We start from the raw sequence: 225,279 nt of genomic DNA on the forward strand, positions 1-225,279 counted from the left end.
CGACATCTCCGATCGAAAGCAGCCCCACCAGACGTCCCCCATCAACTATCGGCATGTGGCGGACGCGACGCTCCGTCATCTGACCAAGAAGCTCGTCAATTGTCGCATCAGGCCCGCAGGTAATCACCTTCTGGGTCATGACTTCAGAGACCTTGGTCTCTCGATGGCCCGTCGGCGCACCATTGAGTACGCGCACAACATCTCGTTCGGACAGGATACCGTCGATCGCCCCGCCTCCAGCAGAGACAAGGACGGCCCCGATATTCTTTTCCGCAAGAAGAGAGATCGCCTCGCCCAGCGTCGCATCGGGCGAAATGGTGATCACATCATGGCCTTTACCCTGGAGAACATCTTTTGCCCGCATGGCAACTCCTCCCATTTTCAGCCCGGAGCCTTCTCCGGGCCCCAAGAATTGGAGTTTGACCCGTTTCTGCGTGCCCATCAATGGCTTGGGTCAGCCAAGGTAACCAGAACGTGCCTTCCGAATCGCCACGTCAAAAAGCGGGAAGAGAAGGAGCCCGGTGAAATATCCGCCCAGATGGGCTTCCCAGGCAATATTATAGCCGCCCGCCCCTAGCCCGATGGCGGTGGCAAGGTTCATCAGAACAAATGCAAGCGTCACGACAATGATCGGCCGAGAGAAAATGGGCGCGAGTCTCGTGGGATCACGTTGCAGCTCGCGTGTCGGCACAACGAATCGCATGGCCGCCCCCATCATGCCGGAGATCGCGCCCGACGCGCCGATCACTGGATAAGGCGAGTCAGGCTGCACGAGATAATAGGCCAACACCCCACCCAGACCGCAGATCAGATAAAAGGTCAGGAAAAGCCCTGTGCGGAACGCCCTTTCACTTGGCGGGCCCCAATCCGTTCCCATCCGGCGCGCAACACCAGTGCCGAAGACAATCAGCCACATCATGTTGAAGACAATGTGGATGATGTCGGCATGCAGAAAGATGTGCCCAAAGATCGGCAGGGCGAGCCCGAAGGGATCTGCACCTGACTTCATCCCTGCGGTGAAAAGGGCCGGAAAGAATGCCAGCTGATCGAGAACAGGCATGATCCACCCAGCCGGCAGGAAGTTTTGCGCGAGGAAAATCAGCGAATTTATAAGGACAAGCGCTGTGATCACCCCGGGAGCGGAAATGATCGGCTCGCGGGCTGGCGGGCGCCCAAGCTGTGATTCGCGGCCCGTACTTTGGCCATGCCAGCGGATCTGATCGTTCATCTGTCTCACTTAGGGACAGCTCTGCCCCTTGCGAAGCCGCATCCCCGGTTCATTTGCCCCGACGATAGGAATTTTTTCACAGCCATACGCTACCACAACTTTCGAATGGGCGCTTGGAGAGGCGACACGATGACCGAAAACGGGAAAATTGGCGCGATTGCACAGGCGCCCCAACCCCGCGAGCAACGCCGACATATACGGCGTGAGGTACCGCTTGATGCCCAGTTCGTCCTGCCGGACGGCACTGAGGTTCAGGGCGAGATCGAGAATATCTCCGCTGGTGGTGCCCTCATCAAAGCCAAAGCCAATATCAAAGTCGGCGACAGGCTAGTGGTTCGCATTCGGCAGATTGGTCATTTCCCGGCTGTCGTGGCGCGCCGCGCTGATAATGATGTCGCTGTTGAGTTCAAGATTCGACGCGAACGCGCGGCCCGAATCGCCGACAAGCTGATCTGCCTCGTCAATGGCACGGAAAAAGATGCTGAGGATCGGGTCGAGCTGCGCGCAGCTGGGCAGTTCATCTCACACCTCCATTTTAAAGATGGCCGCTCAATGCAGTGCGAGGTCATCGATTTTTCGACATCGGGAGCCGCGGTGGCCGTCTCCCCGATGCCGGCTGTCGGGACGGAACTGCGTCTCGGCAAAACACCCGCTCGAGTCGTGCGCGCGGATGACGGGGTCGTTGGCCTCTCTTTTGCACGTATAGAAGAGAACACGAACGCAGAGGACACGAATGGCGCTCGCCCCGAGTAACTGGTGCATCAAAGTCGCTGAGAAGATTTACGGGCCGTATTCTGATCAGCAAATGGAAGCCTTCGCACAGGAAGGCCGGCTGTCGCCGCGTTCCAGCGTGTCGCCGGCTGGGGCTCAGACATGGCGTGAAGCTCATCAATATGAGGTGCTCGCCAGACTGTTCGACGGACAGCCCAAACAGGCACGCGCCTTTGGCAAAGCTGGAAATGATGACCAGCAAGGCACTCCCGAAGGCTCACCAGCCATGATGCTCCTCGTCTTTGATACCGTGGCCAGCACAGCAGGCCGGATCGAGAATCAGATCCGCGCGCTTGGTGATGCCTTCCGTCTGACAAGCAATGTTTGGTGCGTAACGACCGGCCAGTCTGCTGTCGGCGTGAAGAATGCCATCGTGCCGCATCTGTCGAGCCGGGAATATGTCTTTGTCGTCGATACCCATCGCGGCAAGACGACATGGCACAACATGACGCCGTCACTGCATTCGCACCTGACCCGCGCTTACGTGAAATCCTCCGCCGCCTAAGGTGAGTTGGCGGGGCTGACCGCCCCATGGTAACCGGGCCTCATGCCAAGTGATTCTGCGCGCACCGCTCCGGCGGTCAATGACGCCACTCCCCATATCCTGGTCGTCGACGATGATGACGGCATCCGCACCCTGCTCGCGCGCTATCTGCGCGAGAACGGCTTTCTCGCCTCAACGGCGGAGAATGCGGCCGCCGCCGACAAGGTAATGGAGGGGCTGATCTTTGATGCCCTCGTCGTCGACGTGATGATGCCCGGCGAGAACGGGCTCGACATGACGCGCCGCCTGCGTCGCCGGTCGAACATTCCCATCCTTGTGCTGACGGCAAGGGGCCAGCCTGAAGACCGCATCGAGGGGCTAGAGGCAGGGGCTGATGATTATCTCCCCAAACCGTTCGAGCCTCGCGAGCTTGTCTTGCGCCTCGAGCGGCTCCTGCAGCGCCGTGAGCACACGACGCGCGACGAGGCGTTGAGCTTTGGCGCAAATGTATTCCACCCCCGGCGCGGCGAGCTCAAACGAAACGGTGAGACGGTGAAACTCACTGGCGCCGAACTCTCCCTCCTCCGCACATTGTCAGCCAAACCCGGCGCGCCATTTGACCGGGCGACACTGGCAGAAGAGACCGGCAGCGGCTTTGACCGCTCAATCGACGTGCAGGTCACAAGGTTGCGCCGCAAGATCGAGGATGATCCGCGTACCCCCATCTACCTGCAGACCGTCCGCGGGGTCGGTTACATGCTGGTTGTCGACTAACGGCTGGCCATGCTCAAGCGCTTCGCCCCCAAAAGCCTTTTTGGCCGCACGATCCTGATCGTCGTCCTGCCGATCTTCCTGATGCAGTCGATCGTCACATGGGTCTTCTTTAACCGGCACTGGGAAGAAGTGACCGCGACGCTCGCCAAATCGACGGCCAGCGATGTCGGCTTCCTGACGGAGCAATGGCTGGAAAGGGACTCGCAGGACGAACAGGTCTCGCTCCTGACAAAGGCGCGTGAAGATCTTGAGATCACCATGACCTATGTGCCCACCGCGTCGATCCCGGAGGAAGACCAACGCTCCTTTTTCAATGCGCTCAACCGGGTGCTTGACCGTGAGCTCGACTGGTCGCTGGATCGTCCGTACTGGTATAATACGACCGGCTTCGACAATGAGGTCGAAATCCGCGTCCAGCTCGATGACGGCTATTTGCGCTATCGGGTCGACCGCTCGCGCGTCGTTGCACGTAACGGGCATTTCTTCGTCATGTGGCTGATCGGTGCGACCGGGCTTCTGGGCTATATCGCCCTTATCTTCCTGCGAAATCAGGTCCGCTCGATCACGAGGCTTGCAGCGGCGGCGGACGCCTTTGGGCGCGGTGAGGATGTCTCGGATTTCAAGCCATCGGGCGCACGAGAAGTCCGTCAGGCGGGCCATGCCTTCATTGCGATGCGGGCACGGATCAAGCGCTTCCTAGAGCAACGCACCGAAATGCTCGCCGGGGTCAGTCATGATCTCAAAACTCCCCTCACCCGGCTGAAACTCCATCTCGCCCTCGATCCCGACATGCCGGGTGCGGACAAGATGAAATCGGATTTGGGCGAAATGGAGCGTCTGCTCGAAGACTATCTGACCTTTGCCCGCGGTGAGGCAGAGGATCTTCGCGAGAAAGTCGATCTCGAAGTACTGGCCGATGAGCTGGGACAGAACGCAGCACGTCTGGGACGTACCCTGAAGGCAGATGTCGAGCCCGGTCTCAGCCTGATTGCACAGAAGAGCCAGCTGAGCCGCGCAATCTCGAACCTCGTCACCAATGGCTTTAAATTCGCTGATGAAGTGCGCTTCACGGCCGCCCGCAAGGGTGAGACAATTGAGATCGCTGTCGACGATGACGGCCCTGGCATTCCCGAGGAAGAACGCGAAGCGGCGGTCAAAGCCTTTAGCCGCCTCGACATTGCCCGCAATTCAAATATCTCGGGCTCCGGCCTTGGCCTTGCCATTGTGCGGGACATTGCCCGCGCCCATGGTGGCGCCTTGCGGCTGGAGTCATCCGACCTCGGCGGATTGCGGGCAGTGATCGCCCTGCCCGCCCCAACAAAGTCCTGAGAAGCAGAAGCTTAGTTCCAGGCTTCGAGCTGTCCCTCATCAGTCAGCACATAGACCGTGCCGCCCGCGATGACTGGCGGAATGATCGTCCCGCCACTGAGCTTGTAGGTGTTCGTCGTGTTGCCCGACTGCGGATTGACCTGAATCATCCGGCCCGACGAAGACGTCAGGATCAGGTGCCCACCCGCAAGGATCGGCCCCGACCAGCTGATCGCGCCTTTGCGCTTCTTGGCATTCTCATAGGCCGGAAGCTGCTCACGCCAGATCACCGCGCCGTCATTGCGTGACAGGGCAAGAAGATCGCCTTCAACCGAAATCAGATAAATGGCATCGCCTGCGACCCAGGGCGTATTCCGTGAGGAGACATTGACCTCCCACGCAACGCCGCCCGTCCGAGCATCAATGGCGGCAAGCTGGCCAGCGTGGCTGACGGCAAAGACACCGCCACGATCGATAACCGGGCTGCCGGCAATATCATTCAGTGTCGAGAGCGCATTGAGACGCGAAGAGCTTGAGATTGTTGCCGACCACAAAAGCCGGCCCGTACCATTGTCGAGCGCGACGACTTCACCAGAGGAGAATGGCGCAACGACGATGTCGGCCTGCACCGCGGGCGAACCCGACGAGAGAACCCGCGCGGATTCCTCAAAGCTCTCATATTTCCAGATTGTCTTGCCGGTCGCCTGATCGAGCGCGACGATCTGGTTATTCATCGTCACGATGTAGACTTTGCCGCCAACAGCCGTCGGTGGGTTCCGGACGGGGGCGGACAATTGGACTTCCCAGCGAACCTCGCCGGTGGTTGCATTCAGTGACGCTGCTTTGCCGAAGCCGTTGGCCATGTAGAGCCAGCCGGCATCATAGGCGACACCGCCGCCGAAGCCCATGCTGGCGGGATCAACGCGGCCGAATTGCCAGAATTTCTTGGCCTCTTCGCGCGTGTCAGGCGTCAGCACTGTCTGCCAGACACGAGAGCCGGACTGAACATCAAACGCCGTCACGCGGGCTTCCGGGTCGATCGTGAAGACCTTGTTCTCGGCGATCACAGGTGGGGTCGTCACCGGCGCGCGCTTGGCGGCGCGGCGGCTGGCATTGACCTTCCAGCTCCGGTCCAGCGTGTCGGGACCAGAGAGATGGTGCATCACATGGTCAGCCTCACCGCCCGGCTGGGTCCAGTTCGCATTGGCAAAAGCCGGCGGCACTTCGACCGAAGACAGCATGCCGATGAAACGGGGATCTGGTTGAAGCTCGTCTTCAATCGCGAGGACCGGTTTGCGGCCATCCTTGTTCTCGCCTTCCTCACCAGAGGCGACTTCGCCGTCATTACCCCGACCGACGAAGGGGATTGAGCTGCATCCGGCAGCTGTGAGGCCAAGCAACGCTACAAGTGAGAGAAAACGGATTTTACGATCTGCCATTAGATACTGCCCCGGCTGGTCTGGTTCCTGACGGCGGACGGTAGGTGCTCCCGCCGCGCCGCGCGACTTATAGTGCGGTAATCAGAGATTGTCGTCTCCGGCGGGCGTTTCTTCTTCCGCCCCCTCTTCTTCTGCCGGTGCGCTTAGCTCCTCGGACAGCCTGTCAGAGAAGGACTGGATGAACTCGGACGCTTCATCCGTCGGCAATTCCATAGAGACGCCGCGGCGCGCTGCATCTGCGACCGGCGCCAGAAAGCGTGCGCGCTGGATCGTCGCCGGCGAGGTTGTTGAAGGATCAGCGGTGCTGAGCCGAGAAAGCCCCTGATATGCAGCCTCGTAATCACCGGCTGAAAAATCAGCGAGTGCGATCACTTCGTCTGCAAGTGGCATCATCGGCTCGCTCGAGACCTCACCAGCCACAGACTTGGCGCGAGCTGGATCTGTATCGACGAGGAGCTGGGCCATTTTTAGCCGCGCCAGATCGCGCATCCGTGTTGGCAGGCTGCCATCTTTGGCAACTTCATCGAGCGCCGCGATGGCGTCATCGACGTTTCCTTCGCCTGCAAGGAACGCGGCGGCTCGCAAGCGGGCAAGCCCGGCATATCCGCCTGTACTTTCCCCAGCGACGGCCAGCATCGTTTGCGGAGCAGCTGTCTGATCGTCGAGCGATGCATCCACAGCGGTCTGATAAGCTTCAGAACGCGCAGCTTCTGCCCTCGCATCCGCGCCTTTTTTGAACTGGAGCCCGGCGACAGCGGCCACGACAAGCGCGGCGGCGCCGACCAGAACCGGCCCGTTTTTCTTGAAAAAGGCGACGGTCTGATCCTGTTTCAGCTCTTCGTCGACTTCGCGGAGGAGGATATCTTCTTCGTCGGCCATGTTGCCCTTTTACGGTCAATCGTTCGCTACTGACGGGGCCGAATGGCAGGGGCAGCAGGATTCGAACCCGCGACCCTCGGTTTTGGAGACCGATGCTCTACCAGCTGAGCTATACCCCTGGGTCAGTTCAGCCCCTCTAGGCGAACACATCGCCCGGATCAACGCGGAAAATCGACGTTAGTATGGGGGGTCAGCTGGCCTTACGGATACTGCTGATCGGCTTCTTGCTGGCGGAGACGAGCGCTGCGACAAGATCAGCCTGCTTGATGGGCTTTGATAGATAGCCCGTCATCCCCGCTTCAAAGAAGCGCTCTCGGTCGCCCGGCATGGCATGAGCCGTCAGGGCGATGACCGGTGTCTGCGGCCGCACGAGAGTTGTTTCATGCGTCCTGATCGCCTTGGTCGCGGCAACCCCGTCCATGACCGGCATCGAGACATCCATCAGGACGACATCAAAATCGCCAGCGGTATAGAGATCGACTGCTTCCTGACCGTTCTCGGCAAAGGTCAGATCGCAATGGCTGTCCTTCAGCATGGTCTCGATGACCATGCGGTTCACCTGATTGTCCTCAGCCACGAGGACCTGAAGGCGCTCACCGGTCAGGATCGCCGGACCTTTGATTTCCGTCGGTTCCGTCGGCATTGGAAGCTGGCTGACTTCACCTTCACGCACCGGCAGGCTGCTTGAGACAGCGCGCAAAAGCGTTGCCGAGCGGGCGGGTTTCGTGAGGAATGTCTTCACTCCGAGCGTACGCGCCCGGCGCGCCAGATCATCGCGGTCGACAGAGGACAGAATGATGATCGGGGTATGTTTGAGGGCTTCGGAGGCGCGGATCCGCGCCACAACATCTAGCCCATCCATTTCAGGCATCTGGAAGTCGAGAACGACGGCATCGAAGGGCCGCCCTTCCTCAGCTGCCTGCTCAAGATTTTTAAGAGCGCTCTCGCCACACTCGGCGATGACGTAATCCGCGCCCCAATGGCTGAACTGCTCGGCCATGATCGCGCGGTTCACTTCGAGATCATCAACCCCGAGAATGCGGCGCTGGCTGATCGACGCCTCAAGAACTTGCGTCACTGGCAGCGGTGTGACCGAGACCATGAGCGGCAGGCTGACATTGAACGTCGAGCCCTCACCTACTTTGGACGTGACGCTGATATCCCCGCCCATAGCGCAAGCCAGGCGCTTGGAGATGGCAAGGCCAAGCCCCGTTCCGCCGAAACGGCGCGTGGTCGATGACTCAGCTTGAGTGAACTCTTCGAAGATGCGGTCGAGATGCTTCTCCGGAATGCCAATCCCGGTATCGGTGACCGAAATCTCAGCAAAGAAGACACCATCTTTCCTAACGCCTGACACATCGATCAGGACATGACCGCTTTCAGTGAACTTGATCGCATTGCCGCACAGATTCGTGATGATCTGGCGTACACGGCCCATATCGCCGCTGACCATAGACGGGTGCGACGGCGGATAAGAGACGATCAGCTCAAGGCCCTTCTCGCGAGCCCGAGGGGCAAGGAGAGAAGCCACGTCGTCAATCATCGTCCGCAGGTCAAACGGCTGGTTGTCGAACTCCATCTTCCCGGCTTCGAATTTCGAGAAATCGAGAATGTCGTTGATCAGCGCAAGAAGCGCTGTCCCTGAACGTTCGATGGTGCTGACATATTCTGTCTGCCGTTCATCAAGCTGGGTCTGACCGAGAATCTCCGCCATGCCGAGCACACCGTTCATCGGCGTCCGGATTTCATGGCTCATATTGGCAAGGAATTCAGACTTCGCGACACTTGCGGATTCAGCGTCACGGCGAGCGCGGCCCAGCGGCTTAGCCAGTACACGGTCGACAACGAGGCCAAGCACGCAAACCATGAAGACGATCGCAAACAGGGTCGCGATCATCGCATACAAACGGAATTCGTGAACATGTGCGTAAGCGGCTGCCGGATCAATCGAGATCCCGACATACCAGTCAGCACCGGGCAGACCTTCGATCGGGCGGAAAGACAGGAAACGCTGCTTGCCCTCATACTGCACGGTTTGCAGATCACGGCTCACTTGCGCGTCATCACCGAATAGCTCGGTGACATTCTTGAAGATCTGCGCGTCCTCTGGGTGGGCAATAATCTTGCCGCTAGAATCAATGACAAAGAGGAAGCCCAGCCCGCCTAGCTCCTGGCTGGCGAGAAGCTTTTTCAGCTCACCGACAAGATAGTCTGTCCCGACAACAGCTGCGAGTTCGCCTTCTTTATAGATCGGCACGGCGACTGAATAATTCAGCTCACCGACAACCGGCGTATAAGGAGCGGTCAGGACCACCCCGCCCTCTTGGACGGCCGCCTTGTACCAGGGGCGTGTGCGAGGGTCGAAATTTTCAAGCTCGACATGCGGCCAGACGCGGAACGCGCCTGTCGCGGCATCAGCGACATAACGGTATGTCACGAGCTCGGCGAGGGCATCACTTTCAAAAACGGCGAACGGATCATCCGTCTCCATTTCATGTTCGAAGACTTCGGCGGCGGTGATTGTTGCGGCGATACGCTCCTGCAGCCAGTTGCCGACGCCCCAGGCAGTCAGCTCGCCGAAACCGTTGACCGATTCATCGATCCGGTCTTCGGCGGCAATGTGCTGCTTGCGATCAATAGTAAGGACAAAGACAGAGAATACGAGGACGACAACGAAGGCAGCGGCGGCAACCGTCTGACCCAAGAGTAAGCCCGTATTCGGCGCCTGTTTATTAGCGTGCCGATCAGTATTCATCGAGGCGGCACCCCTTCCCAAGCCTGTCCGCAACCGCCCCTTTAGGCGAGCCTCGTTAACATCCGGAAAATTCTCACCCTTAAATTGTGTGAACCACAGTAAACCAGCCGCCGTCTTGCGGCGCTTCCCGCGCGGGAGTAGCCCCGGAAGAAAAAGCCCGGGAGACTTCATGTCAGACGCATTCTACGCCCGCATTGATGAGACGATCGAAGAGATCAAAGCCGATGGCCTCTATAAGAAAGAGCGCCTGATCGAAGGCACGCAGGCCGGCGAGATCACGGTCGGCGGCCGCAAAGTGCTGAATTTCTGTGCCAATAACTATCTCGGCCTCGCCGATCACCCCGAACTCGCCAAGGCTGCCGCTGCAACGATGCAGAGCCATGGCTTTGGCATGGCGTCGGTCCGCTTTATCTGCGGCACGCAGGATATTCACCGCGCACTTGAGCATGAGATCGCCGAATGGCTCGGCTATGAAGATGCGATCACCTTTGCCGCCTGTTTCGATGCCAATGGCGGGGTTTTCGAGCCCCTCCTCGGCGCCGAAGATGCAATCATCTCTGATGCCCTCAATCACGCCTCGATCATTGACGGGGTCCGGCTCTGCAAAGCGCAGCGCTATCGCTATGCCAATAATGACATGGACGACCTTGAGACCCAGCTCAAAGCCGCCGATGCGGCGGGCGCCCGGACAAAGCTCGTCGTCACCGACGGCGTCTTCTCGATGGACGGTTATATCTGCGATCTGGACAAGCTCTGCGAGGTCGCCAAACGGTATGATGCCCTCGTCATGGTCGATGATTGTCACTCGACGGGCTTTCTCGGCACGGGCGGACGCGGCACGCCTTCGCATAAAGGCGTCGAGGACAAGGTCGACATCCTGACCGGCACGCTGGGCAAGGCCCTCGGTGGCGGCATGGGCGGCTATATCTGCGCAAAGCAGAATGTCATCGACCTCCTGCGCCAGCGCGCCCGGCCCTATCTTTTCTCAAACGCCCTCACCCCGGCGCTGGTTGGCGCCTCACGCCGCGCGCTCAAACTCGTTCAGGACGGGGATGACCGGCGCGAACGTCTCTTTGCCAATGCCGCGCTCTTCCGCTCACGAATGGCCGATGCCGGCTTTGATCTTCTTCCCGGTGAGCACCCGATCATCCCGGTCATGCTCTATGATGCGCCCAAAGCGCAGGACATGGCAGCCAAGCTGATGGAGGAAGGGGTCTATGTCACCGGGTTCTTCTATCCGGTGGTGCCCAAGGGCAAAGCGCGCATCCGCACACAGATGTCCGCGGCGCATACGGAAGATCAGGTCAACAAATGCGTCGATGCCTTCATCAAGGTCGGCCGCGACCTCGGCGTCATTTAGGGAGCACTGCCCATGTCATTCAGCATCTATCTTCACTTCCCCGGCACCTGTGAGGAAGCGCTCACCCATTATGCAAAGCTGATGGATGGCGAGAAGGGCGAGGTTTTCCGTTATCGCGGCTCCCCGGCAGAAGAAATGGCACCGGGCGGCAATCTCGACCTTGTCATGCATATGCGCATCACGGTCGGCGGCACGATCCTGATGGGCTCGGATATCTCGCCGGAGCGTTATGATAAGCCCGCCGGCGTGAATGTCTCTTATGCCAGCGCGGATCCCGAACAGGCGAAACGCGTCTTTGACGGCCTCAGCGAAGGCGGTGAGGTCACCATGCCCTTTGAGCCGACATTCTGGGCCAAGGGGTTCGGCATGGTCACCGACCGGTTCGGCGTTCCCTGGATGGTCAATTGCGACTAGAATTCACCGCATACGAAAGAAAGCCCTCACCATGAAAGCGCTCGTTAAGGCAAAGTCCGAAGAAGGCATCTGGATGGAAGACGTCGAGACCCCCTCGATCGGTCCCAATGATGTCCTCGTGAAGGTCCGGCGCACCGCCATCTGCGGCACGGATATCCATATTTATAACTGGGACGACTGGGCCCAGTCGACGATCCCCGTCCCGATGACGGTCGGCCATGAATTCATGGGCGAGATTGTCGAGCTGGGCTCCGAGGTAAAGGGTCTTTCCATCGGCGACCGTGTGTCTGCCGAAGGGCATGTGACATGCGGGCACTGCCGGAACTGCCGGGCAGGCAAGCGGCATCTCTGCCGCAATACGGTCGGCATCGGGGTGAACCGCCCTGGCGCCTTTGCCGAGTTCATCTCCGTTCCTGCCCTGAACATCTATAAGCTGCCAGAGGCGGTGACCGATGATCTGGGTGCTGTCCTCGACCCCTTCGGCAATGCGGTGCACACTGCTCTTGCCTATGACCTTGTCGGCGAAGATGTCCTGATCACAGGCGCGGGCCCCATCGGCGCCATGGCGGCAGCGGTCGCCAAATTCGTTGGGGCCCGGAATGTCGTCATCACCGACGTCAATGATTTCCGGCTTGAGCTGGCTGAGACCATGGGCGCGACCCGCACGGTCAATGTCACGAAAGAAAAGCTCCGTGATGTGATGGAAGAGATCGGCATGACCGAGGGCTTTGACGTGGGCCTAGAGATGTCCGGTGTAAAAGCCGGCTTTGCCGACATGCTCGACTGCATGAACCATGGCGGCAAGATCGCCCTTCTTGGCATCCTGCCGGATGGCGCCGGGATCGACTGGTCGAAAGTCATCTTCAAGGGCCTCGACCTGAAAGGCATTTACGGCCGCCGAATGTTCGAGACCTGGTACAAGATGGGTGCCCTTCTTCAGTCCGGGCTCAATCTCGACCCGATCATCACCCACCGCCTGCCGGTGTCGGAGTTCCAGAAAGGCTTTGACACGATGCGGTCAGGCCAGTCCGGCAAGGTCGTCCTCGACTGGGACGCATAGGCCGGGGGAACAACATGGTAGAGAAGAATTCAGCCCACGGCCTTTTTGTCTCTATGGGCATGGGCCTTACCCTCGCGCTTGGTGGGCTCACAGGCGGTGCCGCCGCGCAGGATCTCTTCATCGAGAATGCACTGCTCGTCAAATCGCCGGGCGAGACGCCCGAGCTGACCACTATTCTCATTCGAGACGGCCAGATCGCCGATCTTGGCAGCGAGCCGCCCCGCAATCGCATCGACTATATTGATGCCGAAGGACGGCTGGTCACAGCTGGCCTCTGGAATTCGCATGTCCATTTCACCACCCCTGCACTCGCAGAGACCCCACAAGCGGTGATGACGGACATGCTCCTGCGCTACGGATTTACCTCCGTCGTCGATACGGGTTCTGATCTCAGCCAGACCCTTTCCCTCCGGGAGCGGATCGAAAATGGTGAGCTTGTAGGCCCGCGCATCCTCACCGCGAATGGCAGTTTTGTCGCGCCTGGCGGCTCGCCCGCCTATCTCGAATTCAGACTGCCAGAGCTTGCCACCCCCGAAGCCGCCCGCGCCGCCATCAATGCCGTTCTTGATGCGGGAGCGGATCATATCAAAATCATGTCGGGCTCGTTCCTTTCCCCGACCAACACAGCGCATATGGACGAGGAAGTCATCTGCGCCGCCGCCGAGACGACGCATGAGCGCGAGCGGCTGATCTTCTCTCATCCACAAAGTCGTATGGGCCTGACCCGCGCGGTCGATTGCGAGGTCGATGTCATCGTGCACACCGTTCCCTCTGACGGCCCGTTAGGTGAAGATCTCATCGTACAGATGCGGGCACAGGACACGGTCCTGATCCCGACCCTGAAACTGTGGCGGTTCGAGCTTGGTCGCGCGCAGGTGCCAGAATTCGTGATCAAGCAATATGAGACGACCAGCATCGGGCAGCTCAAAGAATATCACGAGGCGGGCGGCAAAATCGCCTTCGGCACGGATACGGGCTATATGAGTGATTACGATCCGGAAGCTGAATATGAGCTGATGGCAAAAGCCGGGCTCGAATTCGATGACCTCCTCGTCACCCTGACCACCATGCCGGCGGAGAAATTCGGCGGGCAGAGCGGCACAGTCGAGATCGGCGGCCCGGCGGACCTAGTCATCTATGACGGCAATCCGGTCGAGACGCCGGGCGATTTCGCCCATGTCGCCTTCACGATCCGGCAGGGCGCCATCGTCTTTGACGCAGAAAGTTCTGCTCCCTGAAGAATAGCCGCCATCCTTCGAGTCCACTGGCAGGCAGGCTTGCCTGCCAGTCCTCAGGATGAGGCCGTCTCGAAGGGCGATGACGAACTCGCCCTACATCCCGTAGAAGAACTCTTCTTTGACGATCTTGCCGTTCTCGACCGTGTAGATACCGAGTTCACGCGCCTGCATCCGTTCGCCGGATTCCTTGTTCGTCACATCCATGCCGAAGATCACGCCAAACTGATCTTCACCATAAAAGAATGGCCCTTCAGCGGTCGACGAATGAATGTCATGCGCGCCGTACCACCATTCGTGTTTGCCCTTGATGCCGTCGATCCCCTTGGTCTCCCGGCCCATGCCGCCCATATCGGCCGCTTCGACCGACACCGCATTGGGATCATAGAGCTCATCGAGCCCCTTCTGCTCCTGTCCGGTCTTGCAATACTCAACGAGCTTGCCCGCAACTGATGTCAGTTGATCTGGAAACATGTTTCTCTCCTTTGCCTCTGGAAAAGCTTCCGCGGAGGAGAACATAACGTGAAAATTTATCGCTATCCAGTAAAAAGATCAGCTGAGCAGCACATCGCGCGCTTCATTGACTTTGGCCGCCAGATAGGTCGAGCCGCCACCATCGGGATGGGCTTTCGCGATCAGCCGGCGATGCGCGCCGCGGATCTCTTCCTCATCGGCGCCCACTGAAAGACCGAGCACTTTGAGCGCTTCATCCCGGCTCATCCCGCCGGTTGGCGCAGGGGATGTACGGCGACGACCTTCGGCCTTGTAGTAAGGCTCGTCCTCGATGTCCTGGAACCCCTCGCCAGTCATTTTCGCCTTCAACCAGCCAATCCCGTAGAGGGTCGCGCCGATCAGGAGCACGCCGCCGCCGACCGGTTTGAGGCCAAAGGCAGCTATCGCGATAGCGAGCGCCACAAAGGCGACGATCTGCGCCAGCCGACGGTCCGCAGGCGAGCGCGTACCGCCCGGCAGGGCAAAGGCCGCCGCAGCGACGGCAACGATAAGGAACAGCCATCCCATGAGGGGCGCTTTACGCGGCTTCGGCCTCGCGCGCCATGGCCGGCAGGTTCATCGCGGCAAGGAAGCCGCGCAGCTCGTTGCGAGCGGCAAGGTGGCTCATCGAGCCAAATTTCCGCGGTGCCCCGCGCGTGCCAAGATCGAGCAGAGTCATTCCGCTGGTGAAAAGCTCGCGATAAATCACCCGCTCACCGAACCCTTTTGAGGTACGGAACTGGATGCGTTTGGAGAGCTCGGTAATCCGCTCACCGACCGCCGCCTTGTTCAAAGAGCGGGTCGCGGACATCCGGTTACGGACGACCAGCCAGTCAATGCCGCCATGAAGACCGGCCGACGCGCGGTGCTGGCGCGCTGACCAGACGACTTCGGCATAAAGGCTCGGCCCCTTGATCTTGCCCGTTTCGGGATCGATCTGGGCCAGCATGTCGTAATCAATGAAGCTGTCATTCAACGGAGTCACGATCGTGTCGGCATGCATATGCGCAAGGCGTGACAGATGCGTGTCCGCACCGGGGGTGTCGATCACGAGGAAATCGCAGTTGGCGAATTCCAGCAGGGTCCGGCCAAATTCCTCCGTCTCCTGCTTTTTCGCCGTATAGCGACTGTCATGCTGGTTGCCCTGAATGGGCAGGAAGACCGGCATCGGCAGTTCAGCGGTGGACAGCTCGTTCAGCACGCCCCATTTCGCGCGGTTCTCAAGATAGCGCCACAGACTCTTCTGCCGCAGATCGAGATCAAGGCAGCCGACTTTCTTGCCGGATTTCAGCAACGCCACAATAAGATGCATGGCCACGGTTGTCTTACCGGAGCCACCCTTCTCATTACCAACAACGATGACATGGGTCATGGGAGCAATCCCTGGCTGGGGGTCATAAAAGCGGTGCGCCCTCATATGGCATGACGCGGCAATACTGGTCCTGATAGGAAAGTTCGTCGCACACGGATTGGGCAGCATCTGAATTCGGGAACGGCCCGGCCAGCAGGCGGACAAATTCGCCTTGCTCGGGGATCGATACATGCGCGCCCCGCGGGGTCAGCGATGAGAGCATGTCACCATAGCGCGCTGCATAGATATCCCAGCCGACCCGCGCCTTGTCTTCTTCGCGATAGGAAGCGAGGTGGACCGCATAGGCGCCCGTTGCAGCAGCAGGCACCGCCCGGCGCTCCGGCATCGGCTCCGGTTTGCTGGCCGTCGTCGCGGATGTCGTCATGCCGCGCATCTGGGCGGCATCAGCAGCGGCAAGAACAGCAGGCACTGCTTTCGCTTCGCTACGGGCAGGTGAAGCCATGAATTTTTCATCCGGCGTGCCGCGCGGCGCACGGTTCTCAGTGATCACGATCGGATCGAGGGACGAGATACCTGCTTGCGTATCGTAATAATTGCTCTGCATCTGCGGTGCGGCAGGGACAATCGGATTGCCCTCCGCATCAAGATCAGCAGGCACGGGCGGCGGCGCGAGCGCGGCCTGGCGCAGCTCGGGCGGCAGGCGGGACGGCGCGACGACCTCCATCTGGCGGGGTTTTTCTCCCCCAACACCGGAGACACATGCCGAGAGCAGGCCTGCACAAATCAAAAATACGAATCGCTGTTTCATCGCCGCCGACCGTTAACCTTTTTCGTTAAGACTTCTTTACGCGAGCCCATGGGCCTAGGGGGGAGTTATGAACACCCACACCCAACCACCAATCGCCCGCCACACCCGCTCCCTTGCCGCGATTCTGGGGGAGTTTCGCAAGCATAAAGAGCGAATCGCCTTTGTGCCCACCATGGGGGCGTTACATCGCGGCCACCTCTCCCTTGTCGAGGTCGCCAAGGCCCATGCCGAGCGCGTGGTAGTAAGCATTTTCGTGAACCCGAAGCAGTTCGCACCGACCGAGGATCTGGACACCTATCCCCGCACAGAGCTTGCCGATGTCGAAGCACTGTCAAAGGCCGGGGTCGATGCGATCTACATGCCCGATGCGGGCGATATGTATCCTGAGGGCTACCAGACCACTGTGACCGTCCCGGAAGTAGCAAAGCCGCTAGATGGCGCCTCGCGGGGGCCCGGTTATTTTGCCGGCATCGCGACAGTCGTTCTCAAACTCTTCAATCAAGTCCGGCCCGATGCGGCGGTCTTTGGCGAGAAAGACTACCAGCAGCTTCTGGTCATCCGGCGGATGGTGCGGGATCTCAATCTCGATATCGACATCATCGGCGCGCCGATCATCCGCGAATCGGACGGCCTCGCCATGTCCTCGCGCAATCAGTATCTCTCCGATGAAGAACGCAACATTGCGGGCTGGCTCTCAAACGTCATGCGCGACACGACCGCTCTCCTGCGCACAGGCGCCGATCCTGAAGCTGCCCTTGCCAAGGGGATTGAGGGGCTGAAGTCAGGCGGGCTCGCCCCGGTCGATTATTTCGAGCTGCGCCGCGATCCGACGCTGGAGCTGGTCACCTCGCCCGTTGCGCCAGAGGACTGGGCAACAGTCCGGCTTTTTGCCGCCGTGATGCTGGGGCGCACACGGTTGATCGACAATATGGCAGTCTCAGAGTGATCCTCCGCCCGCGGCGGATGGATCAGGGTCACCAACACCCAGCTTAAGATCATCAATAAGAGCCATGAGCCGAATTTGCCGATCGGCACCGGCTCCCACCCATCCTGCTGGTTGGGATAAAGCCAGCTGCCGGTAAGTGTACCGATATTCTCGGCAAGGAAGATGAACCCCGCCACCAGCACAAAACCGAGCAGCAGCGGCATCCGATGCCGCCAGCGCCAGACCCGGTAATGTACGACCGTGGGCGCAAAAATCACCGCCGCGCCGAGGAACAGCGCGTTCCTGATGTCCGGGCCAAAATGATGCCCGAAGAAATTCAGATAGATGAGAACAGCAAGCCCCACCGTCCATCGCCGACGCGGATAGTTCGTGAACCGCATGTCAAAGACCCGGAAGACCCGCGCGAGATACGATCCCACCGCCGCATACATGAAGCCCGAGAACAGCGGCACCCCGCCAATCCGCAGCAAATTCGCTTCAGGATAAACCCAGGAGCCATGCGCGGTCTTGAAGACCTCCATCCCGGTGCCGACGAGATGGAAGACTAGAATAACCATCGCCTCCCTTGGCCGCTCAAACCGCGTGATGAGAAAAATGATCTGAAGGCTGAGCGCATAGAGGAACAGGAAGTCATACCGCGCCACCGGCATGGTCTCGGGCCAGGCGATACCGGTGAGAAGGAGGGCCATGACCATGAGGCCGCCGAAAAGGCACGCCCAGGCCTGCTTGATCCCGAAGACGAGAAACTCCGCTCCGGCGGTCACGACAGGCTGGGGGGCAAACCGCGCCGCCCACCTCTCTCCTGAAGGCAGCAGCGTGGACAGGACCTGATCGACACGGCTCACTTGGATGATCCTCCCTCTCGCCCCACATCTTTTGAATGAGGATGTCGGCATTGTGGCGGCGCGAAGGCGCCGTTAAGATAATTTCGGCAGGGAGAGTATCGATGCACGGGATGACGAAACCTTACCGCAGGACCCCTTTCTGGGTCGCGCTGGCGCTTCTCGGGCTTATCCTCTTCACCTTGCAGGGTATTTTCGGCGCGATCGCGCAGAATGACGCCCAGTCACGCGGCACGATCCTGACGCTCGACGGCCCCGTGACCCCTGCTTCTGCTGACTACCTTGTGCGCGAGATCGGCGCGGCGTCCTCGCGCGACGAGGAACTGGTGATCATGGAGATCGACACGCCGGGCGGGCTTGTCACCTCGATGAAGGACATCATTCAGGCGATCCTCGCCTCCGACACGCCCGTCGTCACATATGTCAGCCCGCAGGGCGCGCAATCGGCCAGCGCCGGGCTCTACATCATGTATTCGGCGCATGTCTCAGCCATGGCGCCCGCGACCAATACAGGCTCGGCGACCCCGATCGAGATTGGCGGGTCTGGGGGCGGCGAAAGCCCGTTCGAGGAACCGGCAGTCCCCTCCTCTGATCCGGATGAGGACGAGGCGAACGGTTTTGGTGAGGAGAGCGAACCCTCAAGCCAGCCAGTCGATATTTCCAATGAGGCTTCCCTGCGCGGTAAGATTATCGAGGATTCGGTCGCCTATATTCGGTCGTTGGCCGAGCTGCGCGGCCGCAATGCCGACTGGGCCGAAAAGGCCGTGCGCCCCCCTTCGGCGAGCGTCACCGCCAATGAAGCGCTGGAGCTGGGCGTCATCGACATTGTCGCGGAGGATCTCGAAGACCTGCTCGTCCAACTCGATGGCCGCACCGTCATGGTCGCCTCCGGCGAGACGACGATCTCAACGGGCGATGTCGTCCTGACCCGAGTTGAGCCGACCCTGTTCGAGCGTATCCTCGGCTTTCTTGCGGACCCCAATGTCGCGGCGATCCTCCTCACCCTTGGGACCACCGGCATCATTGCCGAGCTGTGGAACCCGGGCTCGATCCTGCCCGGCACGGTCGGGATCGTTTGTCTCCTTCTTGCCCTCGCGGCGTTCCGGGTACTGCCCTATGACGGGCTGTTCCTCGCACTGATGGGCGTTGGCGCTTTCCTCGTCTTCATCGAGTTCTTTACCCCGACCTTCGGTCTCGCCGGTGCCACCGGGATAGGGCTTTTCACGGTCGGGCTGTGGTTCCTCTTCCCGGGCGAGTTCCGCGTCGCCCCCGCCGTTTTGATCGGCACGGTCGGCTCTGCCGCCGTGGTCCTCGGCCTCTCAATCTTCGCGCTGGCAGGCTCGCGCAGCCATGGTCCTCTGATCGGACAGGAAGCGATCCGTAAACGCACAGGCCGTGTTGACGAATGGGATCCAAAGACCGGCGAAGGTCATGTCATCGTCGATGGCGAACGCTGGCGCGCCAGGTCGAAAGACCCCCTCAAGGAAGGCGATGCCATCAAGGTGCAGGACGTCGACGGCATCGTCCTTGTCGTGAAGAAAAACAGCGCCAGCCAGAATGGCGTCTCCAGATTCATGCCCCGTCGCGGGCAACCTGAAACCAATTGACCTTAGAGGTATCCCATGATCCCAGTTGATCTCATCTCCATCACTATCCCGCTTCTGATATTCGCGTTCTTTGTTCTGACGAATATCTTCAAGATCCTGAAGGAATATGAGCGGGGCGTCGTCTTCACCCTCGGCCGTGTCGGCCGCAAAGCCTCTGGGCCGGGCCTCATCATCCTGATCCCGATGCTCCAGCAGCTCCGCAAGGTTGATATGCGGACCCTCGTCGCCGACGTGCCGCCGCAGGATGTGATCTCGCGCGACAACGTCTCGGTGAACGTCAACGCTGTCATCTATTACCGCGTGATCGATGCGGTCCGCGCCGTCGTGCAAGTCGAGAACTATCAGGAAGCCACGAGCCAACTTGCGCAGACCACGCTTCGCTCCGTGCTCGGCAAACATGACCTTGATGAGATGCTGCAGGAACGCGACCAGCTCAACAAGGATATCCAGCATATCCTCGATGAGCAGACCGAAGCCTGGGGTATCAAGGTCGCCAATGTCGAGATCAAGCGCGTCGATGTCGACTCTAGCATGATCCGCGCGATTGCCCGTCAGGCCGAGGCCGAGCGTGAACGGCGCGCCAAGGTCATCCTTGCAGAAGGTGAACTTCAGGCGGCGGACAAACTCCGCGAAGCCGCCGATGTGCTGGCCAGCTCCCCCTCCTCCATGCAGCTGCGTTACCTCAACACGCTGCAGGAAATCGCATCGGACAAGACGAACACCATCGTCTTCCCCTTCTCACCAGAAGATATCGCGAAGATGCTGGGCCGCTAAACGCGGCCCTCGCCGCCTAGCGCGGCATTTCCACTTCATGTGACGCAGCCCACTCGCCCAGAGCGGGCCGCAGGCTCGGCAGGTCGAGCGACATCAGCCGCGCCATCTCATCGCGCAGCTCGCCGAATGTCACGGAACGGATCATCGCTTTGAGCGGTCCGATCGCGCTTGCCGGCACGGACAGGGTCTCAACCCCGATCGCGAGCAGCGCCAGCGCCATCAGCGAATCTCCCGCCTGCTCTCCGCAATAGCCGATCGGCTTGCCCGCGGCTTTCGCTTCCTTGACCGTCCGGCCAAGGAAGGAAACAAAAGACGGCGAGAGCGGGTCATAGCGGCGGCTGACGGCATCGGTCTCGCGGTCGGCGGCAAAGAAGAACTGCGCCAGATCATTCCCGCCAATCGACAGGAAGTCACATTCGCGCGCGATCTCCCGCAACTGCCACGCAGCCGCTGGGATCTCGATCATCGAGCCGATGCGGATTTTCGGTGGCTCGCCATGCAGCTTGCGATAGCGGTCGAGCTCCTTGTCGACCATCTTCTTAGCCGTGATCAGCTCCTCGCGGGTTGTCACCAGCGGGAACATGAAGCTGAGGTCGCGACCACGCGCAGCAGAAATCAGGGCACGGATCTGTGTCCGCATCAGACCTTCGCGGTCGAGAGACATCCTGAGACCCCGCCACCCCATGGCCGGGTTCGCCTCACGCGGGCCAGTCATGTAACCTGCACGCTTGTCCGACCCGATATCTGCTGTTCGGAAGATGACCGGCTTGTCGCCCGCCGCATCCATGATCTGCCGGTAGAGCGTCTCCTGCGCGGACGCCGTCGGCAGGCTCTGACCGAGCAGGAATTGCAGCTCTGTCCGGAACAGTCCGACCGCCTTGGCGCCGGTTTCCTCCAGATGCGGCATGTCGATGAGAAGGCCCGCATTCATTTGCAATTCGATCCGCACACCGTCTTTCGTAACGGCAGGCTCATGGCGCAGGCTTGCATAATGGGCCAGCGCCTCACTGCGGAGGCGGGATTTGTCGGCAAAGGCGACCCTTGTCGTCTCCGGCGGGCGCAGATGCACCTCACCGGTCGAGCCATCAATGATGACCTCATCCCCGGCTATGGCCAGATCGACAATCTCGGGCAGGCCCGAAACCATCGGTATACCGAGCGAGCGGGCAATGATCGCCGCATGGCTCGTCCCCGCCGCCTCGCCGACGACAACGCCTTTGAGCTGCGGCGAGTGATATTCGAGGAGTTCGGCCGGCCCCAGGGATTCGGCCAGAAGAACGGCGTTCTCCGGCAGCTCGCCCGGACCCGTCGATGTATCACCGGACAGAACACGGAGCAGACGCCGCGTCAGATCCTCAAGATCATGGAACCGTTCACGCAGATAAGGGTCAGAGACTTCCCGCATCTTCTTGCGGTTTTCGGCCTGCACCTGCTCGACGGCGGATTCAGCACTCAGGCCCGCGAGGACCTTTTCGGTCATCTTCCGTGCCCAGCCCTTGTCATAGGCGAACAGGCGGAAGACTTCGAGCACTTCGCGCGTGCTGCCCGACAGGTTGGGGTCGCGCGCGATCATGTCATCGACGGACTTCTGGACTTCGGCGATGGCGTCTTCAAGCTTCTGCTTCTCAAGCGCCACATCGCTGGCAAAGGTCGGGTGCGCGCGAATACGCGGATCACGGCGGAAGACGATGCCATGCGCAATCCCGGCAACGATCGGGCTGCCTTTCGCGGTCTCCGGTTTGTGCAGGAGGGCTGCGACATCTTCGGTGTCGCGCGCTTCGAGCAGCTCACCTGTCGCGACAATCTCGGCCAGAATGGTCGCAACGGTCTGCGCGACTTCCAGCTCATCATCCGTATAGACCCGTTCGGTCCGGTTCTGGATGACAAGGACGCCGAGCACCTGCCCCGACCGGATGATCGGCACACCAAGGAAACCGTTCAGATCGTCCTCGCCGGTTTCTTCCCGATAAGAGAAAGCCTCATGCGATTTGGCGTCCTTGACCTGCAGCGGCTGTTTGCGCCGGGCGACCCAGCCGACAAGGCCTTCATCCATCCCCATCCGCGTGACGTGGATGGCCGACTGCTTCAGGCCTTCTGAGGCAAAGAGTTCGAGCACATCGTCCGGACGCCGCACATAGATCGAGCAGACATCGCCGACGAGGCTCGCGGCGATAGTTTTGGCGAACTGGTCGAGCCGGTCCTGCGCCGTGCCGCCGGTCTCCGCCATGATCTGGCGCAGGCGCTGGAGCAGCGCGCGCGGGGCTGGCCGGAGCCGCGGGCCGAAGCCCGTCTCTGTCACGTCGCTGCTCATGCGCCTCCTTCGGACACCTCACCGAGCCCGAAGGCATCATGCAGGGTACGGACGGCAAGCTCGGTATAATCCGCCGGGATCAGGGCGCTGATCTTGATCTCGGAGGTCGAGATGTTGTGGATGTTGATGCCCTTCTTGCCGAAGGCGGCGAACATGGTCGCGGCGACACCGGAATGGTCATTCATCCCGACCCCGATGATCGAGACCTTGGAGACATCCTGGTCCGCCATCAGATCGGTAAAGCCGATCTCATCCTTCAGCCCGGCAAGGATCGACTGCGCCAGCGAGAGGTCCGCTTCCTTCAGGGTGAAGGACATGTTGGCCGACTCACCGGCCCGCGCCTGCGACTGGACGATCATGTCGATATTGACCTTCGCATCGGCCAGCGCCGTGAAGATGATGCCGGACTTGCCCGGCACGTTGGGAACCCCGAGGAGCGAGATGCGGGCTTCCGCCCGGCTCGGCACAACGGCGGAGACAGTGCGGCGTTCGATGATATCGTTTTCATCCATGATCAGTGTACATGCTCCATTTTCACCCGGTTCGGTCAGGCTCGACAGCACCCGGATGGGCACGCCATGCGCCATGGCGATCCCCACGCTGCGCGTATGCAGAACCTTTGCCCCCACCGAGGCCATTTCCAGCATCTCCTCAAAGGTCAGCCGGTCGAGACGCCGGGCCGAGGCAACGATCCTCGGATCGGAAGTATAGACGCCATCGACATCCGTGTAGATGTCACATCGGCAAGCTTTGAGCGCCGCGGCCAGCGCCACGGCGGTCGTGTCCGAGCCGCCCCGACCGATCGTCGTGATCCGGCCATCGGGACTGACCCCCTGGAAACCCGCGACAACGGCGACTTCGCCCTGCTTGAACGTGTTCGCCAGCGTTGTGGTATCAATATGGTGTATCGTGGCGGCGCTGGGGGTGTCATCGGTGCGCATCGCCACCTGCCAGCCGAGGAAGGACCGCGCGGCGATCCCTTCGCGCTGAAGTACGAGCGCCAGAAGCCCCGCCGTCACCTGCTCGCCGGAGGACACCACCGTGTCGACATCGGCATTGCGGTGCAGACCTTCGCCGGCCGCCGCCGCCGCGAGCCCGACCAGCCGGTCGGTCTCCCCGGCCATGGCCGAAACCACGACACAGACTTCCTTGCCAGACGCCACTTCCGCCGCGACATGGCGAGCAACCCGCTCAATCCGGGTGAGATCGGCGACAGATGTGCCGCCGAATTTCATCACCAGACGATTGTCGAGCCGGTCCTTTGGCCGAACTGCGGCACTTGCGGTACTTGCTGGCAAACCGGAAACCCTCCACCCAGATAAGAATTTGCACTGCTAGGGCAGTCTGCGGCATCTCGCAATCGCACCAAAACTGAGCACAGGATAAGCAAATGGCTCACGGAACGACCACAATCGACGCTTCAGAGGTTGAGAAATTCTCAGCCATCGCTGCCGAATGGTGGGATCCTTTTGGCAAATTCAAGCCGCTGCACAAGTTCAATCCGACCCGGCTGGCCCTGATCAAGGACCGGATCTGCGCCCATTTCGGCCGCAACCGGGAGGATATCCGCCCGCTCGAAGGGCTCCGCCTGCTCGATATTGGCTGCGGCGGCGGGCTGGTGTCAGAGCCGATGACCCGGCTTGGCGCGCAGGTCACGGGGCTCGATGCGGCGGAGAAGAATGTGAAGACGGCGTTGGCCCATGCGCAGGAAACCGGGCTCGACATCGACTATCGCTGCACCACGGTCGAGGAACTGGCCACCTCGGGCGAGCCGCAATTCGATGCGGTCCTCAATCTCGAAGTCGTCGAGCATGTCGCCGATATCGACCTCTTCCTCGGCAAGTCAGCAGACCTTGTCCGCCCCGGCGGGATGATGGCCGTCGCGACGATCAACCGCACACTCAAAGCCCTCGCGACCGCCAAGATCGGCGCGGAATATATCCTGCGTTGGCTACCCGCCGGCACGCATGACCCTCGGAAATTCGTGAAACCCGCCGAGATCCGCAAAGCGCTTGAGAAATCCGGACTGCAGATCGAGTCTGTCTCCGGTGTCTCCTACCGCCCGCTGCAGGACAAATGGGCGGTCAGCGAAGACCTCTCGGTCAATTACATGATGTTTGCTTCAAAACCGGACGTGAGCTGATCATCATGGCACCCAGGGGCGGTCCCCGCGCAGCGGCGCCCCCTCCTTCAGCCGGTAGCCCTCGCGGGTGAGGTAAAAAGAGATCGGCCCGCGCGCGGCGGATGTCTCCTTGGTGATCAGCAGGGCCGCGCAAGAACCTTTGAGGTCTTCCGCCGTCCACAAGGGCGCAATGACGATCTCCGCCTCGCGGCAGGCCCGCGCCGTCGCCTCTATCGTCTCCGTATAGGTTACATCGAGCCCATAGGCGGGTACCTGACAGACACCCTCCTCGCAGACGAATTTCTCAAGCTCGCGTTTCTCTTTGGTCACGGCGAGGCTTTCGCGCCACTGATCGACGGTGAAACGGGCGCGCTGGCGCGACAGGATCGACAGCTCACCTGCCTGATCGATCGCGCCGACATTTCGTAGATCCTCCGAGATCAGAAGAACCGGCTGGGGCGAGAGTGGCGCCAGTCCCATGCCGAGCAGGATCACCCCAACCCCAGCCCATCGCCATCCAGCCCGGAAGAGGCAGAGGATCAGCATTCCGCCCATCACTAGCCCCCAGGCAATTCCCGACCATTGCGCAATCGGCATGACCGAACCGGGGCGAGAGGCAATCATGTCCGTGACCTGAATGATGGTGCTGAGCGCCCAGCCGACGACTGGCCAGACGAACTGGTCGAGCCCTAGCGGCATCAAGACCAGCCCCAAGACCGCCCCCGGCATGACGATCAGGGTAAAGAGCGGCATTACGGCCATATTGGCGCCAAGGCCATAAACGGCGATGCGGTTGAAGTGGAACATCGACATCGGTGACGTCGCCATCCCCGCAATCAGGCTGGTCAGGAACAGGGCGCCGATGAAGCGAAGGAAGCGTGTCGGCAAGCGGCGGTCGCGCGGTGTCCATTGCTGTTCGCGCACGAATTCATAGGCCGCAACCAGCGCCGTCACGGCAGCAAACGACATCTGAAAGCCTGCCCCCATCACAGCTTCGGGGGAAAGGATGATGATCACAACCGCGGCGATGGCGACATTGCGCAGTGAGATCGCCCGCCGGTCGGCAAGGATCGCGAGAAAGCCGATCAGCGCCATGATGAAAGCCCGCTGGGCCGACACCGGCGCGCCGGAGATCGCCAGATAAACGATGCCGCCAAGGATCGCGCCGACCGCGGCCCATTTCTTGATTGGATAGCGCGCCGTCCAGCCGGGATGACAGGCAAAGATGAGCCGCAGGCTGAAGAACAGGAGCCCGCAGACGAGCCCCATATGCAGCCCTGAAATCGCCAGCAGATGCGCAAGGCCCGTATCCCGCAAAATATTGGTGATATCGGGCGGAATGCCGTCGCGCTGCCCCGTCACCAGTGTTGCAGCTATCGGGGCGCCCGCCCCCGGGGTCAGCCGCTCAATTCGTGCGGCGATCCGGTCTCGCAGTCGCTCGATCCGTATATGGAGGGAGTTGCGGCTCGCCGCCGCTTTGATCTCTGGCTGGGCATAAAGAAAGCCGACCGCGCCGATCCGGTCATAATATAGCTGGCGGCCATAATCGAACCCGCCGGGTAAGGCTGGACCCGGCGGCGGCATCAGCTGGCCAAAGACCCGCACCCGGTCACCGGGATGAACATCCATGCGGTCGCCGCGCCAGGTCACACGGATTTTCTCCGGGATCTGATCTTCGGTGAGGGCGCCGATTGTATCCGGCGCGATCGTGAAGCGCTGATCGCCCGGCCGATCCTCCCGCAATAAAAGCGTGCCTTCTATGCCTGTCGGCCCCACCGCACGCGGCAGGATCGGCGCCGATACACTTGCCGTACGGATCGTTGCGAGGAGCAGACCGAGGAGGAAAAAGAAAATCAGCCTTGATCCGAAGGAAGAGTATGCCGCCCCGCGGCGGGAGGCCCATATCCACCCCGCCGCAGGCAGGAGCGTTGCGAGCAAGACGAACAGCAAAGAGGGCTCGGTCGGCAATGAGAAGTAGACCGCAACGCCGGCGATCATCAGGACGGGTGCCCACAGGATAAACCGCCCGGTCTCGACCGCCGCCCAGTGCCGCGCGAGACGACCAGCAGCCAAAAGCCGCTCCTTTGCGCCTTCCTTCGGTCGGGGCCGACCCCTCGCCCCTATTGAAATGTCACCTGCCCCTGTCACGCCAAGTATATTGCGGTGCCCGGCGCGCAACCGCCAGTCATCATGTCAGAAGGCTCACCCGCATCAGCGACGCTTTCGCCCGATGGAGAGGCAGCAATTCTTTGTTTGCGAGGCCATCTTGGCGGATCGCGCGCAGGGCCCTATCAGTCGCCCCAATGACCAAACCGATCATCACCCGCTTTGCCCCCTCGCCGACCGGCTATCTGCATATTGGCGGGGCCCGCACCGCCCTTTTCTCCTGGCTTTATGCGCGCGGCGCCCATGCGGGCCCGGGCTCTAAATTCCTGCTGCGCATCGAGGATACCGACCGCGCGCGCCATAATGAGGACGCGGTCACCGCGATTACCGAGGGGCTTCAATGGCTCGGTCTCGACTGGGATGGCGAGCCGATCAGCCAGTTTGAGCGCGCTGACCGACATGCCGAGGCCGCCCACCAGCTCCTCAAAGCTGGCAAGGCCTATAAATGCTGGCTTGCCGGTGATGGGCTTGATGCCGCCCGCGAGAAAGCCCGAGAGGCCGGCACCCGCTTCACGTCGAAATGGCGCGACCCGAAGGAGCCCACCCCCGATGGGCCCTATTCGATTCGGCTGATGGCCCCGACCGAGGGCGCGACCGTCATTCAGGACGAGGTGCAGGGCGAGGTCAGCTTCCCTAATCACGCCCTCGACGACATGGTTCTGCTACGCTCTGACGGCACCCCGACCTATATGCTCGCGGTCGTCGTTGATGATCACGATATGGAAGTCACGCATGTGATCCGGGGCGATGATCACCTGATCAATGCCGCCCGCCAGCAGCAGCTTTATGAGGCGCTGGGCTGGGACGTGCCGGTCTGGGCGCATATCCCGCTGATCCACGGCGCGGACGGCAAGAAACTCTCCAAACGCCACGGCGCGCTCGGCGTCGAGGCCTATCGTGATGAGGGTTATCTGCCCGAAGGGCTGATGAATGGCCTCCTCCGGCTCGGCTGGGCACATGGCGATGACGAGATTATCCCGCGCGAGAAGGCGCTTGAATGGTTCGATCTCTCCGGGATCGGCAAGGCGCCTGCCCGGCTCGACCCGGACAAGCTCGCCGCAACCAACCAGCACTATATCCAGGACATGACCGGCGAAGCCTTCCTCGAATCGGCCTTGCCCTTCCTCGAGAATTCGCCCAGCGATGCCCAGATGGAGCGGCTTGCCCGCGCGGCCGACGACATCAAGGCGCGCTGCCGCCTTCTCAGCGATATCGGCTCAGCTGCGGCATATTTGCTCAACGAACGCCCCCTTGAGATCACCGGCAAGGCCGCCAAACCCCTCAAACAGGACGGTGCGCAGGAAGTTCTCGCCGGGGTTATTGCCAAGCTCGAGCAATTGGACGATTGGTCCGCAGAAGCTATTGATTCTACTTTGAAATCTTTTGCCGAATCGCGCGAATTATCCTTTGGGCGCGTCGGTCCCCCGGTCCGGGCGGCAGTCACTGCAGGACTTCCTTCACCGGACCTTGGGATAACCCTTCACGCCTTTGGCAGGATTGAGACACTGTCCAGACTTGCCGATCAGCGATGAATGAGTATTGTCGCGCCGCACAATAGCGGCGTTGTTCCGGGCGCAGGCCAAGTCTTCTGCGCATCCTTCTCGCCGAAGGAGCCGGATTTCCGCTAATTCCGAACAACCTTCACGGATGGAGTGACGATCATGGAAAGCAATCTGAACCAGACGGGCACGTCGCGAATCGACGAGGGGGAATTCCCTGTCTATTCGGCGACCTTGGGGCCCGATGTCATCGACATCCGCTCGCTTGCCAAGCAGACCGGCAAATTCACCTTCGACCCCGGCTTCACCTCGACAGCATCCTGCGAAAGCAAGATCACCTATATCGACGGCGAAGAAGGCACGCTGCTTTATCGCGGCTATCCGATTGACGAGCTGGCGGAGAATTCGGACTTCATCGAGACCGCCTATCTCTTGCTGCATGGCGATCTGCCCTCAGGCGAGCAGCTCGATGTCTTCCGCGGCAACATCACCTACCACACCATGGTGCATGAGCACTTCAAGAACTTCCTGAACGGCTTCCGCCGGGATGCGCACCCGATGGCGGTGATGTGCGGCGCGGTCGGCGCCCTCTCCGCTTTTTATCACGACTCAACGGACATCCATAACCCGGAGCACCGGATCATCTCGACCCACCGGATGATCGCCAAGATGCCGACGATTGCGGCGATGGCCTATAAATACATCATGGGTCAGCCCTTCATCCATCCGCGTAATGACCTGCATTACACGGAAAACTTCCTGCGGATGTGCTTTGCGGTGCCGGCCGAGGAATATGAGATCAACAAGGTTGCGGCCTCCGCGCTCGACAAGATCTTCATCCTGCACATGGATCACGAACAGAACGCCTCGACCTCGACCGTGCGCCTTGCAGGGTCTTCGGGCGCGAACCCGTTCGCCTGTATCGCCGCCGGCATTGCCTGCCTCTGGGGCCCGGCCCATGGCGGCGCCAATGAAGCTGCCCTCCGCATGCTGATGGAGATCGGGACAGTCGACAAGATCCCCGAATATATCCGCCGCGCGAAGGACAAGGACGACCCCTTCCGCCTGATGGGCTTTGGCCACCGGGTCTACAAGAACTTCGACCCGCGCGCGAAGGTCATGAAGAAAGCAACGCACGAAGTCCTCGAGGCCCTCGACATCAAGGATCCGATGTTCGCGGTTGCCAAAGAACTCGAACGCATTGCCCTCGAAGACGAATATTTCGTCGAGAAGAAGCTCTATCCGAATATCGACTTCTATTCGGGCATCACGCTGCGCGCGCTTGGCTTCCCGACCGACATGTTCACCGCCCTCTTCGCCCTCGCCCGCACCGTCGGCTGGATCGCGCAATGGCAGGAAATGCTGGAAGACCCGAACCAGAAAATCGGCCGCCCACGTCAGATCTATACCGGCGCCGACCGCCGCGATTACGTGCCGATCAACGCGCGGTAACTATCCGGATGGGAGGTTGGGTTGCCAGCCTCCCTCAAACATTACTCCGGCAAACCGCTAAATCTCCTCAGTCCTCGCCATATTTGCGCTTGAAATCCTCAGCCTTGCGCTTTTCTTCTTCTACACGGCGGGAATCAGCTTCGGCTTCCTCGATACATTCATCGCGCTCGCCTTCGCATGTCGTGGTCGCACAGGCGGTGAGCGTGAGCCCCGCCCCAAACAGCATAAGCATTTTCAACATTTTCTTCCTCCCTTTGGGGAGGCATTCTCCGCCTGTCAGGCAGGGGTTGAAAATGAGCAATCAGTCAGGTTGCAGCCAGACGGCTAAGCCCCTCACGGCTCGACGATGTGATAAAGTTCGTCCGCATGCAGCGCGCCGTCCTTCCAGTATACGGCGACGAGCTGTTTCTCGATCCGCTCAAGGAGGAGAACCGCACCATCTGCCTCGGGCAGTGACACTTCGCCGAGCCCCATGGGCAAGCCTTCGCCCGGCGCGATCCAGTGCCACGCTTCGGCCTGATCGACATAACCGGAGGGCATGTCGCCCTTCACCTCATCAACGCCGATCAGGCTCATCCATGTGCCCGCCCGGCAGAGCGCCAGCGCCCGTTTGCCGTCTGATTTGCGTTTGACCTGTGCAACCTCGTCAAGCGCGTCATCGCCATCGATATCCCCGCCGAGCTTCCTCGGCAGATAGCGCGCTTCCAGATCATACGCCCCCAGATCAAGCCCGCAGCCCCCGAACGCCTCACGGTCCTCATCGAGAAACTCGAAGGACGCCTCATCAAGCAGCTTGTCACGCTCGCCATTTCCGCGCGGCCAGGACAGGCAGGCCTCGAACTTCACGTAATTCATCCGGGCCCGCTGGCCCTTGGCAAGCGAATGCCCAGATAATCCGTAGTCGATCACTTTCAGCCAGCCGATCCCGTCATCGGGGCCGGGCTCCATCAGCCGGGGACCCGAAGGGTCCGGCGACGGCTTATAGCCGCCCGTCCCGACCAGCGCAGGGGAGATCACAAAGGCGCGCATTTCCTGCGGCGCATTGACCGAGCCGTCATTGGGTCCGGTATTGTCCGCATTGCGGAAATGCCAGCCGAACAAGTCACGCGGATTGGGCACGCCATAATGCGGCGGTGTCAACGAGGTCAGATCCGTCGCCATGCCGATCTGGGCATTCTCGAACAGCCGGATGACATAGCCCTCCTCGACCGGCATCAGGGCAAAAACCCAGCCATTATCGAGCTGCTGGAACAGGGCTTCGTCACCGGCGACATAGGGCAGATAAGCAGGCGAGAGTTTGCCCTCGCTGTCGCGCCCGTCAATGCGCACTGCATGGCGTTCGGGCGTCGGATCGCAGCTCTGCGCCCAGGCGGGCCCCAAGCCCAGCCAGCTCAGGCAAATGAGCAGGCCGATACGGACATTCTGCATGACGTTCTCCCCCCGCCCCGCAAAGGGGCGTTTTCTCTCCTTGTTACACTTTGAATTGAAAAGCTCACAAACCACAATAGATTGCTGGCTACGGAGAAGAGGTAGCGTGGCGTGGCTCCACGTGAAGTAAGAAGGGGAATGAGATGAAACCCACCAAAATGGCCGTATTGTTATCGGCAGCGACACTGCTCGCGGCTTGCGGGGGCGGCGATGAAGCCCGCGAGGCGCAAATCGAGAAGGCCGCAAAACGAAGCGGCGTCGATGCGGATGTTGAGCTCGACAGTTCTGGTGAGATCACGAAAGTCGAAATCAAAAACGGGGATCAGCGTGTCGGACAGGGCCTTAAGCTCCCCTCCGGCTTTCCCGATGATGTCTCGATCCCGGATGGCTGGAATGTGATCCACACAACGCCCGCTGCGCAGGACGGTTTCATGGTTCAGGCTATGACCGGTGATTCAGTTGAGAACGTTCTCTCCAGCATACGGACGAATTTGCAGTCCGCGGGTTGGAACGAAGTCGCCTTTGCCGAACCCGCCCCGACGATGAAGCAGCTTGGCTTTGAGAAGGACGGCCGGATGACCAATGTGAACCTGATTATTCCCGGTGACGGAAATGTCAGTGTCCAGCTTATCACCATGCCAAAGCCCTGAAATACAGGCATAAAAAAAGCCCCGCCATACTCGGGCGGGGCTTGTGCATAGTCGAGAGCAATCCCGTTAGCGCTTCGAGAACTGGAAGCTGCGGCGGGCTTTCGCTTTACCATACTTCTTACGTTCGACGGCACGGCTATCGCGCGTGAGGAACCCGCCTTTTTTCAACACGGACCGGAGACCCGGTTCGTAGTAGGTCAGCGCCTTGGCAAGACCGTGGCGCACAGCACCTGCCTGGCCAGACGGGCCAGAGCCCTTGACCGTGCAGAACACATCGAACTGGTCCAGACGCTCAGCTGCTTCGAGCGGCTGTTTGAGGACCATCTGCAGAACCGGACGGCCGAAATACTCGGCGATGTCCTTGTTGTTGACCGTGATCTTGCCGTTGCCCGGCTTGATCCAGACGCGGGCGACAGCCGTTTTCCGGCGGCCGGTCGCGTAAGAGCGGCCATGCTCGTCGATCTTCGGCTCAGCGGGAACAAATTCCTCGCCAGCGCTGGCCGGGGTGTCGCTCACAGCAACACCGGCGTCAGAAGCAATATCCTTGAGGGCGTCGAGGCCTTGGTTTGTTTCACTCATGTCTCGTCAAAATCCTCAGCCGCGGATGGTGTTTTTGGGGTTCATGGACGCAACGTCGATCGTCTCGGGCTGTTGCGCTTCGTGCTTGTGCTCAGGGCCGGCATAGATGTGCAGGTGCTTCATCTGGCGGCGAGCGAGCGGGCTATCTTTCGGCATCATGCGCTCGACAGCCTTGTGCAGGACGCGCTCCGGGAAGCGGCCTTCGAGCACTTTGTCGGCAGTGCGCGACTTGATGCCGCCCGGATAGCCGGTGTGCCAGTAATAGGTCTGCTGCTCGCGCTTGCGGCCGGTGAAGTGGACCTTCTCGGCATTGATCACGATGACGTGGTCGCCATCATCAACATTCGGCGTGAATGTCGGCAGGTGCTTGCCGCGCAGGCGCATGGCGATGAAGGAAGCCAGACGGCCGACCACGAGGTCTTGCGCGTCGATGAGGATCCACTTCTTCTCCACATCCGCCGGCTTGGTGTTGTAGGTTTTCGAAGCCTCGGTTTGCATCGGATTCTTCTTTTCGGGTGGTCAGGTACAAAATCGAAGCGCGGCCTATGCCGCTCCTCTTCACTTCTGTCAATTCCGCCTCGAGAAAAACAGTAAAAACAGGGCATTGGAAATGTGGTTATATCCTACCACAATTTTGAGGGGGATGTTGTACTTCCCGTACCCAAGCCTGTGCAACCTATTGATCGGGTTGAAAACCCCGCTTCTGGCACCCGTCATTCAGAGGGCTTGCCGGTGCCCTTCTCGCCCTTTTTGGGCGGGACAATTTTTTCAAAGCGGCGCTCGAAAGCTTTCGGGTTCTCGTCGCATTCAAGCTCACGAGCGGTCTCGATGAACCGCTTTGATTGTTCAGGATCGTCTTTGGGTTTGCTCATGGGTCGAGATTTACGGGGTTTGCATGGCAATGTCTAAGGATGACACCACGAGCAACGATTCGAGCTTAGAAATTACAGAGCGTCAGCTAATGCTGGATATCTTGAACGAAACTCTTTTGAATATGAAAGATAAAACCATACCCCGTGCTCATATCATCATCATTTTAGAGGAGAGGCTAAATATGCTGGAAAATGATTATTGAATTAAACTTAAAAAACGCCTAGAAGTATCGAAGAATAGATCTTGCTCTATTCCATACATTGCACGGGGATCAAGGTGCTCGCCAACCGGCAGATCCGTCTTAAATACACAAAAACCTACTTTTCCAGCTTGCTCACTTGGTCTAACTAAATCAAATTCAAATAATACTTCAATGTGCTCCTTGCCTCCAAGCACCCTGAGCCAACCAACTGTATCTTCATCGAGAATTACTTCTGTATTGTGCATCAAGCTAACAATATAGAGTATTATATCTTGATAATTTTCACGAAATCCATCTTCTTGATATTCAAATAGCAACTTATTATGCTTCAACACATAAATAAGATCATCAAAAAAGGTAGTAGAAGAGTAAGGTTGATTGACCCGAAGTGTGCTCAACAGGTAATTAGCCAACCTCGCCTCGCATTTTTCAGCAGTTTGGAAGCGAAGTGTTCCATCAGCATTAACAAGAAAGCAATTTGAAAGATTCTCAGCTGCCAATTTTGCTTGTTTCCAAGTAAGTCCTGATCGGTTGGGAAAATCCTTTACAGTTGTTCTCTTCCAAGCTGATAGTACAACTGATTTAGTAAGTGGCGGTAGCTTTAGTGCATCGAGGCGACCGTCCTTAGACAGTGACACAACAAACCTCACCCCAAACCAAAAATTTAGCGAGTAGGCGTGTATTAGCCCCTGATTTCTTGCATCTTCGTGATGCACTAGATCTCCAACATCTTTGACACTCTGCCTTCCGAGTGATCGGCTGCGGATATAAGATAGGAGACGGTGCAGTTCCTCTAATCGAAAATTGCCCGTTGCCATGCGAGAAACAATCGCACGGTAGAGATCTAGTTTGTTATCTCGTCGTTTATTGCGCATCTTAGTGGCGCGAAGCTACTCTGTTTTCGTCAGCCTGATGATACGTCAGCCGCTTGCCGACTAGACCGGCAACAGCAGCTTCCGTCCGTTCCATATCGTCAATGCCAAGCTTGGCGCGGTTGGAGTAGCGGAAATCAAACTCACCTGCATAGCGGTGCAGATGCTTCTTGGAGCAATGTTGGTACACGCCGCGAAGGCCGCGCTTCATGATGGAATAGAAGCCTTCGATGGTGTTGGTGTGGATCTCACCCCGGCCCCATTGCTTCTTGGAATGCACGACATATGCGTGTGCATATTCAGTGTCCAAATTCTTATAGACGCTGTATTCGTCCGTAATGACGCGGGCTTCTGCGTCGAGGTTGTCGCGCAGGATCGGCAGGATTTCGGCTTTCGTCGCGCGCTCAATATGGAATGAACGTGCGCGGCCTGTGTCGCGGTCTACCAGCGTCAGGACCACGGCCTTTTTCTTGTATTTGCCACGTGCGTTGGAAGTCTTGCCGCCTACATAGGTTTCATCGACCTCAACAATGCCGCCACCGCCGCCAAAGGGTGCCAGATCGCCGGTGCGCATTGCTTCACGAATGCGGTGAGAGAGGAACCATGCAGACTTCACCGTCACGCCAAGCGTGCGGGAAAGCTGATGGGAGGAGATGCCCTTTTTCGAGGAGCACATCAGGTAGATCGCTTGAAGCCATTTGGTCATCGGGATGTGCGAGGATTCCATCAGGGTTCCGACCTTGACCGTGAACGGCTTGCGGCAGGTGTAGCATTTGCGCACGCCGATACGGGTGGAATTTCCTTTCAGCTCGCCGATGCGTTTTTTCTCGCCGCAGCGAGGGCAGGCAGGGCCTTCCGGCCAAACGCGCGCCTCAACCCATTCGTAGGCAGCTTTTTCGTTATGAAAGAAGGGCTTGGAAAGAATGGACATGATGACGCGCTCCCGATGACACTAATCTAGGTATCGGAGTTGGGTACGTCAAGTATAACATGCCCATTTTGAGCCCTGCCATCTAGCCCTCTGATTTTGTTATGCTAGGTGACGCGGGAAACCAGATTTCAGGGCCCCTTCATGACCAGAAAATTTTTCGGCGCCAGCCTCCTCTGCCTCACTCTCATCGCCTGCGGCGGCAAGGATGAGGAGCCGCCGGTCGAGGACACCCCTGCGGCCGAAGAGGCGCCGGGTCAGGAAATCGACGTTGTCGATCCCGAGCCTGAAGGCCCCCTGATGATCGACGTCACGCGCGTCCTTGGCACGTTCGAGGGCGAGGTCACGGGGCTCGCCTTCTCGCGCAACCAGCAGGATGTGCAGGGCTCGACCCTCCTCGCCGCGAACGGCACCGCCGGGGTGGCGATCATTCCGACCGAGGATGGCGGTGCGCCGTCTGTCTATAATCTTGTCGACCGCAGGGTCGTCGCGGTGGCCGCGACCAAGGTCGGCGAGAACCCGCTGATCGCGATCGAGTCGACACAAGACGGGCTCTCCCAGCTTGATATCGCAACCTTCACCGCCGAGCGCTCAGAGCTCGTCGTGATCGGCAGCATCGCCTCGGGCCTTTTCGGCACCGCGTCGGAGTTCTGCTTTGCCGGGGAGGCCCTCTTCCGGGTCAACACAGACAACGGCCTCAGCCGTCATACGGTGACGACCGCGGAAGGCGTCGTCGGGGTCACCAGCGAGCCTGTTTCCGCCATGGCCGCAGTCAGCCACTGCGCCAGTACCGGCGGCACGCTTCACATCACCGGCCCCGAGGGCAAGCAGCAGGTGCTCACCCCCAAAGGGACCGCGATCCTGACCGAAATGCCTTTCGATGATGCCCCGGCGGATATTGCCGATATGGCGGTCATGCCGCTCGAAGGCGGGAACGAGATTTTCTTTGCGCTCGAGAATGGCAGTGTAGAGATCGATGATGAGATCTTCACCTTCACGATTGACGGCGCGCCTGTTGCTGTCTCCCGCATCGCCATGGCCCCCGGCAATTTCGGCGGCGTCTATCGCAAGGGCGCGGTTGCGGTCCTGACGACCGACAACCAGCTTGGGCTTGTCTCCTGGCTGAGCATCGCGAACGCGCTCGACCTCAGCGCTGACAGTGTCGAATGGAATGGTGAGGAAGAAGAAGTCGTCGAGGACTTCGTCCCGCAGATCGAGCTGCCCGCCCCGCCGGTCGAGCAGTAAGCCAAGGCAGGATTTTTCCCGGCCTTCTAAGCTCTGTCATTCCGGACGAGGCGCAGCCTCGATCCAGAACCCATACATCCCGAATTATGGGTGCCGGGCCCGCCTTTCATGCGTCCCGGCATGACAGTTCAGTTTTGCGGTGAGATGGTCTTGCTGCCACTCAAATCATAAGCCGCAACAATCGTCAGGGCGAGGAGCATCAGCGCGCCAAGCTGGTGGAGAAGCCCGAGGCTCATCGGCACGACGGCCACCAACGTCCAGATCCCGAGCAGCATCTGCAAGAACACCCCGCAGAAGATCGCCGCGCCATATCCCCTCGCCTTTCCTCCATTCCACGTTTTCAGCATGAGGAAGGCCGCAAAGACGAAGATGAGATAAGCGCCGGTCCGGTGGTTGAACTGCACTGCCTCGATCGTCTCGAACATGTGAGAGAGCCCCGCCGCGCCGTTGAAATACCCTTCCGGCACGAATTGCCCGTCCATCAGCGGCCAGGTGTTATAGGTCTTGCCCGCGCGAAGGCCCGCAACGAAAGCGCCAAGGATAATCTGGCAGAAGAGCGCGGCGCCGAAGACAAGCGTGAGCCTCCCCAGCCCCGCCTTTGTCGCCGCCCGCCCGGGGGGACGCACCAATGCAATCCACTGCCAAACGACAAGGCCAAAAAGAATAAACGCCGTGCCCAGATGAAGCGCCAGTCGGTACTGGCTGACATCGACGCGCTCGGAGAGACCGCTTGCCACCATGAACCAGCCGATCGCGCCCTGAAGCCCTACCAGCAAGAATATCGCCCAGAGCCGCAGGCGGAGCCCGCCTTTGACGACACCGCGCACCGACCAGTAGAGCAGTGGGAAGAAGACGAAAAGCCCGATGAACCGGCCAAGGTTCCGGTGGCTCCACTCCCACCAAAAGATCTCTTTGAACTCGGCGAGGGACATGCCGAAATTCACTTCCTCATATTCTGGGATGGTCTTGTATTTCTCGAAGACCTCCGCCCAAGCGGCATCACTCATCGGCGGCAGGGAGCCCATGACGAGGTCCCATTCGGTGATCGACAGCCCGGAATCGGTCAGGCGCGTGGCCCCGCCGACCGTGACCATCAGCGCGATCAGCCCGGCGAGAATAAAGAGCCAGGCGGCAATCAGCCCCGGGCGGGAAGTATTGGTCATCTGCATGACGGCGGCTTATATGCCCTTCTCACCCGAACGCCAGCGCGGCGTTAGGACGCGATAGAAGACAGGAGCCGCCAGATGCATCCACGGCAGAAAAAGCTGATCCTCGTGCTCGCCGCGCCCGTCTTCCTGCTGCTCTATGTGATGTTCGCTCTAGCACTCAGCGAATTCGTGCCGAAGCACTGGCTGGTCCAGCTTGTCTTCTACATTCTTGCCGGCACGCTCTGGGCATTCCCGTTAAAGCCCGTCTTCATCTGGGCGAATACCCCGCCGAAAGAGTAATCAGGCCGCGACAGGCTTCTTTGTGACCTCTTTGATGCAGGAAATCAGCCTGCTGAACAGGATCGGCTTCTCCAGGGTGTAGTCGGCCCCGATATCGCGAAAGCTGTCCGGCCCTTCGCGCCCAGCATGGGCCGTCACGACGATAATCGGGATGTCCCGGTATGGCGCCTGCATCATCCGGATCCGGCGGATCGCTTCATCGCCCGTCATGACCGGCATCTGGATATCCATCAGGACAAGGTCGAATTCATCCTCATCAAGACGTTCAAGGGCTTCTGCGCCGTTCACCGCCTCGATGCAGGACATGTTAGCAGAGGTCACCGCGTGATGCGCCATCATCCGGTTGATCTTGTTGTCATCGACAAGCAGCACCCGCATTGGACGATTGCGGCGGGCAGCAGTTCCTTTAGGCACTTCATGCGCAAGCGCACAGAATTCGACCGGCAGAACGACCGTAAAACAGGTGCCGCCGAGCAGTGACTCCGAGGTGATGATTTCGCCGCCAAGAAGCGCGACCGTCTCGCGCAGGATCGGCAGGGTCACTTCGGCATCATCATAGGGGGTGTGTCCCGCATAACGGTCTGGCGCCGGTCTCCCGAATGATTTCGTCTTCTGTTCAGCGACGGCGCCGCTGCTAGAGACGAGGACGGAAATCCCCTCCTCCGATCGGCGGGCCGCGATGCCGACAATGCCGCTAGGCGTGGTTTTTACGGCATTGCTGACCAACGCCGTGAGGATCTGGCGCAGGCGCTTTCTGTCGGACAGAACCGGTCGCTGGAGTTCCTTGTCACAGGTGATCCGCAGGGTGATGTCCTTGACAAGCGCCATGGGGCGTAGCGCTTCTCCAACCTGCTCGAGCAGTTCGGGCACCAGGACCGGTTCATTCTCTATGCTGATATCGCCGGCGTAGAGCTCAGCGAGGGTCAGCAGTGAATCTATCTGCGCGTTGAGCGATGTGCTCGATTGCAGGATCGTATCGACATGGGCATGGGCCAGTCCCGCGATCAGTCCGTCGAGGATCTGCGCCGCACCGACAACGCCATTAAGCGGTGTCTTCAGCTCATGGGAGAGCATGGCGAGGAAACTCGAACGCTGCTTTTCCGCTTCGATCAGCTGGCGCGATTTTTCTTCCAGTAAGCGCTCCGCATCCTGACGGGCCTTGCGCTCGCGTTCATAGCGGGCGCGCGTGACAAGCAGGTGCTGATCCTCAAGTTCATGCATCGTAGAAGCGCTCTTTTTTGACGATCTCGAAATCGTGAAAGACGCCCTTCTCGTCATGGCCCATCTGCATCGTGACCTCGGCACGCTCCCTGAAATATGCAAAGCAGGCTTCGATCAGGCCATGGCAGAAGGATTCAAGCCGGCGCTCGGAACGATAGCGGAGCGTCATCCGCTTTCCTTCGCAGAAGATCGTCTCAACTGCCGGCAGTCGTGCCTCGGTGCAGAGCTTGCTGACCTCGGCATGGACCTCACTGCCGATTGCCTTGAGCATATCGGTGGCATTGTCATAGCGGGTGAAGAAGACCGGATAGAGTTCCGCGAACCGGCCGAAAAGATGCAGGCCGAAAAGCCGCTGCAATTCATCCGGGGGAATAGAGACATCCGCGCTGAGCACCTCGACGAGAGTGTGCAGCTCGCTCGGGTCATATCGCCCGATGGACGTGTATCCGCCACCGGAACTCAAGGAACACTTGCCGATCACCCTGTCGGTAACCTGCTCGCCGAAATACTGGTCGATTGAGTCCAGGACTTCAGTAAATATAATACCCTTCATAACGGCGCCCTTTCCTTCAACCGGACTGGTCAGCCGGCACGCCTCTGTCGGATTTGATTAAAATCCAATCGATTTTACATTCCCTCAAAAATCCTGGTTGCTCGCTGTTTACCAAACGCGCCCGGCGGAACCCCTTTTCCCCTTGCCTTTGCAGGGGTTTTCCCCTAGCCACCGCGCCTTCGCATGAGCGGTGGTCGATGCGGCCGGGGATGGTCCCCAATGTCATCGAGCCAAAGGCGTCCTCCGGCCCTCCAGCCGGCCGTCTCCGCCGCCAGGTAAAATGGAGTGACCATGCCGCTTTACGAGCATGTCTATGTTGCGCGTCAGGATATTTCCCCCGCGCAGGTTGAAGCCCTCACCGACGAACTTCAGTCGATCATCCGCGAACATGGCGGTGACATCAAAAAGGCTGAGTATTGGGGTCTTCGGAACCTTCAGTACAAGATCAACAAGAACCGCAAGGGCCATTACTCCCTCATGAATATCGAGGCGCCGTCCGCCGCGATCGAGGAAATGGAACGTCAGATGAAGATCAAGGAAGACATCCTTCGCTTCATGACCCTGCGTGTCGACGAGCATGACAATGAACCTTCGCCGGTCATGTCCCGCCGTGACCGTGATCGCGACTAAGGCCCGATAAGGAGACGATTGATATGGCTAAGACCTTTTTCCGGCGCCGCAAAACCTGCCCGTTCTCGGGCGAAAAAGCGCCGAAGATCGATTACAAAGATCCCAAACTGCTCGGCCGCTACATTTCCGAAAAGGGCAAGATTGTCCCTGCACGGATTTCGGCGGTGAGTGCCAAGAAACAGCGAGAACTCGCCCGTGCCATCAAACGCGCGCGCTATCTCGCCCTTCTTCCCTACACGACGGAGTAAGCCCGATGCAGGTCATTCTTCTCGAACGTGTCGAAAAGCTCGGCAGCATCGGTGACGAAGTTTCCGTGAAAGACGGCTTCGCCCGCAACTTCCTCCTTCCGAACAAAAAGGCCCTTCGCGCCACGGCGGCTAATCGCGCTGTGTTCGAAGCTCGCCGCGCAACGATTGAATCGGAAAACGCTGAAAGCCGTCAGAAGGCGGAGAACCTCTCCTCTTCTATCGCGGACAAGACCTTCGTCGTCATCCGTTCAGCATCTGACATGGGCCAGCTATATGGCTCGGTCAGCTCGCGTGATATTGCCGAGATCGCTTCGACCAAGAAGCTCAAGCTCGACAAATCGATGGTGCTCCTCAATGCACCGATCAAAGAGCTTGGCATTGTCCCGGTGAAGGTCCGCCTTCACCCGGAAGTCTTTGTCGACATCAAGATCAACGTGGCTCGCTCCGAAGAGGAAGCCGACGCCCAGGAACGCGGTGAAAACGTCCTCGCCAAGAAAGAGGAAGAGATCGAATCCGTGGTCGGCACTGGTGACTTCGACGAATTCGGCGACGCCTCTGCAGACGCCCCGGCTGATGCTGGCGCTGAAGAAGACACCCCGGCCAGCTGATAAGCTCCCGGCAGTTTCTGACAGGAATACGAAAAGGGCGTCCCTCGGGGCGCCCTTTTTGCGTGCGGCTCAATTCAAGCACAGGTTGACGCTCACGCGCCCTTCCCGCACAGTTTGTCCCGGGATTTTAGTGGGGCACAGGGTTCAATGACATTTTCAATCGGCCTGCTGGGGCTTGCCCTCAGCATCGGATTGCAGCCGGATGTCCCGGCACATTTTGAGATCGAGGGCACAACGCTTCGCACCGAATGGGTCGAGGTAAGCCTGCCGGCAACGGTGCCAACCCCTTCCCCAACGAGCACGTCTCACGAAAGTGCGCATGATGCACATGATGGGGCAGCGGACGATCCTGCCTTCCCTGCTCTACATGATGTGCTCGCTGCTTCGGCACCGGCACTCACGCTAAGCGCAGCGGTGCAGGAAGGTGGCTGGACAGAGCTGCCCGACAGGCTGGTTCATGGGCCAAGCGGGATGCAGTGCCCGAAGCTCGGCATTCCCCTGCCACAGGGTGAAGGCCAGGACCCTATTCCTGTCTATCTTGCCGGCATCACAATCCATGACAAAAAAGGCCTCGATACCAGCTGTAATTATCTGTCAGCTGACAAATCCTATCTGCTGACGATCTATGCCTCGAACTGGCCGGATGTAGATATAGAAACCCATTTCCTCAGCGCGCTTTACAGCATCGACCAGTCCCTTCCGATCAAGGAACGTGTGCCCGTCCTCATCGCCGAGCTAGAGCGCACCGACGGGAGAAAAACGGCGGTCGAGACAGATACAATAGGCATCGGCTTCAACACCGAGCCGATCAAGGGCAAGGCATTCCAGACCATCCTGTGGCTGAACAAGGTGGGCGATTGGCACGTGAAGGCACGCGCAACTTACACGCCGCCTGAAGTCACACGGCAGATTCCGGCCATGCTGATGCACACGCTGGCGATCATCCAAATTGATGACAAGGCGATCGGCGCCACCCCCATGGAGGCCGTCTCCTTCACCACCGGCTCAGCCCTTCCCGTGACGCAGCCCTGAGCTCGCCCCCACAAAAAAGGGCGCCCCGCCGGCGGGACGCCCTTATTCGATCAGCCCCCTGACACCACTTGGGGGCCTTCTCGAAATTCTGATTCCTTAGAGGCCGGTCTTCACCGTCGTGGCCTCAGCCAGCATCGTCCGCTCGATCGAACTCGTCTTCCAGCTCACGGCATCATCTCCGCTCACGGTTTCGTCAGCGGATACCATCATGGCTTTTCCAAAAATCGCGACGAGGGCCGCGAATAGGACAACGGCAACTGTGGCAGCGAGGGTATTGGCGATCTTGTACATGGCTCCTTCGGTCACTCCTTGGGGTCTGGTGCCTGCCGGCTCTCTCCATCCGGCAAGAAGACATTAGCGAAGAGAGGACCTGTCCGGGTGTGACGGCAGTCACAGATGATTAAGGATAATCAGAAGTGAATGCAGGGGGCGGCACTCCGTCCGCCCCTTACCCCTTGAGCAAAATCTGCTAGTCCTGTCCGGTCAGAGAGAGAAAGACCGATCCATGTCCGAGGCGCCCCCGCAGCTTGAATTGACCCCATCGCGGATGTTCCCGTCCTGGCTTGCCAATTCGGGCTCGAGCCTCGCCTTCACGACATATCAGGCGGGCAAGGTCTTCTTCATCGGCACCAACAGGGAAGAGGGAAAGCTCTCCATCTTCGAGCGGACCTTTAACCGCTGCATGGGGCTCGGCGTGCACGAGCGGCGGCTGTGGCTCTCTTCTCTTTACCAATTGTTCCGTTTCGAGAACTTCCTCGATGAAGGCCAGCAGCAGGGCGACTATGACGCCGTCTATGTGCCGGTTGAGGCGCGGACGACCGGCGATGTCGATATTCATGACGTCCATCCCTATCGCGACGGGCGCCAGCCGATTTTCGTCGTGACACGGTTCAATTGCATCGCGACCTTTGACGAGCGCAACAGCTTCGCGCCCGTCTGGATCCCGCCCTTTATCGACCGGCTGGCGGCTGAAGACCGCTGTCATCTGAATGGCCTTGCCATGAAAGATGGCGAACCCGCCTATGTGACATGCGTCTCGCGCACCAATGTGTCGGGCGGCTGGCGCGAGCACCGGATGGGCGGCGGCGTCATCGTCAGCGTGCCGGACGGAAAGATCGTCGCCGAGGGGCTCTCCATGCCGCATTCGCCGCGGCTTTATGATGGCCAGTTATATGTCCTCCAGTCCGGGATCGGCGAGTTTGGCCGCATCAATCTTGAGACAGGCGCCTTTGAAAAGCTCTGTTTCCTTCCGGGATTTGCGCGCGGTCTAACATTTCTGGGACGCCATGCGATCATCGGGGTGTCCCGGCCGCGAGCAGAAAAGACTTTTGAAGGGCTCGCCCTCGATGACCGGCTAAAAGAGCAAGGCATCTCGTCCCGCTGCCAGCTTGCCGTGGTTAATCTGGACACGGGCGATATCGAGCACACGCTTGAGATCGATGGTGTCGTGCAGGAGCTATATGATGTCGGTGCCCTGCCCGGAATCGTCCGGCCTCAGGCCATTGGCTTCAAGACGGATGACATCCGTTTCGTGATCCGACCGGCAAAAACTCTTCCGTCTTAACCATAAATCCCGAAATTTTTCGGGGCGCTTTGCCCCTCTGGCACGAACTTCGCTTCATCCTTTCCCAAATGCTAATGCGAGGGTTGGAAGCGGGCCGTTGATCCGCCTCCCCCCTCGCCTCAGTCAAGGGGTGAAGCCATGCGGATATGTGCCATTACAGCTGCGGTGTTGTTAACGACATCGGCGGCAAACGCGCAGGATCTGGTCTACGAACCGATCAACCCGTCCTTCGGCGGGAATTCTTTTAACTCCGCGCATCTGCTGGCGATTGCCAATGCGCAGAACTCCTATGATCCGCCCTCGAATGAGACATCGGACCTCGACCGGTTCATCCGTTCGCTGGAAAGCCGGCTGATGTCCTCACTCGCCTCGGAAGTCACGCAAGCCATCTTCGGTGAAGGCGGGGATGATCAGGGCACGATCGTCTTTGGCGATCAGACCATCGAATATTCCCGCGGCCTCGACGGCATTCAGCTGACCGTCATCGAAGGGGATGGCTCGCGTACGGTGATCACCGTGCCGACGCTGATGACCTCCGGCGGGATCAACTAAGGTGGAAAAGAACATGATGCGCAAGATTTTTGGGAGCTTCGGCAGCAAGGCCCTGCTCGGCGGTATCGGCGCCCTGCTCGTCACCGGCTGCACGACCGTTCCAGCAGAGCACCCGCTGGTCTCGACGCAGCCGGTGATGGCCAAGCAGACCCAGACACAGGAAGCCCTCCGGGCGCTGGGATCGCCTGCCGCCAAGGTGCCAATTGCCGTCTACGGATTTGAAGACAAGACGGGCCAGTTCCGTCCTTCCGAGACCGGACAGACCCTTTCCCGCGCCGTCACGCAAGGTGCCGATGCGGTGCTGATCAAGGCGCTGCAGGATACGGGCAACCGCAAATGGTTCACCGTCATCGAACGGGGTGGGCTGAACAATCTCCTTAAAGAACGCCAGATCATCTCCGAGATGCGTCAGCGCTATCTGGGTGAGACCTCGGTCAATGCCCAAGCCTTGCCGCCGCTGCTCTTTGCCGGCGTGATCCTCGAGGGCGGGATCATCGGATATGATTCAAACACCATGACCGGTGGGGCCGCTGCCCGTTATCTCGGCATTGGTGGGCAGACGGAATACCGCCAGAACGTCGTCTCGGTTTACCTCCGGGCCGTCAGCGTCAAGACCGGTGAAGTCCTTGTGTCGGTCACGACCGAGAAAACCATCGCGTCTGTCGGCGTGGGCGGCAATGCGTTCCGCTTTGTCTCCTTTGACGAGCTGCTCGAAGCCGATTTCGGTTTCACTTCGAACGAGCCGGGCCTTTATGCCCTTCGTCAGGCGATCGAAAAGGCCGTCTACGCCATGGTTATGGAAGGCGCGGATGTCGGGCTCTGGGCGTTTGATGACAATGCCCGCGGCGCACAGCTCATCAGCGAATATATCTCGGAGCGTGACGCCATCTACGTCACCGCCGAACCCCAAGCGACCCCAAGCCGCACGGCCAGCGACAGCTCAGCTTCGCAGGTCCGCTACGCAGACAGCTCGGCCGCCCGGATGAACGGCCTCGGCAAATCTGGCGCTCTCAACCGTGCCATCGTCAATGTGGGGACGAAATGAAGAAATTCGGATCTTCCATCAGGAATATTCCGATGACGGAGACCACCCTTCGTGAAAGCAAAGGGTGCTCACCGACAGGAAAAACTAAAACTGCCAAAAGTGCGACATCAGGAGAGAAGGTGCACATCATGATGAAAAAACTGATCGCGGGGGTTTCTGCCGCCGCCCTCACTGCTGGTCTGTCTGCAGGCTATGCGGCCCAACCGGCGCCCGGCTCTGTCATTGAACAGAACGGTGAAGAAAACACGGCCAATGTGGCCCAGACGAGCAGCTCGAACGCATCGCTGATTGATCAGGATGCGGTTAATGCCAAGGCTGACGTCCTGCAGGACGGTGCGGATAACTCGTCCAGCATCATCCAGTTCGACGAATTCGGTGAATTCCCCGGTAACCCGGGCGCTTTTGACGATGACCCCTTTGCTTCTGTAGAGCAGCGCGGCAATTCGAACAGCGCCGTGATCTTCCAGGATGCAACTGGTGAGACCCGCAGCCTCGATGTCATCATCGATCAGTCCGGGGACGGAAACGCCTCTGACGTCATGCAGACAGGCACAGGCCAGGGCCCGACCAACGGCATGCGTACTGACATCACTCAAGGTGGTGGCGACAGCGCGACCGTGACCCAGTTCCTCGGCGATGCGGCACGTGATCTCGACGCGACCATCTCGCAAAGCGGCGGCGGCACAGCCACTGTTACGCAGAGCGCGAATGGCGCCGGCTCGGGCTTTGTCTCGACCGACATCATCCAGAACGGTGTCGGCACGGTCGATGTCATGCAGTCGATTGATGCGGCGGACAGCACGGATCTGACGGCGACCGTCGATCAGACAGATGGCGGCGCGGCACGGATCAACCAGACCCTGACGGGCGATTCGAACTCATTCCTTGATGCCTCGATCACCCAGAACGGGACCGATGACGCAACGATCAATCAGCGCGCAGATTTTGCTGACGGCACGTCCCTCAATGCAACGATTGACCAGACCAATACGGGCGGTCCGTCGAACATTGCTGTGATGACCCAGACCGATGCCACCAACCTTGCCGACGGCAATCTTGACGGCACGATCACCCAGAACGGCTCGGGCAACGATGCCGAGCTGACTCAGGTCAATCGCGGTCACCTCGCCAACATCACGCAGATCGGTGCCGACAACTTGGTCGATGTCGACCAGAACTTCGTCAACAACACCGTCACGATCGATCAGCTCAGCACCGGGATCGCTTTTGCATCCGCCAACAGTGCGCTGGTCATTCAGGACAGCGAGGACAACGTCGCCACCATCGCGCAGGAGAATGACCTCAACCGGTCGACCATCCGTCAGGGCGATGCCGGCTCGAACACTGGCAACTGGGCGATGACGACCCAGACCGGTCAGGACAACACTTCGCATATCGATCAGCGTTTCTCGATGAACGGGACGGTCACCCTGACCGCTTCGGGCGACGATAACCTGTCGAATGTGAACCATCTCGGCCTCTCCGATACTGCAACAGTCGATCAGTCGGGGAACGATAATGAATCGACCATCACCCAGACCGGCTCGGTCATGGGGGCAGGCAACACCGCAACCGTGAATCAGATGGGTGACGGCTACACCTCCACCCTGACGCAGATCGGCTCCGGGAATGATGCCATCATCTCGCAGCATTAAGCCATGAGTGGCCAGAACAAGATATTCCGGAGAGAGAAAATGCGTAATATGAGCAAATTCATTGCAGGCGCCTCGGCACTTGCTCTCATCGCCGGGGCCGCTTCGGCCCAGACGATTGAGGATGTCCAGGAGGGGGCGGAAGTCACTCAGGACGGCAATCTGAACAGCATTCTTGTTGATCAGACCGGCAGCACCAACGGTGTGATGGTCGAACAGAGTGCTCTTCGCGGCTTCATCGATATCGATCAGGACGGCGCAGACAACCGCGCCCTCGTGATGCAGGAAGATGATTTCGACACGACACCGGGTCAGGCACCGTTCTTCGATGAAGATCCCGATGCCACCGTTTCGCAAAGCGGGACGGCGAACGACGCCATGATCTATCAGAGCTTCTCCAACAATGCGCGGAACCACGATGCGACGATCACGCAATCGGGCGAGCGTCTTGAAGGGGTGATCACCCAGACCGCTTCTGGCGGGACGGCGCGCGGTAACTCCGCCAATATCGATCAGACGGGTGCAGACGGTACGTCCTCGATCCTCCAGTCCACCGCGACCGGAGCTGAGAACATCGTTGCCAACATCACCCAGACCGATGCAGTTGTCGGCTCGAATGCTGCCATCCTGCAGGAAGCCGAAGGCACGCAGACGGGCGATATCAATGCTGATATCAACCAGACCGGTTCAGGCGTTTCCTATATCGATCAAAGCATCATGACCATCAAATCAAAGGGTGTTGATGCCACGATCAACCAGACCGATGGCGGCTATGCCTCGATTAACCAGCGCATGGAAAACCAGCAGCAGTCTGACTTTTCTGCTCTCATCAACCAGACGGGCGACAGCTCGGCCCTGATTGACCAGCGCGGTACGGTTGAAGGCACGACCACCATGTCCGCAACTATCGACCAGATGGGCATGGGCAATGATGCGCTGATCACGCAAATCGACCTGACGGATACGGACGCGATCGGCGATGGCCGCATCACTTCCAGCATCATGCAGGTAGGTTCTTTCAACTCAGCCGATATTTTAGTCCGTAACCGTGACAATACGGCGACCGTCATCCAGTCCGGGAACTACTCCTCGGCAGATGTCGACCAGCTGTCGAGGGAGAACAGCATCACTGTCCTGCAAAACGGGACGGGTGCGTCTGCGGCTGAAATGAACACAGCTGACATTGACCAGAACGCAGTCGGCGCCACGGCGACGATTATTCAGGACGGTCATTCGAACACGGCCCTGACATCGCAGACTTCGGCGACGGGCGGCTTCAATGAGCACAATGCCTCCGTCACCCAGCTGGGCTCGGACAACCTCAGTGACATTGATCAGTTCGGCCACGGCCCTGTCGGCAACACCGCCTCTGTCACGCAAGGCGGCGACGGCTTTGCCTCTACCGTCTCGCAGAACGGCTCGGGCAATGTTGCCAATGTCACCCAAGGGCTGATCGTCCCCGCGAACTAACGCACACGAACTCTCTTCACCGGCCCCGTGCCGGTGAAGAGACCTCTCGGGGCCAGGCCCATCTCCTGGTGAAACGAAAAAGAGGATTGCGCTATGGATACCATTCATCGTCGATGCCGGCCCACGCATCTGGACAAGTTGCTTCCCGCCGCTCTCTTCTTTCTTTGCGGTCAGGCGCTGGCGCAGGACGGCACGGTCTTTATCGACCAGATCGGCACACAGAATATTTCGGATGTCCGCCAGTATGGCGCCATGAGCACGGCGGAAATCCGCCAGAACGGCGACGAGAACAGCGTTGATGTCCTTCAGGAAGGCAACACCAACAATATTGAGCTTTCCCAAACGGCCGCTAGTGACGCGGCAAATATCGCCCTGATCGAACAGCAGGGCTCGGCGAATACGGCAAAAGTCACGCAAACCGTGACCGGCGCGATTGCCAGCGGCAATGCCAATATTGCCGAGCAATATCAGTACGGAAACAACAACTCCGCCGAGATCATTCAGGAAGGTCGCGGCAATTCGGCCCTGCAGCTGCAGGACGGGAATGACAACACCTCCCTGATCGAGCAATATGGTAACAACAATACCGCGATCAACCTTCAGTATGGGGATGGCAATGCCCTCCCCTTCGGCGTCGGCATCGTGCAGGATGGCGACAGCGCGTCCGTGACGGTTGAGCAATACGCACCGGGATATGGGCCGAACTGATGATTAAAGCATTCTCTTCCGCCTTCCTGCCCGCGCTCATCCTTGCAGCATGCGCTGCGCCTAAAGTGCATGAATCACCGGGCGCCAGCGTGCTCGACCCTGCCTCACGTGATGTGCTGACAGGCCAGATCCCCGTGACCGATACCGGTATGGACCAGATCGGGCCTGGCAAAGCAGCGAACACGGCAGAACAGATCGCCTCCCTTGAAGCAGGCGATGCGATCACGGCCGAGCAGCTCCGCACCTATGCCGACCGCTGCGCACCGGATGCCGCGGCTCCGGCGCCGGCTGAGATCTGCGATGAACTGCGCCTGATGATCAAGCGCAGCTATAAAAGTGATGATGAACTCAACCGTGCCCTGAATGTTCTTGAGAATCTCGGGCGCGGTGGTGAGGCGGATGCGTTGCTGCTGCGTTCGGGCCTCAGTGACGGGATGTTGCCGCCGGAAGTGCTGCAGAAACCTGCCGCCGATCCGGCCCCTCGCCCGCTGGTCAAAGACGCCCTGCCCGAGGACGTGATCACGGAAGTGGTGAACGGCCCCGTCCCCGCAACAAAATAGAGCTGCGCTGGCGCGCGTGTGCCCGCAGCTTGTAAAATACTGATTTCGGGGGCGAAAATGGCAGTCCCTAGGGGATGAGTAGAATCTAGGCTCTAAGCGGGATTCCGGCCTGAAGATGTCAAACCTCAAAACAATGAACATCAATAGGTTGGAACTCTTGTTGTCAAACCATAGGAGCCAACCATGACTGAACCTACTCAATCTCTCCGTTCACCGACGGATCAAGAAATCGAAGAAAAGCTGGTCGCCATCAGTGATGCACGACAGGCTAAGCAGCGCGAAGCTTATGAGCTGCTCTGGCGTCCATGGGGGCGTGCTAAGTCTGCATATTATGAAGCACGGGCTGCCTATGAGACCCTGGAAGACAAGGAAGACGATGGTGGCGCTTTTGACACTCTTCAATCCAAGCTCTTTGATCTCATGATGACCCCAGCACCTTCGAAGCTTTGTGTGGTTGAAAAACTCCGACTCTTTGAGGGCGACGTGTTTGAGGACACGCTCGAACACAGTGACGCGAGGGAGCTTAAATGGCTGGCCGCAATGAAAGCGGACTTATTAGCTCACAGCCTCTAAGGACTCTGCCCGATGTGACTTTGCGTCGGGCAGCTTTTCGGCATCCCTCCCAGTCCCGCCGTCCCGACTTCGGTTCCTTGCGATAATCTGAGCTGGCACTTGTGAGTAATGCTGAGTCACTGAAAAATAGCAGAAGCAGTGTCGCAAGAATGCCTCGGCATAGACCTAAAGATGCGCTCGACTCCCTAAACAACTTGCCTTTCCAATTCTCCACATAAAGGATTGTCCGGCGGCTGGGGGGCGAGCGGATGATCTACTATTATGTGAGCGCGCTTGAGGGAGACGATCTCAATTCTGGCGAAGAGGGAGCGCCTTTAGCGTCCTTGCTCGCACTTTGGGCAAAGCTGGAATCCTTACGCAATTCCGAAGTCACTGCATTTATAGCTGCTGGCGACTACACTGACGAACATCTGGATCTGGGGTTTTTCGGCGAGAATGCCCTGTTAGAGTTTGAGGCAGGCACACGAATTTTATGGACAGAGGGCGTTAGCAGGTCAGGCATCCAATCTGGTGTTGGGGCAACGGTAACGGTCCATGGCAACGGACTAGTGATCGATGGATTTGCGACCGGGACAGGCAACGGTCTTGGCACCTACAAGGGCACGATGATCGCTTATGATGTGTCGATCAGCAATGTCCGTGACGGTATTTCAGCACATGAGGTAGGCGCGCATCTAGAGGCGTATCGCGTCACCGTCACCGACGCTCACAAATATGCTGTTGTGCATGTGAACGGCGCAACCAGCTATCAAGAGGATTGCTTTCTTCAGCCCGCAGATGATGCGGTCGGCATAGGGTATGTTGTTGACGGCGAACATACCTTTGTCAGATGCGAGGTAGTTGCCTCGCCTAACGGCCTCGTGAACCGGCTGAACACATTTGAAGGCGTCACCTTTATCGACTCGACACTTGGCAGCGAGGACGTGCCGATCATCATAACCGGTGATGCGGTCATTATGGGCGGCTTCGCGAACGTCTTTCGAGAAGGCGTTGGCCTCGTACAGATCGATGCGCTCAACACGTCATCAGTCGTGTTTAAGGGCGCAGAACTAGATGACTACTTAGAGGGCGGATTTGCTAACGACGAGCTTACCGGCGGCGATGGCGCTGACACGCTCGTGGGCGGAAACGGCAATGACATCCTTATCGGGGATCAAGGCCAAGATTACCTGATGGGCGGTGATGGCAATGACCTGCTAATCGGGGACGGAATATTTTAGTCTGCCCCAGCCTTCAGCGGGGGTACATTATATAGCGGTTCACCTCTCGCCATTGGCTCACTGTTCATCCTAATGTTACACTGCAGAACCTGAGGGGGAGGACTATGCATCTACGACGCAAACTTCTGCTCGCTATAGCGGCGTTCTTACTCACAGCCTGCTATGGCGGTGAAGGAAGGGGCGGCCATGGTCCAAAATTGGCTCAATCTTTAGATTTGCATTGGGATAACAGCAATTGGGATGAATCACTATGGCAGTAACTTGCACTATTCTTTTATTTGCCATGACTATCGCTCAAGATGTTCCACACACCTTCAGCTCCGGAACACCAGCACGCGCTTCCGAAGTGAATGAAAACTTTGATTATTTAAATTCACAGCTATTAGAATTAAAAGAACAATTATCTATCAATTCACGCAGGATTAAATTTGATGTATTTATTGGAGATGAACCCATTGGAGAACTATTTCAATTTTCGTCCCTAACAAATGAGATGACCGTTATTATGGATGTTGTTGTTGGAGAAGAAATTTTTAAGTTACCAGTGGTCGCTAGAAGCAACAGAGTCGTACCTTACCCTATTGGACAACCCGAAATATATTACTTGAATAGCAGTTGCACCGGCATACCATACGGCCAGTACGAAGGCTTCGATTTCAACGGCATCAATGTGTTTTTCCGAGGAATTGAAGGTGATCCATTTGCCACCTTCATAGGCAAGGGTAATATCTTGGAGCTTCAATCAGCTGACATAATATGGACTGATGTTGATGGTCCTTGCGAACCCGCCTCCGGCCGCCCGTTAGTAGAGCTTATGGAAATTGAACTACCATACTCAGAGCACGACGGACCGCTAAGCGTGCGAACCGTTGACTAGCATAGAGCTTCAATCATCAGATATTATCTGATAGCGTCGGTCGTAATTTTATAGTTTCTTCCTGATGAAGGAGACAGTGTCGTGCATAATCTAGTCCGAACACGAATCTAAGAAAATCTGAATTTGCCAGAATTATTTCTCAGTATTCAGACTTTATTACTGTGCCTGCCTCCTAAGTTATATACTTTGCTGCCGGATCCTCGATATCTTCAGTTTCTGGCTGCTTCACACGAGATCGATCTGAGGGGCTTCCCCCGAATGCATTCAAATGCAGGCGAATTTCTCGACGAATGCCGATCGGCACAGGCTCGCCGCGTCCTCGATATCCGTCACGCTCGGTCAGCATCTCGCAAAGCTCTCGGAGCGCTTGCCTGTCAGAGATTGCCAACCACGGAAATTCGCTCGCCAATTCATGCCACCACAAAGACTCGTCTGAAGTCATGCCTTCGGTAGGCTCCCCGACAGGGCCGATATACTGCTCTGTACGCGCTGCATAGCGCTGTGGATTCCGTTCAGTAGCGCCTGTTAAGCGCGCGACTGCAATTGGCTTTCTAGGGGCGGGCAATATTAACTCCTCGCGGTTCTGATCTGTGGATGCGAAAGATACTGTCCTTCCGCCGGTTTTGGTTTCCTGTTTCTTTGAGTGCGGAAGGCCCCGCCCCTTCATGAGACCTGCTGCCAAAATCGAGCGCCTTTCTCGGTTCCTGGCTCCGCATCAGGATCATTCACCTCGCCTAGGCAGAGAAATATTCGACCGTCATGTTTGCTAAGGTCGCCTTCGCTAAAAGCCGCGTCGCCGTCCCAAACCGGCAGGGGTTTCATGCCTGTGCCTACGGCGCAATCCAGCTCCGCAAATCGTTCTTCCAGTTCAACCAGTCGAACCGTCAGCCGGGCAAACTGATCGCCTGCCCATTTGTGAATTTCATCGGTCAGGATTTCAGCGACTTTGCGATTGGTCAGTGTCATGCCGAAGTCGCCTCATATTCGACGCTATCGAGAATGGCCACTGAATCGCGAAGCATTGCCCAATTCATGCGGCGTTCAATCTTGATGCCGATCAGGTTAGCCTGCCAGAACGAGACCATGCCGGCAGTCGTCGCGCCGGTGCCATCGGTGCCGTCCTGCTCAAGAGAGCCGTCCAGCATCTCCGCAGATGCTTGATCCGCCACGTCGACTTCAATGCCGCCGTCACCAAGGCAAATACCGGCTGGATCGATCAGCACCAATGTCCCTGCAGGCGCGTGTCTCGTGGCCAAACAGGGGGCCGTTAGAAGCTCGCCGCCTCGTAGGCCGGTGTACTGATGGCCGTTTGCTTGAAAGGCTGCAAAAACATCCGGGCGAGCGACGAAAACTGCCCTACTCAAATCACCTGCAAAGTCATCAATCAGCTCACGGAAATCAAAACCAATGTCTCCGCTGGACATCAGAGGCGTCACGCCATTGAGTGGAGAAGCGGGCGATACGTCAGAGACGCCTGCGTTGTCCGGATTCAGAAAATCCGTGTCTAACCGCGCAACAGCCGCACGCAAAAGCTCGTCGCGAATCCAGAAATCAGATTGAGGATCGCCGAACTCTAGCAGATTTTTACTCAGGACAACGGTGGAAGCAACTTTCAAGGGCAAAAGCTGGTCATTGCTGAATGCGATTGACGTCAGTGGAGCCGCCCTTCCCTGCCCGACCCAAGAAGCGCTTGCGCCTGTTCCTGGAGCTACCAGACGACAATTGAAGGGCGCAGGCCGCAATCCTATTCGTCCTACTACTGACATTTCATTGACGAGCTCGATGAATTCTCGGCCTGCATTTTGAGCGATGCTGCCGCCCCAATTGTCAGAGCCCGTGTGCGCCGCTTGAACTGCGGCCTTTGCGAAGTGAACAACCGAGCTTTGCTCGCCGTAGTGACGAGCTGCAATATCCTGCGCCAAAAGAGCCCGGCCCTCGGCAGCGGCCATGCATTTGGCCCATCGTGCAAATGTTAGTCCTCGGTTTTGGGAGCGAAGCTGGTTGAGGGACCGAACGCCTGAAGACAGACGATCCCCCTGGTATTCTTTATGCTGATGCATATGTGAATTTCCTTCTATGGGACCCGGCGTCTCCCGACGCTGGAACACCGACAAATTAACTAGCGAGACCTTCCATTTTCGTGACAAGCAATTGGTAAACTCCAAGCGGATCTATCCAAGGCCCATCGAGCCCGCCCTTACTAATGGGAGTTTCACGCCGGAGTGGAAATGATGAGTACTGAATTCCATCTGTATCGTCGCCATCAACCTCCCAATGACTTACCCAATAAAAACCCTCGAACATCTTCATTGGATCACTCAGGTCGCCTTGGTCGGCGCCCCGCTCCCTGACCCAATCAGAAAGCGGTCCGGTCAGCTTATATGCAATTTCTAATGAATTTCTGTATGCGGAGTTCCTTCCGAATCCATTTCGGATCAAGCGCCTGGTAAGGTCAAATGTTAAAACCATGAACGGACTGAAACGACGCCACTTGCCTGTACTTCGAGAGAGCTCAACTATCTGTATAGAGAACTCTTTGATGCCTTCCTCGTAGTTTTCATTCCAGTGCGCAGTCTCTGGAGATGCCAAGGGCTCAATATCCTTGTCTAGCCAATTGCGCAAAGCCGTCGTCTTTAGATTGGCGAGCTCAGCCGCATCGCCAATCGAAAGTACCGGGCGATGGAGAATATGCATCCGCTCTGCATCGAAACTCATTTTTCGCCTTTCTTAAACCGCCTTGTTGACATGCGATTTTTCGTGTTCTATCAGTGATTGAAATAGCCTTTTCCAAAGGCGGTGTCAATAAGGTCAAAATGATCCTAGCCCGAACCACCTGCCCCTGCTGCTCTCCGATGCGCCGAAAGAAGTCCGACCCCTGCCGATCGGAAACGCGCCTGGAAGATCGTGTTCTGTGGCAATGCTTCCATTGCGGCGACAAGGGCGTCCGCTGGCTGACCGATCGCCCCTCCCGTGCCGTACGTCGACAAACGAAACGCCGTCACCAGGCGTCACGTGTCACTTCCGCCGATGATGCTACCCGCATTAGCCGGGCTCTCCGTCTTTGGCAGGAATCGCAGCCGATCACCAAAACGCTGGGCGAAACCTACCTCGCGTCGCGCGGTGTCTCTGGCAACGTCCCCGCCGACCTTCGCTTTCATCTCGCCTGCCCATTCGGCCAAGACCGGCACCCGGCGATGGTGGCCGCGATCCGGTCAATCGTGACAAACGAGATTACCGGCATTCAGCGTACGCCCTTGCGCCCCGATGGTAGCGGTAAGGCAGGTCAACGCCAGATGTTGGGCCGCGCACTCGGCGGTGTGGTCAAGTTCGACGATGACGCAGCGGTCACAACTGGTCTCTTCATTGGCGAAGGCGTCGAGACCTGCCTCAGCCTTCGGAAGATCGGGCTGCACCCAGTATGGACCGCGCTTTCCGCCCAAGCTGTTGCCGCCTTCCCCGTCCTCCCCGGGATCGAATGCCTGACCATCGCTGCCGACCACGATCACAATGGCACCGGCCAGAGGGCCGCTGCCGAGTGCGCCGAACGATGGACCCGCTCCGGACGAGAGGCCCGCATCATCACACCCAAGCAGACAGGAGACTTCAACGATGTTCTCTGATCCCGACCGCAACCTCGATGAGGTCGCAACGATCAATTACTATCAGCCGCGCGAGCCCGACGCACCCGAGCTTTCCGACGACTGGCTCACGCAACGGTTCGTGTGCGAACATTGTGACGACCTGCGCTATTGCGAGGAACGGGGTACCTGGCTGCGCTGGAACGGGCACAAATGGCAATGCGAGAAGACTTTGCTCGCTTTCGACCGCGCGCGCCTGTCTAACCGCGCTGCCGCGTCGGAACTGGCAGACGAAGACGACGTTACCGACCGCGATCTTCGCGGGCTCGCCAGCGCGAAGACCCGTGCAGCTGTTGTCAGTCTCGCAAAGGCCGACCGTGCTGTTGCAGTTGCCGCTAATGATCTGGACAAAGATCGCATGTTCCTGGCCTGTCCGGGTCTCGCCATCGACCTAGAGGCGCATCGCCAGCGAGCCAATAAGCCCGAGGACTTCAACACCCGCGCGGCGGGCTTCGCGCCTGCTGAAGGCAAACCGTCCAAGTGGCTGGCATTCCTTGGCGAGGTCATGGACGGCGATGCGGAGATGGTCGCCTACCTTCAGCGGGTTGCCGGATACTGCCTGACGGGAAATACATCAGAGCACGTTCTTTTCTTCTGCTACGGCACAGGACGGAACGGCAAGAGCGTGATGATCGAAGTCCTCGCCGATGTTCTCGGCGACTACGCCGAGACCGCGAACATGCAGGCCTTCACCGGCGATTCATCTAACCGTCACCTGACCGAAATTGCCAAGCTGGACGGCGCGCGCCTTGTCACGGCGGTTGAAACCGAAGCAGGTCGTCCTTGGGCCGAAAGCCGGATCAAGACCTTGACAGGCGGCGATAAGGTCAGTGCACGCTTCATGCGCAAAGACGAGTTCGTCTTCAGTCCCCAGTTCAAGCTCATGGTGGCTGGCAACCACAAGCCAACGCTGGCCTGTCCCGACGAGGCCATGCGCCGCCGGATACAGATGATTCCCTTCGAGGTCACGATCCCGCCCGATCGGGTTGATCGTCAGTTGAAGGAGAAGCTCCTCGCCGAAGGGCCGCAGATTCTCGCTTGGGCCCTCGAAGGGCTGAAAGATTGGCAGCGAATCGGACTTGCCCCGACTGAGCGGGTTCTCGCTGCCTCGAGCGAATACATGGCCGAGGAAGATTGCGTCGCTGCGTGGCTGGAAGAGTGCGTTGATCGCTCCTCCGGCACCGAGGGCACCGCCGATTTGATCGCGCACTATACCGATTGGGCAAAGCGCAATGGGATGCCGACGCTGGACCATAAGCTGTTTGCCTCTCGGCTGCGCGCCCATGGGTTCACGCCCCACCGCACAAACCGCGCGCGCGGCTTCAAAGGCCTGACCCTTATCCATGACATTCCCGCCGGGCTCGAATGCTCTGGCCCGGACCAGTTTTGAGGAGGAGTGTCACGTGGTGACGATCATAACATTCCAGACGTATCGTGTGCGCGAGGACTCCCCGGTGACGGCTCGTGACGCATTTCCTGTTTCGGACGTCTATGCCAGCGAGCTTGGGCCACCGGGGCCGATTCTCCCGGATCTTCGTGCGTTTGCTCTCGCCGATGAAGACGGGCGCGATCTCGTCGCCTTTGTCCGCAAGAAAGGGCGTGTTCATGCCTAAGAATCCTTTGCCCCACGGTGCGGCCTTGTCAGTCCGCCTTGAACGCGCCGCTCAGGCGCTGGATGTAAGCGTCCCGACCTTCAAGCGGTGGGTCGACCAAGGGCTGATGCCCCGCCCCGTGAAAATAGGTGACGTTTGCCTCTGGCCGCTCGACGAACTCCATGCGGCCTTGCACGTCTGCCCCCGCTTGGGCGAGACTCCTGAGGAAGACCCGATCGCGGCGGCGATTGCTAAGGTGAAACGAGGCGCATGAAGGACAACCTGCCCCCATTTGTTTCCAGATGGCGCGACCGTCACGGCGGATGGCGCTATCGATTCCGTAGGACGGGCCTACCCTCGCGGATGATGCCCGACCCGAGATTAGAGCCGGAAGAATTTGCGCGGGCGTACGCGGCAGCCTTGGGGCAGGCCGCGAAGCCACAAGGCGAGCGCACCCTCTCGGCGATGGCAGATCGGTACTTCGCTTCCTCTGCCTACGGCAACCTCGCCCCGAAGACTGCCGCGACTTATTCTGGCTGGATCGCCGCCCTACTGACAGAAGTCGGGCATACGGACGTGTGTGCGTGGACTCATGGGAAGTGCCAGTCTCTTATTGATGCGCACAAGGACTCTCCAGGCCGCGCATTTGGACGCAAACGCGCCCTTGCCCTTCTCTTCGAGGTGGCGCGTAAAGCGGACATCATAGTGGTGAACCCGGTCAAAGGCGTGACGCTGCCGAAACTGGGGGACGGTGCAATTCCGTGGACGGACAAAAAGATAGCGGCGTTTCGGCAACATTGGGGCATCGGCACGCAAGAGCGCCTCGCGCTGGAACTGTTTCTCGGCACCGGCCAGCGGCTCGCCGACGTCGTGAAAATGCGGCGCGATGACGTGGAGGATGGATTTATTCGCGTCGTCCAACAGAAGACGAAGATGCCTTTGCGTCTTCCGATCGGCCCCGACCTGCTCGCCGCCATGGAGGCTGCGCCGGACCACGGCTCCTACTGGCTGGGCACGAAGTGGCGGAAAAAACGATCGGCCGATGGTGGCGGTAACTGGTTCAACGATGCAGCACGGCAAGCGATCGGTGAACCTGGCTTTACCTGCCATGGGCTGCGCAAGAGCGTTGCAGCAATGCTCGCCGAAGCAGGCGCAAGCGACAAGCTTATCCAGAGTATTACAGGCCACCAGACCGCAAGCGAGACTGCGCGCTACACGAGATCAGCGGACCAAAAACGGCTGGCACGGGAAGCGATGCGCCTACTGATGGAAGGCATGGAACAAAGCGGGAAAGTGTCAAACCCGGCGACCGATTGTCAAACCGGATCGCAACCCATTGATTTTGCTGCTGTAAAAAATGCTTGGCAGTCCCTAGGGGAATCGAACCCCTCTTTCCAGGTTGAAAACCTGGCGTCCTAACCGATAGACGAAGGGACCGCGGGTTCAGCCTGCGGCCGGAAACGGGTGTATAATCATCTGAATCCGGCGGCGCAAGAAGATTTTGGACGCTATTTTCAACTGTCTGCAAACGCCCCGTCTTCGACCTGAAACTGGGCTGCATCCCCGCCCCGCCAGTCATCCGGTTTGACCCGTCCCGCAAGGTGAATGAGCGCCCCGTTCGATTGCGCGGCCTCGAAGAAATCGCCCAACGGCTCACCGACACAGCCAAAGGCAATGCACCGCGCCCGCCGCCCGCTGCCATCCTCAACCGTCACCGCCATGTGCTTTTCCTTGAGCACGCGGATATCCCGCACGCGGACCCTCGGCATGGCAAAGCGCGGCTCGGGATTACCATTCCCAAAGGGCGCCGCAAGCTGAAGGCTGTCATGAAACCGGCGGGAGAGCCCGGCGGGACTGAGCGCGCCATCAAGATGCAGGGCCTGCTGGCTTTGCGCGGTCTTAATCCCTGCCCCCAGCTCCTCGGTTAAAAAACGCTCGAAGGCGTCGAGCTGATCACGCATCAAGGAGAGCCCCGCCGCCATGGGGTGGCCGCCGCCGCCCTTGATGATGCCCTCTTCGACCGCACGGGAAATCGCCGCGCCAAGATCAACGCCGGAAAGGGACCGTCCCGAGCCTTTGCCTTCATCGCCTTCAAAGGAGATGACGATGGCGGGCCGGCTGAATTTCTCTTTCAGGCGCCCGGCGACAATACCTATGACGCCCGGATGCCAACCATCATCCGCGACGATCAGCGGGGTCGAGGCTTCCCGGCCGCCTTTGGCTTCGGCTTGTTCGCTGGCGGCGCTGAGGACTTCGGCCTCGACCCCCTGGCGGACACCGTTGAGGCCAGAGAGGCGGGCCGCGAGCCGCGCCGCTTCATCCGGGTCATCCGTCATCAGAAGGTCAAATGCAGTCTTTGCATGACCGATACGGCCAGCCGCATTGATCCGAGGACCGATTGAATAGCCAAAATGGGAGGCTTGCGCTGCGCCCTTTGCACCTGCCTCGACGGCCAGCGCCCTGATGCCGGGATTGCCAGAGGTGGCAGCGGTGAAATCCTGGAGCAGGGCCAGTCCCTGCCTTGTCAGCACCCTGGTCAGCCCCTTTAGCGGCATGACATCGCAGACAAGACTAAGCGCCACGAGATCAAGCAGCGAAAGGAGTTTCGGCTCGGCCCGGTCATCAAAAAACCCGCGTGCGCGCAGGGCCCGATTGACGGCGATCAGTGTCATGAAGGTGACCCCGCCTGCCGACAGCATGGTGAGGCCGGACGTATCATCGGGCCGGTTCGGATTAACGACGGCCCGTGCTGCAGGGGCCGGTAGCTCCATCAGGTGGTGATCAAGCACGATCACATCGATCCCGAGCCCCGCCGCGCCTGACATAACGTCATGCGCGGTGGCCCCGCAATCAACGGTGACGATGAGCGAAGCGCCCTTTTCTTTCAGCGCTTCAAAGGCCGGTAGGTTCGGCCCATAACCCTCAAGCTGCCGGTCCGGCAGATGGACTTCAAACGGCGCCCCCAACATCCGCAGAAAGCGCGCGAAAATCGCCGAAGAGGTTGTGCCGTCCACGTCATAATCACCGAAGACCCCGATCGTCTCCCCTTCCGTGATCGCCTCGGCTATCCGGTCGGAAGCAGCGTCCATATCACGGAGCACCGACGGGTCCGGCAGGTTCGCTTTCAGTGTCGGGTTGAGCCAGCCTTCTGCTTCCTCAACAGGAATACCTCGGGCACAGATCATCTCGGCAAGAAGCGGGTCGAGCCCCAGTCGCTGGACCAGCATCTCCGCTTCGCGCGGCTCGAATACCCGGCGTTGCCATGTCTTGCCGCAAGCAGAGTTATCTACACCCAGAAAGGCGCCAGCAGGATCAGTGTCAGTCTTGGAATTGGTGAGGCTCATTATGGTTCAGACTGCCATGTGTGCCCGCGCGGGGCCAGCCTTTCATCCTCTAGCCCGGCGCCCCGTCCCCATAGAGAACGTTGCCGCCATCCCCGCCCATGATGAGGTCATTGCCCGCGCCCCCAATGATGACGTCGTCACCCTCTCCCCCAACAAGCGTGTCGTCGCCTGCTCCGCCATTGAGCGTGTCGTCACCGCTGAGGCCATAAACCTCGTCATCGCCATCAAGGGAGGAAATTACATCATCACCAAAAAGGAAGGAAAGCTCGGTGCCGCCAACGGCGGTCACAAGGCCGGGGTCGATCTCCTCATAGCCGTAAAGGACATCAGCACCGCTGGTCGGCGCCCTGATGGGCACGAGGCTGTCGGACAGGATCGCCGTCGTCAGCGGATTGATGTCGTAGCGCACGCCCCGATAAAAAACGACGCCATTCATCAGCAGCGGGATGAGATCATCCCCTAGCTCACCCACAGGGTTGCCCAGATGGGCGGCATTATTCGTGTCCGCTGTCGTCAGCGGCACAGCCCCACCATATACCGAAACCGCCTTCGGTCCGTTGAAAAGCGCGTCATCATCCTCAATGACGATATGATCTTCATAAGGAGAAATCGTGTCTGCTTCCGGCAAGGAGAAGATATCATTGGCATTAAAGCCATTAAAGCCGAGCCCGTGACCGATCTCGTGCAACAGAACCGATTGTAGATCGACCAGCAGGGGATCGACATCCTCCGTCCGGGCCAGCGGGTCTGGATCAATGAAAATATCATTCCGGAAGAAATCCGGGTCGAAGATGATCCTTATATCGGGAGAGGACCCATTCGGGTCATTCCCTGTGCGGATCTCATATCCGGCACCATCCTGAAAGACGAAGACACCATCTTCGAAACTGACGAAACCGCTCGACTCGCTCGCGGCGGCGGCCCGGCCATCGGGGTCGTCGCGCAATTCTATCACGATCGAGATGACAACATCCTCACCGCCCAGATAGCGGCCCCATATCTCCGCTGCGGCGAGCGTCCCCTGACGCAATTGCTCGCGTTCGCTCTCCGTCAGGAGCTCGAGCGTGTCGGGGTCGAAGGTGACAGTCCAGCTAACCATGCAAAAACTCTGATTTTCCCCGGTTTAACATGCAATGCCGGGGGTCACAGCCATTGCAGAAGAGAAATTTTGCGATGCGCGCCGTTCACTCCCATATTATGGTTAAGCAGAGCGGGGTGGCCCAGGACTTATGCGCAAGATCGATTTCTCCCTTATCCTGAAACTGGGCGTGCTCAGTCTCATTGTCGGGACTGTTCTGGCCGTCATGAATTTCGATCCCCTGCGGTTCTGGGAAGGCATCTGGGATGCGCTGATCGATGGCGTGGAGTTCATCTTCGGGCGCGGTCTCGACGGGCTGATGGCGGCGGGCCGCTACACCCTCCTCGGCGCGATGGTGGTCATTCCGATCTGGCTGATCTCGACCATTTTCAGCCGCCGGAAAAAATCGGTCTCGAAGGTGGAAAAGACTGACACCTAAGCGTCAGTCCACGCAGAGATCGCAATTGCCGCAGGCATCCCGCGGCTCTTCGCCGAAATAGCGCAGGAGTTCCGCGCGGCGGCAAAGATCAGTCTCGCAAAAGGCGACCAGCGCATCGAGACGCCGGCGCTCAACCCGTTTGACCTTATCGGGTGCGTCAGACCCATCGATCAGACGACGCCGTGCGATCAGGTCACCAATGCCGAAAATCAGATGGGCCTCGGCCTCGCGGCCGTCCCTGCCCGACCGGCCAATCTCCTGATAATAAGCCTCAAGACTGGCGGGAAGGTCACGGTGAATGACGAAGTCGATATCCGGCTTGTCGATACCCATGCCAAAGGCGACGGTTGCAACAACCGTCATATTCTCTGCACTGATGAAACGTTCGAGAATGGAGAGCCGCTCTTCTTCGGGCAGACCCGCATGATAGGCCGCGACATTGAAGCGCGCGCCGGCAAGACGCTGGGTGACCAGCTCGACGCTCTTTCGCGTGCGGCAGTAAACTATCCCGCATTTGCGCCGGTATCGACGCATCAGGGTCATCAGCACACGGTCATCCCGCTCGCGCTCTGCGACATTCAGCGAGATATTGGGCCGGTCAAACCCCTGCCGGATCAGATCCGCATTGCCTTCAAACAGCGCCTGCAGGATATCCTCCCGCGTCTCAGGGTCAGCGGTCGCGGTGAAGGCCGCCACCGGCACGTCCGGCCAGACTTCCTTGAGCCGGCCAAGCTGGCGGTATTCGGGTCGGAACTGATGCCCCCATTGCGAAACGCAATGCGCCTCATCGATCGCAATCAGGCTGAGATCCTGCCGCCTAAGCGCGCCGAGCATCCGGCCAGTCATCAGTCGTTCGGGCGACATGTAGAGGAGCTTGAGCTCTCCTGCTGCCGCGGCCTTCCAGTCGGCGACATTTGCCTCCCGCTCCCGGCCTGAATGGATCATGCCCGCGGGAATGCCCTTCGCCCGCAAGGCCGCAATCTGGTTCTCCATCAGCGCGATCAGCGGCGAGATGACGACCGTCAGGCCCGGCAGAAGAAGCGCCGGCAATTGATAGCAAAGCGACTTGCCCGCCCCTGTCGGCATCAGGGCCAGCACATTCCGCCCGGCCAGAATGGCGTTGATCACCTCTTCCTGCCCCTCGCGGAATCCCGCATGGCCGAGGGCTGCGAGCGCTTGGTCAGGGCCGGTCTGGGTCTCGGAGAGAGAGGCGGTGGCGGACAAGGGCCCTGACTTTCGGTTGGGACTGAGAACTTTATCTTCCAGCGTTGAGATGATTCGCCCCTACCGGGGGAGATTGACGCGCGAGGACTCGCCCCTGAAAAAGACAACCGAATCACAAAGACCACACCCGCAGGAGCTGCCATGATTGCCCCCTCTCCGATCCAGATCGATCCGGCCCTTTTCGGCGAGGACGCCATCGCGCCGCAGACAGCCGCCCTCAATGATGCCGTTGAGAAAATGCTGTCGGAGCTGCCGACCATCATGGAAGTTGGACCGGAGAAAGTACGCGCCCGGCGGCGCGAAGGAACAGGCGGGCCGCTCGATGTGCAGCCCGCGCATGAAATCGCCAGATGGGAGACGGCAAGTGACGGCGAGCGGGAGGTCCCGGTACGGATCTTCCATCCCGGCGGCGATCTCAAAGGGTTCTATCTGCATATTCATGGCGGCGGCTGGACGCTTGGGTCCGCGGACGCACAGGACCAGACCCTCGCGGCGCTCGCCCAGAAACTTTCCATCGGGATCGCCAGTGTCGAATACCGTCTGGCCCCGGAGCACCCCTGGCCCGCGCCTGCGGATGACTGTGAGACGGCAGCCTTGTGGCTAATGCGTGAGGCGGAAAACCTCTTCGGCACAAAGAAAGTTGTGATTGGCGGGGAAAGCGCCGGAGGGCATCTATCTGCCGTCACCATCCTGCGCCTGCGGGACCGGCATGGCATGATGCCCTTTGCAGGCGCCAATCTGATCTATGGCAATTATGACCTCAGCGCCCTGCCCTCCATGCGAAACTGGGGCGAGCGCAATCTGATCCTCAATACACCCATCGTCTATTACTTCCGGGATCAGTTCCTGCCGCCGGACCGTTTCAGCGAAGCTGATTACCGCGACCCGGAGATCTCTCCCATGTACAAAGACCTGAACGGTCTGTGCCCGGCGCTTTTCACGATTGGCACGATGGATCCTCTGCTCGATGACAGCCTGATCATGTCCGCCAAATGGCTGGCGGCCGGGAACCCATCCGAGCTGGCGATCTATCCCGGCGGCATCCATGTCTTTGACATGTTCCCCGACCTCGGCATCGCGAAAGAGGCCAATGCGCGCATGGCCGAGTTTATTTCGGACGCCCTCGCGGCCGCTTAATCGGGCGCGTCCGTTTCCTCTGCCAGCTGACGAATTGCTGCGAGGAGATCCGCCTTGGGCAGCGCCCCCTCGAACCCCGCGGCTTCATTGATGATGAAGCCGGGCACACCGGCAAGCCCGCCCCCGCGCAGCTCTGCTGCCTCCTGCCGGACGGCATGGCGATCCTCTGACGTGGCGAGCCGCTGGCGGATTTCGTCCTCATCGAGCCCGGCGGCGCTGGCGATCTGGGCCAGCACATCGGGTCGGCTGACATCCTCGCCATGCTGCCAATAAGCCTCGAACAGCCCGGCCACCACCTCATGTGCGAGCCCTTCCTCGGCTGCCCACCGAATCAGCCGGTGCGAATCAGTCGTGTCAGGCAGCCGCGAGGGGGTTTCGGGGTCAAAGGACAGGCCGACATCCTGCATTGCATCAACCAGCGCCTTTTTCGACGCGAGACGCACTGCCGGATCGGGAAATTTGCGCGCCAAGGTTGATTCGCGGTCCCTTCCTTCCGGCGGGCACTCGGGATCGAGGCGATATGGACGAAAACGCACGTCTAACGTGTAATCAAATGAAAGGGCCATTAGGGCCCAGTCCAAACCCCGAAAACCTATGTAACACCAAGGACATACTACGTCCAAGACGATGTCTAGTGTGAGCTTTTTCCGGGAAGTGGTCATGCGCTATCCCTTTTCTTTCTTGTCATTTTCGGTGATGATTACCCCATAATAGTGAGTGACTTCGATGGGGTAGACACGTTCTGCCTGTATTGCCTGCGATGAGGGAGGCGTGAATGTCGCAACAAGCGGAACAGGTGAAGACCAGCATGGGCGGCTGTGATCATAACGACGAGTCCCTTACGCGGAACGAAAAGCTGGTCGTCGATGTCCTCAGCCGTGAGGATGGACCGATGAAAGCCTATGAACTGCTCGCCGCCCTCAAGGACAAGGGAGTTAAAGCCCCGATGACGGTCTATCGCGCGCTCGACCGGCTCGAAGCCAAGGGCCTGGTCCACAAGCTCGACGGCATCAACGCCTTCGTCATCTGCAATCATGATGAGCCCCACCGCGTCCAGATTTTCCTGATCTGCACCAATTGTTCTCATGTCGAAGAGGTTCGCGAGCATGATGTCGCCAACCTCGACTGGAACACGATCAGCAAGCTCGGCGATCCCATCGGCTTCAAGGCGGAAGCGACGCGGATCGAAGTTCGCGGCACCTGCGCCAAATGCCAGGAAACCTGACGGCTCCTCCTGCCGCTTAGCTGTACCAGCCAGCCTCGTATTCTGCCTCCGCGCCCTCTTCCCATTCTTTCATGGCGGGATGATCGAGCATGGCTTTGTAGTAGGTCTCTGAGGATTGAGGCATGTTCAGCGGCCCAAAGGGGCGTATACGGTACATGACAGGCGCATAGAACGCATCGGCGATCGTGAACTCCCCGAAGAGATATGGCCCCTCCCCGCCGAATTTGTCGATCGTCTCATCCCAGAGGTCGAAGATACGATTGAGATCATTCTGCACGGCTTGAGGGACAAGGACACCTGCATCTTTCGTGATGGCATCCATGGGCCAGATCGTGCGCAGGTTTGAAAAGCCCGCATGCATTTCTGCAGTGATCGTTCTTGCATGAGCCCGCGCCACGCGGTCTTCCGGCCAGAGCGCATTTTCGGGATGTTGTTCCGCGAGGTATTCAGCAATGGCGAGACTGTCCCAGATGGTAAGGTCGCCATCCTTCAGCACAGGGACCAGCCCAGCCGGTGAATGCGCAAGGATCTGCTCGCGTGTATCCTTTTGCCGGAACCTGACATTTGCTTCCGTAAACGGAATATCGAATGCCTTCATCAGAAGCCATGGCCGGAGCGACCAGGAGGACAGCGCCTTGTTGCCGATAACGAGCGTGTAACTCATTCTACCTCTCCCTTGAGAAAAGCTGCGATCCATTTGCCCATCAGGGCACGATCGGTGTGATGGCTGAAGCCTGCCCGTGCAAGCGCAACCCGCTCGGCCGGGATGATATTTTCTCTTATCGCCAGCAGTGCTTCTGCAAACTCATGATCAAACTCAGGATGCATCTGAAAAGACAGCATGCGTCCTTGCCTATATCGGATGACCCCGTTCGGACAGAAGGCGGAGCCGCCGATCCGCTCGGCCTCTTCCGGGAGGGAGACGACCTGATCCTGATGCGAGACGACGCATGCGATGCGCGCAGGATCACCGGGCGCACGCGCCGCGTCGGTCAGCTCATATGTGTGCACGCCTACCCCCCAGCCAAACGCCGATTTCTCAACCCGCCCGCCCATGGCATGCGCCATCAACTGGTGACCAAAGCAGATCCCGATGACAGGCTTACCCGAAGACGCCCAGTCGCGGACGGCATCTGCGAGCGGCGCGATCCAGGGTAGATCCTCATAAACTCCCGCTGGTGAGCCCGTGATCAGAAGGGCATCCCCCTCATCCGGGGCCGGCGCCTGATCTCCGCTGAAAACACGAGCCACGCTGGCGTCGACATCGAGACCCGCCTTGGACAGCATCGCCACCATCATGTCGGGATAGTGGTTATGCGTCGCGGGCAGGTCCATTGGCGGAATGCCGGTTTCGGCAATGACGAGCTTCATGATAGGTATTTCTCCCGGCGGCGTAGAACGCCGTCCCTGCCGCAAACTGAGGAGCCCGTCGATGGCTGAACACATTCTGGAAACGCTGGAAAGCGGTGTCCTTCATCTGCGCTTCAACAGGGAAGATAAAAAGAACGCCATCACGAATGAGATGTATGCGGCGCTTGCTTCAGGCTTCGCGCGGGCCGCCGAGGATGACGACGTCCGCGCGGTCATGCTGGAGGGCGGAGACGAGATCTTCACGGCCGGCAATGACCTCTCCGCCTTCGCAGGCGCACCGAACCTGACAGGCGATGAGAAGCCGCCCGTCTGGCAGTTCATCGAGAATGTCGCTAACTGCCCTGTCCCGGTCGTCGCTGCCGTCAGCGGGCTTGCCATCGGCATTGGCTCGACGATCCTGCTTCATTGCGATCTGGTCTATGCGGATGATTCCGCCGTCTTCCACATGCCCTTCACGGATCTCGCGACCGTACCGGAAGCAGGTGCAAGCTATATCCTGCCGCGCCGGTTCGGACGGCAGATCGCCGGTGAATTCCTGCTTCTGTCGGAGAAAGTCAGTGCCCGGCGGGCCTATGACATGGGGCTCGTCAACGAAGTCATCCAGGGCGATGTGCGCCTGCACGCGAAACTTGTCGCGGAGCGGCTGGCCGAGAAGCCGCCGAAAGCGCTGCAAAAAGCCAAGGCGCTCATGTTCGGCAAACAGAAGGCCCTGCACGAGCATATCCCGGTTGAGATGGAGGCCTTCGCCAAATGTCTTCAGTCGGAGGAAATGCAGGCCGTCATCATGAAGATGATGATGAAGAAATGACGGCCTGCTAATTTGCGATCTATTTGATTTCGAAAGTCACGCTAACACTGGCGGAAAGAGAACTCTCGCCAGCCTCAATCGGCGTTGCAGAATCAGCCGCTTCCATCCGGGCCATGGCAACAGGCCGCGGCCGTGAATAGCCCGACACAGACAGGGTCATCACCCGGCCGAGTGTGACGCCAGCTTCGTCCGCGACGATCTCTGCTGTTTTGCGGGCTTCACGAACGGCGGCGCGTTTGGCTTCTTCTTCCAGCTCTGTCTGGTCCTGGAAACCGAATTGCAGGCCACCCAGATTATTGGCCCCTGCCGAAACGGCGGCATCGATCGTCGCGCCGACCTTGTCGATATCCCGCAGGCGGACAGACAGTGAATTGTTCACAGAATAGCCGACGATCTTGCGCTCATCGGACGTGCTCGAATTCCGGTTATAGGGCGCATAGACGGGATTAAGGGAAAAGTTCGAGGTCTGCATATCCCGGGCCGCAATGCCCAGTTCCCGCAGCCTGTTGCGCACAGCCGTCATTGCCTCGGCATTGGCTTCCATCGCCTCACCAGCCGTCTTGCCCTCGGCGACCACGCCGAACTGCATCATCGCTAGGTCAGGGGTTCCATATGCCTGGCCTTCACCGCTGACGGACAGCGTGCGGGGGGCTTCGGCGGATTGATCCTGAGCATCGGCGTCAGAACAGGCCATCACCATCACCGGCAACAGCAGGAAAGCAAGCATACGCATAAAGTGGTTCTCCCATGGTCATGCCCTGCTCCTATCATGCAGCCTTGTGACGGCAATTGGGCAGGATCATATCTTTTGGTCCATGTCGGCGGCGGCATTCCCGCAGCAGGCACCGACAGGTTTCGCCGGCACCCCGGCAACCGTGCAGTAAGGTTTGACGCTTTCAAGGACGACCGAGCCTGCCGCGATCTTCGCGCCGTCACCGATCTGGATGTTCCCTAGCACCTTGGCCCCGGCAGAGATCAGAACGCCATTGCCGACTTTCGGGTGACGGTCATCGAGATCCTTGCCCGTCCCGCCGAGCGTGACATCATGCAGCATACTGACATTATCGCCGACCCGCGCTGTCTCGCCGATCACGATGCCATGCGCATGGTCGAGAAACAGCCCCTGCCCCAGATGGGCGGCGGGGTGGATATCAATCGTCCACAGCTCCGACATGCGCGACTGGAGATAAAGCGCGAGCGAATTGCGCCCCTCCAGCCACAGCGTGTTCGCGATGCGCTGCGACTGGATGGCATGAAAGCCTTTGAAATAAAGGAAGGGCTGGACGTAATCCCGGCAGGCCGGATCGCGCTCGAAATAGGCATTGATGTCGGCAACGGCGGCATCGACCAGCTCGTCATGCTCTTCATAGGCATTGGTCGCGACTTCCCGCCACTGCATCGCGCTCATCTGAGCGTCAGCCAGCTTCTCGGCAAGCCGATAGCTGAGCGCAGCGGAGAAGCTGCCATGGTGCAGGATCGTTGCGTTCAGGAAGGACGCGAGCACGGGCTCGGACGCCGCAGCCGTTGCCGCCTCCAGCCGCATTCGCGACCAGATCGAGTCAATCGCCACGGGGAAAATCACCGGCGCTTCGCTTTTGGTCTGAGCTGACATCAGAGCCCTCTCCATATCATGTCGAAACGCCGGGAAGGCCCTTCAGTGCTGACAAGATGAGGTCTCTTGGCCGCTCGGGCAAGAGGGCCAATTGTGCTTTAAGAACAGCTCGTTCGACCATCAGTATTGTTAAGGCGTCGGTGACCTCTCCGGCCAGGATTTCCGCGATCAGGACGCTGAGCGGAATACGGCGCTGTTCAAGGATTTCGTCCGCATCTGGGGCAGCCTTTCCCGCCTCAAGCCCCCAGGCAAGATAGTAATAGGCATATTCATCGGTCACGGAATTGGAGAGCTGCGCTTCACCCAGTGGCAGAATATGCTCGGCTGTCAGCCCCGTTTCTTCGCGGAGCTCGCGCAGCGCAGCCGCCTCAGGCGCCTCTCCTTTCGGGCAGCCGCCTTCGGGCAGCTCCCATGAATAGGCATCGAACGCGAAGCGGTGCTGGCCGACGAGCATGGTCGTGCCGTCCTCAAAAAGCGGCAGAACGCCCGTCGCCAGATTGGCAAAACGGACGATCCCGTAAATGCCGTCACTACCGTCCGGCCGCGTCACCTCATTGTGCTCAACCCGGATCCACGGATTTTCGTAGCCCGTGGTAAAGTCATTGATCTGCCATGGACCGTTTTGACGGCTCATTCGGCATTTTCCGGCGTGAGGCGAACTGGCAGCGGCATCTGGCAGAGGTCGATATAGCCCGGGCGGTAATAGAAAAACTCCGATGCCCGCGCAGACCGCGCTGTGATCAGCTGGCGGAAGGTTTCGGACGACGTGTCCATATATTCAAGGTCGATGCGATCTTCCGAGGGGATCTCGCTTTCAAGCCGGATGGATTTGATTTCCGTCCAGGTCGCTTCGTCAGCATTAACCCCGCCATCACCGAAATTTCCGCGCGGCAACGCCTGGATCGCATCCATGCCATAAATCACCCGGCCAAAGACGGTGAGGTTCCGGTCAAGATATCGTTGCGGCTGGATCGTGATGTAGAATTCCGTTGAGGCCGTATCGCGTCCGACATCCCGCCCGAACGCGAATGCCCCCGTGCAATGCGCGAGCCAGACCGTTTCGGTTTCAGCGTCACGCCCTGCTGGCATGCCGTCCGTATACCCGGCTTCCGCCGCATAGCCATCGGCAAAGCCAAGCGGCGTGAAGGTAAACCCTTCCGGCGCTGTCTCTTCGAATTCCGCTGTCAGGCTATCCTTTGCGGACCCTTTATCCTTTTCACCGGAGGCGTCACCGCCCTGCGCAACAAAGCCATGCACAACCCGATAGAAATGAAGGCCATCATAGTAATGCTCTCGAGCAAGCGTCTTCACCTGCTCGACATGACCTTGCGCAAGATTTGAGGATAGCCGGACGACGGCTGTGCCTTTCTCCGTCTCGATATAGATGAGCTGATCAGGGTCCGGATCGAGCCAGATCTCCTCGGGCGCCGCCTCCATGATCTCGCCGACGGTAGGCCCGAGTTTCTCCGCCTCATCAGCAGCAAAAAGAGACAAAAGGGCAAGAATGCTCAGCATGGGGATCTAGCTCCGGCTTTCAAGTTGGGATTTGAGATAGGGATGAAGCGGCACGCCCTGGTCTTTCGCCATGGTCATGAGCTGCCAGTAGCCGCGGAAGATATCGGGGATGTGCAGCTCCTCGCCATTCCTGACGAAATAGACGCCGACCCGGCCATTATAGCCCGTGCCGCCGATTTCGGTCCAATACCAGAAATTGCTGGCCCCCAGCTTTCGCCAGCGCACGCCGTCATCATTATATTTGATCTGTAAGCAGACATAGCGATGGAAGGCTGAAATCAGGACGAAGGCAAGGAACAAGCACCCCGCGACACCGAGCGGCAGTAGGACCCAATTCCGAACACTCAAGATGACCCAGCCCGCACCCGCAATCGCAACGCCGCCAGCGACGAGCCCAAAGAGACCCAACATGCGCAAAAGGATCGACGGCTTAACCGGGACAAACCCATCCACACCGGCTTGCGTCTGTCGGCTCAGCCCCGGCACGAAAAACCAGAAGACCGGTATACTGATCAATGCGACCAGTAGAAACGCAATCGTGCGAAATTCTTTCTCCCCCAGAGATTCCAGCACGCCGCTATCCCCTGCCCCTATATGGCTGCACCCCGGTTTCGGGGACATAGAGACCGTCAGGCGGATCGCCGGTCTGATAAAAAACGTCAATCGGAATACCGCCCCTCGGATACCAATAGCCCGAGATCCGCAGCCAGCGGGGCTTCACCGCCGCAATGATGCGCTTGGCGATATCGATGGTGCAGTCTTCATGAAAGGCGCCATGGTTCCGGTACGAACCAAGCAAAAGCTTGAACGACTTTGATTCAACGAGATGCGCATCCGGACAGTAATCGATCACGAGATGCGCAAAATCGGGCTGTCCGGTCACCGGGCAGATCGAGGTGAATTCCGGCGCCACGAAACGGGCGAGATAATTCACATCCGGATGCGGGTTCGGCACGGGATCGAGCTTCGCCTCTTCTGGCGAAGATGGCAGCGCCGCGTCACGGCCAAGAAGGGTGGTTTCAGGGGAATTGGTCATATGAGATACGTCTCGCCTATCCCGGGCCCGCCCGCAAGCTGGCTAGTCGTCGTTCGTCCCGTCCAAAGGCAAAGGATATTCTTCGTAGTTCTCGGGGTCCTGACGCTTGAACATCTTGCTCGCCAGAAAGGCAAAAAGGATCAGGACGGCAACGCCCGCCAGAACAAAGAGCAGCACTGTGGAGGGATCACCGCTTTCGGTACTGGTAGCTGCTGACGCAGCCAGAAGATTAAACAGCATTGAGGCTCTCCTCCTTAGAAAGGCGACCTCAAGCTATACCAGCCGAGCCTTAAAGCCCAGACGATGCTACCGCTTACGAGGGAGAGGGACTGGAATGATCGGTTCGTCCGAAAGCTTCCGGCGCGGCCGGAGCATTTTCGAGGCGACATATGCGGAAAGGATCAACGCCCCGACAAAGGCGAAGATGAAGACCACCGCGCTATCTTCAGACACGGCCTCGTATTGCGCATGGGCGGTCCCCAATTGCGCAGCCAGGACAGCGAATATCATCGCCATCCGCTCTATGCGGGTATCTCGTTTCATCATTCATCTACCGACGTACATATGGGGATGCATATGCCCATCAGCAAGTATGAATGTTGCGCCGCAGCATGAATTTCAGGTGATGAAAAACGCTCCTCATCAGCCCCGAGCGGCGCACCGACTTGAATGCAGTCGCTATGCTCGTGCCGCTCTCGGCAAGCAGGCAGGGCCAGCGGGCTCGAACTGCTTATAGGTCAGAATGAACTCCTGATGCCCCAACTCTTCGGAGGCTGTACGCTTACCGCCCGCAACCGACTTTACGAGCTCGAAAATTTCCGCGCCGACCTCGTCCAGAGTCGTGCGACCTTCAAGGATCGCGCCCGCATCGACATCCATGTCACCGGAAAGTTTTCTGTACGTATCCGGATTAGCGCAGATCTTGATGACCGGCGAAATGGCGGAGCCGACAATCGACCCCCGCCCGGTCGTAAAGAGGGTGACATGCGCCCCGCACGCCATCAGCTCCACAATCTCCGCATTGTCAGAAATATTCGGGAAGCCGAATCTCGGCTCGCCATCGGGCACGACATCCAGAAGGTACAAACCGCCGGACGGCGGATGATCGCCCGGTTTCAAGAGGCCACTAATCGGAGAAGAGCCGGACTTGGCATAAGCGCCCATCGACTTCTCCTCGATGGTCGTTAATCCGCCCTCGGCATTTCCGGGCGCAAAACTACCGAAACCGAGAATACTGTAATAGCGCTCCGCTTTATCGACCGCAGCGACGATCTCCTGACCGAGCTCAGGCGTGACCGCTCTATCCGCCATGATGACCTCGCACCCGATCAGCTCCCCGGTTTCCTCAAAGAGACAGGCGGCCCCTTGCTCAACAAGCCGATCAAAAGCCCGGCCGACCGCCGGGTTGGCGGTAATGCCGCTGGTGCCGTCAGAACCGCCGCAGATGGTGGCAACGACAAGTTCACTGATATCCATCGGCACCGTGTCGATGGCCGATGCTTCACGCAAATGACGGACAGCCTCGACGCCGGTTTCTATCGACGAACGCGTACCACCTGCCTCCTGAATCACAAGCATATCAACCGGCCGGCCCGATTCTTCGATGTATCGTTTCAACGCCGATCGATGGAAACTCTCACACCCAAGAGATACGAGAAGCACGCTTCCGACATTCGGGTGGGTACAGAGGGACTGCATCATGTTGAAGGCGTATTTGTTCGGAAAACAGCCCGGGAACCCTATCAGATGAACATCCGTGTCATTCGCATTCGTCACAATCGCCCGCGCGACGTGATGGGCGCATTCGACCAGATAAGCGACGAGCGTGACATTGCGGATGCCTTTGCGACCGTCCTGACGAGGATACCCTCTCATACATGCCCCTCATCAATTGTATCGCGGTCATGGGTTTTGATATAATCAGACTGAAGATTATGTGAATGTACGATTTCACCAGTGGTGACTTTATCGGTCAGCGACCCTATTGGCGCGCCATGTTTGAGAATCCGCGTACCGGAACTCAAATCCTTTCTGGCAAGCTTATATCCCGTCGACACCATCTTCGTCATGACTATCGCTCGCCCACCCACTTCGATTACATCACCCTCGAGAATTTCACGCTTCACAATCACTACATTATCATCCGGGTGAAGCAGGATAATTTTGTCAGCCAACGGTTGATTATTTAAAGCCATCATACTTTTCCGTCAAAAATTGCGTCTCCACGAGAAGGTCCACTTCCCTCTGCGGATAGCAACACGGCCCATAAAAATGTGGGCTCCATACCTTCTAGCAACCTAACCATTGAATTTTAAACTGAAATTTTCAACCAAAGACTTTGCAGTGAAGATGACCTATCAAGGATAGAAAACTTATTGATGGGAGGAAATAGAATGTGGAAGACCATAACGGCCCTCACAGCCATCACGATACTGACGGCTTGTGGTGGTTCCAAAGACGCATCAAGTTCTCCCGAAGCTGAAGAGCCTCAAAACGCGCAATATACTGTTTCTAAGCTTGGCATTACGGTGACGCCTTCTGCATCAGACGCGGGCATGGTACGGCTGGAAGCCATTTCTGATACGATCTTTCGTGTCACAGCTGCCGCGCCGGGCGATGATTTCCATCGCGCCAAAAGCCTCATGATAGATGGCGATGCCGGATCGGTCCCATTCGAGACTGAGATCGTTGATGGAGCGGTTCGGCTTTCAACCCAAGAACTCACCGCAGCTGTTAGACTTGAAGATGGGAAGGTCACTTTCTTGACGGCTGATGGGGAGGAGCTTCTCGCCGAGAACCCGTCGCGAAATTTTACGCCGACCATCATAGAAGGTAAGGATTTCTTCCGTATCCACCAGACATTCGCATCCGATCCGGATGAAGGGTTTTACGGACTAGGCCAGCACCAGAATGGCCAGATGAATTTCAATGGCGAGGATGTTGAACTTGCCCAGCACAATATCTCTATCGCCATGCCTTTCCTTGTTTCGACGGGCGACTACGGCATTTTGTGGGATAATAATTCGATCACCAGATTCGGTGATCCTCGTCCCTATAAAGGTCTTGGCGAATCCCTGATTGTGAGGGGAGCTGACGGCAGTGAAGGCGGCCTGACCGGCATCTATTTCAAGAATGGCGAGATCGTCGCGGAAACGCGCGAAACTGATCCCGATTATCAGTTCTTGCCACCCAACCAGTTCGAAACTGGACAATCCGTGCGCGATGTGTTCCCGGCGCCACTTGTCACAACCTCACCTGATCTTGTCACCTGGGAAGGATCTATCGAATCTGATGTAGACGGAACGCATAAGTTCAGGGTTTATGGCAGCGATTACGTCAAAGTCTGGGTTGATGGCGAGCTGGTTGTCGACCGCTGGCGCCAGAACTGGAACCCATATTACTTCAACTTCACCGCCTCCATGACCGCAGGAGAACCAATCGACATCAGGGTCGAATGGACCGGAAATGACGGTTATTTCCGTATGCTGCATCTTGACCCGATGGACACCGCTGCAAACAAGCAGCTCTCGCTTTCTTCAGAAGTTGCAGATGTTATCGACTATTACTTCATTCATGGCGAAAACATGGATGACGTCATCGCAGGCTATCGCGAACTGACAGGTAAATCCGTAATGCTGCCGAAATGGGCATACGGTTTTTGGCAAAGTCGCCAACGGTACACCACGCAAACAGAACTCCTCGACGCTCTTCAAGGGTATCGTGATCGGAACATTCCGATCGATAATATCGTTCTGGACTGGTTCTATTGGCCAGAAGATGCCTGGGGGTCTCACGAGTTCGACGCCTCACGTTTCCCTGATCCGAAAGCCATGGTCGAGGCAGTTCACGTCATGAATGCAAGGATCATGATTTCGGTCTGGCCTAAATTTTATCCGACGACCGAGAATTTTAAAGAGCTAGATAAGAAGGGCTATATCTCTCGGGGCAATCTTGACGCAGGCGCCCTCGACTGGGTCGGGCCTGGGTATCTTAATGCCTTCTACGATCCTTATCCTGAAGAAGCCCGGAAGATATTCTGGCGACAGATGCAAGAGAATCTCGATATTCTGGGCTTCGACGCTTGGTGGATGGATGCAACCGAACCCGATATGCACTCCAATCTGGAACATGCCGAACGCGCTAAACGCATGACTTCTAAACGCGGTTCGGGAGAGGAGTATTTCAACTCTTTCGCCCTGCCCAATGCCCGCGCTGTCTATGAAGGAGAGCGCACCGGTGCCGATCCGAACAAACGTGTCTTTATCCTGACCCGTTCCGCTTTTCCCGGCCTTCAACGCTATGGTGCCGCTGCATGGAGTGGCGATATCGTTGCCCGCTGGGACGATCTGCGCGAGCAAATTTCCGCCGGGGTCAATATGAACATGGCGGGGCTCTCAAACTGGACGTTTGATATCGGTGGATTTTCCGTTGAAGCGCGCTACACGACTGAAGACCCTGCCCACCTCGAAGAGTGGCGGGAGCTGAATTTGCGATGGTTCCAGTTCGGATCATTCGCACCACTGTTCCGCAGCCACGGCGAGTATCCTTTCAGGGAGATCTATAACCTCGCAGAAGAGGGCTCGGAAGTTTATGAAAGCCTCGTTTATTACGATCGGCTTCGCTATCAGCTCATGCCCTATATCTATACGATGGGAGCGGATCTCTTCCATGAAGATGGCACGATGATGCGCGGCCTCGTCATGGATTTCGAAAACGACCGCACCAGTTGGGATATAGCTGACCAATATATGTTTGGTGACGCGTTTCTCGTCAGCCCGGTTCATGAATTCAAGGCCCGCACTCGCCGGCTCTATCTGCCCGCTGGGGCCGACTGGTATGACTTTTATACTGGAGAGAATCTGGATGGTGGCCAGTGGATTAAGGCCGCAGCGCCCCTCTCCCGCATGCCGCTGCATGTGAAAGCGGGGTCGATTGTCGCAACGGGACCCGTCATTCAGTACACAGGCGAAAACCCCGACGCACCGATTACGCTTTATATCTATACCGGTGCAGATGGCGAGACGCATCTGTATGAAGATGACGGCACATCATATGACTATGAGAGAGGCGCCTATTCTTCCATACCCCTGCATTGGAATGATGAAACTGGCACACTGACAATTGGTGCGATCACTGGTCCTTTCCGTGTCGCAGAAACGCGTACATTCAATGTGAAATGGGTTGTCTCCGTCGGTCAGGACGGCTTTTCTGAGGATGCAGAGGCTGATGAGACTGTGACATATTCCGGAGAAGAGATCACGATCACTCGCTGACACCGCAATGCTGGAGAGGGCAGGCTTTATTTCGGTCTTGTTCAGGGGAGAGTTTACATCAACCTCCCTCCCTCTTTCAGTCCGGCCAGTGCTGACGCCAGCTCGATCCCTTGTATCTGACAGACTCTATGCCATGAAAGGGAGTTTCAAAAATATAAAGCCCCCCTGACAGTGGGTGTTCACTGAGCACGTCATCAGACAACTCGGTCCGCGCACTCGTGATGATGAGATGGTCAAGCCTCGGCCCACCAAACGCGACACAGGTCGGCTGGGGACATGAAATCTTCAATGACAATTCCAGCTCGCCAGACGGCGAATATCTGTGCACTCTTGAACCGCCCCATAGGGCCGACCAGTAATACCCCTCCGCATCCGTCATACCACCATCTGGAGAGGCGTCTTCGATCGAGAGCCAATCAGCGAACGGCCCCGGCTCGCCGGTGGCCTTGTTAAAACTCGCCCTCGACACTTTCCCTGTCGGCGAGTCAGCAAAGTAAAGCTCACTTCCATCTGGCGACCAGGCCAAGCCATTCGATATCCGTATACCGCCCATTACCGGGACAAGCTTCTCGTCCACATCGACCCGGTAAAGCGTACCGGATGCCAACTCGCCTCCCTCATTTTGTCCTTCCACCATGGAACCAACCCAGAACCGCCCCTGAGGGTCGGTACGGCCATCATTCAGCCGCACCCCCTTCCCTGCAAGTGCATCGGGACGATCAAGCCATTCCGTCCGGCCTGTCTCCGGCTCGAAATAGGCAAGCCCTTCATCAAAGGCCGCGAGCAGGACAGCGTCCGTTCCCTCCACAAAGGAAAAGGCAGTTAGTCGCGCCGGTGTCCTGAAGGACGTGACACCATGATCATCCCAATTGAACCGGTAGAGCCGCATGGACAGAATATCCGCCCACCACACAGTCTGGTCGGAGGCGCGCCAGAGCACGCCTTCGCCAAGTTCGTTGCCGACATCGATGACTTCAATGAGGTCGGACCGGCGCATGCCTACCACCAATATCCGTAGAGGCCGAAAAGCATCAGGGTAATGATGACTGCGCCGATATTAAAACTGGTCCCGGTTCTGAAGCTGATACCCGCCAGATCGACGACTTTCTCCTCGCTTTGCTGTTTTTGAAGGAAGGAGACGACGACACCGATCACCATCGCCAGAAGGAAGACCACGCCGACCCGGTCCATAAACGGCATATCGGGGAAGAGATTTGGCCACAGAGCGGACAGCGCGACGGATGAAATCACGGCCGCAAGGCCGCCAATCTCGGTTGCCCGTTTCCAGAACATGCCAAGCGTGAAGATCGCAACGATGCCGGGGGTCACGAGGCCCGTCCAGTTCTGGATCTTTTGGAAGACCTGATCCGCCGACCCGAGCAATGGAGTCGCCATGAAGAGCGCTGCCACCAGCGCACCAAAACTCACGATACGGCCTGTTGTCACAAGCCGCTGTTCGGAGGCGTTCTTCATAAAGAGCGGTTTCATCAGATCCATCGTGAAGATGGTCGAAATGGAGTTCATCATTGAACCGATCGAAGAGACGATGGCCGCAACGAGCGCTGCGAAAATCAACCCTTTAATACCGACCGGCGCAAAACCCATCATGGTCGGATAGGCCTGATCTGATCGCTCAAAAGCGGGGACTGTTCCATTCGCCACAAGATACGCCGCTGCAATCCCGGGAATGACGATGATGAAAGGCATCAGCATTTTAAGGAAGGCAGCGAACAGGATACCCGACTGCGCTTCCTTGATATCCTTTGCGCCAAGTGCCCGCTGGATGATGTACTGATTAAATCCCCAATAGGATATGTTCATGATCCACATCCCGCCGAGCAATACGCCAATGCCGGGAAGGTTCTTGTATTCAGGATTATCCCGTGAAAGGATCATGTCGAACTTGCCAGGCAGCTCACTCATCAGCACACCAAAACCATCGACCGGACTGCCCGTGCTGCTGATCTGACCAAGCGCGATCCAGCTAATCAGGATACCCCCAAAGACGAGCAGGACTACCTGAATAATATCGGTGAGCGCGACCGCCTTCAGCCCGCCATAAAGTGAATAGGCCGCTGCAAACGCGCCCAGCGCCATCATCCCATGGAACATGGAAAGACCGGTAAGGGTGTTGATGGCCGTCGCGCCAAGCCACATGATGGTGGTGAGGTTCACAACCGTATAAAGAACGATCCAGAAGACACTCATCACATATTTGACTGACGGGCCGAACCGGCTCTCTAGGAATTGCGGCATGGTATAAATGCCGCGCTTGAGGAAAATCGGTAGCGCGAATTTCCCGACAAGAATGAGGGTGATGGCGGCCATCCATTCATAGGAGGCGATGGCCATGCCGACCGCAAAGCCCGACCCCGACATGCCGATGATCTGCTCAGCCGAAATATTGGCAGCGATTAGAGAGGCGCCAATTGCCCACCACGGCAATGCCTTGCCCGCGAGGAAATAATCCTCAGTGTCCTTCTTATGGCCAGCCTTTTCCCGCGATACCAGTGTAGCGATTACCACCAGTGACAAGGCGTAAATGCCCAGCACCACATAATCGAGTGTTTCCAAGCCCATTTCAGCTTCCCCTCTGAATAAACTTTACCGCCTCAACCAAAGCGGCTGTATTTTGTGCAACCTGTTCCGGTGTATCCCCGGGTTTGTAGAGCTCACTACCGATGCCGAAACCTGCGGCGCCTGCATCGAACCATGATTGTATATTGCTGGCCCCGACGCCGCCGACCGCAAGGACGGAGATGTCTTCTGGCAGAACGGCCATCATGGCTTTCAGTCCAACCTCCCCGATCGTTCCTGCCGGGAACAGCTTCAGGAACTCAGCCCCCGCCTCGATGGCCGTAAAGGCATCAGTGGGCGTGAAAATGCCCGGCATTGGAATCATGCCGTGGCCGAGAACTGCTTTTATAATCTCGGGATTGGTATTCGGCGCGACGGCGATCTGACCACCGCAAGCTGCCACACGTTCAGCATCAGACACCGTCAAGACAGTCCCCGCACCGATGATCGCGACCTCGCTGTACCGGGTAGCCAGTTTTTCAATACTCTCAAAAGCGGATGGCGAATTGAGTGGGACTTCGATGATCCCAACGCCGTTTTCGATTAGGGCAGCGGCAACATCTTCCACCTCGGACGGGGTCACGCCGCGGAGGATCGCAACAATCGGCATCTCCGCCATATGCTCTTTGAGCCGATCAACCGGCATGGCTGAGTCCTCCCCGTTGCGCGATCGCCCAGAGACCGGCAGTGGCCGCGAGCTCTGCATCGAGCGTTTGCGCTTTGATATCGAAGGCTTCGAGCGCGACTTCATATCTGCGTTGCAGATGGGGAGCGCCGATCAAGGTGACGCTATCGACGTCACTGCCATCTCTCATGGCCTGCAGGGCGCCTGAGATATCTGCGCCAATGATAAGGCCCGAGAGACGCTCAGCCGCGCTGGTCACATCTTCTGCATCCAGCACTTGCCGTGCCCGGACGGAAAAAATGTCATGGACAAGAGAGCCATTATTCTGGGCTGTTACCACCGCTTCCAGGAAACTGCTGCCCGGCTCAACGCCCAATTCCACATCGATGGGAATGATAACGCCGGATTGTCGGAAGCCCGCGAACAGCTCCCCCGCGACACTAGTCAGAAAGCCGGTGACAATACCGCCCTCAACCCTCACCCATTTCGTGTGCGTACCCGGAATGACCACAAGATGCGCGCCCTCCCGCCGGAGAGGATCGAGTGCCAGCCAGCCGGCAATCTCGGTTTCCTCCCCCCGCATGACATTCGGTGCGCCATCTTCATTGCGGCATGACATACCCGGAACGATGTATATGTGCGCATCCCGGCACTGCATTGAATGGCATTCGAAGAATGGCGTGGACGGACAAGCGACATAAGGAACATCAACCCAGCCAATTGTGGACCCCACCATGCCGGCCAGCAGGATATCTTGCGATATACCCTCATCCAGCCACGGTTCTACCAGATCAAAGACGACACGCTCGAAGTCTTCCCTGTTGATCTTGGCCGCCCCCGGCCCGGAGAGACTGTCCTGTATATTCGGAACGGGGGCCCCTTCATCGCCAGTCATGCGCCAGAGAGTCAGATGCGTGGTGCCCCACATGCCGCAAATGAGATCTCCCGGCACGGACATATCAGACGCGCCCCGTATCAATGATGAAGTGCTGACTGGTGATCATCTCACTGTCATCCGCCGCCAGAAACAGGCCGAGCTTAGCGACATCCGGCGCAAGGATTGTTTTCTTGAGAGGCACAGTGTTTTGCCAGTTCTGAGCCTCTTCATCCGTGTACCAAAGCCGCTTCTGCCGTTCCGTAATCACCCAGCCGGGAAGGATCGCATTCACCCTGATATTGTCTGGCCCGAACTCATTGGCGAGGGATTTCGTCATGCCCAGCAGCGCAGCCTTCGCCGTTGCGTAGCCCGACATGTTCGGTAGGCCGAGCAAGGGCGTAATCGAACTCATGATAATGACTGAGCCGCCACCTGCTTTTTTCAGCTCTGGCACCGCCGCCTGAACGGCAAAGAATGCAGCATCCAGATTGACGGCCATGCAGCCGCGCCATTCCTCCTCAGTCACATCAAGCGCGGCCTGCCTCGTGTCATTGGCGACGTTCGAGACGAGCACATCGAGGCGTCCAGTTGCTTTTGCGAAATCGCTTATTGCCTGCTTGAGCGTCGGCACGTCCGTGACATCGAGCTTGCGAAACCATGGCATAGAAAGTCCTGATGCCTTCATCTGCTCACAGAGCGCATGACCAGCCTCCTCATCGTAATCGACGAACCCGACTGTCATCCCCTGTTGCAAATAAGCTTCCACAAACGCCGCCCCGATGCCGCTTGCCCCGCCCGTGATGAACACGGACTGGTCTTTCAGGCTCGGATATATGGTCAGCGCCGTCATGGTCAGTGCGACTCCCTTTTGACTTCATCGCCGCTTCCGCCAACGAGGAAATCGAGATCACATCCCTTGTTCGCCTGCTGCACATGATTTGTATAAAGATGGACATAGCCGCGTGTGGAATGTTCTGTCGGACCTGCCCATCGCTCACGGCGCTTAGCCAGCTCTTCATCGCTGACGAGCAGTTCCAGCCTCCGGCCCGGGCCATCGAGCAGAATCTCGTCACCCGTTTCAACGAAGGCCAGCGGTCCGCCCGCCTCGGCTTCAGGAGACACATGAAGGACGACCGTCCCGAATGCGGTCCCGCTCATCCTTGCATCAGAAACACGGACCATGTCCCGCACTCCTTTTTTGAGAAGCTTCTCAGGCAGCGGCATGTTGCCGACCTCCGGCATCCCGGGATAGCCTTTGGGCCCACAGCCCTTCAGCAGCAGGACAGAATTTTCATCCACCTCAAGGTCGGGATCATCAATACGCGCCTTGAATTCCTCGATATTCTCGAAGACGACCGCCTTTCCCCGATGCGATAGCAGTTCCTTCGTGGCCGCACTCGGTTTGATCAGTGCACCGTCAGGTGCAAGGTTGCCATGCAGCACCCACATACCCGCATCCTCTTTGATCGGATTATCGAGGCTCGCGATGACTTCCGCATTATAGACGCCCGCACCGTCGAAAATCTCGCCAACGGTTCGTCCTTCGACAGATTTCGCTCCGACATGCAGCCTATCCTTCAGGACATTCATCAACGCAGGCAGACCGCCGGCATAATGTAGATCCTCCATCAGATATTCGCCCGAGGGCTGAATATTGGCGAGCAAGGGAATGCCTTTTCCGACCTTGTCAAAATCCTCAAGCGTGAGCTCCACCCCGACCCTGCCAGCGAGTGCCAGCAGGTGAATCACGGAGTTCGTCGAACCGCCAATCGCGGCATGAACCATGATCGCATTTTCAAAGGCTTCACGAGTGAGAAAACTCGACAGGCGCTGATCGGACTTCACTAATTCGACAATACGCCGCCCACTGATATGGGCCATCGCCTGACGGCGCGCATCAACGGCAGGCAGCGTGCCATTATATGGCATCGCGACACCGAGCGATTCCGCGACAGCCGCAAAGCTCGATGCCGACCCCATCGTATTACAGAAGCCACGAGACCGGGACATGGCCGATTCAGCGGCGAAGAAATCTTCCTTGGTGATCTCCCCCGCCCGGACGGCTTCGGAAAGCCGCCAGACATCAGTTCCCGACCCAATATTCTTCCCACGGAACTTGCCGTTCAGCATCGGCCCTGAGGAAATGACCAGCGTCGGCAGGTCGACACTCGCCGCCCCCATCAACTGGCCGGGCGTGGTCTTGTCGCAGCCGCCGAGGAGCACAACGCCGTCAATCGGGTTCCCCCGGATCGATTCCTCAACCTCCATTGCGAGAAGGTTGCGGAACAGCATGGCGGTGGGCCGCATCTGGGTCTCGCCGAGCGACATGGCCGGAAATTCAAGCGGCAGGCCGCCGGCTTCCCAGACGCCGCGTTTCACATATTCAGCAATCTCCCGGAGATGCGCGTTACATGGCGTCAGCTCCGACCACGTATTACAGATGCCGATCACCGGCCGACCGTCAAAGACATCGTCGGGCAGGCCTTGCGCCTTCATCCAGCTGCGATGAATGAAGCCGTCGCGGTCAAGCTTGCCATAGCTGTGCTGGCTGCGCCGCGGTTTCACAGGCCGTTCGGAATTATCGTCCGCCATATCGTGTCGCTCCGGTCACGGAGAGTTCGTGGCGGCAAGCCTTTCCCGGCCCTCCCCCATCACGTCTCCGCCCCATGTCCTTTGTCTTTTTATCTTCGTTCAAGCGGCCACAGCCTCAGGTATGATGAATAGTACCTAATCACACATTGCCTGTCAGCAGCAACTCATCATCAGGCACTTCCGCATGGCTGCAGAAAATCCATCCATCATCGGCCAGACCGCAGAACCGCAAAAATAGAGGGTTCCAAGGGAGCGGGACATCGGAAAAGTGCAGCCATCATGCGCTTTTACCATCATATGATACTATGGTAGGACCTGAGGACATGACCTATCGGCCTCGAAACATTACCGACCAGATCGTCGACGAGCTCGGCTCCTCCATCGCCACCGGCAAACGTCCCGCGGGGGGCGCCCTGCCGACTGAGCAGCAATTGATCGAGGAATTCGGTGCCAGCCGCACGGTCCTTCGCGAAGCGATGAAAGTGCTATCGGCCAAGGGACTCGTCACCACCCGGCCGCGGCGCGGCACGATCATCGAGCCTGAGACAGAATGGAATTTGGCGGACCCGGACATTCTCAACTGGATGCTCAAGCGCAAGAATGTCCTGCCGCTGATGCTGGAATTCATAGACGTACGGCTGGCTATAGAGCCTGCTGCTGCCGCCCTCGCCGCCCGGCATGGCAGTCTTGAAGCCTATGACCGGATAGAAGCCGCCCTCGCCCGGATGAAGGATGCGACACTCGGGGATGACGATCCCATCCAGTCCGACATCGCCTTTCACGCTGAAATCCTCAAAGCCAGTGATAACCGGTTTTTCTGGAGCCTCCGGCACATGATTGAGGTGGCGCTTAAATTTTCTATCCGTATCACGAATAAACGCAAAGGCGTTGAGCGTGCGAGCTATGACGACCATAAACGGATCTATGACGCGATCTGCGCCCGTGATGCCGGGCAAGCCGAACAGCTGATGCGCGACATGCTGCTAGAAGCCAAAGCCCTTCTTTCAGAGGAAGTGACCCGCCTCGACAGCATGCAGGAAACCATGGCCTGAGTGCTTTATTCTTCCGGGTAGCGATAATCGGCCGAGAAGAAATCAAATCCGCTATGCGCGTTCATACCGTCATAGTCGAAAAAGGCAGCATTCTCCCAATGTGATCCTGTGCCCCAGCGCGTCGAGCATGAATTTGTGACCCAGGCCGGCTCCCAGTAGACAACACCCTGCCCGTCATTCGAAATGACCGTCTGCGTCAGGTCCAGGAGATATTGTTTCTGCCCCTCCAATGTAGCGGGATAGGCGTGGATAAGGGAGTCCTCTCCCAGAATATTCCCCGCTTCATCCTGCCCTTCGAGGGTCCATGGATAGGATGTTTCAACGACGATCACGCCTTTGCCGTATTTATGACGCAGACGGCTGATCGTCTCGCCCATCTCCTCCATATTCTTCGAGGACCATTTGGCGTAATAGCTCATGCCGATGAGGTCAAAATTCTCAAGCCCTGCCGCCATACCGGCCTCGAACCAAGGCTCGATATTCTCCGGCTGTGCAATATGCAGCATAATGAGAGGCGTTTTGCCCGCCTGACGGCCCGCTTCGCGTACGCCCCTGATGCCTGCATTGAGAAGGAGTGCATTGCGTTCCCAGTTGATCCCGGTGTCTTCTGGGACATTCGCGGGCAGCAGGATCTCCGTATTCGTTTCATTCCCGACCTGTACCATTTCAGGCATCAGACCCTGCTTGTTCAAAGTGAGGAGCGTGTCGCGCGTATAGACAAAGACAGCCTCCGCCAGTTCCTCATCGCTTTCGATATCGGCCCAGGCGGCAGGGATAATCTGATCGCCTGGGTCGGCCCAGTCATCCGAGTAGTGAAAATCGAGGAGGACTTCCATGCCTACCACTTGCGACCGGCGGATCGCTTCCGTCACATCAGCCAGTGTCGAATATTCTGTCCAGTCAGGTGTGTGCCACAGACGCAAGCGAACAAGATTGGCGCCTTTCTCGGCAAAGAGCTCGTATGGATCGACCTCCCTTCCATCATCGCGATAGACAGCACCGCAATCCTCCATCTCGTTCACGTATGACAGATCCGCGCCGAGATAGAGTCTGGTCTCCTCGGCTTGCCCGCCACATGAGACGAGGCACAATGCGGAAGAGGCAAGCAAAATAGACCGTATCATGATGTCCTCCTTACGGACGCCGTGCGATATCGCGGGCCACATCTCCTGCGCCGAGCGGCACGAGCCAGAATCCATATTCGTAAGATTGCAGCGGCAGCCGATATTCCTCCAGTGGCCAGAAGCCCCAGCTATTGTCCCCGCCAAGACCCATCTGGGCGAGATCGATATTGAGAGTCGTCACGCCGGTCGGTTTCAGCTCCGCTCCGTGGCGTTGCCCGCCGGGGACGAGTGCCAGATCCTGATTATCAAATGGCAGCGCCGTCACGCTGAGCAGCGGATCGCCAATGACCAGCAGCCCCGCGCCGTCCGCTTCTGTGACAGCGAGCCAACGGATATCGACCTTGTTCCCGGTTTCCTGCGGTCGGGAATAGTCATGGAACTGATCGGCCACGGCGCCCTGATAAAGCCCGATGGCAGCCCCACTCTTCCTGTCTGAATAGGAAGAATGCGGGCCTCGGCCAAACCATTCCACCTGATCAAGCGCGCCTGGCGCCTGCATGGTCATTCCCACACGGTAGAATTCCGGCAGTTTGCCATCTTTCGGTGTCAGGACATTACTCACATGCACCCGGCCATCCGGATGGACGCTATAGATCGTCCGGTAGCCGAGAGCACCGTCGCCGTAACCGGCCTCAACCGTCACATCGACACCGCCATCCTCCCCGCGCGCCGTTTCCATGGACAGGAGCTTGCGGCTCGCGGCCATGTCCTCCCAGATGGCCATTGTCTCGTTGATCCGCCCGCCGACATCATTATCGATGGGTGCCCGCCAGAAATTTGGCACAAGGGGTGTTTTGACAAGCTCACGATCGCTATCGGTGAGGCTGGCCAGCCGGCCACGGCTATCGATCACCAGCGTGACGTCGCCCGCCGTCAAGGTGACGCCCGTATCATTCTCCTCCCGCACCCGAACTGTTCCACCAGCGCGGTCTGCCCGTATCGCCGCCACATTCCAGGGCAGCGCGAATTGCTCCCACGCCACGACATGACCTTCCGGGACGAGCGACTGATAGTCTGCCTTCGCCACAGCCCTGACGGTAAGGAAGTATTCTCTGCCCGGCGAAGGATTCGTCTCCGGAAGCAGTAGAGAGATCACTGCTTCTGCCCCCGCCGGAATATAAGGCGTGTCGATGACACCTTCAGCAACTCTGATCCCATCCTCTTCAATCACCCACGAGAGATCGAGACGGGAGAGGTCTAGAAAATCATGCCGGTTGATGATGGTCAGCTCGCCAGTAGCCGGGTCCGCCATCCTGAAGGCCACAGGTTCCATCACCTTCTTGGCTTCATTGGCATGCGGATTTAATGTCCGGTCAGGCTGGATAAGGCCATTGGCGAGGAAATTACCGTCATTGCGGCCTTCATCATAATCGCCGCCATAGGCCCAATAGGGCGCTCCCTCCTCATCATATTCAAGAAAGGTCTGATCTACCCAGTCCCAGATGAACCCGCCCTGCGCCATGGGTTCCCGCCAGAAGAGATCCCAATATTCTTTGATTCCGCCAAGCGAATTGCCCATCGCATGCGCATATTCAAAGAGGATGATGGCCTTGCCATAATCCTTAGTCAGATAATCCTCAATCTCCGCCACCCGGTCATACATGGGCGTATAAAGATCAAGATAATCGCGGGGGTTGTGAATGCCTGTCGATTGACCTGTCCCCTCGTAGCCGACGATGCGGCTTGGATCGCGTTCTCTCGCGGCGGCGGCCGCATCCTCAAAGGCGACGCCGAGCCCCGCCTCATTGCCCATCGACCACATGATGACGGAGGGGTGGTTCTTGTCCCGCTCGATCATGCGCCCCACCCTCGCAAGGTGCGAATCGTAGAAATAGGGCTTGTTGCCCAGCCAGATATCCGGCCCGCCATTCATATAGGCGTGGCTTTCGAGATTGGCCTCATCGATGACATAGATGCCGTAGAGGTCGGTGAGATCATACCAGTACGGATCGTTCGGGTAATGAGACGTGCGCACCGCATTGATATTGAGTTGCTTCATCAGCTCGATATCACGGGTCATGAGTTCGGGCGTTACAACCCGGCCATTGATGGGATCATGTTCATGACGATTGACGCCGCGCAACATAATGACCTTGCCATTGACCAACAATTGTCCGTCCACCACCTCGATGCGCCGGAAGCCAATTTCCTCCGTCATGGCCTCGATGGTCTCATCATCCTCATTCTTCAGCTCAATGAGGAGATGATAAAGATGCGGCATCTCCGCCGACCATGCCGCGATATCGGCAATCTCGGCCGCAAAACTCGCCTTACCATCCGTGGGCGATGCTTCACCGCTGGCGAGGGTCGCCCCGCCCCGCGAGAGCGTATAGGTGACAGCGTACCCCTCTCCGCCGCCAGTTACATCGATATCGAGATCGAGGACTCCGGCGCTCATGTCATCGGATAGAGACGTCCGCGCAAAGACATCGCGAAGATGGGTTTCGGGCTGGGCAAAAAGATGCACGCTGCGCTCAAGCCCCGAAATCGACCAAAAATCCTGGTCCTCGAGATATGTCCCGCTCGACCACTGGAAGACCTGTGCCGCAATCATATTGGTTCCCGGGCGGACATAATCCGTTACGTCGAATTCTGCCGGGAGTTTTGAATCTTCGCTATAGCCGACAAAGGCGCCATTCACCCAGAGATAGAGCGCGGAATTCGCTGCACCAAAGCGCAGATAAACCCGCCGTCCGTCCCAGCTTTCGGGGATATCCACCTCCCGCCGATAGGAGCCGACCGGATTGTCATTCTCCGGCACGATAGGCTCATTGGCCCCGAAGACATAATCCGCATTCACATAATGCGGCTTTCCATATCCGCGGCGCTCCCAGTTGGAGGGCACATCGATCGTGTCCCAGCCGCTGACATCAAAGTCCGGCGCCTCGAACCCCGCTGGCCGACCCGCCGGGTTCGGAGCGAAGTGGAAAGACCAGTCGCCATCCAGACTTTTAAAATAGGCGGATGCGGACGGATCCCCCGCCTCTGCGAGGTCAACACTCTCAAATGGGATGAAATAGGCGCGCGCGGACTGCCGGTTGATCTCGATGATTTCGGGGTCTTTCCAAGCATCCGGATTGAATACGGCGGCTTCCGCTACCTTCATCTCTTCGGCACCGGACGTCTCCGATTTTTCCCCGCAAGCTGTCACCAGACACATCGCCCCGACAAGGGCGGCAAGCCCCCGGCGCGTTTCTCCCTGTCGCATGAGTACACCTCATTTTTGAGGCTTTCATACGATTTATCATACCAGAAGACAATCTGGCGAACTGCACTTCACTCGTGCGGTTCCGACCCTAGCCCGGTCTATATTCCTTCGACTTGAAGGAAAGATGCGAGACAGCAACGGGCGCACCGGACAGCTTCCGGATATTCGCCCAGGTCTGCTTGTAATTCGGGATGACGAGTTCGTTGACGCCATTATTGATGACATTGCCCTGCTGACCGGTAGGATAGCCGAACAGCATGAAACTCTCCCCGCGCCGAGCGGTCTCCGTGGGATAGACCATGGCCTGCGTTGCGCCGTCATCATTATAGACCTCGACAAGATCGCCCTTGGTTACACCAAGCTCTGACATATCATCCGGGTGCAGCTCGATAAAAGGATAGGGATAACGGTCGGTGACGAAGTCATTGTCCTGATCGCTAAAGGCATTCTGCCAGACGAGGTTGGACCGGCCATTATTGATGAGGAAGCGGAATTTCCGTTTCTGTTCCTTTTTGCCGGGCGCTTGAAGGCCGCGCCACTCGGTTTCCATGAATGTCGCCCGGCCGTCATCGGTGCTGAACTTCCCATCCGTATAAAGCCGCTTGGTGCCAATGATGCCCTGATCGCCATAGCCGGTGGCTGGTTCTTGAAACCCGTTATTGCCCATCGCGCGGAGGCGGTCATAGGTGACATGCTCCCCGCCACCCGCATGAAGGTGATAGCCATCCATGAAGGCATCTTCCTCCGTCTGCCAATCAAAGACCTCGAACTTCGCCGCCGTCTCGAGCTGGCCGAGCGCTGCGAAGGACTGCCCCATCGCCTGCGCAACACCTGCGGCAATCAGGCAATCGGGCTTCGCTGATCCCGGCGGGTCCATATAGCGCTCGGTGAGGCGCATCCGGCGCTCGCCATTCATCGAGGTGAGGTTCATTTCCCCGCTTTCCGCCGCTGGCAGAATGACATGCGCGGCCTGCCCGATCTGGGAATGAATGATCTCGGCGTTGACGACGAAGAGCCCCCCTTTACCCGTCGCCTCAATAATGGCGTCGATAAGGGACTCGCGCGTGCCGCCGATTGCCTTGTCCATCGCTTCCTTCACGATATTGGTCCGGCGGTTATAAACGCGTTTGAATTCGGCGGCGTTCAGCGTGGTTTTGTAATGATCGCAGGCCCAGACATGGTGTACACGGCCTTTTCCCTTGATGAGGAGATCATCGATATAGGGCGCCGGACGACCGATAAACCCGTCGGAGGGCCGTACATACCCCTCCTGATGCCCACCCAGCCGAACACAGCCGCCGCCCTCGCGGCCAACATTGCCGGTGGCGAGCGCGAGATTTACGAGCGCCGCATTGGTACGGTAATTGTCATTGCCCCAGATGATACCCTTCTCATAGGCGAACATGGTCCTGCGGCGTTTGCCTTCCTTCGGCGCGGCGATCCATTCGGCAGCTTTCCGGATATCGTCCGGCTTGAGCCCAGTGATCGACGCCGCCTCATCGAGACTCATCTGATTGGCCTTAATCGCTTTGTCGAATTCCTTCGTATGCGCCTCAATAAAGGTGCTGTCCGTCCATCCCTGCGCGGCGATATAAGTCAAGAGCGCATTGAGAAGGACAAGGTCCGTCCCCGAATTGAGCTGGAGATGAAGGACATTCTCCGCCCCCGCCTCATGCTCACAGGCATTGACCGTCACCGTCCGGCGCGGATCGACAATGACGATCCGGGCGGGCGCATGCAGCTCGTCCGGCAATTGCGCGCGCTTCTTCGCCATGCTGGCGCCGCGCAGATTGGGCACCCAGTGATTGAGGAAATAATTCGTCTGCGTCTCAAGCGAGTTTGCGCCCGCGACGAAAATCGTGTCCGCGAGTTCAGCATCCTCATAGCAGTTATTGAGCTCCCCCACCCCCATATCGCGGGAGGCATGGACTTCGGAATTATAGGCCGGACGGTTGTGGATACGGCAATGCCGGATCTTCATCGCCTCGAAATAGAGCTTGCCCGTCCCCCACGTATTCTCATAGCCGCCCGCCGAGCCGCCATGATCGAACATGGAGACGAAAAGCTCGTCCTCCCCATACTCAGCGATAATCCGTGCCGTGACGTCAGCCGCAAGGGAAAGCGCGTCATCCCATCCCGTCGGTTGCCAGGTACCGTACCGCCAGACAAGCGGCTCGGTAAGCCGCTGCTGCTGTGTCTGTCGCGCCGTCGAATAGCGGTTCTCCGCTGTCCGGCCACCGCGCGCAGAGCTGAGCCCTCCGTTCACAACGCAACCGTGATCCGGCTTGACGACAAGATGAACATTTCTACCGTCCTGTTTGACAAGATTATACATGGCGGGCGAATACCAGGCATCACTTGCAAGAGGCTGCTGCCCGGATAAATCCGTGGCCATTACATTCTCGCCGGCTGCCTTGCCGCCCTCTTCATTCACTGGCCAGGTAAAGGCGTGATAGCCGCAACCGACAATACAATAGGGGCAGGTGACATTATGCTTCTTTGCCGATGCAGGAATGATAGGCAGGCGGTCGATATGTCGCTTGAAAGCCATGAGTGTATCCTCGGGCGGGCGTTACAATGTGTTGGAGAGGCGGCCGTAGAGGAGCTCATCTATGCCTTCCGCATAGATATCACCCTTATCATCTACCCGCAGGAGGTATTGCGGCAGGTTCTGGCTCGCTTGACCCCAGATCTGCTGGCCACCCGCCTCCGCATCGAAGCGGGAGTAATGGCCCGGGCAATTAAATGATCTGTCTTCCGCATGATAGCTGAGGGGGTAGCCCTGATGCGGGCAGAGAACAGAAAATCCGACCACGTCACCATCTGGCCCCGCGCCGCCCATAACTGGCTGACCGAGCTTTAAAAGCACCCCCGGTGCCGCTTCATCGGGGTAGCTCACATTATGAGGTTCATTGAGCTTGAGCTCCGCCATATTGGCAAGGCGTACCCTCGGATAAGAGAGAATGGCACCGCCTGATGGATTGGCCTTGTTCACATCAGCCTGGGCGGAAGGCGCGCAGGCCGTCGCGGCCGCGCCTACGGTGGCAATGGCTCCCGCCCCCAGAAATTGCCGGCGCCCTTTGTCGATCAGCTTGTCACATCTGCGCATGATCATCCCTTCCTTCAACCCATTGGACCGGGCTGCTTTTTATTTGCCCCAATCACTACAGGAACATTCAAATGAAAAGACCGCACCGATGGAGAAGACCGCCGGATCGGCGCCCAAACTATCCGGTCCCTGCGCCTTGCCGTGGCCGTAATTATTCGCCGTGAAGGCGGCAAGATCGTCATTCCTTGTTTCAGCATAGGCCGCATACAAAGTAAGATAATCAGTCAACGCAAAATCATATCCGAGCGCAAACTGGTTGGCATCGCCGTCGGAGTACTCCGAATCGCTCATCGTATACTGCGCTTTGAACGTATGGCGCCCGTCTACATTCAGGGCGCCGCCTAGCGTAAAACTGTCGCGGTCATTGCCGCTGACACCGCCAATATCCGACTCCGACTGAAAGCCTGCACCAATCACCGAGCCCGAGATATCGATGCCATTCATCGTCGTTTTCGGGAATCTGAACTGCGCGGTCAGGGCAGCAACCGTGTGCTCCTCCAGACTGGAGACCATCGGGGTCGCTTCTGACCAAGCCGCCGCCAAGGACCAGCCATTATTTTTGTACTGCCCTTTAAAAGCAAAGATCTCGTCATCCGCCGTATCGGAGGGAGAAGCAGTATAAAGAACGATCCCGCTGAAGCCGTTGAAATCCGGTGTTTCGTAGGAAACCGTATTGTCCCCGCGTCCGGCATATCCCGTGCCGCCCCAGATATTGCCGAGATCCCCCACCTGGTCGGCAAAGTAATTAACGTCATAGAGCCATTGATTGAGGAGACCCTGCCGACCATATTTCAGTGTACCGAACGCTCCCGTTATACCAATGTAGGAATCACGGGCTCGGGTGAATACATCGCTCGTATCGCCCGGCCCGTTCCCGTCATTACTACCGGCATTTGTCAGATCGATCCCTTGTTCGAACTGGGCGATCACCGCGATCGCATCATTCAGGCGGAATTTTCCGCGCGCGCCGATGCGGGAAGAATTACTGGCAAGACGCGCCGCATCATCCGGGACGTTATCGGCTTGATCCAGAGACAAATGTCCTAGTCCGTATAAGGTAAGATCATATTTCTGATCTTCACCGGCCCAGCTCGTTGCCATCAACGCCACAAAACTGGCAGCCAGCGGCGCCCCTACCTTGATCTTCATGCTATCCCCTAAAGTCGGCCGAACGCGCCACCAGTAAGATGGCACCCTTCACGCTTAACAAAAATACGTCTGATGGTGAAGTTCCATCCGTCTACGATTTATTTCTGCAATTCGAGGATTACGGAAAGGATGAGAAATCCTGTGCAATGCAAAGAAATTCGAGATATCCAGAACATTCCAATCATCGTTCTATAACTGATGATCGAATGCGGCATCGCTCAGACCGCCAATAATACCGCTTTAGAAAATCGGCAGATAGTCGACATATTCGCCCGGAATGCCCTCAGCGGCATGGGGCTGTCGCCGAATAAGAGCATTGGAATTTGCGAATGGCAGCAGAAGCGAGCTGTCTTGATTGCCCGCTGGCGTAATGACCGGCTGACCGGCCTCATTGAGCTTGAATTCTGCACGCAAATAACTCTCGCGCGGCCCGTTTGGTTTTAAGGAGGAAGTCAGTGGTGCCTGCCTAAACACAAAACTCTCTTGCCTCCCCAACATCCGATTGAGCAGTGGCCCGATAAAAAGTATCGCCGTGACCAGCGCTGATGCAGGATTGCCCGGAAGCCCGACGACACGCGCGCTCCCCAGCATACCGTGCCAGACAGGCTTCCCTGGCTTGACCGCCACCTTTTCAAAAAGCATTTCTCCGCCGAGATCCCGAAAGACCTGCTTGACGAAATCTCGATCGCCAACTGACGCGCCACCTATCGGCACGATGAGATCGAAAGCCTTCCCCTTCTCTAGAACAGCAGCAATTGCTTCAGGGTCATCTGCGGCGCATCCAAGATAGTGCGGCTCGCCCCCCCAATTTTTCATCATTGCACTGAGAGAGTAATGATTGGAATTGACGATCTCGCCATTTCGCAAGTTCGAACCGGGCGCCTTTAATTCATCCCCATTGGCAAAGAGCGCCACTCTTGGCCGCCGATAGGCAATGACCGCAGGAAGGTTGGCTGCCGCGAAGAGTGAAGGGTGCAGCGCATGACAGACCACTCCCTTCTCCGCCAAGAGATCACCTTCGTGAAAATCTATGCCGGCAGGCCGGATATTGGCGGGCTTAGGTTGCGACGCAGTGATCGTGATCTGATCACCCGATCTTTCGACATCCTCCTGAATGACGACATGGTCCGCCCCCTCCGGCACGACGCCGCCTGTGAAAATGCGCACCGCTTCTCCCGGCCCGATTGGACGATCAAATGGAGCACCTGCCGCCGCTTCACCGATCACCTCTAGCTGATTGCCGGCACCCATATTCTCCGTGTGCTGGACAGCATAACCATCCATGGCGGAAGCGCGAAACGGTGGTTGCGTCAGTCGGGCATGGACTGGTGAAGAGAGAACGCGCCCCACCACATCACCGACCGGGACTTCTTCTTCACCCAGAGGTCCTGCCCCATCGAGCAGGATATTCAGCGCCTCATCGACACTCAGCATCAGGAAGATGCCTTATCAGTACGGTGATAATCACCCGACTTGCCGCCGGACTTTTCGACCAGCAGGATAGAGCCGATCTCGATCCCCTTATCGACGGCTTTCGCCATATCATAGATGGTCAGGCACGCGATGCTAACCGCAGTGAGGGCCTCCATCTCGACGCCTGTTCGCCCTGTCGTTTTGACGCTTGCCGTCACTTTATATCCGGGCAAGGAGGGTTCAGGTTCCACCTGCACATCCACGCCTGAAATCGGCAGCGGGTGACAAAGCGGGATCAAATCCGCCGTCTTCTTGGCGCCCATGACGCCAGCCAGCTCCGCGATCCGCCTGATATCGCCCTTCTTCACTCCTTCACGAGAGACAAGCTCGAAGGCCGCTTGCGAAAACCGCACACTGCCTTGGGCCACAGCGTGCCTCGCCGTTTCCTCCTTGGCCGTCACATCGACCATGCGGGGACGGCCCTCACTGTCAAAATGCGTGAGATCTTTCGTCATCAGCCTATTTCTCAAGCAGGCGCGGCATCAGCTCGACGAGGTTACACGGCCGGTGCCGGGAATCGAGCTGGAAGGAGATCACCTTGTCCCACCCATCTTTCACCGCACCATTCGAGCCCGGCAGCGCAAAGATGAATGTCCCCTTCGCAACGCCGGCCGTTGCCCGCGACTGAAGCGTTGAGAGCCCCACGGACTGGAAGCTCACCTGATGGAAAATAACTGAGAAGCCTTCGATTTCCTTGTCGAACAGAGGGCGAATGGCCTCTGGCGTGACATCCCTTCCCGTCAGGCCCGTGCCGCCTGTCGAGATGATAACATCGACTTGCGGATCTTCGATCCACGACGTCATGCGTGCACGGATCTGCTCTGCATCATCACGAAGCAGATCACGGTCAGCCAGAACGTGCCCCGCCGCCTCTACTCGCCCGGCCAGAATATCGCCCGAGGTATCATTCTCGCGTGTTCGACTGTCCGTAACGGTCAGTACGGCAATCCTTACAGGAACGAATTCCAGTTCTTCATTGATACCGTGCACGATAACTCCTCATCTCATTCGCTCCAGCGCGCCGCATCATCATGATCTTCAGGACGAGGCTCAATCCACTGATCAATACCCTGACGCGTTTCCTTTTTCCAGAAGAGCGCTTTCGTTTTGAGATAATCCATCAGAAAATCTGTCGCCTCGAATGCCGCCCGGCGGTGCGGAGAAGAGGCAATGACCTGCACAATGGGCGCCCCCGGCTCCATTCGCCCGACACGATGAATGATCAGAATTTCTCCCAGCGGCCAGCGTTGCCCAGCTTCATCACAAGCCGCCTTGATCGATTGCTCGGTCAATCCAGGATAATGTTCCAGGGTCAATGCCTCAACCGGCGCACTTTCATCTTCCTTGCGCACCTTGCCAAGGAAAGTGACGACCGCGCCATTATCTCCAGACTCCGCTTCGAAACTCCGAAGCTCCTCAGCCGGATCAAAAGCGATGGACGTGACGCGGATAGTGGTCTTCATCCGCCACTCACCGGCGGCAGGAAGGCGATTTCATCGCCATCGGTCAGGCGAGGCCCGGTCACATCAAGCACGTCATTGACGGCGATCCGTGTACTTTCTTTGCCCAGCTCGACGGCCAGATCACCGCGCGTTTCCGCGATGAGACTGACGACCTCTTCCACACTCATTTCGGCCTGCGGAAGTTTGAGTGCAAAATCTGGCTCCCCCGCCAGATCGACAAATTTGCCATATAGGACGACCCTCAGCACACCTACCCCCCAGTGACCGACATATGACGGACAACGGCAGGGCGGGTATCATGGCGATCAATATCAAAATCATGCCGCTCAGGCTTACCGATCATGGCGCGATCGAGCACCTCATCAAGCGCATCCTGAGGCGTAGCGCTCCGCAAGGCGGATCGCAGGTCCAGCTTTCCGTCAGAGCCAAGACAGGTATAAATTTCGCCCGTACAGGTCACGCGCACCCGATTGCATCCGGCACAAAAATTATTCGTAAGCGGTGTTATAAATCCAAGGATGCCGCCAGTCTCTTTGACCTTTACATATCGAGCCGGCCCACCAGTTCGAAAATCAAGATCAGTCAGCGTCCAGAGCGCCTTAAGCCGTTCCCTGACAGCCGTCAGCGGCAAATACTGGTCGCTCCGAAGCGTCTCAATATCCCCCAACGGCATGACCTCAATCAAGGTGATATCCATCCCTTTTTCGTGGGACCATTCGATCAGTCGCGGGAGTTCATCCTCATTCGTATCTTTCAGGGCAACGGCGTTGATCTTGACCTTGAGGCCGGCAGCACGTGCCGCCTCAATGCCCTCCATGACCTGATCAAGCGCATCGCGCCGCGAAAGCTTTGCGAAGACTTCCCGATCCAGAGTATCGAGTGAGATATTGACGCGCTTCACACCGATGTCTTTTAACTGCTCAGAATATTTTCCAAGCTGCGTCCCATTGGTCGTCAGCGTCAGCTCATCAAGCTCACCGGCGCTCACTCGCTCCCCAAGCATTGTCATCAGGGTCAGGATGTCACGCCGGACAAGTGGCTCTCCGCCGGTAATTCTAATCTTCCGTACACCACGACGGATGAAGCGGTCGGACAGCATATACAGCTCTTCCAGACTCAGGACATCAGCCTTTGGTAGGAAGGTCATTTTTTCGGCCATGCAGTAAGAGCAGCGCAGGTCACAGCGATCCGTCACTGAGAGACGCAGATAGGTGATCTCGCGCCCGAAGCCGTCTCTTAGCCGCTGTTTTTCTTGGCCTTCTGGCATTTGGCGCCATCCTGTCACCGCTAGAGATCGCAAACTGGCAGGCTACACTGCACTCTTCAAGAGGGCGTGATCAATCGCTCCGCCTGTTCGATATCACTGGAAGTGTTGATGTTAAAGAACGCATGATCCGTATGCCATGTAACGGATTGGCTTCCGCACAGGAACAGAAGTCGCCGGAGCGATGGTGCCTGCTCTCCGTCAAGATTCTCGAATGCGCTTTTAAGCGCATCGCATGCCCAATAAGCAAAGGTCGGGTGAGGTCCTGTCTCGTCTACGGCGTGATAGCTACCACCTGGCCCGTCTAATCGGGTAATCAGATCTTCCGGAAAAAACGGGCAGTCGACCGGCACGGTATAAAACCCATCTGCCTCAGGATAATTTTCCTGCACAAATGACAGTATCGCAGACAATCCCGCAGCGGGGCCCTGAATGCCGCTCTCCTCGTCCGGAATTGCGGACACGCCCAACCCATAATCATGTGGGCCGGAGATGAGTATCAGACTGTCCTGCGGGGTCAGCCGTTCTGTGACATGCTCAATCATCCGCTTTCCACCCAGAATGATCTCGCCTTTATCCCTGTACCCCATACGTGAACCTCGGCCACCAGCAAGGATCACGACGATATTGTCTTGGGGGGAAGTCATCAGAGGGTTGCCGTCCGGTAGAGGCGAATCCGCAAAGGGCCGTGCGGCACGGGCGGGCCAATCTCACTGAAGGGCAGACCGGTTGCTTTGGCGAGGCGCTCCTCACTGGTGATGATCCCCGCGCGCCATCCTGAGAACTCCTCTTTCAGGCGCCTTCCAAGGGTCTGATAAAGAGATGAAAGCGCATGTCCCTCCCCGATCCTAGCGCCATAAGGCGGATTGACGAGTACCAACCCCGCCGGTCCTTCCGGGCACTCAAGATTACTGATATTCTGCTTGTTAAAAGAAGTGATGCTTGAAAGGCCCGCCCGCTCGGCATTGGATGTTGAGGCTGCAACCACCCCTTCGTCGCGATCATATCCCCTGAACCTTTGATCAGAAACGATCTCCGCAGAAGCTATCTCTTGCTTCATCTGTCCCCAGAGTGAGGGATCAAATCCTCGCAAATTTTCGAACGCAAATGATCGGCCGCGGCCCGGCGCGAGCCCCTTCGCAATTTCCGCAGCCTCAAGCACAATTGTGCCTGAGCCGCACATTGGGTCGAGCACAGGCTCTGCGCCATTGTACCCGCATGCGCGCAGGAAAAGCGCAGCCTGCGTTTCGCGCAATGGCGCCTTACCGACATCATGCTTATATCCGCGTTTGTGTAAAAGTTCACCGGATGTATCGATACTCACCGTACAGATATTCTGATCAATGCGGACAAAGACCCTCAAATCATCAACATCACCTCGCACCGCCGCCGTTGCGAGCCGTAATGATTTTTCGATCCGTTCTGCGGCGGCCCCTGAGTGATAAATCCGCGATTTCCGGCAAGTGGCCTCGACCCTGACGCGTCGGCCATCTGGAATGAACTCGGCCCAGGGGAGTTGCCGGGAGCGCTTGTCGAGCTGGGCGAGGTGTTCTGCCCTGAATGCGCCAATCCGGACGAGGACCCGGCCCGCACCGCGCAGCAACAGATTTGCCCGCCAGACATCCGGCCAGCCGCCCTCAAACGAGATACCGCCCGGCTGCGCTTTTGCTGCGGTCCAGCCGAGCTCCCGGACTTCATCCAGCAAGAGCGGCTCAAGTCCGGGCTGTACGGTTGCGAAGATGTCTAGACGACCAGATGTTGCCATCGGCATTCACTAGTCGCCTTCTGCGTCGGCGTCGATAGACGGCACAGCCGTCAGAATTTGTATTCGAGTTCGATCGAGAAACGGCGCCCGATCAAATCATAATGCTCCGCCAGAACATTAAGCCCATCGGTGAAGGCGGCAATCTGTGGCGCTTCATCGGTGAGATTGTTGACCGTCGCCGTCAGACGAGCGTTTTCCGATAGCTGGCTGCGCCATGCCAGATCATATGTCGTATAGGTCCCAATTCGCGCCAGATCGACTTCGGATTCAGCCGTCCTGACCTCCCCTCGCCGCTGACCTTGTACGGCAAATTCGTGGCGACCGATATCAAAACCGGCGGAGACTAGTGTGCGGTCTCTCGGATATGCAGCGCTCCCGGTTAGTGTGCCTGCCCAACTTACTTCAGCTTCTAGAATATGCGTATGGAGTGCTGTCGCCCAAACTCTATCGATTGGACCCAGCGAACTCGTCCGCTGGGTCATCCGCGCCTCAAAATCCAGCCCTTTCCATTCCGCCTCATGCTGATTGATCAGCGGGTAGCTATAGGAGACCAGCTCATCATTTGCAGGATTACGGACGATATAGGGTTCTCCCGTCAGAGTGCTCGTGCCGCAATATTCCGATGAAAGATTCACGCTGCCATAGCATTCATCCAGGATATTCACGGCCGGGAGGTCAAAAATTCCCTTGATCATAAGGTCAGTGTAAGAGAGCCGGAGACGGGATCTTCCACCTTCCCACCCGAACAATGCGTGCGGCTCGACAATGAGATCAGTCCGCCAATTATAGTTGGTTTCCGGCTCCAAATCAGGGTTTCCAAGAAACGGAATAGTTACAAGATAGCCACTCGATACGTATCCTGAATTTACGCCTAACGGGCCAACTGCAAGACAGTTCTCAACGATGACGCTCTCTTCACTGGGATCAAGCCCACTGCACGGATCGAAAGCAACACTTCCCTGTCCAGGGGCTTGAAGATAGAGCTCTGATAGATTTGGCGGTCGCTCACCGTAAGACGCAACGCCGCGTAAGGAGAGACCTTCGAGGATCTCCCAATCTGCAAAAGCCTCTGCATTCTCGGACCATCCGCTTACATCCGAATGGACAATACGGCCGCCGCCACCGACGCGGAATTCGCTGATGAACGCTCGATCAGAAATGAGCGGCAGAGTAAAACGGGCAAATAAATCCGTTTGCTCTTCGGTCCCGTCATAGCCGGTGACCCGTGCCAATGTCAGGATATCAGCATTGCTGGACGGTCTGTCCGTATCGACCTCATTATGCCGCCACGAAATGCCCGCTAGCAGCGAAGCTGATTTCCCCCATTTAAGATCAAGCTCGGTTGCGACATCCGCATAAAATTCATGCTCTGTGACCGTCAGTCTGTTGGGCTCAGAAGTCGCCCGAAGATAATCAGCCGCCGCATCCAATCCTCCGGAAAGGAATGGATTGGCAGTCACGCAACCAAGTGTGGCTGCACACAAATCCGGGTCCAGCGCAATTGCCAGCCTAGAGCGGCTGACGAGATTGTACTGGGTCATATCGGTCGTGGTTTGTCCAAAACGATAGTACCCAGAATAAGAAGTCGGACCTTCGGTTCGCTTCTCGCCGCCTGCAATAAATTCTACATAGCTGCGGTCGACTTTGCCCTGCCGGTTGCCGAGAGCCACGAGCCTTTTAGACAGGACGATGCTGTCGACCTGATCACCAGCAAATAATGTAATCTCATCACGGATCGCATCGGGAACGATCGGGCTATCGAGTGAGATCCGGATCCCATCACCTGAAATCGGGTCCGGCCCGCCGGACCCGACAGCAGGAATAGGCGATGTCTGGACATTCGTCCTGCCAAGCCCCAGATGCAGCTCAGCATAAACATCCGTCTGCGGTGTAAGCTCATACTCTATCGCGCCAACGGCAAGAAGGCGTTCATTCGGCAGGATCCGGCTCTGACGGCTCGACCAGTTGTAGAATTGATCAAGCCGGGCTTCATATGGCTCCAATCCGCCGTCTGGCGTCAGGAGCTGGTTGGGAAGAACCTGGCCTGCGGAAATCCGCTGGCCATTATCCAGAACAAGGGCGGCGATAAGACCGTCCGGTGTAATGACACTGCCGGAAAAACCCGGAACGAAATCTGCACCTTCCTCGCTCGTTTTTTGACCATTTATGGCAAATCCGTATGGGGATGAGCTTTCGGCTCGATCAGCTCCCAAAAGCCCCTCTTCGCTTGCGAACTCTACTGCGCCAAAGATGTGCCCTCGTTCACCTGCAAATCCATTGCCCCATTTAAGATAAGCAGACTTCTGCTCAAAATCGCCCTTTTCAGAAAGGCCATAACGAAAGCCCGTCTCCAGGCCATCCGTCTGCGTATCAAGAACCATATTGATCGAACCGGTGACAGCTTCTGGCCCGATCGAAACGGCTTGCGAATAATCAAGGATCTCGACTTGCCGAACAAATTCATGCGGCAAGGTCGTTAGATCGACAGCAAAAACCGTCACATTCCCGCCCGCCATGGGCGTTCTGCGCCGCCCATTGACCAGCACTTGCGTCCGCTCCGGTCCCAGCCCGCGCAAATCTGCTAAGTTAAGGCCGGATGTCGCCCCCAAAAGGGTCGTATTGGCAGATGAAAATGATGCCAAAGTCTGGGGGAGATCGAAGATGACATCGGAGGCTTTGGTTTCTGAAAGAAGCTGTATCGTGTCCTGATCGATTTCAACGACCGATGTTTCGTGCCCTAGCGGCGCCGTCGATGCGGAAACGCCCGTCACAATAATAGTATCGGTGAAATTAGCGGCCGCAAGAACTGGCACGAGAGTGCTTGTCTGAGGCGGTGGCGCGGCTACTTTTTGCGTGATCGCAAATGTCCGCGTCCCAACCGGCTCGAGTTGCAGATCCATCCCGGCCAGAACCTGTTCCAATGCCTGTTTCGGTGTCGCATTCGGATCAATCTCGACCTGCACCTGTTCACGGATCTTTCGACTGTCATAGATAATGACGAGCCCTGCTCTGCGCGCAAGGGAACGGATCGCATCCCTTGCTGTCAGCTGGGTGGCAACGCCTAATTCTGACGTTGTGCTTACATTTGAGTTCGCATTCGAACTCCCATTTGCCTTTATATCTGCCAGTGTATCGGCAACGGCCCAATTGCCTGCAAAGAGGAGCGCCGTGCCGAGTGCAAGATAATGCCTGCCCTTCGTGTTCATTGCCTCACTCCTCGTCCTCTGCCGGCGCAAGGACTATGCGGCCATCATCCTGTGTGACATCCAGAGACATTGCGACACTCAGCCCACGGATTGCAGTTGTCGGATCTGAAAGATCAAACTCACCGGTCACCGGCGCATCCATCATGACACCCGGCGCAAGGACCAGTGGAACAGGGAAATACCGGTTGAGCTCATCAGTCACTTCTACAAGCGGCGTTTCCTCGAAGATGGCCCGACCACTCCGCCAAGAAAGGACGCGTGTCGCATCATAATGTGTCTTGATCGCGCCTTCCCGTTCGGGACCGAAGGAAACGGCCTCTCCCGCGAGCAGTGTCACATGATCGCCTCCAGCGGGCAGAACATCGACAGCGCCTGAGACGACCGACACAGTCGTTTCGCCATTTGATGTCCGGACATTGAAGCTGGTCCCCGTGACGGTAATCCGTCCGTGGTCTGTCAGGACGGAAAATTCCCGGTCAGGTTCACTTGCGACGCTGAAATAGGCTTCGCCCTGCGCCATCGCGACACGGCGTTCCCGATCATCATAACTCACATCGATCGCAGTCGAGGTATTCAGCGTGATGGTGCTGCCATCCACCAGAGGGACAGCCTCACGCTCACCAACAAGGGTTGCATAGTGGCTTTCAAGATATTCAGGCTGGTCCAGGAAGAATGACCAGATGCCAGCGGCGGCAACGAGGCTTGCAGCCATTGCCGCAAATGCCGGCACAAAACTGCGCCGCGGACGGCTTGCCGCTTCCAGCTCATTGAGCTCTGCCTCAAAATGCTCTGCCAGCAGATCTTCACTCAGCTCATCAACTGAGGCAGCGACATGAGTTATCGCCTCATAGGCGGCCGCATGTTCAGGGATTTTCATCCATTCGCTGAAGCGATGCTTCTCCTCAGGCGAAATGTTCCCTGAAAGATTTCGGGCCATCCATGTGACCGCTTGCTCTTCAATCTGATCCGTCTTCGTCATATTCAAATTCGACTTACTCATGTGACCCATCCCGTTTCCGCGACGGGAAACTCACAATATTAGCGTGAGGTGTTTCTTCCGCAGTCGCGCTGCGGAGAGCCGTCAGGGCGGCCATTATATATTTCTCTACGCTGCTCACTGAAACTTTGAGCGCCTCTGCAATCTGGATGTAATTCTTCCCTTCGAAACGGTTCATGACGAATGCGCGGCGCTGGCGCTCTGGCAGCTGCTTGATTGCGGCAAGCGATGCCTTTGCTTCCGCCTTGGCCATCGCAGCGCGTTCGGGTGATGGGGCTTCGCAGGCGACGAATTCGATTTCATTGGCGGCCCCGCCATCGCTGTCGCGAGCGCCTGATGCACGCCAGCGGCCACGAGCCCGAAACTCATTCGCTGCGAGATTTGCCGCTGTCTTGAACAGAAGCGGTTTCAGATTTTCGATGTGGTTATGCTCTGCGTATTTCCAGACGCGCAGATAGGTTTCCTGCGCAAGATCCTGCGCCAGATCCTGATCACCGAATTTTTTCGTTAACCACGACACAAGCAACCGATCGTATCGGCGCAAGCCGCGTTCGGTGGCTTTCCTGTCATGTGCCGTCAAGGTTACCTTGCCGGCTATTTCATCGTCCATCACGCTCACCATCACACCTGCTGTGCTGCAGGCAAATATTGATCCAGCTCCCGATCCGCCGCTTCAGAAATTCCCTCTGCACTTTTCGTGCATTTTCTTTGAGGGGTCGTCCTCTAGCGGTGTCTCAGGAACAGGATCGCTGGTGAACACTGACGATCCTAACCCCAAATTCCAGGCCGGTTCGTTCTGTGCAATTTACGAACCGGCCATTTTTCTACATTGCCCCGAAATCTCTAACGAAGGCAAGCCTGCACTTTTGGCGTCAGGTTCATGCGTTTTCGTGCGGTATATATAGAGACATCAAGCGTGGCAGGATCGGTTCATGAACCTCCCCAAAACCTGATTGTGACGATTTTGCCACATTCCGCCCCACTGTCTGAGCCTCAACTGAGGAAGCGTAGCCTCACCGTGTCCTATTCTCGACAGGCGGGCCGGCGAGGTGCCGGTATTGGATCGTACCGCCTAGTCCAACCATAAAATTGATAGGCGAAACGAGATGAAAATCAGAACTGAAGAAACGGGACGCACCCGCGTCCTGACGATGACGTCTGCCCTGGCGCTCGTCATGGCAGGCTTCATGGCGGCTCCCGCATCCGCACAGGATGATGGTGCGGATGATGATAATGGCGACACAGTCGTCGTCACCGGGTCTCGCGTTGCCAGAGATACATTCACGGCCGAATCCCCCGTGACGGTCATTTCAGGCGAGGCGTTGCAGCTATCTGGCGACCTCGACCTGGGGGAAGTCCTCCGTAAACAGCTGGCTGTCGGCGATGGCGGTTTTACACAGAGCAACGTGCTGTCCGGTGGCGGTGCTCAGTCGGTCGACCTTCGTAGTCTTGGTGCGGACCGTACGCTGAACCTGATCAATGGTCGCCGTGTCGCGTCTTTTGCTGACTCGCTGCAGAACGAAGCTGCGGACCTCAGCTTTATCCCTCAGGCCATGGTCGAACGGATCGAGATCCTTCGTGACGGGGCCTCCGCGGTCTATGGCGCTGACGCTGTCAGCGGTGTGGTGAACATCATCCTCAAGGATAATTTCGAAGGGTTCGAAGTCAGCGGCTTTGCCGGACGAAGCACTTTCGATGACCGCGACCAGTTGCAGGTCCAGGCCGTTCTAGGCACGAACTTCGACCGCGGGAATATCGTTTTTTCGGCTGAGTACAATTACGCCGAACTCGTTCCGCAAACGAACCGTGACTGGGCTGTCCCGACAATCTCCTTTATCGGCGAAGGCAGCCAGACGATTGCCAACGGCTCTTCTGCCCATCCGGGCGGCGCGTTCATCTTCGATACGAATGGCGATGGCGTCTTTAGCATCAACTCGGCATTTGCCGGTGATGACAATTTCTTCTGTACGCTCCCCATTCGTCTCGGCGGTGATGAAATCACCAATGTAGGCCTAAATGGCTGCCCGTCTTTTGCGCCTTCAGCAATCGATGAGCTTCCCGAAGGCCGGTATGACTACGCGCTTGAGCAGTCGATCCTGAACGGCAGCGAAGTCATCAACATTGCGACGACAGGTCATTATGACCTCAATGAGAATGTCAGAGCATTCCTTGAATTCCAGTATTCCGACCGCGAATCTGTAAGCAAGCTGGACGGCAACCCGTTCTTCCAAGGGAATGGGCCTGGCAACTTCCCCAACGTCGATATTCCCGGAACCAACCCCTACAACCCTTATCCGGGTGAAGCTGCTCAGCTTTATCGCCTGCGTCCATCGTCAACGGTCGGCACACGACGTTCCGACATCGATGCTTCCTCCATGCGGATGGTTTTTGGCCTGCAGGGCGAAGATCTGTGGGACAGGTTCAACTGGGAGCTTTCCTATCTCTACTCTGAAGTCGATTCCTCGATTGCCTCACAAGGCATCTTCAATATGCAGCGACTGCAGACGATTGTTGATCCGGCTCTCTGTGCGGCAGACCCTGTCTGCGTGAGCTCTTTGCAGCCGGGCTCTCTCGGTGCCCTTGATGTCTACCGTCCGGGAAATTGGTCTCAATCCGAAATCAACTATTTCGGCTATACGGCTGAGTCCCGTTCTCGCTTCACGCAGGAAGCCGTTTCCGGCTTTATTGGCGGAGACATTTTCGAGCTCCCCGCAGGGCCTCTCGGTGCCGTCATTGGCTTTGATTATCGCGAGGAAACCGTCGACATCAATCCTGACTCCATCACCGAATCCGGCGTCAGTATCGCAAACCAGACGTTTTCAACGAACGGGGCCTTTGACACTTATGAAGTCTTCGGTGAGCTGAACATCCCGCTCCTTAAGGATGTGCCTCTTGTGGACTACCTGTCCCTGAACCTTCAGGGCCGCGCGTTTGAATACTCAAACTTCGGTAGCGATTCTGTCTACAAGGTCGGCGTCAACTGGACTGTCACGGATGAACTTCGGATCCGCAGTACGCTCGGTACTGCCTTCCGTGCACCAACCCTCGTAGATGTCTTCTCGGGCGGGACGGTCGGCTTCTTCTCAATCAATGATCCGTGTAGTGGCACGACGTTAACGGGCCCAGAAGGTACGGCAACGCGCCTTGCCAACTGTGCGTCCGCTGGCCCTCTTGGCGTTCCCATGGGCTATCAGCAACCGGCTCAACAGCTTCCTGTCCTTGGTGGGGGTGACCTTGCAGATGGTACCTTCGATCTTGAGCCAGAACTGGCAGAGACCTTCACTTTTGGTGTGATCTACTCACCGAGCTTCATCAGTGGGCTGCGGGTCTCTGCAGATTACTATGACATCGAAGTCGATAATTTCATTTCGGTGACTGATCTTGAAAACGAGATCCTGGACGTCTGCTATGACAGCCCGAATTTGAGTGATCCGACATGCTCGCTCATCACGCGGGATGCCAATGGCAACCTTCAGAATCTCACTCGGACGCCGATCAACCGGACACCTCCGCTTGAGACGTCCGGCATCGATTGGGCTGTGGACTACAGCTTCAATGCCGGTCCAGGCGTTGCCAGCCTGAGCCATCGCGGGACGTATGTCCTCGAGTTCAGCCTCTTCCCCGGTGAAGGGAATTACGGCGGCGCAACGACAGGCCAAGGTGCCGTTCCAGAATACCGCCTGACAGGTGCTGCGCGTTATGACTGGAACAACATGTTCGGTGAGCTGCGGGCAAACTACACGCCCGAAATGGATGACGTGAATTACGGGGGCGATAACGCTCTTGGTTATGATGTCATCGACAGCCTGCTGATCTTCGACGCCGTCGGCGGTTGGGAAATCGATGACAGCACCAAGCTGTCAGTCGGGATCAACAACCTGACGAATGAAGAGCCGCCCTATGCCTTCAACATCGGCGCGAATGCGCTGGTGGGTGTGCATGGCTCGGCAGTGGTTGGGCGGTACTATTTCGCCCGGATCACCAAACGCTTCTGATCCAAGCATCGCCGGGAAAGCCGAGCTTTCCCGGTAAGGATCGCATTATCGTCATCCCTGCCCTCCTGGCAGGGATGACATTTCTGCCTGCCCCCCAATGTGACAATTTTACTACATGTCTGGCCGCATTCATTTGCCGCCCTGAGGGAGAGCTCTTGCCTCGTGTCCTAGCTTTGACGGGCGGACCGGCGGGGTGCCGGTATTGGGGGCGCGTGAGCGCAGCCGGATCGAGCCGTCGCGTCAAACTACAGTCGATAGGCGAAATCATGAGAAAAATGGAATTTGAAGAAGTTGGGCGAAATCGGTTGCTCACGGTGACCTCGCTCATCGCACTTATGGCGGCCGGCACAGCCACCACAGGTGCATGGGCACAGGATACGAGTGGTGATTCAGGGGTAGATACGATCAACGAGGAAGAACTCGATGATCAGGACAGCGGTGATACAGTTGTTGTCACAGGGTCGCGCGTTCGCCGCGATACCTTCACCTCGATCTCGCCACTTCAGGTCATTGATGCGCAAGAGTCACTCGAAGTCGGTCTGATCGACCCTTCGCAGATCCTGCAACAATCTGAGGCGGCATCAGGCCAACAGATCGATTCCACATTCGCTGGTCTCGTCCTATCAAACGGCCCGGGCTCTGAAACCGTCAACCTTCGTGGCCTTGGCGCGAACCGCACTCTGCTCCTCATCAATGGTCGCCGGATGGCACCAGCGGGTGTCGAGGGGGCTCCTTTCGCGCCGTCCATCAACCTCGTCCCCGGCTCACTCGTTCAGCGTTATGACCTCCTTCTTGATGGTGCTTCATCCGTCTACGGTTCTGACGCTGTGGCCGGCGTGGGTAACATCATTCTGCGCAAGGACTTTGAAGGTCTGGAACTTCAGGCATCTGGCGATTACCCGACTGAAGGCGCTGGCCGCGACTACACGCTGAGCGCAGCGTGGGGTAAGAACACAGATCGCGGCTTCTTCGGCCTCGGTGTCGAATATGACTATCAGGAAGAGGTCAAACTTTCTGACCGCGATTTCCTTTCGGGATGCGACCAGGATATCGAAATCACCGAGTCTGGTGAAATTCGCTCTCAGTCAATTGATTTCCAGGTCCGGTATGGCGATCTCGGCCAGTTCTATCCGGCTGAATCCTGTATCCCGGCTTCTCTCGGTCGTCGAATTCGCCGTGTTCCGGGTGGACTGGGCTTTGTCTACTACACCCCTGGCGAAACCAATGTCGGCATTCCGAACTTCTCGGAAGACTCTCAATACTCTGTACCCATCGATGGTGATGGAGATGGCGTAACCGATGTTGTCTATCTCGACTATTCCCCGAACGGCGTCCTGAACAACAACTCGTTTATCAACGAGCAAAAGCGTTTCTCTGGGATGGCCTATGGCGAGTACACCTTCGAAGGCGATATGAATATCACGCCGTTCTTCGAAGCGATGTATGTGAAGAATGAAATTTTCCAGGACTCAGGTGCATCACAGCTGTTCACCGTCGTTCCGGCATTGAACCCATTCAACCCATGTAACCCGAACCAGCCGAACGGTGTGGATTGCGGTCTGGCAGCTGACAGTCTGCTGACGAACCCGAACTATATCGAGAGCTTCCGTCGCTACTACTTTGATGGTCGCGGTGGCGGTACGCCGGGCTGCTTTGGCTTGTCACGAGATGCTTGTACGCCCGCAGCCTTTGGCCTCCTCAATGGACCGCTCGGGCCTCAACAAGCCGGTGGCGGCGTGGTCGTTGAAGGCGACCGTGACATCACCGAGGTCGATATCTGGCAAGCCCGCCTCGTCGGCGGTGTTCGTGCGGACCTTCCGTTCATGAGCTTTGCGACACTGAATGATTGGGCACTGGAAGCATCATATAGCTATACAAAGTCAGATGGTGATTCTTCCCGCCCGGGCATCCGTGATGACCGTCTGCACTACGCGCTTGGCTTTGACCCGGTCCAGAGAACAGAGACTGGTGCTCTGGTCGACCTCGTCGCACCGTGTACGCCAATCCTGCTTGGGGATCCGAACGATCCGAGCGATGACACACCGATCACGGTCTCATCTGACGTTGCTGATGGCTGCGTTGCGGTGAACCTTTTCGCGCCCTCGCTTTATGACAGTGTCATTGGCGATTTTGCGACACAGGCAGAACGTGACTATGTCTTCGATACACGTGACTTTAACACTGTATACGAACAAACTGTCTTCAACGCATTCCTGACAGGCAATCTCTTTGAGCTTCCTGCGGGCGACGTGGCAGCAGTGGTTGGTGTCGAATACAGAACTGATAAGCTCGAATCGAACCCGGACGATGTTGCGCGTGACGGGCTGTTCTTTGGCTTCTTCTCTGATGCCGGCGGCGTCGGTGAGAAGTGGACACGAGAAGCATTCGTCGAGCTCGATGTGCCAGTTCTTCAGGGCAAGCCGCTTATCCGTTCACTGGACCTGAACGGCTCAGCGCGCTGGACGGAAGATGAGTTCTATGGTGCTGCCTGGACATACTCTGTCAAAGGGGGCTGGCGTCCATTCGACTCTCTCCTTCTCAAGGCGAGCTTCGGGACATCTTTCCGTGCGCCGAACCTGCGGGAAAACTTCCTGCTTGGGACGACGGGCTTCAACAATGTCACCGACCCTTGTGTGACACCTCAGGCAGCCGTCGGTGTGGATGGTTCCTACAACCCGACACTCGACACACGTGATCCGATCACGCTTCAGAACTGTATGGCTGAAGGCATCGATCCGACGAACTTCTCGCCGGTTCCAGGCAATGTTCAGGTATACAGCACTGAGGTTCAGTCAGGTGGTGCACTCGATCTCAACGAGGAAACCAGTGAATCATTCACGATGGGTGCCGCATTTGAACAGCCTTGGTTCGATGCCTTCGATCTGAACATCAATGTCAACTACTATGACATCGAAATCGAAGATTCAGTCATCAGCCCGACAGCACAGTTCATCCTGAATGACTGCTATTCGAACCCACAGCGGACGAACCTCTCGTCGCCATTCTGTTCACGGATTACGCGTGAGGGGCCTGGCGGTGTCGAACCGGGTCGTCTCGACGTGATCGATCAGGGCTTCATCAACCGTGACAAGGAAACTGTGACGGGCCTCGACTATAATGTTGATCTTGGTTGGGATATGACCATGTGGGATCAACCGGTTGATTTCGGCATTGATGTCCGCGCCAACCAGCTCCTTGAACGCGACAACATTCTTGTTGACGCGGCAGGCGTCGGCACACCCGACAGTTTTGTCGGTGAACCGAGCTTCCCGGAGTGGACTGGCCGGGTCACTCTCCGCGCCGATCTCTCTGACTATCGCTTCACCTGGCAGACCCGTTACGTAGGTGACGTGGAGCAGGACGCGGCTGGCATCGATCCGTTCTCGGATGCTTTCGATAGCCAGGGCACCGGCTTTGTCGGGCACAACTGCGGCGGTCCGACGGTGGGTGACGAGCTTTGCCGTGACGTCGGATTTGCTGACGAGGTATTCTATCACACAGCCTCGATCCGCTATCAGGGTGATACCTGGCGCGTTGTAGCAGGTGTCGAGAACATCTTTGCCACCGAACCGGCTCTCGTGAATGGTGGCGAGTTCCAGGCGAACAACAACGCCGCAATCGGTGCCGGCTATCTTTACGATGGCCGTCAATACTTCCTCACAGTACGGAAGAAATTCTACTAAGAGGTCTCTCCCAGACTCTCTTCCTAGTAGAAGGCCTCGCGGAGAAATCCGCGGGGCCTTTTTCATTAGGTCGCCTCGAACGACACAGCAGCGCGAAAAGCTCACCTGAAGACCCTGAGATGAGATGGCGCATCGAGACGACGTCTACACCTCAGCTCCTCTTCCCCATGGCCGTTCGTGAGGAATCGCAGATTTTCTCTCAGCCCCTCTGGCCTATTGGTTGAACGGGCCTTATAGATCGCCATTCGGAGCGGGTGTGGCGGAACTGGTAGACGCACCAGATTTAGGTTCTGGCGCCGCAAGGTGTGGAGGTTCGAGTCCTCTCACCCGCACCATCTAACCCGGCCTCGCATTTCGCTGCTTGAGGCCGTTTTATTGCGCTATCGCCTTTTGATATTTGAGCGCATGTCCGCATCGAGGCGACCCTCTCGCCTGCAAACTCTCTATTGCTCGTGAACAGTACGCTCAGAAAATGAAATCAGGTTCCATCTCGGGAATATCGAACGGGGCCGGAACATCATCCGGCATCGGGAAATCCACCATAGGATCAGCGAGGTGTGGGATATCAAACCCGTCCGGCCGTTCATCCAGAGGACGCAGTCGTTCTGGATCATCAAACACGAAATCAACCGTATCCGTACTGCCTGTAATCGACTGGAAAGAATAAACAGACCCGCCATTCGGGTTTAGCGAGATGACGTCCGACAGATCGACGAGCGCCTCGCCCGCCCCGAAGATGGTGATGCTGGCGCCCCCATTGATGAAGCTCAATTGAAGGTCATCCGAGTCGCCATCGCCATCGAAATCGCCACCAGCAAAGGCAATCGCATCATCGAGCGCTGCCAGGATCGCATAGGCCGCCCCGGCGCCCAGCGCCTCGCCCTCATAGGTGACCCGGAAGAGAAGCTGGTCGGGCTGGTTGCCATCAAAAGCGGCAATAATATCCGCGCCAAAGTCAGCAGAGATCCCGGTGATCTGGCCGTTTTCTGTATGCACGGTGATATCGAAGAGGAAGCTGTCCGCCCCGCTCTGACCTTCGAGCCAGTCATCGCCCTCGCCACCAGCCAGCGTATCAGAGCCGGACCCGCCATAAAGAATGTCCGCACCCGCATCGCCCAAAAGGATGTCGTTGTCGGTGCCGCCATCGAGTGTGTCATCCCCCTGACCGCCCGAAAGGTGGTCCCAACCGGCATCTCCCATCAGCCAGTCAGCACCTCGCCCACCGTCGAGCGTGTCCGCGTGATCGCCGCCATGAAGCTCGTCGCGATCATCCCAGCCGAAGAGGATATCCTTGCCCGCGCCGCCATAGAGCGTGTCATGACCATGCCCGCCATCGAGCGTGTCCTGACCATTTCCGCCCTCAAGATAGTCCGCGCCCGCGCCGCCACTGATGGCATCGGCGCCCTCTTCACCGAGCAGGATGTCATCGCCGCCGCTGCCCTCGAGCTTGTCGTCGCCCTCTCCGCCGCTCAGGACATCATTGCCGCCCCCGCCATTGAGAAGGTCATCGCCGTTCTCGCCATAGAGATCATCATCGCCGCCGCCGCCCTGCAGGGTATCCCTACCCGTCCCGCCGAAGAGCAGATCCGTTCCCTCGCCGCCATCGAGATAATCCGTATCCGCCCCACCGATCAGCGTGTCATCGCCAGCGCCACCGAACAGTAGGTCGCGACCATCGGCCTCTTCATCCATATAGATGATGCCGATACCGCCGGGCCGGACATAAAGCGGCAGAACAAGGCTGCCGCCATAGAGATAGTCATTGCCGTCATCGCCAAGCAGCGTGTCATGGCCGCTGCCGCCGCGCGCCGTGTCATCCCCTTCGCCGCCGCGGATGTAATCAAGCCCGTCGTCGCCTTGCAGAAGATCGTTGCCCTCATCGCCATAAAGGCTGTCATCCCCGGCGCCGCCTTCAAGATCATCATCGTCGGCGCCCCCGGAAATCAGATCCTCGTCCTGATTGCCGTTGAGGTCGTCTCGGCCAGCGCCCCCAAAGAGCGTGTCATTCCCCGCACTGCCGGAGAGTTTGTCGAGACCTTCCTCCCCATAAAGAATATCATCACCCTTGTCGCCGAAGAGGTCATCATTCCCCTTGCCGCCGACCAGCGTGTCTTCCGCGTTCCCGCCAAGCAGGGTGTCCTTGCCATCGCCGCCGATCAGGTAATCCCGCCCCGCATCACCGCGCAGGAAGTCATCGCCCGCACCCCCGGAAAGATTATCCCGGTCAGCGCCCCCATGAAGCCGGTCGTTGCCCGCGCCGCCACTCAGCGTGTCGTGACCGTTCTGCCCCCAGAGGATGTCGCTGCCATTTCCGCCGATCACGACATCGTCCGCAGCTCCGCCGTCGATCGTGTCGTTGCCGTCTTCCCCGAGAAGATAATCTTCACCGCCCCCACCGGCGATACTGTCCGCCCCTGCGCCGCCACTAACATAGTCCGCCCCCAGACCAGCGCGTAAGGTATCGTCGCCTTCCTGCCCGAAGACTAGATCATGGCCATCGCCAGCTTCGATCAGGTCATTGCCGCCTTCACCGATGATGTTGTCGTCAAGCGCTGTATCCCCGAACAGGATGTCCGCACCATTCTCACCACGGATCGTATCGTCTCCGATGCCGCCGACCGCTGTGTCATCGCCGCTGCCGCCCAGCAGGCTGTCATCACCGGTGAGACCGAGCAGGTAGTCGGAGCCCCCGCGTCCGTCGAAATAGTCATCGCCGAAGGCATTTTCGCCGAGACCGGGGAAAAGCTCGGACGTGTCATCGCCAAAGACGAGGCTGCCGCCGGGCGTGCCGACAATGATGGTGACGACGACTTCGCGAAGCGTTCCGCCATCGAGAAAAAAGAAGGTGAACTGGTCGATGCCTTCGAAGCCGGAGAGAGGCACATATTCGAAGGTTCCATCTGGATTGAGAGTCAGCTCACCACGCGATACATCCGTACCCAGAATAACGAATCCGGCAAGGGGGTAGTTTACGTCGCCGCTGACCGTTCCGTTACGGTCCCCGGCATACCAGATCTGACCTGTTGATGGGCTCTCCTCGGCCATCAAAACCCCTGACGCGGCCTGCTTCTCTCTCGCGCGTTACATACACCATCGGCTAAGTCATTGGCAATGAAAGAGAAGTTTAATCGTCAGTTCTCGCTCCAATAGCGTGCAGGGCGTTGGGTATTTTCTGCCATAGGGTGTCAGCTGTCAGTCCGGGGCCATATTGCAAGGACGATTCACCGTGCATCCATGCGCCTGCCCCTGCTGCCGCTTGACTATCAACACCTTGCGCAAGCCAGCCGGCAATGATGCCGGAGAGCACATCGCCCGATCCCGCGGTGGCAAGATAGGGGCTCGAACGCGTGTTGATGACGGGCGTTTTGCCCGGTGCAGAAATGACGGTTGCCGCCCCCTTTAGAAGGACGGTCTGACCGGATTTACGGGCTGCTTCTTCTGCCCTCTCAAGCGGTGATCCGGATACGTCAGAAAACAGCCTTTTGAACTCGCCCTCATGCGGCGTCAGGACCGATCCTTCAGGGCATCCCGCCAACCGCTCCGCCCGTTTCGCCAAAAGCGTGAGAGCATCCGCATCCAACAGGAGAGGCTTGCCCGCCGAAAGCACAGCCCCAAGCCATGCGGCGGCTTTCTCATCCGTCCCCAGCCCCGGACCAATGGCGATGGCCGCAATCTTGTCACTGGCCGCAAAGTCCGCCAGCTCACTTTCGTCGCGAACCGTCCGTAGCATGATCGCATCGATGCTGGCCGCGTAGATATCTGCCGCCTGAGCAGAGACCGCCAGCGTCACGGCACCTGCGCCGGTCACTGCCGCTGCCTTTGCCGTCAGCCTCGCCGCCCCGCCCTGATGACGTGGCCCGCCGACGACCAGCAACCCGCCCCGCGCATATTTATGCGCAGCGGATGGTGGAAGGGGCATGCGATCCCACCAAAGAAGAGGATGGTTCCAGAGGGCGTCCTCCTCCCCTTCGCAGAGATCAAGACCGATATCGGCGACATGAAGCTGACCCGAATAGCAACGTCCCTCGGCCAAAAGGTGACCCGGCTTTGCCGCGCCGAAGGTGACCGTGACATCTGCTTTCAGCGAATCCCCGAGCACTTCCCCTCTTGTCCCGCAGAGGCCGGAGGGAAGATCGACGGCCAGAACCGGTCCGCCGCTCGCAGCCGCCCGACGCAAAACTTCCGCGAGTTTCCCCTCAATCGACCGGGCCAGTCCCGCGCCGAAAAGCGCGTCGACGATCAGGGGCGCGGCGGAAAAATCAGCCTCCTCGAGCGGCACCGGCGTTATGCCTGACGCTTCGCAGGCAAGCTTTGCGTCTCCCTTGAGCGCGCCAGCCGGCCAGTCGCTCGCGATGGTCACGGGCCAGCCCGCCTCTTTCAGGAGGCGCGCGATCACCCAGCCATCCCCGCCGTTATTGCCGGGACCAGCAAGGATCAACACCGGCCGCCGGGGCCAAATCCCGCGCAAAACGGTCACAACGGCCTGCCCGGCGCGCTCCATCAGCACAATCCCGGGCGTCCCGCCCGCAATGGTGCGCGCATCGATCTCAGCCATGTGAGCAGGAAAAATGAGCTGCCGCCCGGATTTTGGAGCTGAATTCATCATGAGTCTCAGCGCATTGCTTCGCCCGGCGGACATATCTAGACTGCGTCCAGTCCAAGCCCAAGGTATCCAAGCATGAAAAAGGTCGAAGCCCTCATCAAACCCTTCAAACTCGATGATGTGAAGGAAGCGCTTCAGGGTCTGGGCCTGAAAGGCATGACCGTGTCCGAAGCCCGCGGTTTTGGCCGTCAGAAGGGGCATACGGAACTTTACCGTGGCGCGGAATATGTCGTTGATTTCCTGCCCAAGCTGAAAATCGAGATCGTTGTCGATGACAATCAGGTCGATGATGTCCTGCGGGCCATTACCGAAGCGGCGCAATCGGGCCGGATCGGGGACGGCAAGATCTTCGTGACGCCAGTCGAGCAGGTTGTCCGCATCCGCACCGGCGAGACGGGCTCCGCCGCCCTCTGATGCCAACTCTCTCATGAACGCTGTGCAGGAACGCTTTGCCGCGTTGCGGCTGGCGCGTTCTCGCGGCATCGGTCCTGTCACCTATCGCCAGCTGGTCCGAAAGTTCGGCTCAGCAGAGGCGGCGATTGCCGAACTCCCCCAATTCCTCGCCGCGAAAAAAGTGCAAGGCCGGATCTCGATTGCACCTGAAACCGAGATCGAGACGGAGCTGTCCGCCATTGACCGCAAAGGGGCCACGCTTCTGGTCCTGGGCGACGAAGCCTATCCCGAGCTTCTGGCGGCCATTGCCGATCCGCCCCCGGTTCTGACCGTTATCGGGGACACAGCCCTTCTGGGCCGGGCAGGCGTTGCGATCGTCGGGGCCCGGAATGCTTCTGCTGCGGGCCGCCGCATGGCCGCCGATCTGGCAGGGGATCTGGGCGATTTCGGCTGGGTCATCACCTCGGGGCTTGCGCGCGGTATCGATGGCGCCGCCCATGAAGCATCCCTCGGCACAGGGACGATTGCTGTTCTCGCAGGCGGGGTCGATAGCATCTACCCGCCGGAACATGCCGAGCTTTATCATGCCATCGCCGCACAGGGCGCTGTCATCTCCGAAATGCGGATGGGACAGACAGCCACCGCGCGGGACTTCCCCAAGCGCAATCGCATTGTCTCCGGGCTGACGCGCGGGGTCGTCGTTGTCGAAGCCGCGGAACGCTCCGGCACGCTGATCACCGCCCGCCTGTCGCTGGAGCAGGGCCGCGATGTCTGCGCCGTGCCCGGCTCGCCGCTTGATCCGCGCTCAGCGGGCACGAACCGTCTTATCCGTCAGGGGGCGGTTCTTGTGAGGCACGCCGATGATGTCATGACGGCCCTCGGCGATATGGAGAAAGCGCCGCCTGCGCCTTTCTTCCAGTTTGAGGAGGACGAGCAGGCTCCCCTCCCCGAGGAAGAACAATCGCGCCTGAAGGACGAGATCATCTCCCTCCTCAGCTTAACGCCGATCCATCGGGACGAGTTGTTGCGGCTGTCTTCAGCCAGCCCTGCTCAGCTGGCGGACATATTGCTGGATCTGGTGCTCTCAGGCACCGCCGATGAGGGCTCAGGCGGCATGTTCACGTTGTCGGCTTCCGCCTGACACGCCGCCATAAAACCGTCGAACGCGGCCCAGAACTGCTCTCTATACTCATCTTTTTCCATCAGCAGCTCATGGCGTGCGCCCGGCACGGTCACCAGCTTGATGAAGGGATATCGTTCTGCCAGCTCATGGTGATGGGTCGGATCGACCGTCTCATCCCAGTCGGCCGAGACGAGGAGAACGGGCGCCTTGATCCCTGATAACGCCCCCGGCGCATCAATGCGCAAATGTGCCGCCATCGCCGCATTAACCCAAGCATAGCGCGGATGCCCGGCCATGGAGTCAGGCTCTTTTAGCTGCAGCTTCTTGAAGCGATCATGGCGGATCGGATCTTGCGTTAGCTTATTGGTCGGAAAATACATGGACTGCTCGGGCGCGACCGAAATCGGCCGCCGGGCCTGCCGGAAGAACAGAGCCGTCCGCGCCATGGTCCGTACAATGAACCTCTTCACTCCACTCGGATAGAGTCGGGTGAAAGGGGCACTGAGCACGACGCCATCGATCGGGCGATCACCTGTTGCGAGCCATTCAAGCGTAATCGTGCCGCCCATGGAGTGCGCCAGCAGGTAATGCGGCGCCGGGAAGTTCGCGACGAAATCGGCAAAGACTTCATCCATATCGCGAACGAATTTGCGGAAATCATCGATCAGCGCACGATCATCATTCATCGCGACACGATGGGAATAGCCCTGCCCGCGCGGATCGCAGATCATCACATTATATTGCTTGTCCCGCAGCTCGGTTGCGACCTCGGCATATTTCTCGATGAACTCCGCCCAGCCGGGCACGACGAGAAATGATCCTTTTGCGTGGTCCAGTTTCGGCAGGGTCGCGATGCGCAGCCGCGCGCCGTCCGCCGCCTCAATGAAATGCGCGGACATTCCCTCCGGTAACGGATTTTCGGGGATTTCAATGAGATGTGCGTCAGACATTTGCTGTCTCCAGGCGGGCCATCACCCCCATATCGCCGCTGATTTTCAACCGGCCGGTAATGAAACTGTTCTGCAGGCGATGACCGCCCTCCGCAAAAAGCTGGCTAAGATCAGGAAAATCAATTCGCCAGAGGCAAAACCGCGTCGCCACCGCTTCGGGCGACTCCGCGCTCACCTTAGGCGGCGCTGTCCTACCATCCACCCAGAAGGCATAATCCGCATCGAGAACTTCGATACGGATCACACCATCAAAGGCTTGCGGGAAGAATTTTCCCGCGGCGGACAGCAATTCCTGATCGACCAACTTACTCAGCCGGCTTCACAAAGCGAAGGGTCATGCGGTCGCTCTCGCCAATGGCAAGATATTTCTCCGCATCAAAACCTTCAGGCGCGTCTTCGCCCTCACGTGGGGTGCGGCTGACTGGCGGCAGGGTCCAAACCCCGAAAGGGTGATCGGCCGTGTCCATCTCATTCGCGTTGATTTCGGATTCTGCATCGAGCACGAAGCCAGCGGCTTCGGCCAGGGCAATGACGGTCGATTGCTTCATGTACCCGGATCTTTTCTGAAGCTCCGTGTCCATTTCCTCGGGCAGGCGGTGGTCAACAACCCCCAGCACACCACCGGGCTTCAGCGCCGCATAAAAGCTCCCAAAAGCTTGATCCGCATACCCGCGCATTTCCCAGTTGTGAACATTGCGGAAGGTCAGGACCATATCAGCCGCGCCCGGCTCGGCCTTGATCCCCTCGCCATCGACAAACGGGATAAGATGCGCATCGCCGAAATCACCAGTCATGTATTTGGTCTTGAAAGCCTCAGCACGCTGCGCAGCGCGCTCACTTGTCGAGGCTTCGAAATCCGCCCCGATATAGGTGCCGCCGCCAAGGCCCACATAAGGGGCGATCACATCCTGATACCAGCCGCCGCCGGGAGTCACCTCGATGACTGTCATCGTCGGCTCAAGCCCGAAGAATTCCAGCGTCTCCGCCGGATGACGATATTGATCGCGCGCTGCTGCATCCGCACGCGCCGGATCGGCGAGCACGGTGGCCAGCGTCACCATGCCGTCATCGTCCATCTCTTCACTCATGGCTTCAGCACCGTCTTCAGCAGGCGCCATCCCATCTTCCATTTCGGCGGCGGGCGTTTCGGCAGGAGTCTCAGCCTCGGACTCTTCACCGCCGCAGCCGGCAAGAGCGAGGGCAAGGACGGATACAGTCACAAATTGAAGGCGCATAAAGGGTCTCCCTGATTCTATACTGCCGGGCCTCTTAACCTTGTCCGGGAAAGAGTACCAAGCTTCTCGGCAAATTCTCGTCAGTTTCGCCTCCCGCCCTCTTGCAACCCCAAAACACAGCTCCAAATTATATCCTGTCGGCGGCAAATGCGCCGGCGCGTCAGGGTTTGTCTTCCTCGCCATTTTGGGAGGGTCAGCGCGGCCAAGGCGCTCAGTTATTGCTCATCAAGGAGAATGACATGCGTAGCTATGATCTCACCCCGTATCTGCGGTCCACTGTGGGTTTTGACCGCCTTTTCAATGACCTCGTCGATAATGCGACCAAACTCGAGACAGGCGGCTATCCGCCCTACAATATCGAGCGCACGGACGAGAACCATTACGAAATCACCATTGCCGTTGCCGGCTTCTCCGAAGACGACCTCGAGCTGGAAGTCATCGACCGTGACCTGCGCGTGACGGGCCGCCGCCCGACCGAAGGCGACGAAACCCGTGAATTCCTGCATCAGGGTATTGCCGGCCGGAACTTCGACCGCCGCTTCCGCCTCGCTGAACATGTGCATGTTGCTGGCGCTGAGCTGAAAAACGGCCTTCTGACCATCTCGCTTGAGCGCGAGATCCCTGAAGCCAAAAAACCCCGGAAAATCGAGATCGGCGCCAAATCCGAAGGCCCGAAAGTGCTGAAAGCCTCGAACGCGGCCTAAGCCTTCTCTTTACCTCCCCATTTCTGCCTTGGCGCCCGGTTCCCCCGGGCGCCTTTTTTCGTCTCACGCGCCCCCGTGTCCCTTCTGGATTTCTGTGCTAAAGAGAGAGGCCCGGGAATGGTGAGGAGGCATGCGTGTCACGTAAGAGTTTGATTTTTGGTGCTTTGCTGGCCGCAACGCTGGCCGGATGTGTGACCACCCCGCCGGCGGCGGAATATGGTGAGATCGTCACGGTGCAGTACGATCCCAACAATTACGACCAGACCCGCACGGCGGCTTCCGCCCAGTCGCAATGCCGCGCCAAGGGCTATGCGACCGCAGTGCCTTACGGCCAGCAGCCGACGACGCGGCAGGGCTGGGCCTACCGCACCTTCGCCTGCATCAGCTGATCAGATCAGAACGACGGCAAGTCAGTCGCCCGCGCCTCATCCAGGTAGCGGGCCGCTGTCACGTTGAGCGCGTCGTCGAGATCGATCATCAGCGGATTGCCGGTCGGAATCTCAACGCCGGTGATATCTTCATCCGAGACGCCAAAGAGCAGCTTCACCAGCGCACGAAGCGAATTGCCGTGCGCGGCGACCAGCAGGTCACCCGATTTCAGCGCCGGGACCATCTCGGCTTCCCAATAGGGTTGCACTCGCTCCAGCGTGATCTTGAGGGATTCCGTTTTCGGCACATCGATCCCGGCATAACGGCGATCCGTCAGGCTGGGGAAAGCCGATGAATCGTCAAGCGGCGGCGGCGGGATGTCATAGCTGCGCCGCCAGATATGGACCTGCTCCTTACCGTGCTTCTCGGCGGTCTCCGCCTTGTCGAGCCCGGTCAGGCCGCCATAATGCCGTTCATTCAGGCGGTAATCCTTGGTCGTCGGCAGCCAGAGGATCCCGGCGGATTCAAGCGCCAGATTGAGGGTCTTGATCGCGCGCGTCTGAACAGAGGTGAAAGCGCGCGCAGGCTCGAAACCTGCTTCGACCATCAGCTCGCCTGCGCGTCTGGCCTCGGCCTCCCCCTTCTCCGTCAGCGGAACGTCAACCCAGCCGGTGAACCGGTTCTCAAGGTTCCACTGGCTCTGGCCGTGACGGATGAGACAAAGCTTCGGCATGGGCAGGTTCCTTTTCGACTTCACTCGCTTCCGATAGCGGCATGCAGGGAGATTGCAAACCGCCCTGCCCACTGACGGCAAGTTGGGCTAGGTTTTGCCGATGAAAATCCGGCATCTGATCCTCCTTGCGCTCACAGCGCTTATCGTCGCCCCGGTCGTTGCCTGCGGCACGGTGCAGCGCGTTGCCGTCCCCGCTGCCGAGCCGCTGATCCCGGCAGGCATGATGCGCCTGCCCGCTGCGGGGGAGGATAAGTTCGTGGTCCTGACGATCGATGATGCGCCCTCTTCGCGGACGCAAGAGATCGTCGATCTGCTCGCCCGGTATGATGCGCGCGCAACATTCTTTGTGCATACGGATCAGATTTCAGAGGATACGCGGCTCGCCCTCTTAGCCGCCATCGAACAAGGCCATGAGCTCGGCAGCCATCTGCCCGCAGACGAGCCTGCCTGGAAAATGAGCGAGGAAGAATTCAGCGCCGCCTTCGCAAAAGCCCATACGGAGCTTGCTACATTCGGAGATGGTGCCCGCCTTTATTTCCGGCCGCCACATGGGATCTACCGCCCTCGCAATATGGACACGTCGCTCACGGCATATGGATATGACCGTCCGTTGGCGGCCCTGGGCATTCAGCGCCGCTATGTGCTTGCGTCCTTTATCCCTTGGGATGCAGGAGGGAACAAGACGAATACGGATGATCCAGACCTCAATGCGAAACGTGCCCGGAAATATGCAGGCCAGCTTGCCCGCAATGTCTATCCCGGCGCGATTGTCGTCTTTCACGATGGCGAGGCCGGCGGACGCGAGGCGCGTCTCGCTGCGACCTTCATCTCCCTTGAAGCCTTTCTCATCGCAATGGACGAGAAAGGCTATGACGTGATCAGCCTGTCACAAGGGATCGACCGGATCAGTCGTCCAGAATGAAGGTCACCTGAAGGCCGACACGGTATTCATCGATCTTGCCGTCCTTGATGGTCATTTTCTGATCCTGCACCCAGGCGCCCTGCACATTGTTGAGGGTCTTGCAGGCGCGTTCGATGCCTTTTTCCGTTGCGTCCTCGAAGCTCTTTTTCGATGCGGCGATGATTTCGGTCACACGGGCAATAGCCATGGATTTCCTCCTTCTGGATTGATGGACCCCGAGCCGAGCGCGTCGGGGATCAAAAGGTCAATGATCGAAAGCAGTTACCGTTCCGGGCGGAGGGACATCTTGCCCGCGCGGCACTTCGCTGCCATGGCATCCTGACCGACATGAGAGGATAACCCATGCTGCCGACCCCTGTTGCCGATCTTGCCGCCAACACGCTCGCTTATGAGATCACACCAAAGGTCAAACCGACGGGCTTTCGCGAATATGATGCGCGCTGGGTTTTCGAAAAAGAAATCAACCTCCTCGGCATTCAGGCCCTTGGCGCCGGGCTCGGCACGCTGATCCATGAGCTGGGTAAACGCCCGGAGATTGTCGTCGGCCATGACTTCCGCGGCTATTCGACCTCGATCAAGCAGGCCCTGACCGTCGGGCTGATGGGCGCCGGGATTACGGTCCATGATATCGGCCTTGCCCTCTCGCCGGTGGCCTATTTCGCGCAGTTTGATCTCGACGTGCCTTGCGTCGCCATGGTCACCGCGAGCCACAACGAGAATGGCTGGACTGGCGTGAAGATGGGCGTTGATGCCCCCCTGACCTTCGGCCCGGACGAGATGGGCCGCCTCAAGGATATTGTCCTGAATGGTCAGTATAAAGCGCGCGAGGGCGGCGGGTATAAATGGGTTGAGGGGATGCGCGAGCGTTACATCGCCGACATCGTCAAGGATGTGAAAATCTCTCGCCCACTGAAAGTCATCGCGGCTTGCGGCAATGGCACGGCCGGCGCCTATGCGCCCGAGGCCCTCTCCCGCATGGGAGTTGAGGTCATCCCGATGGATGCGGAGCTCGATCACACTTTCCCGAAATATAATCCGAACCCTGAAGACATGAAAATGCTTCATGAGATGGAAGCGGCGGTCAAGGAACATGGCGCCGATGTCGCGCTCGGCTTTGATGGTGATGGTGACCGCTGCGGCGTTGTCGATAATGAGGGCGTTGAGATCTTTGCCGACAAGATCGGCGTCATGCTGGCCCGCGACCTCTCCAGCCAGCACGAGAAGGCAACCTTCGTCGTCGATGTCAAATCGACCGGCCTTTTCATGACCGACCCGGTCCTGATCGAGAATGGGGCGACCACGCATTACTGGAAGACCGGCCACTCATATATCAAGCGGCACACGACTGATCTTGATGCCCTCGCAGGGTTTGAGAAGTCCGGGCACTTCTTTTTCCGTGAGCCCTATGGACGGGGCTATGATGATGGCCTCGTCGCCGCTGTGGCGATCCTCAAAATGCTCGACCGCAATCCGGACAAGTCGATGGCGGATCTGCGCCGCGCGCTGCCGACGACCTATCAGTCGCCGACCATGTCGCCGCATTGCGATGACGACAAGAAATACGGCGTCGTTGACCGGATCGTGAAACAGCTTGAAGGCAAGACCGAACTGATCGGCCAGAAAGTCCGTGATGTGAACACCGTCAATGGCGTGCGCATCACTGTCGAGGACGGCACGTGGGGCCTTGTCCGCGCCTCCTCCAACAAGCCCGAGCTTGTCGTCGTGGTCGAAAGCCCGGTCTCCGAGGAGAACCGCAACGCCATGTTCCACGCGATCGAGAAAGTCATGGCCGGCTATCCCGAAATTGGCGAGTTCAACCAGAAGCTCTAAGTCGGCTTTTGCATTTCGGCGCCTTTTGTTTTATCGTTTATCGAACAAAAGGGAGATCGACATGTCACTCGGCAATCTCGCATTGGTGGGGGTGATCATCGCCTTCGCCGTCTATCTGACGCTGATGATCATCGGCATGATCGCAGCCTTCCCTTACGGCATTATCGGCCTTGTCGTCCTCGGCTTCATGGGCCTGCTTCTGATCGGCGTCCTGATGCAGCGCGCCGGCGACAAGGAAGACCGTCATTACGTGGACAATGTGAAGGAATGAGTATGCTCGTCGTCACCACCGAACACCTGCCCGGCTATCGGGTAACGGAATCGCTTGGCCTTGCCCGCGGCAATGTCATCCGTGCAAAGCATGTCGGCAATGACATCATTGCCGGGCTCCGCAATCTCGTCGGCGGCGAAGTCACCGAATACACCAAGCTGATGGCCGAAGCGCGCGAGCAGGCGATGGACCGCATGATCAAACACGCCGAGAGCCAGGGCGCGGATGCCGTCATCGGCATGCGGTTTACGACCTCGCTGATCACGCAAGGCGCCGCTGAGATCCTCGCCTTTGGTACGGCGGTGAAGATCACGGCGGATGCAGGCGGCAGCGGCAATCAAAGCTCGATGATGCGTCGGATCGACTGAACTTCGATTTAGAGGACCATACCATGCGTAGACTGATCTCTTCTGCTTTATGTTTCACGGCAATTGGTCTCGCCACCGCGCCAGCATTCGCCGAACAGCCTGTGCTGGAACGCCAATGGCTGACGGATGGATTCACAAATCCCGAAGGCGTCGCGGCAGCACCTGATGGCTCCTATTTCATCTCGAATGTCGCAGGGTGGGCTGCCGAGGCGGATGGTGAGGGCTGGATTTCTGTCATGTCCGCAGATGGTGCATTACTCACCGAAAAATGGGCCGAGGGCCTTGATGCGCCCAAGGGCATGGTCGTGCATGACGGTATTCTTTACGTCGCCGACATCACGATTGTCCGTCGTTATGACATCAAGACCAGGGAAGCCCTTCCGCCCCTCCCCGCGCCCGGCGCCAAATTCCTGAACGACATGACCGTCTGGCATGGCCATGTACTGGTCTCGGATTCGCAGGGCGCAAGCATTTATACGTTGACGGATCAAGGCTTTAAAATCTGGGCGCAGGACGAAGATCGCCTCGGCGGGATCAATGGCCTGCTCGGCGATGGCGACCGCCTGCTCGTGTCCACAATGTCGACCGGCAGCCTGCTGGAAGTCGACAAGGACAAGAACTGGACGAAGATCGCCTCAGGCATGGTGGATGCGGACGGTATTGGCATCGTGCCCGGCGGTTATCTTGTCTAGGCCTGGCGCGGCGAGATCTATTTCGTCAGCAATGAAGGTGATGTCACTTCGCTGCTGAATACGCGCGAGGAAGGCATCAAGCAGAATGATCTCTCGGTCTTCGGTGACTTGATCATCGTGCCCAACTGGGACCCCAGCACGGTGTCCGCGTGGAAGCTGAAATAAAAAAGCGGCGCTGCAGCGCCGCTTTTCTTTTGAAATACTAGGCTTTTTACCCAAGCAGCTCTGCAACCGCGTCGCGCTCTTCACGGAGTTCTTTCTCCGTGGCCGCGAGTTTCGCTTTCGCGTAGTCGTTCAGCTCAATGCCCTGAACGATCTCATATTTGCCGCCCGAGCAGGTGCAGGGATAGCCGAACATGATGCCCGGCTCGATGCCGTAGGAGCCGTCCGCCGGCACGCCCATCGAGACCCACTCGCCGTCAGCGGTGCCGAGCGCCCAGTTGCGCATATGGTCGATGGCGGCAGACGCCGCGGATGCCGCCGACGAAGCGCCGCGCGCCTTGATGATCGCCGCGCCGCGCTGCTGCACGGTCGGAATGAAGTCTTCCTTGTACCAATTTTCATCGACCTTGGAGAGCGCAGCTGACCCGCCGACAGTCGCTTGATAAAGGTCCGGGAACTGGGTCGAGGAGTGGTTGCCCCAGACGACGACGTGGTTGACGTCGGTCGTCGCCGTGCCGGTTTTCTCAGCCAGTTGCGACATCGCCCGGTTATGGTCGAGGCGCATCATTGCGTTGAAGCAGGAAGGGTCGAGGTCCGGCGCATTGGCTGAGGCGATCAGGGCATTGGTGTTGGCCGGGTTGCCGACCACGAGGACTTTGACGTCGCGGCTGGCGCCGGCGTTCAGCGCCTTGCCCTGCGGGCCGAAAATGCCGCCATTGGCGGACAGAAGGTCTTTGCGTTCCATCCCCTCTTTGCGCGGCATCGCGCCGACCAGGAGGCCATAATCGCAGCCGTCAAACGCCTTGTTCGCGTCATCGGTCGGGTTGATCGCATTGAGCAGCGGGAAAGCGCAGTCATTCAGCTCCATGCAGACGCCTTCGAGTGCGCCCAGGGCCGGGGTGATCTCAAGCAGGTTGAGATTCACCGGCTGGTCCTTGCCCAGCATGTCACCGCTGGCGATGCGGAAAAGAAGGGCATAGCCGATCTGGCCGGCGGCGCCGGTGACGGTCACGGTGACGGGTGCTTTCATGGGAAGTTCCTTTCTCGAACGAGCGGTGTTTGCGCAGCGGTTAAGCGCAAACTGGCCCGCTTGCGAAGGGGGTCCGGCAGGAGAGTTAGCTTTGGGTCAATTTGCCTCTGCCGCCTGCATGGCCGCGATGAGCTCTCCGTCCCGCGCCTTGGCCTTCAGATAGGCGGGCCGGTCCGTCAGCCGGGCGGCATAAGCCTCAAAGCCGGGCTTTTTCGGCAGGGTGCCGAACTGCAAGCCCCAGATGATCTGGCTGCCGACATAGACATCGGCGGCGGTGAATCGGTCGCCCGCAGCGAAATCCTTGCCATCGAACGCCGTCTCGAAAGCGTTGACCGTCCGCTCGTAACTGCCAAAGCCGACTGTGCCTTCCTTTTGCGGCCCTTCAGGCACCCATCCCATGGAGTTGGCGGTAATGGCTTGCTCGACCGGGCCCGCCGCAAAGAACATCCAGCGATAATAATCGGCGCGCTCCTCCGGCTTTGGCGCCAGCCCTTTTTCAGGGAAGGCTTCGGCCAGATAGGCACAGATCGCCGCGCATTCGGTGACGACCTTCCCGTCGTGCCGGATGGCAGGGACTTTCCCCATCGGATTGATCGCCAGATAGGCATCAGACTTCATCTCCGGCCCATAGGTCAGGATGTGCTCCTCATAGGGCTCACCGACCTCCTCCAGCATCCATCGGATGATCTGGGACCGGGACATCGGGTTTGTGTAGAATTCAATACCTGCCATCTGCAGTTCCCTCATACGCGGCATGATCACTGTGCCGGTGGCAGCGACCGGCCCGCAAGCACCCCGCGCAGTGCAAAGCTTCACGGGCGGCCCCAGCCGGGTTACGACAAGGCAAGTTTGTCTGGGAGGACATTTTCATGCGTCGTACCACCCTTGCTCTGGCCATGATGGCTGGCACCATGCTCACAGCCCATGCCGCAGCGGAAACCCCGCTGACCCCGGAGGACATGTTCAAGGTCCGCCATGTCGGCTCCGTCACCATGTCGCCGGATGGCAGCCATGTCGCCTATACCCTGTCGAGAATGCCCGACATCCTAAATGGCGAGGACAATGGCAGCTCTTCATCAGAAGTCCTTATCGCCACAGCCGCCGGTCAGTCGCGGATCTATCTCTCGGCAGATGTCGGCGCTTACAGCCTTGGCTGGAAGGATGAGACGACCCTGACTTATCTTGCGAGCGATGACGGCAAGACCGCTCTCTTCACGCTCGATATCACCGGCGGCGCGCCGCAAAAGCTCTTCTCCTTTGATGAGAGCATCCGCTCTTACGATCTCGCTGATGACGGCAAGGTGATCTTCTTCTCCGCCCGCGATGCAAGCGACCCCAAGGACAAACAGCTCGAGAACATGGGCTTTGACGCCAACATCATCGATGAGGATTACAGCTTCACCCGGCTTTACCGCTATGACGCCACCGCCGGTGAGACGACCTCGTTTGATCTTGAAGGTCAGGTCTCTTCATTTGATGCGTCTGCGGATGGTGATCGCGTCGTGGTTGCCCTCGCCCCCACCCCGCTGGTCGGCGATGACATCATCAACCGGACATACCACATCATCGACGGCGATGATGGCGACGTGCAAAGCGTCATCGATACCAAGGGCAAGATCGGCAAGGCCGAATTCTCCCCGGACGGACGGCGCATCGCCTTTCTTGCCGGCGTCGACCGTCAGGATCCGATCGCCCATACACTTGCCGTCGCCAATGCACGGAATGGTGAGTTCACATTCCTGACCAAGGATCTGGCCGATCAGGTCGATTTTGCGTGGGCGGATAATGGCAGCCTGCACCTCCTTACCCATCGCGGGACGAGCAGCGAATACGCTCGCATGTCCCTCAGTGGACAGAGCAGCGGTGATGCCGTCCATGAGGGCTATGTTGCACGCAGCATTTCCGCCGCTGGCGGTAGCTACGCGATTGCAGCGGATGCGCCGGACCGTCCGCGTGCGCTCTATGTCTCGCAAGGCGGGGATTTGAGCAAATGGACGAGCCATAATGACTGGCTTGCAGACAAGACCCTCGGCAATCAGGAAGTCGTCACCTGGACCGCGCGCGACGGCATCGAGGTCGAAGGCCTCCTGATCACACCGAAAGGCCGCAAGCCCTCAAGAGGCTGGCCGATGATCACCGTCGTTCATGGCGGGCCGGAAGCGCATTATTCGAATGGCTGGGTCACCGGCTATTCAACGCCCGGCCATTTTGGCGCAACGTCAGGCTATGCAGTCTTTTACCCGAACTATCGCGGCTCAACCGGCCGCGGGGTGGACTTTGCCAAGCTCGACCATCTTGATCCGCCTGCCGCCGAATTCAACGACATCGTCGACGGCATTGAGGCGCTTGCCGAAGCAGGGACCATCAACAAGGATAAGGTCGGGATCACCGGCGGCTCTTATGGTGGTTATGCATCCGCCTGGGGCGCAACAGCCCTGTCCGAGCATTTTGCGGCGGCCGTCGTCTTTGTGGCGCTGACCGACCTCATCTCCTTCTCGGGGACGACGGATATCCCCGAGGAAATGTCGGACAGCCATTTCCAGATGTACCCGGAAGGAAACTGGCAGACCTATCTTGAGCAGAGCCCGGTCTATCATGCCGCAAACAGCAAGACGCCGACGCTGATCCTGCATGGCGAAGCGGACCCGCGCGTCCACCCCTCGCAATCGCTTGAGCTCTTCCGCTACCTCAAGCGGGTCGGTCAGGCACCGGTACGGCTTGTCACCTATCCCGGTGAAGGCCACGGCAACCGCCGGGCCGCCGCGCAATATGACTATTCCCTCCGGCTGATGCGCTGGATGGACACGTTCCTCAAAGGGGATGCTGAAGAGATGCCGGGTCACGACCTTGATAAGGTCCGTGCCCTCGCAAAATAAGAACGAGGCGGGAGGAGCCCCAAAAGCTCCTCCCCCATTCGCTCAGTCAAAAAGCTCAGCGAGGAAGTTCTCGAACGCCGCCCATGAGCGTGCTTCCGCCGTCATGTCGTATTTGAGCCCCAGATCAGGATTGTTCGCATCCTGATTGGTGAAGGCGTGTTTGACTCCGCCATAAAGGTGGAGCTGCCAATCCGCTTTGCGCGCCGTCATTTCATCCGTGAACGCCCGTTGATCGTCAGTGCCCGCCATCGGATCCTCATAGCCCTGAAACGCGATGACCTTAGGCTTGATGTCATCGCCCTCTTCATTCGTCGTCCCGAAGAGCGAGTGAAACGCCGTCACCCCGAGGACCGGCGCATTGATCCGCCCCATATCGAGGGCGCAGAGCCCACCGAAGCAATAGCCAGAAACGGCGGTCCGATCGACATCGACCTCGTCGAGCGCCTTCATCTGACCGAGCGCGGCCAGAAGGCGGGTACGGAGTTCATCGCGTTCCTCGAGCAGTGGCGTGATCAGGGCCTGGCACTCTTCTGTCGTATTGCCGCGGCGACCCTTGCCGAAGACATCCGCCGAAAAGCCGACATAGCCCAGCTCGGCGATCCGCTTTGCGGCAATCTCCTCATGCTCTTTGCGTCCGCCCCAGGCATGGCAGATCATGACGGCCGGTCGCGGCCCCGATTGTTCATCATCCCAGGCCACAAACCCGTCATAAGGCGCACCGCCCAGATCATACTCCACCAGCTTTGTCGTCACTGTCATCGCTCACTCCTGTTTCGGCCTTCTCTGCGTCCTTAGCGAAATTCCGCGCATGACCAATATTCCACTGGCAGTCGAAGCTCATCACCTTATGGTCCCCTCCAAGTCTGATGGATGCCAAGCATGATTTTCGCCCTCTCCCTCCTCACTATCTCCGCGCCCCTGCCGGCAGAACTTTCCGAAGCGTTGGAAAGCCCCGAAGACGCCCCTCTGCCTGTCTATGTTGCGGCATATGAAACGAGCGAGCTCAACGTCACAGCGAAGGTTGATCCCGCACAGCCTGAAGGACAGCGCATCACTGTCCTCTCCCCCAGGCGCGAAGACTGGCCCAAGGGGCTTGAGAAACAACTTGCAGAATTTGAGGCGGACACGGATGGCGATATCTGGTGTGATACTGCCGAAGAGCTGATCGGCGGGGATGTTGCGGAAATCTCGCGGGATGAGCATTCCATTTCCTACCGCTTCCCAATGGCCATCGAGGAAGGGGGCGATAAGGCCGACAAGGCCTTCGCGGATGCATCTCATGGAGAAGTCGATATTACGCGCACAGATGATGTTTCTTGGCGTGTCGCCGCGCTGAGGATTCGTCTCGACAAGCCCTTCAAGCCAGCCATGGTCGCCAAGGTGACAAAGCTTGATGTCGATATCAGCTGCTCACCTGCCGCCAACGGACGCATGTATCAGGCGAGAACACAAACCGGCATTGAAGGCTCCGCCTTCGGCCGAAGCTTTTCCGAAACAGAAGTGATGGAATTGCGAAGCGTCAGCCTGCCTTCCGCCAACTGACAGATCCGTGCCTCACTCCTGTGCTTCGGCACGCGCCTTCAACGCTTCATTGAGGGCAGGATATAAGGGTGCCGCCCGCGCATTGAGGACGGGCCGTAGAAAGAGCGGCCCGAGCCCGAAATAGACTTCCCCATGGATGAAGCGGGTCGTCTCCCCCACCGGATGCAGCTCGAAGAAATGATGGCCGATAAAGGTCACCGGATTACCGCCGCGCCATTCGAGCCTTCGGCCCGGAATGACTTCATGGACCTTCCCGCCCATTCGGCGGCGACTTCCCTTCGCGTCCGTTACGATAAAGCGCAGATCGGATCCGACTTCCGGCTTGCCCGACATCTCGGTCAGCATCGGGTTCCAGTCATCATATCCGGCAAAATCCGTCAGGATCGCCCAGACCCGTTCGGCGCTCGCGTCGATCAATGTCTCCGCCACGACTTTATAGTGCAGACTCATCCCGGTCCCTTCGTTCTTGTGTCTGCTCCCCGCTCCGCTTTTGTCACGTATTTGCGTGAAACGCATAATCGCCATTACATGCTGCCTGCAAGCATGCCATTTCCCACATTGCCAGTTTTGATGGAGAGATGGAGTGACAAACACGGCAGAGGAGCGGAGTTACGCGGCAAATTCGATTTCCGGTATGGTTCGCGAATATGAGCGGAACCTGCTCGAGTTGGCCGAGACGTTACGTCAGGGTGGCGCTTCCGAGGATGTTGCCCTCCAGCGGAAGATCCGCGGCCTTCAGCTTTCCAACAAATGGATCATCGCCGATGCCATCGCCACCGATTGCCATGAGCTCGATGATCTTCGCGCCAAGCTCGAACTTTGGCGCCTGTCCGTCCTCGGTACGCATGGTGAGCGGCCCCGGTCACCTGAGGAAGAACTGATCGCTTCAGTTCAGGATGATCTTGCGCGGCTGTCCCTCGACAAGTGACCCTTCGGGCCAGCTTGCGTTCTGATTTAGTCTTTTTACCAGCGTACTGATGAAAAATGCCGACGAGAGACCCCGCCGGCATGATCTATTGTCCAAATTTCGGGAGTGAAAAGGCCTGACGTCAGCCCTTTTTCTCCGTGATCGGCATCGACACCTTGATGTGGATGTCTTTCAGCTGTTCTGGGCTTGCCTCTGCCGGGGCGCCGAGGAGCAGGTCTTCGGCATTCTGGGTCAGCGGGAACATCGTGACTTCACGGATATTCTCTTCACCAGCCAGCAGCATGACGATCCGGTCGACACCGAAGGCAGCCCCGCCGTGGGGCGGTGCGCCATATTTGAAGGCATTCAGCATACCGCCGAATTTGTCCTCAACGACATCCGCACCATAACCAGCGACCTCGAAGGCTTTATACATGATGTCCGGGCGGTGGTTCCGGATGGCACCTGACCCCAGCTCATAGCCGTTACAGACCAGGTCATACTGGTTCGCTTTAAGCGCCAGTTGCTCGGCATCGGTCTTCGCCGCTTCAAGGGCTTCGAGGCCCCCTTGCGGCATGGAGAACGGGTTGTGGCCGAACTCGACCTTTTTGTGCTCGTCATCCCATTCATACATCGGGAAGTCGACAATCCACGCAAAGGCAAACCGGCCCTCTTCGAAAAGCGGGCTGCCATCGGCGAGCGTCTTACCTTGTTCGGTCAGGGCACGGGCGATTTCGACCCGCGCCTTGCCGGCGACGGCTTCGAATTCCTCGACCTTACCCGCAACGAAGAAGGCGGCATCACCCTCGCCCAGACCGAGCTGTTCGCGGATCGCATGGGTGCGCTCCGGCCCGATATTCTTGGCGAGCGGGCCTTTGCCGTCAGCATCATCGAACATGATATAGCCCATGCCCGGCAGGCCCTCTTTCTGGGCCCATGAATTCATCCGGTCACAGAAGGCACGTGAGCCGCCAGCCGGAGCCGGAATGGCGCGGATCTGCTTTTCAGGGTCTTCGGCGATCTGCGCGAAGATCTTGAAGCCCGAGTCTTTGAAGTGCTCGGTCACGACCTGCATGTTGAGTTTCTCGGAGACGCGCAGGTCCGGCTTGTCATTGCCGTATTTCAGCATCGACTCCGCATACGGAATTTGCTGCCAGTCGGCCCATGCGTCGACTTTGCGATCGCCAGCATAGGCAGCGAAAGCGTCATGGATGACCGGTGCGGTTGCATCAAAGACATCCTGCTGGACGACGAAACTCATCTCGAGGTCGAGCTGATAGAACTCACCCGCCGAGCGGTCGGCCCGGGCATCTTCGTCCCGGAAACAGGGCGCGATCTGGAAATAGCGGTCAAAGCCCGAGACCATGATGAGCTGTTTGAAGATCTGCGGCGCCTGCGGCAGGGCGAAGAACTTGCCCGGGTGAAGCCGCGAGGGGACGAGGAAGTCCCGTGCGCCTTCCGGTGATGACGCCGTCAGGATCGGGGTCTGGTATTCGGTGAACTTCACCCCTTCCATGCCTCGGCGCAGCTGGGAGATCACTTTCGAGCGCAGGATCATGTTCGCATGCATCCCGTCCCGACGCAGGTCGAGATAGCGATAGCGCATGCGGATATCCTCAGGATAATCCGGCTCGCCAAAGACCGGCAGCGGCAGGTCGCCTGCGGCGCTCATCACCTCGAAAGACGAAAGCCGGATCTCGACCTCACCTGTCGGCAGGTTCGGATTGATGACCTCGGCATCTCGGGCGATCACTTCGCCCTCGACGCGGATCACGCTCTCGGCACGCACAGCTTCGACATCGGCAAAGAAAGGCGCCTCGGGTTCGACGACAAGCTGGGTCAGCCCGTAATGGTCCCGCAGGTCGATAAAGAGCAGCCCGCCATGGTCGCGCTTTCTGTGCACCCAGCCCGACAGGGTCACGGTCGAGCCGACGTCGCTTTTGCGCAGCTCGCCGCAATTATGGGTACGATAGACGGACATTCTTTGCCTCCATGAATTAAGAGAGCCGCGCCTTGCGCACCAGAAGCGCGCCCGTCAACCGTATTGCTGTGTGCCTGTCCCTCAAAGATACGCTTTTAGCGAATTTTATCGGCACTCAGAGCAAAACTGACCCATTCTGAAAATAAATCCCGAAACGGGACAGAATATTCAGCGAATATTTACCACTACCCTTAGGCGTTTTTTCAGACGAGTGAACTATAACTCTCCTGTACGGCACGTGAATTATTTTTGCCAAGGAGTTGTGTTTTGGGAATGGTTGGGGCTTCTGTAAATCAGCCGGTCGTCCGTAAGGGTGACCCTTTTGTGATCGGGCCTGATGGGACGGCCCTCACGATCAAGGATCTTCCGCCGCCTTCGACGAAGCGGTGGGTGATTCGACGCAAGGCCGAGGTAGTGGCCGCTGTGCGTGGAGGTCTTCTGAGCCTCGATAGCGCCTGCGATCGCTATAACCTCACTGCCGAGGAATATGCTTCCTGGGAACGGGCAATTGATCAGCACGGCATTCAGGGCCTGCGCGCGACGCGGGTTCAGCAATACCGCTAGCCAGATCAACGCCTTACAAGATTTAATGCCCTTCACAGCCCTGTGAGGGGCATTTTTTCTTGGTTGCATACCGCGAAACGAGATGCTTGCCCTTTCAGGCGCGAGCGCTAGAGGCTAGTGTCTCTAGCTACACCCGATCGGTTATTTGGAGCCCCATGAGCTATCAGACCTTCACCGCCAGTACGGTCGAAGACGCAAAGCGCGCCATGCGCCAAGCCCTTGGAGACGACGCTGTCATACTCGCCACCCGGCGTCATTCCGATGGCACGGTGGAATTGCGCGGCATCCAGAAGGGCAAACCGCTGTTCAAAGGCGAAGGCGGCTCGGGCGGCGGCCTGTTTGGCCAGACCCGTGAGCGCACAGCGCCAGAAGCCCCATCGCTGGGCGGCGGGCACGATGTGCGCAATGAACACCCCAACTTCGGCGATGAACGCGACATGGCAGGGCGCGCGGAAAGCTCGGCTGGCCGCAATGCGATGACTAATCTGCGCGGCGACTTTTCGCGCAAGCTCGACCGCAATGCCGAATTCTCCGATCCGCTGCATCAACGCCTGCATAGCGTGCTCAGCCCGCAAGGCCTGACCCCGCCGCTGATCGCCGCCCTCGCCGAGGAAGCCCATCATGCGGGCACGTCGGATGAGACCCAGATGCTCGCCTTCGGGCTTGAGCGGACCCTGAAATTTGCGCCGACCCAGCCCTCCCCTGACCAGCCGATCATGCTTGTCGGCCAGACGGGCGCGGGCAAAACTTCGAGCGCGGCGAAACTTGCCGCCCGCGCCGCCGGGATGGGCGGCCGCGCCATCTTCATGAGCGCCGATGTCGGCCGGGCCGGTGCCATCGAGCAGATGACAACTTATGCCGAGGCCCTCGACACCCGCTTCTGGCCGATTGAGGACCCCGAGCATGTCGCGGAAATCCTCCGCAATGAGCGGCCGCGTGAGCAGATCATTTTCGACACGCCCGGCGTCAGTCCCTATGCGAGCGCCGATGTCGCCGCCGTCCGGGCCTTCCGCGAAGTTCTCGGTGCCGAGCCGATCCTCGTCATCCCCGCCTCCGGCGATGTGAATGAGCATATGGACTGGGTCCGCGCCTTTGCCGATATCGGCGTGCGCCGCGTGATCGTCACCAAATTCGATACCTCCCGCCGCGTCGGGGCCGCCCTGTCGGGCGCCTATCACGCCGGTGTCGCGCTCGCGCATCTCTCCGAAGCACCGTTCATTGCCGACGGCCTGATTGATGCGGAGCCTGAGTATCTTGCCTATCGCCTCCTTCTCGACCAGCCGGGAAGGATTGCGGCCCGGCGTTGAGTATGAGGGCCCCAAGGGAGCTGGTGTCATAGAGTTGTCAGGCGGGACGGCCCGCCTCGCCATTTCGAGGAGACCAGCACCATGCCTTTCATCGCCGCCGCGCTTCTAAGCCTCAGCCTCCAGCAGGCCCCGCCCCCATGTAAAGGGGCGCCCTATGACGACTTCGACTTCTGGGTCGGCACATGGGACGTGCACGGCACGAATGGCCAGCTCGCCGGGCGCAATGTCATCACCGAGGAAGAGAATGGCTGCCTCTTGGTCGAGCGCTGGACCAATACGGGCGGCGTGACCGGCCAGAGCTATAATTTTTACGATCTTGAGACGGAGAGCTGGCGCCAGGTCTGGGTCAGCGGCGGGATCACCATCAATTATGCAGGCGGGCTGAATGAGGACGGTTCCATGGCGCTTCAAGGCACCATTGCCTATCGGCAGGACCCGGTGGCAACCTTCCCCTTCCGGGGCAAATGGACCCCGAATGAAGATGGCACCGTCACCCAGACATTCCATCAATATAATCCCCAGACGGAAGAATGGGGTGTCTGGTTCATCGGCGAATATAGCCGCGCTGAAGCGGAATAAGGCCTGCCGACATGCTGCTCGACGATGATGACGACGATTTTGAGAACCCAAGTCATCTGTCGATCCTCGAAGGCGGCATCGAAGCGTGGAATAAATGGCGGGCAGATAAACCCGATGAGATACCCGATCTGCGCGGCGTGGATTTCACCGACCCGAGCTTTGCCGCCTCTGCCCTGTGGGACAAACGCCGCCAGAAAGTCAGCCTGTCCCGCGCGAACCTCTCCGGCGCCAGCCTCGACAGCGCCGAGCTGACCGGTATCGACCTGCAATTGGCCGATCTCACAGGCGCTAATCTCGAGAACGCGCACCTTGAACGCGCAGATCTTCGCCGCGCGAAGCTGCAAAGTGCGGAGCTCAGTGGCGCCGACCTACGCGAAGCAGATTTCCTGGCCGCCGACCTCACCTCCGCCTCCCTCGTCGGTGCGCGGATTGAGGGCGCAAATTTGCGCCGGGCCAATATGACGGACACGGATGTCACCAGCGTTGAATATACCGTCCGGGGTCTCTCAGGGAAATGCCGCGGCATCCGGGCCGAGGCTTGTCACGGCAATGCGACCTTCCGGCGCGAAGTCATGGACCAGGACTATCTCGACCAGATGGAAGCGCAGGTCATGGCCGCCTTCGCGCATAAGGGCTCGCGCGCAAAAGCGATCCTCGACGGCTTTACCCGCCCCCTGCCCCCGATTGCCGGGATGCTCCTAAGCCTGCCAGCAGCGCTCCAGCTGACCAAGGGGGCGATCCCGATGTTCAGCGCCCTGCTTCGTGGTGATTTCTCCGCCTTCGATTTAAGTACCTTTGGCATTTTCATCAGCATTGTTTTGGGAGCGGTTATTTTTGCCAGCTTTATGGGCTCAACCTATGGCCGAGTGATTGCTTATCGCATCTGGGGGCTCTTCTCCTTCGGGAGGCGATGGGACGTAGTCGTCTTTTTCGCGGGCGGCATGATCATACTCTTCTCCTTCCTTTATATGATCCTCTCGCCGGATCATGTGATCCTCAGCGAGGTCGGTCAGGACAAGATCGCTTTCTTCCCGCTCTTCGTCGCGGTGATGGGGTTCTGCACGCTGGGGGTCACTGATCTTGCCACCCCGGTCACCGATCTTGGCGCGGTGGTGATGATCGGCAATGTGCTCTCAGGATTTGTGACCCTCGGGCTCTTATTATCCGTTCTCGGAAATGTCTTTGCCCGCCGGTCGTAAGTTTGCCCGAACATCAAAAAAGGTGCATTCGCTTACGCGTAATGCACCTTAATTTATTCTGATCGTTCGGGGTGGCTCAGCTATTGCCGGACATCCGGGTGTTCATTGCCCGAGCGCGGCGGGCCAGTACGCGCATGACACGCAGCGCGAAGGTTGGCGCTGTACTGATCATCTGCAGGAACTGCTGTTCGCTGACGGCATAGGCTACGACATCCGTCTTGGCGATGACGCTGGCCGTATGCGGCTTGGGATCGACGATCCCCATTTCGCCGAAGATCTTGCCTTCGCCGAATTCGTCGACTGTTTTGCCATTGACCTGCACTGCAACCACGCCGGATTTGATGATATACATCGTCCGGCTGGTCTCGCCCGGCGTCATGATTTCCGTCCCCGCGGGAAAGTCGACTTCATCTGAATCAACTTTCCGGAACAGGCGGAAATCAACGTCGCGCGTGTCATTGTCAGTAGCGGAATTTACCCCCACCGAATTTTCAATCGGTTGTGAAACTGATGTCTGCATCTTGGCCCCCAATGTAGATCTGATCACAGGAGCTGTTTCACCATATCACTGTTAAAACCGGCTGAAATAAATTGGCCGCATTTTTATCTATGCTCGATAAGAAAAGGCCGCCCCGAGGGACGGCCTTCTTTCATTCAGTCTTTATCCGCTTAATGCGTGATGACGGACGGTCCGCCATCGCCGCTATCCTGTGCGGCGCGAGCCTTTGCGGCCAGCTCCTCGGCCTCTTCATCCCATTCAATGGGAGTCAGCGGGCCAGTCAGCGCGTGTTTGAGGACGTCATCGACATGATCGACCGGAATGATCTCGAGATGATCCTTCACATTGTCGGGGATATCCGCGAGGTCTTTCTCATTCTCCTGCGGGATCAGGACGGTTTTCGTCCCGGCCCGGAGTGCTGCAAGCAGCTTTTCTTTCAGACCACCGATCGCCAGAACCCGTCCGCGCAAGGAGATCTCGCCAGTCATGGCGATATCCTTGCGGATCGGAATACCGGTCAGCGCCGAGACGATGGCGGTCGCCATCGCAACGCCCGCTGAAGGGCCGTCTTTCGGGGTCGCGCCTTCGGGCACGTGGATGTGGATGTCCTTGCGGTCAAACAGCGGCGGCTTGATGCCGAATTCGATCGCCCGGCTGCGCACGTATGACGCTGCGGCCGAGACACTTTCCTTCATCACGTCTTTGAGGTTGCCGGTCGGTGTCATCCTGCCTTTACCCGGCATCGTGACCGCCTCGATCTTGAGGATTTCACCGCCGGTTTCGGTCCAGGCAAGGCCCGTCACGACACCGATTATGTCATCACCCTCGATCTCGCCATAGCGATAGCGCGGCACACCGGAGAAGTCGGCCAGATTGTCCGCTTCCACCGTCACCTTCTTAAGGTCGTCGTCCTGCTCAAGCTTGCGCACGGATTTCCGGGCAAGGTTCGCCAGCTCCCGCTCAAGGTTCCGCACGCCTGCCTCACGGGTGTAAAGCCGGATCAGGTTGCGCAGGCCGTCATCAGAGAGCTCGAATTCCTTCTCCGTCAGCCCGTGATTTTCAAGCTGTTTGGAAATAAGGTGGCGCCGTGCAATCTCGACTTTCTCATCTTCCGTATATCCCGGAATGCGGATGATCTCCATCCGGTCAAGCAGGGGTTGCGGCATGTTGAGCGAGTTCGCGGTCGTGATGAACATCACGTCCGAAAGATCATAATCGACTTCGAGATAGTGATCCGAGAACGTATCATTCTGCGCCGGATCCAGCACCTCAAGCAGCGCCGAGGCCGGATCACCACGGAAATCATGCCCCATCTTGTCGATCTCATCGAGCAGAAAGAGCGGATTTGATTTCTTCACCTTCTTCATCGACTGGATGATCTTGCCCGGCATGGAGCCGATATAGGTCCGCCTGTGGCCACGGATCTCCGCTTCGTCCCGCACGCCGCCAAGCGACACACGGACGAATTCGCGGCTGACCGCTTTCGCCACCGATTTGCCGAGCGAGGTCTTACCCACACCCGGCGGGCCGACAAGGCACAGGATCGGGCCTTTAAGCTTGTTGGTGCGTTTCTGGACCGCAAGATATTCGATGATCCGTTCCTTGACTTTCTCAAGACCGTAATGGTCTTCGTCGAGCTGGTTTTCGGCCTTGCCAAGATCAATTTTGATCTTGGAGCGCGTGTTCCACGGGATCGCGGTCAGCCAGTCGAGATAGTTCCGCACAACGGTTGATTCAGCTGACATCGGCGACATCTGGCGTAGCTTTTTGAGCTCCGCCTCGGCCTTTGTCCGGGCTTCTTTTGACAGCTTGGTCTTTTCGATCTTCTCTTCGATCTCAGACAGCTCGTCCTTGCCGTCATCGCCCTCACCGAGTTCCTTCTGAATGGCCTTCATCTGCTCATTCAGGTAATATTCGCGCTGGGTTTTCTCCATCTGACGTTTGACACGCCCACGGATCTTTTTCTCGACCTGAAGGACGCTCATCTCGCCTTCCATGAAGCCGTAAACGGCTTCAAGCCGCGAGGCGACATTCGCGATTTCAAGAAGCTCCTGCTTCTCGGCAATCTTCAGGTTGAGATGCGAAGCCACAGTGTCAGCCAGCTTTGACGGCTCGTCGATCTGGCCGATTGAGACGATGACCTCCGGGCTGACCCGCTTGTTGAGCTTCACGTAAGACTCAAACTGGGTGTTCACGGAACGAACGAGCGCTTCGACCTCGGCATCATCACCGAAGGTCTCGTCAAGGACGACTGCATCGGCCTCGAAATAGGACTCATTGTCCGAATAATCGACGATCTCGGCACGCTCCCCGCCCTCGACCAGCACTTTGACCGTGCCGTCGGGCAGTTTGAGGAGCTGCAACACCTTGGCGAGAACGCCGACCTTGTAGATATCGTCTGGACGCGGATCATCATCACCGGCGTCTTTTTGCGCAGCGAGCAGGATTTCCCGGTCATTCTCCATCACGACTTCGAGCGCGCGTACGGATTTTTCGCGACCGACGAATAGCGGCACAACCATATGCGGGAAGACGACGATGTCCCTTAAAGGGAGAACAGGAAAGCTTCGCGGTTCTTGCGACATGGAAACTCCAATCAGGCAGTCATCCGGCAGGCCTCATCACGCGAGCGTCCGGGCCGGATTTCGGGAATTGTGACGCGATCTTAGCGCACAGAGGTTAATGTTGGTGAGTTGTGCTGCACTTTCAACGGCTAAACTCATGCAAGATATCCCCTGCTCTTCGCCAATCTAGTCAATGTCAGCATTCGCCATTGCCCGCCAGTGCGGCGCTGGCTTAAGCGGCAATCCACCAGATCAAGCCCGGGAGGAATGCCGTGAAAGCCCTGATGTCCGTCACCGCCGGAGGCCCGGAAACCCTTGAAATTCGGGAGCTTGAAGATGCCGCGCCCGGCCCCGGTCATGTCGCGCTGAAGATCGAAGCAGCAGGGGTGAATTTCCCCGACACGCTGATCATCCGCGACCTCTATCAATTCAAACCGCCCCGTCCGTTTATTCCCGGTAATGAAGCCGCCGGCACGATCGAAGCCGTCGGCGACGGGGTTGAGGGCCTGAAAGTCGGTGACCGTGTCGCGGGCCTGATCGGCATTTCCGGCGCCTTTGCGACCCGAGCCGTTGTCCCCGCCCCGGCCCTCTACAAGATCGGCGATCTGCCTGCCGCGAAAGCTGCCGGCATGGTCATGACCTATGGGACGAGCTTTCACGCGCTGCAGGATCGCGGCACGCTCAAATCCGGTGAGACGCTGCTCGTTCTTGGGGCGGCCGGCGGAGTTGGCTCTGCCGCAATCGAGCTTGGCAAGGCGATGGGCGCGAAAGTCGTCGCGGCGGTATCATCGGAAGAAAAAGCCGCCTTCGCCCGTGAGCTCGGCGCCGATGAGACGGTGATCTATCCGACCGGCGCGCTCGACAAGGGCGCAAAGAAAGAGCTGTCGGCGGCCTTCAAGTCCGCCTGCGGCGGTAAGGGCGCGGACGTCATCTATGATGCGGTCGGCGGCGATTATGCCGAACCCGCCTTCCGCTCGATTGCCTGGGGTGGACGATTCCTCGTCGTCGGCTTCCCCGCGGGGATCCCCTCATTACCGCTCAACCTGCCGCTCCTCAAAGGCGCGGATATCGTCGGCGTCTTCTTTGGCGGGATGATGCAGGCCGAGCCTGCGCGTCACCGCAAGAACATGGAGGCGCTGGTCACTATGGCGGCAGAAGGCCAGATCTCCCCGCGCATCACCGAGACCTTCCGGCTGGAGAATGCCTCCGAAGCGCTGGTCAAACTCGAAACCCGGCAGGCCACCGGCAAGCTCGTCATCGAGATGGAATAAGCGCGGCTCGGACAGCGCCAGAAACGCACAAATTTCGCTTCTGGATTTTCGCCCCTTGCATGGCTGCAAAAATGCTGGCTTACACGGCGACGGAGACGTGGCCGAGTGGTCGAAGGCGCTCCCCTGCTAAGGGAGTAGGCGGTTTGTCCCGTCTCGTGGGTTCGAATCCCATCGTCTCCGCCAGAATTTCTTTGCGCGCTACCGGCCTCGCCTGCTTGAGCGCTGCCCCCCTCACCAACCCAAGCCCCTCACTTTCAACTGCCTTTTGCTCTTGACCAAAAGAACGGTTAAACTTCGCCGCTGGGGTATAGTGGGAACGAGGGGTTCCTCCATGACGAAGATCCTAGGGTGGTTCACAGGGATCAACATTCTGCTGGGCGCTGTCATTCTTGGCGGCTGCATGATCTATACACATCTGAGCCTGCCGGCCTTTGCCAGCGCGCCTTATCTCGACGATCCCTATCGAGAGGAAGACCTGCAGATCCGCATCATTCGTGACACCCAGCGTCAGCTTTACAGGCGCGAGGCTGTCGTCGCGAAGCCGTGGTACTTTAATTACGTCTGGGAAGAAGATGGCGAGGTTCACGAGATCTCGCTGACGGTCTCGCAGCGCTACGTCACCGATTTTGCGTCGATCCCGGTCTATGCGGGATGGTTCGTCAGCCCCTTCGGCAAGCATTCCGAAGCTTCGGTCGTTCACGATTATCTCTACTCGATAGGCGGGCTGACGCGGCGGGAAGTCGATGCGCTTCTTTATGCCGAGATGCGAAAGTCAGGCGTTGATCCGTTCCGTGCGGCGCTCGTTTATTCTTCCGTGAGGTTCCGCGGCAATCCTGCCTTCGGGCGTGATAATGAGTGGACGGACAATTTCTACGATGTCGTCGCCCAGGACCGCCTGCCAGAAGGCTGCATGCCGAGCCGGGAAGAAGCGACCAAGGTCTCACAGACCGTGCTCGGAACCGAAGAATGGAACCGAAATGTCGCCGAGGGTGAATTCCTGTTCCGATCCGAGCAGCGCGCCTATGAGCAGGAGAACTACCTCTATGATCTGTGGTACGGAAAGTATTCGGCGCCAGCTTGCAAGGAATGGCTGGCCGACGGCATCAAGCGTCTGATCGAGGAGAAATACCTCGTTGCGACAACCAATGCAGACAAGGCGATCCGCGGCGACATTACGGTCTATGAGGTTGCCGCCTATAATTATCTCCAGCGCTTCAAACCCTCCGATGAGCTGCTTGCGGCGGATATGATGCTGGAAAGACTGTGCACAACCGATGAGAGCATAGAAACATGGTGCTCTACCCAAGATGGTAGCGGTATCAGCCTTGAAAGCGATCGGGACCCAGAGTAGCGCAGCGGCCCTGATCTCAAGAGGTGGCTGATGGCCGGCAAATCCGAAGACGGCAAAACTGATATCGAAGTCGCCCGCCAGGTGATTGAAACCGAGGCGGCAGCGCTCGTCGCCCTGCGCGAAACAATCAGCGAAAGCATGACGCAGGCGGTCGATATCCTGATGGGGACGAAAGGTTTCCTCATCGTCGCCGGGGTCGGCAAGTCGGGCCATATCGGCCGCAAGATTGCTGCCACCCTCGCCTCCACCGGGACGCCATCCTTTTTCGTCCACCCAACCGAAGCCAGCCATGGCGATCTGGGGATGATCACAAAAGGCTCCTCCGTCCTCGCCATCTCCAATTCTGGCGAGACCCGCGAGCTGCGCGATCTCCTGATCTATGCCAAGCGAGAAGACGTTCCGGTCATCGCGATTACCGCAAAGTCGCGCAGCTTCCTTGCAAGCCAGGCGACGGTTACGCTCCTCCTGCCCAAAACCGGTGAAGCCTGCCCCAACCAGCTCGCCCCGACGAGCTCAACAACCATGACGCTGGCGCTGGGCGATGCCCTTGCTGTTGCAGCGATGGCGAGGCGGAACTTTACGCGGGAGGATTTCGGGGCGCGTCATCCGGGCGGCTCGCTCGGCATGCAGCTTCAGTTGATCGGCGAGTATCTCGCCCTGCGCAAAGAGAGCCCCAATCCGGTGATCACCGAAGAAGCAATCTTTGCCGATGTGCTGAAGGCCGTTTCCGAGGGACGCTATGGCGCGGTCTCAGTGATTGATGAGTCCGGTGCCCTCAAAGGTGTTGTCACCGATGGCGATATTCGTCGCGCGGTCATGGGGCATGAGAATGTGCAGTCCGTCACGGCCCGGCAGATGATGAACCCAACCCCGGTTACCGTTGCCCCGGATGAGCGGATCGGCATTGCTATCCAGACCCTCGAGAACCGGCAGATATCCCAGATTATCGTCGAGGAAGACGGCAAGCCCGTCGGCCTCGTTCACATCAAGGATCTGATGAGCGAAGGCTATCTTTAGGCATCTGAGGAAAGTCAGGATTGCAGGCAGCAAGCCCCGATTCTCGTGTGTACAATTCTGCCCCTGACGCTAAAGTCCGCCCCATTGCGAAGGGCCTGCATGGACGACAAGGCCCACGTCAGTTCAAAGGGGTTCATCCATGAAATCGTCACCGGCCGGCATCAGCAGTTCGCTCATTTTCGCCGCCGAGACGGCGTCAGCTCCAGCAAATGACGGCGTCGCAACTGCCAGTTTTGATACCGAATACGGCTCGGCCCCCCTCAGCAAAATGCGCTCAATGACGATGAAAGACGGCAAGGTCCTGATGGAAGCCGTCTTTGCCGATGTGACTGCAGAAGAACTCGCTGACATGCTTGATGCTTCGGGCATCGACTGGCGCGATGACAAGGGCGAGCCGGGACTGTCGATCATCAGCTTTACGACGTCCGCAGGCACGCTGCGCACTTTCCTCTCCGGCTTCATCGATCCCGCCGCCGTGCTGGAGCTGCCTGCCCTTGTTTCAGGCCACGGATCATTCCTATCAGCAACCCCGATCGGCTATCAGTCTTCCGCCGGGCTCACGACCTCGCAAGGCGATGTCTCACAGAAATCTGACGAGGCCCGCGCCCAGTTCGGCGTCGACGGTACAGGCGTGAAAATCGGTGTGCTGTCTGACAGTTATGGGGCTGAAGAAAACGAAGATGGCGTCGCAACGGACACGACCGTGGCGCAGGACATCGCCTCTGGCGATCTGCCTTCCAATGGTGTTCAGGTCTTGCAGGACGGCGCGCCCTTCTCGACCGATGGCGACGAAGGCCGCGCCATGCTGCAGATCATTCACGATGTGGCGCCGGGCGCAGACCTTGCCTTCCACACGGCAGGCGGCGGCCGCGCCAATTTTGCCAATGGTATCCTTGCTTTGCGCAATGTGGCGGGTGCGGACGTCATCGTAGATGACATCATTTATTTCGCCGAACCGATCTTCCAGGACGGCATTATCGCGCAAGCTGTTGATCAGGTTGTCGCTGATGGCGCTGTCTATCTCTCCTCTGCGGGCAACAATGGCGATGACGGCTTCTTTGACACTTATCGGAATTCAGGGGTTGATGGCGATCAGATCGCCGCACTGGTTACCGGGACAGGCTTTACGGACCTTGGCAATCTGCATGACTGGAACTCAGATCCAGATGTCACCTCGCTCTATGTCGAGCTGACCCTCGATGACGGAGAAGACTTCACCATCTCCTTCCAGTTCGATGAGGCCTACGCCTCCGCCGGGGGTGCAGGCTCGACTGCAGACTACGACATATTCGTTACTTATATTGATGGATCGGGCACAGAAGTTCTGGCCCCGGAAGGCATTGGCTTTGCCAACAATATCAACAGTGATCCTGTCGAAATCGTCGATGCGGTGAATGATTCTGGTTCCACCAGAACCTATCGGATTTATATCACCCAGTTTGACGCACCGGATAATGCGCCCACGAACCTTCTTGCCGGTGTCTTCTTCAGCTCGGCTGGCGGCTCACTCCGGGAGCTATTTGACCCAGAGATCATCTCGACGCTTGGCGGCGGCATGGCCGATGCCCCGCAATTCGACGGGCCGACCGTCTTTGGGCATTCGAACGCCGCAGGCGCACTCGCCGTCGGCGCTGCTGCATGGTTCAACACCCCTGAGCGGACGGATTTCGGCTTCAACCCGCTCTCCGAGGCGCGTCTCAACGGTTTCTCCTCGCATGCAGGTTTCGACATCTATTTTGATGAGAACGGAAACCGGCTGGCATCCGCCGATGAGCGTGACGGCGTCGATTTCGTCGCGCCAGACGGCGGGAACACCACATTCTTTGGTTCTGACTCTTCTGCTGACCCCGACAGCCTGCCGAATTTCTTTGGCACCTCCGCGGCAGCCCCTCATGCGGCTGCCCTCGTTGCGTTGATGCTGGAGCTGAACCCGAACCTCACGCCCTCTGAGATCGAGACGATCCTTGAGGACACGGCGCTCTCGATGTCGCTCGACAGCTCAGGCCGGGCGATCGGCCCTGACGCCTATGGCGCAGGATTTGTTGATGCCGTTGCCGCCCTCTCCTCCGTCCCGGCCATCGGCGGCGAGTTCGATGGTGACGAGGATGACAACACCATCACCGGCGACGAGAATGACAATGAGATCAATGGCTTTGGCGGCAATGATATACTTAGCGGCCTTGGCGGCAATGACACGATCGATGGCGGCGACGGCGCCGACACGATCTTTGGCGGTGACGGCTCTGACCTGATTTACGGCGGTGATGGCGGCAATCTGATCTATGGCGACTCCGAACCGGCAGTCCCCGCATCCGCCGTCAGCTCGCCTGACATTGAGCCCGTTTCGGATGGCGGCGCAGACGCCAATGGTGTCGATCCGGTCGTCCTCGACCGCGTCGCAACCTACCTTCACGAGACGCCTGCGCGCGATGTCGAGGATGCGGCGGTGCAGCATTATGATGCCCTGAGCAGCATCTTTGACGGTTATGTCGCGAATATTCAGATGGTCTACGATCTGGGCATTTAACCCTGTATTCATCCGGCTTTGGCACAATCGGCTCACATTTCGAGAGGGGCCGTTTTTGCCAGATCCTAAGCCAATCTAGTCTGTGGCGAAATTGATACACAGACAGGAAAAGCCTAGGGACTCCCGGAAGAATCTTGCCGATACACAGTCAATCCCGGTACGAAATTAAGTAGCGATTTCCCTTCGCGTCCACGGGCATTCGGACGCGTCAGGAAGCCGGGAGGAAAAGGAAAAACTCATGCGCAAAACTCTAATGATGGGGACTTCGGTCCTGATGGCGTTCGCAGGCTTCAGCGCTGCGTCTGCCCAAGACGACGATGTCATCATCGTCACCGCGACGAAGCGGGAACAAACCCTGCAAGAAGTACCGGTCGCCGTGTCGGTCGTTGATGATCAGGTCGTCGCCGACGCCCAGATCAATGACGTGCTTGACCTGCAAACCGTCGTCCCCTCGCTGCGTGTTTCGCAGCTCGAGCGGGCCAACAACACGACCTTCATCATCCGCGGCCTCGGCAATGGCGGTAACAACCCGGGCATCGAACCGTCCGTAGCCGTCTATATCGACGGTGTCTTCCGGTCGCGTTCCGCTTCCGCCCTCGCTGACTTCCTCGACCTTGAGCGCGTCGAAGTCCTGCGCGGCCCGCAGTCGACCCTGTTCGGCAAGAACGCGACAGCCGGTGTCGTCAACATCGTCACCAAAGAGCCGAGCTTCACGACCAGCGGCGTTCTCGAAGGCACGATCGGCAACTACAACCAGTTCATCGGCCGCGGTTATGTGACCGGCCCGATCTCTGACTCGATCGCTTACAGCCTGTCCGGCAGCTACAATGTCCGTGACGGTTACACGAGCAACTCGATCACCGGCCAGGACATCAATGACCGCAATCGCCAGTCGATCCGCGGCCAGCTGCTGTTCCAACCGACCGATGCGCTTGAGCTCAAGCTGATCGGTGACTGGGACCAGATCGACGAGATCTGCTGTACTGTCTTCAACGCCGGCGAAGGCTCACTTGATTTTATGGGTGGCCCGACTTCCGGTCAGGTCATTGCCCTGCTTGGCGGCCAGAAACAGGCACCGGGCGACTGGGACTATGATGTCTTCTTCGACACAGCCTCGACCAACGAGATCATCAACAACGGTGTCTCACTGCAGGCTGACTATGATCTGGGTAATGATGTTACCTTCACCTCGATCACGTCTTTCCGTACCAAGGAAGAAGACATCGAGTTCGAAGGCGACTTCACCTCGCTTGAGATCCTCGGCGCGAACACTCGCGACTTCGACACCGAAACCTTCACGCAGGAAATCCGCCTCTTCGGTGAGACGGATCGCTTCTCCTGGCTGCTCGGCGGGTTCTACTTCGACGAGTCTGCAGAGAACCGCATCAACATCACCTATGGCGATGACACGCGGGCCTATGTCGACATCCTCTCCAGCGGCGCACTGCCGACGATCGAGGGCGGCATCGGTGTGCCGGTTGGCACATTCTTCTCCAGCGGCGCAGGCATCAGCACCTTCGCCACGCAGGACAACCAGCAGCTGTCGATCTTTGCACAGACGGACATCAACATCACTGATCGTCTCGTCCTGACGCTGGGCGCCAGCTACTATAAGGACGAGAAAGACGTTGCGATCTCTTCGATCAACACGAACCCGTTCTCGAGCCTCGATCTGGCTGAGTTCGGCTTCGGCGCGTTCTTCAACGCCGCGACTGGCCTTGCTCCGACGCCGACCAATATCGGCACCGTGGCGATGGGCAACCCGGCACTGATCCAGGCCCTGCAGGCCGCTTCTGTGACGTCTGTTGCTGACGCACTTGCTGCTGGCGGTGTCCTTGCACCGAACGGCGTGCCGGTTGATCCGATGACCATGCTGCCGCTCGGCAACCCGTTCCTCGCGCTTGAGGCCCTTCAGGTTCTTCAGCCGTCGACGAACTTCCCGAACTCTGTGGAAGATGGCACCAGCTCTGACGAAGACGTTCCGTTCACGGTCCGTGTGGCCTATGACGTCAACGACCGCGTCAATGTCTATGCGTCTTACGCAACGGGCTTCAAGGCATCGTCCTGGAACCTCACGCAAGACAGCCGTCCGTTCCCGTCAGATATCGCTGCGCTCTCCGGCGCCGGCCTTCTGCCGTCGAACACGTCAGTCACGCTCGGCAACTACTCCGGTACCCGCCTTGCTGGTCCGGAAGAAACCGAATCCATCGAAGTTGGCTTGAAAGCTGTCTTCGACATGGCCTCGATCAACATCGCGATCTTCGATCAGTCGATCGAGGGCTTCCAGGCCCAGACCTTCCAGGGCGCTGGTTTCGTTCTGACCAATGCGGGTGAGCAATCAGTCCGTGGTGCAGAAATCGAAGCCAACATCTCGCCGATGGAAAATCTGGACATCACTTGGGCAGGGACCTTCCTCGATCCTGAGTATGACAGCTTCCCGGGTGCCCAGGTGCCGACCGGCAGTGCAATTGACCTCGCCGACGGTTCCGCTGATGGCTCGGGCGATCTGACGGGCGCCACGCCGGCCGGGATCCCGGATTTCGCCTCCTCGCTGAGCGCGAAATACACCCAGCCGATGGAATGGGGTGAAGTCTTCCTTCGCGCCGATTGGCAGTATGAGAGCGAGACTCAGGTCATCGACAACGTGCCGGAAGATGTCGCTTCACGCGAAGTCAACCAGTTCAACGCCTCGCTTGGCGTCAACTGGGACGGCGGTGTCGAGCTTCTCGTCTGGAGCCGGAACCTGTTCAATGACGAGTACTACACCTCGGCCTTCCCGACGACGCTGCAAGCCAACAGCTACTCGGCGTACCCGAACCCGCCGCGCACCTATGGCGTGACGCTGCGCAAACGCTTCTAATCGGGCGTACACATATCAATAAGAAAGCCGCGGAAGGTGACTTCCGCGGCTTTTTTCTTGGGCAATTGCCACTCAAGGAAATCGAGGCAGGAACATTTGGTTTATCCGTCTTCGGACGGCTCATCGCCTTTCGGCAGATGACGCTCGAACTGGCGGATCACGCCGTGCAGGACACGCAGCTCTGATGCCGTCATCCCGGCATTGGAGAACATGGTCTGAAGATTCTGCTCTAACACGGTGCGTTTCTCCTCCGGCCAGAAATATCCTGACCTGTTTAGCGCCGCATAAAGGTGATCGAGCATGGATCGCAGCTCACCCCGGCTTGCCGGGCCTTCCGTATAGGGAGAAGAAAATAGCGCTTCCGTGCCGCCCGCCTTCGCCCACTCATAAGAGAGGAGCAGCACGGCCTGCGCGAGATTGAGCGAAGGGAATTCGGGATTAACCGGGATGGTCACCAGCGCATTGGCAAGCGCTGCCTCCTGGGTCTCAAGCCCCGCCTTCTCCGCCCCGAACAGCATCGCCGTGCGTTGTCCTGCAGCCGTCGCTTCACGCAGTTTTACGGCGGCCTCCTGGGGGGTCAGCACCGGCAGGAAAAGACCCCGCTGACGCGCTGTTGTCGCCACCACGAATTCGCAATCGGCCACTGCGTCTGCCACCGTATTAAAGACCCGCACACGGTCGATCACTTCGGCCGCACCCGACGCCATGGCCCCGGCCTTCGGATTAGGCCAGCCATCGCGTGGGCTGACGAGCCGCATCCCGCTCAAGCCGAAATTGAGCATGGCACGTGCAGCGGCACCGATATTCTCGCCCATCTGGGGGCGGGCAAGAACGACCAGCGGATGAAGGGGAGAAGAAGCGTTATCTGACATCGCCGCCGCCTAGCAGCGCGCGCGCGCATAAAAAAGCACCGCCCGAATCTCTCCGGGCGGTGCCTTTGATCATATCTGCTGGGTCAGCTTAGCAGCTGCGCAGCGAACCGTCGTTCCAGTAGGTTTTACCGGTTGAGCGGTCGATGTAGTAATAGCGTTGCGCGCTGCGGTCATAGATAAGCTCCTGACCGGCGGCCGGTTTCTTGAACTCTGTCCCACCGCACTGGGCGTCCTGACGTGAACCGCGAGCTGCACCCGCTGCGCCACCAAGGACAGCACCGATTGCTGCGCCGCGCTGTGCGTCGCCATCACCGACATTGTTGCCGATGACGCCACCAGCGATCGCGCCAAGCGCTGCGCCGCCTGCGGTGTTGCGTTCAATATTACCTGTCGAGGTACATCCGGCGAGCAGGACGAGACCGGCTGCGGCTGCTCCAAAAACTTTCAACATGAGTCGTTCCCTTTGGGTTGCTGACTACACTATCCAAATCGACGAGACGCCGATTGGTTCCGTAAGTCGTGACCCCAAGATGGGGCGAGTTTCTGGCAGGAAAAAGACCTTCTGCCTAAATTCGCGGTTAACTGTGTCTCTAATTGTCGCGAACAGGTTCAATCGTCGCCGCGAGCAACCCTTTTGCGCCACGCCCGAATGAGGCGCGAAGCCGTTGTCCGGGCATCAACTCGGTCATGCCGGCCGCCCGAACGACTTCCATATGTACGAAAATGTCATCTGTACCGTCGCCGCGCGTCAGAAAACCGTAGCCTTTGGCGCGGCTGAACCATTTGACGTCAACATCAACGAAATCACCCGCCGCCTCAACGACCGGCATTTTAGACGGGGCCGCAGGACGCGGTGTCGGCGTGGCGGAGGACGAATCAAGTGTCAGGATTTTGGTGGCCTGAAGACCCTTTTCTCCCTCCACAGCTTCGCAGGTAATCTTCGCGCCTTCAGGTGCGGAAGTGCATCCGCTCTGCTTTAGGCAGGTCGAATGGATGAGCACATCGCGGCCACCGTCTTCGTCCACGATAAAGCCATAGCCTTTTGTCTGGTCGAACCATTTGACAAAGCCTCGGACCTCACGGGCATCCATGTTTTCGGTGCGCGATTCTGGCCTGGAGTCGGGCATGGCGTCCTCTCGTCAGGGGCACCCCTATAGCGCGATTGTGACGCGACTGTCATCCTCAAAAGTACTGACAAAGAGTGTTATCTTGTATCATCACCCCTGATATGAGCGATTATCTGCCCTGTCTGAAACAGTTGTGAACTAGTCATGTAAAAACTGAATAAAAGACAATCTATTTATCCCCACTTTATCCACACAGATATTATGGGCACGACGTTTCGTCAGCGCGCCAAATCTGCCTATATCTCCCCAGGTGATTCGGAAGGTGCGTCATGATCATCACCCGCAAGTTTTCCACAAAAGACAGCCCCTATGGGGGCCGCGCATTTGTGCCGCGGACGAGCCACGGCCATGGAACTGATTCGCGCGACTTTGAGCTGACTGTGCCGGAGAGCTGGTCGCAGGTCGCAACAGATATCCTCGCGCAGAAATATCTGCGGCGCGCCGGGGTGCCCCAGGCGACGGTGCGGATAGAGGGCTTTGACGGCCCTGTTGATCTGGCGCCGCACGGCCCCGCACCCAAAGCCGGCACCGGGCCAGAGCCGGATGCAGAAGCTGTGTTTTCACGCCTTGCCGGCGCCTGGGCCTATCATGGCTGGGAACAAGGTCTTTTCGACAAGCCAGAAGACGCCCTCACCTTCCGCGATGAGATCTGCGCCATGCTGGCCGCCCAGATCGCTGCGCCCAATTCGCCGCAATGGTTCAACACCGGGCTTCACTGGGCGTACGGCATCTCCGCGCCCGGCAAGGGGCATTTCCGATATGACCCCGATGCAGGCGCTGCCATCGAAGTGGCCGACGCCTATGCCAACCCACAGCCACATGCCTGTTTCATTCAGTCCGTGCACGATTCGCTGGTCGGCGAAGGCGGGATCTTTGACCTCTGGGCGCGCGAGGCACGACTATTCAAATTTGGCTCAGGCTCTGGGACCAATTTCTCCTCCCTGCGCGGAGAAAAAGAACCGCTGTCAGGCGGCGGCGAATCCTCCGGGCTGATCAGCTTCCTGAAAGTCGGTGATGCTGCGGCAGGCGCGATCAAGTCGGGCGGCGTCACCCGCCGCGCGGCCAAAATGGTCATTGTCGATATCGACCATCCGGACATCATGGAATTTGTCGGCTGGAAAGCCGCCGAGGAGCGTAAAGTTGCCGCTCTCATCTCCGGCTCCATCGTCACCAAACGTCATGTTGAAGCCGTCTTTGCTGTCACCCGAGGCGATGACGATCACCGCTTTGATCCTCAGCGTAACGCGGACCTCAAGCGCGTCATGAAATCCGCACGACGCGACGGCGTGCCAGACGGGGTGATCTCGCGTGCACTCAGCCTTGCCCGCGATGGCGTAGAATCGATGCCGATTGAGACCTATTCGATCGACTGGGACAGCGAGGCCTACCGCACGGTCAGTGGTCAGAATGCGAATAATTCGGTGCGCGTGTCGGCTGATTTCTTCAAAGCCCTTGATGAAGATGCCGACTGGTCCCTCACCCGCCGGACAGATGGCAGCGTGCATGGCACGGTCAAGGCCCGCCAGCTCTGGCAGAAAATCGGTGAAGCCGCATGGGCCAGCGCCGATCCCGGCATCCAGTATCATGACACGATCAATGAGTGGCATACCTGCTCGGCAGATGGCGAAATCACCGCTTCCAATCCGTGCTCGGAATATATGTTCCTTGATGACACGGCCTGCAACCTCGCCTCGATCAACCTGATCAAATTCATGAAGGATGATGGTGAGTTCGACATTGATGGCTTCACCCATGCCTGCCGCCTGTGGACCATGGTGCTTGAAATCTCGGTCGGCATGGCGAGCTTCCCGTCAAAAGCTATTGCCGAGCGGTCTTATGCCTACCGCACGCTGGGCCTTGGCTATGCCAATCTCGGCGGGCTGCTGATGTCTTGCGGGCTCCCCTATGACAGTGACGAAGCGCGCGCCGGAGCCGGCGCGATCACCGCTCTGATGACGGCGGTTGCCTACCGGACTTCCGCCGAAATGGCCGAGAAGCTCTCACCCTTCCCGCGTTACAAGGATAACCGCGCGTCGGTCCTCCGGGTGCTGCGCAATCATGCGGCGGCCGCGGGGCTTGGCGAATTCGAAGGGCTGACCGTCACGCCGCCCCTGCTCGATGGCAGCCAGGTGCCCTTCGCCGGACTTTATGAGGCCGCGCAAACCGCCTGGGGCGAGACGCTCAAATCCGCTGAAAAGCATGGTCTGCGCAACGCGCAGGCGACCGCGATTGCGCCGACGGGGACGATCGGCCTCGTCATGGATTGCGATACGACCGGCATTGAGCCCGACTTTGCGCTGGTCAAATTCAAGCAGCTCGCGGGCGGCGGCATGATCCGCCTGATCAACCGCTCTGTGCCTGTGGGCCTGCGTGCGCTGGGGTATACAGAAGAGCAGATCCGCGAAATCGAAACTTATGCTGTCGGCCACGCCTCCCTTGAGAATGCGCCCGGCATCAGTCTCGAGAACCTTCGCGAAGAAGGCTTCACGGACAAGGAAATCGCAGCCGTCACCGAAGCGCTCAAATCGACCTTCGATCTGACCTATGCCTTCACCGCCGATGTTCTGGGCGAGCGCTTCCTTCGCGGCACGCTCGGTTTTTCCAATGAGCAGATCGGCCAGTCGGGCTACACCACCTTGCGCGATCTTGGCTTTTCCGATGAGGACATCCACCGCGCCAATCTTCACTGCTGCGGTACGATGACGGTTGAGGGTGCGCCTCATCTGGACCCGGAGCATCTGCCGGTCTTTGATTGTGCGACCAAATGCGGCCGCACCGGCACGCGCAGTCTGTCGGTGGCCGCCCATATCGAAATGATGGCCGCCTGCCAGCCTTTCGTCTCGGGCGCGATCTCCAAGACCGTGAACCTGCCGAACCGCGCGACCATTGGCGACTGCCTCCTCGCCTATCGCGCCGCCTATGAGCGGGGCCTTAAATCCATCGCGCTCTATCGCGACGGCTCGAAGCTGTCCCAGCCGTTGACCGGCATCCTTCTGGGGCAGGACGATTTCGAAGCCGACGATCTGCTTGACCAGCCCTCGACCGAGCGAGCCCGCATCTTTGCCGAACGCGTTGTCGAGCGGGTGATCGAGCGTACGCCGGGCCGCCGTCGGCTGCCCGACCGGCGCAAGGGCTATATCCAGAAAGCGATTGTCGGCGGGCACAAGGTCTATCTGCACACAGGCGAATTCGAAGATGGCGAACTTGGCGAAATCTTCGTCGACATGCACAAGGAAGGCGCGGCCTTCCGCTCCCTGATGAACAATTTCGCCATCGCGATCTCGCTCGGCCTGCAATACGGCGTGCCGCTCGAAGAATTCGTTGATGCCTATCTCTTCACGCGCTTTGAACCGGCCGGCCCCGTTCAGGGCAATGACCGGATCAAGAACGCCACCTCAATCCTCGACTATATCTTCCGTGAACTGGCGATCAGCTATATGGGCCGGAACGATCTCGGCCATGTGCCCGAAGAGGGCTCGGTCTTTGATGTCGGTCAGGGAGTCGATGCCGAAGGCGTGCAGGAAGAAGCCCAGCGGCTGATCTCCAAAGGCTTCTCGCGCGCCTCCACCATGGACAATCTGGTGGTCCTGCGCGGCGGCGAGTTCGACCGACTGAGAAAAGAGCGCGAAAGTGCGCCCGCCAGCAATGATGACGCGGCAGAGCCTGCTGGCCCCCCGGCTCCCGATCCCGGTACAAGGGGGCGTCTCGCCGATCCCAACCGGGAACGCGATGAGGCGCTGACAAAGGGTTATGAAGGTGATGCGTGTACGAATTGTGGTCAGTTCACCATGGTCCGGAACGGCACCTGCCTGCGCTGTGATTCCTGCGGTCACTCCTCAGGCTGCTCATAAACCCTGCCGTTAAGGTAAACCCACAGTCACCACGCCCCTTCCAATTGAGGGGCGCGTTGAATCTTCTCTGAAATCTCCTGTCATTACGCTTGATGCTCCGGGCACGGGCACTTTGCGCAGGAGGCAGAAATGCGCACATTTTTACTTAATCTGAGCCTGATGGGCGGGCTCTTTATTCTCTGGTATTCCTACGCGCCCATCGACCATAAAATGCGGGTACCGACGGAAGTCAGGCAGACCGTCTCCGCACTCGACGGGCTGGCGACAGCGGGCATGTATCACCTCACCTCCCTCGTTGATGAAGTGGCAGAACCGCCTGTCCGCACACCTGACGGCCGCGCCGGGCCGCTCCTGATCAGCAGCGGCGAGGAATCCCTGGAAATCCATGGTGAGCGGGCGTCGGGCAAGGCGGCCGCGGCAGAAACCCATCCCGACATGTTTGCCGGGCTGTCCCTGAAGAATGCGACGCTCGCGGAATCCCGGCTCGACGGGTACGATCTCGACTTCACCGATTTCCGCGGCGCAGCGCTCGCCAATGTCACCCTGCAGATGAGCCACGGTCAGGACACCCGCTTTAACGGCGCCCTGATGCATCGCTCGGATTTCTCCCGCGCGACCCTGCGCCGGGCGCGGTTCGATCAGGCGATTATGGCGCATACGGTGTTCGAAGGGGCAGAGATCATCGAAGGCTCCTTCAGCGGCGCGATGATGCGCGGCGGCTCCCTGTCCGGCGCGACTATGGCCGGCACCCGCTTTGACGAGGCCCGCTTTGAGCGCACCGATATGCGGCAGGCGGATTTCAGCGCGACCTCGTTCCGGGGTGCGGTGCTGCTCAACACAAAGCTGCATGGCAGTTCGCTGGCCGCAGCCAACCTCTCCGGCGCGGATCTCTCGACCGTGCTGGGCCTCACCCAGGACCAGCTCAACCGGGCCTGCGGTGATGCCGATACCCGCCTTCCCGAAGGCTACACGATCCCGTCCTGCCTGGCGCCGGCCCCCACACGCCTGGCGCAGAACGAGGTAGATTAACGGGCAACGGCCCGGCGGGTTCTCTCGCCGGGTCAACCGTCCTACATATGAGGGCTCTTCAACCGGCGAGCCTTCGTGACTGACACTTCTCCCCTTACCGGCACTGCCTATATCGCCGACCAGCTCAAACGCCTGCCCACCCGGCCGGGCGTTTACCGCATGTATGACCAGGACGCAGAAGTGCTCTATGTCGGCAAGGCGAAAAGCCTGAAAGACCGGGTCTCGAGCTATGCGACGCTGAACGGACACACCAACCGCATTGCGCGGATGATCACCGAAACGCGCCGCATGGAATTCGTCGTCACCGAGACGGAAACCGAAAGCCTGCTGCTCGAAGCCAATCTGATCAAGAGCCTCAAGCCCCGCTATAATGTGCTGATGCGGGACGATAAGTCCTTCGCCAATATCCTTCTGGCAACGGATCATCCTGTCCCCCGGATCATGAAGCATCGCGGCGCGAGAAAGCGCGAGGGGCATTATTTCGGCCCCTTTGCCTCCGCCGGGGCCGTCAATCGCACGCTCAACACGCTGCAGAAAGCCTTCCTGTTACGGAGCTGTTCGGATTCGGTGCTGGAAAGCCGGAGCCGCCCATGCCTCCTGCACCAGATCAAGAGATGCGCGGCCCCATGCGTCGATCTCATCTCACCGGAGGAGTACAACGCCCTTGTCGAGGAAGCCTTGTCTTTCCTGCGCGGCAAGAATTCCGACGTGCAGGGCCAGTTGTCAAAAGAGATGGAAGCCGCCGCCGAAGCGCTCGATTTCGAGCGCGCCGCGCAATTGCGCGACCGCATCCGCGCGCTGACTTTTGTGCAGGAAAGCCAAGGCATCAATCTCGCCGGGCTCGCCGAAGCGGATGTCTTTGCGATCCATGCCGATGGCGGGCAGGCCTGTATCCAGACCTTCTTTTTCCGCGCGGGCCAGAATCTCGGCACCCATTCCTATTTCCCCAAGCATGACAGGGAGGAAGCGCCGGAGATCATCCTCGAAAGCTTCATTGCTCAGTTCTATGACAATCAGGTGCCGCCCCGGCAGGTGCTGGTTTCAGAGGAGCTGCCCAATCAGGCACTGCTCGCAGATGCGCTGACGACCAAGGCGGACCGGAAGATCGACGTCTCCACCCCCGCACGCGGCGACAAGCTGGCCCTGATCCGGCAGGCCCGCACCAATGCGCGCGAGGCGCTGGGCCGGCGTCTCGCCGAAACGACATCGCAGGCGCGGCTGCTCAAAGCGCTTGGCGACCGGCTCGGCATGTCCGCCCCGCCCCGCCGGATCGAGGTCTATGACAACTCCCACACGGGCGGCACGGGCGCGCTGGGGGGCATGGTGGTTGCGACCGAAGAGGGCTTCAAGAAAAATCAGTACAGGAAGTTCAACATCAAGGATGAAGACCTCTCCCCCGGTGATGATTTCGGCATGATGCGCGAAGTCCTGACCCGGCGCTTCAAGCGGCTGATCAAGGAAGAGGATCCGACATCGGAGAACTGGCCGTCGCTCATCATCATCGACGGTGGGGAAGGCCAACTCAATGCGGCCCGCGAGGTGATGGAGGATCTTGGCCTGCCGATCGGTCTTGATACGGAGAATGGAGAGATCACCCTTCTCTCAATTGCCAAGGGACGGCGCGAGGATGAGCAGGGCCGCCGCCGGGCCGACCGGACCATGGCCGCCACGGGAGAGCAGTTCTTCCTGCCGGGGATTGCCCCCTTCACCCTGCCGCCACGCTCGGAAGTCCTCTACTTCCTTCTGCGCCTGCGCGACGAGGTCCACCGTTTTGCCATCGGCAGCCACCGTGCGCGCCGGTCAAAGGAGATGGTCAAGAACCCGCTCGATGCAATCGAAGGGATCGGCGGCAAACGGAAGAAATCCCTGCTCCACCATTTCGGTTCGGCGAAAGCAGTCGCGAATGCCAAACCCGCCGATCTCTCTGCGGTCGAAGGGATCTCCGCTTCACTGGCGCAGCGGATCTATGACCATTTTCACCCCGCCGGGTGAAGCCTGTCGAAGCGCTCATTTGTCAGGCGCATGGTGACATGACGGACCGGTTCTGGCCCGCGCGACAACGCGGTCACAAGGTCGATCTCGAATTCCTCGAAGCCCAGAAAGTTCAGTACCCGGCCTGATGCCGGATTGTCGATGAAGTGACCTGAGATCATCGACGGCACGGCGAGCTTCGCAAAGCCGTGGCGGACAAAGGCGAGCCCCGCCTCCTTCATGAAGCCGCGACCGCGGAACGGCGCGCCCAGCCAATAGCCAAGGACAGGCTCGTCTTCGTCGGTCTGGAATGAGATGACCCCCATAAAGGCGCCGCTCGCTTTATCGGTCAGGGCAAGGACATCCTCATCGCCATTCCGGACGACATTCTCCATGAAGCCGTTCCAGTCATCCATCGTATAGGGATGCGGCACGCGCGCGAGCATGCGGGCGGTTTCATGGTCATCAAGGTAACGAACGGCATCAGGCCCATCCTCATCGCGAGGCGGACGAAGCGTCATGCGGGCGGTACTCAACTCAGTCACAATCTGTTTCCCAATCGGCGGATCATCTGTTCCCTTGCTTCTGGCAAGTGCCCGCCGTCCGGAGCCAATAGCCAGTTTTGCAGGAAATGTCCGGTCATTTTATAGGCCGCGACCAGATCGGGCAGGTCCGCCTCTCCCCTGCCAATCAGGAATGGCGGCAGCGGCAGCAGCTTTGCCTGATAAGGCATGCCGGCATCCATCGAGACGGCCGCGCCCGATTTCGGCGAAACGAAAACGAGATCCGCGCCATCCTCAAGTAGTGCGCCGGTCGCCGCACATTTATCAAGTGTCAGGCCAAAGCCGAGGGCGGAGAGAAGCCCGATCTCCCACCTGACCATCAGCACCGGGAAAATATCCGCATCGTGAATGTGTGAAAGCACCGCATCCGTCGCGGCAAACAGCGCTGGGTAGGCGCTCCCATGCGGCAAGGCCCGCATCAGCAATTCGGTCATCGCGCCAAGGCCGAGGAGCGACAGCCGCCCGGACATCGCGCCCGCCGAATGCGCCTGATCGAGCTCCAACTCGAATGCGCCAAGATCATCATCCGTCCGCCCCCGCCAGACCGCCTGCACGCGGTTTCCCGGCTGGAGCATGGCCCCTTTCGTGCGCCCCTGCCCGCCATGGACGACGGCGCGCATCGCGCCATGCTCGCGGCAGAAAAGGGTCGTGATGGTGTGGTTTTCTCCATGCGCGGCGGAGCCGAGCACTAATGCATCATCCGTCCACTGCATGGATCACCCGGTGTGGGGCAACGTCGCGGGGTCGAGCCCCATTTCGCGGAACCGGGCCGCATCATTGGTCCAGTTTTCGCGCACTTTAACGAAGAGGAAGAGATGCACCTTCTCGCCCAGCAATTCGGTCAGCTCTTCGCGCGACGCCTTGCCGATGGCGGAGATCGTCTTGCCGCGCTGGCCAAGTACCAGCGCCTTCTGGCCATCGCGTTCGACGAAAACAGTCTGGGAGATTTTCAGCTCCCCCTTCTCGGTCCGCTCCCAGCCTTCGGTTTCGACCGTCAGGCTGTAGGGCAGCTCCTGATGCAGGCGCAGGAATAGCTTTTCGCGTGTGACCTCGGCAGCCATCAGCCGGTCGGTAATGTCCGAGAGCTGATCTTCGGGGTATAGGAATGGCCCTTCGGGCATCTGCTCGATCAGATACTCGCGCAGCTGGTCGATACCGAGTGATTTCTGCGCGGAGATCATGAAGGTCGCCGAGAAATTCCCGGCCTTGTTCAGCATGTCAGCGAGCAGGAGTAGCGGCGGCCGCGCGATCCGGTCAATCTTGTTCAGAACGAGGATCGCTTCCTGCCCTGCACGTTTCAGCCCCTCGATGATCCGATCAGTATCTTCGGCAGAGCGGCGGGAGGCGGCATCGCCTGCCTCTTCATTGACGGTGGAGAGATAGGCCGGTGCATCAACGAGGAGGACGACAACATCGGCGCCGTCGACCCCTTCCCAGGCAGCGGCGACCATGGCGCGGTCGAGCGTACGGCGCGGCGAGAAAATACCGGGCGTGTCGACATAGACGATCTGGGTACTGTCTTCCATGGCGACACCGCGCACCCGCGCGCGCGTTGTCTGGACCTTGTGCGTCACGATGGAGACTTTCGCGCCGACCATGAGGTTGACGAGTGTCGATTTGCCGGCATTCGGCGCGCCAAGGACCGACACCACACCGCAGCGTGTCGGGCCATCGGCCATGGCCTCACCATTCACCGTCATGTCATCCGTATCCGTCACGACGTCCAAACTCCTTCACGGCGGAGCAGGGTCTTGGCCGCTTCCATCTGCGCGGCCTGTTTGCTGCTGCCGCGGGCTGTTTCACGCTTCAGATCACCGACTTCAACCGCGATGGTGAAGACCGGTGCGTGATCCGGCCCTTCCCTGTCCAGTTCCTGATACCGAGGCGTACCATGGCCGCGCTCCTGCGCCCATTCCTGTAACGCAGTTTTCGCGTCCCGGTGGCCTTCCATCAGGTGAGTAAAGTTTGCGCCCCAGAAACGATCATAGGCACCCTTTGCCGCGGCGAGCCCGCCATCGACATAGAGCGCGCCAAGCAAAGCCTCGCAGGCATCGCCGAGAATGGCGTCCTTGTCCCGTCCGCCGGTTTTCTCCTCGCCTGCGGACATGCGCAGCGCCTTGCCGAGCCCGAAAGAGCGGGCCGCTTCGGCGCAGGTTTCCTTGCGAACGAGCGCATTGAGGCGCGGGGCAAGCTGGCCTTCGGGAAGGTCAGGATAGCACCGCCACAGCTCCTCTGCTGTCAACAGGCCGAGCACCCGGTCACCGAGGAATTCGAGGCGCTCAAGATCGCGCACGCCCGTCTGCGAAAAACTCGCATGGGTGAGCGCGCGCTCGAGCAGAGACCGGTCCGTGAACTGATGTCCAACGGCCTGCTCTACCGCGTTTGCGGCTTCTGAATTTATTTCAGCCGGATTATTCAACGCTGCCCATCAGGCGAGAGTAACGGATCGCGAAGGGCCATTTCCAGACTTCCCAAATCTGCGCCTTGTCTCCGTCTACGGAGAAAGCGACACGAGTCGCCTTGCCGACGATCTGGTCGAGCGGCACAAAGTGGAACATCGTCTCTTCGCCTTCCCAACCGGACGGGATCGGCTTGTAACCGACGACATCCGAGCGACTGTCGGAAGAGTTATCTCGATTATCACCCATCAGGAAGTAATGCCCAGCCGGCACCACAAATGCCTCTGTGTTGTCATACACACTCGAATTACCGCGGCATTCCTGAATGATGTAGCTCACTCCATTCGGCAGGGTTTCGCGATAGACCGGCATGGTGGTGACGATGCGGCCCGCGCCCAGATTACAATGCGACGGCTGCTGAAGAAGTTCGCGTTTGACCTGCTCGCCATTCACATAGAGCACCCCGCCCTGCACCTGAACCGTATCGCCCGGCGTACCGATCACGCGTTTGATATAGTCCTTGTTCTTGTCAGCGGAGTTTTTGAAAACAACGATCTCGCCCGTATTGGGTGTATCGGAGAGGACGCGGCCATGAACCGGCATACGCGTCATCGGCCAGATCAGCGACGCCCGCGAATAGCCATACTCAACCTTATCAACCAGCACGAAGTCGCCAATCAGAAGCGTCGGCTTCATCGAGCCTGACGGGATGTTGAAGGGCTGGAAGAAGAAAAAGCGCACAAACAGCGTGATCGCGACGGCGATCAGGACGGTGCGGCCAATATCAATCGCCTCTTCCAACGCGGTCATCGGACGGTCGGCGTCATCCTTGGCTTTGGCCTTTGAAGATGCCTTGGGCGCCGGGGAATCGGCTGGCTGTACTGGTTGGGATCCGGTCATTCGTGTCTTTTCTGCTGGTCAGGCGGACGTGCCGCCCTCGCCCTCTATAACAGCGTAGAGGATCACAAAAGCCTGCGCCAAGGGATAATCATCGGTAATGGTGAGGTGGACCTCCATCTGCCGGCCGGGTGGGGTCAGGCTTTTGAGCCGTTCAGCCGCGCCGCCAGTCAGGGCCATGGTCGGCTTGCCGCCAGGCAGGTTCACCACCCCCATGTCGCGCCAGAAAACGCCCCTGTTCAGGCCCGTGCCCAACGCCTTGGCCATCGCCTCTTTGGCAGCAAAACGCTTGGCATAAGAGGCCGCGCGCATCCGCCTTTTGTCGGATTTGGCTCGCTCGATTTCGGTGAAACAGCGCTGGGTGAAGCGCTCGCCATGACGCTCCAGCGTCTTCTCGACGCGGCGGATATCGATGAGGTCCGAGCCGATGCCGATGATCATACGAGCCGCCCTGTCCGCGCATCACTTATCAATCTTTTCATCTCGCGGACCGCGACATCAAGGCCCACAAAGACCGACTCACTGATCAGGAAATGGCCGATATTGAGCTCCCGCATCGCCGGAATCGAGGCGATGTTCGAGACATTCGTGAAATTGAGGCCGTGCCCGGCATGAACCTCGAGCCCTAGCTCGTGGGCCTGCGTGGCGGCCTTGTTGATCGCATTCCACGCGGCCTGGATCTTCACCGGCGTCGTGGAAAGTGCGGCATGGTGATAGTCGCCCGTGTGAAGTTCGATGACGGGCGCGCCGATCCGGTGGGCGGCCTCGACCTGAACGGGATCGGGATCGATGAAGAGGGAGACGCGGATGCCCGCATTCCCAAGTTCGCCGACAACTTTTTCAAGCACGCTTGAGGCACCGGCGACATCGAGCCCGCCTTCGGTCGTCCGTTCCTCTCGTTTCTCTGGGACAAGGCAGGCCGCATGGGGCGCGGTCGCAAGACAGATGCGGAGCATCTCCTCCGTCGCGGCCATTTCGAAATTGAGCGGGCGGTCGATCTCGGCCTTCAGCCGCGCCACGTCGTCATCACGGATATGGCGGCGATCTTCCCGCAGATGAGCAGTAATGCCGTCCGCCCCCGCCGCAATGGCAAGCTGGGCGGCGCGGACGGGGTCTGGCTCATCCCCGCCCCGCGCATTCCGGATCGTTGCGACATGGTCGATATTGACCCCCAACCGGCAGGGCGGGAATTCCGCCGCCGGATTGGGGCCTTGCGGCATCTCACTCATTTGAGGCCCCGGCTGCCCGGCTTGACGGCGGGAATGTCTTTCAGATGCTGCGGCAGGTTATCGGCCTCCCAGCTTTCAACATCGAGTTCGGCCAGTGGCAGCATCGGGATGCCGACATCCGCCGTGCCGCCCGACCGGTCGATCAGGCAGGCAAGGGCCAGCGGGTTGCCGCCTTCCTTGCGTACCGCCGCAATCGCTTCGCGAGAGGACAGCCCGGTGGAGACAATGTCCTCGACGATGACGACCGGCGCGCCTTCCTCGAGCCCGAAGCCGCGGCGGAAGGTGAACTCGCCATCGACCCGCTCAAGGAACATGAAGGGCAGCTCAAGGTGCCGCGCCGTCTCATAGCCGAAAATGATCGCCCCCATGGCGGGCGAGATGACCGAAACCGGCTGGTCGCCCAGCTCGTCTTTGATCTTTTGCGCAAGCGCCCGGCAGAGCGTCTCCGTCGGCGCCGGATATTGCGAGATAATCGACTTGTTCAGATAGGTATCCGCATGGCGGCCCGAGGACAGGATGAAATGGCCATTGAGCAGCGCGCCATATTCCTTGAACAGCGCCAGTACATCCTCAGTGTTCATCTTTTTCTTCTTCCTCTTCTTGCGGCATCCGCTGGTCAGCGGCCACCACATAATCCGATGCGCGCAGGCCCGTCAGCACGCGCGCGAGATGCCGCGCATCCCTGACCGCGATATCGAAGCAGAGGTCGTAAAAGTCCACCTCACGGTGCTGCAATTTCAGATCGACGATGTCCGCGCCATAACGTGCGAGCATGGTGCCAAGATGGCCCAGCGCGCCGGTCTTGTTATTGACGGTCAGGATGATCGGGGCAACGAATTGCTCACTGATATCCTCCGACCACGACAGATCGAGCCATTCCTCATCGGCGCGTGCAGCCAGAATTTCGCAGTCGATCCGATGGACGATGATCGCCCCCTCCTCTGCATCGCGCAGGCCGACGATCCGCTCGCCCGGCAAAGGCCGGCAGCAGGAGCCGAGCCGAATAACACCGCCCGGGGTCACGCCCGCAATCGAGATCGCCCGGCGCGGCACCTTGGCACCGTACCGGATCGCGGTAGTCGAGACATCGTGACCGTCAAGGTCGACGTCCGGGAAGATCTGCTCAAGGACTTCCTTGCCGCTGATATCCATCCGGCCGACCGCCTCATAAAGCGCGCTGACCGATGAGAAGCCGAGCTGATTGGTCGCCGTTTCAACCCCGGTGCGCGAGAACGGCAGATCCCGCGCGGCAAAGGCCGAGGTCACAATCCGCTCGCCCATCGTCTGCTGTTCTTTTGATTTGAGTGCGCGGATCCGCCGCCGGATGCCGGATTTCGCTGCCCCCGTGACGACGTAAGAATCCCAACCCGTCGGGATCGGTGCGTTCGTATTCTTGATGATCTCTATGACATCGCCATTGCGCAGGGGTGTTCTGGCAGGGCGCGCAACACCATTGATCCGTGCCCCACTGAACTGGTCACCGACTTCGGTATGCAGCGCATAGGCAAAATCGAGCACGGTCGCCCCGGCAGGCAGCGGGATCACCCGCCCCTTGGGTGTGAAGGGGAACACCTGATCCTGGTAAAGATCGATTTTCGCCTGATCGAGCGCCGCCGTGCTTGAGCCCTCGCTGACCATGGTCTCGAGCACACCGCGCAGCCATTCATAGGCGGTGTCGGTCCCCGCCCCGCCGATATCGACACTGCCGTCCCCGCTCGCCCGTGCGGTAGCGTCTTTATATTTCCAGTGTGCCGCGACGCCGCGTTCGGCAATGTCGTGCATCTGTTTCGTACGGATCTGCACTTCAACGCGCTGGCCTTCGCGGTCCCCAGCGGTGGCCAGCACCGCCGTGTGGATCGACTGATAGCCATTGGGCTTGGGCGTTGAGATATAATCGTCGAACTCGTCCGGGATCATGTTGAAGGCCCGGTGAATGACCCCGAGCGCGCGGTAGCAGTCATCCACAGTTTCGGTCAGCACCCGGAAGGCATAGATATCCGCGAGTTCCTCGAATGTGTTCCGCTTGCGGTGCATCTTGCGCCAGATCGAAAAGGCGCGCTTCTCCCGTGAATAGACCTCCGCAGTGATCCCGGCATTACGCAGATCGGTCCGCAGGGTCTGTGCCAGCGCGATCACATCATGGACGGCATCATCGCGCAGGCGGTTCAGCCCTTCGGTGATCGTCTCATAGGCCGTCTCGTTGAGATATTTGAAGGAGAGATCTTCGAGCTCCTCGCGGATGCGCTGCACCCCGATGCGGGAGGCCATGGGCGCGTAGATCTCCATCGTCTCAAGCGCGATGCGCTCCCGCTTTTCCTGTTTTTTCAGGTAATGCAGGGTGCGCATATTGTGCAGCCGGTCTGCCAGCTTGACGAGCAGCACACGGACGTCCTTGGCGGTGGCGAGCAGGAATTTGGCGAAATTATCCGCCTTGCCGTCGGCGTCCGGGGCGAGCTCTCGCTTGGAGATCTTGGTGACCCCGTCGACAAGGCGCGCAACTTCCGCCCCGAAGCTCTCCTCGATCTCGGCAATCGTCACATCGGTGTCTTCGACGACATCATGAAGGAGCGCCGTCGCAATCGTCGCCGTATCGAGCTTCAGCTCGGTGAGGATGCCGGCGACAGCCAGCGGATGGGAGAAATAAGGATCGCCGCTAGAGCGTTTTTGCTCACCATGCGCCTGCAGGGCGAAAACATAGGCGCGGTTGAGCAGCGCCTCATCGGCCTCCGGGTCATATTCCATGACCTTGTCGACCAGCTCATATTGCCGGATGAAATCGGGAGGCTTGTTGCCTCTCAGCCGGTTCTCCGCCGGCGTCTCATCAGCACCCGGAAGAATATCTGACGAACCTTGAGATACTTGCCCCGCAGGAAGGTCACCTTCTTGCGCGAGGACGCGACCCGACGCCTGATCTGCGCCCGGGCCCTTATCCTGGCTGACTTGCGTTGCACGCTGGTGTCGTCCTTCTTCCGTCATGCCGGTCTTATCGCACGAACCGGCGGCCCGGACTACTTATTGGACGGAGAGAGTGGCGCCATGCCCGATTGCTGAAGTGCTTTCAGCAGATCGTCCTCTGAAACTGTGTCGTGCTCGGGCAGGTCGGCCTTCTCGGCGGCAAGGCCTTCGGCTTCGTCCGGCTCATCCATGTCGAGCTGCGATTGCAGCGAGGTCACGAGGTCTTCCTTGATCTCGTCGGACGTCACCTTGTCTTCGGCCAGCTCGCGCAGAGCGACGACAGGGTTCTTGTCATTGTCGCGATCAACCGTCATCGGCGCACCAGCGGCGATGAGGCGGGCCCGATGGGCCGCGAGAAGAACGAGATCAAACCGGTTGTCGACTTTATCGATGCAGTCTTCGACAGTGACGCGCGCCATAGAAACCTTCGGACAGATTACGGGAAAAGGGGCTACTACGCGCTTTGCCCCCTAAATGCAAGGGGAAGAGAGCCTCACGCAGGCGGCGCTGGCAGGAAAAGGATCAGCGCGGCCCAGCTAATGATAAGGGCGAGGAAAACGGTCCAGAAGGCGCGTACCAGCATGTCTCTCTCCTATCGCTGCCGTGACCAGGCGATCCCGGCGAGGACCGCCAGAACGCCCGTCATGATCGCTATCGCCGTCAGATTCTCCATCGGCTGATGCTCCCGCCCCTGCCCGGCCACAAACAGCGCCAGCTCGCCCAGATGATAGGACGGCAGGAACTGCGCGACCTTCTGCAAAATCTCGGGGAAGATGAAGATCGGCATCCAGAGCCCGCCAAGGACCGAGAGCCCGAGAAAGAAAATATTGGCAACCGCCACCGCCCCGTTAGCGGGGAAGCTGAACCCCAGCGTCAGCCCAAGCAGGACAAAGGGAATCGCCGCTGAAATATGAAGACCGAGGAGCGCAGCCCATGTCGCCCGCGTGAACTCCGCCCCGCCTGCAAACCCGCCAATTGCATAAAGCGGCGCGAGCGCAATCGCCGCGAAGATCAGCGTCGAGATGAGCTTGGCTCCTATATAGGAGACCGCCGGTGCCGGGGCCGCGCGCTTGAGCTGAAGCCAGCCGCGGTCGCGTTCGGTTGCCACGCCGACCCCGAAGCCGAAGATCGACGGCCCCATCACGGCAAAGACACCATAGGTCGCCAAGAGATAAGGCGCGCGCTGCGGATCGCCCGGCATCGCTACCCCGAAAAGGCTGTAGAAGGCCGACGGCATGATCAATGTCGGGATCAGGAATTCCGGTGCCCGCAGGCTTTTGAGGATTTCCGCCCCCGTCTCATTGATGAAGGCTTTCATGGCGGACGCGCTCATGCGGCTTCTCCCTTCGGCCTTGTCAGATCGAGGAAAGCATCCTCCAGCGTGGGTTTCTTGACCGTCAGGTCAGTGAGCGACGGGTCCGCCGCCAGCAGCACTCGCAAAGTGGCCGGTGCATCGGACGACATGATGTCGGTGAAGCGGCCCGACTGGCCGACCGACAGCACCGCCGGCATGGCGAGGATGTCCGCCTCCGAGATGCCCGTGACGCACTGAATGACCGCGCCGCCGACCGCATTGCGGATCTCGTCCGTCGGCGCATCGGCGATCACCTGCCCTTCATTGAAGACGATGATCCGGTCTGCCAAGGCATCCGCCTCTTCGAGATAATGCGTCGTCAGGATCACCGAGCTGCCGGTTTCCGTCAGTCGCCGGATCGTCTTCCACAATACCCGGCGGGCATCGATATCGAGCCCCGTTGTCGGCTCATCAAGGAAGATCAGCTCCGGCTGCCCAACAACAGCAAGCGCAAACTGCACACGCCGCTTCTGCCCGCCGGAGAGCTTTTTATAGAGCTTGTCGGCAAAGGGCGTGATCTCACAGAGTTCGAGCAATTCCTCCGTTCCCATCGGATTGGGATAGTATGAGGAAAAGAGCGTGATGTGCTCACGCGCAGTCAGGAGCGCCGGAAGGTCCGAATCCTGAAGCATCGCGCCGATCCGGCGCTTGTTAGCCAACGTGCCGGGCTTCCCGCCGAAAATCCGCAAGCGGCCTTTGCTCAGCGGCACCAGCCCCAGCGCGCAGGAGACGAACGTCGTCTTGCCCGCGCCGTTGGGACCAAGAATAGCAGTGATCCCGCCTGCCGCTGGAATGGTGAGGTCAACGCCGTCGAGCGCCCGTTTGGCGCCATAAGTGCGAACGAGCCCCTGCGCCTCTATTGCCGCGTCGGTCATCGCTGGCGCCTCCCTGCTCATCCGGCCTGAACCATCAGACGGTTTGTTATTTAAACTCAACTGTATTGTCAACGCTCGCTGCGGCGGCCTCGTTTCATGACCGAACACCCGGTTGCCAAAACGCATGCTCCCGCGTCAGCATATCAGTGGACAGGATGGCATGATGAACCGCGTAATCTGGATGCTTTGGCTACAGGGGGAGGACAATGCGCCTCCCGTCCCGAAGGCCTGCATCAAATCATGGCGCCATTATAATCCGAGCTGGGACGTTCGGGTGCTTGATCGAAATAACATGGGCGATTTCATCGACCTGCCCGGTACATTCGGCATTGATCTCGATACCCTTCCTCCTGCCGCCATTTCGGACATGGCAAGACTCGCCCTTCTCCATAGGCATGGCGGGGTCTGGGCCGATGCCACCTGCCTTTGCGCCCGGCCGCTCGACACCTGGCTGCCTACCGTTCTTGATACGGAGAAAACCTTCGCCCTCGACAGGCCAGCGCCCGACCGGCTGCTCGCAACCTATTTCATTGCCGCCACAAAAGGCGCGCCGCTCATCGCCGCATGGCATGAAGAGGTTTCACGCCTTTGGAAGACATGGCCGGCACGCGAGGTGAGCACCGCCGACCAGACCTTCAAATGGCTCAAGTATCACTCGTCAGCCCAGCCCATCGTTCTTGGTAATGAGCATTTCGCGGGCCCAAACCGCCTGCCCTATTTCTGGGCCCATTACCTCTTTGCACGGCTCGTTCAGAAGAGCCCCGAATTCGCACAGCGTTTCGCGCGCGTCCCGAAGGTCTCGGCAAAACCCAGTTTGATCTTCTCGACGCAAGGCTTTCGGCGTGAGCTGCACCCCTACACCCGCGCCGCTTTCCAGTGGGGGCTGTCGCCGCTCTACAAGCTCGACTGGCGCGAAGCTGAGCTGGGTCCGGGGCCGACCTTCGCCATTAATGAGAAGAACTGGCCCGCGCCGGGGACTGGCTTCAGCCCGTAGAGGGAAGCCTTGTGACCGATGACGGATCGCACGCCGCCGCCATCTCAGCGGCCGTCTCGCCCGTCACAGGGTGGCGCCATTCCGGCGCAATCTCGGCAAGCGGAAGGAGGACAAACCCCCGCCCCGCCATCCGTGGATGCGGCAAGGACAGTGCCGCCGTCTCTATCCGCACATCGCCATGCGCGAGAAGATCGAGATCGAGCGTGCGCGGTGCATATCTTTTTGCCGGATCGGTCGACCTGATTCGCGAAAAGCCCGCTTCGATCGCCAGAATCGCGCTCAGGATTTCCTCAGCAGCAAAATCTGTCTCCAATCTCATCACTGCATTTACATAGGCTGGAGCTATAGGATCCGGCCAAGCATCACTCCGGTAAAGAGAGGAAAGTTTTGCGTTTTTCCCGAGTGACGCGACAGAATTCGCCGCCAGCATTACAATCTTAGCGGGTGAAGCATTCGCGTTCCGCTTGTTACTGCCGAGACTGATGAGAGTGACTGCCATTTGCCTTACGAAAAAACTCGGATAGAGAAGCGCTTTACTCACGACCGTCTGTCGCAATTCAAGAGAGATAATATGACTGACTGGATGGGTCTCGATCCTGATGACCGTACCGCAATTTTCATTGACGGCGCCAATTTATACAAAACCGCTCGCAATTTGGGCTTTGACATCGATTACAAGCGCCTGCTGCAGAAAACGCGGTCAGAGACGCGCCTTGTCCGGGCCTATTACTATACGGCGATGCAGGAAGACCGGGATCAGGATTACTCCCCGCTCCGGCCGCTCGTCGATTGGCTCGACTATAATGGCTACCAGCTGAAGACGAAGATCGCGCGCGAATTTGTCGATGCGCAGGGGCGCAAACGCTATCGCGGCAATGTCGATATCGAGCTGGCTGTTGACCTCGTCATGATGGCACCAAAGCTCGACTGCATCGTCCTCTTCACCGGCAATGGCGATTTCCGCCATGCGATCGCCAAGGTGCAGGAACAGGGCTGCCGGGTCGTCTGTGTCTCAACAACAGGGACCCAACCGCCCATGGCGAGCGACGAAATCCGCCGCCAGGCTGACCAGTTCGTCGACCTCACCGATCTCGAAGATGTCATCGCCCGTAAGTCGGCCCCGCCGCAGCGGCGTGAGTCGAATGACGACGAGATCGAAGATGATGATTATGCGGAGGAGTTCAGCGGGTCCGATGGCTGAGCCATCCCTGCCTGCCGAGCCGCCCCGCGACTGCCCTCTCTGCCCCCGCCTTGCTGAGTTTCGTGCAGCAACGGCCGTCGAGCATCCTGACTGGTTCAACGGCGCCGTCCCTTCCTTTGCCGCCGCTGGCGGGGATGAGACGGTCCGTGTGCTTATCGTCGGACTGGCGCCGGGGCTACAGGGCGCGAACCGCACGGGCCGCCCCTTTACCGGCGATTGGGCCGGTGACCTTCTTTATGCCACGCTGCTCGATCATGGTCTGGCGCGCGGGGTCTATGACCAGCGGCCGGATGATGGGCTGGAGCTGATCGGCACGATGATCACCAATGCGGTGCGCTGCGTGCCGCCCCAGAACAAGCCGACGGGCCCGGAGATCAATCAGTGCCGCCCGTTCCTGATCCGCCGGATCGAAACCCTGCCCAATCTTGAGGTCATGATTGCGCTGGGCAAAATCGCCCATGACTCCGTCATTCGCGCAATGGGCGCAAAGCTGAAGGATCATCCCTTCGGTCATGGCACGGAGTATCAACTTGAAGGGCCTAACGGCCCCTTGCGTCTGCTCTCCAGCTATCACTGCTCGCGATACAACACGAATACCGGCCGCCTGACGCCGGAGATGTTCGCGGATGTGTTTCGGATGATCTAACGGGGACGGAAGGTGCCGTCCTCGCGTTCAATCATTGCATGATTGAGCGGGCCGTGGCCTTTGCCGAGGCCCGCCGCGTGCTCAATGGCTGCCGACACATATGCGACCGCGCGGCGGCAGGCTTCTGGCCTGCTCATGCCCTGCGCCACCCCTGCCGCAATCGCCGATGCGAGCGAGCAACCCGTGCCATGGGTGTTGCGGCTGACGAAGCGTGGATGGGAGAAGACCGTCCGCAGCCCCACTTCGAAATAGAAATCCTCAACCGGATCGCCCGTCAGGTGTCCCGCCTTGGCCATGATGCCAGTCGCGCCCATATCGGCAAGCTTTGCGCAGGCAACGGCAAAGCCGTCCGTATCGTGAATGACGAGGCCGGTCAGCATTTCTGCTTCCGGCACATTCGGCGTGAGGATGGTGGTGCGCGGCAGAAATTCATCGCGGATCAGCGCGGCGACGCTGTCATCGCCGAGGGCATCCCCGCTGGTCGCGACCAGCACGGGGTCGAGAATGAGCGGGATGTCCGGCCATGGCGCCAGCGCTTTCAGGATCGCCTCGCCCGCCCCGCGCGTGCCGATCATGCCGATCTTGATCGCGTCCGCCCCGATATCACTGAGGACGACCCGGATCTGATCCGCGACTGCCTCATCGGGCACGGGATGGACGGCATGCACCTTCTCCGTATCCTGAACAGTAATCGCGGTGATGGCCGTCGCCGCATAGGCGCCCAGCGCCGTCACCGTCTTGATATCAGCCTGGATCCCCGCGCCTCCACCGGAATCAGATCCCGCTATGATGAGCACCCGGGGCGTCATTTGCGCCGACCGAACCAAACAAAGACAAGTCCGATCAAAAGCTGAATCACACAACTCACAATCACGCCATATTCATAGAAGGCATCAGGCTCCGCACTGTGGTTGCTTGCAGCGGATCGCAACCAGCCCCAGACAGCGTGCCCCCAATAGGTCAGATCGATCAGCGCACCGGCAGCGAAGAACGCCCCCAGCAAGACAAAGCCCGCCTTTTCAACGTCGAGAGTCGCCAACTCAAGCGACATTTCATCCGCATCCGGGACAATCTTGACGGCTAGCCATGACGCACCCAAGAAGAGCCCGAGACCCAAGCCGAAAAGGGTGAGCGCTGAAGTGAGCGTAGGTATGCTCATCCAGTAAAGATTGGACATATATTCAGGAGCCGGACTGGCGAGAGAAATCAACGCGCCCGTCGTTGTGGCCATGCCCCAGACCATCGCCGCGACACCGCCAAGCCGAAGGAGCGTTGTGACCAGCCCCCGCATCATCCCTACACCGCAGCTTCGATCGCGGCGCAGATATCCCCGACGACACGTTTGACGAGGGCTTCGTCTTCGCTCTCCGCCATCACACGGATGACAGGCTCAGTGCCTGATTTGCGGATCACGGTGCGGCCTTTGTCACCGAGCGCCGCTTCCGCATCGGCAATCGCCTTCTGGACTTTCTTGTCTTCGAGCGGCTCGCCACGCTTGTAGCGGACATTTTTGAGAAGGTTCGGGAAAGGCTCGAATTTCGAGCAGACTTCCGAGACCGGCGCGCCAGCCTGCGCAACGACATTGAGGATCTGCAGCGCGGTGACGAGGCCATCGCCGGTCGTAGCGTAGTCACTGAGCACGACGTGCCCGGACGGCTCGCCGCCGACATTGATGTCGCGAGCCCGCATCTGCTCAACGACATAGCGGTCGCCGACTTTCGTGCGCAGGAGCTCCAGCCCCAGCGTGCCGAGATATTTCTCAAACCCCATATTAGACATGACGGTCGCGACGACCCCGCCGCCGCGCAGCAATCCTTCTGCATGCAGAGAATGGGTGATGGTCGCAAGGATCTGGTCGCCATCGACGATCCGCCCGCGCTCATCGACGATGATCACGCGGTCCGCATCGCCATCGAGCGCGATGCCGATATCGGCGCGGTATTCGAGCACCATGTCCTGCAGCTTACGCGGCGCGGTCGAGCCGACATTGCGGTTGATGTTAAAACCGTCCGGTTCCGCCCCAATAGTCTTCACCTCAGCGCCAAGCTCATAAAGCACGGTCGGCGCCACCTTGTAGGCCGCCCCATTCGCGCAATCGAGCACGACGCGAAGACCGTCGAGCGTCAGCCGCCGCGGCAGGGTCGATTTGGCAAATTCGATATAGCGCGCGCCCGCATCCTCGATACGTTTGGCACGGCCCAGCTCGCTTGAGGGAACAAGACCCGCTTCGGTGCCGTCCTCCATCAGCTTTTCGATCTGCAACTCGGTCTGGTCAGACAGCTTGAAGCCATCCGGCCCAAAGAACTTGATCCCATTGTCATGATACGGATTATGAGAGGCGGAGATCATCACGCCGAGATCCGCCCGCATCGAGCGGGTGAGGAGCGCCGTGGCCGGGGTCGGCAGCGGCCCGAGCAGGATGACATCCATCCCGGCTGCGATCAGCCCGGCGGTCAGCGCCGGCTCGATCATATAGCCTGAAAGCCGCGTATCCTTGCCGATGACAACCCGGTGGCGGTGCTGGCCGCGCCTAAAGACCCGGCCCGCGGCAATCCCCAGCCGCATCAGCTGATCAGGCGAGAGCGCGCCGGTATTGGCCATGCCGCGCACGCCGTCCGTACCGAAAATCTTGCGTTCAAAGGGCTGGTCGTCGCCGCGCATGGAATGGCTCCTCCGTCAGGTATGTGCCCGTTACCACACACCCTTTAGCGCTCAAACATTGAGGAAGCTTTGCCTGTTAACTTCGCGTTTCCAATGCTTTCGTAACCGCGAGCGCCTGCCGGGTCGCGGCCACGTCATGCACCCGGAACCAGCTTGCGCCCTGCCGCCAGGCGGCGATCACCGCCGCAAGCGAGCCGCCAAGCCGTTCGTCGGCGTCTCCGCCCCGATCGAGACTTGCAATGAAGCGCTTTCGCGAGGCGCCCAGCATGACCTCACAGCCAAGATCGGTAAACGCGGCCATGTGCCGAATCAGCGCCACATTGTGCTCTACCGTCTTGCCGAACCCGATACCGGGATCCACGATCAACCGGTCGCGGGGAATGCCTGCCGCCTCGCAGGCCGCAACGCGGGCGGCCAGATAGTCCCGCACCTCAGAGACGACATCGTCATAATGCGGATCGTCCTGCATGGTTTCTGGCGTGCCGCGGGCATGCATCAGGATGACGGGCACGCCGAGACGCGCCGCCATTTTAAGACTGTCGGGCGCGAATTCCAGCGCCGTCACATCATTCCAGATATGTGCGCCTGCCCCGATGGCGGCTTCTGCCACGCGAGGTTTGCGCGTGTCGATGGAGAGGCGGACGCCGTCGTTCAGATGCGGGACCAGCGCCTCGATGACGGGCAGGACACGGTCCATTTCTTCGTTCTCGGAAACTGGCGCAGCGCCGGGCCTTGTTGACTCACCGCCAATATCGAGGACATGCGCGCCCTCCTCCATCAGCCGCAATCCATGGGCAAGCGCATGATCACGCGAGGCAAACCGTCCGCCATCGGAGAAACTGTCGGGCGTCACATTGATGATGCCCATCAGGGTGGGCACCGGCAGACTCATTGCCCCGCCTCAGCGGTCTGGTTTTTGAGCGCCTTTTCGAACTCTTCTTCCAGCCGCGACATCATGCGGGTGAAGAGTTCGGTATTCCGGTAGGCATCGGGCTCGCCCGCTTCGGCTTTCAGGCGTTCGGCCATCAGGTTCGAGAAGCCCGGATGGTTGGCAACGAAGATATCCGGCTGCCAATCCTTCGTCACACGGAAGGTTTTGCGGTAATCCTCGACAATGCCCTCATATTGCGGCGGAGCGAGCCGGTTGGCCGCGACCGTCGCGCTGCAGAAAATGAGAAGGTCAAGCGCCTCCCCGCCCTCCTCAATGCTCGTCCACCAGGAGGTGCAGCCCGGCGAGTGCCCCGGGGTCAGCCTTGCCGTCAGGGTAATGTCACCGAGGTGGATCTCTTCTCCATCCGTCAGGACACGGTCGACCTTGACCGGCGGCGCATTGAAGGCCGCATTGTCCTCGGCCCCGACATAAAAGCCGCCTTCGAGCTGGGAGACATCCTCAGACATGGCCCAGAACTCAGCCCCGGTGACATCCTTGATGTAAGCGAGCCCGCCCGAATGATCGAAATGCGCATGGGTGTTCAGCAGGACCTTCACATCGGCGGGGTCAAAGCCCAGCGAGCGGATGCTGTCGAGCACCTGATCTTCAAAGCCCGGCAGGCCGCCATCGATCAGGATATGCCCGTCCTCACCCGTGATGAGGAAGATGCCGAGGCCCTCCGTGCCGACAAAATGGACATTCCCGGCAATGCGAAAAGGATCGACCGGTTTGACCCAGCCCGGATTACCCGCTGCCCAGATCGATTTTGGACGCGGCGCCTCTTCGGCTCCGGCAGAGACGGGAAGGCAGATGGCGAGCGTTGCGAAGAGAAGTGTTCTGATCATTACCTGTTGCGGATAGCAGCCCATGCGCCACCCAACCAGCCGAATGAGACAAGATTAAGGGCAATCATGAAAAACAGGCTGGCGCCGAGGGTGACGACCAGCATGACCGCACCCAGTATCTTGCCTGCCATAGAGCCATCACCGAATTGCAGGCCCAAGCCCCCTGCCGTCAGCGACAGGATGAAGAGGATCAGCCAGAAGGCAAGGATGCAGGCGATGACGAGGATCTTCACAATGATCAGCGAGCCGATCAGGCGGAAGAAATTCCCGCCCGTCGCGCCGAGCGCGGCACCAACGCTAAAGCGGTCTTCGATGGCGGCGGCGGGAATGATCATCAGTGAGCGCAGCGTCACCCAAAGCATCACCAGCAGGAACAGCCATGGCAGGACATAAAGCACCCAGCCAATCGTGACGTCGCCGCGGAACAGGATCGACGACGCGATCCAGACCGTTCCCCAATAGAGCCCTGCGGTAATCGTGATCATCGCAATCGCATAGCAAATATAGACAAGGACCAGACGCGTCTCGATCCCGGTCCAGCGCCAGTAGAAGTAGCCCTTGGGCAACTCGGTATCCCCTGCCGCCACCCGGAATAAAAGCACACTCATCGGCACGAAGACGATCCCGCCTAGCATCATGACAAGCAAGCCGGGCAGGATGTTCAGCAGGCTGACCTCACCGACATATTCCTCGAAAATGGCCTCGACCTCGGCCTCGCTGATAAAGGCATCAAGCGGGCTGACCGCGAGAGCGGAGCGCGCCTCCATCTCGTCAATCAGCGCAAGAACCGCATCGGGAAAACCCGGAATATTAAAGAGCAGCAGCGCAAAACCCGCGATCATCAGCGCCAGAAAGACAATGAAGGACGGCCAGCCGAGCCGGATCGCCGGCCATACATGCCGGAGAGAGAACTGGATTGACTGGACCGCCGTCTCGGCGATGGGAAGTTTACGCGACATATCTGCCCCCGGCGCCACCTTGCCTCGCCGCTAAACGATAACGCATCTGCTGCGCCTGCGCCATGGGGCACGCACGGCGGATGCACTCAGTCCGCAAATTGCGCATCCGCGACCGTCAGGCTGTCCGGATTGTTGAACCGCTGCCAGACGAGGCCGCCCAAAACGATATACACAAGCGAGAAGAAGAAGCTGACAATGGCCGACAAGGTCATGATCAGGATGTTGCCGAGACTCCAGCCTTCGAATGTCAGTGGTGTCAGTGAGAGCAGGAGACCGAGGACGAGTGCCGCCAGATATACAAGGATCTGAGCGACGATCATGGCAAGCATCAGGGCAATCTGCACGCCCAGTAAACGCCAGAAATAGCCTTTGGTCTGGTCGAACGCTTTGCCGAATTGGATCCGGCCTTCGATCGCGACAGATGGCAAGATCAAGAGAGACCTCACCATGAACCACATGAGAAGCAGGGCGAAGCCCCCGAAGCCGACGAATTGAAGAGCCGTCATGACTGCTGCCGAGACACTCATCAGGCTGCAAATAAAGGTGAGCACCATAAAAGGCACCAACGCCCCCAGACCCGCGAAGCAAACCAGCAGCACCAGCAGGATGGTCGCGAGCAGAAATTTCGTCTCGCGGTTGCCCCATTTCAGATAAAGAATGCCTCCGGGAATTTCCGCTTCATTGGCGGCTACCTGATAATGGCGAACGATTGTGGGGATCAGGACGATCCAGCCGAAAAACGACAGGGCCACCCCTTTTACCCAGGACGCCCAGTCAGTGATCACCGACTCATTCCAGCTTATTTCGGTGGTGCTCATCTCCATGAAGATTGCACTCGGCACCATGAGCAGAATGGCGGGCCAGCCCATTCGGACGAAATTCGCAAGCTGCTCTAGCGAGAGCCCCAGGCTTTCACCCGCCAGATCGCCGACTTTAATCTTGGGTTGCATGACCGCCCCTCTCCCAATCTATACGATTGGTAACATGAAGGAGCCTGACGTCAATCGCGGCAGCAAAAAGAAAAAGAGCGGCCCCGCGAGGCCGCTCTTCTTTATCTAATGTCTGTGACCGTTACGCGCCTTGCGGTTCGGGACCGCCAACGCCTTCGGAGCCGCCTTCATGATGGGGTCCGGCTGTCGGCACGGAGCTTGGTGGCGGGGTCGGCGTGTCGCCCGGATCATCGCGGATGATCTTCTCACCCTTGAGGAGCTTGCCGATCTCTTCGCCCGTCAGGGTCTCATATTCGAGCAGACCCTCTGACAGTTTGATCCAGTCCTCATTCTTCTCTTCGGCAAGGATCCGGCGCGCCGTTTCATAGCCTTCATTGACGAGGCCGCGGATCTCATCCTCGATCTTGCGCGCGGTCTCCGGCGACAGCGATTTCGACCGGGCAATGCTCTGCCCAAGGAAGACTTCGCCTTCATCCTCGGAATAGGCAATCGGCCCCAGCTCATCGGACAGGCCATATTGGGTGACCATCGCGCGGGCGATCTTTGTTGCCTGCTCAATGTCAGAGGACGCACCAGAGGTGACATTGTCCTTGCCGAATTTGAGTTCCTCGGCGACCCGTCCGCCCATCAGGATGGCCAGCCGCGAAGTCATTTCGATCTTCGACATCGAGAAGCGGTCGCGTTCGGGAAGCTGCATCACCATGCCGAGCGCACGGCCCCGCGGGATGATGGTCGCCTTGTGAACAGGGTCCGTCTTCGGCACGTTCAGCGCAACGATAGCGTGGCCCGCCTCGTGATAGGCAGTCAGCGCCTTTTCATCCTCGGTCATGACGGTCGAGCGACGCTCCGCCCCCATCATGATCTTGTCTTTGGCGTCCTCGAACTCCTTGTTCGTGACCATGCGCTTGCCGCGCCGGGCCGCAAGCAGGGCCGCCTCATTGACGAGGTTTGCGAGGTCCGCGCCCGAAAAGCCCGGCGTGCCGCGAGCAATCGCGCGAATATTCACATCAGGGCCAAGCGGCACTTTCTTGATATGCACACCGAGGATTTTCTCGCGGCCGACAAGGTCAGGGTTCGGCACGACGACCTGACGGTCAAAGCGGCCGGGGCGCAGAAGCGCCGGGTCCAGAACATCGGGCCGGTTAGTCGCGGCGATCAGGATGATGCCTTCATTGGCCTCAAACCCGTCCATCTCGACGAGAAGCTGGTTCAGCGTCTGCTCGCGTTCGTCATTGCCGCCGCCAAGGCCGGCACCCCGTGAGCGGCCGACCGCATCGATCTCGTCAATGAAGATGATGCAGGGCGCGTTCTTTTTTGCCTGCTCGAACATGTCGCGCACCCGGCTCGCGCCGACGCCCACGAACATTTCAACGAAGTCCGAGCCCGAAATCGTGAAGAAAGGCACATTCGCCTCGCCTGCAATCGCGCGGGCAAGCAGCGTCTTACCGGTACCCGGTGGGCCGACGAGCAGCGCGCCTTTGGGGATCTTGCCGCCAAGGCGCTGGAATTTCATCGGATCACGGAGATATTCGACGATCTCTTCAAGCTCTTCTTTCGCTTCATCGATGCCGGCGACATCGTCAAAGGTGACCCGGCCATGCCGTTCGGTCAGCAGCTTGGCTTTCGACTTGCCAAAGCCCATGGCCCGGCCCGACCCCGCCTGCATCTGGCGGGAGACGAAATAGATCAGCCCGAAAATCAGGATGAAGGGGATGAGATTGATCAGGATAGAGAGCAGAAGCGGCATCTGCTCTTCGGGCACCACCGTGACCGGCACCTGAGCGTCGTAAAGGACGTCAGCGGCATTCGCGCCATCGGGCACGACCGCAACGAAGCGCTCACCGCTTGAGAGGAAGCCCGAGACGATATTCTCGTCGATCTCCGCCCGGCGGATGCCGTCATTGGCAACCTGCTCACGGAAATCCGAATAGCTCAGCTCCGTCACCTGCCCATTGGGCGTCGTGTTCGAGAACACGTAGAGCAGCATCAGGGCGACAATCAGCATCAAGCCCCAGACCATCCAGTGGCGACCGTTCATGTAGTGTCCTTCTCTAACCGGGCGTGGGAGCGCCCCGTATCATCAAAGCCGTTCAAAAGCGGATAACGCGGCCCGAGAATCGTTCCTCGAGCAGGCTGTCCGCCTTAAATGTTCCCACATTATCTAGGAAGGCCTCGGCCTGCTTCCAACCGGAAAGCGCCGCGGCAATGAAATCCTGGCAGGCCGCAGGGATGTGGGAGAGTGCGTCCCCGCGAGTGAGACAAGGTAACGTCGAAATGCGCTTACGATCCAGTGTCGATGTCGCAATGTCACGCGGAATCAGCGCGCCAAGGGGTTTTATGACGGTGACCTCGGCGATGCCCTCCGGCACATGCACAATAAACCGCCGGTCATAGAGGTGCTTTTCGCCTGCTTTGACAGCGATCGGCTCAAAGCCCCCTGCCCCGCCGGCCCGGCCCAGAAGGGCAGCGGGCTCGCGGAAGATAAATGCATCATGGAGCCCGTAAGCGAGGATGACGCCAGAAATAGTGGAAACTGAATATCGACGCCCAACAGTTTCAATCTGTCCGGCGTCATTATGAAAGAGATCACCGTATCTTGTCGGCATGGTAGAGGATCCAGACACGGCATGAACGGCCTCAATGACAGCACCGTCTTGGAACCCACTGTTTGAACTGAAGCTCTCCAAAAATTGGACTGATGCATCCACGTGTGATTTGCGCATGTAAATCTGAGACGCTTCCACATTACGAGCGGCTTCGATCCTGTTCAGTTCTGCGGCTTCTTCAGCCGTCCGGCAAAGCGCCTCGACCGTCAGCAGATCCTGTTGTTCGAGCGCGGCGAGGAGCGCGCGGATACGTACCCGCTCAAAGCGGTCATCCTCGTTTGAGGGATCATAGCTGACCGGCAGGTCATGAGCCTCAGCATAGCTTTGCGTCTCGGTGCGCCGCACCCCGAGCAGAGGCCGGTAGAGCGTCACCGGCTCGCCCGCCCCGCCTGCGATCAGGCGGGTCTCGGGCATCCCCGCAAGGCCCTGGCCTGACCCGCGGCGCAACCGCATGAAGACGGTCTCTGCCTGATCATCAGCTGTATGCGCGGTGACGAGGGTTTCGAGCCCGAGCCTGTTGCAGGCGTCGCAGAGCAGCCGATAGCGCGCGGTGCGGGCATTGGCCTGAAGGTTTCCCTTACTCCGCTCATCCCGGACGGGCGCAGCCCGATCCGGGACCTCATGACGCTGAGGGAGACCCCCGCTTTCGCGGGGATGAGCGGCAGAAGTCCAAACAAGTGTCTCATGGCTGATGCCCCGGGCCGCGCACCATTCAGCGACTTTTGCCGCTTCATACGCTGCTTCAGGCCGGAGGCCATGATCGACCGTCAGCGCGATGATTGGGACGTTTTTCTCATGCAATACATGAAGAAGGGCGAAGCTGTCCGCTCCGCCCGAGACGGCGACCGCCACCGGCTCTCCCGGCGGCAGCGCCCAGTCGAATTTCAGGTCAGCCGTCAGTTGCAGACCGCAGCTGCGCGCTCTTCGGCATATTTGGTGGCAAGGCGCTGTTCCATGTTCGGGAACTTCTTGAGCCCTGCATTGAAGACGCGGCAGGCCTCTTCAGGCCGGTTGAGGCGGGTGAAGGCGATGCCGAGCTTCAGATACGCCTCGGGCGAGCGTGGATCGTCCTTATAATTCGACACATGGTCGAGGAAGATGCGCGCCGCTTCGCCATTCGCGCCGGTCGCCAGATAGATCTCACCGAGCATGAATTTGGCTTCTGCCGTCTGGGTCGCCTCGGGGAATTTGGCGACAAAGGCTTCAAGCTTGGCTTCGGCCGTCTCGTAATCGGCAGCCAGCACCGACTGATAAGCCTCATCATAGGCACGGTCGGGATCGTCCGGCAGCATGACAGTCGGCGTCATCGGGCCTTCGGGCTCGCCTGTATCTTCGCCGCTCAACAGATCGACCGGCCCACCGGTCGTGCCGCGATCGGGATTGTCGATGCCGTCAATGCCAGGCAGCCGGCTTGGCGCGCCGAATTCCGGCGACCCTGCGCCTTCGAGACGCTCAATGATCTCCTGCTGACGCTCCAGCCGGTAGGCGAGCTCCTCAACCCGGCCGGTCAGCTCGGCAATCGACTGCTCAAGCTGAAGAACGCGAATTGATGTGTCCGCAGCGGACGGCCCGTCTGGCGGGAGAACCGCGCCAGAGGGAAAATTCTGGGTGCCGCCCAGCGGACGCTGCGGGCCTTCTACTGAATAAAGTGCGCCCTGCAGGTCGCGGAGCTGGTTTTCGAGCCGGATGAGGCGCTCCTCGACCCGGTCTCCGCGAGCGGCGGCTGGATTTGCCTGAACCTGCGCGACCGCGCTGCCTCCCATCATGGAGGTCAGAAGGGCAGCCGCAATTCCGGCCCGGACAGTGTAAGAAAGACGAAACATGAAATACCCCTGATTCTCTCTTGCCTTTTACCATAGAGGAGACTGCGGCAAAGGGATGGCACGAAACCCCACATTCTTTTCACAAAGATGTCATCTGCCCGCATGCGTGACGCAAAGGCCACTCACGATCTGACTGACAGTCCTATCAAAGCATGATAGCGGCGATTCTCCATGACATCAGCGCCACTCGAACGGATCAGGCTTTGGCTACGCCATTCGGCGGAGCGGGCAGAATCCGTCTCCAACATGAAGGTCTGGCTGCTGGCCGCCGCTGTCGGTGTGCTGGTGTCTTATGGTGTCATCCTTTTCACGATCGCCGTCGAAGCGCTGACAACCTGGGCCTATGGCGAAGGAACGAGCCTACTGGCGCAGGGCGCGCGAGGGCTTGAGCCATGGCGGGCCTTCCTTGTGCCGGTCGTCGGGGGACTGATCGTTGGCGCGATCTTGTGGCTAGCCCAGCGGTTCCATATCCTCCCCGATATCCGCTGTCAGGGTGTTGCCGAAGTTATCGAAGCCCGCGCGAGCCCGCCGGGGCATGTGAGCCTTGCCGGCGGTGCGGCGAACACGATTGCGGCAGGCGTTGCTCTGGGTTTTGGCGCCAGTGCCGGGCGCGAGGGGCCGCTCGTCCTGATGGGTGGCTCGATGGCAACCTTCCTTGCCCGGAGGTTCAAGCTATCGGCAAAAGATGCCCGTACCCTGCTCGGCTGCGCTGCCGCAGCAGCAGTCTCGGCTGCCTTTAACGCACCAATCGCAGGCGTCCTATTCGCGCTAGAAGTCGTTCTGTCGAATTACGCGCTCTCGATCTTCGGCCCCGTCACCCTGTCGAGTGTCGTCTCCCTACTGATCGCTCAATCGCAGCTAGGCGATGTCCACCGCTTCGACATCCCCGCCTATGCGAGTGCCGCGCCCTATGACATTCCGCTCGGCGCTGTCCTCGGCCTGATCTGCGGAGCTGTCGCCTGGTCCTTCCTTCAGACGGCGGCCAAGGGCCGGAAAATGTCCCGCCAGTTGATCGCCAAGCGGCGGGTACCGGCCTTCCTCCTCCCCGTCATCGCAGGCGTCGGGATGGGCGTCATCGGTATTTTCCTGCCCGAAGTGTTGGGCTTCGGCTATGAAGCCACATCTCAGGCGCTCAACGGAAATTATTCGCTCTCCCTGCTGACGATCCTTCTCGTCGCCAAGCTATTCGCCACCGTCCTCTGCCTCTCCTGCAGGTTCGGCACGGGGGTCTTCTCCGGCGGCATTTATCTTGGTGCGATTTCCGGGGCTGCCTTCGGCATCGCCCTTTCCTTCATCTTCCCGGACTCCGCCGTCGCCAATCCGACCTTTTTTGCAATGATTGGCATGGGCGCCGTCTCTGGCGCGATCATCGGTGCACCTATCTCAACAACGCTGATCGTTTTTGAGATCACCGGTGACTATCAGATGACCGCCGCTCTGATGATTGCCGTCGGCATCGCCAGCGTCATGGTGCAGGTCTTCTTTGGGTCCTCCTGGTTCCACTACCAGCTGAACCAACGCGGCTATGATCTCTCCCACGGACCTCAAGGGGTGATCCTCAATACGATCCGTGTGCGCGATGTCATGCGGGCAATGCCCCCAGATGCCGCGCCGCTGGAAGAAGATGCACCTCGGCTGCTCGCCAACCAGACATTGGGTGAGGCACTGGCCCAGATGACTGATCTGGGGCTCGACGGCATGCCGGTCGTCGCGGACAAGGATGATGCAAGGATTGTCGGGACGCTGACACAGATCCGGGCGCTGCGGACCTATAACTCGGCCCTTGTTGAGAGCCATATCGAACATCACAGATAGCAAAAACCGGCCGCCTCCCCCCAGAGACTGCCGGTTACATCACTGCCATAGTGATTAGCGGGCGTCGGCGACGACAATCGTGTCTTCCGTATCCGTATCATTGCTGGCGTAGTCCGAGTAATCAGGGCGGATCGTCGAGTGGTCTTCGACCGCAGCGAATTTCTCTTCCAGCTCATAGCTCGGCGTTGCCAGACGGACAGCAAAATCAGTGCTCGCCTGCATCGTGAACTCGGCGACATTGGCAGAAACATCTGCCGGATCGACTTCGGTTTCCTGAGCAGAAGCAGCGCTCAGGCTCTGGCCGACAAAGATGGCGGCGATGACGCTGGCGGCGATAACGACGTTGCGGTTGGTGATGGCGGTCATGGGTCTCTTTCCTGTTTGCCGCAGGTCGTTGCGACACCATTATGGTTAACCCAAGAGAGCCAGCTCGACTGTGACGAGCATCACCGGAAAGACAAGTTTCAGCGGATGTCAGATCGGCGCGTAATCATAGCGGCCGCCAACCGCCAGCGCCTTCTGATAGGCAGGCCGCGCCTGTATCGCCCGGACATAGCGCAGGACATGGCCATAACGCTTGGCGTTCGGGAAGCGCGACAGCGACGTTTCCAGCGTGAAGATCATCATGACATCGGCGCCCGTCGGATGATCACCTGCAAAGAACTCATTCTCGGCCAGATGCGCATCCGCCAGCCCCAGATAACGCTCCGACCGCGGCAGAATGAAGTTCTGGTGCACGGCCTTCGACGCCTTGTTCAGGATCGGCCGGATCAGCCCCGGCGCTGATTGCGGCATGCGCGAGAAGACCAGCGACATGAAGGAGAAAGGCTGCAGCGTCGATTCGGCAAAATGCAGCCAGTAAAGATAGTCCGTATAATGCGGGCTGTCCGGCCCAGGACGCCATTTCTCGTCCCCCACTTTCGCAAGCAGATATTCGGTGATCGCCCCGCTCTCGGCCAGCGTCACCCCGCCATCCTCGATCACCGGCCAGCCGCCGGAGGGATGCACCCGCGTCTGCTCCTCAGGCCCCAGCATGGTCTTCGGATCGCGCAGCGAGGTGATAAGCTGATACTCCACCCCGAGCTCCTCAAGGAGCCAGAGGATGCGCATGGAACGGGAATTCTCAAGGTGATGAAGCGTGATCATGCCGCCATTTGTGCGGGATCACGTCGCCGCGCGCAAGCAATCTCCCCTCACGACCCTGAGATTGATCTGCACTAGGGGGTCGCCCACGCAGGCGAATTTGCCTACTTCGAAGACGGACCAAAGCGGGGGTGAGCCATGGCCTATTACCAGTCGATCAGGCGGGATCGGAAAACCTATCCCTTGGGCAATCAGGCACCGGGACAGGCCGGTTGGATCGCCCAGCGTCTCTTGCGCCTGCGGGCCATGCTCAATGGCGATATCATCTCCCGGCGCGATCCGAATTCGCTGATCGTCGGGTCATGGAACATCAAACACTTCGATGGCGGCCGGAAACGCCTGCCCGAGAGCTATCACTACATCGCCGAGATCATCGATCATTTCGACATCTGCGCCATTCAGGAGGCAAAGGACATGGAGGCGCTGCGACGGCTCAAAGGCCTGCTCGGGCCGAACTGGGATTTCTTCGTGAATGATCAGACCACGGGCCATGCAGGCAATGACGAGCGCATGGCCTATTTCTTCAACCGCAATAAAGTCCGCTTCAACAATCTGATTGGCGAGCTGGTTTATCCGCGCGACGAACTGTTGAACGGGGAGCAGCCGAGCAGGACGCCTTTCTTTGCCTCCTTTCAGGCCGGATGGTTCCACTTCACGCTTTGCTCCGCCCACATTGTTTCAGAAGACAAGCCCGGCAAACCGACGCGCCAGCAGGAAATCGCCCTCATCGGCAAGACGCTGAAAGAGCGGGCCGAGCGCGAGGACGAAGTCCATATCTTCATGGGTGACTTCAATCAGGATGACATGGATGATGCCGGCCTCGTTGACCTGAAGAATATGGGCTATGTCATTCCTGACTTCGGGCCCACCAATCTGGGGGCGGATAAAAAGCATTTCGACCACATCACCTTTATCGGTCCGCAGGATGAAGGCGATCTGATGGAAAGTGGCCGGGTCGACTGGCATGAGGCGGTCTATACCGAAACGGATCGCGACGCCTATCAGCAGATCGCCGCCGAGATCCGCGATGCGCCAAATACCGGCATTCCCTATAATAACTGGTCGTCCTTTTATTCGCGATGGCGCACGGATGAAATGTCCGATCACCTGCCGATCTGGATTGAAATTCGCACGGATTACTCGAATCGCTATCTCCGCGCGATTACCGAGTTGGGGAATGAGTGAGGTAGGTCATTCTCTCAACCCGCGCATCCCCGCGCAGGCGGGGATCTGCATCCGATCTTCCTCTCTCTCATTTCTCAAAGAGAACGAGCTTAAACCCAAACATCCCTCGCCCAAAACCAGATGCTTGCCTCCGCGGGCATGAGCGAAAGGAAGGAGACGGCGCAATGTCGGCAATCCGGCTGACAAATCCGGCCCACCGCGATAGGCTCCGCCCATGTCTCAAACACCTCCCTTCCAGATCAAGATCGTCCCCGTCACCCCGTTCCAGCAGAACTGCTCGCTGATACGCGCAAGGAACGGCTCGATTGCCGTCATCGACCCCGGTGGTGAGGTTGACCGGCTGATCGCCGAGGCCGACGCATGGGACGGGAAGATCGAGAAGATCTGGTTGACTCATGGCCATCTCGACCATGCAGGCGGCGCGATGGAGCTCAAAGAGAAGACCGGCGCCATCATCGAAGGCGCGCAGGAGGAGGAAGTCTTCTGGCTCTCCCAGATCTCCGAGCAGATCAAACGCTTCGGCACCCATATGGAGGCCAAGAACGTGACGCCCGACCGCTGGCTTGATGACGGCGATACGGTCGAGCTCGACGGCAATGTCTTTGAGGTGATCTTCACGCCGGGCCACACACCGGGCCATGTCGTCTTCTTTAATCGACACATGAAGATCGCTTTTGTCGGCGATGTCCTTTTCAAAGGCTCGATCGGGCGGACGGATTTTCCGCGCGGCGACCACGCCACCCTGATTGCATCGATCACGGAGAAATTATGGCCGCTCGGCAATGATGTGCAGTTCGTGCCCGGGCATGGCCCCCTCTCTACTTTCGGGCATGAGCGTCAGAGCAATCCCTTTGTTGGCGATGCGGTGGTCGGCCGCGCCGGGGCAAACACTCAAGGACCCGGTTGATGGCGATTTTCAAGGCGCTCCATCCTGTCTGCCCGGTGCTCGACATGTCCGTGCACCTTCATTTCTGGGGCAAGCTTGGCTTCCTGCCGGTTTTTGGGGACCGAGAGCCTTATGAGACGGCCGATTATGTCGGCATTGCCCGCGACGGGCTCGAGCTGCACCTTCAGACCTTCACGCGCGAGCAGCTCCAAGAAACCCAGACCATGGCGCTCCGTATCGAGATGACCGGCAAACAGGCGCTCGAAGCCCTCCATGACGAATGGAAGGAGCGCATCAGTATCTCAGCGCCGCTTGCCGAGAAGCCATGGGGTACGGTAGAATTCGGGTTCTATGATCCGGCGAACACGCCGTTTTTCTTCTATGTAGACCGCGGCTGACCCCGGCGCCAGTCAGGAGGTCGCAGGAACAATCACCGCGGCGACAATGATAGCCGTCATGAGCGCGGCCCGCACGGCCTTGATCGTCTCGACCGTCGCGGTGGCGGCCAGATGCTCACCCTCCGCAATTTCCTTGATCCGGGCCTTATGGGCTTTCAGCTTTTCCTTATCGAAATTCCGGCGCAGGAGCTCCGTCTGCTGAAGGAAGGCCACGAGGATCGTATCGCGCGCCGACACCTCGCTGTTGCCAAACATCACTTCTTCGAGATGGGCTTTGAGCGCGGCCTCATGGGTGGGGTCAGCTTCGGGATAGACCTTCCGATCAAAGAAGAAAAAGACCTTTTTCGTCTGACGGTGTAGGATGCCGCGATTGATCAGCCCCTCATAAAGCGGCACCGTCAGGTGCTTTTTCCCGGCCAGCTTTTCGATCAGCTTTTTGGGGCTTGAGGTCACACCCTTCTCCTTGATGACGGCAAGGCAGTCATCAAGATATCTGTCCCCGGTCGGACGATCATCGGCCAGAATGAAGTGGGCGGGTTTGTCAGGCGCCTCGGCCAGAACCCCTCTCAAAACGAGTTCCGCTAGGGCCGATCCGGCAAGGGCATATTCAACGAACGACCCGGTCCGCTCGCCAGTGTCATCTTTCAGCGCAAGGAGAAGTAGACCCTCGGCAAGGGTCAGGTCCTGAATTGTCATGGATGCCTCCGATTCTGCCACTACCCATATATGGGAATGATGGGCCCCGAATCGAAGAGCCCACAGGCCGGGATAGGGTGCCGGCCCATGGGAGAGGAAAGAGAGCCTGCCGGAGTGGGGGCACGAGGCAGGCTCCCGGAGAAAACCCTCAGGCGGCTTTTTTAAGCGCCTTCTGAGCCTTCTTAAGTTTCGTACGCTGAGTCGCGATCCGCTTCTTGCGCGTCTTGATTTCTTTTTTGAGGGATTTGACTTTTTTGCTCATGGATAGCCTCCAATTGATGCGAAGGCGCCCTTTTCCGCTCAGTCCTCTTCGCTCGGCCTGTGCTCCTGCACGAACCGTCGCATGAACATCCGGATTTCCCTGGCGGCACTCGTATCCAGGTCGTCGCAGAGCTCGATAAACTCGTCCCGGTCACGCTTGTTGACACGGATCACCAGCTGACCGTCTTTTTTGTGTTTTTTGTTCTTACTGGAATCCGGCATGGCCAGACATCTACCACACACTGCAACGTCGAGGCAATGTATATACATTTAGAATACAAAACGCAAGCAGACTGGTTAAGATTTTACGCGAAAAAAAACACCCTGCCGAATGACAGGGTGTTTCCATCGGGGCTGAATGACGCCGATTATTCGGGCTTTCCGTAAGCGATGACGAATTGATCAGTCTGCCCCCGGATCGAAGGATCGAAGACCGAATTGGTCAGAGGATCGTCCGGGTTCGACAGGAAGTCAGCTGAAGACTTGAAGACGAGGCCCGCCCCTTCAGCATAGGAACGGATGATCTCTTCCTCGATGCGGTGCACGGTTCCACCAGCTTCTGTACCCGCGCCTTCGGCAGCACGGTGATCGATGGCGACAAAGACCCCGCCGGGTTTGAGGACACGCGCGATCTCGGCGAATGTCGCTTCGGGATCCCCAAGGCTCTCGCCATTAACTTCGAACCACAGCTCATGCGGCCCTTGTATCCAGGTAACGACATCGACGGAGCCGTCAGGCGCATCGAGATTGTCAAAATTCGTCCGCATCACGACGACATTGCCAAGCCGCTCGCCGCCAAGGCGGGTTTCTAGGGCATCTCCCAGAAAGCCATCAAAGCTTGGCGGGTTCTGCATGTAGACCTTGCCGCCCTCGCCCACGACGCGGGAGTAAAGCTCGGTGAAATAACCGCCGCCTGCCTCCATATCGATGACCGTCATGCCGGGTTCGAGCCCGATGAAGCCGAGTGTCTCGGCCGGCTTGCGGCGCTCATCGCCCTCGACATCATCCGCAGGGCGATCGGGATGCGCAACGGAACCAGCGACCGGATCGACTACCTCGGGGGTCGGCTCTTCTTCCGCCGCCATCTCAGGGGCTGCGGTTTCGGGCGCCGCCGGTTCTTCGCTCTCACCGCCGCCGCAAGCCGCAAGGCCGAAAGCCGCCAGCGCGAAAATGCTCGTTGTCCATTTCATGATGTATCTCCCTCATCCATTTCATGTCTTATGACAAAAATCGGAGCCTCTCCCTCAGCTGTCAATCTTGTTGGCGACGCAATAACAGTCAGCTTTTGTCGAGGACATTCTGCCATTCAGGTGTCTTGTCGATCTGCGCTTTGATGAAGGGGCAGAGCGGCACAATCTTGCGCCCCTCTGCCCGCGCATCACTCACCAGTCTTTCGACCAGCATCGTGCCAATACCGCGCCCGCCCAGCGCTTTGGGCACACCTGTGTGATCGGCGATCAGTCTGTCCTCCCCGGCACGGGAATAGGTCAGCTCTGCTTCATGTCCGTCGAGCACAAGCCAGTAGCGGCCTTTGGTTTCGGTCTCGTCGCGGTGGATGTTGGGTGCTGACATGGCTTGCTCCTCGATTATCTGGGTCGGATATAATGCTTCTTCAGTCTCAATGCTTGCGACTCGCGGCCTGTCTCTGTAGGGCCCCGAAAGTTTGCCCGCGTGACCAATAAACTGTGAGATTCCCTTATGCCTAAACGTACCGATATCGAGAGCATCCTCATCATCGGCGCGGGGCCTATTGTGATCGGGCAGGCCTGCGAATTTGACTATTCGGGCGTGCAGGCGGTGAAGGCGCTGAAGGCCGAAGGCTACCGGGTCATCCTCGTCAACTCGAACCCTGCAACGATCATGACCGATCCGGAAATGGCCGATGCGACTTATATCGAGCCGATCACCCCGGACTTTGTCGAGAAGATCATCGCGCGGGAAAAACCCGACGCCCTCTTGCCGACCATGGGCGGGCAGACCGCGCTCAACTGTGCGCTGGCCCTCGAGGAACGCGGCGTCCTCAAAAAGCATAATGTCGAGATGATCGGCGCCCGCGCCGACGTCATCGACAAGGCCGAGGACCGCGAGAAGTTCCGCAAGGCGATGGACAAGATTGGGCTCGAAAGCCCGCGCGCGGCGATCGCAACCAGCCCCGCCATTCGCGATGAAGACGGCCATATTGTCGGTTACGACCGGATGGGCGGCTTTGCCGAGGCCATGAAGGCGCTGGATGAGATCGGCCTGCCGGCGATCATCCGTCCGGCCTTCACCCTCGGCGGGACTGGCGGCGGTGTTGCCTATAACCGCGAGGAATATGAGCATATCGTCCGTGCAGGGCTTGATGCCTCTCCGAACGGACAGGTCCTGATCGATGAGAGCCTTCTCGGCTGGAAAGAATTCGAGATGGAGGTCGTCCGCGACAAGGCGGATAACTGCATCATCATCTGCTCAATCGAGAATGTGGACCCTATGGGGGTGCATACCGGCGACTCAATCACCGTTGCGCCCGCTCTCACTCTCACCGACCGCGAGTATCAACGGATGCGGAACGCCTCGATCGCGGTCCTGCGGGAGATCGGTGTTGAAACCGGCGGCTCGAATGTCCAGTTCGCGGTGAACCCGGAAGATGGCCGCCTTGTTGTCATCGAGATGAACCCGCGCGTCTCGCGCTCCTCCGCGCTCGCCTCGAAAGCCACCGGTTTCCCGATTGCGAAAGTCGCCGCGAAACTCGCCGTTGGTTACACGCTTGATGAGCTTGATAATGACATTACCGGCGGCGCTATGCCCGCCAGCTTCGAGCCGACGATTGACTATGTCGTCACCAAGATCCCGCGCTTTGCCTTTGAGAAATTCCCGGGCACCAAGCCGATCCTGACAACCGCCATGAAATCCGTGGGCGAAGCAATGGCTATCGGCCGGACCTTCCAGGAAAGTCTGCAGAAAGCGCTGCGCTCGCTCGAGACGGGGCTTTGCGGTCTTGATCCGATTGAGATCCCCGGCCTTGGCGAAGGCAATGATGTTGACGCCTATCGCCGGGCACTGGCCGCCCCGACGCCTGAGCGCCTGCGGGTGACAGCGCAAGCCATGCGCGCCGGTGTGCCGGTCGAGCAGGTCCGCTCGGTCACGTCTTACGATCCATGGTTCCTTGAGCAGATCCGCGGCATCATCGAAGCCGAAGAAGATGTCGCCAGCTTTGGCCTGCCCTCAGATGCTGACGGCCTGATGCAGCTCAAATCCATGGGCTTCTCGGACAAGCGCCTCGCCCAGCTTTGTGATGGCACCGAGGACGAAGTGCGCCGCCACCGCCGCACGCTCGGCATCCGCCCGGTCTATAAGCGGATCGATACCTGCGCCGCGGAATTCCGCGCCGTCACCCCTTACATGTATTCCGCCTACGAACCGGGCAATCAGGACGAAAGCGGCCCCTCTGACCGCAAGAAGGTCGTCATCCTCGGCGGCGGGCCGAACCGGATCGGCCAGGGCATCGAGTTTGACTATTGCTGCTGTCATGCGGCCTTCGCGCTCGCCGATGCGGGCATCGAATCGATCATGGTCAATTGTAACCCGGAGACCGTCTCGACCGATTACGACACCTCGGATCGTCTCTATTTCGAGCCGCTGACAGCCGAAGACGTGCTTGAACTGATCGACCGAGAACGGACGAATGGCGAGCTGCTAGGTGTCATCGTGCAATATGGCGGGCAGACCCCGCTCAACCTTGCTGAGACCCTTGCCAATGAAGGCGTGCCGATCCTTGGCACCTCGGTTGAAGCGATCGCCCTTGCCGAAGACCGCGAGCAGTTCCAGCGCCTCGTCAATGCGCTGGGCTTGAAGCAGCCCAAAAACGCCGTCTCCGGCAAACGCGAGAACGTCCTCGCCATGGCCGGCGAGGTTGGCTACCCGCTCGTCACCCGGCCCTCCTTCGTCCTTGGCGGCCGCGCGATGGAAATCATCCGTGATGAGAAGGGGATGGAGCGCTACCTCGCCACCGCCAAGATCGAGATTACCGACAAACAGCCGCTCCTCCTCGATCAGTATCTCATCAACGCCGTTGAATGCGATGTCGATGCGATCTGTGACGGCGAAGAGGTCTATGTTGCGGGCATCATGGAGCATATCGAGGAAGCGGGCGTCCATTCGGGCGACAGTGCATGCTCTCTCCCCCCCTACACGCTGAGCGATGAGATCATGGCAACCCTGCGCGAGCAGACGGTGGGGCTTGCCAAGGCGCTGAACGTCCGGGGCCTGATGAATGTGCAATATGCAATCAAGGATGGCGACATTTATATCCTTGAAGTGAACCCCCGCGCCTCGCGCACCGTGCCCTTTGTCGCCAAGACCATCGGCGCCCCGGTCGCCCGGATCGCGGCCCGCGTCATGGCGGGTGCGAAACTCTCCGAATTCGACCTGCCGACGGGCACGCCCCGCCACACAGCGGTCAAGGAAGTCGTCTTCCCCTTCTCGCGCTTCCCGGGCGTCGACACGGTGCTCGGCCCGGAAATGCGCTCGACCGGCGAAGTCATGGGCCTCGATATGGATTTCGACCGCGCCCGGGCAAAGAGCCTCTTGGCGGCCAGCATCATCGTGCCGCTGAAGGGCTGCGTCTTCATCTCGGTGAAGGACAGCGACAAGGAAGAGATCCTCTCCCCTGCGCGGCGCCTTACTGAAATGGGCTTCTCGCTCATCGCGACAGGCGGCACGGCGGAGTTCCTGCGCGAGCAGGGTCTCGAAGTGAAACGGGTCAACAAGGTGCTCGAAGGCCAGCCGCATATCGTCGACGCCCTGATCAATGGCGACGTACACCTCATTTTCAACACGACCGAAACAGCGCAGTCGATTGAGGACAGCCGGTCCATCCGGACGACCGCTTTGCAACGCCGGATTCCCTGCATTACGACCCTTTCAGGCTCGAAAGCCTGTGTACGGGCCATAGAAGCTTTACGGCATGGCGACCTTGAAGCCGTGCCTCTCCAGCACTATAGTCACTGATCCCATACAAAAGGGCGGCACCCACCTCGCTGGTCTCATCCAGCAGGCGGGCCGCCTCTTTGTGTATTGAAAGAGAAGATGATCGACATGGAAAAGTTCCCGATGACCGTTGCTGGCTTCCAGAAGCTTGAGGCTGACCTCAAGCACCTGAAGACCGTTGAGCGACCGGCTGTCATCCAGGCCATCTCCGAAGCCCGTGAACATGGCGACCTTTCGGAAAACGCGGAATATCACGCGGCCAAGGAACGCCAGAGCATGATCGAAGGCCAGATCCTCGAATTCGAGGACAAGCACTCCCGTGCCCAGGTCATCGACATTGCTACGCTGTCTGGCCCGGAAGTGAAATTCGGCGCGACCGTCACCCTCATCGATGAGGATACCGAGGAAGAGAAGCGCTATCAGATCGTTGGCGATCTCGAAGCCGACCTCAAAGACGGCAAGATCTCGATCTCCTCGCCCATCGCCCGTGCCCTGATCGGCAAGGAAGAAGGCGATTCGGTCGAAGTGGCGGCCCCCGGCGGCAGCCACGTCTATGAGATCGAAAAGGTCGAATACAAATAATTCGTCCCGACCCTGAGGACAAAAAGAAAGGCCATCCGTTTCCGGATGGCCTTTTTGTTTGGTGGGTGGCGCTGAGGCTTAGTCCTCAGAGCCGTCCGGGAAACCGCGCTGGCGCATCAGCGCACCAACATCGACATCCTTGCCGCGGAAGGCGCGATAGCCATCAACTGGGTCGACCGTGTCACCGACCGACAGGATGTGGTCGATGAAACGCTGGGCGACGCCCTTGTCGAACGGGCTGCCCGCTTCCTCGAAGGCTTCCCATGCATCCGCGCTGAATGTGTCAGCCCAGAGATAGGAGTAATAGCCAGCGGCATAGCCTTCGCCCGAGAAGACGTGCGCGAATTGCGGCGTCCGGTGACGCATCGGCAGCTCATCGGGCATGCCAAGCTCTGCAAGCGTCTCACGCTCGAAGGCGTCCGGGTCGACATTGCTCGCATCCTCAAGCGTATGCAGCTTCATGTCGATCAGCGCGCTTGCCAGATATTCCGTGGTCGCAAAGCCTTCATTGAAGGTGCCGGCCTTTTTGATCTTGGCAAGGAGTTCTTGCGGCATCGGCTCGCCCGTATCGACGTGGAGCGCGAAGCGTTCGAGGATTTCCGTCGTGCCCAGCCAGTTCTCGTGAACCTGGCTTGGGAATTCGACATAGTCGCGCGGCACGGATGTGCCTGACTGGCTAGGATAGACCACATCGGAATTCAGCCCGTGAAGGGCGTGACCGAATTCGTGGAACAGGGTCTCTGCATCATCCCAGGAGATGAGGACCGGCTCGCCCTCTGCGCCCTTGATGAAGTTCGAGTTGTTCGAGACGATAGTCGTGACCGGCGTACCGTCCAGCTTCTGCTGGGTCCGGTAGGAGGTCATCCAAGCACCGGAGCGCTTGCCGGCCCGCGCGTAAGGGTCGAAATACCAAAGGCCCTGATGCTCGCCATTGCGGGTGACTTCCCAGACCCGAACATCGGTGTGGAAGACCGGCACGTCATCAACCTGTTTGAAGTCGAGATTGTAGAGCTCTTTTGCCATCCAGAACATCCCCTCACGGAGGTTCTCAAGCTGGAGATACTGTTTCACTTCATCGGCATCGAGGTCATATTTCGCCTTGCGGACTTTCTCCGCATAATAGCGGTAATCCCACGGCGCGATCGTGATATCGGCGCCCTCTTCATCAGCCACCGCCTGCATGTCGGCGACTTCTTCTTCAACGCGGGCAATTGCCGCCGGCCAGACCCGCATCATCAGATCCATGGCGCGCTCAGGCGTTTTTGCGACCTGCTTCTCGATCGCGCGGGCGGCAAAATTGTCATAGCCCTGAAGATGTGAGCGCTCTTCGCGCAGCTTCAGGATTTCAGCGATGATCGCATTGTTGTCGTATTCATCGCCATTGTCGCCGCGATCATAATAGGTCCGCCAGACTTCTTCGCGCAGCTCGCGATTATCCGAATAGGTCAGGAACGGATCCATAGAGGAGCGGGTGTTGAGGATGGCATATTCGCCTTCCCGGCCTTTGCCTGCCGCCGCGCTTGCTGCTGCATCGACGATACTGTCAGGCAGGCCGCCAAGCTGGTCTTCGGTGAGCCAGGTCACATAGGCTTCTTCATCATGCAGAAGGTTCTGGCTGAACTTCGTGTAGAGTTTCGAGAGCCGGTCATCGAGATCAGCGATCTTCTCTTTGGTCTCTTCATCAAGTGCTGCGCCCGAACGCGCAAAATTGGTGTAGTAGTCCCAGACAAGGCGTTGCTCGGGGCCGGTCAGCGCTTCGAGAGCGGCCTTGTCTTCCCAGATAGCTTCGATCCGTTTGAAGAGCTTTTCATTCTGGATGATGTCATTCTGATATTCAGAGAACAGTGGATCGATCCGGGTCTCGATTTCCTGGAATTCAGGGGTCGAGAGATTGCCGCCCCACAGGAAGTAGTAGGTCGCCGCGCGGTCGAGAGCGCCGCCGCCCTTCTCCATGGCGATGATCGTGTTCTCGAAAGTCGGGGCTTCTGGATTGTTCGCGATAGCTTCGATCTCATCGAGGCTCGCTGCCATCGCCGCTTTGATCCCCGGCTCGAAGTCCGCAACCGTGACCTTGTCGAAGGCCGGCACGCCGCCATAGGGACCTTCATATGGGGCGGTGATGATGTTCATCTCGCCTGTCTCCGTCATTTCTGCATCTGCTGTCATTGTTTCGGCCGAGGCTTCCGTCTCGGTCATGGTGTCGGCGTCATCCTTGCCGCCGCAGGCAGCCAGCGAGAGGCTGAGGGCAGCAAGGCTTGCGCCCATCAGGGTAGGTCGAATGCGCATGAAGATTTCCTTATTCGTATTTGTCATCTGGTCTGACGAGTTCTGTAAGGCGCGAGCGCCATCAGGCAAACTGGCCAAAGATTAATCCTGCTTCAGTTTTCCAAGGACATCAAAGGGCGAAATCCGCTCACCGGCTTTCGGATCAACTTGCGGTTCGGCGCCTTCCTTCCGCGGGTGCGGATCCATGGCGAGGAAAAGCTGCTCGAGCAGCACGGTGCCTAGATCCAGCTTTCCGCCCTCAATCGGTTCCGGGGCATCAAGGTCCGCCTCCATTTCCTCGGGCAGGTCACCGGTGGGCAGCTCATCGGTGAAGGTCTCAAGGAAATCCTCCTCGATTTCTTCGGTCAGCTCTTCAAGGCTGACGACACAAGAGCGCGTCAGCGTGGCCGAAAGATGGCCTTCAACCGTGATCAGTTTGCCGCGACGGATGGCTGTCGCCTCGCCTGACAGCGCCTGAACTCCGGGCATGCCCAGAAAAGCGGCAAGGCTTTCGCGGTCAGCCTCGCTGGCTGTGAATTTGCGGCGCTCCGGCACATCGCCGATCTGGGCGACGTCGAGGGCTGCGGAAAAGCTTTCAAGGACAGGCAGGTCACTCATGATGTCGATCCTTCTTGGGCGGCGGGAAAGCGGATCTCTCCGGCCAAAAGGGCTGTTTCGTCGCCCTCTTCGGATTTGGCGGCCCGGCGGAAATAATCAGCCAATGCCGGGGCCTGCGGCGCGGCCTCGTCCCCATAGATATTGCGGCCGACGGCCTGGGTCAGCTCGTCCTCGACTTCCGAGATCAGTGCCGCCCGATAGGCTTTGGCCCGGCCATAGAACATCTCGGCCAGGACGCGCACTCGCTTGCCGACTCGGGTGTCCCCGACCCCCATTTCGCGAAGGCTGGCATCGAGGTTGGAGACCATGACATCGAACAGCGCTTGTCCGAACTGGCCCTTGGGATCATGCGGTCGGATCCGTTCCAGCACAGCAATCACATGCAGGGACAGGATATCGAATCGTCCCTCCACCGTGTCCGGCACGGCATAGGCGGTATAGAAGACCGGCTGGCGGGACGCGGCCGCGATCTCGGGATAAAGCGCCTCTGCTGCCACCCTCTGTTGCGGGGGTTTCAGGCCCAGTAGCCCGGGCACGGCGCTTAAAACTTTGAGAATCATGGGTTGAGTGCTCGCTTGCGGGTTGCCTTGCTCCGGGAGGTCTGCCACCGAAGAGCGCTGGCAGTGGCCGGGCTCTTGGGGTAATCCCTAGGGAGATACCAAGCAAATCGGCCCGTCCGTAGTGAATATCAAGGGAGAACCGCCCATGCGGCTCGCGCTCGTACTTTCCGCCCTCCTGCTCTCGACCGCCTGCGTGTCGATTCGTGACACGCATGGCTATGCGATTGAGCGAGGCGAAACGGAACTGACGGCCCTCGAAGGGATCGACACCAAGGAATCAGTGCTGGCCCGTTTCGGTGAGCCTTCGGTTCGCCCGTCCATGTCGGATGATGTCTGGTACTACATCAGCACGACGACGAACTCCCGCGCCTTCTACCAGACCGAGACGACCTCTCGGGACATCATCGTCTTTGCCTTCAATGAAGACGGCACGGTCGCCGATGTTCTCGAATTCGATCTTGAGGACGGCCAGCAGGTCGCAATCAATGATCGGGTAACCCGGACGCGCGGCAAGGAGCTTTCCTTCCTTGAGCAGCTGATCGGCGGTGTCGGTAAAGGCGCCGGCGCGGTCGACCCGGATAACGCGCCGCAATAAGCGAGCGGCGCGCCTCCCCCTTCTAGATAAAATAAGAGCCGCTCCGGCGGGGCAACCGAAGCGGCTCAGGAGATCGCAACCTTCTCACTCTATGGGCAGTGGGCGGTCGCTTGTCAGGCGCATCGGGCGCCTTCAGGCAGCGGGAGTATCGCCGCCAGCCGGTCGGGTGTTCCGGTTATTCCGGAACGACTCGAACTCGTCACGGTCGCGCGCCCGGCGCAGCTCCCGCACATATTCATCGAACTCCTTGCGAGCCTCATCGAGCTTGCGGCGCTCTTCATTGAGGCGGTCGAGTTCGGCATCACGCCATTCATCGAAGGCGGCATTGCCGGTAGAGCCGGATTTCGGGCCCCAATTGGCCTGGTCAAACGCTTTGTTCACGGACGATTTAGCGCGTCCCCAGTTGGAAAAATCCACTCCCAGCTCCTTGCCGTATAGCATGTATGCGATCATCGCGAGGCCAAAGACCCAGAGGCCTGTGGCGAAGAAAAAGATCATCAGTGCCAAGTTGACTGGCGTCCATGCTGGGCGCAGCTGATGGGAAAAATTCTTCCCGTTGAATACTTTTGCATCATCCACTTCAAAGGGCCTCCTTCACAGCTCCCGGCGATGAGAAGTCATCGCGTCCTGCTCAATAGAGGTGGGGTGGCGCCTTTAAGCTTTCAAGAAGTTTCTTGTCGTTTTTCGATAATCACCGGGGTGAAGCGGCGATGCGCTTCGTCAATGAAAGCCCCGGAAAGCCGCATGAAAGCTTTGTCGATAAGCTGCGTTGCGAGGGTCTGCATGAGGATGTTTCTGAACTCGAACTCGATACAGAAATCGATCCGGCAGCCCTCCACATGAGGCTCGAAACGCCACTCATTAATCAGCGATTTGAGGGGACCTTTGACATAAGCGACATTGATCGTGCCCGCCTCGCGGTCGAGCGTCACCTCTGAGCGGAAGCTCTCGCGGAACATCTTGTATTTGACGACCATGTCGGCGGTCAGCGAGCCCGTGCCATCCTCAACATCGCGATTGCGGACGCGCAGCGCCTCGATCCAGGGGATGAAGCGCGGATAGTCCTCCACATCGGCGACCAGATCGAACATCTGCTGCGGCGTGAACGGGACAATCGTGGTTTCTTGATGCGAACCCATGGGAGGCATGTGCGCTTTCCGGCGCCGGGGTGCAAGCGACAGACTGGCGCGGCCAAGGCCAATTGCCCGTCTGTCGTCCCTTTTATGAGCGGCGGAAGAACAGCGCCCGCGCCCCAAAGATGACGAGAAGCAGGATGATCCCCGCCCCTGCTAGCGCCGGGACGACCGCGCTCCTCAGCGCTTTATCCGTAGAGAGAACATCTGGCACTCCTGTCTGCCACAGCACCCACTCTCCTCCGATTTCGCTCGCCAAACGCGGATGACCGGTGACCAGCACAATGATAGCGTCGCGGGTTTCGGGATTGATGCGGATCGTCACATTCGTTGCCGGATCATTCGCGCCGTCATGACCAAAGACGAAATCCTCGCCATTGCGGGTCGGTGCATAAAGGATCGTCCCGAGCCCCCAGATCGGCGCGCCCAGCACGAAGGCCTCAGGCTTACGCATCTCTTCGAGCGCATCTGGCGATAGAGGGAAACCGCGGCGTTCTCTCATCGTCCCTTTGACAAGATGCGAGAGATCCCTCGCCGAACTCGACAGCCCCGTTGCCGCAGCAGATGCAAACTGCACATGCGGCAGCTCATTTCCTTCGGCATCATAATTCGCTGAAGCATGAGGTACATCACCGAGGAAATCATAGGTCGAGACTTCCATGCCAAGCGGCACGAAGAAACGCTGGGCGATATAATCCGCATACGCTTCGCCTGTCACTTCTTCGATCAGAAGCTCGAGGATGAGATAGCCGCCGCCGGAATAGGCAAAGACGCCCGGTTCCTGACCGACGGCGATGCGGACATCTTCCCCTCTGGAAGCACGAGGATGCGCCAAGCTTTCCTCAAGCCGCGGGATCGTCTCTTCTGCCGTATACTCACCAAAGCCGAGACCATCGGTCAGCCCGGAAGTGTGGCTGAGAAGACGGCGGACCGTTACCTGATCGTTGTCAAACTCGCCTTCCGGCAGTGTCCAACGGGTCAGGTAATCGGAAACCGGCGCATCAAGATCGACGAGACCATCCTCAACCAGCGTCATGATCGCCATGGCGGCCATCCATTTGGAGAAAGAGGCAGTCGGGAAAACCGTCATGTCGTCGATATCGCGAGCCTCATCAGCAAAGACCGAACCTGCGGTCTCGCCATCCTCGATCAGGATGAGAGCGGCATTTCCTTTGCTCTCTTCGTCGATCATCTGGGACGCGACAGCGAGGAAGCCATCCGCATCCCCTTCCGGCGCAACAGGTTTCATCCACCATCCGAAAAGACAGACGAATCCGGCAAAGCCAACCCACAAGGCCATCAGAAGAATGGCGGCCAATCCGACAAGCGTAACTTTGAGAAATTTCACAGCACGTTCCAACTCAGCGATCGGTTGGAGGTAGGTCCCTCACCCGTCTGGTCAAGCCAGAAACGGACGTCCGACCGCAATTCCGGTGAGCGGTCGCGTTTATTCGGCGGGCGTCCGCTTATCTTCCAGCATCGCCCGTCCGTGTTTTTCCATCTTTCCCTGAAGAGCTTCGGCCATCCCGGCGAGCAAGGCCGGCAGGACGACGACGATCCGGACATGATTGGGGAAGACATCAAGTTCGCCCGTGATCCGCTGGCCCATCCCCTTGGCGGTGAAGTTCAGCCGGTCGCCTTCCCAGGCCCGCTCGAATTTGACGCCCATGCCGCCCGCGATCGACTGTTCGAGATCGCCAAAACGCTCCTCGATGCGCGCCTTGGCGCCTTCGATCCCGTGATCATGCTCAATAGTGACGGTGACGGGACAGGCCATGGCGCTTCTCCTTTTATCCTTGCCCGAAGAGATAGGAAGCCTGCCCCCAGACCGAAAGCCGCTACTGCTCCTGCGGCACCCAGGGATCAAAAGTGCCGAAGGACCACAAATGCCCTTCGGGGTCGCGGGCCAGATATTCGCGGCTGCCATATTCCGTATCGGCGAGTTCGCGCAGAATCTCCGCCCCGCCCTCTTTGGCCTTCGCGTAATGCGCATCGATGTCTTCGACGACGACATAAGCGCTCTGGTTGACGGGCTGTCCCAAGACCGCGGGTTTCACCAACTGACCGTAATCATCATCAAGCGCAGGTCCGAACATGATCATCCCGTCACCAAGAGTCATCTGCACGTGGACCGGGGCGCCGTCAGGACCATCATAAGACGCGTGTAGATTGAAGCCGAACGCCTCCCCCAGCCAGTCAATCATCTTCTGCGGATCACGATAACGCATTCCGGGAATGATTCTGGAGCCACTCATCGATTTTCTCTCTGCTTGCATCTGTCCCGCCGATCCTGCGCCGGAGAAGGTCTGATTGCACCCTTGAACCACAGCGCCGGAACGGCCAGTTTCCGGCTCTGATTCTGATAGACCAAGGGTTCCCATGTCCGACACGCTCCACACCAAGCTCCTCATCATCGGTTCCGGCCCGGCGGGCTACACCGCAGCCATCTATGCCGCCCGCGCCATGCTGGAGCCGGTCATTGTGCATGGCCTGCAACCCGGCGGTCAGCTGACCATCACCACCGATGTCGAGAACTATCCGGGCTTTGCCGATGTCATTCAGGGCCCGTGGCTGATGGAGCAGATGAAGGCACAGGCCGAACATGTCGGCACAAAGATGATCTCCGACATCATCACCGAAGTCGATTTCGAGACTCGTCCCTTCAAGGCGGTCGGCGATTCAGGCACCGTCTACACCGCCGATGCGGTCGTGATCGCAACCGGCGCGCAGGCCAAATGGATCGGGCTGCCCTCCGAGCAGAAATTCCAGGGCTTTGGCGTGTCGGCCTGTGCGACCTGTGACGGGTTTTTCTACCGCAACAAGGTCGTGGCCGTGATCGGCGGCGGCAATACGGCCGTTGAGGAAGCCCTGTTCCTCACCAATTTTGCCTCGAAAGTGATCCTGATCCACCGCCGCGAAGAGCTGCGGGCGGAGCGTATCCTGCAGAACCGCCTCCTCAATCACGAGAAGGTCGAAGTCATGTGGAACCGCCAGCTAGACGAAGTGATGGGCTCGGAAGACCCGCTGGGGGTCGAGAAGATCCGGCTTGCCTCGACCGTCGGCGAAGAGCCGGTCGAAATCGACGTGCACGGCCTTTTTGTTGCCATTGGCCACGCGCCCGCGACCGAGATCTTCCGCGGCAAGGTCGAGATGAAGGATAATGGCTATATCCTCACCGCGCCCGATTCGACGGCCACGAACATTCCCGGCGTCTATGCGGCGGGGGATGTGACCGACGAGACCTATCGTCAGGCCGTGACAGCGGCGGGCATGGGCTGCATGGCCGCGCTCGAAGCCGAGAAATTCCTTGCCGGGATGGAAGTCGCCGAAGCTGCAGAATAGGCCATCTTTTCCTCCCCCTTGCGGGGAGGTGCCGAGCATTAGCGATGCGGAGGCGGATACCCCATCGACCCTTCGGGCCACTTCCCCCACTGGGGGAAGATGAGCGGGCCTTACCCCTCGAACTTCCCCTTCAGCACATCCATACTGTCCGCATGGGTCAGGTCGATATGCAGCGGCGTGATGGCGATCTTGCCATCAGCAATCGCGCGCAGATCTGAGCCTTCAGGCGGCATCTCGGGCTTGCCGGCAAAACCGAACCAGTAATAGCGGCGCTGGCGCAGATCGGTACGTTCCTCCGCATAGAGCTCGATATTCTCGCGGCGGCCCTGGCTGACGACCTCGATACCCTCAATGTCATCGGGCTCACGGTCGGGGAAATTGATATTGATGATGACATCGCGCGGCCAGCCAGCCTCAAGCAGTTTACGCAGGATGCCCGGCGCATGTTCTTGCGCGGTGCGCCATTTGACAGCCGTGCGGTCAGAGCGCGTCTGGCTGAGCGCGACCGACGGAATGCCAAGGTTCATGCCCTGCAGCGCGACCGCGACCGTGCCGGAAAAGGTCACATCATCGGCAACATTCTGGCCGTTATTGACGCCTGAAAGCACAAGGTCCGGCTTTTTATCGAGAAGCTGGCTGACCCCAAGCTGCACGCAGTCGGTTGGTGTGCCGTCCACGGCATAACGCTGCGGCGCGACTTTGCGCACGCGCAAGGGCCGGGTCAGCGTGATCGAGCGGGACATGCCGGACTGGTCAACTTCCGGCGCCACAGTCCAGACATCATCCGTCAACTGACGGGCAATTTCCTCAAGGGCTGCGAGCCCCCCTGAGTGAATGCCGTCATCATTGGAACAGAGAATACGCATTACTCGTCTCCCGCCTCTTCAACGGGTGTCCCGCATTGAATCTTGCCCGTGGGGGAGATGGCTTTAACATTCCCCTCACCGCACACTTCCTCGGCGCGCTTCCGGATAACCGTGTCAGTATCCGCGCTCAGCCGGATGTAGCCAGCGAGCCCTGCAACAACGACCAATAGGACAATAATAATCAGTGTGCGTCTGTGGATGGTGCCGGGATTGTCTGGATCGCGTGGAGGAATGATCATGATGCCCTCTCTATCCGGTCCTTGCCCATGAACCCTTTTAGCACGTCGGGGACGGTGATCGAGCCGTCCTCATTCTGGTAATTCTCAAGGATTGCGACCATCGTCCGGCCGACCGCGAGGCCCGAACCGTTCAGCGTATGAACAAATTCCGGCTTGCCCTTCTCGCCCCGACGGAAGCGCGCATTCATACGCCGCGCCTGAAAGTCGCCTGTGTTCGAACAGGACGAAATCTCGCGATAGGTGTTCTGCGCCGGCAGCCAGACCTCGATGTCATAGGTTTTGAGCGCCCCGAATCCGATATCGCCCGCGCAGAGATTGACCATGCGGTAAGGCAGCTCAAGGCGTTTGAGGACTTCTTCCGCGCAAGACGTCATGCGCTCATGCTCATCCCAGCTTGCCTCAGGTGTCGTCACCGAGACCAGCTCGACCTTGCCGAACTGGTGCATACGGATCATACCGCGCGTGTCCCGGCCTGCCGAGCCCGCTTCGGCACGGAAGCATTGCGTATAGGCGGTCATGCGCAGGGGCAGCTCTTCCTCGGAGAGGATCGCCTCGCGGACTGTATTGGTCAGCGAGACCTCAGCCGTCGGGGTGAGGAAATGATCGCCCGTGCGGAAGGCATCATCTTCGAATTTCGGGAGTTGCCCCGTCCCTTCCATCGCATGGGCATTCACAAGGATGGGCGGGCTATACTCGCTATACCCGAACTCGCCCGTATGCAGATCAAGCATGAACTGGGCGATGGCGCGTTCGAGTTTTGCCAGATCCCCCTTGAGGATCACAAAACGCGAGCCCGAAATCTTCGCCGCCGTTTCGAAATCCATCAGGCCGAGATTTTCACCCAGCTCGACATGGTCCTTCGGTGCCGCGATCTCCGTCGGCGTGCCCCATGTGCGGACCTCGACATTGTCGTCCTCATCCGCGCCTTCGGGCACGTCTTCGGCGAGCAGGTTCGGGATCGGCAGGAGCGCTGTGCGCAACCCATCCGTCAGCTCACGGTCGAGTTGTTCGAGCCGCTGGACCTCTTCCTTCAGCGAGGCAACCTCCGCCATCACCGCCTGCGCTGCGACCTCATCGCCGGAGGCTTTCGCCGCGCCAATCTTTTTAGAGGCGGCCTTTTGCGCGGCCTGCGCATCATTCATGGCTTTCGTGTTGGCGACGCGCTTCTCGTCGAGCGCGATCAGCTCAGCGGCGCGGATCTCCGCCCCGCGCTTTGCCATGGCGGCGTCGAATTTTTCAGGAGCGTCCTTGATGGCGCGGATATCATGCATGGGAGAGCAGTCCTTCGGGAATCTGCGCGCACCATAGAGAGCCCGCTTGCCCCCGCAAGAGGCGCGGCACTCTCTGAATGGCAATTCAATTTGCAAAACAAACTTGATAGCCTATACTCTCCTCCATCAGACAGATTGGAGCCCGTCGATGCGCCTCACCGTCACTTTTGCCGCCCTCTCCGCCCTTCTTGCTGCCCCCGCCATGGCCCAGCCGCTCGGAACCGGCAGCCTTGCAGAGAAGATGTCGGTCTTTGATTGGATGCATGGCGAATGGCGCGGCGAGGCGACGGTCTACTCCCCTCAAGGCGTGCAGACCCTCACCCATACCGAGCGGGTCGGCCCGATGCTCAAGGGCGATGTGCTTGCCGTTGAGGGACTTGCCTATGAGGAAGACGGCTCGATCGGCTTCAACGCCTTCGGGATCATCAGCTATGACCCGCGCGCCGATGCTTACGAGATCCGTGCCTATACCGGCGGGAATGCTGGCACCTATCCGATCATCGTGACCGAGACCGGCTATGAATGGACGATCCCGATCGGCCCAGAGATGCGCGTCGATTATGTCGCGGTGATCGACGGGGATAGCTGGACCGAGACCGGCACTTTCGTGCGCGGTGAGCAGAGCTTTCCGACGGTCAGCTTCACGGTGACCCGGATCGGAGAGACCGACTGGCCTGCGGCGGGGCAGGTGACAGCCGAATAGCCTTTTCACTTTCAATGCCCCTCTCTCCTTCCGCTCATGCCCGCGAAGGCGGGCATCTGGTCCTGAGTGAGGTGACTGGATTCATCTTTGTGCGCTTTGAAATTGAGAGCCCTCAGCCTCAGAGGCAGATCCCCGCCTTCGCGGGGATGAGCGGGTGGTGGTTTGGGCGCAACGCTAGAAGCGGCGTCCCCTCTTCCCGGAACCGGGAAGAGAGGGCACGAATCCCAAATCCACCCACGCGACATCACGCATGGCGACAGATAGTGCGCGGGGCCATATGCTGGGGGTGACCGACACCCGGACCCCGACATGCCCGACGGACATCAAGAGACGCTGACCCTCACCAACCTGCCCTCCATGGCAGGGGTGGCAAAGGAAGAGTGGGACCGCCTCGCCCTCGGAGGAGAGCGTCCATACTACCCTTTTGCGAGCTGGGATTTCCTTGATGCGCTGGAGGTCTCGGGCTCCGTCCGGCCTGAGACCGGCTGGGGGCCGCATCACCTCCTCCTTCGCCGGGGCGAGCACATCTCCGGCGTGATGCCGCTTTATCTCAAAGCCCATAGCCGGGGAGAGTTCGTCTTCGACCATGCCTGGGCCGATGCCTATGAGCGGGCGGGCGGGCGTTACTATCCCAAGCTCCTCGGCGCGATCCCTTTCACCCCTGCGACGGGGCTGCGCCTGTTCGGGGAGACTGCCGAGGACGAGGCCGCGCTCTTGGCAGGCGCAAGGCAGATCACCAGCGAGCTGGGTGTCTCTTCCCTCCATATCAATTTCCTGACGGAGGAAGAAAAGGCACTCGCCGAAGCGGCTGGCTATCTCGTCCGTACAGGGACGCAATACAGGTTCTGCGATGAAGGGTTTGGCAACTGGGCGGGCTTTCTGGCCGCCCTCTCCTCCCGCAAACGAAAAGCCCTGCGAAAGGAGCGCGAAGGCATCGCCAAAGCCAGGATTGAGATCGACTGGGTCACCGGCAGCGATATCACCGAGGCCCATCTCGATCTTTTCTGGCGGTTCTATCAGGATACAGGCGCGCGCAAATGGGGCGCGCCCTACCTCACCCGCAATTTCTTTTCCGTCATCACCGAACGGATGGCGGACAGCATTCTCTTCGTCATGGCCCGGCGCGGCGAGCAGACGATTGCCGGGGCGATGAATTTCATCGGCGGGGATACGCTGTTCGGGCGGTATTGGGGCTGTACGGAGTATATCCCCTTTCTGCATTTCGAGGTCTGTTATTACCAGGCCATCGACTACGCGCTTCAACATGGCCTTTCATATGTCGATGCCGGGGCACAGGGAGAGCATAAGATCGCCCGCGGCTATCAGCCGGTGACGACATATTCGGTGCATCATCTGCCCAATCCCAGCTTTCACGACGCCGTCGCCCGCTATCTCGAGGCAGAGCGGGAAGAGGTGGACGAAGCGATCCATTACCTTCAGGACTTCACGCCCTTCAGAAAGGATGGCGCGTGAAGGAAATCGCCCGGTTTTATGAAGCCGAAGAAGCCCAGATAGCTGTCGGTTATTTGCGTGCGCAGGGCTTTGACGTGCAGCTTGCCGATGAGCGGACGCTCGGCGCTCAGCCTCATCTGAGCATCGGGCTGGGCGGATATCGGCTGCTGGCCCGCCAGCAGGATGCGCATATGGCGAGCATCGCCCTTGATGAGGTTCGCGGCGAGCCGTCCCGCCGCCCTTACCTTACCGGGCAGACCTGTGAGGCCTGCGGCGAGGAGCGCCTGACCCGGATCCGCGATCCCCTTATATCGCTCGTCTCCTTCATGCTGAGCTTTGGCGGGCTCTTCCCTTTCGCCCCGGCGACGAAAAATTTGCGCTGCACGGCGTGCGGGCATAGACAGCCCGCCGAACCCGATGAGGAAGAAGCATGAGCCTCGACGAAAAATACGATTCCGGTAACGTCTTTGCCAAGATCATCAGCGGCGATATCCCTGCCGCCAAAATCTTTGAAGATGACGATGTCCTCGCCTTCATGGACGCCTTCCCGCAATCGCGCGGCCATGCGCTCATCATCTCGAAAACATCGCAAGCCGTGAACCTGCTCGACGTCGAAGAGGATGTCCTCAGCAAGCTGATCAAAACGACGCAGGCCGTTGCAAGAGCTGTAACCAAGGCCTTGTCACCGGACGGATTCCGCATCGTTCAGTACAACGGTGCGCCCGGTGGGCAGTCCGTCTTTCACCTGCATTTCCATGTCATCCCTGTTTATGAAGGCACGCCGCTAGGCGCGCATGGCGGCGGCATGGCCGACATGGCCGACCTTCAAGTCCTCGCCGGAGATATCCGTAATGCCCTCTGAGACTTCCCCCGTCATCCTCGTCACCGGCGCCTCTCGCGGCATTGGCCGCGCCGTCACCAAAGAGATCGCGCGGCGCGGCATGCACACGATTGCCCTTGCTCGTACGCAAGGCGCGCTTGAGGCGCTTGATGACGAGATCAGCGCCGATGGCGGCGCGGTCACGCTGATCACCGCTGATCTGACCGATCGCGAGATGATGGCGCGCCTGCCCGAGGCGCTGACCGCGCGATTTGGACGGCTGGACGGATTTGTGGCCAATGCAGGGCTCTTGGGGGATTTGACCCCTGTCTCCGATATTCAGCTTAAAGACTGGGACCGCACGATGGACGTCAATGTGACGGCCAATGTGCAGCTCCTCTCGCTGCTCGATCCGCTACTGCGTGCTGCACCCGCCCCAAGGGTTGTTGGCATCACGACAGGACGGGTACGGAAGCTTGCGCCCTTCTGGGCCACTTATTCGGCGACCAAGGCTGCATTTGAGAACCTTCTCCTGACCTACGCGCAGGAGAATGAAGAGACGCCGCTCCGGGTCAATCTCGTCAATCCGGGGCCGATCCGCACCGGGATGCGCGAGAAAGCCATGCCGGGCGAAGACCCCGAAACCCTACCGCACCCGGATGAACTGGCGCCGCTGATCGCAGACCTTCTCTCACCGGAGGAAACCCGTAATGGCGCGACCGTCGATTTCAGGGAGTGGCGTACAGCCTAATCGGCAGAGGCTGCCGGGTCGTGCGTGTTGAGAATGAACTCGGCTTGCGCCTTGGTTAGTATCCCGTTCTCAAGGAGCTGTTCGGTAATGTCGTATCTCGCCATGCGGATGACGTCTTTAATCTCCGAGAACTGACGGCCGTCAGCATTGTTATAATCCATCAGGCGATGCTGATAGCCACTGGTATCGACCTGCTCCTCAATCGCAAATCTGACGGCCTGCATGGCCGCCGCGCGATGCTGATACTCCCCGAGCGTATAGGCATTCGCATAAGCGAGCGCGCAGAAGAGATTGTGGCTCGGCGCATCAAGCTCGCAGTCTCTGTCGCCAGACGGCAACCAGTGGCTCTCATTGAGAAGAATACCGTCCGCCATATCCAGGATCTGCAGATCCTGAAGGCCGGCTTCCGGTCGGACATCACTCTCCGCTGGCTGAACATGTCCGGCCACAACGCCAGCGCATAAGAGCGCGCATCCTGCCATCAGGCTGACTGACATGATGATCCTCCCATTTATCTCCTATGACACCGGAGGACCGCTATCCCACAATCCCGGATGCGGCAGGCATGCCCTCAAGCTGAAGGCTCAAAAGAAAAAGGGGCCGCGTACGGCCCCTTCTTGCCCCTGGTAACTTGCACATTCCCATAAGGGCCTGATCGCCTCAGAGGCGATACCGAACCTGGTCAATCCAGAACCGCTCCAGCCGATCAAGGGTCAGATTGGTCTTGTCGACCATGTCGACATGGACATCGCCCACTTTCTCGACCGACACGAGGTGGCGTTCGAACAGGGCAGAAATCAGATCACGAAGCTCACGGCCTTCATCGGTCAGCGACACCCGCACCGACCGGCGGTCAGCATCGGAGCGCTTGTGGCGGATGTAGCCGGCCTCAACGAGCTTCTTGAGATTGTAGGAGACGTTCGATCCCAGATAATGGCCGCGCGTGCGAAGCTCGCCCGCGGTCAGTTCCGAATCGCCGATATTGTAGATGAGCAGCGCCTGGACAGCATTGACGTCGTTCTGCCCCTCGCGTTCGAGTTCATCCTTGATAACTTCAAGCAGTTGACGGTGCAGACGCTCGATAAGGGTAAGCAGTCGTAAATATGGTTCGGTAATATCCGATACACTATCGATCGGATCTTCCGTTTTAATTGCAAGGCCAGTTTGCATGGTACCCACACGCTCCTGTTCGATGATCTATTCTTCGCAACTACAGCATGAGACCCTAAAGCTCCGTAAACCTTTCGAAACGAACACATCCTGGAAATTTTACCTTAGGTTCTGTTGATGATTGATAACTCCTTTCCCGGCCGCTTCCCCGCAACCCGGCTTCGGCGCTTAAGAGGCCAGAGCTGGATCCGCGATCTTGCCGCAGAGGCAGAGCTGGCGCCGCGTCACCTGATCCAGGCGGTGATCCTGCGCGAGGATGATGCCCTCGCCGGCCCCATCCCGGCGATGGAGGGTATCAAAAGAGCCAGCGTTAATGACGCCGTCGAGATGGCGCAAAATGCGTGGAAAAATGGAATCAAAGCGCTCGCGCTCTTTCCACACACCGGCAAGGAAGCACGCGATCCAGAGGGGACGGCGGCGCTCGACCCCGATAATCTGATGTGCCGTGCAGCCCGCGCCATCAAGGAAGCTGTCCCCCAGATCGGCCTGATCGGCGATGTCGCGCTCGATCCCTATACCGATCATGGTCATGACGGGCTCCTTCGTGATGGCGAGATCGTCAATGACGGCACGGTTGCGGTCCTGACCGAGCAGGCGGTGGTGCTGGCGTCAGCCGGATATGATGTCCTCGCCCCTTCCGACATGATGGATGGCCGGATTGGCGCCATTCGAAAAAAGCTCGACCATGAAGGCTTCACGGATCGGATGATCCTTTCCTACGCCGTCAAATATGCCTCGAAATTCTATGGCCCTTATCGCGACGCCATCGGCTCACGCGGTGTGCTGCAGGGCGACAAGCGGACCTATCAGATGGACCCGCGCAACAGCGCCGAGGGCAATCGCGAGGTGACGCTCGATCTCGCCGAGGGCGCCGACATGGTGATGGTCAAACCGGGGATGCCCTATCTCGACATGATTGCGCGGACCAAGGCGGCCTTCAACGTGCCGGTCGCGGCGTTTCAGGTCTCAGGCGAATATGCGATGCTGCGCTGCGCTGCCGCCGAAGGGGCGTTCGACTTCGAGGATGCCGCCCTTGAGGCCCTGATCTGCTTCCGGCGGGCGGGCACCGACATGATCATCAGCTATTACGCGACAGATGCCGCAGGCTGGCTCAATCAGAAATCAAGGTTCCCGTGAGATAAGTGCGCCCTGAATAAATGAGGGGCGCGCCGTCACGGCTGTCGAAATGCTTCACTTGCCCGATAAGGACAACATGATCGCCTGCCTGATGTCGTGCCACGATCTCACAGTCAAAACCGGCCAGACGCCCTTTCAAGAGCGGCGATCCGGTCGCGAATGTCTCGCTTTCGGCGGGCGTCACATCATGACGACCCGGCGTTGCGAAGCGGTTCGAGACCGCCTGCTGGTCGGACGCCAGCACACTGACCGCATAGCTCGCCGACTCATCAAAAGATGGCTTGATGCTGGTGTGATTGTCGAGACACCACAGAACCAGCGTCGGCTCCAGCGACACAGAAGTGAAGCTGTTCACTGTCAGCGCGACCGGCTTGCCATCTTTCGGCAGGCAGGACACGACAGTGACCCCCGTTGTATAACGGGCAAAGGCATTCTTCAGGGGCTGGTAGGGATCAGACATCACGCTGGGTTAGACGTTTCTGCCCCTCAGAACAATTCATTACATTCCAAGCCTCTGAATCAGGGGCCTTTCCACGGCGCGCGACACGCGACAGGTTGAATTCCATGGACGCTCTTTATGACATTGTCCCCCAGATGTGGGTGACTTTCGGGGTGATCGCGCTCGCGATCATCGCCTATTCGAGCGACCGATTCTCACTCGAGCTGGTCAGCGCGATTACCATTGGCGCGCTGCTGGTCTTTTTCCACATTTTCCCGCTGCCCGATGCGGATGGCGGTAATCTGCTGAGTGCCGAGACGCTGCTGTCAGGCTTTGCCAGTCCCGCGCTTTTCGCGATCCTCGGGCTCTTAATCGTTGGTCAGGGCATGTATCAGTCGGGGGCGCTCGACTGGCCGACAAGGCTTCTTCTTGTCGCCCACGCCAAGCTCGGCTGGATCGCCGTCACCGGCGTCTTCCTCTTCGTGATGGCGGTCAGCGCCTTTCTCAACAACACGCCTGTCGTCGTCATGTTCGTGCCGATCATGGCGGCGATGGCGATGCAGTCCGGCATTGCCCCCTCCCGCCTGATGATGCCGCTGAGCTTCATGTCGATCCTTGGCGGGATGCTGACAACGATCGGCTCCTCGACCAACCTGCTCGCCATCGAAGTCTATCGGGGCTTCTCCGGCGAGAGCGTCAGCTTCTTTGCGCTTGCCCCATTGGGGCTGGTGCTGGCTGCCGTCGGGGCGGTTTATCTTGCGATCGTCACCAAGTGGTTCCTGCCCGACCGGCATGGCGAGCTTGATTCCTCCCCTTCGGACGGCAAGCAGTTCCTGGCGCAAGTGACGCTGGATCGCGCCAATCCGCTGATCGGTGAGACCTCAAAAGCGGGCCTTTTCCCGAGCCTCAAGAACGTCACAGTACGGTTGATCCAGCGGCGCGACGATATCCTCTTGCCGCCGTTCGATGACGTCACTTTACGCCTTCACGACAAGGTCGTGGTTGCTGCGACCCGTGATGCGCTGACCCGTCTTCTCAAAACCAAAAGCGAGATTCTCGCAGGCTTTCTGGCCGAGGTGGAGACACCCGAAGGCGGCGGTGAGCTGACCATGATCGAGGCGGTGGTCGCGCCCGGCTCTCGCATTATCGGCCGGTCGATCAGCCAGATCCGTTTCCGTTTTCAGACCAATTGCGTGATCGTCGGCATCCAGCGCCGCTCACGGATGATCCGTGGGGATATCCAGGGCATCCGGCTTGAAGCGGGTGATGTCCTCCTGATCCTCGGTGACCGCTCGGATATCCGCCGTTTGCGGGCCGACCGCGACATTCTGATGCTCGAGCGGTCGATGACCCAGCTTCCCGACCCCGATCATGCACGTTATGCGGCAGCGATCTTCATTGCGACCGTCCTGCTGGCAGCAACAGGCATCCTGCCGATTGCCATCTCCGCCATTTGCGGGGCCTCTGCGATGGTTGCCACCGGGTGCCTGAACATCCGGCAGGCGGCGCGGGCCGTTGACCGGCGGGTCTTCCTCCTCATCGGGGTCGCCATCGCCATGGGCCTTGCCATGCAGGCGACGGGCGGTGCGCTCTATATATCCTCGCTACTGACGCCATTGGCGGACCGGCCCGGCGGGGCAACGCTCCTGATCTCCGCCTTCTTCATCCTGACGGCCGCGCTCACCAATGTGCTCTCGAATAATGCGACGGCTGTCCTTCTGACCCCGATTGCGATCTCCTCCGCCGGAGTCGCAGGGATCGATCCGACAGTCCTTGTCTTCACCGTGATCTATGCTGCGAACTGCTCATTCGCGACGCCGGTCGCCTATCAGACAAATTTGTTGGTCATGGCGCCCGGGCATTACCAGTTTCGTGACTTTGTTCTGATAGGCTTACCGCTCATCGTGCTGCTGTGGATTGTCTACACGCTTGTTGCGCCCGCCTATTTCGGCGCAATGGGACTGATGTGACGGCGCGTCATGGCACGGGATGTGATAGAGTTTGAGTATCAGTTGAGTAGCCAAGCGCCCGCATGACCACGCCTTTTCAGTCGACGACCAATGAGTTTTTCCTCACCTCGCCGAGCCCGTGCCCTTACCTGCCCGGCCGCCGCGAGCGGAAGATATTCACCTTTCTGGGCGGCCAGAGTGCAGCGGAGCTGAATGCCGGGCTCAGCGAGCGCGGGTTCCGGCGGTCCCAGAATATTGCCTATCTGCCGGCCTGCGAACGCTGTCAGGCCTGCAAGCCCGTCCGCGTCGTCGCTGGTGAGTTCAAAGCATCTCGCTGGAAGCGCCTCTTGCGCCGCAATCGCGATGTCACTCGCCATGCCCTGCCGCCGCGCACGACGTCCGAGCAGTTCAGCGTGCTGCGCGGATATCTCGACACTCGCCACGCCGAAGGCGGCATGGCCGACATGACGGTGCTCGATTATCAGAGCATGGTCGAACAGACCCCTGTCGACACGCTGCTGATTGAATATCGCGACGGGGACGGAAAGCTCCTCGCCTGCGCCCTCACCGACCGGGTGAAGGACGGGTTATCCATGGTCTACAGCTTTTTTGATCCGGATGCGGAGAAACGCTCACTCGGCACCTACATGATCCTTGATCATATTGAGTATGCGCGCGAGCTTTGCCTCAGCCACGTCTATCTGGGCTATTGGGTGAAGGGCTCACCAAAGATGGATTACAAGCGCCGCTTCCGCCCGCTCGAGCTGCTTGAGCCCGGCGGATGGAGACGGCTTGAGGACTGATCTTTAAAGGTCAGCTTTCCTTGCGCTTGGTCTTGCGCACAGCCGACATGATCCCAAGCCCCGCAAGGGTGATCCCTATGACGGCAAGCCAGGCTTGCGGCACCCCCAGAAGGTAGGCGCCACCAAGGATACCGATCAGCATGACGGCAAAACCTGCCGTGTAAATCGTGAAATTATCCGACATTATTCTACTCCGGTTTTCCCAGTGTAGAACGCAGATCCATCCTATGAGGTTCCCGTAGCCCCGATCAGGACTTGCGGGCTTCCCCTGCCATCTGGGCAAATTTCATGACCTGGGCTGCACCCTGCGGCAGCTCGACAGCCGTTTTGGGATCACTGATCTCGTCCCAGTTCGCGGCGATATTCTCCGCCGTCTGATCACCCGGCGCGAAAGCCACCCCTTGGGTCTCCTCGATATAGGTGCGGGAGAATGCCCCGGCGGTTGCATTGAGGATCACCCGGCTCGGCGCATCTTCGGCAACGAGGAAGATCGCAGCGGGCGTCACGCTTTCCGGCGTCATCATTTCAAGGGCGGGCGGCGGCAGGAGCCCCTCGGTCATCCGGGTCGCTGCAGCCGGCCCGAGCGAGTTCACCCGGATATTGTATTTCTCGCCTTCGAGATGGAGCGTGTTCATGAAACCGACCAGCGCCATCTTGGCCGCGCCGTAATTGGACTGGCCGAAATTCCCGTAGAGTCCGGACGAGGATGTCGTCATCAGAAGGCGGCCGTAACCCTGCTCGCGCATGATCGGCCAGACGGCTTTCGTGCAGATCACCGAGCCCATCAGGTGCACGGCCATGACCTTATCGAAGTCGGCCATCTCCATCTTCATGAAGCTTGAATCGCGCAAGATACCGGCATTGTTGATGAGGATATCGATACGGCCCCATTGATCCATCGCAGTGCGGACCATATCGGCAACCTGTTCAGGGTTCGTCACATCCGCGCCATGGCTGATGGCCTCGCCGCCCGCCTCGCGGATTTCCTCGGCCACCTTCTCGGCAGGTTCAGAAGACCCGCCGGTGCCGTCAACGCCGCCACCGAAATCATTGACCAGCACTTTCGCGCCCCTGCGCGCCAGCTCCAGCGCATGAGAGCGGCCAAGCCCTGCCCCGGCGCCCGTCACGATAGCTACGCGGTTTTCAAATGAGATCGTCATGCTGCACCGCCCTTTTCATCCGTAAACTGCATCCCGAGCCACTCTGCCGTGAGGGCGGGTTTGTCCTGCCCCTTGATCTCGACAGAGACGGCGAAAGTCAGAAGATACTGGCCCGGCCGTTTTTCGACCGCATCCTGAAGAACGAACCGCCCCCGGACATCGCTTCCTGAAGGGACCGGCGCGATCAGACGTACCCGGTCAAAGCCGTAATTCACGCCCATCACCGTGTTCTTCAGCTTCACATCGATGTCGCTGATCAGGGCCGGCAGCAGCGACAGGGTCAGAAACCCGTGCGCAATCGTGCTGCCAAAGGGCGTCGCCTTTGCCTGTTCGGGATCGACATGGATGAACTGGTGATCATCGGTGACATCAGCGAAACCGTTGATCATGTCCTGGGTGACGGAAACCCAGTCGGACACGCCGATCTCGGTACCGATTTTCTCGCGAAGCGCGTCAAATGAAAGTGCCATCCCAGCGCCATAGAGAAAACGCCCCTCACCGATCAAGGTGAGAGGCGCTGTTCAGTTCTCTAATGGGTGTTACTGTGGCGTAACAGTCACGCGCTCGACTTGGCCGGGGCTTTCGCCGCATCGGCGTAGACGTAAATCGGCTCGCCGCGGCCTTCGACGGCATCGTCGTTGATGACCACTTCCTGCACGCCTTCGAGGGTCGGCAGATCGAACATGGTGTCGAGCAGAATGCCCTCCATGATCGAGCGCAGGCCCCGCGCACCGGTTTTCCGCGTGATCGCCTTTTTCGCGACGGAGGAAAGCGCATCCTCGGTGAAGGTCAGCTTGACGTCCTCCATCTCGAAGAGACGCTGATATTGTTTGACCAGCGCGTTTTTCGGCGAGGTCAGGATCTGGATCAGCGCATCCTCATCGAGGTCTTCGAGGGTCGCGATCACCGGCAGACGGCCGATGAATTCCGGGATCAAGCCGAATTTGAGGAGATCCTCAGGCTCGACTTCCCGAAGCACATCACCGATCCGGCGGTCATCGAGTTCCTTCACCTCGGCATTGAAGCCGATCGAAGCGCCCTCGCCCCGGTTCGAGATCACCTTGTCGAGACCGGCAAAGGCGCCGCCCACGATGAAGAGGATGTTGGTCGTGTCGACCTGCAGGAATTCCTGCTGGGGATGTTTCCGGCCACCCTGCGGCGGAACGGAAGCCACCGTGCCTTCCATGATCTTGAGGAGCGCCTGCTGGACGCCCTCGCCCGAGACATCGCGGGTGATCGACGGATTGTCGGATTTGCGGGAAATCTTGTCGATCTCGTCGATATAGACGATGCCGCGCTGGGCGCGCTCGACATTGTAATCCGCAGACTGAAGAAGCTTCAGGACGATGTTCTCGACATCCTCACCGACATAGCCGGCTTCGGTCAGGGTTGTGGCATCGGCCATGGTGAACGGCACGTCGAGAATCCGCGCCAGCGTCTGAGCAAGAAGCGTCTTGCCCGAGCCGGTCGGCCCGACGAGCAGGATGTTCGATTTTGCCAGTTCGACGTCGGAATTCTTCTGGGCGTGGTTCAGCCGCTTGAAGTGGTTATGAACTGCGACCGACAGAACGCGCTTGGCGTAGGACTGGCCGATCACATAATCATCAAGCACATTGTGGATGTGCTGCGGGCTTGGGACACCTTCACCTGATTTGACGAGCGAGGATTTCGACTCTTCACGGATGATATCCATGCAGAGCTCGACGCATTCGTCACAAATGAAGACAGTCGGTCCAGCGATCAGCTTGCGGACTTCGTGCTGGGACTTTCCGCAGAACGAGCAGTACAGCGTATTCTTGCCGTCGCCGCCGCCCGCAGAACCTGTCGGTCCGGCGCCAGTTCCGCCTTTATTGCCGCCAACTTTACTCATACGAGCGCTCCTTCGCCCAAGCTGTCCCGCCCCGTCCGACAGCTCTCACAACATTTTTTCAACGATACTCGACTGTGCATGAATGGGGCCAGACGCGCAATCGCATGAGGGGAACAGGTTCCCCACTTTTCGTTTATATTCTGTAGAGCTTCGGGAACTTTCACGTATTTCCGTTACTCATCATTGTCAGTGGCCACCGCGCGCTTCTCAAGCACTTGATCGATAAGGCCAAATTCTTTCGCCTGTTCCGGCGTCATGAAGGTGTCGCGGTCGAGGGTTTTCTCGATTGTCTCGTAATCCTGGCCGGTATGCTCGACATAGATCTCATTGAGACGCTTTTTCGTGGCGATGATGTCCTTGGCATGCCGCTCAATATCGGAGGCCTGTCCCTGGAAGCCGGCGGAGGGCTGGTGAACCATGATCCGTGAGTTCGGCAGCGAGAAACGCATGTCCTTGTCGCCGGCCGTCAGAAGCAGTGAGCCCATGGAAGCCGCAAGGCCGATGCACATGGTGGAGATCTGCGGGCGGATGTACCGCATTGTGTCATACATCGCGAGACCGGCCGTGACCGAGCCGCCCGGCGAGTTGATATAGAGCGCGATGTCCTTTTTGGGATTGTCTGCTTCAAGGAAGAGAAGCTGCGCGACGATCAGGGTCGAGACCTGATCATGAACGGGACCGGACAGGAAGATGATCCGTTCCTTGAGCAGCCGTGAATAAATGTCGAAGGACCGTTCGCCGCGGCTTGTCTGCTCAATCACCATCGGGATGAGGGTATTCATATAGATATCGTGCGGATCACGCATGGCACTTGGCTCCGATGGCTACTGTGTAAATGAAAAAGCGGCCCCCGGATGAGGGCAGCCAGAAGATGTTCGTCAGAAGTAGGAAGGCGTGCCCCGCCTCACAATGGCGGGGGCCGGCTGGCCTGTTATCGGCGCCGGGCGATCCGCCGGACCTCTTCTTCAACTTTTTCCTCGACGATGCGCGGCAGGTTCTGATCAAGCCATTGCTGGATCATCGGGCGCAGCATCGCTTCGACAATATCTTCGATCGTCTGACCGCCAGCGTTCGATACCCGGACATTCTCATGCAGGGCGCCGAAGGCGTCAGAGACCTTTTTCGCAGCGCCGTCGCTGACAAGGGTCTGGGCGGCAAGGCTCTCCGTTGCGGCTTTGGCCGCCCGATCGGAGATGGCGTCGAAATCGATAGTGTTTTTGGGCTGTTCCACGGGAGCTTTCGGCTTGGCTGTTTCGGCAAGTTCGTCGAGCGGATCGGCCGACTGGCTGACCGGCTCCGGGGTGACGGTGGGTTCCGGGGCGGCCACTTCGACCGGGGCCGGATCATCCTGCGGCTCGGGCGTGCCGGCTTCGACTTTCGCGCCGCCGATCATGTCATCATCGATCGAGACGGAGCTGGATTCATCGAGCGTCAGCGGCTCGAGGCTCGGTGGTGACTTGGCTTCCGGTGCCTCATCCTCTTCGGAAATGATCCGGCGGATTGAGGCCAGGATTTCGTCCATTGTGGGTTCTGATTGTGGGTTCGCCATACCGCCTGTTATTCCTCACATAACTCACCAGCCGAGCACACCATCCGCGTGTTCGCGGGGGGGAGCAAGACCGGTGACCTTATGGGCCGAGCCGCCCTGATGTCCTGCCTGAAGTCTCAAGAAAGGGTTAAAAAACGAACCCTGCCGTCCGGTTGAAGCCAGGCAGAATACCGGCCGGATGGCACTCAAATAACATACGCTCTCCGATTGCATCATGGTGGCGTGTGTAGAGCATCGCATGCCCGACGCCCCGGTCAACGAGGATTGCCACCATGCGCCCGCCTTCAGGGCTAAGCTGGTCGAAAAGTTTTTCAGGAATGATTTCCGCGCCGCCCGCAATGACGATGACATCATACGGGCCCTGATCGGCAAAGCCTGCCGCAAGCTCTCCTTCGACGATCGCGACATTGTCGAGACCCAGATTGGTACAGCTCGTCTGCGCCTGGCTCACGGCTTCGGCATTGTCCTCAAGCCCGACAACAACACTCCCCAGTGGCGCCATGACCGCGCAGCCATAGCCATAGCCGCAGCCGACATCGAGAACGAGGTCGCCGGGATGGATATGCGCTTCATTGATCAGCTTGGAGAAATCGCGCGCTTTGAGCAGCCAGCGGCCCTCAAACAGCGGCACATCTTTTTCCACATAAGCGAGCGAACGGCGGTTCGAGGGCACAAAGTCCTCCCGCGGGATACGCCCCATTGCCTTTATCAGGCCGGAATCAGTCACATCATTCGGCCGGACCTGACTGTCCACCATATGCTTTCGGGCTTTCGCCGTATCCATCGTCACGCCTCTTTACCGCGGAGAAAAATCGGGATTGGCGGGCATTAGGACCGGTTGGCGCAGATTGGAAGACCAAGCGCCACAAGAAGGCTTGTCGCGACTGATCTGACAGCGTATCTGCCCGAACTCACCCCCGATGAGGCCACGTGGCGGAGTGGTGACGCAGCGGATTGCAAATCCGTGTACCCCGGTTCGATTCCGGGCGTGGCCTCCATGCCCCACTGACAGAAAACATCTTCATTTCCGCCATTGTTACGCATTTTTGAGGCGTATCTGGCAGTTTATTCGTGCTTTTGCCTTTACGCGGCCCGCCGAAGGGTTGAAATTCGCCGTTAATCGATAAATATCAATTGGGCGTTAGGGGGGAGCGACTTGTCTGGGGGGAGCTTACCACCCGGCATGCAAAGAGTTGAAAGAACGGTACCCCCTCCTGAATGGCATCGGAGGTTTGTACCGCACGGATGATGAGGGTGGTCATATGGCGTTGAACGCCAGAATTCTTGGGCTGAGTACAGCCATTTTGCTGGTTTCGGGATGTGTCTCGGTGCCCGCAGAAGATGCCCTGTCGGGCATTGATACGCCGACAGGCTGGGCTGCTGTCTCCGCCGAAATGGCAACCGATGCAAAGCCCGTCACTGAGAACTGGCTGGCGGATCTGCATGACCCGGTCATCACCCTGCTCGTCGCCGAAGCCATCGAGGGGAATACCAACCTCGCGGCCGCAGAAGCGCGCGTGCGTGCGACAAGAGAACGCGTCGGCATCACCCGCGCCGCTGTCCTGCCGACAGTGAACGGCGCATTGAGCGGCCGGACCGCGAAAACCCCCGCCAGTTCGCGGCTCAATTCGAACAACCAGGTTGTCGTCGTGCCGGAAACCACGACCGAAGACTTCAACCTTGGCTTTAACCTCAGCTGGGAACTCGACATCTGGGGTCGCCTGACCGACCAGACCCGCGCGGCCTATCTTGGCGCCGAAGCCGCCAAGCTCGACCTTGCCTCGACCGAGCTGTCGATTGCCGGCGGCACGGCGCAAGCCTTCTATGCTCTCACCGAAGCCCGCCTTCAGCGGCAATTGTCCGAGCGCGACGTTCAGACCGGCGAGAGCAATCTGAGCATCATCGAGCGGCGCTATAATCGCGGCATCTCCTCAAGCCTCGATGTCCGCCTTGCCCGTTCTTCACTGGCCTCATCACGCGCCACACTGGTCGCCCGTCAGCGCACGGAACAAGAAGCCGCAAGGCGGCTTGAATTCCTGCTCGGCCGCTACCCTTCCGCTGCAATTGCTTCTGCAGAAGCCCTCCCCATGCTGGACGGTTTCTGGGGAGATGGCTCGGTTGCGGTTGGCGACCCGCTCAGCCTTCTGGCGACCCGGCCGGACGTGATCGCAGCCGAGCGCCGCCTGAAAGCCGCCGGCCTCAATGCGGCAGCCGCCCGCAAAGCCCTTCTTCCCTCTCTCTCATTGAGCGGCAGCGCGTTTGAGCAGGAGTTCGAAGCCTCGAATATCTCGTTCGACCTCAGCGACGCGGCCCAGTCCCTCACCGCAAACCTTGTCCAGCCGCTCTTTCAGGGTGGCCGCTTGCGGGCGCAGGCACGCGCGGCGAAAGCCGACATGGAAGCGGTCGTCTTTGACTATGCCGGCACCGTCCTCACCGCCTATCAGGAGGTTGAGAATGCACTGGCTGCGGAGCGTTTCCTGACAGCCCAGCTCGAAGCCCAGTCACTTGCTTTCGAGGAAGCCAAAGCCGCCGAGGAGCTGACCCAGCGTCAGTATCTCTCCGGCACGACCAACATCTTCAACCTGATCAGCGCCCAACAGCGCCGTATCTCGGCAGAGTCGCAATATATCAGCGCATCGCGCCAGCGCCTCTCCAACCGCATCGATCTTTATCTCGCCCTCGGCGCCTCCTTTGAGGTGCCCGACGTGACCACCACAGCAAATGGTCCGGGTAACGCACAAATTGTCTCTCAGATGACACCGGACCAAAAAGGAGACCGGTCATGATCCGCAAATTTCTCGTAGTTTTTGGTACGATCGGCACCGTCGTCGGGACGATTTTCGCCTTCGGTATTGTTATCGCCATCATGGGGTCCATGGCGCCAAAGCCTGAACGCACAGAGCCACAAAGCTTTGCGCCGACAGTCTTTGTCGAGGAAGTCTCCTATGGCGAGACGCAACTGACCGTGTACGCACAAGGTGAAGTTCGCCCGAAACAGGAAATCAACCTGACCAGTCAGGTCGGCGGGAAGATCACCTCGGTCTCGGAAGAGTTTGCCGATGGCGGCGTCATCGAGAAAGGCCAGATCCTCGTTCAGATCGAGGATGCCGATTATCGTCTCGCCGTCACCCGCGCGCAGGCGCAGGTTGCCCAGTCGAAAACGGCGCTCGAAATCGAGCAGGCCGAAGCTGAGCTTGCCCGTCAGGATTACGAAGAACTCTCCGGCATTTCCGGGAGTGAAGGTCCTTCCGATCTGACATTGCGCCGGCCACAACTGGCCCGCGCGGAAGCGGATTATCAGGCGGCACTCGCTAATCTTCGTGATGCCGAGCTGGCGCTTGGTCGGACTTCCATCCGCGCGCCGTTCAATGGCCGGGTTCGGAGCATTAGCGCCAATACAGGGCAGTTCATCTCACCGGGCCAGCAGCTTGGTCGGATCTTCTCAACTGACGTTGCCGAAATCCGCCTGCCGCTGACTGATGAAGACCTTGGCCGCCTCAACATGTCACTTGCTTTCAATGACCCAAAAAACGGGCCCAATGTGAAGCTTTCGGTGATTGCGGCGGGTGCTGAACGTAACTGGACCGGTCGTGTCGTCCGCGTTGACGCCGCTATCGATGCATCAACCCGTCAGGTCGCAGCTATCGTACAGGTTCTGGAGCCTTACGGCGCCGGCTCTGACAATGGCTTCCCTCTGGCTGTCGGCCTGTTTGTCGATGCAGAAATCGAAGGGCCTGTTCTTGATCGTGCGGTCACATTGCCGCGTGTTGCGATTGTTGATGGCGCTTCGGTCTTTGTCGTGACCGATGAAGATACTGTCGAGAAACGTCCCGTCACCATCGCTGCCTATACCCGCGATGGCGCAGTCATTACCTCAGGTCTCGAACCGGGCGAGCGAGTTGCTGTTTCCCGCGTCGCTGTTCCCGAAGGAACGGAAATCCGTCCGCTCGATCCCAGCGCGCCGACGGCAGATAGAGAGACTGACGAAAGCGAAGACGGTGGTGATGTGAACACTGCCGACGCCGCCAGCGCCGGGAGTGAAGGAGCCGTCCAATGAACGGATTGATCGCCTGGTGGGCGCGTAACAGCGTCGCCGCCAACCTCCTCATGTTCCTGATCCTCGTGGTCGGGGTACTGATGTTCTTCCGTATCGAGCGGGAAGTCTTCCCGAGCGGTAAGCTCGACGTGGTCTCGGTTAATGTTGCTTGGCCTGGCGCCTCTCCGCGCGAAGTTGAGGAACAGATCGTCCTCAGGCTCGAAGAAGCCGTCACCGGCCTCGACAACGTCAAGGAAATCCGTGCGGAAGTCCGTGAAGGGAGTGCCAGCCTCTCGATCGAGATGAAGTCGGAAGCTGATTTCGACGTCTTTCTCAACGAGGTAAAATCCCGCATCGACGGTGTCTCTAACCTCCCGCAATCCTCGTTCCCGCCGGTAGTGAGCCGAATTACAGCCGATGTGGAAATGAGTTTCGTCACACTGACCGGCGATCCGGAAATTGTGACGGAGGTGCAGCTGAACCGCCTTGCACGGGTTTACCGGGACGAGTTGGCCCAGATCCCCGGCGGCTCTCCTGTCGTCAACATTCAAGGCTACCGTCAGGAAGAAGTGTCTGTTGAAGTCACCGAAGCGGCCCTGCGCCGGTACGGCCTGACTTTTGACAATGTGGCCACCGCGATCCGCGGCTCCTCGCTCAACCGTTCCATGGGCGAAGTGCGAACCTCGACGGGCGATGTCCCCCTCGCTTCCCGCCAGCTCGCCGATTCCGCCGAGGAATTCGAGCAGATCGTCGTGCGCCGGAATCAGGACGGCAGCGTTATTCGTGTCGGCGATGTTGCGACCGTCACAGATGGTTTCCCGGATGCGAATTTCATCTACCGGATCAACGGCAAGCCAGGCCGCCAGTTACAGGTGATGCAGCCTGAAACCGTAAATATTGTCTCTGCCTCTAAAGCTATCCAGGCATGGGTTGATCAGAAACAGTCCGATCTGCCTCCTGGAATCGAGCTGAAACACCAGTTCACTCTGGCAGAACTTTATTACGCCCGGATGGAACTGGTCAGCTCCAACGCCCTCATGGGTCTTGTCCTTGTCCTGATCATCCTGGTGCTCTTCCTGCGCCCTGTCGTTGCCTTCTGGGTGGCTGCCGGCATCGCCATTTCCTTCATCGGGACATTCATCTTCCTGCCAGCGGTCGGCGTATCGCTGAACATGCTCTCGCTGTTCGCGATGCTGCTGGTGATCGGGATTGTGGTCGATGAT

At 58.9% G+C, this 225,279-nt stretch carries 221 protein-coding genes, 5 tRNA genes and 2 pseudogenes (2 of these 228 only partly in view); 93 read left to right on the forward strand and 135 right to left on the reverse strand.

The annotated features are described in order from the left end of the window. Both DX908_RS03960 and DX908_RS03965 read right to left on the reverse strand, forming a co-directional pair. A protein-coding gene (locus tag DX908_RS03960) for a CBS domain-containing protein (RefSeq protein ID WP_116391142.1) crosses the window boundary here: on the reverse strand, positions 1–364 show its 5' portion. Its footprint begins 68 nt before the window's first position; the window shows 364 of its 432 coding nt (coding positions 1–364); its start codon is at positions 362–364; the stop codon falls past the left edge of the window. 90 nt (positions 365–454) lie between these two features. Beyond that, positions 455–1,228: a rhomboid family intramembrane serine protease gene (locus DX908_RS03965; RefSeq protein ID WP_116391143.1), complete on the reverse strand. Its 774-nt coding sequence runs from the start codon at positions 1,226–1,228 to the stop codon at positions 455–457. A 129-nt stretch (positions 1,229–1,357) separates the two neighbouring features. Here DX908_RS03965 and DX908_RS03970 point away from each other — a divergent pair, with 129 nt between their 5' ends. The 4 genes from DX908_RS03970 to DX908_RS03985 are packed head-to-tail and all read left to right on the forward strand — an operon-like array spanning position 1,358 to position 4,586. Then, a complete protein-coding gene (locus tag DX908_RS03970) occupies positions 1,358–1,981 on the forward strand; it encodes a PilZ domain-containing protein (RefSeq protein ID WP_158548462.1) in 624 nt (207 codons plus the stop codon). After that, positions 1,962–2,504 (forward strand): GYF domain-containing protein, encoded by a 543-nt coding sequence (locus DX908_RS03975; protein ID WP_116391144.1) that lies wholly within the window; start codon positions 1,962–1,964, stop codon positions 2,502–2,504. The genes DX908_RS03970 and DX908_RS03975 overlap by 20 nt, the downstream gene beginning before the upstream one ends. Before the next feature lie 42 nt (positions 2,505–2,546). Beyond that, entirely contained in the window at positions 2,547–3,257 is a 711-nt protein-coding gene (locus DX908_RS03980) for a response regulator (RefSeq protein WP_116391145.1), read from the forward strand. Between the two features lie 9 nt (positions 3,258–3,266). Then, the gene (locus DX908_RS03985) at positions 3,267–4,586 is read left to right on the forward strand and encodes an ATP-binding protein (protein ID WP_116391146.1); all 1,320 of its coding nucleotides are present in this window, start codon (positions 3,267–3,269) and stop codon (positions 4,584–4,586) included. Between the two features lie 11 nt (positions 4,587–4,597). Here the strand turns inward: DX908_RS03985 and DX908_RS03990 are convergent, their stop codons facing one another. The 4 genes from DX908_RS03990 to DX908_RS04005 all read right to left on the reverse strand — a co-directional run bounded on the left by DX908_RS03990 (position 4,598) and on the right by DX908_RS04005 (position 9,638). Continuing rightward, positions 4,598–6,004, reverse strand: coding sequence for an outer membrane protein assembly factor BamB family protein (locus tag DX908_RS03990; RefSeq protein ID WP_116391147.1), 1,407 nt, complete (start codon positions 6,002–6,004; stop codon positions 4,598–4,600). 81 nt (positions 6,005–6,085) lie between these two features. Further along, positions 6,086–6,883, reverse strand: coding sequence for a tetratricopeptide repeat protein (locus DX908_RS03995; protein ID WP_116391148.1), 798 nt, complete (start codon positions 6,881–6,883; stop codon positions 6,086–6,088). A gap of 43 nt (positions 6,884–6,926) precedes the next feature. Next, positions 6,927–7,002 (reverse strand) — tRNA-Trp (locus DX908_RS04000). A gap of 71 nt (positions 7,003–7,073) precedes the next feature. Next, a complete protein-coding gene (locus tag DX908_RS04005; RefSeq protein ID WP_158548464.1) occupies positions 7,074–9,638 on the reverse strand; it encodes a hybrid sensor histidine kinase/response regulator in 2,565 nt (854 codons plus the stop codon). Positions 9,639–9,807: 169 nt separating this feature from the next. On the opposite strand from DX908_RS04005, the gene DX908_RS04010 reads away from it, so the two are divergent. Genes DX908_RS04010 through DX908_RS04025 form a run of 4 tightly spaced genes read left to right on the forward strand, consistent with a single transcriptional unit; the run spans position 9,808 to position 13,710 of the window. After that, positions 9,808–10,998, forward strand: coding sequence for a glycine C-acetyltransferase (locus tag DX908_RS04010; protein ID WP_116391150.1), 1,191 nt, complete (start codon positions 9,808–9,810; stop codon positions 10,996–10,998). A 12-nt stretch (positions 10,999–11,010) separates the two neighbouring features. Then, positions 11,011–11,412: a VOC family protein gene (locus tag DX908_RS04015; protein ID WP_116391151.1), complete on the forward strand. Its 402-nt coding sequence runs from the start codon at positions 11,011–11,013 to the stop codon at positions 11,410–11,412. A gap of 31 nt (positions 11,413–11,443) precedes the next feature. After that, positions 11,444–12,472: an L-threonine 3-dehydrogenase gene (gene tdh, locus DX908_RS04020; protein ID WP_116391152.1), complete on the forward strand. Its 1,029-nt coding sequence runs from the start codon at positions 11,444–11,446 to the stop codon at positions 12,470–12,472. 14 nt (positions 12,473–12,486) lie between these two features. Beyond that, the gene (locus DX908_RS04025) at positions 12,487–13,710 is read left to right on the forward strand and encodes an amidohydrolase family protein (protein ID WP_116391153.1); all 1,224 of its coding nucleotides are present in this window, start codon (positions 12,487–12,489) and stop codon (positions 13,708–13,710) included. Between the two features lie 93 nt (positions 13,711–13,803). On the opposite strand, the gene DX908_RS04030 is transcribed toward DX908_RS04025, so the two are convergent. From DX908_RS04030 to DX908_RS04045, 4 genes are all read right to left on the reverse strand, one after another. Further along, complete coding sequence (locus DX908_RS04030) at positions 13,804–14,181, reverse strand: nuclear transport factor 2 family protein (RefSeq protein WP_116391154.1); 378 nt, start codon at positions 14,179–14,181, stop codon at positions 13,804–13,806. 78 nt (positions 14,182–14,259) lie between these two features. Continuing rightward, on the reverse strand, positions 14,260–14,727 hold the full coding sequence (locus tag DX908_RS04035; protein ID WP_116391155.1) for a J domain-containing protein: 468 nt from the start codon (positions 14,725–14,727) through the stop codon (positions 14,260–14,262). 10 nt (positions 14,728–14,737) lie between these two features. Further along, positions 14,738–15,571 (reverse strand): division plane positioning ATPase MipZ, encoded by an 834-nt coding sequence (locus tag DX908_RS04040; RefSeq protein WP_116392977.1) that lies wholly within the window; start codon positions 15,569–15,571, stop codon positions 14,738–14,740. Positions 15,572–15,593: 22 nt separating this feature from the next. After that, positions 15,594–16,235: an SPOR domain-containing protein gene (locus DX908_RS04045; protein WP_158548465.1), complete on the reverse strand. Its 642-nt coding sequence runs from the start codon at positions 16,233–16,235 to the stop codon at positions 15,594–15,596. Positions 16,236–16,386: 151 nt separating this feature from the next. On the opposite strand from DX908_RS04045, the gene panC reads away from it, so the two are divergent. Continuing rightward, positions 16,387–17,265 (forward strand): pantoate--beta-alanine ligase, encoded by an 879-nt coding sequence (gene panC / locus DX908_RS04050; protein WP_116391157.1) that lies wholly within the window; start codon positions 16,387–16,389, stop codon positions 17,263–17,265. Here panC and DX908_RS16555 read toward each other — a convergent pair. Beyond that, a pseudogene (locus DX908_RS16555) lies at positions 17,265–18,110 on the reverse strand (DUF817 domain-containing protein); the annotation flags it as partial. The gene panC and the pseudogene DX908_RS16555 sit on opposite strands and share 1 nt — an antisense overlap. A gap of 110 nt (positions 18,111–18,220) precedes the next feature. Between DX908_RS16555 and DX908_RS04060 the strand changes: the two are divergent. Both DX908_RS04060 and DX908_RS04065 read left to right on the forward strand, forming a co-directional pair. Beyond that, complete coding sequence (locus tag DX908_RS04060; RefSeq protein WP_158548467.1) at positions 18,221–19,714, forward strand: NfeD family protein; 1,494 nt, start codon at positions 18,221–18,223, stop codon at positions 19,712–19,714. 15 nt (positions 19,715–19,729) lie between these two features. After that, positions 19,730–20,488 (forward strand): slipin family protein, encoded by a 759-nt coding sequence (locus DX908_RS04065; RefSeq protein ID WP_116391159.1) that lies wholly within the window; start codon positions 19,730–19,732, stop codon positions 20,486–20,488. A gap of 16 nt (positions 20,489–20,504) precedes the next feature. Here DX908_RS04065 and ptsP read toward each other — a convergent pair whose 3' ends face one another. Continuing rightward, on the reverse strand, positions 20,505–22,799 hold the full coding sequence (gene ptsP / locus DX908_RS04070; protein WP_116391160.1) for a phosphoenolpyruvate--protein phosphotransferase: 2,295 nt from the start codon (positions 22,797–22,799) through the stop codon (positions 20,505–20,507). Continuing rightward, a complete protein-coding gene (locus tag DX908_RS04075) occupies positions 22,796–24,034 on the reverse strand; it encodes an aspartate kinase (RefSeq protein WP_116391161.1) in 1,239 nt (412 codons plus the stop codon). Before DX908_RS04075 ends, ptsP begins: the two co-directional genes overlap by 4 nt. Positions 24,035–24,189: 155 nt before the next feature. On the opposite strand from DX908_RS04075, the gene ubiG reads away from it, so the two are divergent. Beyond that, positions 24,190–24,942, forward strand: a complete 753-nt coding sequence (ubiG, locus tag DX908_RS04080; RefSeq protein ID WP_116391162.1) for a bifunctional 2-polyprenyl-6-hydroxyphenol methylase/3-demethylubiquinol 3-O-methyltransferase UbiG — start codon at positions 24,190–24,192, stop codon at positions 24,940–24,942. A 3-nt stretch (positions 24,943–24,945) separates the two neighbouring features. On the opposite strand, the gene DX908_RS04085 is transcribed toward ubiG, so the two are convergent. After that, positions 24,946–26,994, reverse strand: a complete 2,049-nt coding sequence (locus tag DX908_RS04085) for a ComEC/Rec2 family competence protein (RefSeq protein WP_116391163.1) — start codon at positions 26,992–26,994, stop codon at positions 24,946–24,948. A gap of 230 nt (positions 26,995–27,224) precedes the next feature. Between DX908_RS04085 and gltX the strand changes: the two genes are divergently transcribed. Both gltX and DX908_RS04095 read left to right on the forward strand, forming a co-directional pair. Further along, complete coding sequence (gene gltX, locus DX908_RS04090) at positions 27,225–28,619, forward strand: glutamate--tRNA ligase (protein ID WP_116391164.1); 1,395 nt, start codon at positions 27,225–27,227, stop codon at positions 28,617–28,619. A 129-nt stretch (positions 28,620–28,748) separates the two neighbouring features. Then, positions 28,749–30,038 carry a citrate synthase gene (locus tag DX908_RS04095; protein WP_116391165.1) on the forward strand — a complete coding sequence of 430 codons (1,290 nt, stop codon included), beginning with the start codon at positions 28,749–28,751 and terminating at the stop codon, positions 30,036–30,038. Between the two features lie 67 nt (positions 30,039–30,105). Here DX908_RS04095 and DX908_RS16235 read toward each other — a convergent pair whose 3' ends face one another. Continuing rightward, positions 30,106–30,279 carry a hypothetical protein gene (locus DX908_RS16235; protein WP_158548469.1) on the reverse strand — a complete coding sequence of 58 codons (174 nt, stop codon included), beginning with the start codon at positions 30,277–30,279 and terminating at the stop codon, positions 30,106–30,108. A gap of 92 nt (positions 30,280–30,371) precedes the next feature. After that, a complete protein-coding gene (locus tag DX908_RS16885) occupies positions 30,372–31,466 on the reverse strand; it encodes a hypothetical protein (protein ID WP_233508630.1) in 1,095 nt (364 codons plus the stop codon). A 143-nt stretch (positions 31,467–31,609) separates the two neighbouring features. Here DX908_RS16885 and DX908_RS04105 point away from each other — a divergent pair, with 143 nt between their 5' ends. After that, complete coding sequence (locus DX908_RS04105; RefSeq protein WP_116391166.1) at positions 31,610–32,116, forward strand: hypothetical protein; 507 nt, start codon at positions 31,610–31,612, stop codon at positions 32,114–32,116. A gap of 66 nt (positions 32,117–32,182) precedes the next feature. Here DX908_RS04105 and rpsI read toward each other — a convergent pair whose 3' ends face one another. The 3 genes from rpsI to DX908_RS16240 form a co-directional block, all read right to left on the reverse strand. Continuing rightward, a complete protein-coding gene (gene rpsI, locus DX908_RS04110; RefSeq protein WP_116391167.1) occupies positions 32,183–32,695 on the reverse strand; it encodes a 30S ribosomal protein S9 in 513 nt (170 codons plus the stop codon). Positions 32,696–32,710: 15 nt separating this feature from the next. Beyond that, positions 32,711–33,193 (reverse strand): 50S ribosomal protein L13, encoded by a 483-nt coding sequence (gene rplM, locus DX908_RS04115; RefSeq protein WP_116391168.1) that lies wholly within the window; start codon positions 33,191–33,193, stop codon positions 32,711–32,713. Positions 33,194–33,408: 215 nt separating this feature from the next. Next, positions 33,409–33,567 carry a hypothetical protein gene (locus DX908_RS16240; protein WP_158548471.1) on the reverse strand — a complete coding sequence of 53 codons (159 nt, stop codon included), beginning with the start codon at positions 33,565–33,567 and terminating at the stop codon, positions 33,409–33,411. Between the two features lie 23 nt (positions 33,568–33,590). Between DX908_RS16240 and DX908_RS04120 the strand changes: the two genes are divergently transcribed. Then, on the forward strand, positions 33,591–33,770 hold the full coding sequence (locus DX908_RS04120; protein WP_116391169.1) for a hypothetical protein: 180 nt from the start codon (positions 33,591–33,593) through the stop codon (positions 33,768–33,770). On the opposite strand, the gene DX908_RS16145 is transcribed toward DX908_RS04120, so the two are convergent. Together DX908_RS16145 and DX908_RS04130 are read right to left on the reverse strand one after the other, a co-directional pair. Next, positions 33,764–34,645, reverse strand: coding sequence for a hypothetical protein (locus tag DX908_RS16145; protein ID WP_147303723.1), 882 nt, complete (start codon positions 34,643–34,645; stop codon positions 33,764–33,766). The two genes, DX908_RS04120 and DX908_RS16145, sit on opposite strands and share 7 nt — an antisense overlap. A gap of 1 nt (position 34,646) precedes the next feature. Further along, a complete protein-coding gene (locus tag DX908_RS04130) occupies positions 34,647–35,573 on the reverse strand; it encodes an IS1595 family transposase (protein ID WP_116391171.1) in 927 nt (308 codons plus the stop codon). Positions 35,574–35,714: 141 nt separating this feature from the next. On the opposite strand from DX908_RS04130, the gene DX908_RS04135 reads away from it, so the two are divergent. Then, positions 35,715–36,815: a DcrB/PsbP domain-containing protein gene (locus DX908_RS04135; protein ID WP_116391172.1), complete on the forward strand. Its 1,101-nt coding sequence runs from the start codon at positions 35,715–35,717 to the stop codon at positions 36,813–36,815. A 128-nt stretch (positions 36,816–36,943) separates the two neighbouring features. Here DX908_RS04135 and DX908_RS04140 read toward each other — a convergent pair whose 3' ends face one another. Continuing rightward, positions 36,944–37,978 carry a COX15/CtaA family protein gene (locus tag DX908_RS04140; protein WP_199564576.1) on the reverse strand — a complete coding sequence of 345 codons (1,035 nt, stop codon included), beginning with the start codon at positions 37,976–37,978 and terminating at the stop codon, positions 36,944–36,946. An 81-nt stretch (positions 37,979–38,059) separates the two neighbouring features. Here DX908_RS04140 and DX908_RS04145 point away from each other — a divergent pair, with 81 nt between their 5' ends. Further along, positions 38,060–38,263, forward strand: coding sequence for a DUF2842 domain-containing protein (locus DX908_RS04145; RefSeq protein ID WP_116391174.1), 204 nt, complete (start codon positions 38,060–38,062; stop codon positions 38,261–38,263). On the opposite strand, the gene DX908_RS04150 is transcribed toward DX908_RS04145, so the two are convergent. Together DX908_RS04150 and DX908_RS04155 are read right to left on the reverse strand one after the other, a co-directional pair. Then, complete coding sequence (locus DX908_RS04150; protein ID WP_158548473.1) at positions 38,264–39,484, reverse strand: response regulator; 1,221 nt, start codon at positions 39,482–39,484, stop codon at positions 38,264–38,266. It abuts the gene before it with no gap. Beyond that, on the reverse strand, positions 39,477–40,037 hold the full coding sequence (locus tag DX908_RS04155; RefSeq protein WP_116391176.1) for a heme NO-binding domain-containing protein: 561 nt from the start codon (positions 40,035–40,037) through the stop codon (positions 39,477–39,479). The genes DX908_RS04150 and DX908_RS04155 overlap by 8 nt, the downstream gene beginning before the upstream one ends. Positions 40,038–40,328: 291 nt before the next feature. Between DX908_RS04155 and rpsF the strand changes: the two genes are divergently transcribed. From rpsF to DX908_RS04180, 4 genes are all read left to right on the forward strand, one after another. After that, positions 40,329–40,667, forward strand: coding sequence for a 30S ribosomal protein S6 (rpsF, locus tag DX908_RS04165; protein ID WP_116391178.1), 339 nt, complete (start codon positions 40,329–40,331; stop codon positions 40,665–40,667). Between the two features lie 23 nt (positions 40,668–40,690). Further along, the gene (rpsR, locus tag DX908_RS04170) at positions 40,691–40,915 is read left to right on the forward strand and encodes a 30S ribosomal protein S18 (RefSeq protein ID WP_116391179.1); all 225 of its coding nucleotides are present in this window, start codon (positions 40,691–40,693) and stop codon (positions 40,913–40,915) included. Positions 40,916–40,920: 5 nt separating this feature from the next. Then, positions 40,921–41,523, forward strand: a complete 603-nt coding sequence (gene rplI / locus DX908_RS04175; RefSeq protein WP_116391180.1) for a 50S ribosomal protein L9 — start codon at positions 40,921–40,923, stop codon at positions 41,521–41,523. Between the two features lie 147 nt (positions 41,524–41,670). After that, complete coding sequence (locus DX908_RS04180; RefSeq protein ID WP_116391181.1) at positions 41,671–42,555, forward strand: hypothetical protein; 885 nt, start codon at positions 41,671–41,673, stop codon at positions 42,553–42,555. 96 nt (positions 42,556–42,651) lie between these two features. Here DX908_RS04180 and DX908_RS04185 read toward each other — a convergent pair whose 3' ends face one another. Then, positions 42,652–42,846: a hypothetical protein gene (locus tag DX908_RS04185; protein ID WP_116391182.1), complete on the reverse strand. Its 195-nt coding sequence runs from the start codon at positions 42,844–42,846 to the stop codon at positions 42,652–42,654. Positions 42,847–43,060: 214 nt separating this feature from the next. Here DX908_RS04185 and DX908_RS04190 point away from each other — a divergent pair, with 214 nt between their 5' ends. From DX908_RS04190 to DX908_RS16150, 10 genes are all read left to right on the forward strand, one after another. Further along, the gene (locus DX908_RS04190) at positions 43,061–44,119 is read left to right on the forward strand and encodes a TIGR03032 family protein (protein ID WP_116391183.1); all 1,059 of its coding nucleotides are present in this window, start codon (positions 43,061–43,063) and stop codon (positions 44,117–44,119) included. 138 nt (positions 44,120–44,257) lie between these two features. Further along, positions 44,258–44,671: a curli assembly protein CsgF gene (locus DX908_RS04195; RefSeq protein ID WP_116391184.1), complete on the forward strand. Its 414-nt coding sequence runs from the start codon at positions 44,258–44,260 to the stop codon at positions 44,669–44,671. A gap of 13 nt (positions 44,672–44,684) precedes the next feature. Further along, on the forward strand, positions 44,685–45,716 hold the full coding sequence (locus DX908_RS04200) for a CsgG/HfaB family protein (protein ID WP_116392978.1): 1,032 nt from the start codon (positions 44,685–44,687) through the stop codon (positions 45,714–45,716). A gap of 128 nt (positions 45,717–45,844) precedes the next feature. Beyond that, complete coding sequence (locus DX908_RS04205; RefSeq protein ID WP_158548475.1) at positions 45,845–47,371, forward strand: hypothetical protein; 1,527 nt, start codon at positions 45,845–45,847, stop codon at positions 47,369–47,371. Positions 47,372–47,419: 48 nt separating this feature from the next. Continuing rightward, positions 47,420–48,838: a hypothetical protein gene (locus DX908_RS04210; RefSeq protein WP_158548477.1), complete on the forward strand. Its 1,419-nt coding sequence runs from the start codon at positions 47,420–47,422 to the stop codon at positions 48,836–48,838. Positions 48,839–48,931: 93 nt separating this feature from the next. After that, positions 48,932–49,546, forward strand: a complete 615-nt coding sequence (locus tag DX908_RS04215) for a hypothetical protein (protein WP_116391187.1) — start codon at positions 48,932–48,934, stop codon at positions 49,544–49,546. After that, complete coding sequence (locus DX908_RS04220; protein WP_116391188.1) at positions 49,546–50,106, forward strand: hypothetical protein; 561 nt, start codon at positions 49,546–49,548, stop codon at positions 50,104–50,106. The genes DX908_RS04215 and DX908_RS04220 overlap by 1 nt, the downstream gene beginning before the upstream one ends. Before the next feature lie 183 nt (positions 50,107–50,289). Continuing rightward, on the forward strand, positions 50,290–50,679 hold the full coding sequence (locus tag DX908_RS04225) for a hypothetical protein (protein WP_116391189.1): 390 nt from the start codon (positions 50,290–50,292) through the stop codon (positions 50,677–50,679). Between the two features lie 248 nt (positions 50,680–50,927). Beyond that, complete coding sequence (locus tag DX908_RS16410) at positions 50,928–51,899, forward strand: calcium-binding protein (RefSeq protein WP_116391190.1); 972 nt, start codon at positions 50,928–50,930, stop codon at positions 51,897–51,899. Between the two features lie 250 nt (positions 51,900–52,149). Beyond that, positions 52,150–52,776 (forward strand): hypothetical protein, encoded by a 627-nt coding sequence (locus DX908_RS16150; RefSeq protein ID WP_147303724.1) that lies wholly within the window; start codon positions 52,150–52,152, stop codon positions 52,774–52,776. A gap of 663 nt (positions 52,777–53,439) precedes the next feature. Here the strand turns inward: DX908_RS16150 and DX908_RS04240 are convergent. The 3 genes from DX908_RS04240 to DX908_RS04250 all read right to left on the reverse strand — a co-directional run bounded on the left by DX908_RS04240 (position 53,440) and on the right by DX908_RS04250 (position 55,491). Beyond that, entirely contained in the window at positions 53,440–53,742 is a 303-nt protein-coding gene (locus DX908_RS04240) for a hypothetical protein (protein WP_116391192.1), read from the reverse strand. Further along, positions 53,739–54,725: a phage major capsid protein gene (locus tag DX908_RS04245; RefSeq protein WP_147303725.1), complete on the reverse strand. Its 987-nt coding sequence runs from the start codon at positions 54,723–54,725 to the stop codon at positions 53,739–53,741. The genes DX908_RS04240 and DX908_RS04245 overlap by 4 nt, the downstream gene beginning before the upstream one ends. Positions 54,726–54,891: 166 nt before the next feature. Next, positions 54,892–55,491, reverse strand: coding sequence for a hypothetical protein (locus DX908_RS04250; protein WP_116391194.1), 600 nt, complete (start codon positions 55,489–55,491; stop codon positions 54,892–54,894). 137 nt (positions 55,492–55,628) lie between these two features. On the opposite strand from DX908_RS04250, the gene DX908_RS16890 reads away from it, so the two are divergent. The 3 genes from DX908_RS16890 to DX908_RS04265 are packed head-to-tail and all read left to right on the forward strand — an operon-like array spanning position 55,629 to position 58,027. Continuing rightward, on the forward strand, positions 55,629–56,396 hold the full coding sequence (locus tag DX908_RS16890; RefSeq protein WP_438943316.1) for a DUF7146 domain-containing protein: 768 nt from the start codon (positions 55,629–55,631) through the stop codon (positions 56,394–56,396). Further along, positions 56,386–57,804, forward strand: coding sequence for a phage/plasmid primase, P4 family (locus DX908_RS04260; RefSeq protein ID WP_158548483.1), 1,419 nt, complete (start codon positions 56,386–56,388; stop codon positions 57,802–57,804). Before DX908_RS16890 ends, DX908_RS04260 begins: the two co-directional genes overlap by 11 nt. A 13-nt stretch (positions 57,805–57,817) precedes the next feature. Beyond that, the gene (locus tag DX908_RS04265) at positions 57,818–58,027 is read left to right on the forward strand and encodes a hypothetical protein (protein WP_116391197.1); all 210 of its coding nucleotides are present in this window, start codon (positions 57,818–57,820) and stop codon (positions 58,025–58,027) included. 28 nt (positions 58,028–58,055) lie between these two features. Here the strand turns inward: DX908_RS04265 and DX908_RS16260 are convergent, their stop codons facing one another. After that, on the reverse strand, positions 58,056–58,202 hold the full coding sequence (locus DX908_RS16260) for a hypothetical protein (RefSeq protein ID WP_158548485.1): 147 nt from the start codon (positions 58,200–58,202) through the stop codon (positions 58,056–58,058). Between the two features lie 269 nt (positions 58,203–58,471). Here DX908_RS16260 and DX908_RS16760 point away from each other — a divergent pair. Then, positions 58,472–59,179, forward strand: a pseudogene (locus DX908_RS16760) (tyrosine-type recombinase/integrase); the annotation flags it as partial. A 189-nt stretch (positions 59,180–59,368) separates the two neighbouring features. Here DX908_RS16760 and DX908_RS04280 read toward each other — a convergent pair. The 3 genes from DX908_RS04280 to DX908_RS04290 all read right to left on the reverse strand — a co-directional run bounded on the left by DX908_RS04280 (position 59,369) and on the right by DX908_RS04290 (position 62,449). After that, a tRNA-Glu gene (locus DX908_RS04280) sits at positions 59,369–59,443 on the reverse strand. Between the two features lie 77 nt (positions 59,444–59,520). Beyond that, on the reverse strand, positions 59,521–61,350 hold the full coding sequence (gene recJ / locus DX908_RS04285; protein ID WP_116391198.1) for a single-stranded-DNA-specific exonuclease RecJ: 1,830 nt from the start codon (positions 61,348–61,350) through the stop codon (positions 59,521–59,523). Positions 61,351–61,399: 49 nt separating this feature from the next. Further along, positions 61,400–62,449: a calcium-binding protein gene (locus DX908_RS04290; protein WP_116391199.1), complete on the reverse strand. Its 1,050-nt coding sequence runs from the start codon at positions 62,447–62,449 to the stop codon at positions 61,400–61,402. Positions 62,450–62,579: 130 nt separating this feature from the next. Between DX908_RS04290 and DX908_RS04295 the strand changes: the two genes are divergently transcribed. After that, complete coding sequence (locus DX908_RS04295) at positions 62,580–62,867, forward strand: DUF6460 domain-containing protein (protein WP_116391200.1); 288 nt, start codon at positions 62,580–62,582, stop codon at positions 62,865–62,867. 3 nt (positions 62,868–62,870) lie between these two features. On the opposite strand, the gene DX908_RS04300 is transcribed toward DX908_RS04295, so the two are convergent. Beyond that, the gene (locus DX908_RS04300; RefSeq protein ID WP_116391201.1) at positions 62,871–64,091 is read right to left on the reverse strand and encodes a RecQ family ATP-dependent DNA helicase; all 1,221 of its coding nucleotides are present in this window, start codon (positions 64,089–64,091) and stop codon (positions 62,871–62,873) included. A gap of 141 nt (positions 64,092–64,232) precedes the next feature. Here DX908_RS04300 and DX908_RS04305 point away from each other — a divergent pair, with 141 nt between their 5' ends. Further along, positions 64,233–65,228 carry an alpha/beta hydrolase gene (locus DX908_RS04305; RefSeq protein ID WP_116391202.1) on the forward strand — a complete coding sequence of 332 codons (996 nt, stop codon included), beginning with the start codon at positions 64,233–64,235 and terminating at the stop codon, positions 65,226–65,228. Here DX908_RS04305 and DX908_RS04310 read toward each other — a convergent pair. Beyond that, a complete protein-coding gene (locus tag DX908_RS04310; RefSeq protein ID WP_116391203.1) occupies positions 65,225–65,890 on the reverse strand; it encodes a DsbA family oxidoreductase in 666 nt (221 codons plus the stop codon). The genes DX908_RS04305 and DX908_RS04310 overlap by 4 nt on opposite strands. 113 nt (positions 65,891–66,003) lie before the next feature. Between DX908_RS04310 and DX908_RS04315 the strand changes: the two genes are divergently transcribed. Next, the gene (locus DX908_RS04315) at positions 66,004–66,453 is read left to right on the forward strand and encodes a Fur family transcriptional regulator (protein ID WP_116391204.1); all 450 of its coding nucleotides are present in this window, start codon (positions 66,004–66,006) and stop codon (positions 66,451–66,453) included. A 16-nt stretch (positions 66,454–66,469) separates the two neighbouring features. Here DX908_RS04315 and DX908_RS04320 read toward each other — a convergent pair whose 3' ends face one another. Next, positions 66,470–67,117 carry a glutathione S-transferase family protein gene (locus tag DX908_RS04320; RefSeq protein ID WP_116391205.1) on the reverse strand — a complete coding sequence of 216 codons (648 nt, stop codon included), beginning with the start codon at positions 67,115–67,117 and terminating at the stop codon, positions 66,470–66,472. Then, the gene (locus DX908_RS04325; protein WP_158548487.1) at positions 67,114–67,824 is read right to left on the reverse strand and encodes a type 1 glutamine amidotransferase; all 711 of its coding nucleotides are present in this window, start codon (positions 67,822–67,824) and stop codon (positions 67,114–67,116) included. The genes DX908_RS04320 and DX908_RS04325 overlap by 4 nt, the downstream gene beginning before the upstream one ends. Positions 67,825–67,885: 61 nt before the next feature. Between DX908_RS04325 and DX908_RS04330 the strand changes: the two genes are divergently transcribed. Further along, positions 67,886–68,632: an enoyl-CoA hydratase-related protein gene (locus tag DX908_RS04330; protein ID WP_158548488.1), complete on the forward strand. Its 747-nt coding sequence runs from the start codon at positions 67,886–67,888 to the stop codon at positions 68,630–68,632. Between the two features lie 19 nt (positions 68,633–68,651). Here the strand turns inward: DX908_RS04330 and DX908_RS04335 are convergent, their stop codons facing one another. The 10 genes from DX908_RS04335 to DX908_RS04380 form a co-directional block, all read right to left on the reverse strand. Beyond that, the gene (locus DX908_RS04335; RefSeq protein WP_116391207.1) at positions 68,652–69,365 is read right to left on the reverse strand and encodes an SIMPL domain-containing protein; all 714 of its coding nucleotides are present in this window, start codon (positions 69,363–69,365) and stop codon (positions 68,652–68,654) included. Positions 69,366–69,431: 66 nt separating this feature from the next. Beyond that, positions 69,432–70,244 carry a serine O-acetyltransferase gene (cysE, locus tag DX908_RS04340; protein ID WP_116392980.1) on the reverse strand — a complete coding sequence of 271 codons (813 nt, stop codon included), beginning with the start codon at positions 70,242–70,244 and terminating at the stop codon, positions 69,432–69,434. 16 nt (positions 70,245–70,260) lie between these two features. After that, the gene (locus DX908_RS04345; protein WP_116391208.1) at positions 70,261–70,878 is read right to left on the reverse strand and encodes an NUDIX domain-containing protein; all 618 of its coding nucleotides are present in this window, start codon (positions 70,876–70,878) and stop codon (positions 70,261–70,263) included. Then, the gene (locus DX908_RS04350; RefSeq protein ID WP_116391209.1) at positions 70,875–71,759 is read right to left on the reverse strand and encodes a peptidylprolyl isomerase; all 885 of its coding nucleotides are present in this window, start codon (positions 71,757–71,759) and stop codon (positions 70,875–70,877) included. The genes DX908_RS04345 and DX908_RS04350 overlap by 4 nt, the downstream gene beginning before the upstream one ends. Positions 71,760–71,765: 6 nt before the next feature. Continuing rightward, positions 71,766–72,332, reverse strand: a complete 567-nt coding sequence (locus DX908_RS04355) for a hypothetical protein (protein WP_116391210.1) — start codon at positions 72,330–72,332, stop codon at positions 71,766–71,768. Between the two features lie 4 nt (positions 72,333–72,336). Continuing rightward, on the reverse strand, positions 72,337–72,795 hold the full coding sequence (queF, locus tag DX908_RS04360) for a preQ(1) synthase (RefSeq protein ID WP_116391211.1): 459 nt from the start codon (positions 72,793–72,795) through the stop codon (positions 72,337–72,339). A gap of 42 nt (positions 72,796–72,837) precedes the next feature. Next, positions 72,838–73,035: a hypothetical protein gene (locus DX908_RS04365; RefSeq protein WP_116391212.1), complete on the reverse strand. Its 198-nt coding sequence runs from the start codon at positions 73,033–73,035 to the stop codon at positions 72,838–72,840. Between the two features lie 66 nt (positions 73,036–73,101). Further along, entirely contained in the window at positions 73,102–73,341 is a 240-nt protein-coding gene (locus DX908_RS04370; RefSeq protein WP_116391213.1) for a hypothetical protein, read from the reverse strand. Between the two features lie 132 nt (positions 73,342–73,473). Further along, positions 73,474–74,670, reverse strand: a complete 1,197-nt coding sequence (locus DX908_RS04375) for a UxaA family hydrolase (protein ID WP_116391214.1) — start codon at positions 74,668–74,670, stop codon at positions 73,474–73,476. After that, entirely contained in the window at positions 74,667–74,969 is a 303-nt protein-coding gene (locus DX908_RS04380; RefSeq protein ID WP_199564577.1) for an SAF domain-containing protein, read from the reverse strand. Before DX908_RS04380 ends, DX908_RS04375 begins: the two co-directional genes overlap by 4 nt. A gap of 219 nt (positions 74,970–75,188) precedes the next feature. Here DX908_RS04380 and DX908_RS04385 point away from each other — a divergent pair, with 219 nt between their 5' ends. Next, complete coding sequence (locus DX908_RS04385; RefSeq protein ID WP_116391215.1) at positions 75,189–78,068, forward strand: glycoside hydrolase family 31 protein; 2,880 nt, start codon at positions 75,189–75,191, stop codon at positions 78,066–78,068. Positions 78,069–78,144: 76 nt separating this feature from the next. Here the strand turns inward: DX908_RS04385 and DX908_RS04390 are convergent, their stop codons facing one another. From DX908_RS04390 to DX908_RS04415, 6 genes are read right to left on the reverse strand one after another with little or no spacing between them, the layout of a single operon-like run. Then, the gene (locus DX908_RS04390) at positions 78,145–79,065 is read right to left on the reverse strand and encodes an SMP-30/gluconolactonase/LRE family protein (protein WP_116391216.1); all 921 of its coding nucleotides are present in this window, start codon (positions 79,063–79,065) and stop codon (positions 78,145–78,147) included. Between the two features lie 2 nt (positions 79,066–79,067). Beyond that, positions 79,068–80,648, reverse strand: a complete 1,581-nt coding sequence (locus tag DX908_RS04395; RefSeq protein WP_116391217.1) for a sodium/sugar symporter — start codon at positions 80,646–80,648, stop codon at positions 79,068–79,070. Between the two features lies 1 nt (position 80,649). Then, positions 80,650–81,291: a 2-dehydro-3-deoxy-6-phosphogalactonate aldolase gene (locus DX908_RS04400; protein ID WP_199564579.1), complete on the reverse strand. Its 642-nt coding sequence runs from the start codon at positions 81,289–81,291 to the stop codon at positions 80,650–80,652. After that, entirely contained in the window at positions 81,281–82,228 is a 948-nt protein-coding gene (locus DX908_RS04405) for a 2-dehydro-3-deoxygalactonokinase (RefSeq protein WP_116391218.1), read from the reverse strand. The genes DX908_RS04400 and DX908_RS04405 overlap by 11 nt, the downstream gene beginning before the upstream one ends. 1 nt (position 82,229) lies before the next feature. Beyond that, positions 82,230–82,997 (reverse strand): SDR family NAD(P)-dependent oxidoreductase, encoded by a 768-nt coding sequence (locus tag DX908_RS04410; RefSeq protein ID WP_116391219.1) that lies wholly within the window; start codon positions 82,995–82,997, stop codon positions 82,230–82,232. 2 nt (positions 82,998–82,999) lie between these two features. Then, entirely contained in the window at positions 83,000–84,739 is a 1,740-nt protein-coding gene (locus tag DX908_RS04415) for an IlvD/Edd family dehydratase (RefSeq protein ID WP_116391220.1), read from the reverse strand. Between the two features lie 323 nt (positions 84,740–85,062). Here DX908_RS04415 and DX908_RS04420 point away from each other — a divergent pair, with 323 nt between their 5' ends. Then, positions 85,063–85,791, forward strand: coding sequence for a FadR/GntR family transcriptional regulator (locus DX908_RS04420; RefSeq protein ID WP_116391221.1), 729 nt, complete (start codon positions 85,063–85,065; stop codon positions 85,789–85,791). A gap of 5 nt (positions 85,792–85,796) precedes the next feature. Here the strand turns inward: DX908_RS04420 and DX908_RS04425 are convergent, their stop codons facing one another. The 16 genes from DX908_RS04425 to DX908_RS04500 all read right to left on the reverse strand — a co-directional run bounded on the left by DX908_RS04425 (position 85,797) and on the right by DX908_RS04500 (position 105,159). Then, positions 85,797–86,915, reverse strand: a complete 1,119-nt coding sequence (locus DX908_RS04425; protein ID WP_158548489.1) for a glycoside hydrolase family 53 protein — start codon at positions 86,913–86,915, stop codon at positions 85,797–85,799. 10 nt (positions 86,916–86,925) lie between these two features. Beyond that, the gene (lacZ, locus tag DX908_RS04430; RefSeq protein ID WP_116391223.1) at positions 86,926–90,123 is read right to left on the reverse strand and encodes a beta-galactosidase, LacZ type; all 3,198 of its coding nucleotides are present in this window, start codon (positions 90,121–90,123) and stop codon (positions 86,926–86,928) included. An 88-nt stretch (positions 90,124–90,211) separates the two neighbouring features. Beyond that, positions 90,212–92,674: an arsenate reductase (azurin) large subunit gene (locus DX908_RS04435; RefSeq protein ID WP_116391224.1), complete on the reverse strand. Its 2,463-nt coding sequence runs from the start codon at positions 92,672–92,674 to the stop codon at positions 90,212–90,214. A gap of 21 nt (positions 92,675–92,695) precedes the next feature. Next, the gene (locus DX908_RS04440) at positions 92,696–93,232 is read right to left on the reverse strand and encodes an arsenate reductase (azurin) small subunit (protein ID WP_116392983.1); all 537 of its coding nucleotides are present in this window, start codon (positions 93,230–93,232) and stop codon (positions 92,696–92,698) included. A gap of 39 nt (positions 93,233–93,271) precedes the next feature. Next, positions 93,272–94,381 carry a porin gene (locus DX908_RS04445; protein WP_116391225.1) on the reverse strand — a complete coding sequence of 370 codons (1,110 nt, stop codon included), beginning with the start codon at positions 94,379–94,381 and terminating at the stop codon, positions 93,272–93,274. Positions 94,382–94,621: 240 nt separating this feature from the next. After that, positions 94,622–95,815 (reverse strand): molybdopterin molybdotransferase MoeA, encoded by a 1,194-nt coding sequence (locus DX908_RS04450; protein ID WP_116391226.1) that lies wholly within the window; start codon positions 95,813–95,815, stop codon positions 94,622–94,624. Further along, on the reverse strand, positions 95,815–96,309 hold the full coding sequence (gene moaC, locus DX908_RS04455) for a cyclic pyranopterin monophosphate synthase MoaC (protein ID WP_116391227.1): 495 nt from the start codon (positions 96,307–96,309) through the stop codon (positions 95,815–95,817). Before moaC ends, DX908_RS04450 begins: the two co-directional genes overlap by 1 nt. 4 nt (positions 96,310–96,313) lie before the next feature. Further along, positions 96,314–96,844 (reverse strand): molybdenum cofactor biosynthesis protein B, encoded by a 531-nt coding sequence (gene moaB, locus DX908_RS04460; protein WP_116391228.1) that lies wholly within the window; start codon positions 96,842–96,844, stop codon positions 96,314–96,316. Between the two features lie 14 nt (positions 96,845–96,858). Continuing rightward, the gene (locus DX908_RS04465; RefSeq protein WP_116391229.1) at positions 96,859–97,317 is read right to left on the reverse strand and encodes a molybdenum cofactor biosynthesis protein MoaE; all 459 of its coding nucleotides are present in this window, start codon (positions 97,315–97,317) and stop codon (positions 96,859–96,861) included. Further along, positions 97,314–97,565, reverse strand: a complete 252-nt coding sequence (locus DX908_RS04470) for a MoaD/ThiS family protein (protein ID WP_116391230.1) — start codon at positions 97,563–97,565, stop codon at positions 97,314–97,316. Before DX908_RS04470 ends, DX908_RS04465 begins: the two co-directional genes overlap by 4 nt. 2 nt (positions 97,566–97,567) lie before the next feature. Then, positions 97,568–98,602 carry a GTP 3',8-cyclase MoaA gene (moaA, locus tag DX908_RS04475; protein ID WP_438943317.1) on the reverse strand — a complete coding sequence of 345 codons (1,035 nt, stop codon included), beginning with the start codon at positions 98,600–98,602 and terminating at the stop codon, positions 97,568–97,570. 38 nt (positions 98,603–98,640) lie between these two features. Next, complete coding sequence (gene mobA / locus DX908_RS04480) at positions 98,641–99,201, reverse strand: molybdenum cofactor guanylyltransferase (RefSeq protein WP_158548491.1); 561 nt, start codon at positions 99,199–99,201, stop codon at positions 98,641–98,643. 26 nt (positions 99,202–99,227) lie between these two features. Continuing rightward, positions 99,228–100,352 (reverse strand): THUMP domain-containing class I SAM-dependent RNA methyltransferase, encoded by a 1,125-nt coding sequence (locus DX908_RS04485; RefSeq protein ID WP_199564580.1) that lies wholly within the window; start codon positions 100,350–100,352, stop codon positions 99,228–99,230. A gap of 44 nt (positions 100,353–100,396) precedes the next feature. Continuing rightward, complete coding sequence (locus DX908_RS04490) at positions 100,397–103,552, reverse strand: TonB-dependent receptor domain-containing protein (RefSeq protein ID WP_116391233.1); 3,156 nt, start codon at positions 103,550–103,552, stop codon at positions 100,397–100,399. Positions 103,553–103,556: 4 nt separating this feature from the next. After that, a complete protein-coding gene (locus DX908_RS04495) occupies positions 103,557–104,552 on the reverse strand; it encodes a FecR family protein (RefSeq protein ID WP_158548493.1) in 996 nt (331 codons plus the stop codon). Then, on the reverse strand, positions 104,545–105,159 hold the full coding sequence (locus DX908_RS04500; RefSeq protein ID WP_158548495.1) for an RNA polymerase sigma factor: 615 nt from the start codon (positions 105,157–105,159) through the stop codon (positions 104,545–104,547). Before DX908_RS04500 ends, DX908_RS04495 begins: the two co-directional genes overlap by 8 nt. A gap of 496 nt (positions 105,160–105,655) precedes the next feature. On the opposite strand from DX908_RS04500, the gene DX908_RS04505 reads away from it, so the two are divergent. From DX908_RS04505 to DX908_RS04515, 3 genes are all read left to right on the forward strand, one after another. After that, positions 105,656–108,544 (forward strand): TonB-dependent receptor domain-containing protein, encoded by a 2,889-nt coding sequence (locus tag DX908_RS04505; protein ID WP_116391236.1) that lies wholly within the window; start codon positions 105,656–105,658, stop codon positions 108,542–108,544. A gap of 314 nt (positions 108,545–108,858) precedes the next feature. Further along, positions 108,859–112,227 (forward strand): TonB-dependent receptor domain-containing protein, encoded by a 3,369-nt coding sequence (locus tag DX908_RS04510; RefSeq protein ID WP_158548497.1) that lies wholly within the window; start codon positions 108,859–108,861, stop codon positions 112,225–112,227. Between the two features lie 250 nt (positions 112,228–112,477). Further along, positions 112,478–112,562: transfer RNA gene (locus DX908_RS04515), tRNA-Leu, on the forward strand. A gap of 130 nt (positions 112,563–112,692) precedes the next feature. Here the strand turns inward: DX908_RS04515 and DX908_RS04520 are convergent. Then, positions 112,693–115,272, reverse strand: coding sequence for a calcium-binding protein (locus tag DX908_RS04520; protein ID WP_116391238.1), 2,580 nt, complete (start codon positions 115,270–115,272; stop codon positions 112,693–112,695). A 79-nt stretch (positions 115,273–115,351) separates the two neighbouring features. Then, a complete protein-coding gene (locus tag DX908_RS04525) occupies positions 115,352–116,782 on the reverse strand; it encodes an NAD(P)H-hydrate dehydratase (RefSeq protein WP_158548499.1) in 1,431 nt (476 codons plus the stop codon). Positions 116,783–116,905: 123 nt separating this feature from the next. On the opposite strand from DX908_RS04525, the gene DX908_RS04530 reads away from it, so the two are divergent. Further along, complete coding sequence (locus DX908_RS04530; RefSeq protein WP_116391240.1) at positions 116,906–117,244, forward strand: P-II family nitrogen regulator; 339 nt, start codon at positions 116,906–116,908, stop codon at positions 117,242–117,244. 13 nt (positions 117,245–117,257) lie between these two features. Continuing rightward, a complete protein-coding gene (gene dprA / locus DX908_RS04535) occupies positions 117,258–118,364 on the forward strand; it encodes a DNA-processing protein DprA (protein WP_116391241.1) in 1,107 nt (368 codons plus the stop codon). Here the strand turns inward: dprA and DX908_RS04540 are convergent. From DX908_RS04540 to DX908_RS04550, 3 genes are read right to left on the reverse strand one after another with little or no spacing between them, the layout of a single operon-like run. Continuing rightward, positions 118,274–119,296 (reverse strand): alpha/beta hydrolase, encoded by a 1,023-nt coding sequence (locus tag DX908_RS04540; RefSeq protein ID WP_116391242.1) that lies wholly within the window; start codon positions 119,294–119,296, stop codon positions 118,274–118,276. The genes dprA and DX908_RS04540 overlap by 91 nt on opposite strands. Then, positions 119,289–119,600 carry an SCP2 sterol-binding domain-containing protein gene (locus tag DX908_RS04545; RefSeq protein ID WP_158548501.1) on the reverse strand — a complete coding sequence of 104 codons (312 nt, stop codon included), beginning with the start codon at positions 119,598–119,600 and terminating at the stop codon, positions 119,289–119,291. Before DX908_RS04545 ends, DX908_RS04540 begins: the two co-directional genes overlap by 8 nt. Before the next feature lies 1 nt (position 119,601). After that, positions 119,602–120,531 carry a class I SAM-dependent methyltransferase gene (locus tag DX908_RS04550; RefSeq protein ID WP_116391244.1) on the reverse strand — a complete coding sequence of 310 codons (930 nt, stop codon included), beginning with the start codon at positions 120,529–120,531 and terminating at the stop codon, positions 119,602–119,604. A 239-nt stretch (positions 120,532–120,770) separates the two neighbouring features. On the opposite strand from DX908_RS04550, the gene DX908_RS04555 reads away from it, so the two are divergent. Both DX908_RS04555 and DX908_RS04560 read left to right on the forward strand, forming a co-directional pair. Next, positions 120,771–121,235 (forward strand): Hsp20 family protein, encoded by a 465-nt coding sequence (locus tag DX908_RS04555; RefSeq protein WP_116392985.1) that lies wholly within the window; start codon positions 120,771–120,773, stop codon positions 121,233–121,235. Between the two features lie 134 nt (positions 121,236–121,369). Continuing rightward, positions 121,370–121,624 (forward strand): hypothetical protein, encoded by a 255-nt coding sequence (locus DX908_RS04560; RefSeq protein ID WP_147303728.1) that lies wholly within the window; start codon positions 121,370–121,372, stop codon positions 121,622–121,624. 5 nt (positions 121,625–121,629) lie between these two features. Here DX908_RS04560 and gpmA read toward each other — a convergent pair whose 3' ends face one another. Then, positions 121,630–122,337 (reverse strand): 2,3-diphosphoglycerate-dependent phosphoglycerate mutase, encoded by a 708-nt coding sequence (gene gpmA / locus DX908_RS04565; protein WP_116391246.1) that lies wholly within the window; start codon positions 122,335–122,337, stop codon positions 121,630–121,632. A gap of 100 nt (positions 122,338–122,437) precedes the next feature. Here gpmA and DX908_RS04570 point away from each other — a divergent pair, with 100 nt between their 5' ends. Further along, the gene (locus tag DX908_RS04570) at positions 122,438–123,259 is read left to right on the forward strand and encodes a polysaccharide deacetylase family protein (protein WP_116391247.1); all 822 of its coding nucleotides are present in this window, start codon (positions 122,438–122,440) and stop codon (positions 123,257–123,259) included. Here DX908_RS04570 and DX908_RS04575 read toward each other — a convergent pair. Beyond that, a complete protein-coding gene (locus DX908_RS04575; protein ID WP_116391248.1) occupies positions 123,243–123,446 on the reverse strand; it encodes a dodecin family protein in 204 nt (67 codons plus the stop codon). The genes DX908_RS04570 and DX908_RS04575 overlap by 17 nt on opposite strands. A gap of 155 nt (positions 123,447–123,601) precedes the next feature. On the opposite strand from DX908_RS04575, the gene DX908_RS04580 reads away from it, so the two are divergent. From DX908_RS04580 to DX908_RS04595, 4 genes are all read left to right on the forward strand, one after another. After that, the gene (locus DX908_RS04580) at positions 123,602–125,089 is read left to right on the forward strand and encodes a phosphomannomutase/phosphoglucomutase (protein ID WP_116391249.1); all 1,488 of its coding nucleotides are present in this window, start codon (positions 123,602–123,604) and stop codon (positions 125,087–125,089) included. A 61-nt stretch (positions 125,090–125,150) separates the two neighbouring features. Continuing rightward, on the forward strand, positions 125,151–125,360 hold the full coding sequence (locus DX908_RS04585; RefSeq protein WP_116391250.1) for a hypothetical protein: 210 nt from the start codon (positions 125,151–125,153) through the stop codon (positions 125,358–125,360). Between the two features lie 2 nt (positions 125,361–125,362). Further along, positions 125,363–125,728 (forward strand): YbjQ family protein, encoded by a 366-nt coding sequence (locus tag DX908_RS04590; RefSeq protein ID WP_116391251.1) that lies wholly within the window; start codon positions 125,363–125,365, stop codon positions 125,726–125,728. Between the two features lie 23 nt (positions 125,729–125,751). Beyond that, entirely contained in the window at positions 125,752–126,420 is a 669-nt protein-coding gene (locus tag DX908_RS04595; RefSeq protein WP_116391252.1) for an SMP-30/gluconolactonase/LRE family protein, read from the forward strand. A 211-nt stretch (positions 126,421–126,631) separates the two neighbouring features. On the opposite strand, the gene DX908_RS04600 is transcribed toward DX908_RS04595, so the two are convergent. Both DX908_RS04600 and DX908_RS04605 read right to left on the reverse strand, forming a co-directional pair. Further along, a complete protein-coding gene (locus DX908_RS04600) occupies positions 126,632–127,612 on the reverse strand; it encodes a malate dehydrogenase (RefSeq protein ID WP_116391253.1) in 981 nt (326 codons plus the stop codon). A 96-nt stretch (positions 127,613–127,708) separates the two neighbouring features. Continuing rightward, positions 127,709–128,344 (reverse strand): glutathione S-transferase family protein, encoded by a 636-nt coding sequence (locus DX908_RS04605; protein ID WP_116391254.1) that lies wholly within the window; start codon positions 128,342–128,344, stop codon positions 127,709–127,711. A 137-nt stretch (positions 128,345–128,481) separates the two neighbouring features. On the opposite strand from DX908_RS04605, the gene DX908_RS04610 reads away from it, so the two are divergent. Next, the gene (locus tag DX908_RS04610; protein ID WP_116391255.1) at positions 128,482–130,488 is read left to right on the forward strand and encodes a S9 family peptidase; all 2,007 of its coding nucleotides are present in this window, start codon (positions 128,482–128,484) and stop codon (positions 130,486–130,488) included. A 42-nt stretch (positions 130,489–130,530) separates the two neighbouring features. On the opposite strand, the gene DX908_RS04615 is transcribed toward DX908_RS04610, so the two are convergent. Further along, positions 130,531–131,247, reverse strand: coding sequence for a dienelactone hydrolase family protein (locus tag DX908_RS04615; protein ID WP_116391256.1), 717 nt, complete (start codon positions 131,245–131,247; stop codon positions 130,531–130,533). Positions 131,248–131,367: 120 nt separating this feature from the next. Here DX908_RS04615 and DX908_RS04620 point away from each other — a divergent pair, with 120 nt between their 5' ends. Then, positions 131,368–132,030 carry a hypothetical protein gene (locus DX908_RS04620; RefSeq protein ID WP_116391257.1) on the forward strand — a complete coding sequence of 221 codons (663 nt, stop codon included), beginning with the start codon at positions 131,368–131,370 and terminating at the stop codon, positions 132,028–132,030. A 12-nt stretch (positions 132,031–132,042) separates the two neighbouring features. Here DX908_RS04620 and DX908_RS04625 read toward each other — a convergent pair whose 3' ends face one another. After that, positions 132,043–132,480 (reverse strand): SRPBCC domain-containing protein, encoded by a 438-nt coding sequence (locus DX908_RS04625; RefSeq protein ID WP_158548503.1) that lies wholly within the window; start codon positions 132,478–132,480, stop codon positions 132,043–132,045. A gap of 133 nt (positions 132,481–132,613) precedes the next feature. Here DX908_RS04625 and DX908_RS04630 point away from each other — a divergent pair, with 133 nt between their 5' ends. After that, on the forward strand, positions 132,614–132,958 hold the full coding sequence (locus DX908_RS04630) for a hypothetical protein (protein WP_147303729.1): 345 nt from the start codon (positions 132,614–132,616) through the stop codon (positions 132,956–132,958). A 121-nt stretch (positions 132,959–133,079) separates the two neighbouring features. On the opposite strand, the gene aspS is transcribed toward DX908_RS04630, so the two are convergent. After that, positions 133,080–134,918, reverse strand: coding sequence for an aspartate--tRNA ligase (aspS, locus tag DX908_RS04635; RefSeq protein WP_116391260.1), 1,839 nt, complete (start codon positions 134,916–134,918; stop codon positions 133,080–133,082). A 273-nt stretch (positions 134,919–135,191) separates the two neighbouring features. On the opposite strand from aspS, the gene sciP reads away from it, so the two are divergent. From sciP to DX908_RS04655, 4 genes are all read left to right on the forward strand, one after another. After that, entirely contained in the window at positions 135,192–135,482 is a 291-nt protein-coding gene (sciP, locus tag DX908_RS04640) for a CtrA inhibitor SciP (protein ID WP_116391261.1), read from the forward strand. 155 nt (positions 135,483–135,637) lie between these two features. Then, complete coding sequence (locus DX908_RS04645) at positions 135,638–136,789, forward strand: flagellar biosynthesis protein FlhF (RefSeq protein WP_116391262.1); 1,152 nt, start codon at positions 135,638–135,640, stop codon at positions 136,787–136,789. A gap of 81 nt (positions 136,790–136,870) precedes the next feature. Then, positions 136,871–137,368 carry a hypothetical protein gene (locus DX908_RS04650; protein ID WP_116391263.1) on the forward strand — a complete coding sequence of 166 codons (498 nt, stop codon included), beginning with the start codon at positions 136,871–136,873 and terminating at the stop codon, positions 137,366–137,368. 11 nt (positions 137,369–137,379) lie between these two features. Next, positions 137,380–138,567 (forward strand): pentapeptide repeat-containing protein, encoded by a 1,188-nt coding sequence (locus DX908_RS04655; protein WP_116391264.1) that lies wholly within the window; start codon positions 137,380–137,382, stop codon positions 138,565–138,567. A 76-nt stretch (positions 138,568–138,643) separates the two neighbouring features. On the opposite strand, the gene DX908_RS04660 is transcribed toward DX908_RS04655, so the two are convergent. Then, positions 138,644–139,087 (reverse strand): Crp/Fnr family transcriptional regulator, encoded by a 444-nt coding sequence (locus DX908_RS04660; protein WP_116391265.1) that lies wholly within the window; start codon positions 139,085–139,087, stop codon positions 138,644–138,646. A gap of 149 nt (positions 139,088–139,236) precedes the next feature. Further along, positions 139,237–141,651: an endopeptidase La gene (gene lon / locus DX908_RS04665; RefSeq protein WP_116391266.1), complete on the reverse strand. Its 2,415-nt coding sequence runs from the start codon at positions 141,649–141,651 to the stop codon at positions 139,237–139,239. Between the two features lie 251 nt (positions 141,652–141,902). Here lon and DX908_RS04670 point away from each other — a divergent pair, with 251 nt between their 5' ends. The 6 genes from DX908_RS04670 to DX908_RS04695 all read left to right on the forward strand — a co-directional run bounded on the left by DX908_RS04670 (position 141,903) and on the right by DX908_RS04695 (position 150,656). Further along, entirely contained in the window at positions 141,903–142,901 is a 999-nt protein-coding gene (locus DX908_RS04670) for an NADPH:quinone oxidoreductase family protein (protein ID WP_116391267.1), read from the forward strand. A gap of 91 nt (positions 142,902–142,992) precedes the next feature. After that, positions 142,993–143,084 (forward strand) — tRNA-Ser (locus tag DX908_RS04675). 148 nt (positions 143,085–143,232) lie between these two features. Beyond that, positions 143,233–144,252 (forward strand): DUF1353 domain-containing protein, encoded by a 1,020-nt coding sequence (locus DX908_RS04680; RefSeq protein WP_116391268.1) that lies wholly within the window; start codon positions 143,233–143,235, stop codon positions 144,250–144,252. Between the two features lie 30 nt (positions 144,253–144,282). Then, positions 144,283–145,269, forward strand: a complete 987-nt coding sequence (locus DX908_RS04685) for a KpsF/GutQ family sugar-phosphate isomerase (RefSeq protein WP_116391269.1) — start codon at positions 144,283–144,285, stop codon at positions 145,267–145,269. 139 nt (positions 145,270–145,408) lie between these two features. Further along, positions 145,409–147,796, forward strand: a complete 2,388-nt coding sequence (locus DX908_RS16265) for a S8 family serine peptidase (protein ID WP_158548506.1) — start codon at positions 145,409–145,411, stop codon at positions 147,794–147,796. A 238-nt stretch (positions 147,797–148,034) separates the two neighbouring features. Beyond that, complete coding sequence (locus DX908_RS04695; protein WP_116391270.1) at positions 148,035–150,656, forward strand: TonB-dependent receptor; 2,622 nt, start codon at positions 148,035–148,037, stop codon at positions 150,654–150,656. 101 nt (positions 150,657–150,757) lie between these two features. Here DX908_RS04695 and DX908_RS04700 read toward each other — a convergent pair whose 3' ends face one another. The 3 genes from DX908_RS04700 to DX908_RS04710 form a co-directional block, all read right to left on the reverse strand. Further along, the gene (locus DX908_RS04700) at positions 150,758–151,528 is read right to left on the reverse strand and encodes an RNA methyltransferase (protein ID WP_116391271.1); all 771 of its coding nucleotides are present in this window, start codon (positions 151,526–151,528) and stop codon (positions 150,758–150,760) included. An 88-nt stretch (positions 151,529–151,616) separates the two neighbouring features. Beyond that, positions 151,617–151,979 (reverse strand): YMGG-like glycine zipper-containing protein, encoded by a 363-nt coding sequence (locus DX908_RS04705; protein ID WP_116391272.1) that lies wholly within the window; start codon positions 151,977–151,979, stop codon positions 151,617–151,619. A 139-nt stretch (positions 151,980–152,118) separates the two neighbouring features. Continuing rightward, complete coding sequence (locus tag DX908_RS04710; RefSeq protein ID WP_116391273.1) at positions 152,119–152,655, reverse strand: cold-shock protein; 537 nt, start codon at positions 152,653–152,655, stop codon at positions 152,119–152,121. 269 nt (positions 152,656–152,924) lie between these two features. Between DX908_RS04710 and DX908_RS04715 the strand changes: the two genes are divergently transcribed. The 3 genes from DX908_RS04715 (at position 152,925) to uvrC (ending at position 159,527) form a co-directional block, all read left to right on the forward strand. Then, positions 152,925–156,506, forward strand: a complete 3,582-nt coding sequence (locus tag DX908_RS04715) for a vitamin B12-dependent ribonucleotide reductase (protein ID WP_116391274.1) — start codon at positions 152,925–152,927, stop codon at positions 156,504–156,506. A gap of 129 nt (positions 156,507–156,635) precedes the next feature. Then, complete coding sequence (locus DX908_RS04720) at positions 156,636–157,535, forward strand: pentapeptide repeat-containing protein (protein WP_116391275.1); 900 nt, start codon at positions 156,636–156,638, stop codon at positions 157,533–157,535. Positions 157,536–157,610: 75 nt separating this feature from the next. Then, a complete protein-coding gene (gene uvrC / locus DX908_RS04725) occupies positions 157,611–159,527 on the forward strand; it encodes an excinuclease ABC subunit UvrC (protein WP_116391276.1) in 1,917 nt (638 codons plus the stop codon). On the opposite strand, the gene DX908_RS04730 is transcribed toward uvrC, so the two are convergent. From DX908_RS04730 to DX908_RS04785, 12 genes are all read right to left on the reverse strand, one after another. After that, on the reverse strand, positions 159,512–160,051 hold the full coding sequence (locus tag DX908_RS04730) for a GNAT family N-acetyltransferase (protein ID WP_147303730.1): 540 nt from the start codon (positions 160,049–160,051) through the stop codon (positions 159,512–159,514). The two genes, uvrC and DX908_RS04730, sit on opposite strands and share 16 nt — an antisense overlap. Next, on the reverse strand, positions 160,048–160,782 hold the full coding sequence (gene recO, locus DX908_RS04735; RefSeq protein WP_116391278.1) for a DNA repair protein RecO: 735 nt from the start codon (positions 160,780–160,782) through the stop codon (positions 160,048–160,050). The genes DX908_RS04730 and recO overlap by 4 nt, the downstream gene beginning before the upstream one ends. A gap of 3 nt (positions 160,783–160,785) precedes the next feature. After that, positions 160,786–161,787: a GTPase Era gene (era, locus tag DX908_RS04740; RefSeq protein WP_233508632.1), complete on the reverse strand. Its 1,002-nt coding sequence runs from the start codon at positions 161,785–161,787 to the stop codon at positions 160,786–160,788. Beyond that, positions 161,784–162,488 (reverse strand): ribonuclease III, encoded by a 705-nt coding sequence (gene rnc, locus DX908_RS04745; RefSeq protein WP_199564582.1) that lies wholly within the window; start codon positions 162,486–162,488, stop codon positions 161,784–161,786. Before rnc ends, era begins: the two co-directional genes overlap by 4 nt. Then, complete coding sequence (gene lepB / locus DX908_RS04750; RefSeq protein WP_199564584.1) at positions 162,481–163,368, reverse strand: signal peptidase I; 888 nt, start codon at positions 163,366–163,368, stop codon at positions 162,481–162,483. Before lepB ends, rnc begins: the two co-directional genes overlap by 8 nt. An 18-nt stretch (positions 163,369–163,386) precedes the next feature. After that, complete coding sequence (acpS, locus tag DX908_RS04755; RefSeq protein ID WP_116391279.1) at positions 163,387–163,806, reverse strand: holo-ACP synthase; 420 nt, start codon at positions 163,804–163,806, stop codon at positions 163,387–163,389. Next, on the reverse strand, positions 163,803–164,594 hold the full coding sequence (locus tag DX908_RS04760) for a pyridoxine 5'-phosphate synthase (protein WP_233508633.1): 792 nt from the start codon (positions 164,592–164,594) through the stop codon (positions 163,803–163,805). Before DX908_RS04760 ends, acpS begins: the two co-directional genes overlap by 4 nt. After that, complete coding sequence (gene pyrE / locus DX908_RS04765) at positions 164,591–165,175, reverse strand: orotate phosphoribosyltransferase (RefSeq protein WP_116391280.1); 585 nt, start codon at positions 165,173–165,175, stop codon at positions 164,591–164,593. The genes DX908_RS04760 and pyrE overlap by 4 nt, the downstream gene beginning before the upstream one ends. Further along, positions 165,165–167,570 carry a RelA/SpoT family protein gene (locus tag DX908_RS04770; RefSeq protein ID WP_116391281.1) on the reverse strand — a complete coding sequence of 802 codons (2,406 nt, stop codon included), beginning with the start codon at positions 167,568–167,570 and terminating at the stop codon, positions 165,165–165,167. Before DX908_RS04770 ends, pyrE begins: the two co-directional genes overlap by 11 nt. A gap of 32 nt (positions 167,571–167,602) precedes the next feature. Beyond that, the gene (rpoZ, locus tag DX908_RS16765) at positions 167,603–167,968 is read right to left on the reverse strand and encodes a DNA-directed RNA polymerase subunit omega (protein WP_116391282.1); all 366 of its coding nucleotides are present in this window, start codon (positions 167,966–167,968) and stop codon (positions 167,603–167,605) included. 173 nt (positions 167,969–168,141) lie between these two features. Next, complete coding sequence (locus tag DX908_RS04780; protein WP_116391283.1) at positions 168,142–168,882, reverse strand: ABC transporter permease; 741 nt, start codon at positions 168,880–168,882, stop codon at positions 168,142–168,144. Continuing rightward, positions 168,879–169,778, reverse strand: a complete 900-nt coding sequence (locus DX908_RS04785) for an ABC transporter ATP-binding protein (protein WP_158548508.1) — start codon at positions 169,776–169,778, stop codon at positions 168,879–168,881. Before DX908_RS04785 ends, DX908_RS04780 begins: the two co-directional genes overlap by 4 nt. A gap of 160 nt (positions 169,779–169,938) precedes the next feature. On the opposite strand from DX908_RS04785, the gene DX908_RS04790 reads away from it, so the two are divergent. Beyond that, positions 169,939–170,772, forward strand: a complete 834-nt coding sequence (locus DX908_RS04790; RefSeq protein ID WP_158548509.1) for a capsular polysaccharide synthesis protein — start codon at positions 169,939–169,941, stop codon at positions 170,770–170,772. On the opposite strand, the gene folK is transcribed toward DX908_RS04790, so the two are convergent. Next, entirely contained in the window at positions 170,762–171,271 is a 510-nt protein-coding gene (folK, locus tag DX908_RS04795; protein WP_116391286.1) for a 2-amino-4-hydroxy-6-hydroxymethyldihydropteridine diphosphokinase, read from the reverse strand. The two genes, DX908_RS04790 and folK, sit on opposite strands and share 11 nt — an antisense overlap. A gap of 72 nt (positions 171,272–171,343) precedes the next feature. Here folK and DX908_RS04800 point away from each other — a divergent pair, with 72 nt between their 5' ends. Further along, complete coding sequence (locus DX908_RS04800) at positions 171,344–171,973, forward strand: LabA-like NYN domain-containing protein (protein ID WP_233508634.1); 630 nt, start codon at positions 171,344–171,346, stop codon at positions 171,971–171,973. Next, positions 171,966–172,619, forward strand: a complete 654-nt coding sequence (locus tag DX908_RS04805) for a uracil-DNA glycosylase (RefSeq protein WP_199564585.1) — start codon at positions 171,966–171,968, stop codon at positions 172,617–172,619. The genes DX908_RS04800 and DX908_RS04805 overlap by 8 nt, the downstream gene beginning before the upstream one ends. On the opposite strand, the gene thiD is transcribed toward DX908_RS04805, so the two are convergent. From thiD to DX908_RS04855, 10 genes are all read right to left on the reverse strand, one after another. After that, positions 172,616–173,428, reverse strand: a complete 813-nt coding sequence (gene thiD / locus DX908_RS04810) for a bifunctional hydroxymethylpyrimidine kinase/phosphomethylpyrimidine kinase (RefSeq protein ID WP_116391288.1) — start codon at positions 173,426–173,428, stop codon at positions 172,616–172,618. The two genes, DX908_RS04805 and thiD, sit on opposite strands and share 4 nt — an antisense overlap. Then, positions 173,425–173,913, reverse strand: coding sequence for a hypothetical protein (locus DX908_RS04815; RefSeq protein WP_116391289.1), 489 nt, complete (start codon positions 173,911–173,913; stop codon positions 173,425–173,427). Before DX908_RS04815 ends, thiD begins: the two co-directional genes overlap by 4 nt. Before the next feature lie 2 nt (positions 173,914–173,915). Next, complete coding sequence (glmM, locus tag DX908_RS04820; RefSeq protein WP_116391290.1) at positions 173,916–175,280, reverse strand: phosphoglucosamine mutase; 1,365 nt, start codon at positions 175,278–175,280, stop codon at positions 173,916–173,918. Between the two features lie 76 nt (positions 175,281–175,356). Further along, positions 175,357–176,172, reverse strand: coding sequence for a dihydropteroate synthase (gene folP, locus DX908_RS04825; RefSeq protein ID WP_116391291.1), 816 nt, complete (start codon positions 176,170–176,172; stop codon positions 175,357–175,359). Beyond that, positions 176,169–177,056 (reverse strand): subclass B3 metallo-beta-lactamase, encoded by an 888-nt coding sequence (gene bla, locus DX908_RS04830; protein WP_158548511.1) that lies wholly within the window; start codon positions 177,054–177,056, stop codon positions 176,169–176,171. Before bla ends, folP begins: the two co-directional genes overlap by 4 nt. Then, positions 177,056–178,015, reverse strand: coding sequence for a hypothetical protein (locus DX908_RS04835; RefSeq protein WP_116391293.1), 960 nt, complete (start codon positions 178,013–178,015; stop codon positions 177,056–177,058). The genes bla and DX908_RS04835 overlap by 1 nt, the downstream gene beginning before the upstream one ends. Before the next feature lie 86 nt (positions 178,016–178,101). After that, complete coding sequence (locus tag DX908_RS04840) at positions 178,102–178,884, reverse strand: hypothetical protein (RefSeq protein ID WP_158548513.1); 783 nt, start codon at positions 178,882–178,884, stop codon at positions 178,102–178,104. A gap of 202 nt (positions 178,885–179,086) precedes the next feature. Beyond that, on the reverse strand, positions 179,087–181,003 hold the full coding sequence (ftsH, locus tag DX908_RS04845) for an ATP-dependent zinc metalloprotease FtsH (protein WP_116391295.1): 1,917 nt from the start codon (positions 181,001–181,003) through the stop codon (positions 179,087–179,089). 52 nt (positions 181,004–181,055) lie between these two features. Next, positions 181,056–182,423, reverse strand: a complete 1,368-nt coding sequence (gene tilS / locus DX908_RS04850) for a tRNA lysidine(34) synthetase TilS (protein WP_158548515.1) — start codon at positions 182,421–182,423, stop codon at positions 181,056–181,058. Between the two features lie 44 nt (positions 182,424–182,467). Then, entirely contained in the window at positions 182,468–183,394 is a 927-nt protein-coding gene (locus DX908_RS04855) for a tetratricopeptide repeat protein (RefSeq protein WP_116391297.1), read from the reverse strand. 171 nt (positions 183,395–183,565) lie between these two features. On the opposite strand from DX908_RS04855, the gene DX908_RS04860 reads away from it, so the two are divergent. Continuing rightward, a complete protein-coding gene (locus tag DX908_RS04860) occupies positions 183,566–185,209 on the forward strand; it encodes a chloride channel protein (protein ID WP_116391298.1) in 1,644 nt (547 codons plus the stop codon). Between the two features lie 54 nt (positions 185,210–185,263). Here the strand turns inward: DX908_RS04860 and DX908_RS04865 are convergent, their stop codons facing one another. After that, on the reverse strand, positions 185,264–185,575 hold the full coding sequence (locus DX908_RS04865) for a hypothetical protein (RefSeq protein ID WP_116391299.1): 312 nt from the start codon (positions 185,573–185,575) through the stop codon (positions 185,264–185,266). 108 nt (positions 185,576–185,683) lie between these two features. Next, entirely contained in the window at positions 185,684–186,355 is a 672-nt protein-coding gene (locus DX908_RS04870; RefSeq protein ID WP_116391300.1) for a glutathione S-transferase family protein, read from the reverse strand. A gap of 135 nt (positions 186,356–186,490) precedes the next feature. On the opposite strand from DX908_RS04870, the gene DX908_RS04875 reads away from it, so the two are divergent. The 3 genes from DX908_RS04875 (at position 186,491) to DX908_RS04885 (ending at position 188,821) form a co-directional block, all read left to right on the forward strand. After that, positions 186,491–187,537: an endonuclease/exonuclease/phosphatase family protein gene (locus DX908_RS04875; protein ID WP_116391301.1), complete on the forward strand. Its 1,047-nt coding sequence runs from the start codon at positions 186,491–186,493 to the stop codon at positions 187,535–187,537. Positions 187,538–187,751: 214 nt separating this feature from the next. Next, positions 187,752–188,444: an MBL fold metallo-hydrolase gene (locus DX908_RS04880; RefSeq protein ID WP_116391302.1), complete on the forward strand. Its 693-nt coding sequence runs from the start codon at positions 187,752–187,754 to the stop codon at positions 188,442–188,444. Further along, a complete protein-coding gene (locus DX908_RS04885; RefSeq protein ID WP_116391303.1) occupies positions 188,444–188,821 on the forward strand; it encodes a VOC family protein in 378 nt (125 codons plus the stop codon). Before DX908_RS04880 ends, DX908_RS04885 begins: the two co-directional genes overlap by 1 nt. 12 nt (positions 188,822–188,833) lie before the next feature. Here the strand turns inward: DX908_RS04885 and DX908_RS04890 are convergent, their stop codons facing one another. From DX908_RS04890 to DX908_RS04905, 4 genes are all read right to left on the reverse strand, one after another. After that, positions 188,834–189,517, reverse strand: a complete 684-nt coding sequence (locus tag DX908_RS04890) for a GOLPH3/VPS74 family protein (protein ID WP_116391304.1) — start codon at positions 189,515–189,517, stop codon at positions 188,834–188,836. A 300-nt stretch (positions 189,518–189,817) separates the two neighbouring features. Further along, on the reverse strand, positions 189,818–190,000 hold the full coding sequence (locus DX908_RS04895) for a hypothetical protein (RefSeq protein WP_116391305.1): 183 nt from the start codon (positions 189,998–190,000) through the stop codon (positions 189,818–189,820). A gap of 146 nt (positions 190,001–190,146) precedes the next feature. Next, positions 190,147–190,968: a class I SAM-dependent methyltransferase gene (locus DX908_RS04900; protein WP_116391306.1), complete on the reverse strand. Its 822-nt coding sequence runs from the start codon at positions 190,966–190,968 to the stop codon at positions 190,147–190,149. An 88-nt stretch (positions 190,969–191,056) separates the two neighbouring features. Beyond that, positions 191,057–191,350 carry a GNAT family N-acetyltransferase gene (locus DX908_RS04905; protein ID WP_116391307.1) on the reverse strand — a complete coding sequence of 98 codons (294 nt, stop codon included), beginning with the start codon at positions 191,348–191,350 and terminating at the stop codon, positions 191,057–191,059. A 126-nt stretch (positions 191,351–191,476) separates the two neighbouring features. Here DX908_RS04905 and carB point away from each other — a divergent pair, with 126 nt between their 5' ends. Together carB and greA are read left to right on the forward strand one after the other, a co-directional pair. Beyond that, positions 191,477–194,767, forward strand: coding sequence for a carbamoyl-phosphate synthase large subunit (gene carB / locus DX908_RS04910; protein ID WP_116391308.1), 3,291 nt, complete (start codon positions 191,477–191,479; stop codon positions 194,765–194,767). A gap of 87 nt (positions 194,768–194,854) precedes the next feature. Further along, positions 194,855–195,328 (forward strand): transcription elongation factor GreA, encoded by a 474-nt coding sequence (gene greA / locus DX908_RS04915; protein WP_116392991.1) that lies wholly within the window; start codon positions 194,855–194,857, stop codon positions 195,326–195,328. A gap of 78 nt (positions 195,329–195,406) precedes the next feature. Here greA and DX908_RS04920 read toward each other — a convergent pair whose 3' ends face one another. The 3 genes from DX908_RS04920 to DX908_RS04930 all read right to left on the reverse strand — a co-directional run bounded on the left by DX908_RS04920 (position 195,407) and on the right by DX908_RS04930 (position 198,771). Then, a complete protein-coding gene (locus DX908_RS04920) occupies positions 195,407–197,614 on the reverse strand; it encodes a M3 family metallopeptidase (RefSeq protein ID WP_199564586.1) in 2,208 nt (735 codons plus the stop codon). A gap of 81 nt (positions 197,615–197,695) precedes the next feature. Further along, on the reverse strand, positions 197,696–198,211 hold the full coding sequence (locus DX908_RS04925) for a YceD family protein (protein ID WP_116391310.1): 516 nt from the start codon (positions 198,209–198,211) through the stop codon (positions 197,696–197,698). Then, the gene (locus tag DX908_RS04930; RefSeq protein ID WP_116391311.1) at positions 198,208–198,771 is read right to left on the reverse strand and encodes a ubiquinol-cytochrome C chaperone family protein; all 564 of its coding nucleotides are present in this window, start codon (positions 198,769–198,771) and stop codon (positions 198,208–198,210) included. Before DX908_RS04930 ends, DX908_RS04925 begins: the two co-directional genes overlap by 4 nt. Positions 198,772–198,916: 145 nt before the next feature. Between DX908_RS04930 and bamE the strand changes: the two genes are divergently transcribed. After that, on the forward strand, positions 198,917–199,366 hold the full coding sequence (gene bamE / locus DX908_RS04935) for an outer membrane protein assembly factor BamE domain-containing protein (RefSeq protein WP_116391312.1): 450 nt from the start codon (positions 198,917–198,919) through the stop codon (positions 199,364–199,366). A gap of 132 nt (positions 199,367–199,498) precedes the next feature. Here bamE and DX908_RS04940 read toward each other — a convergent pair whose 3' ends face one another. The 5 genes from DX908_RS04940 to DX908_RS04960 all read right to left on the reverse strand — a co-directional run bounded on the left by DX908_RS04940 (position 199,499) and on the right by DX908_RS04960 (position 202,754). After that, entirely contained in the window at positions 199,499–199,945 is a 447-nt protein-coding gene (locus DX908_RS04940; RefSeq protein WP_199564588.1) for a DUF2852 domain-containing protein, read from the reverse strand. An 83-nt stretch (positions 199,946–200,028) separates the two neighbouring features. Beyond that, entirely contained in the window at positions 200,029–200,505 is a 477-nt protein-coding gene (locus DX908_RS04945) for a type II toxin-antitoxin system RatA family toxin (RefSeq protein ID WP_199564589.1), read from the reverse strand. A gap of 82 nt (positions 200,506–200,587) precedes the next feature. After that, the gene (locus DX908_RS04950) at positions 200,588–201,847 is read right to left on the reverse strand and encodes a serine hydrolase domain-containing protein (protein ID WP_147303732.1); all 1,260 of its coding nucleotides are present in this window, start codon (positions 201,845–201,847) and stop codon (positions 200,588–200,590) included. Between the two features lie 99 nt (positions 201,848–201,946). Then, positions 201,947–202,276, reverse strand: coding sequence for a polyhydroxyalkanoic acid system family protein (locus tag DX908_RS04955; protein ID WP_158548516.1), 330 nt, complete (start codon positions 202,274–202,276; stop codon positions 201,947–201,949). A gap of 61 nt (positions 202,277–202,337) precedes the next feature. After that, entirely contained in the window at positions 202,338–202,754 is a 417-nt protein-coding gene (locus DX908_RS04960) for a VOC family protein (RefSeq protein ID WP_199564590.1), read from the reverse strand. 124 nt (positions 202,755–202,878) lie between these two features. Between DX908_RS04960 and trxB the strand changes: the two genes are divergently transcribed. Further along, positions 202,879–203,841, forward strand: a complete 963-nt coding sequence (trxB, locus tag DX908_RS04965; protein WP_116391316.1) for a thioredoxin-disulfide reductase — start codon at positions 202,879–202,881, stop codon at positions 203,839–203,841. 110 nt (positions 203,842–203,951) lie between these two features. Here the strand turns inward: trxB and surE are convergent, their stop codons facing one another. The 3 genes from surE to serS are packed head-to-tail and all read right to left on the reverse strand — an operon-like array spanning position 203,952 to position 206,217. After that, positions 203,952–204,707: a 5'/3'-nucleotidase SurE gene (gene surE / locus DX908_RS04970; RefSeq protein WP_116391317.1), complete on the reverse strand. Its 756-nt coding sequence runs from the start codon at positions 204,705–204,707 to the stop codon at positions 203,952–203,954. Then, positions 204,707–204,946 (reverse strand): hypothetical protein, encoded by a 240-nt coding sequence (locus DX908_RS04975; protein ID WP_116391318.1) that lies wholly within the window; start codon positions 204,944–204,946, stop codon positions 204,707–204,709. Before DX908_RS04975 ends, surE begins: the two co-directional genes overlap by 1 nt. Further along, complete coding sequence (serS, locus tag DX908_RS04980; protein ID WP_116391319.1) at positions 204,943–206,217, reverse strand: serine--tRNA ligase; 1,275 nt, start codon at positions 206,215–206,217, stop codon at positions 204,943–204,945. The genes DX908_RS04975 and serS overlap by 4 nt, the downstream gene beginning before the upstream one ends. 148 nt (positions 206,218–206,365) lie before the next feature. Between serS and DX908_RS04985 the strand changes: the two genes are divergently transcribed. The 5 genes from DX908_RS04985 (at position 206,366) to DX908_RS05005 (ending at position 209,943) form a co-directional block, all read left to right on the forward strand. After that, positions 206,366–206,920 (forward strand): DUF1579 domain-containing protein, encoded by a 555-nt coding sequence (locus DX908_RS04985; RefSeq protein WP_116391320.1) that lies wholly within the window; start codon positions 206,366–206,368, stop codon positions 206,918–206,920. A 309-nt stretch (positions 206,921–207,229) separates the two neighbouring features. After that, positions 207,230–208,393: a GNAT family N-acetyltransferase gene (locus DX908_RS04990; protein WP_116391321.1), complete on the forward strand. Its 1,164-nt coding sequence runs from the start codon at positions 207,230–207,232 to the stop codon at positions 208,391–208,393. Next, positions 208,390–208,806 (forward strand): hypothetical protein, encoded by a 417-nt coding sequence (locus DX908_RS04995; protein WP_116391322.1) that lies wholly within the window; start codon positions 208,390–208,392, stop codon positions 208,804–208,806. Before DX908_RS04990 ends, DX908_RS04995 begins: the two co-directional genes overlap by 4 nt. After that, positions 208,803–209,234 carry an HIT family protein gene (locus DX908_RS05000; RefSeq protein WP_116391323.1) on the forward strand — a complete coding sequence of 144 codons (432 nt, stop codon included), beginning with the start codon at positions 208,803–208,805 and terminating at the stop codon, positions 209,232–209,234. The genes DX908_RS04995 and DX908_RS05000 overlap by 4 nt, the downstream gene beginning before the upstream one ends. Then, positions 209,224–209,943: an SDR family NAD(P)-dependent oxidoreductase gene (locus tag DX908_RS05005; RefSeq protein WP_233508635.1), complete on the forward strand. Its 720-nt coding sequence runs from the start codon at positions 209,224–209,226 to the stop codon at positions 209,941–209,943. Before DX908_RS05000 ends, DX908_RS05005 begins: the two co-directional genes overlap by 11 nt. On the opposite strand, the gene DX908_RS05010 is transcribed toward DX908_RS05005, so the two are convergent. Next, on the reverse strand, positions 209,940–210,440 hold the full coding sequence (locus DX908_RS05010) for a DUF6197 family protein (RefSeq protein ID WP_116391325.1): 501 nt from the start codon (positions 210,438–210,440) through the stop codon (positions 209,940–209,942). The genes DX908_RS05005 and DX908_RS05010 overlap by 4 nt on opposite strands. Before the next feature lie 163 nt (positions 210,441–210,603). After that, complete coding sequence (ldtR, locus tag DX908_RS05015; protein WP_116391326.1) at positions 210,604–211,113, reverse strand: transcriptional regulator LdtR; 510 nt, start codon at positions 211,111–211,113, stop codon at positions 210,604–210,606. Positions 211,114–211,230: 117 nt separating this feature from the next. On the opposite strand from ldtR, the gene hemB reads away from it, so the two are divergent. Then, on the forward strand, positions 211,231–212,250 hold the full coding sequence (gene hemB, locus DX908_RS05020; RefSeq protein ID WP_116391327.1) for a porphobilinogen synthase: 1,020 nt from the start codon (positions 211,231–211,233) through the stop codon (positions 212,248–212,250). Here hemB and DX908_RS05025 read toward each other — a convergent pair. Then, the gene (locus tag DX908_RS05025) at positions 212,225–212,710 is read right to left on the reverse strand and encodes a flavin reductase family protein (RefSeq protein WP_116391328.1); all 486 of its coding nucleotides are present in this window, start codon (positions 212,708–212,710) and stop codon (positions 212,225–212,227) included. The genes hemB and DX908_RS05025 overlap by 26 nt on opposite strands. A 104-nt stretch (positions 212,711–212,814) precedes the next feature. On the opposite strand from DX908_RS05025, the gene DX908_RS05030 reads away from it, so the two are divergent. Together DX908_RS05030 and DX908_RS05035 are read left to right on the forward strand one after the other, a co-directional pair. Beyond that, complete coding sequence (locus DX908_RS05030; protein ID WP_116391329.1) at positions 212,815–214,659, forward strand: SLC13 family permease; 1,845 nt, start codon at positions 212,815–212,817, stop codon at positions 214,657–214,659. A gap of 62 nt (positions 214,660–214,721) precedes the next feature. Then, a complete protein-coding gene (locus tag DX908_RS05035; protein WP_116391330.1) occupies positions 214,722–215,441 on the forward strand; it encodes an arginyltransferase in 720 nt (239 codons plus the stop codon). 10 nt (positions 215,442–215,451) lie between these two features. Here the strand turns inward: DX908_RS05035 and DX908_RS16270 are convergent, their stop codons facing one another. The 7 genes from DX908_RS16270 to DX908_RS05065 all read right to left on the reverse strand — a co-directional run bounded on the left by DX908_RS16270 (position 215,452) and on the right by DX908_RS05065 (position 220,804). Further along, the gene (locus tag DX908_RS16270; protein ID WP_158548517.1) at positions 215,452–215,625 is read right to left on the reverse strand and encodes a hypothetical protein; all 174 of its coding nucleotides are present in this window, start codon (positions 215,623–215,625) and stop codon (positions 215,452–215,454) included. 64 nt (positions 215,626–215,689) lie between these two features. Next, positions 215,690–216,601, reverse strand: coding sequence for an SDR family NAD(P)-dependent oxidoreductase (locus DX908_RS05040; protein WP_116391331.1), 912 nt, complete (start codon positions 216,599–216,601; stop codon positions 215,690–215,692). Further along, a complete protein-coding gene (locus tag DX908_RS05045; RefSeq protein ID WP_116391332.1) occupies positions 216,598–217,071 on the reverse strand; it encodes a MaoC family dehydratase in 474 nt (157 codons plus the stop codon). Before DX908_RS05045 ends, DX908_RS05040 begins: the two co-directional genes overlap by 4 nt. Before the next feature lie 86 nt (positions 217,072–217,157). Beyond that, positions 217,158–218,471: an ATP-dependent Clp protease ATP-binding subunit ClpX gene (gene clpX, locus DX908_RS05050; RefSeq protein ID WP_116391333.1), complete on the reverse strand. Its 1,314-nt coding sequence runs from the start codon at positions 218,469–218,471 to the stop codon at positions 217,158–217,160. A gap of 173 nt (positions 218,472–218,644) precedes the next feature. Then, positions 218,645–219,277, reverse strand: a complete 633-nt coding sequence (locus tag DX908_RS05055; RefSeq protein ID WP_116391334.1) for an ATP-dependent Clp protease proteolytic subunit — start codon at positions 219,275–219,277, stop codon at positions 218,645–218,647. 125 nt (positions 219,278–219,402) lie between these two features. Continuing rightward, positions 219,403–219,993 carry a DUF2497 domain-containing protein gene (locus DX908_RS05060; RefSeq protein ID WP_158548518.1) on the reverse strand — a complete coding sequence of 197 codons (591 nt, stop codon included), beginning with the start codon at positions 219,991–219,993 and terminating at the stop codon, positions 219,403–219,405. Between the two features lie 154 nt (positions 219,994–220,147). Continuing rightward, positions 220,148–220,804 carry a protein-L-isoaspartate O-methyltransferase family protein gene (locus tag DX908_RS05065; RefSeq protein ID WP_116391336.1) on the reverse strand — a complete coding sequence of 219 codons (657 nt, stop codon included), beginning with the start codon at positions 220,802–220,804 and terminating at the stop codon, positions 220,148–220,150. Positions 220,805–220,944: 140 nt separating this feature from the next. On the opposite strand from DX908_RS05065, the gene DX908_RS05070 reads away from it, so the two are divergent. From DX908_RS05070 to DX908_RS05085, 4 genes are all read left to right on the forward strand, one after another. Then, positions 220,945–221,018, forward strand: a tRNA-Cys gene (locus DX908_RS05070). Positions 221,019–221,282: 264 nt separating this feature from the next. After that, positions 221,283–222,806 (forward strand): efflux transporter outer membrane subunit, encoded by a 1,524-nt coding sequence (locus tag DX908_RS05075; RefSeq protein WP_116391337.1) that lies wholly within the window; start codon positions 221,283–221,285, stop codon positions 222,804–222,806. Continuing rightward, on the forward strand, positions 222,803–224,077 hold the full coding sequence (locus DX908_RS05080; RefSeq protein WP_116391338.1) for an efflux RND transporter periplasmic adaptor subunit: 1,275 nt from the start codon (positions 222,803–222,805) through the stop codon (positions 224,075–224,077). The genes DX908_RS05075 and DX908_RS05080 overlap by 4 nt, the downstream gene beginning before the upstream one ends. Next, positions 224,074–225,279 carry the beginning of an efflux RND transporter permease subunit gene (locus DX908_RS05085; RefSeq protein WP_116391339.1) on the forward strand. It continues 2,013 nt past the right edge of the window, so only the first 1,206 of its 3,219 coding nucleotides appear in the window; it begins with the start codon at positions 224,074–224,076; its stop codon lies beyond the right edge, outside the window. Before DX908_RS05080 ends, DX908_RS05085 begins: the two co-directional genes overlap by 4 nt.

Origin of the sequence: Parvularcula marina, assembly GCF_003399445.1 — a bacterium.
Taxonomy (GTDB): Bacteria; Pseudomonadota; Alphaproteobacteria; order Caulobacterales; family Parvularculaceae; genus Parvularcula; species Parvularcula marina.

What these genes read in the sequence shown, in the direction of transcription:
- DX908_RS03965 (WP_116391143.1), bottom strand. Translation starts at nt 1,228, where the DNA reads ATGAACGATCAGATCCGCTGGCATGGCCAAAGTACGGGCCGCGAATCA.
- DX908_RS03970 (WP_158548462.1), top strand. Translation starts at nt 1,358, where the DNA reads ATGACCGAAAACGGGAAAATTGGCGCGATTGCACAGGCGCCCCAACCC.
- DX908_RS03975 (WP_116391144.1), top strand. Translation starts at nt 1,962, where the DNA reads ATGGCGCTCGCCCCGAGTAACTGGTGCATCAAAGTCGCTGAGAAGATT.
- DX908_RS03980 (WP_116391145.1), top strand. Translation starts at nt 2,547, where the DNA reads ATGCCAAGTGATTCTGCGCGCACCGCTCCGGCGGTCAATGACGCCACT.
- DX908_RS03985 (WP_116391146.1), top strand. Translation starts at nt 3,267, where the DNA reads ATGCTCAAGCGCTTCGCCCCCAAAAGCCTTTTTGGCCGCACGATCCTG.
- DX908_RS03990 (WP_116391147.1), bottom strand. Translation starts at nt 6,004, where the DNA reads ATGGCAGATCGTAAAATCCGTTTTCTCTCACTTGTAGCGTTGCTTGGC.
- DX908_RS03995 (WP_116391148.1), bottom strand. Translation starts at nt 6,883, where the DNA reads ATGGCCGACGAAGAAGATATCCTCCTCCGCGAAGTCGACGAAGAGCTG.
- DX908_RS04005 (WP_158548464.1), bottom strand. Translation starts at nt 9,638, where the DNA reads ATGAATACTGATCGGCACGCTAATAAACAGGCGCCGAATACGGGCTTA.
- DX908_RS04010 (WP_116391150.1), top strand. Translation starts at nt 9,808, where the DNA reads ATGTCAGACGCATTCTACGCCCGCATTGATGAGACGATCGAAGAGATC.
- DX908_RS04015 (WP_116391151.1), top strand. Translation starts at nt 11,011, where the DNA reads ATGTCATTCAGCATCTATCTTCACTTCCCCGGCACCTGTGAGGAAGCG.
- tdh (WP_116391152.1), top strand. Translation starts at nt 11,444, where the DNA reads ATGAAAGCGCTCGTTAAGGCAAAGTCCGAAGAAGGCATCTGGATGGAA.
- DX908_RS04025 (WP_116391153.1), top strand. Translation starts at nt 12,487, where the DNA reads ATGGTAGAGAAGAATTCAGCCCACGGCCTTTTTGTCTCTATGGGCATG.
- DX908_RS04030 (WP_116391154.1), bottom strand. Translation starts at nt 14,181, where the DNA reads ATGTTTCCAGATCAACTGACATCAGTTGCGGGCAAGCTCGTTGAGTAT.
- DX908_RS04035 (WP_116391155.1), bottom strand. Translation starts at nt 14,727, where the DNA reads ATGGGATGGCTGTTCCTTATCGTTGCCGTCGCTGCGGCGGCCTTTGCC.
- DX908_RS04040 (WP_116392977.1), bottom strand. Translation starts at nt 15,571, where the DNA reads ATGACCCATGTCATCGTTGTTGGTAATGAGAAGGGTGGCTCCGGTAAG.
- DX908_RS04045 (WP_158548465.1), bottom strand. Translation starts at nt 16,235, where the DNA reads ATGGAGGTCGTCGCGCCGTCCCGCCTGCCGCCCGAGCTGCGCCAGGCC.
- panC (WP_116391157.1), top strand. Translation starts at nt 16,387, where the DNA reads ATGAACACCCACACCCAACCACCAATCGCCCGCCACACCCGCTCCCTT.
- DX908_RS04060 (WP_158548467.1), top strand. Translation starts at nt 18,221, where the DNA reads ATGACGAAACCTTACCGCAGGACCCCTTTCTGGGTCGCGCTGGCGCTT.
- DX908_RS04065 (WP_116391159.1), top strand. Translation starts at nt 19,730, where the DNA reads ATGATCCCAGTTGATCTCATCTCCATCACTATCCCGCTTCTGATATTC.
- ptsP (WP_116391160.1), bottom strand. Translation starts at nt 22,799, where the DNA reads ATGAGCAGCGACGTGACAGAGACGGGCTTCGGCCCGCGGCTCCGGCCA.
- DX908_RS04075 (WP_116391161.1), bottom strand. Translation starts at nt 24,034, where the DNA reads ATGAAATTCGGCGGCACATCTGTCGCCGATCTCACCCGGATTGAGCGG.
- ubiG (WP_116391162.1), top strand. Translation starts at nt 24,190, where the DNA reads ATGGCTCACGGAACGACCACAATCGACGCTTCAGAGGTTGAGAAATTC.
- gltX (WP_116391164.1), top strand. Translation starts at nt 27,225, where the DNA reads ATGACCAAACCGATCATCACCCGCTTTGCCCCCTCGCCGACCGGCTAT.
- DX908_RS04095 (WP_116391165.1), top strand. Translation starts at nt 28,749, where the DNA reads ATGGAAAGCAATCTGAACCAGACGGGCACGTCGCGAATCGACGAGGGG.
- DX908_RS16235 (WP_158548469.1), bottom strand. Translation starts at nt 30,279, where the DNA reads ATGTTGAAAATGCTTATGCTGTTTGGGGCGGGGCTCACGCTCACCGCC.
- DX908_RS16885 (WP_233508630.1), bottom strand. Translation starts at nt 31,466, where the DNA reads ATGCAGAATGTCCGTATCGGCCTGCTCATTTGCCTGAGCTGGCTGGGC.
- DX908_RS04105 (WP_116391166.1), top strand. Translation starts at nt 31,610, where the DNA reads ATGAAACCCACCAAAATGGCCGTATTGTTATCGGCAGCGACACTGCTC.
- rpsI (WP_116391167.1), bottom strand. Translation starts at nt 32,695, where the DNA reads ATGAGTGAAACAAACCAAGGCCTCGACGCCCTCAAGGATATTGCTTCT.
- rplM (WP_116391168.1), bottom strand. Translation starts at nt 33,193, where the DNA reads ATGCAAACCGAGGCTTCGAAAACCTACAACACCAAGCCGGCGGATGTG.
- DX908_RS16240 (WP_158548471.1), bottom strand. Translation starts at nt 33,567, where the DNA reads ATGAGCAAACCCAAAGACGATCCTGAACAATCAAAGCGGTTCATCGAG.
- DX908_RS04120 (WP_116391169.1), top strand. Translation starts at nt 33,591, where the DNA reads ATGGCAATGTCTAAGGATGACACCACGAGCAACGATTCGAGCTTAGAA.
- DX908_RS16145 (WP_147303723.1), bottom strand. Translation starts at nt 34,645, where the DNA reads ATGCGCAATAAACGACGAGATAACAAACTAGATCTCTACCGTGCGATT.
- DX908_RS04130 (WP_116391171.1), bottom strand. Translation starts at nt 35,573, where the DNA reads ATGTCCATTCTTTCCAAGCCCTTCTTTCATAACGAAAAAGCTGCCTAC.
- DX908_RS04135 (WP_116391172.1), top strand. Translation starts at nt 35,715, where the DNA reads ATGACCAGAAAATTTTTCGGCGCCAGCCTCCTCTGCCTCACTCTCATC.
- DX908_RS04140 (WP_199564576.1), bottom strand. Translation starts at nt 37,978, where the DNA reads ATGACCAATACTTCCCGCCCGGGGCTGATTGCCGCCTGGCTCTTTATT.
- DX908_RS04145 (WP_116391174.1), top strand. Translation starts at nt 38,060, where the DNA reads ATGCATCCACGGCAGAAAAAGCTGATCCTCGTGCTCGCCGCGCCCGTC.
- DX908_RS04150 (WP_158548473.1), bottom strand. Translation starts at nt 39,484, where the DNA reads ATGCATGAACTTGAGGATCAGCACCTGCTTGTCACGCGCGCCCGCTAT.
- DX908_RS04155 (WP_116391176.1), bottom strand. Translation starts at nt 40,037, where the DNA reads ATGAAGGGTATTATATTTACTGAAGTCCTGGACTCAATCGACCAGTAT.
- rpsF (WP_116391178.1), top strand. Translation starts at nt 40,329, where the DNA reads ATGCCGCTTTACGAGCATGTCTATGTTGCGCGTCAGGATATTTCCCCC.
- rpsR (WP_116391179.1), top strand. Translation starts at nt 40,691, where the DNA reads ATGGCTAAGACCTTTTTCCGGCGCCGCAAAACCTGCCCGTTCTCGGGC.
- rplI (WP_116391180.1), top strand. Translation starts at nt 40,921, where the DNA reads ATGCAGGTCATTCTTCTCGAACGTGTCGAAAAGCTCGGCAGCATCGGT.
- DX908_RS04180 (WP_116391181.1), top strand. Translation starts at nt 41,671, where the DNA reads ATGACATTTTCAATCGGCCTGCTGGGGCTTGCCCTCAGCATCGGATTG.
- DX908_RS04185 (WP_116391182.1), bottom strand. Translation starts at nt 42,846, where the DNA reads ATGTACAAGATCGCCAATACCCTCGCTGCCACAGTTGCCGTTGTCCTA.
- DX908_RS04190 (WP_116391183.1), top strand. Translation starts at nt 43,061, where the DNA reads ATGTCCGAGGCGCCCCCGCAGCTTGAATTGACCCCATCGCGGATGTTC.
- DX908_RS04195 (WP_116391184.1), top strand. Translation starts at nt 44,258, where the DNA reads ATGCGGATATGTGCCATTACAGCTGCGGTGTTGTTAACGACATCGGCG.
- DX908_RS04200 (WP_116392978.1), top strand. Translation starts at nt 44,685, where the DNA reads ATGATGCGCAAGATTTTTGGGAGCTTCGGCAGCAAGGCCCTGCTCGGC.
- DX908_RS04205 (WP_158548475.1), top strand. Translation starts at nt 45,845, where the DNA reads ATGATGAAAAAACTGATCGCGGGGGTTTCTGCCGCCGCCCTCACTGCT.
- DX908_RS04210 (WP_158548477.1), top strand. Translation starts at nt 47,420, where the DNA reads ATGAGCAAATTCATTGCAGGCGCCTCGGCACTTGCTCTCATCGCCGGG.
- DX908_RS04215 (WP_116391187.1), top strand. Translation starts at nt 48,932, where the DNA reads ATGGATACCATTCATCGTCGATGCCGGCCCACGCATCTGGACAAGTTG.
- DX908_RS04220 (WP_116391188.1), top strand. Translation starts at nt 49,546, where the DNA reads ATGATTAAAGCATTCTCTTCCGCCTTCCTGCCCGCGCTCATCCTTGCA.
- DX908_RS04225 (WP_116391189.1), top strand. Translation starts at nt 50,290, where the DNA reads ATGACTGAACCTACTCAATCTCTCCGTTCACCGACGGATCAAGAAATC.
- DX908_RS16410 (WP_116391190.1), top strand. Translation starts at nt 50,928, where the DNA reads ATGATCTACTATTATGTGAGCGCGCTTGAGGGAGACGATCTCAATTCT.
- DX908_RS16150 (WP_147303724.1), top strand. Translation starts at nt 52,150, where the DNA reads ATGGCAGTAACTTGCACTATTCTTTTATTTGCCATGACTATCGCTCAA.
- DX908_RS04240 (WP_116391192.1), bottom strand. Translation starts at nt 53,742, where the DNA reads ATGACACTGACCAATCGCAAAGTCGCTGAAATCCTGACCGATGAAATT.
- DX908_RS04245 (WP_147303725.1), bottom strand. Translation starts at nt 54,725, where the DNA reads ATGGCCGCTGCCGAGGGCCGGGCTCTTTTGGCGCAGGATATTGCAGCT.
- DX908_RS04250 (WP_116391194.1), bottom strand. Translation starts at nt 55,491, where the DNA reads ATGAGTTTCGATGCAGAGCGGATGCATATTCTCCATCGCCCGGTACTT.
- DX908_RS16890 (WP_438943316.1), top strand. Translation starts at nt 55,629, where the DNA reads ATGCGCCGAAAGAAGTCCGACCCCTGCCGATCGGAAACGCGCCTGGAA.
- DX908_RS04260 (WP_158548483.1), top strand. Translation starts at nt 56,386, where the DNA reads ATGTTCTCTGATCCCGACCGCAACCTCGATGAGGTCGCAACGATCAAT.
- recJ (WP_116391198.1), bottom strand. Translation starts at nt 61,350, where the DNA reads ATGAGCCTCACCAATTCCAAGACTGACACTGATCCTGCTGGCGCCTTT.
- DX908_RS04290 (WP_116391199.1), bottom strand. Translation starts at nt 62,449, where the DNA reads ATGGTTAGCTGGACTGTCACCTTCGACCCCGACACGCTCGAGCTCCTG.
- DX908_RS04295 (WP_116391200.1), top strand. Translation starts at nt 62,580, where the DNA reads ATGCGCAAGATCGATTTCTCCCTTATCCTGAAACTGGGCGTGCTCAGT.
- DX908_RS04305 (WP_116391202.1), top strand. Translation starts at nt 64,233, where the DNA reads ATGATTGCCCCCTCTCCGATCCAGATCGATCCGGCCCTTTTCGGCGAG.
- DX908_RS04310 (WP_116391203.1), bottom strand. Translation starts at nt 65,890, where the DNA reads ATGACCACTTCCCGGAAAAAGCTCACACTAGACATCGTCTTGGACGTA.
- DX908_RS04315 (WP_116391204.1), top strand. Translation starts at nt 66,004, where the DNA reads ATGTCGCAACAAGCGGAACAGGTGAAGACCAGCATGGGCGGCTGTGAT.
- DX908_RS04320 (WP_116391205.1), bottom strand. Translation starts at nt 67,117, where the DNA reads ATGAGTTACACGCTCGTTATCGGCAACAAGGCGCTGTCCTCCTGGTCG.
- DX908_RS04325 (WP_158548487.1), bottom strand. Translation starts at nt 67,824, where the DNA reads ATGAAGCTCGTCATTGCCGAAACCGGCATTCCGCCAATGGACCTGCCC.
- DX908_RS04330 (WP_158548488.1), top strand. Translation starts at nt 67,886, where the DNA reads ATGGCTGAACACATTCTGGAAACGCTGGAAAGCGGTGTCCTTCATCTG.
- DX908_RS04335 (WP_116391207.1), bottom strand. Translation starts at nt 69,365, where the DNA reads ATGCGTATGCTTGCTTTCCTGCTGTTGCCGGTGATGGTGATGGCCTGT.
- cysE (WP_116392980.1), bottom strand. Translation starts at nt 70,244, where the DNA reads ATGTCAGCTCAGACCAAAAGCGAAGCGCCGGTGATTTTCCCCGTGGCG.
- DX908_RS04345 (WP_116391208.1), bottom strand. Translation starts at nt 70,878, where the DNA reads ATGAGCCGTCAAAACGGTCCATGGCAGATCAATGACTTTACCACGGGC.
- DX908_RS04350 (WP_116391209.1), bottom strand. Translation starts at nt 71,759, where the DNA reads ATGCTGAGCATTCTTGCCCTTTTGTCTCTTTTTGCTGCTGATGAGGCG.
- queF (WP_116391211.1), bottom strand. Translation starts at nt 72,795, where the DNA reads ATGACCAATTCCCCTGAAACCACCCTTCTTGGCCGTGACGCGGCGCTG.
- DX908_RS04365 (WP_116391212.1), bottom strand. Translation starts at nt 73,035, where the DNA reads ATGCTGTTTAATCTTCTGGCTGCGTCAGCAGCTACCAGTACCGAAAGC.
- DX908_RS04370 (WP_116391213.1), bottom strand. Translation starts at nt 73,341, where the DNA reads ATGATGAAACGAGATACCCGCATAGAGCGGATGGCGATGATATTCGCT.
- DX908_RS04375 (WP_116391214.1), bottom strand. Translation starts at nt 74,670, where the DNA reads ATGAGAGGGTATCCTCGTCAGGACGGTCGCAAAGGCATCCGCAATGTC.
- DX908_RS04385 (WP_116391215.1), top strand. Translation starts at nt 75,189, where the DNA reads ATGTGGAAGACCATAACGGCCCTCACAGCCATCACGATACTGACGGCT.
- DX908_RS04390 (WP_116391216.1), bottom strand. Translation starts at nt 79,065, where the DNA reads ATGCGCCGGTCCGACCTCATTGAAGTCATCGATGTCGGCAACGAACTT.
- DX908_RS04395 (WP_116391217.1), bottom strand. Translation starts at nt 80,648, where the DNA reads ATGGGCTTGGAAACACTCGATTATGTGGTGCTGGGCATTTACGCCTTG.
- DX908_RS04400 (WP_199564579.1), bottom strand. Translation starts at nt 81,291, where the DNA reads ATGCCGGTTGATCGGCTCAAAGAGCATATGGCGGAGATGCCGATTGTT.
- DX908_RS04405 (WP_116391218.1), bottom strand. Translation starts at nt 82,228, where the DNA reads ATGTCCGTGCCGGGAGATCTCATTTGCGGCATGTGGGGCACCACGCAT.
- DX908_RS04410 (WP_116391219.1), bottom strand. Translation starts at nt 82,997, where the DNA reads ATGACGGCGCTGACCATATATCCGAGCCTGAAAGACCAGTCCGTGTTC.
- DX908_RS04415 (WP_116391220.1), bottom strand. Translation starts at nt 84,739, where the DNA reads ATGGCGGACGATAATTCCGAACGGCCTGTGAAACCGCGGCGCAGCCAG.
- DX908_RS04420 (WP_116391221.1), top strand. Translation starts at nt 85,063, where the DNA reads ATGACCTATCGGCCTCGAAACATTACCGACCAGATCGTCGACGAGCTC.
- DX908_RS04425 (WP_158548489.1), bottom strand. Translation starts at nt 86,915, where the DNA reads ATGATACGGTCTATTTTGCTTGCCTCTTCCGCATTGTGCCTCGTCTCA.
- lacZ (WP_116391223.1), bottom strand. Translation starts at nt 90,123, where the DNA reads ATGCGACAGGGAGAAACGCGCCGGGGGCTTGCCGCCCTTGTCGGGGCG.
- DX908_RS04435 (WP_116391224.1), bottom strand. Translation starts at nt 92,674, where the DNA reads ATGGCTTTCAAGCGACATATCGACCGCCTGCCTATCATTCCTGCATCG.
- DX908_RS04440 (WP_116392983.1), bottom strand. Translation starts at nt 93,232, where the DNA reads ATGCGCAGATGTGACAAGCTGATCGACAAAGGGCGCCGGCAATTTCTG.
- DX908_RS04445 (WP_116391225.1), bottom strand. Translation starts at nt 94,381, where the DNA reads ATGAAGATCAAGGTAGGGGCGCCGCTGGCTGCCAGTTTTGTGGCGTTG.
- DX908_RS04450 (WP_116391226.1), bottom strand. Translation starts at nt 95,815, where the DNA reads ATGCTGAGTGTCGATGAGGCGCTGAATATCCTGCTCGATGGGGCAGGA.
- moaC (WP_116391227.1), bottom strand. Translation starts at nt 96,309, where the DNA reads ATGACGAAAGATCTCACGCATTTTGACAGTGAGGGCCGTCCCCGCATG.
- DX908_RS04465 (WP_116391229.1), bottom strand. Translation starts at nt 97,317, where the DNA reads ATGAAGACCACTATCCGCGTCACGTCCATCGCTTTTGATCCGGCTGAG.
- DX908_RS04485 (WP_199564580.1), bottom strand. Translation starts at nt 100,352, where the DNA reads ATGCCGATGGCAACATCTGGTCGTCTAGACATCTTCGCAACCGTACAG.
- DX908_RS04490 (WP_116391233.1), bottom strand. Translation starts at nt 103,552, where the DNA reads ATGAACACGAAGGGCAGGCATTATCTTGCACTCGGCACGGCGCTCCTC.
- DX908_RS04495 (WP_158548493.1), bottom strand. Translation starts at nt 104,552, where the DNA reads ATGAGTAAGTCGAATTTGAATATGACGAAGACGGATCAGATTGAAGAG.
- DX908_RS04500 (WP_158548495.1), bottom strand. Translation starts at nt 105,159, where the DNA reads ATGGACGATGAAATAGCCGGCAAGGTAACCTTGACGGCACATGACAGG.
- DX908_RS04505 (WP_116391236.1), top strand. Translation starts at nt 105,656, where the DNA reads ATGAAAATCAGAACTGAAGAAACGGGACGCACCCGCGTCCTGACGATG.
- DX908_RS04520 (WP_116391238.1), bottom strand. Translation starts at nt 115,272, where the DNA reads ATGGCCGAGGAGAGCCCATCAACAGGTCAGATCTGGTATGCCGGGGAC.
- DX908_RS04525 (WP_158548499.1), bottom strand. Translation starts at nt 116,782, where the DNA reads ATGGCTGAGATCGATGCGCGCACCATTGCGGGCGGGACGCCCGGGATT.
- DX908_RS04530 (WP_116391240.1), top strand. Translation starts at nt 116,906, where the DNA reads ATGAAAAAGGTCGAAGCCCTCATCAAACCCTTCAAACTCGATGATGTG.
- dprA (WP_116391241.1), top strand. Translation starts at nt 117,258, where the DNA reads ATGAACGCTGTGCAGGAACGCTTTGCCGCGTTGCGGCTGGCGCGTTCT.
- DX908_RS04540 (WP_116391242.1), bottom strand. Translation starts at nt 119,296, where the DNA reads ATGTCTGACGCACATCTCATTGAAATCCCCGAAAATCCGTTACCGGAG.
- DX908_RS04550 (WP_116391244.1), bottom strand. Translation starts at nt 120,531, where the DNA reads ATGCGCCTTCAATTTGTGACTGTATCCGTCCTTGCCCTCGCTCTTGCC.
- DX908_RS04555 (WP_116392985.1), top strand. Translation starts at nt 120,771, where the DNA reads ATGCGTAGCTATGATCTCACCCCGTATCTGCGGTCCACTGTGGGTTTT.
- gpmA (WP_116391246.1), bottom strand. Translation starts at nt 122,337, where the DNA reads ATGCCGAAGCTTTGTCTCATCCGTCACGGCCAGAGCCAGTGGAACCTT.
- DX908_RS04570 (WP_116391247.1), top strand. Translation starts at nt 122,438, where the DNA reads ATGAAAATCCGGCATCTGATCCTCCTTGCGCTCACAGCGCTTATCGTC.
- DX908_RS04575 (WP_116391248.1), bottom strand. Translation starts at nt 123,446, where the DNA reads ATGGCTATTGCCCGTGTGACCGAAATCATCGCCGCATCGAAAAAGAGC.
- DX908_RS04580 (WP_116391249.1), top strand. Translation starts at nt 123,602, where the DNA reads ATGCTGCCGACCCCTGTTGCCGATCTTGCCGCCAACACGCTCGCTTAT.
- DX908_RS04585 (WP_116391250.1), top strand. Translation starts at nt 125,151, where the DNA reads ATGTCACTCGGCAATCTCGCATTGGTGGGGGTGATCATCGCCTTCGCC.
- DX908_RS04590 (WP_116391251.1), top strand. Translation starts at nt 125,363, where the DNA reads ATGCTCGTCGTCACCACCGAACACCTGCCCGGCTATCGGGTAACGGAA.
- DX908_RS04595 (WP_116391252.1), top strand. Translation starts at nt 125,752, where the DNA reads ATGCGTAGACTGATCTCTTCTGCTTTATGTTTCACGGCAATTGGTCTC.
- DX908_RS04600 (WP_116391253.1), bottom strand. Translation starts at nt 127,612, where the DNA reads ATGAAAGCACCCGTCACCGTGACCGTCACCGGCGCCGCCGGCCAGATC.
- DX908_RS04605 (WP_116391254.1), bottom strand. Translation starts at nt 128,344, where the DNA reads ATGGCAGGTATTGAATTCTACACAAACCCGATGTCCCGGTCCCAGATC.
- DX908_RS04610 (WP_116391255.1), top strand. Translation starts at nt 128,482, where the DNA reads ATGCGTCGTACCACCCTTGCTCTGGCCATGATGGCTGGCACCATGCTC.
- DX908_RS04615 (WP_116391256.1), bottom strand. Translation starts at nt 131,247, where the DNA reads ATGACAGTGACGACAAAGCTGGTGGAGTATGATCTGGGCGGTGCGCCT.
- DX908_RS04620 (WP_116391257.1), top strand. Translation starts at nt 131,368, where the DNA reads ATGATTTTCGCCCTCTCCCTCCTCACTATCTCCGCGCCCCTGCCGGCA.
- DX908_RS04625 (WP_158548503.1), bottom strand. Translation starts at nt 132,480, where the DNA reads ATGAGTCTGCACTATAAAGTCGTGGCGGAGACATTGATCGACGCGAGC.
- aspS (WP_116391260.1), bottom strand. Translation starts at nt 134,918, where the DNA reads ATGTCCGTCTATCGTACCCATAATTGCGGCGAGCTGCGCAAAAGCGAC.
- sciP (WP_116391261.1), top strand. Translation starts at nt 135,192, where the DNA reads ATGGTTGGGGCTTCTGTAAATCAGCCGGTCGTCCGTAAGGGTGACCCT.
- DX908_RS04645 (WP_116391262.1), top strand. Translation starts at nt 135,638, where the DNA reads ATGAGCTATCAGACCTTCACCGCCAGTACGGTCGAAGACGCAAAGCGC.
- DX908_RS04650 (WP_116391263.1), top strand. Translation starts at nt 136,871, where the DNA reads ATGCCTTTCATCGCCGCCGCGCTTCTAAGCCTCAGCCTCCAGCAGGCC.
- DX908_RS04655 (WP_116391264.1), top strand. Translation starts at nt 137,380, where the DNA reads ATGCTGCTCGACGATGATGACGACGATTTTGAGAACCCAAGTCATCTG.
- DX908_RS04660 (WP_116391265.1), bottom strand. Translation starts at nt 139,087, where the DNA reads ATGCAGACATCAGTTTCACAACCGATTGAAAATTCGGTGGGGGTAAAT.
- lon (WP_116391266.1), bottom strand. Translation starts at nt 141,651, where the DNA reads ATGTCGCAAGAACCGCGAAGCTTTCCTGTTCTCCCTTTAAGGGACATC.
- DX908_RS04680 (WP_116391268.1), top strand. Translation starts at nt 143,233, where the DNA reads ATGACGAAGATCCTAGGGTGGTTCACAGGGATCAACATTCTGCTGGGC.
- DX908_RS04685 (WP_116391269.1), top strand. Translation starts at nt 144,283, where the DNA reads ATGGCCGGCAAATCCGAAGACGGCAAAACTGATATCGAAGTCGCCCGC.
- DX908_RS16265 (WP_158548506.1), top strand. Translation starts at nt 145,409, where the DNA reads ATGAAATCGTCACCGGCCGGCATCAGCAGTTCGCTCATTTTCGCCGCC.
- DX908_RS04695 (WP_116391270.1), top strand. Translation starts at nt 148,035, where the DNA reads ATGCGCAAAACTCTAATGATGGGGACTTCGGTCCTGATGGCGTTCGCA.
- DX908_RS04700 (WP_116391271.1), bottom strand. Translation starts at nt 151,528, where the DNA reads ATGTCAGATAACGCTTCTTCTCCCCTTCATCCGCTGGTCGTTCTTGCC.
- DX908_RS04705 (WP_116391272.1), bottom strand. Translation starts at nt 151,979, where the DNA reads ATGTTGAAAGTTTTTGGAGCAGCCGCAGCCGGTCTCGTCCTGCTCGCC.
- DX908_RS04710 (WP_116391273.1), bottom strand. Translation starts at nt 152,655, where the DNA reads ATGCCCGACTCCAGGCCAGAATCGCGCACCGAAAACATGGATGCCCGT.
- DX908_RS04715 (WP_116391274.1), top strand. Translation starts at nt 152,925, where the DNA reads ATGATCATCACCCGCAAGTTTTCCACAAAAGACAGCCCCTATGGGGGC.
- DX908_RS04720 (WP_116391275.1), top strand. Translation starts at nt 156,636, where the DNA reads ATGCGCACATTTTTACTTAATCTGAGCCTGATGGGCGGGCTCTTTATT.
- recO (WP_116391278.1), bottom strand. Translation starts at nt 160,782, where the DNA reads ATGCAGTGGACGGATGATGCATTAGTGCTCGGCTCCGCCGCGCATGGA.
- lepB (WP_199564584.1), bottom strand. Translation starts at nt 163,368, where the DNA reads ATGACCGGATCCCAACCAGTACAGCCAGCCGATTCCCCGGCGCCCAAG.
- acpS (WP_116391279.1), bottom strand. Translation starts at nt 163,806, where the DNA reads ATGATCATCGGCATCGGCTCGGACCTCATCGATATCCGCCGCGTCGAG.
- DX908_RS04760 (WP_233508633.1), bottom strand. Translation starts at nt 164,594, where the DNA reads ATGAGTGAGATGCCGCAAGGCCCCAATCCGGCGGCGGAATTCCCGCCC.
- pyrE (WP_116391280.1), bottom strand. Translation starts at nt 165,175, where the DNA reads ATGAACACTGAGGATGTACTGGCGCTGTTCAAGGAATATGGCGCGCTG.
- DX908_RS04770 (WP_116391281.1), bottom strand. Translation starts at nt 167,570, where the DNA reads ATGACGGAAGAAGGACGACACCAGCGTGCAACGCAAGTCAGCCAGGAT.
- rpoZ (WP_116391282.1), bottom strand. Translation starts at nt 167,968, where the DNA reads ATGGCGCGCGTCACTGTCGAAGACTGCATCGATAAAGTCGACAACCGG.
- DX908_RS04780 (WP_116391283.1), bottom strand. Translation starts at nt 168,882, where the DNA reads ATGAGCGCGTCCGCCATGAAAGCCTTCATCAATGAGACGGGGGCGGAA.
- DX908_RS04785 (WP_158548508.1), bottom strand. Translation starts at nt 169,778, where the DNA reads ATGACCGACGCGGCAATAGAGGCGCAGGGGCTCGTTCGCACTTATGGC.
- DX908_RS04790 (WP_158548509.1), top strand. Translation starts at nt 169,939, where the DNA reads ATGATGAACCGCGTAATCTGGATGCTTTGGCTACAGGGGGAGGACAAT.
- folK (WP_116391286.1), bottom strand. Translation starts at nt 171,271, where the DNA reads ATGGCAGTCACTCTCATCAGTCTCGGCAGTAACAAGCGGAACGCGAAT.
- DX908_RS04800 (WP_233508634.1), top strand. Translation starts at nt 171,344, where the DNA reads ATGACTGACTGGATGGGTCTCGATCCTGATGACCGTACCGCAATTTTC.
- DX908_RS04805 (WP_199564585.1), top strand. Translation starts at nt 171,966, where the DNA reads ATGGCTGAGCCATCCCTGCCTGCCGAGCCGCCCCGCGACTGCCCTCTC.
- thiD (WP_116391288.1), bottom strand. Translation starts at nt 173,428, where the DNA reads ATGACGCCCCGGGTGCTCATCATAGCGGGATCTGATTCCGGTGGAGGC.
- DX908_RS04815 (WP_116391289.1), bottom strand. Translation starts at nt 173,913, where the DNA reads ATGATGCGGGGGCTGGTCACAACGCTCCTTCGGCTTGGCGGTGTCGCG.
- glmM (WP_116391290.1), bottom strand. Translation starts at nt 175,280, where the DNA reads ATGCGCGGCGACGACCAGCCCTTTGAACGCAAGATTTTCGGTACGGAC.
- folP (WP_116391291.1), bottom strand. Translation starts at nt 176,172, where the DNA reads ATGAGTCTGCCGGTGCCCACCCTGATGGGCATCATCAATGTGACGCCC.
- bla (WP_158548511.1), bottom strand. Translation starts at nt 177,056, where the DNA reads ATGATCAGAACACTTCTCTTCGCAACGCTCGCCATCTGCCTTCCCGTC.
- DX908_RS04835 (WP_116391293.1), bottom strand. Translation starts at nt 178,015, where the DNA reads ATGTCGCGTAAACTTCCCATCGCCGAGACGGCGGTCCAGTCAATCCAG.
- DX908_RS04840 (WP_158548513.1), bottom strand. Translation starts at nt 178,884, where the DNA reads ATGGGCTGGCCCGCCATTCTGCTCATGGTGCCGAGTGCAATCTTCATG.
- ftsH (WP_116391295.1), bottom strand. Translation starts at nt 181,003, where the DNA reads ATGAACGGTCGCCACTGGATGGTCTGGGGCTTGATGCTGATTGTCGCC.
- DX908_RS04855 (WP_116391297.1), bottom strand. Translation starts at nt 183,394, where the DNA reads ATGTTTCGTCTTTCTTACACTGTCCGGGCCGGAATTGCGGCTGCCCTT.
- DX908_RS04860 (WP_116391298.1), top strand. Translation starts at nt 183,566, where the DNA reads ATGACATCAGCGCCACTCGAACGGATCAGGCTTTGGCTACGCCATTCG.
- DX908_RS04865 (WP_116391299.1), bottom strand. Translation starts at nt 185,575, where the DNA reads ATGACCGCCATCACCAACCGCAACGTCGTTATCGCCGCCAGCGTCATC.
- DX908_RS04870 (WP_116391300.1), bottom strand. Translation starts at nt 186,355, where the DNA reads ATGATCACGCTTCATCACCTTGAGAATTCCCGTTCCATGCGCATCCTC.
- DX908_RS04875 (WP_116391301.1), top strand. Translation starts at nt 186,491, where the DNA reads ATGGCCTATTACCAGTCGATCAGGCGGGATCGGAAAACCTATCCCTTG.
- DX908_RS04880 (WP_116391302.1), top strand. Translation starts at nt 187,752, where the DNA reads ATGTCTCAAACACCTCCCTTCCAGATCAAGATCGTCCCCGTCACCCCG.
- DX908_RS04885 (WP_116391303.1), top strand. Translation starts at nt 188,444, where the DNA reads ATGGCGATTTTCAAGGCGCTCCATCCTGTCTGCCCGGTGCTCGACATG.
- DX908_RS04890 (WP_116391304.1), bottom strand. Translation starts at nt 189,517, where the DNA reads ATGACAATTCAGGACCTGACCCTTGCCGAGGGTCTACTTCTCCTTGCG.
- DX908_RS04895 (WP_116391305.1), bottom strand. Translation starts at nt 190,000, where the DNA reads ATGCCGGATTCCAGTAAGAACAAAAAACACAAAAAAGACGGTCAGCTG.
- DX908_RS04900 (WP_116391306.1), bottom strand. Translation starts at nt 190,968, where the DNA reads ATGAAATGGACAACGAGCATTTTCGCGCTGGCGGCTTTCGGCCTTGCG.
- DX908_RS04905 (WP_116391307.1), bottom strand. Translation starts at nt 191,350, where the DNA reads ATGTCAGCACCCAACATCCACCGCGACGAGACCGAAACCAAAGGCCGC.
- carB (WP_116391308.1), top strand. Translation starts at nt 191,477, where the DNA reads ATGCCTAAACGTACCGATATCGAGAGCATCCTCATCATCGGCGCGGGG.
- greA (WP_116392991.1), top strand. Translation starts at nt 194,855, where the DNA reads ATGGAAAAGTTCCCGATGACCGTTGCTGGCTTCCAGAAGCTTGAGGCT.
- DX908_RS04920 (WP_199564586.1), bottom strand. Translation starts at nt 197,614, where the DNA reads ATGCGCATTCGACCTACCCTGATGGGCGCAAGCCTTGCTGCCCTCAGC.
- DX908_RS04925 (WP_116391310.1), bottom strand. Translation starts at nt 198,211, where the DNA reads ATGAGTGACCTGCCTGTCCTTGAAAGCTTTTCCGCAGCCCTCGACGTC.
- DX908_RS04930 (WP_116391311.1), bottom strand. Translation starts at nt 198,771, where the DNA reads ATGATTCTCAAAGTTTTAAGCGCCGTGCCCGGGCTACTGGGCCTGAAA.
- bamE (WP_116391312.1), top strand. Translation starts at nt 198,917, where the DNA reads ATGCGGCTCGCGCTCGTACTTTCCGCCCTCCTGCTCTCGACCGCCTGC.
- DX908_RS04945 (WP_199564589.1), bottom strand. Translation starts at nt 200,505, where the DNA reads ATGGGTTCGCATCAAGAAACCACGATTGTCCCGTTCACGCCGCAGCAG.
- DX908_RS04955 (WP_158548516.1), bottom strand. Translation starts at nt 202,276, where the DNA reads ATGGCCTGTCCCGTCACCGTCACTATTGAGCATGATCACGGGATCGAA.
- DX908_RS04960 (WP_199564590.1), bottom strand. Translation starts at nt 202,754, where the DNA reads ATGAGTGGCTCCAGAATCATTCCCGGAATGCGTTATCGTGATCCGCAG.
- trxB (WP_116391316.1), top strand. Translation starts at nt 202,879, where the DNA reads ATGTCCGACACGCTCCACACCAAGCTCCTCATCATCGGTTCCGGCCCG.
- surE (WP_116391317.1), bottom strand. Translation starts at nt 204,707, where the DNA reads ATGCGTATTCTCTGTTCCAATGATGACGGCATTCACTCAGGGGGGCTC.
- DX908_RS04975 (WP_116391318.1), bottom strand. Translation starts at nt 204,946, where the DNA reads ATGATCATTCCTCCACGCGATCCAGACAATCCCGGCACCATCCACAGA.
- serS (WP_116391319.1), bottom strand. Translation starts at nt 206,217, where the DNA reads ATGCATGATATCCGCGCCATCAAGGACGCTCCTGAAAAATTCGACGCC.
- DX908_RS04985 (WP_116391320.1), top strand. Translation starts at nt 206,366, where the DNA reads ATGCGCCTCACCGTCACTTTTGCCGCCCTCTCCGCCCTTCTTGCTGCC.
- DX908_RS04990 (WP_116391321.1), top strand. Translation starts at nt 207,230, where the DNA reads ATGCCCGACGGACATCAAGAGACGCTGACCCTCACCAACCTGCCCTCC.
- DX908_RS05000 (WP_116391323.1), top strand. Translation starts at nt 208,803, where the DNA reads ATGAGCCTCGACGAAAAATACGATTCCGGTAACGTCTTTGCCAAGATC.
- DX908_RS05005 (WP_233508635.1), top strand. Translation starts at nt 209,224, where the DNA reads ATGCCCTCTGAGACTTCCCCCGTCATCCTCGTCACCGGCGCCTCTCGC.
- DX908_RS05010 (WP_116391325.1), bottom strand. Translation starts at nt 210,440, where the DNA reads ATGTCAGTCAGCCTGATGGCAGGATGCGCGCTCTTATGCGCTGGCGTT.
- ldtR (WP_116391326.1), bottom strand. Translation starts at nt 211,113, where the DNA reads ATGCAAACTGGCCTTGCAATTAAAACGGAAGATCCGATCGATAGTGTA.
- hemB (WP_116391327.1), top strand. Translation starts at nt 211,231, where the DNA reads ATGATTGATAACTCCTTTCCCGGCCGCTTCCCCGCAACCCGGCTTCGG.
- DX908_RS05025 (WP_116391328.1), bottom strand. Translation starts at nt 212,710, where the DNA reads ATGTCTGATCCCTACCAGCCCCTGAAGAATGCCTTTGCCCGTTATACA.
- DX908_RS05030 (WP_116391329.1), top strand. Translation starts at nt 212,815, where the DNA reads ATGGACGCTCTTTATGACATTGTCCCCCAGATGTGGGTGACTTTCGGG.
- DX908_RS05035 (WP_116391330.1), top strand. Translation starts at nt 214,722, where the DNA reads ATGACCACGCCTTTTCAGTCGACGACCAATGAGTTTTTCCTCACCTCG.
- DX908_RS16270 (WP_158548517.1), bottom strand. Translation starts at nt 215,625, where the DNA reads ATGTCGGATAATTTCACGATTTACACGGCAGGTTTTGCCGTCATGCTG.
- DX908_RS05040 (WP_116391331.1), bottom strand. Translation starts at nt 216,601, where the DNA reads ATGACGATCTCATTTGAAAACCGCGTAGCTATCGTGACGGGCGCCGGG.
- DX908_RS05045 (WP_116391332.1), bottom strand. Translation starts at nt 217,071, where the DNA reads ATGGCACTTTCATTTGACGCGCTTCGCGAGAAAATCGGTACCGAGATC.
- clpX (WP_116391333.1), bottom strand. Translation starts at nt 218,471, where the DNA reads ATGAGTAAAGTTGGCGGCAATAAAGGCGGAACTGGCGCCGGACCGACA.
- DX908_RS05055 (WP_116391334.1), bottom strand. Translation starts at nt 219,277, where the DNA reads ATGCGTGATCCGCACGATATCTATATGAATACCCTCATCCCGATGGTG.
- DX908_RS05060 (WP_158548518.1), bottom strand. Translation starts at nt 219,993, where the DNA reads ATGGACGAAATCCTGGCCTCAATCCGCCGGATCATTTCCGAAGAGGAT.
- DX908_RS05065 (WP_116391336.1), bottom strand. Translation starts at nt 220,804, where the DNA reads ATGGATACGGCGAAAGCCCGAAAGCATATGGTGGACAGTCAGGTCCGG.
- DX908_RS05075 (WP_116391337.1), top strand. Translation starts at nt 221,283, where the DNA reads ATGGCGTTGAACGCCAGAATTCTTGGGCTGAGTACAGCCATTTTGCTG.
- DX908_RS05080 (WP_116391338.1), top strand. Translation starts at nt 222,803, where the DNA reads ATGATCCGCAAATTTCTCGTAGTTTTTGGTACGATCGGCACCGTCGTC.